Origin of the sequence: Stenotrophomonas maltophilia (assembly GCF_002799155.1) — a bacterium.
GTDB lineage: Bacteria > Pseudomonadota > Gammaproteobacteria > Xanthomonadales > Xanthomonadaceae > Stenotrophomonas > Stenotrophomonas maltophilia_R.
Genome location: NZ_NERD01000002.1, coordinates 1,241,021 through 1,467,310, shown reverse-complemented (window position 1 = coordinate 1,467,310; position 226,290 = coordinate 1,241,021). Strand labels below are relative to the sequence as shown.

Here is a 226,290-nt window from a genome sequence, read left to right as displayed (position 1 = left end):
ATGTTCCCAGACCAGGCCACCGGCCTTGGCGGCCTGGCGCCGGGTCATGTTGTCGGCCAGCTGCAGCGCGCGATCGACATAGCGTTGCTCGCCACTGGCCTCGAAGGCCGCCAGCATTGCCTCGCACATGTGCATGTTGGCGTTCTGACCACGGTAGCCGGTGAAGTTCCACTGGCCATCGGCTTCATCCTTGTACAGGCCGTGCTGCGGCTCCCAGAAGCGCGCTTCCAGCAGCTGCCAGGTCTCGTCCATCCACTCGCGGGCCTGCTCGACGCCGGCCTTCAGCGCGCAGCTGTAGGCCAGCAGCACGAAGGCCACGCCGTAGCAGTGGTTCATGTCGTCCTCGACCTTGCCGTCGCGCAGGGTCCAGGCGTAGCCACCGGTGACCGGGTTGCGGTGCACCTCGCGCAGGTAGCGCACGCCGTGCTCGACGGCCTCGCGGTATTCGGCATTGCCGAACTCGCGGTAGGCCATCGCATAGTTGAAGACGAAACGGGTGCTGCTCACCAGGTGGCGGTGGTTGGCATCGTAGATGCTGCCGTCGTCACGGAAATAATGGAAAAAGCCGCCGTTCGGATCGATGCAGCGCGGGTGGTAGAACGCCATCGTGTCGGCGATATGCGCGCGCAGGAACGCGGGCGAACGGAAATCGGGCGAGGTGCTCATGCGGTAATGTCCTGGGCGTGCAGCAGCTGCTGCACTTCATCGAGCGAGGGCATCGCGGCGAACGCGCCCTTGCGGGTAACAGCCAGCGCACCGACCGCCGCACCGAAGCGCAGCGTGGCGGTGATCGCCTCCGGGTCCTGGCAGAACGCGGCGAAACCAGCACCCGCCCCACCCCGCTCCAGCAGGCCGACCAGCACGCCACCGACGAAGGCATCACCGGCGGCCGTTGTGTCGACCGTGGCCACGCGGAAGCTGGTGACCGTGCCGTGGTTGTCGCGGGTGTACCAGTGCAGCGTCGCAGCGCCGTCGGTGACGATCACCCAGCGCGCCTGCGCAGCCAGCAGGCGCCGCAGCACCGCCGCCTCGCCATCGGCGCCCAGCGGCGCGGCCAGGTAGTCCAGTTCCTCGCGCGACAGCTTGACCAGGTCGGCGCGTTCCAGCGCCTGCCACAGGCGCGGCGTCGGATCGACGTCGGCGGGCCACAGTGCAGGGCGCAGATTCAGATCGAGGCTGACCACCGCACCGGCCGCACGGGCACGGTCCATGCCGGCGAAGGTCGCCTCGGCGATGGCCGGCTCGGTCAGGCTGTTGGAGCAGACGTGGAAGCACTGCGCGCTGTCGAGGCACTCCGCCTGGAAATCACTGTCGCGGAACAGCAGGTCAGCCGCCGGCGGGCGGTAGAAACTGAAGCTGCGCTCGCCACTGGCGTCCAGGGCAACGAACGCCAGCGCAGTCTTCGCCGCATCGGTGCGCACGATGTAATCCGTGCCGACGCCATGTTCGACCAGGCTGTCGGCCAGGAAGTCACCGAACATGTCACGGCCCAGCATGCCGACGAACTGGGTCTTCGCACCCAGCCGCGCGGCGGCGACAGCGACGTTGGCCGGCGCACCGCCGGCGTACTGCAGGAACGCGCGCGGCGTATCGGCCGAGGCCGGCGGCTGCGCTAGTAGATCGATCAAAATTTCGCCGAAGCAGACAATGGCACCCATTCCGGACTCAGCCTCCCTGCGTTGCGGAGGCCGGCGTACGCGCGCCGACCAGTCCGTAGAAAATGATGTAGCCGTAGCACAGCAACGGCAGGAGGAAGCTGGCCTGCACACCGATGTGGTCGGCCAGCACGCCCTGCAGGTACGGCACCACGGCACCGCCGACGATGGCCATGATCAGCAGGCTGGAACCCTTGTTGGTCAGCGGGCCGAGGCGCTCGATGCTCAGCGCGAAGATGGTCGGGAACATGATCGAGTTGAACAGGCCGATCGCCACCACCGAATACAGCGCGACGTTGCCGGAGCTCAGCATGGTCGTGACCAGCAGGCCCACGTTGACCAGCGCGAAGATCGCCAGCAGACGGCTGGGCGAGAAGCGCGCCAGCAGTGCCGAACCGGCGAAGCGTCCGATCATCGCCATCGTCCAGTAGGCCGACACGTAATGCGTGGCCTGCTGCTCACTGAAGCCGCCGATGTTCGGCATCGACAGGTAGTTGACCAGGAAGCTGCCGATCGACACTTCGGCGCCAACGTAGAAGAAGATGCCCAGCACGCCCAGCAGCAGGTGGCGCTTGCGCAGCGCATCCAGGTAGCTGTGGTGGTGGCCCTGGTCGGCCTGCTCGGTGGCATCACTCAGCGCCGGCAGGCGGAACAGGAACACGAACAGCGCCAGCAGCACCAGCGCCACCGCCAGGCCCACGTACGGGCCCTGCACGGCCTGCGCCTCGGCGGCACGGTAGGCCAGCTGCTCGGCGGCCGGCAGCGCCGCGATGTCATCGGCACTCTTGACCGTGTTGGACAGGATCAGCATGCCACCGAAAATCGGCGCGATGGCCGTGCCCAGCGAGTTCAGCGCCTGCGCCAGGGTCAGGCGGCTGGAGCTGGTCTGCTCCGGGCCCAGCAGTGCGACGTAGGGGTTCGCAGCGACCTGCAGCACGGTAATGCCCGTGGCCAGCACGAACAATGCGCCGAGGAAGGCGCCATACACGCGCAGCTCGGCCGCCGGCCAGAAGCCCAGCGCGCCGATGCCGGCAATCACCAGGCCGGCCACGATGCCCTTCTTGTAGCCCAGCGCCGCCACCAGGCGACCCGCCGGCAGCGACATCAGGAAATAGGTGCCGAAGAAGGTGAACTGCACCAGCATCGCCTTGGCGTAGTTCAGTTCGAACACCGCCTTCAGGTGCGGGATCAGGATGTCATTGAGGCAGGTCAGGAAGCCCCACATGAAGAAGATCGTGGTGACGACAGCCAGCGCCTTGCCATTGGTGACGGCAGGTGCGTTGCCCGAAGAACCCGATGGACGGGGCGTTGCGGAGATCGGCATGCGGTACGCGCCTCGATGCGCGGAAGGTCGTTGTTGCGTGGAAGGGGAATATGGAAGCAATCAGTTCGGTCGTGCGGCACTGCTTTCGCGGATGCGCAACTGCACCGGCGCGACCGTGCGCCGTGGCGGCGCATCCGGCTCGTCCAGTCGTTGCAGCAACAACGCGGCAGCTTGCCGGCCCCGCTCGCGCGGATCGGCAGTGAGCGTGGTCAACGGCGGCACCGCCACCGCAGCCTCGGAAATATCGTCGAAACCGGTAACCGCGAAGTCGCCGCCCGGGCGGATGCCGCGCGAGTTCAAGCCCAGCATCAGGCCCAGCGCGACGGTGTCGTTGTAGCAGACCGCCGCACTGGGGCGATGGCCGTCGGCAAACAGCTCATCGGTGCGCGCCGCGGCTTCCAGGCGGTTCGGTGCCGACTCGATCATCCAGCCCGGTGGCAGCGACAGGCCGGCCTCGGCCAGCGCCTGCTGGAAACCGGCACGGCGCTGGTGGCACGAGCTCGATGCAGCGTGGCCGCCGAAGAAGGCGATCTGGCGATGGCCGCGCTCGATCAGGTGGCGGGTGGCCAGATAGGCACCGTGCTGGTTGTCCAGGGTGAGGAAGTCCCAGTCGGCCCCTTCCAGTTCGCGGTTGAACAGCAGCACGTTGGCATTGGCGCCCAGCGCCTGCCGCAGCAGCGTGGTGTCGCTGCCCTCGGCCGGCGACAGGATCAGGCCGGCCGGCGTGTGCTCCATCAACGTGGACAGCACCGCCTGCTGACGCTCCGGCGATTCGCCGGTGCTGCCGAGCAGGGTCACGTAACCGCGTCCGCCCAGCGCCTCGTCCACGCCGGACGCGAATTCGGCGAAGAACGGGTTGGACAGATCGTTGATCACCAGCGCGATGCTCGACGAGGTCCGCCGGCGCAGGTTGGCCGCCGCGCGGTTGTAGACATAGCGCTGGCGACGCAGCTCGGCCTCGACCTTGGCACGGGTATCGACGTTGACCAGCGGGCTGCCGCGCAGCACCAGCGACACGGTGGCCCGTGACACACCGATCGCACGCGCGATGTCGGTCACCGTCACCGCCTTGCCGGCGCGCTTGCTGGGACTGCTGCCGTTGTCGTTCATCGTCTTCCCGGACTCCGCTGGAGGCTCAAGCCTAATGGATCAGGGCCGTGTCGTGCCGTGCCGTTCGCTGGGTCACCGCGAACGGCACAGTCCGGCTCAGCGCAGCTGGCTGCCCGGTGCCGCGCACCAGGACACCGGCAGGTCCTTCACCGCCGTGCCCCAGCCCTGCTCCGGCGCCTTCGCGTCGAGCGCGAACTGCAGGCGCGGACCCTGCTGCAGCTGGCTCCAGTCCAGCCACACCGGCGCATGCGCCTGGCCATCGACCTTCACGCCCTGCACGTACTGCAGGCGTCGGCCATCGGCACCCGGCGCGTCGATGCGCAGCGTGCGGCCATTGCCCAGGTCCACTTCCACCTTGCTGAAGCGCGGCGTGTGCAGCAGGAACTGGCCGCTGCCGGGCACCGCCGGGTACACGCCGATAGCGCTGAACAGGTACCAGGCCGACATTGTGCCGAGGTCGTCGTTGCCGGTCACGCCGTTGGGCGCATTGGTGAACAACTGCTGCGCGGCACGCACCACCGCTGCGGTCTTCCACGGCTGGCCGATCAGCGTGTACAGCCACGGCGAGTGCAGGTCCGGTTCGTTGTTCGGGTTGTAGCGGAACTGGTTGTAGTAGCTGTACGGCCCGACCACCCACGCCTTTCGGGCGGCATTGAGCGGGTCGGCCTGCAGCGCATCCATCGCGAAGAACGCATCCAGGCGGCGGCCGGCCTGCTCGCGGCCGTCCATCGCTTCGACCAGGCCCGGCACGTCCTGCTGCGCCAGCCACTGGTACTGCCACGCCGTGCCCTCATGGAAGCCATGGTGCGAACGTGGGCTGTAGTGGCCATCGGCCGGCGTGTACCACTGGCCATCCTCGGTACGCGGGCGCGGGAAGCCGGTGAAGCCGGTCTCGGCGTCGCGCACCTGCGGGTCCCACACCTTGCGCCAGTTGCGGCCGCGCTCACGCAGCGTCGCCGCATCCTGCGCATGGCCCAGGCCGTCGGCCATCTGCGAGAGCGCGCAGTCGGCCAGCGCGTATTCCAGCGTGGCCGAACCGCCATGATGCGGATCAACGTCCATGCCCTTGGACGGGAACGCGCGGTCGTAGACCACATAGCCCTTGTCCAGGTAGGTCGGGTTGCCGGAACGGCCCGCCATCCGCGAGTTCAGCGGCGGCGTGCCGAAGGCATTGCGGCGCAGCGCATCCCATGCCTGCGATTCACGGCCCTTGAGCGCACCGAAGCGCCACAGGTCGACCATGAACGGCGTGACCGGATCGCCGGTCATGATGTTGGTCTCGAAGTTGGCATAGCCCCAGCGCGGCAACCAGCCGCCCTGCTCGTCGATCGCCAGCAGGGTACGGCCAATATCGCGCGCCACATCCGGGCGGGTCAGTGCCAACCACTGGTTCTGCGCACGGTAGGTATCCCACAGCGAGAAGTACTCGTAATAGGTCCAGCCATCGGCGCGGTGGATGCCATCGTCATAGCCGCGATAGCGGCCGTCGGCATCGTTGCCGGTCATCGGCTGCAGCAGCGCGTGGTAGGCCGCGCTGTAGAACACGGTGCGGTCATCAGACGTACCGCCCTGCACACGCACCCGGCCCAGCTGCTCGCGCCAGGACTGCTGCGACAGCGCACGCATGCGGTCGAAACCGAGCAGCGCCCCGCCCTGCATGCCTTCCGCGCGCAGGTTGGTGCGCGCGCCTTCGGCATCCACGTGCGAGATCGCGCTGACCGCCGTCACCGACTGGCCGTTGGCCAGGTCGAAGCTGAGCCAGGCACCGTTCGGCTTCTGTTCGCCTTCCATGCTGTGGCGCGCGCCCGGCAGGCCACCGCCCTCGCCCCAGGTGCCATGCGCCTTGAACGGACGGTCGAACTCGATGCGGAACCAGGTGGTGTACTGATGGCCACCACAGAAACTCTTGGTGACCAGCTTGCCTTCGACCACCCGGTCGCCCACCACATCGACCACGCTGCCGATCACCGAATGGCGCTCGTTGGCCTGGCCGACATTGACCAGCACGTGGCCATCGCCACTGCGCTGGCTGAAGGTGTAGCGTTCAGCGGCGGCCCGGGTGCGCGCGGTGGCCTCGGCATCAATGCCGCCGTAGCTGGTCAGGCGCACTTTGTAGTAGCCGGCCTGGCCGACCTCACCGTCGTGGGTATAGGACGCCGCGTAGGCCTTGTGATCGAACTGCTTGGCGTTGCTGGTATCGAAATCGCCGCCCGGACCGATCGAGCCCGTGACCGGCAGCACCGACACCTGGCCGCCCTGCTCCCAGCAGCCGGCGCCGGAGATGAAGGAGTGGCCAAAACCGCGGATCTTCTCGTCGTCATAGCGCCAGCCCGAATAGTGGCTGCCGATCGGGCTGACCTGGATCAGGCCGAACGGTGCCGACGCGCCCGGGAACGTATTGCCGTCGTCCTTGCTGCCGATGAAGGTGTTGACCTCGCGCTCCAGCGCAGCCGGCGCGGCCTGCAGCAGCATCGGCGACGCCGACAGTGCGAGCAGGCAGGCCAGGCGCGCCAGCGGGCGCGAAGACAATGGGACGGCGGGAGCGGACGGCACTGGACGCATGTCGGGTTCCTGTAGTCGATGACACGAAGGCAGGCGGCCGGGGCCATCCGGCACCGTTCCGCTGAGCCCCGCCTCGACTGGCAGACAGCTCCCCCTGGAATGACGCCCGACCCACGAGACCGTGAATTTAGATCGATTCAAGTAGAGCATGCAGGTTCAGCCGAATGCATTCTGCGGCGCAGCATCAGAGGGGGTGTTCGGCAGGGCTGCGCCCTGCACCTGCTGCAAGCCAAGGCAACAGCCTGAGCAACAGCTGACTATCCGTGGGTAGGCGGGATGGGTCCGGTTGCGGGGGACGCCGTAAACCCGTCCCTGGGGGCTTGGCCGCGGCATCCATGCCGCGGACACCCCCGCAACCGGACCCATCCCGCCTTCGACACATTTCCGCGATCTGTAGATCCACGCCATGCGTGGATGAATCTCTGTCAGAAAACGAAATCAATCGGGGTCAGATCCGTTTTCCAACGGAAAACGGATCTGGACCCACGACCCCACGTGATTCCAGGCCCCATCCAACCGTCACCAGGAAAATGTCGGGGGTGGGGCGGTGTGGGCTGGCAGGACCGTTGGCGCCATGGATGGCGCCATCGAGCCCCCATGGACGGGTTTACGGCGTGTCCTGCCAGCCCACACCGCCCCGCCAAACCAGCAGAAAACCAGAGCCGCTTTGGCTTTGGCTCCGGCTTTGGCCGTTGCTCTGGCTCACAGCAGGTGCAGGGCGCAGCCCTGCCGGCCCACCCTCCCCTGCGCACGAAAACGATTTCACTGATTTCAGCAAACCGTCATCCCTTCGCCACGCCAGTACCATATTGCGGAGCAGCATGCGCCCACGGGCGACCCATGCTAAAAATCGCCCGCCCATCGCTTAGATCGATCCAAGACGACGCTGCGATGGCCGGGAGTTGGGGGAGCAGCAACAGGACGTACCAGGCCACGCGCGCGGTGCTACTGCCACTGCATGGCGACAGCGACAAAGTCACTTCAAATTAGATCGATTCAAGTTGTCCGTGCCACGTCACCGGATCAATCCAGGAGAGAGGGAGAGATGGGAATGAAGCATTCAACACGTACGCATGGCCAGGACGCATTGTCGCTGGCCATCGCGCTGGCATTGGCCGCCGCCGTCATACCGGCTGGCGCCGCCGCGCAGCAGGCCACGTCCACCGGCGCGCAGGATGCCACCACCCTGGACAGCGTCCAGGTCACCGGCTACCGCTACGCCATTGAAAAGAGCCTTGAGCAGAAGCGCGATGCCAACGCAGTGGTCGAAGTGATCACCGCCGAAGACGTCGGCAAGTTCCCCGACAAGAACGTCGCCGACGCGCTGCAGCGCGTGCCCGGCGTGGTCATCACCCGCAGCGGTGGTGAGGGCAAGAGTGTCAGCGTGCGCGGCCTTGCGCCGGACCTGACCCTGACCCAGTTGAACGGCAACTTCGTCGCCTCCTCGGAGACCAACAACGAAGCGACCCGTTCCTTCAACTACACCCTGCTGCCGTCGAACATGCTGTCCAGCGCCGAGCTGTTCAAGTCGCCGGAAGCGCGCATCGACGAAGGCGGCATCGGCGGCACGGTCATCCTGCATACCCGCCGCCCGCTCGACATGGAATCCAACTCCGGCTACGTGAACCTGGAGGGCACCACCTCCGACACCAGCCACGATGTCGATCCGCAGGTGTCGGCGCTGTACTCATGGCACAGCAAGGATGAGCGCTTCGGCGTGCTGGTCGGCGTGACCCAGCAGAACCGCACCACCCGCACCATGGAAGCCAGCACCGAGGACTACCAGTGGTACGGCAACGGCACCACGGCCCGTGATGCCAACGGCAATCTGCTCGAACAGGATGGCATCCACTACTGGTGGGGCCAGTCCGGCTTCAACAACCAGGCCGGCAAGAACTACAGCGAGTTCTTCATGCCGACCTCGGTGAACTTCGCAGTGAAGGAAGAGAAGCGCGAGCGCAAGGGCGGGCAGCTGACCTTCCAGTTCAAGCCAGTCGACAACGTCACGATGACGGCCAACTACTTCCGCTTCGAACTGCAGGGCGACTACACGCAGAACATGCTGAAGGTGCCGGAGTGGAACCTGGCCCGATACAACCAGGACGGCAACTGGGCCGGCGGCCGCCTGCTCAACGGCCTGGACTTCGACCCGAGTGGCAGCATCGTTACTGGCGCGCAGTACCAGAAGCTGGCCGGGAAGACCTACTACTGCAGCGAGGAAGAAGCGGCGGCCGCCGGCCTCAAGCCCGGCGGCTGGGGCCCGGACGACTGCACCATCCCCACCCCGCAGCTCACCGGCGGCTACAGCAAGGAGAAGGCGCTTTCGCAGACCGCCGACCTGACCATCGACTGGGACATCAGCCCGCTGTGGAAGGCCTCGTTCACCGGTGGCCGTACCTGGTCCGAAGGTGGCCCGTCGATGAACTTCCGCATGTCGGCCAAGCCGCGTCGCAAGGTCGGCAACCAGTGGCAGTCCGGCAACCAGTACACCGCGTGGGACCTGACCGGCACGCCGTCGGTGCAGTTCTCGCCAGACCTGCAGCAGCAGTTGATGGCTGGCGTCGCGGAAGTCGATACCGGCTCGACCGACTCGTCGTGGATGCAGACGGAGGTCAAGCAGAACTACTTCCAGGCAGACGTCACCAAGCTGTTCGAGGCCGGCTGGCTGGATTCGATCCAGTTCGGCGCCAAGTACCGCGATGGCAAGGTCCACCGCAATACCGGCAATACCTACTGGGTATGCCCGGGCCTGGACCCGTCCGACTATGACAACAATCGCTACCAGGCCGGTTGCGATCCGACTGCAGGCGATGCGCAGCCGGGCTTCTTCCTGTCCAACCCGATCAGCAACATCACCGGTGCGTTCAACGCCAACGTGTTCCCGGGCATCAACTACCCGGCCTACATCGATTACCTGAACAAGACCTACGGCGGCTCGCACAACCGTACAGAGGAAGACTTCGTCTACGACGTCAACGAAAAGATCTACTCCGGATACTTCCAGGCCAACTTCCGCACCGAGCGCGTGCGCGGCAACATCGGCGTGCGCGTGGTGCGCACCAAGCAGTTCGCCCAGTCCAGCGATTCGGTCGAGCGCTTCAACGACTACTTCGTCGACAACGCCAGCGGCGCGCCGATGAGCTGCGATGATCCGGCCGCCGATCCGAACCTGCGCTGCCAGGGTGGCTTCGTCCGCCTCCCTGACCCGCAGGTGCGCGACAAGGTGTACGCGCTGTCGTCGCTGGAAAAGACCTATACCGACGTGCTGCCCAGCTTCAACATCGCCTGGGACATCACCGACAACCTGGTGCTGCGCGGCGCGGCATCGAAGGTGGTCGCGCGCCCGAGCTACACCAGCATCGCCTACCCCGGCGGCCTGCGTTACATCAGCGAGGAGTACGCCAATGATCGCCGTGTCACCGGCGGTACCGACACGCCCGGCTGGTACGGCTCGGGCAGCAACAAGGCGCTGGAGCCGTTCAAGGCGGTCCAGTTCGACCTTGGCCTGGAGTGGTACTTCAAGCCGGGCGCGGTCGCAGGTGTTTCGCTGTTCCGCAAGAACGTGGACAACTTCACCGTGCCGGTGGTGCGCGACCAGCAGATGAATGTCGGTGGTCAGTCGGTGACCGTGCAGAAGTACGAGACCCAGGCCAACGGCCGCGATGGCGTGTCGCAGGGCGTGGAGCTGTATGGCCAGTACACGTTCGACTTCGGCCTGGGCGTGCAGGCCAACTACACCTACAACGACACCAACCTGGCCTCGATCGTGCTGGACGGCGAGGAAATCGGCTCATCGCCGCTGGTCGGCAGTGCCAAGAACCAGGCCAACGTGACCGTGTTCTACGAGAACGACAAGTTCCTGGCACGTGCTTCGTACAACCGGCGTGGCGAAGTGGTCGGCGGCCTGAACAATGGCATGACCACCTACACCAAGCCCTACAGCCAGCTAGACCTGAACGTGGCCTACAACCTCACCCCGGACTGGACGGTGACGGCTGCCGTGCTGAACGCCACCAAGTCCGAGCTGCGCAGCTACATCGGCAACGACAGCCAGGCCCGCCTGCTGTCCAACCTGTACGCCGGCCGCCAGCTGTATTTCGGCGTGAACTGGAAGTTCTGAGGCGACGCCGGGCACGACCGGCGCCAGCCACGCCCCGCCCTGGCGGGGGCGTTCCTCCACGGCAGCCACGCTGGTACAGGTGGCTGCCGTTTTCTGTTGGCGCCTTGCCTGTCGTTCAGCCCGGCGCTTGACCCTGCCATCGTTGGAAGGTGCACACTGATTCCACCCCAAGAGCACCGAAGGAGCTACAGATGGAATTCCATGTCGATGGCATGACCTGCGGCGGCTGCGCACGCAGCGTGACCCGCGCGATCCAGCAGATCGATCCGAACGCGAGCGTGGTGGCCGACCCGCCGACCGGCCTGGTCAAGGTGCAGACCACCGCGTCACAGGAACAGGTGTTCGCCGCGGTGAACGATGCCGGTTTCCCGCCGCGCACCGCCTGATCCTCCTGCCCGCGCCCACGACCAAGGCCCGCCCGATGCAATCGTATCGGGCGGGCTTTTTCATGTGCATCTCCCGCCGGTTCAATACTTGTGCGCGCGCCGCCGCACCGCACCGGACTTCGCGGCAGCGGGCGGCACCGGGGCCGCATCGTCTTCGCCCAACCGCTGCAGGATCGGGCACTCCGGGCGCTCATCGCCCGCGCAGCAGCTGATCAGCGATTTCAACGTGTCGGCCATCTGCCGCATGTGCTCGATGCGCTGTTCCAGATCGGCGATGTGCTGTTCGGCCAGGTGCTTGACGTCGGCGCTGTGCCGCGAGGTGTCGTTCCAGAGGCCCAGCAGATCGGTGATCTCGGCGACCTGGAAGCCGAGATCGCGCGCGCGGCGGATGAAGCGCAGGCGGTGGATGTCCGCCTGCGAGTAAGCCCGGTAGCCCGACTCGGTGCGATCAGCCGCAGGAATCAGGCCGATCTGTTCGTAGTAGCGGATCATTTTCGCCGACACGCTCGAGGCCTTGGCGGCATCACCGATGTTCATGCGGTTCTCCTTCAATGGGTCGCGGCGGTGGCATCCGCCATCGGCGGCTGGAAGCGGCGCAGGCGCAGCGCGTTGCCCAGTACGAACACGCTGGACAGCGCCATCGCACCGGCCGCGAACACCGGCGACAGCAGCACGCCCCAGACCGGGTACAGCACGCCGGCCGCTACCGGAATCAACGCGGTGTTGTAGGCGAACGCCCAGAACAGGTTCTGCCGGATGTTGCCCAGCGTTGCTTTCGACAGTGCAATGGCATTCGGCACACCCTGCAGGTTGCCCGACATCAGCACCACATCAGCCGACTCCACCGCGATATCGGTGCCGGTGCCGATGGCCAGGCCGACATCGGCCTCGGCCAGCGCCGGCGCATCGTTGATGCCGTCGCCAACAAAGGCAACGTGGCCATGGGTGGCCTTCAGGCGGCGCACGGCCTCGACCTTGCCCTCCGGCAGCACTTCGGCCACCACGTCATCGATACCCAGCTGGTGCGCGATCGCCCGCGCGGTACCGGCGTTGTCACCGGTGATCATCGCCACCTTCAGGCCCAGCTGATGCAGTGCGGCGATCGCCGCCGGCGTGCTCGGCTTGATCGGATCGGATACCGCGATGATGGCGGCCAGGCGTCCATCGATGGCCGCGTACATCGGCGACTTGCCCTGCGTGCCAAGTTCCGCCGCCAATGCTGCGAATGCAGTGATGTCCACGCCCAGGTCGCGCATGAAGCGATCGGCACCGACCTCCACGCGTGCACCCTCGACACTGGCGCGCACACCCATGCCGGTGACGGATTCGAAGTCGACCATGGCCGGCAATGCGATGCCATGCTCCGTCGCGGCATCAACAATCGCGCGGGCGAGGGGATGCTCCGAGCGCGATTCCGCCGCGGCAACTGCCGCCAGCACCGTGTTGCGATCGAAGCCGTCCGTGATCTCAAAGTCGGTCAGGCGCGGGCGGCCTTCGGTCAGCGTGCCGGTCTTGTCCACCGCCACCACCTGCGCGTCCTTCAGCAGCTGCAGTGCCTCGCCCTTCCGGAACAGCACGCCCATTTCGGCGCCACGACCGGTACCGACCATGATCGAGGTCGGCGTGGCCAGGCCCATCGCGCACGGGCAGGCAATGATCAGCACCGCCACCGCATTGACCAGCGCAAAGCTCAACGCCGGCGAGGGCCCGAAGATCAGCCAGACGGCGAAGGTTGCCAGCGCGGCCAGCATCACCGCCGGCACGAACCACAGCGTGACCTTGTCGACCACTGCCTGGATCGGCAGCTTCGAGCCCTGCGCCTGTTCGACCATGCGGATGATCTGCGCCAGCATGGTCTGCGCCCCCACCGCCGTCGCGCGCACTGTCAGTGCGCCCTTCTGGTTGACGGTGCCGCCGACCACGCTGCTGCCTGGCTGCTTCTCAACCGGGATCGGCTCGCCGCTGATCATCGACTCGTCGATGTAGCTGCGACCCTCGACCACCTCGCCATCGACCGGCACGCGCTCGCCCGGGCGCACTTCCACCAGGTCGCCACTCAGCACCTCGTTGACCGGGATCTCGATCGTGCGGCCGTCACGAATCACATGCGCGACCTTGGCCTGCAGGTTGACCAGGCGCTTGATCGCCTCTGAGGTACGGCCCTTGGCGCGCGCCTCAAGGAAGCGGCCGAGCAGGATCAGCGCGACGATCACCGCCGCTGCTTCGTAGTAGACGTTCACCGTGCCCGGCGGCAACAGCCGCGGTGCAAAGGTCGCTACCACCGAATAGCCGAACGCTGCGGCGGTGCCCACCGCCACCAGTGAATTCATGTCCGGCGCAAGCCGCAGCAGCGCCGGGAACCCCTTCTGGTAGAAGCGGCGGCCCGGAATGACCAGCACCAGCGCGGTCAGCACGAACTGCAGGTACCAGCTGGCCTGCATGCCGATCGTCGACATCACCCATTCGTGCATGCCGGGGATCAGGTGCGAGCCCATTTCCAGCACGAACACCGGCAGTGCCAGCGCGGTGGCCACGATCAGGTCGCGCTTCAGCCCGGCGCGCTCGGCATCCTTCTTTTCCGCGGCCTCGTCATCGGACTGTACGCCGGCTTCGATCACGCGTGCGTCATAGCCGGCCTTGTCGATGGCGGCGACCAGCGCTGCAACATCCGCCACGCCACGCACCGTGGCGCGTTCGGTGGCCAGGTTCACGCTGGCCTGGCTGACGCCCGGTACGGCCAGCAGCGCGCGTTCGACGCGGCCCACGCAGGACGCGCAGGTCATGCCCTCGACCGACAACTCGGTGGTGCCGGCGGGCACGTCGTAGCCCACCCGCTCCACCGCCTGGATCAGCGCGGCGCGATCGACCGGGCCCGACGGACGGATGTCCGCCCGCTCTGTGGCCAGGTTCACCGAAACACTGCCCACGCCTTCGACCTTGGACAGCGCCGCTTCGACCCTGCCCACACAGCTGGCGCAGGTCATGCCCTCGATGGGCAGGCTGATGGCGGAGGGGCTGGCGGGGATTGCAGTGGCGCGGGGCGTGCTCATGATCGGATTCCCGGGATTCCTTCTGGATGCGGACAGGCTAAACCTTGCCATCGTGGGAAGGTCAAATCCAGCCTGTCCGCATGCCTGAAGAGGTCACCGCCCCGGGTGTTCAGTTTCCGCATCCACGCATGGCGTGGATCTTCCGACGAAGATGGGCCCGTCAGAAGGTGAACACATACTCCAGCGCGAACTCGCGGCCGACCGCGCCCAGCAACCGGGTCGGGGCGAAATCGTAGTCCAGCTTGTACGGATCCTTGTGGTTCCAGCTGGCCGAGTTGAACGCGTTGTTGACGTAGACGTTGATCTTTGCGTGCTCGGTCACCTGGTAGCCCACGTTGAAGTTCCAGGTGATGAACGGCCCGACCCGCCCGTAGTAACGCGCCGTCTGCTGGCCGGCGTTGGGATTCGGATTCGGCGAGCCGTCCGGGCGCGTCGCCGGCTCAAGGCAGTTGAGCGACGGGCTGTCACTGGGAACGTAGCCATCGGCGAACGGCAGGCAGCCGCCGGGGTTGTCCAGGCGGTCGGTACCCCAGTGGTAGCGCACGCCCGGCACCGAACCGATGCGATCGGCATAGACGTTGGCATTCCAGTTGCCACGCTGCCAGGCCAGGCTCGCACGCAGCTTGCTGCGCAGGTCGCGATCGCGGCGTTCCGGGTTCGGATCGTTGGCGTAGCGCTGTTCCTTGGTCGAGATCTGGTTGGTGTAGTTCACCCCCAGCTGGAAGCTGCCCCACTGCGCGGTCTCCAGGCGATAGCGCGCGGTCAGGTCGATGCCGCGTACTTCGCGGCTGGCCAGGTTGAACGGGCCGCGCTCGATCGATACCAGGCGACCGTTGCTGTCACGGTTCACGCGGGCCAGGATGCCGGCACAGTACTCGCCGCCGGCCGGGTTGGCCCATGGCGTACCGTCCATGTTCCTGCCGGTCAGGCAGCCCGCTTCGCTGGCCAGCACCTCGTCGGCGCCGACGTCGACGATCATGTCTTCCAGTTTGATCGCCCAGTAGTCCGCGCTGACCGACAGGTTGGGCATCACGTCCCAGACGAAGCCGACCGTCCACGAATCGCCGGTCTCCGAGCGCAGCAGCGGCGTGCCACGCCGGTTCACGTCGAACGTGTACCAGACGTCCGTGTTGCCCACGCCACAGTTGTTGACCAGGTAGGCGCCACTCTGGATGCAGCGCAGGCGGTCATAGGTCTGCACTTCCGAACTGCTAGGCTGGCCCAGCAGGTAGTGCATGTCCGGCGCATGGAAGCTGGTGGCATAGGAGCCACGTACCAGCAGCGATTCCACCGGGCGCCACTCCAGGCCGACATTCCAGGTGGTTTCCTTCTGGCTGCCGATGTCCAGCGCTTCGCTGCTGTCGTCGGCCTTGTAGTTGCCATAGCGGTCGTAGCGCGCTGCCGCAGTGGCGGTCACGCTCTCCAGCAGCGGGATCTTGAACTCGACGCCGGCCGAATAGCGGGTGCGCTCGCCGCCACCGCGGTCGACGTTCTGCAGGTCGAAGTCGATGCCGGCACGTGGGTCGGGACTGAGGTGATAGCCCTGCTGCGCAACCTCGGCCACCGCCGCAAACGAAATCGGGCCGGCCCAGCCCTGGAACAGCTCGCCGGTGATATCCGCCGAAGCCTGGTTGACCCATGAGGACGCGCGGTTCTTCGCCACCGTGCCCATCTGCCAGTACTGGTCCGGCGTCAGCGGGTTCCACCAGCGCGATTCGTTCAGGGCGTAGATCGCCTCGCCGTCGGCGGTAGTGCCCAGACGTGGGCCGAGGAAGTAGTCATACGACTTCTGCTTGTCGACCACGTTCTGCCGTTCTTCCACGCGGTAGTAGGAACGGCCCACCGTAGCGCTCCAGTCGAAGCGGTCGGCCAGGCGGCCACGCAGGCCCGCACTCCAGTCCCAGGACAGTTCGCGGTTGGTGTTACGCAGCGTATCCAGGCCGCCCACCTCGTTTGGAGTGAACTGGCGCACGCCGAGGATCGGGCGGTCGCGGTTGGCATCCCAGTAATAGCCGTTGACATCGTCGATCAGCGACACGCTGGGCGGATTGGTGCCCCAGATGGCTTCGGAGCGGTACACCGCCAGGTTGGTCCAGGCCTGCAGGTCGTTGCTGAAATCGAAGGTGGCATACAGGTTGCCGGACACGTTCTCGGCACCACCGGTGAGCAGCCAGTTGGCGTAGTCGGCGCTCATGCCGCACAGGCGGCCAGTGTTGGTGATGGTGTTGGCGGCGTAGTTGTAGACCAGTCGATCGGCGGTGTAGTACTCGCCATCGAACTTCTCGCAGGTGCCGGTGGGCGGCGCCAGGCGCTGGCCGGTGGTCGGGTCGATCAGCGCCAGGCCGGACGTCGGGCGGAATCCGACCTTGCGCTGTTCCATGTTCCACGACGGGTACGGCGCGTCGTCGGCATCGTCCATCTGCGGGCGATCACGCCCGAACAGCGGATCGCGCTTGGTGTACTGCAGCGCATAGGTCACGCTCCAGTTGTCGCCGGTCTTGCCGCCGGCCCAGGACAGGTCCCAGGTATCACGGCCGCCTTCGGTGGACGTGCCGCCGCGCACGCGCACTTCGTCGCCGTCGTAGTTGGTCTTCAGAATGACGTTGACCACGCCGGCGATCGCATCCGAGCCATAGATGGCCGAGGCGCCACCGGTCAGTACTTCGATGCGCTCGACTGCGGCAGCGGGAATGTTGCCGTAGTTGGAGAAGTTGGTTTCGCCGCCGTAGGGCAGCGGATAGTCGGCCACACGGCGGCCGTTGACCAGCAGCAGCGAGCGGTTCGGGCCCATCCCGCGCAGGTTCAGGCCGCTGGCATTGGGCGTGTGCGAGCCCCACTGCGAGGCGGCTTCAACAGTGCCGGTGGCCTCGGTGAGGGTCTTCAGCGCGTCGTACACGCTGACAAAGCCTTCCTTCTGGATCTGCGCGGCGGTGATCACGTTGACCGGCGCCGGGCCTTCGACGCTGGCGCGCTTGATGCGCGAGCCGGTGACGGTGACCGCGTCGAGATCCTTGGTGGACGAACTGGCGGTCTCCTGCGCACTGGCGGCCAGGGGCAACAGGGCCAGGACCAGGGCCTGGGACAGCAGGTGACGACGCTTGCGGACGATCTGAGCCATGGGTGGTTGCTCTTCGAAAGTGTGGACGCACGGACGGGTGGTGGCGCGGCACTACGGCTGATCAGGGCACCTGGAGCGGTTCAAGACCGTCCCGACACCCTCCCCTGTGGATCGATCCAAACTAAAGCACAGCTGAACCACGCCCGGCATGCGGCGGCGCAGCAACACAAAGCGTAGTGCCTTTATTGGTTGCTCGCCGCCATGACAATCAAAGGCTTGCGAGACATCGCTGAGAGAACGGCGCACGAAGTGGTGACACGATTGCGACAAACGCGCGCGGAACGGTTTTGTCCGTGGCGGGCCAGCGTAGGGTCGGATCCCTTCGCAGAAGGGCTTCGACCCCGGACCTGCGATCAGGCGTCCAGCGCCTGCCGCAGCGCGGCTACGGTGGCAGTGGCGGTCTGGCTCCAGTCCGGGTCCAGTCCGCGCAGCGCCGGGTTCTGGAACTGCATCGCCGAGCGCCGCAGGCCCTTGGCGGAAGCGTGCAGTTCAGTACAGCCGCTCCGTCGTGCCACGGCCGCGATATTGGCCGGGCCCAGCCCGGCACCGGCCATCACACTGATGCGGCCCGCCGCTTGTGTGACCAGGCCCGCCAGCACATCGGCACCGGCCTCGGCGCTGGCCTGGCCGCCCGAGGTCAGCACGCGCTGGCAGCCCAGCCCGATCACCTGCTCCAGCGCCGCCGGCAGATCGCGGGCAGCGTCGAAGGCACGGTGGAAGGTCACCTGCAGTGGCCCGGCAGCCTGCACCAGTTCACGGCACAGCACCAGGTCGATGCTGCCCTGCACATCCAGTGCACCGATCACCACGCCATCGCAGCCCAGCGCGCGGCACTGCGCGATATCACGCAGCATCAGCTCGGTTTCCAGCGCGTCGTAGTGGAAGTCGCCCGGGCGTGGCCGCACCAGCACGAACAGCGGGATCGACAGGCGTTCGCGGGCCATCGCGATGCTGGCGAACGACGGCGTGGTGCCGCCCTCGGCCAGGTTGTCGAACAGCTCGATGCGGTCGGCGCCGCCAGCCTGCGCGGCCAGCGCCGAGGCCAGCGAGTTGCTGGCGATCTCCAGGGTCAGCCGCGTGCTCACGCCTGGGTGCTCGTGTAGATCGACGGCGAATCACGCAGGTCATCCTGGCGCTGCGCATCGCACACCGCGTAGACGAAGCCACGATGCAGCGCATAGGCGCCCACCTCGCCCTGCTTGTTCATGGCCAGGAAGCATACCTGCAGCGTCTTGCTCGCTTCGGGGCGCTTGCGCACCACGCGGTCGATCGCTTCGCGGCAGGCCTGCGCCGGCGAGCGCCCCTGCCGCATCAGCTCGACCACCAGGAACGAGGCGGCGTTGCGGATCATCTCCTCGCCCACGCCCGAGGCAGTGGCTGCGCCGACTTCGTTGTCGACGTACAGGCCGGCACCGATGATCGGACTGTCGCCAACGCGACCGTGCAGTTTCCACGCCATGCCGCTGGTGGTGCAGGCACCGGCCAGATGGCCCTTGGCATCCAGTGCCAGCATGCCGATGGTGTCGTGGTTGTCGCTGTTGCCGGGAATACCACGGCGCTCGGCGTTGATCTGCGGCTGGTACTTCTCGGTCTTCAGCCACTCGCGCCAGGCCGCTTCGGCCTGCGGCGTCAGCAGGTGCTTGCGCTCGAAACCCTGCTGCACCGCGAACTGCTGCGCGCCCTCGCCCACCAGCAGCACGTGCGGGCTGTTCTCCATCACTTTGCGGGCCACCGACACCGGATGCAGGATGTCGACCAGCGCGGCCACTGCACCGCAACGGCCATCGCCGTCCATGATGCTCGCGTCCAGGCTCAGCACGCCGTCGCGATCCGGGTTGCCGCAATGGCCGACGGTGGGGTTGCACAACTCGCTCTCGGCCCAGCGTGCGCCTGCTTCCACCGCATCCAGCGCGCTGCCGCCCTGCGCCAGCACCTTCCATGCAGCCTGGTTGGCCGGCACGCCGAAGTCCCAGGTCGAAACCACCTTGGCCCCGCCGTGCGTGCGCGCCTGCACGCCCGGCAACGCCGCCATGCCCGCGGCCAGTGCACCGGCCTGCAGGAACTGCCTGCGATCCACCATCTTCCCCTCCCAGTCTGCAATGCACGGCCGGCCCGATGCCGGCCCTGCCGATCAGTCGTGCGTGGGCTGCCGTGCGGCGTGCCAGACCGCTGCGCCGAGCACGCCCAGCTGGCCATGCTCCACCCGCCACACCGGTACCTGGCGCAGCACCTCGGTCAGCACGCCCTTGTTGAGGAAGCGCTCACGGAAGCGGCCATCGGCCAGGAAATCCTGCACATGCGCGGAAATGCCACCGGCCAGGTATACCGAGCGCGCACCGACGGCGATCGCTGCGTCGCCGGCCAGGCTGCCCAGCCAGGCACAGAAGACCTGCAGCGTTTCCACTGCCAGTGCATCCTCGCCGCTACGTGCGGCACCGATCAGCGCCTCGGTGCTGGTCCACACCGGGGTAACGCCGCGCAGTTCGCACAGGCACGGATAGAGATTCATCAGGCCGCTGCCGGACAGCACGCGTTCGTTGTCCACGTGCGGCCAACGCTGCAGCAGTTTGCCCAGCACCTGCAGCTCCAGCGCGTTGCCAGCGCCGAGCGCGGCATGGCCGATCTCGCTGGCCAGCACCGGGCGCTCGCCATCGGCAAAACGCAGCGCGGCGCCCAGGCCGGTACCTGCACCCAGCACCAGCGCCGGGAACGCCTGTGCCGGATCGGCGTCGCCGTTCAGCGGCACCAGGGTTTCCGGCTGCAGGTACGGGATGGCCAGCGCCACCGCTTCGAAATCATTGATCAGCTGCAGCTCGTGCAGCCCGGACTGCGCGCGGGTGGCCGACAGCGAAACCGTCCACGGCAGGTTCGAGTTGATCAGCACATCGCCATCGAGCAGGCCGGCGATGGCCACCACTGCGGTCTGCACCGGCTGGCCGAGACCAGCGGTGAAGTCGGCCAGGATCGCGGCCAGGCTGGAATGCTCGGCACAGGCATAGGTGCGATGGCTGCCCAGCAGCGGCGCCTGGCCGGGCTGGGTCTCAGCCAAGGCCAGACGGGCAAAGGTGCCGCCGACATCGGCGACAACAAGGCTGCGCGGAAGACCGCCGCGGGCGGAGTCGGTGGAAACCGGAGACGCTGCTGCGATGGTCACGCTGGCCTGCTTGGATCGATTGAATCGCCCCGATTCTCAGGCATCGGGGCGGCTTTGCCTAGCGCGCCGGTGGTTCAGGTTGGCCTACATGCCTTCCTGTTCGGCCACCTGCACCCCATCCACCAGCACGCGCAGGCGCTGCGGGCGGAAGCCGGCGAACAACAGTGGCCGCGTGCGCTCGACCAGCACCTCGTGGCCGGCGATCTGCCGCAGCCACGACTGTACCAGCGAGAACGAGAAGTGGGTGCCCGGATGCAGCGGGTGCTGCACCCAGACCTTCTCGGTGGCGCTCTGCAGCAGCATCGCGCCGGTGAACCAGTGGCGGCTGAGGGTCACCGGCGTGGTGCCGGCCATGAAGCGGATATCCATGCGGGGTCCTTTCGCTGGAGCAGTGATGCGGGTGTCAGGGCTGGGCAGTCTGCAGGCTGTAGCTGGTGGTGGCGGTGAACACGGCACCATCAGGCTGGGTGGAGCGTACCTCGACCTTGTGGCTGCCCACTGCCAGATCGGTCGGCAGCGCACCGCGCCACAGGTGCGGCGACGCAGTGGCCTCCGGGGAACGGTCGTAGCCACGCAGGCTGTTGGCCAGGTCGTCGGCCACGTTCTCCACCATCAGTCGCGGATCGGGCTGGCTGACCTGCTTCATCGGCTGCCAGGCGCCGCCATCGACGCGGTACTCGACGACGCTGGCGTCCTCACCCATGTAGACGTTGGCATAGACGCCCCACGCTGGATAGGCGCCCTGGCGCAGCACCTTCGGCGCATGCAGGCCGATCTGCTCGCTGGCCGGCTTGCCGGCCACCCGGTATTGCAGGCGATAGCTGCCGTTGCCGGCCACGTCGAGCAATGCATAGCCCTTCGGCGTGCCGTCGCTCATGGTGCTGTCCGGCACGCCAGCGGCATTCTTCACCCCCGACCAGAACGCACCGCAATTGGCACCGACGTTGTATTCGTGCAGCGGCTTGTCGCCGTTCCAACCCTCAGCCTTGCCGTGGTAGACGTGCTGCTGGGTGTGGCTGTGGCCGCTGAGCACCAGCACGTTGCGGAAGTCCTTCAGCAGGTCGAACAGGCGCTGGCGGTCGGCGTGGCGGAAGGTCTCGCGCCCCGGCGCGGCATCGAACAGCGGGATGTGCATGCCCAGCACCAGCAGGCGGTCCTTGTGCAGGCCCTTCAGGTAGCCGGCAAGGAAAGCGAACTGGTCTTCGCGCAGGCCGCCGATGTACTTCGGCTTGGCCTTGGGGTCGTACACCACATCGTCCAGGAAGACGAAACTGGCACCGCCCTCTTCCACCGCGTAGGTGTCCGGGCCGTAGATGTTGCGCCAGCTGTCCAGCGAATGCTCATCGCTGACGGCATCGAAGTCGAGGTCGTGGTTGCCCGGCACATGGAACCACGGCACGCCAAGTTCGGTGGTGACCTTGTTGATGGCCGGATACAGGGCCAGGTCGTCGTTGACGATGTCACCCAGGGTGGTGCCCATGCGCGCCCTGGTCTGGCCGACCAGCGGCGCCACGATCGACTGCTGGTAGTAGCCGATGTCCTTCAGGCTGGCGGTCTGCGAATCGGTGAACACCAGCATCTGGAAACCACGGCGGCTGTCATGGCGATCCGCCTGCAGCGCGAAATCCCAGTCGCGGGTGGCATCGCTGGTGGCGGCGATGCCGCCGTACTTCAGCGCCGGCGAGCCGTTCGGGCGGTAGTGGCGCCAGAACGAGGGCAGACCGTCGGTCGCCTTCAGGAACGAATACGCATCGGGCTTTATCACGAACACGGTCTGGCCGTCGCGCACCGGCAGGCTGTAGCTGCCGTCGGCGGCGGTCTTGACGATGGCCTCGCCGTTGGACACCTGCACCCCGGCCAGGCCCGGATCGGTCGCACCGCGCCCAGGCCTGCCGTCGCGCTCCAGATAGACCTTGCCGCTGACCACGGTGTCCGCGGCCCAGGCCGGCGAGGTCAGCAACAGGCAGCACAGCCAGGCGGCAGGCAGTTTCATGGGCGGTCCGGGAAAGAAGAAGACCCCCTATTGTAGAGCCGAGCCATGCTCGGCTGCATTGCAAAGGTGGGTGCGGGCCGTTGCTCCGCCCCACCTCCTCAACGATGGCGTTTTTCCAGCACCGCCCGCGCATCATCCAGCGACAGCCCGCGCGCGCGCAACAGCACCAGCAGGTGGTAGAGCAGGTCCGAGGCCTCGCCCAGCAGCGCCTCATCGTCCTGCGCCACCGCCGCCAATGCGGTCTCCACACCCTCCTCGCCCACCTTCTGCGCGATGCGGCGGATGCCGCCCTCGAACAGGCTGGTTGTGTAGCTGCCCGGCGGGCGCTGCGCCTCGCGCATCGCCACCAGCTGGCCCAGCCCACCGAGGAAGTCCTTCGGTGCCTGGTCGAAACAGCTCTCGGCACCAGTGTGGCAGGTTGGCCCGGCCGGGCGTGCCAGCACCAGCAGCGTATCGGCATCGCAATCGACACGGATCGACTGCACCACCAGCACGTTGCCGGACTGCTCGCCCTTGGTCCACAACCGCTGCTTGCTGCGGCTGAAGAAGGTCATATGGCCGATGGCCAGCGTGGCAGCCAGCGATTCGGCGCTGACATAGCCCAGCATCAGCACCTGCAGGGTGTCGGCATCCTGCACCACGGCCGGCAGCAGGCCGTCGCCCTTGCCCCAGTCCAGCGCCTGCAGCGCATCCAGCGATGGCCTCACGTCAATAGACATCCCGCACCTCGATCTGCTGTCCGCGCAGGTAGCGCTTCAATTCCGCAATGGCGATGGCGCCGCTGTGGAACACACTGGCCGCCAGCGCGCCGTCGACGTCGGCCTGGTCGAAGGCTTCGGCGAAGTGCTCCATAGCACCGGCACCGCCGGAAGCGATCAGCGGCACCTGGCACAGCGCGCGCGCCTGCTGCAGCTGCGCGACATCGTAGCCACGGCGCACACCGTCGCTGTCCATGCAGTTCAGCACGATCTCGCCAGCGCCACGCCGCTGCGCTTCGACGATCCAGTCCAGGGTCCGCAGCGGTACCGCCTGGGTCTTGTCCGGGTCGCCACTGAAACGGCGTACCCGCCACTGGCCGTCCGCTTCGCGTACCGAGTCCACACCCACCACCACGCACTGCACGCCGAACTCATCTGCCAGCTCGGTGATCAGCTCCGGGCGGCCCAGCGCCGGCGAGTTGATCGACACCTTGTCGGCACCGGCGAACAGCACGCGACGCGCGGTCTCCACGCTGTCGATGCCACCGGCCACGCAGAACGGAATATCGATCAGGCGCGCGATACGCTCGATCCACGCAACATCAACCGACCGCGCCTCGGGACTGGCGCCGATGTCATAGAACACCAGTTCGTCGGCGCCCTGGTCGCGGTAGCGCTGTGCCAACTCGGCGATGTCGCCCATGTCGACGTGATCGCGGAAGCGTACGCCCTTGACCACGCGGCCATCGCGCACGTCCAGGCACGGAATGATGCGGCGGCTCAACATGCCAGCGCCTCGCCCAGGTCCATGCGCTGCTCCAGCAGGGCCTTGCCGAGGATGGCACCGCCGCAGCCGGCAGCACGCGCCTCGGCCACATCGGCAACGTCACGGATGCCACCGGAGGCCTGTACCGCCACGCCCGGCAGCAGCGCCGACAGGTGCTGGTAGAGGCTGATGTTGGGCCCGGCCAGCATGCCGTCGCGGGCGATGTCGGTGCACAACAAGTGGCGCATGCCGGCACGCGCATAACGCTGGGCCAGGTCATCCAGGGTCACGCCGGCATTCTCGGTCCAGCCGTGCACAGGCAGCTGCCATTGGCCCTGGGCATCCTGGCGGGCATCCAGCGCAATGGTGATGCGCCCGGCGCCGAACTCCTCCAGCCAGCCGACCACTTCGTCGGGGCGACGGACTGCCAGCGAACCCACCACCACGCGGCCGGCGCCGGCGTCGAGGATGCGCGCCACATCGTCACGGCCACGCACCCCACCACCGGTCTGCACCTGCAGCGTGGTCTGCGCGCGGATCGACGACAGCAGCGGTGCCAGCGTGTAGCCACCGGCGCGTGCGGCGTCCAGGTCGACCAGATGCATCCATTGCGCGCCCTGTGCGGCGAAGGCGTGTGCGCGCGGCAGCGGATCGTCGCCATATGAGGTTTCCTGCGCATAGTCGCCCTGGCGCAGCCGCACCACGCGGCCATCGCGGATATCCAGCGCGGGGTAGACGATGAAACTCATGCAGCAGTGCCCTCGAGGAAGTTGCGCAGCATCAGCGAGCCGGTCTCGCCGGAGCGCTCGGGATGGAACTGCGCGCCGTAGTAACGCCCCTGCTCGACCACGGCGGTGAACAGGCCGCCGTGGTCACAGGCGGCGACGGTGTGGGTATTGAGCGGCGCCGCATAGCTGTGTACGAAGTAGGCGCTGGCGCGCTCCGGCACACCCCGCAGAAGCAGCGATTCGCGCAGCGGCAGCAGGCGGTTCCAGCCCATGTGCGGCACGCGGATGCCGCAGGCCGGCACCAGCTTGCGCACCACGCCGGGAATCAAGCCCAGTGCCTCGACGCCGGCCTCCTCGGAGCGCTCGAACAGCAGTTGCATGCCCAGGCAGATGCCCATCAGCGGCACCTCCAGTCGTTGCAACGGCTCCACCAGGCCTTGCGCGTGCAGGCGCTGCATGCCAGGACCGGCGGCGCCGACGCCAGGCAGGATCACCCGCTGCGCACCGACCAGACCGTCGGCGTCGCGCACCAGCCGCACCGTCGCGCCCAGGCGCTCCAATGCGTAGCGCACCGAGCCCAGGTTGGCACCGCCGGCGTCGATCAGCGCAACGTCGCTCACAGCGCCCCCTTGGTGCTCGGCAGTGCCGTGCCCTGGCGGGCCAATGCCGGGCGCAGCGCGCGCGCCAGTGCCTTGAAGCAGGCTTCCACCTTGTGGTGGTCGTTGTCGCCGCGCACCTGCAGGTTGAGGTTCAGGCCGCTGGCATCGCACAGTGACCGGAAGAAGTGCGGCACCAGCTCGGTCGGCATGTCGCCCACGCGCTCGCGCTTGAACTCGCCCTCGAACACGAAGTACGGGCGACCGCTGAAATCCAACGCGGCGCTGGCCAGGGTCTCGTCCATCGGCAGGGTGAAGCCGTAGCGGCCGATGCCGCGCTTGTCACCCAGCGCCTCGCGCAGCGCCTGGCCCAATGCGAGCCCGGTGTCTTCGATGGTGTGGTGCTCATCGATGTGCAGGTCGCCCTCGGCCTGGATGTCCAGCGCGAAGCCACCGTGCTTGCCGATCTGTTCCAGCATGTGGTCGAAGAACGGCAGGCCAGTGGAAATGTGCGCATCGCCGGCACGGTCCAGATCCAGTTCGACGCGGATCTTCGTTTCCTTGGTGTTGCGCTGGACCACGGCAGTACGCGGCGCATCGGCCAGCGCGTGAGCGATGCCCGGCCAGTCCCACTCGCCACCGAACTGCTCGGTGCGCAGCTGGAAACCGCGGATGTTGAGGTTGTCGGCGAACTGCAGGTCGGTGATGCGGTCGCCGATCATGCCCGAGCGCGCCCAGTCGATGCTGCGGTCCTGCAGGTAGGCAGTCATCAGGCCGATGCCCGGCTTGCGGGTCGGCGCATTGTCCTGCGGCCAGCTGCAGTCGATCAGCACGTCACGGAAGGTGATGCCCTGGCTCTCGAAGATCTGCAGCATCAGGTCGTTGGGGCCATCGAAGCTGGCGCGCGGGTAGCTGTCACTGCCGAGGCCATCCTGGTTGGTGACGATCACGAACTGGTATCCGGCATCCCGCAGCTTCAGCAGCGCCGGGATCACCTGCGGCACGAAGCGCAGCTTCTCGTAGGTGTCGATCTGGAAATCGGACGGCTCCTCGATGAGGGTGCCGTCGCGGTCGATGAACAGGATCGGGGTCATGCGGCGGCCCTCCGCGCCGACAGGGCCGCAAGCACACGGTCATTCTCTTCGGGGCTGCCGATGCTGATGCGCAGCGCATCACCCAGCTGCGGCGCGGCGCGCTGGTCACGCACGACCACGCCGGCCGCCAGCAGCGTATCGAACGCTGCCTGCGCATCGGTGAAGCGGACCAGCAGGTAGTTGCCGGACGAGCGGTACACGCGACGAACGCCGGGCAGGCCTGGCAGCGCCGCGGACAGGCGCCCGCGCTCGGCGATCACCGTGGCCACGCGCTCGGCGGTGCGTGCCAGCGCGGCCGGCTGCAACGCCTGCGCGGCCAGCTCGGCGCACGGCGTCGGTACCGGGTACGGCGCCTGGCAGCGGCGCAGCACGGCAATCAGTTCCGGGGCAGCGATCAGGCTGCCAATACGGGCGGCCGCGAGTGCGTGCGCCTTCGACAGCGTGCGCAGTACCGCCAGGTTGGCGTGCGCAGCCAGCAGCGTGGTCGCCGGCGGGCGTTGCGCGTACTCGACGTAAGCCTCGTCTACCACCACCAGAGCCTGCCCGCGCAGAGCAGTGGCCACCCGCTCGATATCGGCCAGGCCGATGTCACTGCCGGCCGGGTTGGACGGTGCGCACAGGAACACCAGCTTGGCGTTGCGCGACTTGGCCGTATCGATCACAGCATCCAGATCGGCACGCAGGCCGTCTTCGCTGTCCACCAGGGGCACTTCAATCAGTGCGGCACCCTGCAGGCGTGCGCAGACCGCGTACATGCCGAACACCGGCGGCGTGACCAGTACGCCACTGTGGCCCGGAACGCACAAGGCGCGCACCAGCAGATCGATGGCTTCGTCGCTGCCGCGGCCGATCAGCAGCTGCTGCGGCGTCACGCCGTACAGCGCGGCCAAGCCTTCGCGCAGCGCCAACGGCTGCGGTTCCGGATAGCGCCGGCTGCTGCCTGCAGCATCCGCCGGATTGGGCCAGGCCGACTCGTTTGCGTTCAACCAGACCTCCCCCTGCACCGCCGCGCTGCGCGCCGAACTGTAGCCGGCGAAGGCCTGCAGGTCCGGGCGCACCAGGGCCAGCACATCATCGATCGCCGCACTCATGCCGCCGCCTCCATGCGCACTGCGACCGCACGCTCGTGCGCATCCAGGCCTTCGGCACTGGCGATGATGCGCGCGCAGCCGCCGATCGCCGCCAGGCCGGCAGCGCTGGCGCTCTGCACGCTGATCAGGTTCTGGAAGCTGGCCACGCTGACACCGCTATAGGCACGCGCGGCACCGGCGGTGGGCAGTACGTGGTTGGTGCCGCTGCAGTAGTCGCCCAGTGCTTCGGGCGTGTAGTCGCCGAGGAACACCGAGCCGGCGGCCTGCACCTGGTCCAGCCAGTCGCGCGGCTCGCGCAATGCCAGGATCAGGTGCTCGGGCGCATAGCGGTTGCTGATCGCGAAGGCCTCGTCCAGCGAATCGACCTGGATCAGGCGCGACGCCGACAGCGCCTGGCGCGCGATCTGCTGGCGTGGCAGCAGGGCCACCTGGCGCTCCACCTCAGCCTCGACCGCCGCCAGCATCACGGCATCGTCGGTCAGCAGCAGCACCTGCGAATCGGGGCCATGCTCGGCCTGCGACAGCAGGTCGGCGGCAACGAACGCTGGATTGGCACCGGCATCGGCAACGACCAGCACTTCCGAGGGCCCGGCCGGCATGTCGATGGCCGCTGCGCCCTCCTGCGCCACCTGCTGCTTGGCTTCGGTGACGAAGCTGTTGCCGGGGCCAAACAGCTTGTCGCAGGCCGGAATGCTGGCAGTGCCATAGGCCATCGCCGCGATCGCCTGCGCACCACCCAGCTTGAACACGCGCTGCACGCCGGTCAGGCGGGCGGCTACCAGCACCGCCGGATCGGCGCTGCCGTCGGCGCGCGGCGGCGTGCACAGCACGACCTGCGGGCAACCGGCCAGCTGCGCCGGAACGCCCAGCATCAACGCGGTGGACGGCAGCGGCGCGCTGCCGGCCGGTACGTACAGGCCCACCCGGCCGATCGGGCGCAGCATGCGTTCGCAGACCACGCCCGGCGCGGTTTCCACCGCATAGCCTTTGCCCATGCCAGCGGCGTGGAAGCGCGCGATGCGTTCGGCGGCGTCCACCATCGCCTGGCGCAGTTCGGCGGGCACGGCGGCTTCGGCAGCGGCGAATTCGGCTTCGGACACTTCAAACGAGGCCAGCTCGACACCATCGAAACGCGCAGTAATCGCACGTAGCGCGTCGTCACCCCGCGTGCGCACCTGCGCGATCAGGGCGGCCACGGCATCGCGGGTCTGCTGCGCCACGGTCTGCACCGGGCGGGTCAGTGCCGCACTGCGCGCGGCCTCATCAAGTCGGGACCAGATCAGACGGTTCATGCCAGCGACCGCTCCACGCTCAGTACCATCAGGCCCTGCGCACCCGCGCGCTCGAGTTCCTCCATGCGCTGCCAGCTCAGCGGGCCGGGACACATGGTCTGCAGGCGCAGCGCACCGCCATCGGCCGGCAACCGCACCAGCGGCTCGGCATCGGCCAGCAGCTGCGCCAGTGCGTCGACGCGATCCTCGCTGGCACGGAACATCAGCAGCTTGCGGTCCTGGCGCTGCACCACGCCGTCGAGGCGGCGCAGCAGCATCGCGCGCAACGATGCACGTGCATCATCCGGCACGCGCACCGCACCGGCCAACACCGCCTCGCTGTCGAGCAGGTTGTGCACCGGGGTCAACTGGTTGGCACGCAGCGTGGCGCCGCTGGACACCAGATCGCAGATCAGGTCGGCGGTACCCAGTCGCGGGGCGATTTCCACCGAACCGGACAGCTCGACCACCTGTGCATCCACGCCCTGCTCGGCCAGCCACTGCTTGAGGATGGCCGGGTAGCTGGTGGCGATGCGGGCGCCGGCCAGCTGCGCCGGACCCTGCCACTGCCATTCCTCGGGCACCGCCAGCATCAGCCGGCACTGGCCGAAGCCCAGCCCGCGCAGCGCCTGGTAGGCATCCGGCAGGCCGATCTGGCGACGCGCTGCGGCCTGCTCATCCAGTTCGTTGCGGCCGACGATGCCGAGGTCGCAGACGCCATCGGCAATCAGGCCGGGAATGTCGTCGTCGCGCACCAGCAGCAGGTCCACCGGCAGCGATTCGCCGTAGCAGAACAGCTTGTCGCGGCTCTCGCGCCAGCTCAGGCCGCAGGCGCTGAGCAGGTTACGGGCGGGTTCGGCCAGCCGGCCACTCTTCTGGATGGCGATACGCAACCGGTCTCGTGCCGGCGCTGCCTGGGTTGCACTCATGGGGGAGGTCTCGAAGTTCGGAACGGGGCGCGGATCAGCGCAGAGCAAGGCGGTCGACGGCGGCGGCATAGCCTCGATGGCCATGCTCGAGCGTGCGTGCCACCCGTCCGGTGGTGGTCACGCTGACGCCGGTGCGCTCGTGGATCTCGCGATAGGGCACGCCCAGCTGCAACAGCGGCACCACCTTCCAGCGGTCAGCCATGGCTTCCAGCTCGGCCGGGGTGCACAGGTCACGCAGGAAAGCTTCGACTTGGTCCGGCTCGCACAGGGCGGCAAAGGCCCGGGCCAGGGCTTCCAGGTCGGCCTTCGGGTCTTTGGCGGCAATCTCGGGGCGGGCTTTCACGGAGTCGTTTCCATGCATCAATGTAATAGCGCGTTAGTACATTAGCGCATTCTTGCGCAGTGCGTCAACTCGGGGGCTCATGGGGTCAGATCCGTTTGCCTTTGGAAAACGGATCTGACCCCTGCACCGGATCGCGGAAACGCAAAACGCCCACCAAGGGTGGGCGCTCTACGTTCAAATCACCAACCTGGCCCGACTCAGGGCAGACAGCGCACCTCCGCCTGCAGCGCTCCGCGCCGCAGGCACTCCCCGAACAGGCTGCCCTGCCGGCTCGGCAGGGGCTTGATGTTCTCCAACGCCCCTGCTGCGGCCCGCATCACGCCATCGCCTTGGACTGCTCCAGCTCCACCTGCAGGGTGCTGGCCAGCTCGTCGCGGGAGACTTCAAACTGCTGCTCGCGCAACAGGTCCTTCACCGCCACCACGCCGCGCGCCAGCTCGTCCTCACCGGCCAGCACCACGAAGCGGATGCCGGCCTTGGCTGCGTACTGGAACTGCTTGCCGATTTTCTTCGGCTCCATCTGCACTTCGGTGTTGATGCCACCGGCACGCAGGCGGCGCGCGATGTCCAGCGACTGCGGCATGCCCTGCTCGTCCATCAGCGCCACCAGCGCCTGCACGCTGCTGGCCTCGATGCCGTCGATCAGACCCGCCTCGCGCAGCTGCCAGAACAGGCGCGACAGGCCGATGGAGATACCCACGCCCGGCAGCTTCGACTTGCTGTAGTGGCTGGCCAGGTCTTCGTAACGGCCGCCCGAGCAGATCGAACCGATCTGCGGGTGGTCGGTCAGCGTGGTCTCGTAGACAGTGCCGGTGTAGTAGTCCAGGCCGCGCGCAATGGAGAAGTTCAGGCAGTACGCGCTTTCCGGCACGCCCAGCGCCTGCACCAGCTGCAGCACTTCGCGCAGTTCGGCCACGCCGGTACGCAGGATCTCCGAGGAACCAGCATCGGCTTCCAGCGTGGCCAGCTGCGCCAGCGCATCGGCATGGCCCTGCGAATGCACGGCGACGAACGCCAGGATCTTCTCGACCTGTTCGGCCGGGATGTTGAAGCCCTCGCCCACCAGCGTCTCGCGCACATAGTCGGCGCCGCGCTTGTCCAGCTTGTCCACTTCGCGCAGCACCGCCAGCTGGCGCTCGCCTTCGGCCACGCCCAGGCTCTCGAAGAAGCCGCGCATCAGCTTGCGGTTGTTCAGCTGGATGCTGAAATCACCGATGCGCAGTTCCGAGAACACCGCATGGATGACCGCCAGCACTTCGGCGTCGTAGCGCACGCTCAGGCTGTCCTTGCCGATCACGTCGATGTCGCACTGGTAGAACTCGCGGAAACGGCCGCGCTGGGCACGCTCGCCACGGTAGACGCGCTGCATCTGGTAACGGCGGAACGGGAAGGTCAGCTCGTGTTCGTGCTCGGCCACGTAGCGCGCCAGCGGCACGGTCAGGTCGAAGCGCAGCGCCATTTCCGGCAGCGAACGGTCACCCGATTCGGCGGCATTGGCCAGCGCACCGGTGGACTGCACAAAGTACACCTGGCGCTCGGTCTCGCCACCGGACTTGGTCAGCAGCACGTCGGACAGCTCGAACACCGGCGTCTCCACCGGCAGGAACCCGAAGCGCTCGTAGTTGCGGCGGATGACGTCCAGCATGCGCTGGAACGCAATCTGCTCGCGCGGCAGCAGTTCAAGGGTGCCGGGCGGGGTACGGGGCTTGATCACGGGCGGAACTCCTGCTGGAACGGGACGTGGGAGGGGGCGACATTCTAGCGCCCCCGCCTCGGGCAGGGTCGAACGGCCGCTTGAAGTATCATAAGGCCCTCCCCCGCCCGCGATACGCCCACGCAACATGTCCCGGCCTTCCGGCGCTCCGCCCGCCACCAACGATCCCGCCTCGCCGTCCTGCACCACGCTCGACTGCATGCACTGCTCGGTTCGCCACCTTGCGGTGTGCTCGGCGCTGTCGCCCGATGAAGTGCAGGCACTGGAACAGGTCACCGTTTCGCAGCAGGTCGGCATGGGCAGCACGCTGGCCCGCACCGGCGAAGAGCGCGACCATGTCTATACATTGACCGCCGGCGCACTGCGCCTGGTGCGTACCCTGGCTGACGGCCGCCGCCAGATCAACGGTTTCGTGCTGCCCGGCGACTACCTGGGCTTGAGCGGCAGCGACCATCACCGCTACGACATCGAGGCCATCGCCGACAGCCGCGTGTGCCGCGTCGCGCTGCCACAGATGAAGGCACTGCGCAGCCGCTTCCCGCACCTGGAGCGCAAGCTGCTGCAGCGCGCCTGCCAGGAGCTGGATGCCGCACAGGACGCCGCACTGGCCCTGGCACGCCTGCAGCCGGCCGAGAAGCTGGCCGATTTCCTGCTGCGCCTGGCCGCGCGCGAGGCCAAGCTGGGCGGCGACGGCCTGCGCGTGTCGCTGCCGATGGGCCGGGGCGATATTGCCGACCATCTGGGCCTGACCATGGAAACGGTCAGCCGCACCTTCACCAAGCTGCGCCAGCAGGGGCTGATCGCCCTGCCCCACCTGAACGTGGTGGAGATCCTCGACGAGGATGGGCTGCGTACGCTGGCCGGCGAAGGGTTGATCTGACCGTATCGCGGTTCATGGGGGTGCCGGCCAGCGGCCGGCAATCCCAGACGCCATTGATCAGCGCAGCAACACCTCACGCAACGCCGCGTAATCAGCCGCCAACGGCTCGGCGTGCGCCGGCCGCTGCAGCAACGCATCCAGCGCAGGCGGCACCGCCACCGCTTCGCCAATCAGCGGCTCGACCACGGCCTCGAACTTCGCGGGGTGCGCCGTAGCCACCACCGCCCAGTCGCCCTTGGCACCACGCGCCCGCAGATCCTGCAGCACCTTCACCGCCGTCGCCGTGTGCGGGCAGAACAGCTCGCCGCGGCCGGCATGCGCTGCCGCAATCGTCGCGCGGATGGTCACGTCATCCACCGCGAACGCACGGAACGCAGCACGCAGTTCCGCGTCGTCGCCGTGGTAGAGCCAGCGCAGTCGCTCGAAGTTGCTTGGCGCCCCCACGTCCATTGCATTGGCCACCGTGGCCACACTGGCCTGCGGCTGGTAGTCGCCACCATTGAAGTACGCCGGCAGCACGGCATTGGCATTGGTGGCCAGCACGATCTGCCCGATCGGCACGCCCAGCGCGCGCGCCAGCACCGCCGCCATCGCATTGCCCAGGTTGCCGGTTGGCACCACCAGATTGAGCCGGCGACGATGCGTGGCGTAGTGGGTCAACGCTGCATGCGCGTAGTAGCTCATCTGCGGCAGCAGGCGGCCCAGGCTGATGCTGTTGGCCGAGCTCAACGGCACCTGCGCCTGCAGTTCGCGGTCGGCCAGCGCCTGCTTGACCATCGCCTGGCAATCGTCGAATGCACCCGCCACACGCAGGGCCTGGATGTTGTCGCCGAAACAACCGAGCTGGTGTGCCTGGCGCGGGGACACGCGGCCATCCGGGTACAGCACCACCACGCGCACGCCCGGCTGGCGATGGAAGGCCGCCGCCACTGCAGCACCGGTATCGCCGGACGTGGCGACGACGATCGTCAGGTCGCGGCCCTTGCCGGCCTGCAGCCGCGACAGCGTACCGGCCAGGAAGCGCGCGCCAATATCCTTGAACGCCGCCGTCGGCCCATGGAACAGCTCCAGCACGTGATCACCATCGCCGAGCGCACGCAGCGGCACCGGGAAGTCGAACGCCTCTCGGCAGATCGCCGGAAGCGCAGCCTCAAGTGCGTCACCAGCAAAGAACGGCGCCAGCAGATCGGCGGCGGTATCGGCCAGGGTCGCCCCGGCCTGCAGTTCGCGGGGGGCCGGCAGACGCTCGGGGACATACAGCCCGCCATCGGGCGCCAATCCGGCGGCGATCGCCGCGCTGAGACCAACGGCCGGCGACTGGCCGCGGGTGGAAACGAAATACATCGGTTCGGTATCCAGAGAAGGGGAAGTATTCAGCACAGCCGGGCTCCCGGCGCATCCAGCGGCGACACCCAGGCGTCACTGTCGAAGCCGGCCGCAGCGAACGCTGCCTGCACCGGCGCCACGGCGGCGCGGGCCTGGTCGGCATCCTCGAACCAGGCGAACACGCTGGGCCCGGCACCGGAGATGCCCGCGCCCATTGCATGGGCCGACAGCGCCGCATCACGGGCGGCCTCGAAGCCGACGATCAATCCGGCCCGCCGCGGTTCGACCAGCACATCGCGCAGGCCGGCGCGCACCAGCGCCGCGTCACTGCGATGGCAGCCACTGAGCACCAGCGCGAGGTTCGCGCTCTGTGCCACGAACTCGCCCAGCGCATAGCTGCCCTGCAGGGCCTGGCGGGCACGGCGCGTTTCCAGCACTGCATGCGGATGCACCAGCAGGCTGTGCCAGCTGGCAGGCACCGGGATCGGCAACAGGCGATCGGCCGTACACAACGCCAGGCCACCCAGCAGCAGCGGGCCGACGTTGTCACCGTGACGGCCACCACTGGCCACCGCCTCGCCGTCCAGCGCAAACGGGTACAGCGCCTCGCGCGGCAGCGGGACCTGCAGCAGCGCGTTGGCGGCGACCAGCGCCGCGACACTCGACGCCGCCGAGCCGCCCATGCCGGAACCGAACGGAATGCCCTTGTCGATCTCGACCGCGAAACCGAAATCCAGGCCCAGGCCTTCGCGCAGCGACAACAATGCAGCGCCTGCTGTGTTTCTAGCGGCATCCAGTGGCAGCGCGACGACACTGCCACGGATCGCCTCGATGCGCACCAGCGGCTCATCGATGCGGCGCACACTCACGGTATCGCCAACACCGGCGATGGCATGACCAAGAATGTCGAAGCCCACCGCCACGTTGGCCACCGAAGCGGGAGCGAACGCACGTGCGATCACAGCCGCGCTCCTTCGCCGGCAGCAACCCGCAGCAGGTCCGCGAACACACCGGCCGCGGTGACTTCCGGGCCAGCCCCCGGCCCCTGCACCACCAACGGGTTGTCGCAGTAACGGCGGGTACGGAACTGCACCACGTTGTCGGTCAGGCGCAGGTTGGCGAAGGCGTGATCGGCCGGCAGTTCCTGCAGGCCCACCGAGGCACCGTCGGCGCCCAGCTGTGCCACATAGCGCAGCACCGCCCCCCGTGCCCGCGCATCCTGCAGGCGTTGCAGCAGGCTGGCGTCGGACTCGCCCAGCCGCGCCATGAAGTCATCCACGCTGCCCTCGCGCAGCAGCGCCGGCACCAGGCTTTCCACTTCCACCTGTTCAAGACTGAGCGCGTGGCCGGCTTCGCGGGCCAGGATCACCAGCTTGCGCGCCACGTCCACGCCCGAAAGATCATCACGCGGGTCCGGCTCGGTGTAGCCCATCGAGCGCGCCTGCGCGACCAGTTGCGAGAACGGCTGGCTGCCATCGAAGCGGTTGAACAGCCACGCCAGCGTGCCGGAGAAGATGCCTTCGATGGCCAGCACCTCGTCGCCGGTATCGACCAGGTCACGCAGCGTAGTGATCACCGGGAGGCCCGCGCCCACGGTGGCCTCGTAGCGGAAACGCGCACCACTGGCCGCCGCCGCAGCGCGGATGCGCTGGTAGCGCGGCAGCGGCCCGGCACCAGCCTGCTTGTTCGGGGTCACCACGTGGATGCCGGCCGCCAGCCAGCCCTCATAGCGCTCGGCCACCTCCGCACTGCCACTGCAGTCGATCACCACCGCATGCGGCAGGTGCGCGGCCAACAGGTGTTCGGTGAAGCGATCCAGGTCACTCGATTCGCCCGCGTCCCGCAGCGCTTCGCGCCAGTCCGCATGCAGGCCGTCTGCTTCCAGCCGCATGCGCGAGCGCGAGGCCAGTGCACGCAGGCGCAGGTCGACGTTGGCCTTGGCCAGCAGCTGCGGGCGTGCCGCCAGCAGCTGGTCCAGCAGCGCGGCGCCGACGTTGCCCGGCCCGACCACCCCCACCGCAAACGTCTGCGGCGACAGCCAGAAGCCGGCATGCGCCGCGCGTAGCGCGCGAGTGGCATCGGCACTGTCCACCGCCACCGAGATGTTGCGTTCGGACGAGCCCTGCGCGATCGCCAGGATGTTCACCTGCGCACGCCCCAGTGCCTCGAACAGGCGCGCGGCCACACCCGGCTGGCCAGCCATGCCGTCACCCACCGCCGCCAGTACGCTGACGCCCTCGCTGATCTGTACGCGCTGCACCTGGCCGACCGACAGTTCATGCGCGAACGCGTGCAGCAGCGCCTCACGGCCACGTGCGGATTCGGCGGCGCGCACCACGCAGCAGATCGAATGCTCCGACGAGCCCTGCGAGATCATCACCACCGACACCTGCGCCTGGCGCAGGGCGGCGAATACGCGCTCGGCGGTACCCGGCACGCCGATCAGGCCGGTGCCTTCCAGGTTCAGCAGGGCCAGCCCGGGGCTCAGGGTCAGGCCCTTCACCGGCCCACGCGGCGAGCGCTCGGCACTGATGCGCGTACCCGGATGTGCCGGCTGGAAGGTATTGCGGATGATGATCGGCAGGCCGAGGCGGATCGCCGGCGACATCGTCTGCGGGTGCACCACCTTGGCGCCGAAGTAGGCCAGTTCGCAGGCCTCGTCGTAGCTCAGCGATTCCAGCTGCACAGCTTCGGGCACCAGCCGCGGGTCGGCTGACAGCACGCCGTCGACATCGGTCCAGATGTGCAGTTCATCGGCGTTGAACAGCGCCGCGAAGATCGCGCCGGAGTAATCGCTGCCGTTGCGACCCAGGGTGGTGATGCGGTCATCGCGATCACGTGCGACGAAACCGGTGGCGACCAGGCGCGGCTGCGGATGCTGCAGGCGCCATTGGGCGAGGCGGTCGGCACTGGCTTCCCAGTCGACATCGACGCCCAGCTCGCCATGCCCGACCACCAGCACATCGCGTGCATCAAGCACCGCGCAGTCTTCGCCCAAGGCACGCAGGTGGGTGCCGAGCAGCTGCGCGGAGAACACTTCGCCCAGGCCCTGCACGCGGTCCAGCACCTCGCGCGGCAGCTCGCCGATCACCGCCAGCGCCGCCAGCACTTCGGCCAGCTGATCGAAGCGGGCGTCGATCCATTCGACGGTCTCGCCCACCTGCTCGCCCAGCAGCGCCACGGCGGCGCCGCGATGGCGCGCGCGCAGCGCATGCCAGGCCTCGCGCCAGCCTTCATCGCCCTTGGCCGCCAACTGCGCCAGTTCGATCAGCGCGTCGGTGACCCCCTTCATCGCGGAGACAACAGTGACCTGCAGCGATTCGGGGCGGGCCAGCAGCAGGCCGGCAACATGGCGGTAGCGTTCGGCATCGGCCACCGAGGTGCCGCCGAACTTGTGCACGACAGTGGACGGCGCAGCCAGGTCGGCCGGGGCAACGGGATGGGCGGGGGCGTGGGAAGACATGCAGACCTCGGTAGGAGGCCCCGTCGCATGCAGGTGTCGAGTTTCCCCGCCACCTGGATGGTGCGGGGCCGTGGTTTTCGGGAGTTACACGAAGACGACGGGCCGCACCAGGGCAGTGGTGACGGTGGTGGTGGTAATGGTGGTGGTGGCGACCGGCGCAGTCGAACGACCCGCAGCGGCGGGGGCGATCAGGCTGGCGTGGACGGCATCAAGGACCATGACGCACAGAAAACACTGTGCGCCGGGCCGCTGTCAAGTGCTGCGATGCAAAAAACCGCTGCGGCGATCATCGGCCAACGTGCCGGCATTTGGTTGCATCTGAGACAAAGCAGCCATCAGCCCGCTTGACGGCCGCATTCAGCCGGCATGTTCGGCGATCGCCCGTGGCGTGCGATGGGCATGCGCGCACAGCATCACGCCGGCCACCAGGAACACGATCGCCAGCGCTTCCAGAAGCGAGGGCCAGCGCTGCTGCCAGGCAAAGGCATACAGGAGCGCGAACAGGGTTTCGAACACGATCATCTGCCCGGTCAGGGTCAACGGCAGCAGGCGGCTGGCGCGGTTCCAGAACGCATTGCCGAGGATCGAGGCCACCACCGCCACGCCAGCGCTGATCGCCCAGAAGCCCCCCCACTGTGCCGCCGTGTGGGTGCCGCTGTGGCCGATGAAGGCCATGGGCACCAGCAGCAGGGCCAGGCCGCCGGTGGTGACGCCGGTCAGCAACGACCAGTCGTGGCTGGACAGGTCCGGCCGGCGTGCCAGCCAACGACTGTTGCCGATCGAGTACAGCGCCCACGAGAACAGTGCACCGAATGCGCACAGCAGGCCGATCAGGCGCTGCCGCCACGGTGTTGCGAGGTGCTCGGACATCAATGCTTCCCAGCCCACCAGCGCCACGCCAAGCACGCACAGGCCCAGCGCTGGCAGCAACTGCTTCAACGGCACCGCGCCGTGCTCGCGCACGCCAACCAGTGTGACCACCACCGGAATCAGGCCGACAATCAAGGACGCCGCCGCGCCACCGGCCCACTGCACCGCCGTGGCCAGCAGCAGGAAGTACACCAGGTTGCCGGCCAGGCTCAGCCACAGCAGCCCGAACCATTCGGCACGGCCCAGCCGCGGTGCCAACCGCCTCCAGCGCGGCAGCAACAGAGCGACGGCAATCAGGCCATAGACCAGGTAGCGACCGGCGGACAGTTGCAGGGCATTGAACGATTGCAGCACGGCGGGCGCGAGAAAGACCACGCCCCACAGCGCACCGGCGGCAACGCCATTGGCGATGCCCAGGGCCATCGGGTTGTTGCGCATTCGGGTTCTTCGGGGGGAGAGAACAGGCCGCGCAGTGTAATCGCTGGCCGATGGGCGCTCTTGACCGAGGCTACTGCCCTGCCCGGCCGCGCGCCTGGAAAGCCCGGCCCTGCAGGACACCGGCTTGTGTAGAGGCGAGCATGCCCGCCTCTACCAAGAGCTGCCCCTGCGCCAGGCGGCCGGCGTCTGCCCGCACTCACGGCGCAGCGCTCGGGTCAGTGCACTCTGCTCGGAATAGCCTGCGGCCAGCGCGATATCGCTGATCGGCGCCGCGCTGGTGCGCAGCTGGTGCTTGGCCCAGCGCAACCGGCATGCACTGAGCCAGGCCTGCGGGCTGAGCCCGAACTCACGCTGGAACAGCGCGTGCAACCGGCTCTCGCTGACCCCGACCGACGCGGCCATGCGCGCCACCGGCCACGCCTGGCCGGGATCGACCTGCACCGCCGCGCACAGGCCCTGCATGCGCGCACCACTGCCGGCCGGTGCAAACACCTGAAGCAGATGCGGCAGCAGGGACGGCAACGGGTGGCCTTCACGCACCTGCGCCAGGCGCTGCCGCAGTGCCAGTGGCAGATGCAACCAGCGCTGGCGGCACAGATGTTCCTGGGTACCGTCATCGAGCACACCCGGCGGGCAGTCGACGATCACGAAACCATTCGGCCCATCGGCCATCTGGTCATGTGCTTCGCCAGCCGCGACGAAGGCCCCCTGCAGCAGGTCCAGGCGACCACCGCGGCCTTCCATCTCGAATTGCAGTTCGCCCTGCAGCGGCAGCACCCACTGCGCGTAGTCATGGCGGTCCAGGCCGGTGGCCTGGCTGTAGTGCCGCAGGTGGAAGATGGCGCCCATCCGGGCAGTGTGCGCGTGTAACAACGGCCGTGCAAACCGCTGCTATAGTCGATCCGTCATCCAACGCAGGGAGTGCAGGTCATGACCCATCAGCACGTACTGGCGGTCATCGCAGCGAGCCTGGGCCTGGCGCTGGCTGTTACGGCGCCGGCACAGGAACGTACCCCCCCCGCCCCGCACTGCATGGACGCGGTCGGCGTGCAGGAAGTGGAACAGGCCTCACCCCGCTCGATCGCGCTGCGCGCAGCCTCCGGCCAGGCCTATCGCATCGACTTCAGCGAGGACTGCCCCGGCGTCCGCACGGCCACCACGCTGAAGCTGGAAGCACCTGCCGGCTGGGCCTGCGGTCGTCCCAGCGAGCGCGTCGTGGTCGATGGCCGCAGTTGCGCCATCAGTGCCGTCACCCCGGTGCAGAACCGGGACTATGCCAGCGTCGCCCGCGGCAGTGACCGCCTGCGCGCGGCCACCCTGCCCGCGGTGACCATCCGCGAGCGCAAGGAAATCCGCCGCGGCTTCGGCGGCTCGCCTTCGCACTGCTTCGCCGCCCGCAACGTCCGCGCGTGGTCGTCCGACCCGCAGGGAATGCTGGTGGAGACCAATCCACGCCGCAATGGTGGCCACCGCTACTACCGTGTCGAGCTCGGCAGCCATTGCCGCCAGCTCGACCGTGCACCGCGGCTCAGCTTCCGCTCCGGCATGCAGAATGGCCTGATCTGCGGAAATCCCGGTGACCGCATCCTCACCGCCGATTTCGAGAATGGTGACCTGCGCAGCGATTCGCTGGCCCCGCTGCCGCAGTACACCCGCGGCGCCTGCACGATCCAGGCGGTTTACCCGGCCTCGAGCCAGGCGTCGAACTAACCGTCGATACCGAGGAAGGCGAACGGTGCGCTGGGTACGAAGTGGCCCAGTGCATCGCCGGCGAACGTGTTGCGCTGGTCCTTGCCAAGGTCGAGCCTGAGCACCTGGCCACCGAAATCGACCTTGTTCAGATCGACCCAGAAGGTGTTCGGGGTCAACGCCGACTCGAAGAAGTACAACCGCCGCTTGTGGTCGGCTACGGTGCGCCAGCGCGTGGATGAAATGTTCGGCTCGCCCGGCGTGGTGATGCCGTAGGGCACCGACGCGTTGCGGATCACGCTGAACACGCTGGCCAGCGCTTCCACCGGGTCTTCAGCCTTGGGGATGGCGTTGATGTAGAACGATGCACGCGCGAAGCGGTCGGACGAGCGGTTGGTGCCCGGCAGCATCACCGTGCCACCGATCTGCTGCCAGTAGCTGTTGAGTGCCAGCTGTTGCTCGAAGATCGGCGAGTTGGTCATCACCTGGTAGCGGCGGTCGTGATGGATCACCTGGCGGCCGCCGATGTATTCGACAATGGCACTGTCACCGGTCGCGTCGGACAGCGACAGATGCAGCGTCGCCTGGCGGTCTTCGCCCGGCACCTTGTCGGTGACGATCGAGTACGGCTCACGCTTGAGCGCCGTTACCGCCTCGTCCACGGTGGCGAAATTGTCCAGCACATACTGTGCCCACAGCGAGATCGCCAGTCCCGGCTTGTTGCCTCGCTGCTGCGGATACTCCGATTCCACCAGCCACAGAAGGTTGGCCACCAGCCCCTTCTCGTTCATGCCGTCCGTGGTCGACACGTCGTAGCCGGTGGCCACCACGCTGCCGTAGCGCGCGGTCCAGGCCAGCGATTTCGGACCGGCCAGGCCGGTGCGTGCGATGCCACGTGGCAGCACGTAGAGGTTGGTCGCCACATCGACCTTCCAGTCCATCGAACGGGCGGTGATCACGTCGCCGTTGTCACCCAGGTACACCGCGCGCGTGCAGGCCAACGCCGGCGTGATCGCCGATGCCAGCGCCATGGCCAGCATCGCCCTTCCCTGCCACTTCATCCGTGCCATACCTCTGCGCTCCTTTCCCCGTGGTCCGTGGATCTGACCCGATCCATCGTGACACAGGGGTGAAGCCTCAGCGCACGAAGCGCCCGTGAAGCCAGAAGCCCGCCACCATGGCGGGCACGAACCACAGCGCTTCACGCGATGCGACTGCCAGCCCGGCAATGGCGGGGCCCGGGCAATAACCGGCCCATCCCCAGCCGATACCGAACACGGCGGCACCCAGCAGCAGGCGAGCATCGACATCACGTGCACTGGGCAGCTCGAAGCGCAGCGCGAACCACGGCCGCGCGCGGCGCAGCACCCAACGCTGCCCGACCGCACTGACCAGCAGTGCCGAGCCGAGCACCCACATCAGGGTGGGATCGAAATCACCCGCGATGTCGAGGAAACCGAGTACACGACGCGCGTCGGTCATCCCCGAAAGCGCCAGCCCCGCGCCGAACAGCGCACCCGCCACAGCGGCGGCCAGGACCGCGCGGCTCATGCCAGGCCTCCGCCATGGCGGACAAGGAAGGTGGTCAGCATCGCGCAGGCCATGAACACCAGCACTGCCAGCAGCGAGCGCTTCGAGCCGCGGGCCATGCCACAGACGCCATGACCACTGGTACAGCCACTGCCCAAGCGCGTGCCGAAGCCCACCAGCAGGCCGGCGCCGATCAACTGCCAGGCAGGCAAGGCGTCGCGCAGCAATGCCCGGGGCGACGCCTCAGGCGGTGACTGCCACCACAGCACCAGGCCGGCTGCCGCGAGCAGTCCCAGCAGGAAGGCCCAGCGCCAGCCACGCTCGCCTTTCGCTGCGCGCAGGCTGCCTGCGGCGATTCCGCTGATGCCGGCCACGCGCCCGAGGGTGGCGAGCAACAGCACTGCGGCGGTGCCGACCAGCGCCCCGCCAGCCACTGCAGCCCATGGGAGGCTCACGCCCTGCCCTCTTTCACATCGTTCATGGGATTGCCGATTAATTTAGATTTATCTAAATTAGACATTTCCAAAGAAAGAAGGTCAACCATGACCAGCCCCCCGCTCGACAGCGCCGCGATGGCCGGACAGGCGTCGAAGGCGGCGGCCCTGCTCAAGAGCCTGGCCCATCCTGCCCGCCTGCGCGTGCTGTGCCGCCTGGTCGAAGGCGAAGCACCCGTGCCGGAACTGCAGGCGCTGACAGGCCTGAGCGCGTCAGCGCTCTCGCAGCACCTTGCCGTACTGCGTGAACTGGACATCGTGGCGACCCGGCGCGAGGCGCAGGCCATCCACTACCGCATGCTGGAAGGGCCCGCGGTGGGCGTGCTGCAGGCGCTGCATGCCGCCTATTGCGGCGGCGGCACCTCACACTGACGCTCAGCCGGCGTGCAGCGCTGGCTGCACAATGCTGTCGAGCAGATCCACCGGCGTCGGCGCGGAGCGATCACCCTCCAGGGCACGGGTAAAACCCGACCAGTCACTGGAAGACAGCTGGCGCAGCAGAGTCTCCTCCACCGGCAACGCGCGCATCGACCAATATGGGAACTGGCGCTGGCCCAGGCGACCGCGCGCCAGTTCGATGATGTCGATATGGCTGCCGGCCTGCAGGATGCGTTCGTAGACCGAATCGATGCCATCCGGCGGCCCTTCGATGTACTGCAGGAAACGCGTTCCGTCGTGCAGCAGCACGCCGGTCACGCCGGCCATCTTGTTGAAGCGGGCCGCGTCGTCGACCAGCGCCTGCATCCGCCCAGCGGAAAGATCCGGCAGCGCCCGGCTGACATAGGCGATCGCGCGCAGTGGCATGGTGCTTCCTTGGCAATGTGTACCGCCACGGTAGCAGTTGCGGACGAGCCCGTCTCAGCTCCACGGCGCGCTTGCTGAAGAGTTCAGCTTGCCGCGGTTCCCGGGCTTTCAGCGCGCCGTGGCAGCGTCGCCTCGAACACCACCTGCCCCGCTTCGTTGCGCGCGCCGATGCGGCCACCGTGGGCGCGGACGAACTGGTCAACGATGTACAGGCCCAGACCCAGGCCATTGCTGGGATGGAAGCTGGCTTTGAACGGCTCGAACAGGCGTGGCAGCAGCGCATCGTCGATCCGCCCGGGATTGCTCACCCGCAGCAGCACGCTGCGCGGATCGCGACCGTCCACCTCCACCCTCGCCTCGCTGCCATGGGTGAGCGCGTTGCCCACCAGGTTCGCGGCGACCTGGCCCAGCCGGTCCAGATCACCCTGCAGGCGGGTATCCCCCTGCATGTCGAGATGGACCCGGGCGTGACCGTGGGCGCTGCCCGCTTCGGCCACCACCGCACGTGTCACCTCCGCAAGATCGCAGGCACTGGCCTGCAGGCGCAGGCCGCCGCTGCGGATCCGTGAAAAATCCAGCAACTGCTCCACCATCCGCGCCATGCGCAGGGTGCTGGCCTCAAGGTGAGCCAGCGTCTGCTGCGCACCCGAGTTGTCCTCCGGCAACTCCAGCGCCAGCTTGTCCGCGCACAGCAGGATTGCCGACAGCGGCGTGCGCAGGTCATGGGTCAGCACCGCGGCCATCGTCTCGTTGAGCTTCAGTGCACGCTCCAGCGCCTCATTGCGCGCCTTCAGCAACTGCCGCTGCTGGTAGAGCTCGATGAAGACATTGACCTTGCTCAGGATCACCTGCGGCGCCACCGGCTTGTGCAGGAAATCGACTGCGCCGGTTTCGTAGCCCTTGAACGCCCGCACCGGGTCATCCGGCGAGGCGGTCAGGAAGATGATCGGCACCGTGCGGCTGCGGTGCGAACCGCGCATCAGCTCGGCCAGGGTGAAGCCATCGATCTCTGGCATGTGCACGTCCAGCAATGCCAGCGCCACCTCGTGCTCCAGCAGCAACTCCAGCGCCTGCGCGCCCGAGCCCGCAAGCAGCAGGTTCACGCCCTCGCGCTGCAGCAGCGCCTGCATGGCTACCAGGTTCTGCGGCACGTCATCGACGATCAGCAGGTTGACCGGGGTCTGCGGCTGCGCAGGGTCCGGTGGCAGCAGGTTCATGCAAACAACTCCTTCAGGCGACGGCACATCAGTTCAAGGGGCAGCACGGCATCGGCGCCAGCGTGCTGCAGGGCGGAAGCCGGCATCATCGATGCCTCGGCCTCCTCGGGACATTGCAGCCAGGCGCGGCCGCCAGCGGCGCGCACCGCGGCCACCCCTTCGCTGCCGTCACTGCTGGCGCCTGTCAGCAACAGGGCCAGCACCTGCGCGCCGAACACCGCCGCAGCCGATTCGAACAGCGGATCGATGGCCGGGCGCGAAAACAGCACCGGTGCGTCGACCGACAACGCCAGCGAACCGGCGTCTTCCACCAGCAGGTGATAGTCCGGTGGCGCGAAGGTCACCGTACCCTGCTGCAGCGGCTGCTTGTCCTCGGCCTCGCGCACAGGCAGTGCGCAGTATGGCGCCAGCACTTCGGCGATGCGGCTGCTGCGGTCCCGCGGCAGGTGCAGCACTGCCAGCACCGGCGCGGGCAGCGTCGCGGGCAGCGCACCAAGCACCGCCTGCAGGGCCGCGACCCCACCGGCAGAGGCGCCGATCACCAGCACGGCCGGGCGTGTCGGCAACGCCATCAGGCGACCTTCCGGTACAGGCGATGCTCGCGCGAGCAGACCTCGAACGCACCGTGGTGGCGACCGAACTGCAGCGACTCCTTGCTGCCCAGGCCCAGGAAGCCGCGATGCACCAGCGCCTCACGGAACAGGCCCACCGCGCGGTCCTGCAGGTCGCGGTTGAAATAGATCAGCACGTTGCGGCACGACACCAGGTGAACTTCGGAGAACACGGTGTCGGTGGCCAGGCTGTGGTCGGCGAACACCACGTTGCGACGCAGCTGGCGGTCGAACACCGCACCGTCGTAGGCCGTGGCGTAATAGTCGGACAGCGATGCCGTGCCACCGGCCGCCAGGTAGTTGCGGCTGAACTGGGCCATCCGGTCGATGCCATAGGCGCCGGCTTCGGCGGTGGCCAGCGCTGCCGGATTGATGTCGGTGGCATAGACAATGCTGCGCTCGAGCAGGCCCTCCTCGTGCAGCAGGATCGCCAGAGACCACACCTCCTCGCCCGTACTGCAGCCGGCAACCCACAGCTTCACCGACGGATAGGTGCGCAGCACCGGCACCACCTGCTCGCGAAGCTCACGGAAATAGGCCGGGTCCCGGAACATCTCCGACACCTGCACGGTGAAGAACTGCATCGCCTGCGCGAACAGGTCCGGCTCGTGCAGCAGGCGGTGCTGCAGGTCGGCCAGCCGCTCGCACTCATAGCGCTGCATGGCCTGGCGGATGCGCCGCCGCAGCGACGACACCGCGTAGCTGCGGAAGTCGTAGTGGTAGCGCTGGTACAACGCTTCCAGCAGCACCTTCAATTCCAGGTCGAACAGGGCCTGCTCGTTCATTGCCGGGAACACCAGACCCGGCACAGCGAAACCAGCTTGTCGACATCGATGGGCTTGGCGATGTAGTCGTTGGCGCCGGCCTGCAGGCAGCGCTCGCGGTCGTCCGGCATCGCCTTGGCGGTCAGCGCGATGATCGGCAGGTCCTGCAGGTGGCGCTGCGCGCGTATCTCGCGCATCGCGGCCAGGCCATCCTTCTCCGGCATCATGATGTCCATCAGCACCAGATCGACCTCGCGCTCGGCCAGGCGATCGACCGCTTCCTGGCCGTTGCGGGCGATCTCCAGCGTCACGCCGAGCGGTTCGAGCACGCTGGACAGCGCGAAGATGTTGCGCACATCGTCTTCGGCCAGCAGCACGGTGCGGCCGTCGAGCACCGTGTCGCGGCGGCGTGCCTCGCGCAGCAGGCGCTGCTGGTCGCTGGGCAGGCTGGCCTCGACGCTGTGCAGGAACAGGGTCACTTCGTCCAGCAGGCGTTCGGGCGAGCGTGCGCCCTTGATGATGATGCTCTTCGAGTAACGGCGCAGGCGCTGCTCTTCCTCGCGGCTGAGCGCACGCCCGGTATAGACGATCACCGGCGGGAAACCCACGTCATCGTTGCCGGCCATGTGCTCGAGCAGGTCGTAGCCACTGCCATCGGGCAGCGACAGGTCCATCACCATGCAGTCGAAGGTGACCGTACTCAGCTGTTCCAGCGCGCCGGCCAGGGTACCCACGGCGACGATCTGCAGCTGATCACGGCCCAGCAGCAGTTCCAGGTTGTGGCGCAGCTCGTTGTCATCCTCGACGATCAGCAGCCGCCGCATGTCGCGCTGGCTGGTCTGTTCCAGCTGCTCGATGGCCGTCACCAGACGCTCGCGCGTGGTCGGCTTGATCGCGAAGCCGATCGCGCCCAGCTCGCGTGCGACCTGGCCGCGTTCCATCGCCGAAACCACGTGCACCGGGATGTGGCGGGTGTCGGGATTGCGCTTCAGGCGCTCCAGCACGCTCAGGCCGGACACATCGGGCAGGCCGATATCGAGCAGGATGCCGTTCGGGCGCAGCTCGCTGGCCAGTGCCAGCGCTTCCTCCGCCGTGCTGGCCACCACGCAGTCGAAGTCCAGCTCGTGGGCCAGCACCACCAGCGCTTCGGCGAAGGTGGCGTCGTCTTCCACGGCCAGGATCAGCCGGCCTGCACGCTGGCGCCGGCCACGGTCGTCGGCCACGCTGGCCGCGGCCGCGCTCACGCCGGCCGCAATCACCGGCGCAGCGGGCGCGGGTACATGCACAGGCGCAACCGCTGGTGCCGCGACGGCGGCAGCGGGCACCGCGTCCGATTCAAGCGCAGGCGTTCCCTGCAGCGGCAGCTCCAGGATGAAGCAGCTGCCACGGCCCGGCTCACTGTCGACCTGGATGGTGCCGCCCATGCGCTCGGCCAGGTCACGCGAGATCGACAGGCCCAGGCCGGTGCCACCGTAGCGGCGGCGGGTACTGCCGTCGGCCTGGCGGAAGGCTTCGAAGATCACCTGCAGCTGCTCGCGGGCAATGCCAATGCCGCTGTCGCAGACCTCGAAGCGGATACGGCCGTTCCCCCCTGCACGGACCTGCAGGCTGACCTTGCCGTGTTCGGTGAACTTCAGTGCATTGGCCAGCAGGTTCTTCAGGATCTGCTGCAGGCGCTGGCTGTCTGCCACCAGCTGGCTTGGCGCCAGTGCATCGGCCTCGATCTGCAGGGCCAGGCCTTTCTGCCGCGCCATCGGCTCGAAGGTCTCACGCAGGCGTTGCAGCACGCTGTCCACCACCACCACTTCATCGGCCAGCTCGACATGGCCCGCCTCGATGCGCGAGAGGTCCAGGATGTCGTTGATCAGCGCCAGAAGGTCGTTGTTGGACGACAGGATCGCGCGGGCGTACTTCACCTGCTCTTCGGTCAGCGTGCCATCCTTGTTGTCAGCCAGCAGCTTGGCCAGGATCAGCGAGCTGTTCAGCGGTGTGCGCAGCTCGTGCGACATGTTGGCCAGGAATTCGGATTTGTAGCGCGAGGTCGCAGCCAGCTCGTTGCTGTTGCGCACCAGCTGGCCCTGCGCGACCAGCAGTGCCTGCTTCTGCGCCTCCAGCTCGTGGGTGCGTTCTTCCAGCTGGACGTTGCTCTGTTCCAGCTCGGCCTGCTGTTCTTCCAGGTGGGTCTGCGACTGCTGCAGGCTGCGGCTCTGCTCCTCCAGCTCCTCGTTGGCCACGCGCAGCTCTTCCTGCTGGGCCTGGAGTTCCTCGCCCTGGCGCTGCGATTCCTCCAGCAGCACCACCAGCTGTGCGCGCAGCAGCGAGGCCCGCAGGGCCATGCCGATGGTCTCGGAGCAGCGTTCCAGCAACTCACGATCCAGCTCGCGCTGCTCTCCCACCCGCGCACGACCCAGTTCAATCACGCCGACCACTGCGCCATCACTGTTGATCGGCGCAAGGATGCGTTCGCGTACCGGCAGCCGGCCAAGGCTGGTCTGCAGTTCAAGCATGACTGCGTCATCACCATGCAGGTGGCGCACGCGTTCATCACGGGCCACCTGCCCGGCCAGACCTTCCTGCAATGCCAGCGACGCCGGCATGCCGGCTGGCAATGCCAGGCCACCGGTCAGCTGCAACCGCCCGCCTTCCAGGCGATAGACGGCACCGACCTCGGCCTCCAGCTGCGCGCCCAGGCTGGTCGCTGCCGCCTCGGCGATCTGCTCCGGCCCGAGGTCGCCGCGCAGGCTCATCGCCACCGCGTTCTCGGCCTCCTGCAACCAGAGGGCGCGCATCGCCTGGCGCCGGGCCTGGATCGCGCGCGATACGATCAGCGCGATCATCAGGAACGCGACGCCACCGATGCTGCGGTTGACGAACGAGAATGCCGAATTGCTGCTGTCCGGTGCGATGTTGTAGCCGATCACCAGAAGCACGCAGGCCACCACGGCGACGATGAACGGCGCCCGCGCACTGCGCTGGAACACGCTCACACCCACGGCCAGGAAGTAAGCCAGCCACACCGCGTATCCCAGCGGCACCACCAGTTCCAGCGCGATGGTCGCCGCCAGCAGTACGGCAGAGGTCATCCAGATCCAGCGGTCGCGCGTAGTCGCACCAGGACGCATGCAGGTCGGTTCCAGAAGACAAAGGGTGGGTGATGGTACTCCCTGTCGCATTCAGCCGCACAGGACCAATGGCACGTGCCTGCCGTGCACGCATCCTTCACACTGGACTGCCTAGCTTCACGTCCCTCTCAGGGGTAACACTTATTTCAACGTGGACGCTGCCGCTTCTACGACGTCCGTGCTGACGGACCCTTCCCGGCAACTGCGACTGCTGATCGACAGCGTGCGCGACCATGCGCTGTACCTGCTTGATCCTGAAGGCATCGTCTGCAGCTGGAACCCGGGCGCCGAGCGCATCAAGGGCTATTCAGCCGGTGAAGTGGTGGGTACGCACTTCAGTCGTTTCTACCTGGCCGCCGACCGCGAGGCGGGCGAACCGCAGCGCCTGCTCCGCCTCGCGGCGCAGCAGGGCCATGTTGCCAGTGAGGGCTGGCGGGTACGCCGTGATGGCTCGTCGTTCCGCGCCAGCGTGATCATCGAGCCGGTCGTGGAGGCCGGCGAGCTGCTTGGCTTCGTCAAGATCACCCGCGACATCACCGAGCAATGGCAGGCACAGCGATTGCTGCGCGATGCCCAGCGTGCGCTGCGCAACACCCAGCAGTTCGAGACGGTCGGACGGCTCAGCCGCGGACTGTCGCACGAGTTCAACAACCTGCTGACCACCATCGGCAACGCGCTGGACCTGCTGTCGCTGCGCGTCAGCGGCGACGATGTGCGCGCTGCCGAGCTGCTGGACGCTGCGCAGGCGGCCACCGACCGTGGCGCCCTGCTGACCCGCCAGCTGCTGGCGTTCAGCACTGGCCAGACCCTGATCCGCGAACCGCTGGACATCAATGCACTGGTAAGGCGATGGCTGCCGGACCTGCAGCGCGCCTGCCCGCCCACGGTGACGCTGGACGCATGCCTCACGCCGGGCCTGCCGCAGGTGAGTACCGACGCGATGCAGCTGCAGGCTGCCCTGGCCAACCTGGTGGCCAATGCCGTGGAGGCCACCGCCGACGGCGGGCGCATCCTGGTCGGCACCGCGCTGGAACATCGGCTCGACCCGGATGCGGACACCACGCTGCAACGCGGCTATGTCACCCTCAGCGTCTGCGACGAAGGACATGGCATGGCTGCCGACATCGCCGAGCGCGCCAGCGAGCCCTTCTTCACCACCAAGGACATCGGCAAGGGCAGCGGCCTGGGCCTGAGCCAGGTGTTCGGATTCACTACCCAGAGCGGCGGCTTCGTTGATGTGTCCACCACGCCCGGTGTCGGCACCACGGTCAGCCTGCTGCTACCCGCAACGGAGGACCCAGCCCATGACCGATGAACCGATCCGCGTATTGATGGTGGAGGACCAGAACGATCTGCGCGAGATGATCGGCCTGGCCCTGCGCGATTTCGGCATCGAGGTGGCCACCACCGCCGATGGCCACGAGGCGGCGGAACTGCTCAAGGGCGAGGCGCGTTTCGATGTGGTGTTCAGCGATATCAGCATGCCCAACGGCATGTCTGGCATCGAACTGAGCGAGCACGTCGCCCGCGAACAGCCGCAGGCGCGGATGATCCTGTCCTCCGGCTATGCGCGCTCGCAGCTGCCGCCGCTGCCGGAGCAGGTCGAGTTCCTGCCCAAGCCCTATCGGCTGCGCCAGCTGGTGGAGCTGCTCAAGCAGGACTGAAGGCGTACCGGCCTGCGTGGCCATGCTCAGCGCCGGGCCTGCTGCATGAACAGCAGCGCCGGCGTGGATGCAGCGTCCACCGGCTCGAAGCCGAGGGAGCGGTACAACGCAACTGCGGCGGCATTGTCTCGATAGACCCGCAAGGTCAGCCGTTCAACGGCATCAGCCTGCAACGCCTGCACGATCAGCGCCTGTACCAACCCACGCCCGAGACCGCGGCCCCGCGCCTGCGGCGCAACCAGCAGGCGGCCCAGATGGACGGTGCCCGGCTGCGTGGACCAGGCCTGGCCGAAACCCACGCGCTGGTCGCTTGCGTCCAGCAGCAGCCACCCCGGGCGTTCGCGCAGCTGCAATACGCGCTCGAACCGATCGGGTGGCAGTGGATAGGGCACGCCTGGCCCGGCCCAGCACAGCGTGCCTGCGGCCGAATCCAGCCACGCGGCGATGAGTGCGTAGTCCTGGGGTTGCACGGGCTGCAGGCGGTGGTCCATGGCGGGCGGATCGCGTGGCGAGGCGCCAGCATATCCGAGTGACCTCGCGGGCGGCGCTCGGACGTGGCGCCGCGAACATAGTGACCCCGGCCCGATTCGAACGGGCGACCTTCCCCTTGAGGTGGGGGGCGACTCGGCTATACGTAGCAAAGGCCTTGGACCGGACTGTGCCAAAGCTGTGCCATTTTCCTCAACGACGTTGTCACGAACGTCCGCCGCTCGGCGTCTCATTCTCCAGGCGGACCGATTCCGGTCCGCCTCCACAGCAAAAGGATGATATGGATGAACCGAGCAAATTGATTTGTAGCCTCCCCGGAGGCCGCCAAAGCCTTTGGACAGCTGCATCAGTTTGTGACCACTGGCACATCGCTACCCGAAAAATTGGTACATCCAGTGTTCCTGCGCGTTTCCCAGCTAAACGGATGCGCGCACTGCATTGATATCCACACGCGCGATTTGCTCAAGGAAGGCATGCCCTTCGACACAATCGTTCTCCTGCCTGTTTGTCACGAGGCTGCCTATCTATTCTCGAAACCAGAGCGCGCCGCACTGGAATGGGCAGAGGAAATGACGCTCGTGAGCGAAACCCAATGCATCTGATGAGGCGTACGAAAAGATTGCGGCAGTATTCGGCCAGAAGGACCTGGTCGACCTCACGCTCACCATTGCGGCCATGAATGCGATCAACCGGATGGGCGTGAGCTTCGGATTGAAGCCCCGCGCCAAGCCGGCTGCGGAGAAGTAGCGTACGGAACGCTGGAAATCGTCCTGGCTTTGTTCGGGCCGAGGCGCTCGTAGGGCCCATCGGTGGCGACCTGCTCGGAACAAGGAACGGGCGGAGCAAGCCCCGCCCACATAGTACCTTAACCTTGGACTTCCGCTCGGAAGGCAATCTCAATCAGCTGCTCGGGGAAGGCCAGCGCCGAAACCCCAATGAGGTTGCTGGCCACATGCGGCACTGGCTGGCCATACACGGCCGGCCGGACCTTGCCACTTGCCGCGAAGGCCGCGGGCACGTCGATAACGAACAGCGTTTCCTCGACCACGTCCACAAGCGACCCGCCCAGTTCTGCCAGCAGCACCTGGGCGTTCTCGTAAGTGCGCCTCATCTGGGCTTCCATGGTGTCGAAGTTGGCGGGCCTGCCTTCAGCCCCCAACTCCGCCGGCGCGACCAGCTCCCCCTGCGGCGTGTGCGAGAGCTGGCCGGACACGAAGATCGTGTTGTTGACGCGGACGGCCTGTACGTACCCGTAGGCCGACTCCCACGGCACTCCGAAGCTGGCGGTCTTCCGATTGGTAGCGCTCATCATTGCTCTCTCTGGTGAAAGGGCAAGTGTGGCAAGCAGTTTGCGTCGACCGCCTCCCCTGAACGGGGGATCAGATTCGAGCGCGGGACAGCTGCTCTCTTCCTGCCTTGACCCACGCCTTCATGGGATCCCTCGCCCTGGGCTTGGTCTCCTTCGGCGGTAGGCGCGGCTTGAGCGCCTCCTTGATTCGTGCCAACCACCCGGCCTCGGCAAGGTGCCGGGCCTGTTGCTGCTGCTCACGGCTTGGCGGCAGGCCGGGCAGCGGCGGCTCCAGCTTGATCGGCGCACTGTCGGTCAGCCGGGCGACGGCCTGACGCAGCGGCAGCTCGGGATACAGCCTGGCCGCACACCAGCGCTCGGCGTAGTGCTTCGCCTGCCGGACGTTGGCGGCACCACTGCAAGACTCAACGCGCTACAACTGTCCCAGGTAGCTGCCAGTTATGGCGAGCACTTCCCTCCGTCGCGAAGCCCTTTTTCAACCGCAGCAGAAACAGCCTGCACAAGAGTTGCCCGATCCCGTTCGATATCAGCTTGCTTTTGCTGCGTGGCCACCTGATCGAGCTTACGCCGATGCTCTTTGGCACCGTCATTCCACAATACCGCGAGAACATTCAACACCAACGACAGGGCCAAAACACCCAAAATGGCCCTGAGGCGCCGCTTCGACGCCTTATCATCCGTTCTTTGCGGCCTGAACCCTGTAATGAAGCTGATGGCGGGGCACGACGGTACAGCGATAGCGGCGACTATCAGAAAGAACGATGCCCACTCCGCCGAGATTCCAGGCACGTAGGCAACAAGCGGGTCCATTGCGAGAAAGAGGATCGCTGGGCCCGTCGCGAACGCCGCGAGGGCAACAACGGCATCGGCGATCTCCTTAAATCCACGGATAGGCCCTGGTATTTCGTTGGCAGACGGGGCCGCTGCAGTACGGACGCTCATGCTGTCTTCCTTGAGTGTTTGAGCCTCGATGCTCGCATGCATCTTTGGGTTGGAACAGTCAGGTGAACCACTACAGCGCGAAACATTCGGCTCAGCTCTGACGACACGATCGCGCACTCCTTCCGACCGCTGACCCCTGTCACCGGACAAACCGATGCGCAGGACATGTGGAGAGCGCTGATGAGCTCAGCACAAAGTCTCGAGTTTTCAGCCATTGACAAGCTGGCGTACACCTCTCTGATGGTCCGAGGATTTAAGCGCCAACGTGGTCAGATTCCAGAGCTGTCCTTCACTCGGGATAGTTATGTGGCGCAAGTGGTCGGACTCACTGCCGCCTTCACCGATCTTGAGGACGGCGGCCAAGGTGAAATGCGAGCTCAATAGTCGCCGAGCATACCCACGCCGACCGTCAACGGTTTCGTTGAAATCGGGAGTCGCTTCGCTCCTGTGCCATGTGTACCAAACGGGTGCAATCTCACGCCGCAGTGTGGCGGCTCGAACTCCTCGCCATCAACCTAAGTGATTGATTTGTGGTGACCCCGGCCCGATTCGAACGGGCGACCTTCCCCTTAGGAGGGGGACGCTCTATCCAGCTGAGCTACGGGGCCATGCAGCCGGGAAGTTTACAGGCAACGTGCCCTGCCCTCCAAGCATTCATGTTCGGCCCCGCCCGGCTGGCGCGTTGCACCATGGCCGGACAGGGCGCTCTGCTACCATCGGCGATTCAGTTCATCGCGTCCCCCACCTGCCCGCGATGGCGCCAAACAACGTAACGAAACACAGGAGTCTGCATGTCTTCCGAGCTGCTCAAGTCCCTTGGCCTGGACGCGATCAACGCTGGCACGTACCTGGGCAACGGGGAGTGGTCGAGCGCGACCAGCGGTGAGCTGATCACCCCGGTCAACCCGACCACCGGCGAGCCGATCGCGCAGGTCCGCGCGACCACCGAGGCCGAGTACGAGACCGTCGTCGCCCGCGCCCAGGAAGCCTTCAAGGCCTGGCGCACCACGCCGGCTCCGCGCCGCGGTGAAGCCGTGCGCCTGTGCGGCGAAGCGCTGCGCAGGCACAAGGACGCCCTGGGCTCGCTGGTTGCCCTGGAAATGGGCAAGAGCAAGCCGGAAGGTGATGGCGAAGTGCAGGAGATGATCGACATCGCCGATTTCGCCGTGGGCCAGAGCCGCATGCTGTACGGCTACACGATGCATTCCGAGCGCCCCGGCCACCGCATGTACGAGCAGTACCACCCGCTGGGCCTGGTCGGCATCATCTCGGCCTTCAACTTCCCGGTCGCGGTGTGGAGCTGGAATTCCTTCCTGGCCGCCATCTGTGGCGACGTGTGCATCTGGAAGCCGTCCAACAAGACGCCGCTGACCGCCATCGCCTCGCTGAAGATCTGCAACGACGCCCTGCGCGAAGCCGGCTTCCCGGACATCTTCTTCCTGATCAACGATGCCGGCACCGCGCTGTCGGAAAAGATGGTCGATGACCGTCGCGTGCCGCTGATCAGCTTCACCGGGTCGACCCAGGTCGGCCGCACCGTCAACGAGAAGGTCGCACGCCGTCTCGGCCGCTGCCTGCTGGAACTCGGCGGCAACAACGCCATCATCCTGGACGAAACCGCCGACCTGAAGCTGGCCGTGCCGGGTATCGTGTTCGGCGCCGTCGGCACCGCCGGCCAGCGCTGCACCACCACCCGCCGCCTGATCGTGCACCGCTCGATCTACGCCGACGTGCTGGCCACCCTGGTCAAGGCCTACAAGCAGGTGGAAGGCAAGATCGGCGACCCGACCGACGCCGCCAACCTGATGGGCCCGCTCAACAGCGACGGCGCCGTGCAGCAGTTCCTCGATGCGATCGCCCAGGCCAAGGCCGCCGGCGGCACCATCGAAACCGGCGGCACCCGCATCGACCGCGCCGGCAACTTCGTGCTGCCGGCGATCGTCTCCGGCCTGAAGAACAGCGACGCCGTGGTCCAGCACGAAACCTTCGCGCCGATCCTGTACGTGATGCCGTACGACAGCATCGACGAAGCCATCGACATGCAGAACGGCGTGCCGCAGGGCCTGTCGTCCTCGATCTTCACCCAGAACCTGAAGACCGCCGAGAAGTTCCTGTCGGCCGCCGGCAGCGACTGCGGCATCGCCAACATCAACATCGGCACGTCCGGTGCGGAGATCGGCGGCGCCTTCGGTGGCGAGAAGGACACCGGCGGTGGCCGCGAGTCCGGTTCGGATGCATGGAAGGTCTACATGCGCCGCCAGACCAACACCATCAACTATTCGGATTCGCTGCCGCTGGCCCAGGGCATCAAGTTCGACCTGTGATGGCAAACGACGCGGACACGTCCATGGGTCAGAGCCCCTCCGGGGTTCCGACCCTCGATTTCAGCGGGCGCCGCGTGCTGATCGCCGGCGGCAGCAAGGGCATTGGCCGTGAAATGGCGCTGGCGTTTGCCTGCGCCGGCGCGCAGGTCGCGGTCTGCGCGCGCGGCCAGGCCGGTCTGGATGCCCTGCGCACCGATGCACGGGCGCAGGGCTTCGAACTGCACGCGTTTTCCGCCGATCTGGCCGACCCCGGCCAGATCCAGGCCTGGCTGCAGGCCGCTGCCGACGCGCTCGGTGGCATTGACGTGCTGGTCAACAACGCCACCGGCTACGGCATGGCCGACGACGAGGACGGCTGGGCCGCCAGCCTGCAGATCGACCTGATGGCCGCCGTGCGCGCCTCACGCCTGGCACTGCCGTGGCTGCGCGCCTCCGGCGATGCCTGCATCCTCAACCTGTCTTCGATTGCCGCGCAGCAGCCGCGTCCCGGTGGCGCACCCTATGCCGCCGCCAAGGCCGCGCTTTCGCACTACACCACCTCGCAGGCGCTGGCGCTGGCCAAGGACCGGATCCGGGTAAATGCCATCGCGCCGGGCTCGATCGAGTTCGATGACGGCCTCTGGGACCGCCGCCGCAACGAAGACCCGGCGCTGTACCACGGCACCCTGGCGAAGATTCCGTTCGGCCGCTTTGGCCACCCGCGCGAGATCGCCGACGCCGCCCTGTTCCTGTGCTCGCCGCTGGCGCGCTGGGTCACTGGCAGCGTGCTCAACGTGGATGGCGGCCAGGTGTTGATGGGCTGACACCGGCACTCCGGTAACTGCCAACCCGGGTTGGCATGCCTTTCGTCGACCAGGGTCGACGCTTGCCATCGTATCCGCCGGGCATGGGATTGCCGGGGCAGACGCACTATCATGTGCACACTGCCAAGGAGGACCCCGATGAGCGTGGCACCCCGACAGACAAGCGCCCTGGCCGTGGTCAGCCTGGTCATGGGCATCGCCAGCTGGACCGTCCTGCCCTTCGTGGCCAGCATCGTGGCCATCATCACCGGCCACATGGCCCGCGCCGAAATCCGTCGCCGCCCGCACGAACTGGAAGGCGATGGCCTGGCCGTCACCGGCCTGGTGCTGGGCTGGGTGATGGCCGGCGCCGTGATCGCCGCCATCCTGGTCTTCATCCTGTTCTTCGGCGGCCTGGCCTGGCTGGCGGCGGTGTCGAACTGACGCCATGACCACTTCCGACAGCACCGAACGCTTCAGCAGCCGTGTCGCCGACTACGTCCGCTACCGGCCCGACTACCCACCCGCGCTGCTGGAGTGGCTGCATGGCCCGATGGGTGTCAGCCAGCAGGCGCGTGTCGCCGACATCGGCGCCGGTACCGGTATTTCCAGCCGCCTGTTCCTGGCCAGCGGCCATCCCGTTGTCGCGGTAGAGCCCAATGCGGCCATGCGGGCCGCGGCCGAAGCATGGCTGGCACCGCGGTATCCGCAGTTCCGTGCGGTGGACGGCCGCGCCGAGGCCACCGCGCTGGACGATGCCAGCGTCGACCTGGTCAGCGTCGCGCAGGCCTTCCATTGGTTCGACACCGTGGCGGTACGCGCCGAGTGGCAGCGCATCCTGCGCCCCGGCGGCCAGGTATTGATCTACTGGAATTCGCGCCTGCTCGATGCCAGTCCGTTCCTGATCGGCTACGAACAGCTGCTGCTGGACTACGGCACCGACTACACCGCCGTGGCCGAGCGCTACCAGGACGACGCCACCATGCAGGCCTGGTTCGGCGCAGGCCTGCGCGGCATGGTGGAGCTGCCAAACGTACAGCACCTGGACTTCGATGCCCTGCGCGGGCGCCTGCTGTCCTCCTCCTACGCGCCCCAATCCGGTCATCCGCGCCACGCGCCGATGATCGACGCTCTGCAGGACCTGTTCGCCGCCCACGCGGTCGACGGCCAGGTCGCTTTTGAATATCGAACCCGAGCCTTCCTCGGCACGCTGGACTGAACCGACGCATGTATTCGCTTGCCCGCCCCTTCCTGTTCTCGCTCGACGCCGAGCGCGCCCACGGCCTCGGCCTGTCCGCACTGGACCTGGCCTATCGCACCGGCACCACGCCGCTGCTGGCCGCACGCATCGCGCCGATGCCCAGCACGGTGTTCGGGCTGACCTTCCCCAATCCGGTCGGCCTGGCCGCCGGCCTGGACAAGAACGGCGAGCACATCGATGCATTGTTCGCGCTGGGGTTCGGCTTCGTCGAGATCGGCACCATCACGCCGCGCCCGCAGGCCGGCAATCCGCAGCCGCGCCTGTTCCGGCTGCCGGCGCACAACGCGATCATCAACCGCATGGGCTTCAACAATGCGGGCGTGGACGCACTGGTGCGCAACGTCGAGCGCGCACGCAACCGCCGCGGCCTGCTCGGCATCAACATCGGCAAGAACAAGGACACCCCCAACGAACAGGCCGTGGACGACTACATCGCCTGCATGGACAAGGTGTACCCGCTGGCCGACTACATCACGGTCAACATCTCCTCGCCCAACACCGCCGGCCTGCGTGAACTGCAGGAAGAGACCGCACTGCGCCAGCTGGTCAGCCAGCTGCGTGACCGCCAGGAAGCCCTGGCTGCGCAGCATGGTCGCCGCGTGCCGATGCTGGTGAAGGTGGCGCCGGACCTCAGTGACCGCGACATCGATGCCGCCGCGCGCGTGCTGGGCGAACTGCAGGTGGACGGCGTGATCGCCACCAACACCACCATCGACCACGGCAAGGTGGCCGGCGACCCGCTGGCCAACGAGGCCGGTGGCCTGTCCGGTGCGCCGGTGCTGGAGCAGTCCACGCTGGTGCTGCGCCGCCTGCGCTCGCGCCTGCCCGAATCCGTGCCGCTGGTCGGCGTCGGCGGCATCCTGTCCGGCGCCGATGCCGTGGCCAAGATGGCCGCAGGCGCGGCACTGGTGCAGTGCTACAGCGGCCTGATCTTCCGTGGCCCTGCCCTCGTCTCCGAATGCGTGGAGGCGATCCGTCGCCGCCGCGAAGCGCCGAGCCGCGGCGCGGTGGCGCCGCTGTGAGCGCGCCCATGGATACCAACGATGGCGACACCCCGGTGCGCTGGACGCTCACCCGCAATGCCCCACTGCAGGCACTGAATACCTTCCATGTGCAGGCGAGCGCCGCGCAGCTGCTGGAGCTGCACGATGCCGCGCTGCTGCCGGAAGTACTGGCGCTGCCCGAGGTGGCCAACGGCCCATTGCTGGTGCTGGGTGCCGGCAGCAATGTACTGATCGCCGAGGACCTGCCGGGCACCGTGCTGGTGTTCGGCAACCGTGACATCAGCTTCCTCGAACATCGTGCCGACCATGCGGTGATCCGCGCCGGTGCGGGCGTGCCGTGGCACGGGCTGGTGATGTGGTCGCTGCAGGAGGGCCTGTCGGGTCTCGAGAACCTGGCCCTCATTCCCGGTTCGGCCGGTGCCGCACCGATCCAGAACATCGGCGCCTATGGCGCGCAGGTCGGCGAGTTCATCCAGGCGGTCGAAGCCTGGGACTGCCAGGAGCAGGCCTGGGTACGGCTGGACAACGAACAATGTGGCTTCGCCTACCGCGACAGCGTGTTCAAGCAGCAGCCTGACCGCTACCTGATCACCGCCATCGAACTGAAGCTGCCGCTACTGCATGACCTGCGCATGGACTACGCCGGCATCCGCGAGGAACTGCAGGCACAGGGCGTGGAGCTGCCGGGTGCGGTCGACGTGGCCAATGCGGTGATCGCGATCCGCCGCCGCAAGCTGCCCGATCCGGATGTGCTCGGCAACGCCGGCAGCTTCTTCAAGAACCCGGTGCTGCCGCTGGAACAGGTCGACGTGCTGCTGCAGCACTTCCCCGACCTGCCCGTGTTCCCGGCCGAGCACGACGACAAGCGCAAGGTCTCTGCGGCGTGGATGATCGAGTCCTGCGGCTGGAAGGGCTTCCGCGAAGGCGATGCCGGCGTGGCCCCCAGCCATGCACTGGTACTGGTCAACCACGGCAACGCCACGGGTGCTGAACTGCTGGCGCTGGCACGCCGCATCTCGGCCTCGGTGCTGGAGAAGTTCGGCGTGCCGATCGAACCGGAGCCCCGCCTGCTCGGCGCACAGTGGTGAACAGCCCCGTCCTTTTCCCCGGCGCCACCCCGATGCGGGCGGCGCTGCTGATGCTCGGCAGCACCATGGCATTTGGCCTGATGGCGGTGGCCATCCGCTATGCCACCCGTTACGTGCCAACCCAGGAAGTGGCCTTCTTCCGCAACGCCTTCGGCCTGCTGGCGCTGCTGCCGATGCTGTTGCGCCCGGGCCATGCACCACTGAAGACGCAGCAACTGCCGCGCTATTTCGTGCGCAGTGCGATCGGCCTGGGTTCGATGCTGTGTGCGTTCTGGGCGCTCGGCCACCTGCCGTTGGCGCAGGCGGTCTCGCTCTCCTACTCCACGCCGCTGTTCGTCACCATTGCCGCCGTGCTGTGGCTGGGCGAAACCGTGCGTGTGCGCCGCTGGGCGGCGGTCGTGGTCGGCTTCATCGGCGTGCTGGTGATCGTGCGTCCCGGCACCGCCGGTTTCACCGCTGGCAGCCTGGTCGCGGTGGCCGCCGCCGTGCTGAGTTCGCTGGTCGCGATCCAGATCAAGCAGCTCACCCGCGTCGACAGTGCTGACACCGTGGTGCTCTACACCTACGTGTTCTGGGTACCGCTGTCGCTGGTACCGGCGCTGTTCGTCTGGGTCTGGCCGACCGGCACTGCTTGGCTGTGGCTGCTCGCCACTGGCGTGCTCGGCACCGTCGGCCAGCTGCTGTGGACCCGCGCGCTACGGCTGGGCGAAGTCTCCGCCCTGACTCCGATCAGCTTCCTGCAGCTGCCGCTGGTGACGCTGTTCGGCTGGTTGCTGTTCAACGAAAGCGTGGACCGCTGGACGATCATCGGTGCCGGCATCATCCTCGCCGCCAACGCCTATATCGCCCACCGCGAAGCCGTGCTGTCGCGCCGCGCCGCAAGCGCAGCGGCGTCGGCAGCGGCCAAGCCCGCCGAGTAGATCCCCGCCACGCGTGGATGATTCCTGTGCGCCTTACAGCGCGCGATATGCCCGCTCTGCCGCGTCGAACACATTGCCCGGTGCGAACTGCTCGCCCAGGTAGTGCAGCGTCTGCCGGCGCAGCTGCGGCGAACGATCCTCTCCATCGCTGCCCAGCAGGACCTGCTGGAACTCGATCAGGTCCTGCAGGATGCGCCAGTGCCGGTACCAGGCGATCCAGCGCGGGTCGCCGTGGTCGCTGCCATAGCCTTCCTCGAATCCCCCCGGGTTCTCGCGGCCCCAGCGCCCGCCCACAGCGGCACCGATGAACATCAGGTCGCGCTCGCGCGGCGCCAGCGACAGGCCATCCCAGTCGATCAGGTGCAGGCCGCCGTCGTTGCCCATCAGCAGATTGCCGGCATGCAGGTCGGTATGGCACAGGTGCAGCGCCACCGGGACATCCTGCAACGCCGCGTGCAACTGCAGTGCCTGCGCATGCAGCGCCGCGATGCGCGCGTGCTGCTGGTCCCATACGGAAACAAAGGCACGGCCCAGCCCATCCTTGGCGGCGGCCAAGCCCTCACCAGCCAACCATTGCCCGACGGTATCAAGCGCCGCGGTCTCCATCCGCAGGCTCGGCAACGCCTCCTTCAGCTGCGGTGGCGGGCATGCCTCGTGCAGGCGCCGCAGCACCTCGCCCAACCGTTGCCACTGCGTGCGACTCAACGCCGCCTCGAACCCGGACTGGCCTTCCACATACGGGAACAGGGTGAACTGCAGGCCCCAGCGCTGCACCGACGCTCCACCGGTCAGGGCCGGCCAGGGCGCGACGATTTCCTCGATGCCCAGCGTGCCGCGCAGCCAATGCAGGGTATCCCAGACGGCAGGGGCAACCTGGTACCTGCGGCATTTCAACCACCATTGCCCGCGCCGTGCGTCGACGCGGTACACGCTGGCGTTGGCATCGGCGCCAACCGGGCGTGGCACCACGGCAGTGGGGGTGATGCCATAGGATTGTTGCAGGACTTCGCCGAGATGCTGCGCCGAAGCGAATGACATGGATGCAAGCGGAAAGTATTACCTGCCGCTACTATCGCAGATGCACGGGCCGCGACACAGACATGTCCGTCACAGCATCGTGCAAGCGCGCCCGACGTGCCAGGCGGCGACGCGCCGCATCACCGCTTCCAGCTGCCCCCGCGCGAACCGCCAGGACCACAGCCACGCTGCCCCCGTGGCCAGCACCACGCCCACCCCGCCAGCGTGACGGAGGTCGCCGATGCCTGGCCTTCCGGAAGGTGGAAGAAGCCCGCCAGCCAACCCGTGCTCTCGGCCGGCACGGCCATGGCCAGGCGGAAATTGACCAGCACGTGCTGCAATTGCCTGCGGTGGGCGGCGAAGGCCTCGGCCAAGGCAGGGTTGCGTGCACTCTCGGCCACCACTTCGGCCGCAAGCGTTGCCCATTCCGGCCGCCGGCACAGCGCATGGAAATCCTGCGGGAACACCAGGACCTGCGCGCGTGCCCCATCGGCCGCCGCCAAACGCTGCAGCATCGGGGCCAGTTCTTCGTTTTCGTCCAGCGCCACCGCGAGGATGATGCCTCCTTGCCCGGGACATGGTTGTGGAGGTTGCAGAAGCTGACGCCGGCCGCCTGCGCGATGCCTCGTATGCTGGCCTGGTGCAACCCCTGGCACGGAAGCACTGCAGCGCCGCCTGCAGGATCAGGGCCACGCGCTGCTCATTGCGGTCGATTCGGCTCACCTCGCAAATAGCGAACGTACGTTCGTGCATTTAAAGGATGGAGAGCATGCCGCCGCCGGGCTTCGTTCAGCCCGCCTTGACCTCAACTGCGGTTGAGGCCCGATGCTTCCCGCCCTGCCCAACGCTCAACCCGGAGTTCCTGCATGCCACGGATGATCACCTCCCTGCTCGACAGCCGCGTGCTGTGGGTCCTTGCCCGCCTGCTGCTGGCTGTTGTGTTCGTGTCCTCGGGTCTGGCCAAGCTGCTTGCATGGGACAGCAGCGTGGCCGAAATGCAGGCGGCCGGGCTGCAACCCGCTGCGCTGTTCAACATCGCCAGCGCCGTGGTGTTGCTGGGCGGCTCACTGTGCCTGCTGCTCGATCGCCTGCTCTGGCTGGGTAGCGGCGCGCTGGCGGTGTTCATGCTGCTGACCATCGTCATCGTGCATACCTTCTGGGCCAAGCACGGCGCGGAACAGCAGCTGGCCCTGTTCTTCGCGCTGGAGCACCTGAGCGTGGTCGGTGGCCTGATCTGCGCGGCCATCGCCAGCCATGCGCGGACTCAGAAGAACTCGTCGAGCAACCGGTAGAACGCCAGCCGGCGCTCGTCGGCCACCGCGCCGTAGCGTTGGAACAGCGGCGCGACCCAACGCGTGTCGCCGAAGTTGTGGACCAGACTGCGCGCGGCCAACGCCAGGTCCTGGTAACGGTCGGCCACACCCAGCCGGCCACAGTCGATGAAACCACTGAAGCGTCCCTCGGCCACCATCAGATTCGGCAGGCACGCATCGCCATGGCTGACCACCAGGTCTTCATGGTCGGGCCGGGTGCTGCACAGTTCGGCGAAGACCTGCTCCGGACTCTGCCCCAGGCGCTCATCATCGAAATCATCGGCATCCACCAGGTCCGCTTCAACGCGGGCCTGCGCGACCTGCACGCGCGACGCCAGTCGCTGGTCGAACGGACAGGCTGCCACCGGCAACGCATGCAGCCCGCGTAGCGCGTCGGCCAGCAGGTCCACCAACTGCTGCGGCGCGAGTTCCGGCGACGAGGCCAGATCGCGACCGGGCAGCGCGCTCATCAGCAACCAGCGCCGGCCCGTCTCTTCGGCAGTGGCAATCACCGTCGGTGCCGGTTGTCCCTGTGCCTGCAGCCAACGCAGGCGCGCGATCTCATCGCCCAGCTCACTGAAGGCGTCGATCACTTCCGACTTCAGGAAGGCATCGGCCTGGCCCGGCCGACGCACGCGGGCAACATCCGCACGCGACACACCGATCGATTGCCGCTCGATGCGCGCATCGGCCAACGCGTCCTGCCACGCCCACGGCAGCGGCATGTCATCAGTGGTGGATTTGGGTGATTCCATGCCGAGGTGTTCCTGTTGCCGGTGACCCTGCGGATTCTTGCTCATCCTGCACGGACAGCGGCCAACAGCAGCGCGGAAAGGTACATGCCTGCACCGAACACACTGTGCGCCACCAGGCTGCGCAGGCGCGCCTTGCCCGGCGCCGGGGTCTTCGAAGCGGCAATGCCCGCGCCCATGCCCGGCTGCAGGATGAGGAACGGTGCGGCGACGCTGAGGATGCCGAAGGCCAGCGCCGGCCACAGTGTCGGCGCCTGCACCCAGCCGTTCCCCACCGCGGCCAGCAGCAACGCGGCGAAGACCACACCGATCACGTAATGCGCGGTCCAACCCAGCGCGCGCTCGCCACTGACCGCTGCCGAGCGGCCGATACCGTCGTGGCGGAAGCGCCCGCGCGGCAGGTGGCCCAGCCAACGCCCGACCATCGCGAAATCCAGCGAGGGAATGCCGAGCAGCCTTCGCTGCACCAGCGCCCACAGGTCCATCACTGCGGTTGCTCCCACGCCGACTACCACCGCATCCATCACCAATGTCGCCACGCCAACCATATCACCTACCTTCAATTACTTGCTTGAATGATAGAGCGATGCTAGCGTGGCCCGCATGAACGCTGCAACAGAGCCACCACCCTCACCGCTGGAGGCCTTGGCCGAGATCGCCCGCACGCTCGGCCACGCCCATCGCCTGGCCCTGCTGGAGCACATCGCCCAGGGCGAGCGCGCCGTGGAACGCCTGGCCGAACTGACCGGGCTGTCGGTGGCCAATACCTCCCAGCATCTGCAGCAGCTGCGCCGTGCCGGCCTCGTTCAGACCCGACGCGATGGCAAGCGCATCCTCTACCGCAGTGGTGAGGGTCCGTTGGGCAACCTGCTGGCCGCGCTGCGCGACTATGCCGACCACCAACGCAGCGAAATGCATGGCGTGATCCACGACAGCCTGCAGCGCCGCGATGCTCTGGAAGGCCTGACCGTCGAGCAGTTGCTGGAACAACGCGGCAGCGTGGTGCTGCTGGATGTGCGGCCGCGCGAGGAATTCGATCTGGGTCACCTGCCCGGCGCGCTGAACATTCCCGTTACGGAACTGCGTGCACGGATGGACGAACTGCCGCGTGCCGTCCACATTGTCGCGTACTGCCGCGGTCCCTACTGCGTGCTGTCCAACGACGCGGTGACGATGCTGCGCGAGGCCGGACTGACCGCGCAGCGGCTCGCCGCCGGTTATCCCGAATGGAAGGCCGCCGGCCTGCAGGTGGACCTGCCCCGGCGCTGAGCGAGACACCGGTCATGGATGATGTGTTTGCCCCATTAATCGATGCGACCTGGCGCAGCGTGTTCTCCGGGCAGCGCATGATGCAGGATGATCCACTGCTGCAGTTGGCGTGCAGCGATGATTTCGATGAGGGCGAGGACGGCATGCTGCTGCAGCCGGTCGCGGGCCCCGCGCGCGCACTGCTGCGCCCGGCCCTGGCCGCTCGCCTGCAACTGCACGCGCAGCCGCACTGGACGCTCCCGCAGCTGCAACTGCGCCTGCAGCAGCTCGGCCAGCGCACGCATGGCGCAGATCGCGTCTTCTACTTCCCCGCCGCAGAACTTGCGGCCCTGGCCGAGTGCCCTGCACCGCCATGTATCCGGCGTCTTAGCCCGGCCGACGCAGCCGCGTTCGACGGGTTCCAGGCCAGCGCGAGCGAGGAGGATCTGGATGCCGCCTGGGTCGAGCTGGACCACTGGCAGGTGTTCGGCGCCTTCGATGGCGAGCGGCTGGTTGCCGCGGGAAGCATGTACCCGTGGAGCCTGGATCCAGCCCTGGCCGACATGGGCGTGCTGACCCTTCCCGAAGCCCGCGGTCGCGGGCACGCGCGCCAGCTGGTACGCGCCATGGCCATGTCCGCACAGACGGCCGGGCTGCAGCCGCAGTACCGTTGCCAGCTCGACAACACCGCCTCGATCATTACCGCCGAACGCAGCGGCCTGCGTGCGTTCGCCGATTGGGACACCGTTCTGGCGGCCGACTGAGGCCGCCGTAGTACAACAAGGAAGCAACATGAAATTGATGGTCATCGGCGCCAGCAGGGGCCTCGGTCGGGCGTTCGTGGAAGGCCTGTGCAGTGCAGGCGACACCGTCATCGGCGTTTCACGCAACCGACCGCGCGATATTGAATGCCCCGAGGGCGTCACCCTGCAGTGGATCAAAGCCGATCTGTCCCAGCCCACCCTGGCGGCCAATCAGATCGCAGCGCAGGCACCTGCTGATCTGGATGTGCTGATCCACAACCTGGGCATCTGGGAACAGACCGCCTTCAGCGACGAGTACGCCTTCCTCGACGAAACCGATGCCTCGCTCACCCAACTGGTCGACGTCAACATCACCGCTACCCTAGTGCTACTGCAGCGCCTGTTGCCGCGGGTGCTGGGCGCACCACGCCCGCAGCTGGTGCTGACCGGCTCGACCTCGGCACTGCCACGCAGCGGCCGCCCGGAAGTGGCGTTCGGCGCATCCAAGTTCGCGCTCAACGGCATCGCCGATGCACTGCGTGAGGGCTTCCGCGATCGCCGCCTGGCGGTGACCAGCCTGCAGCTGGGCTACCTCAACACCGACGATGCACTGTCGGTGCCGGTGGAAGAGGCCGCAGCACGCGGCGACGGCGAGCTGGTGCCGGTGCACGACGTCGTTGCGATGGTGCGCGCGTTGCTGCAGCTGTCATCGTCCGGCTTCGTGCGCGAACTGGTGCTGCCGGCCATCGCCGACCCGCGCTACTGACCGTAGAGGCCTCGGTCGGGACCCATGGTGGCCGCGTATGCGCCTGTGGTTTAACCTGCTCGTCACTGGCCGTCGGTCACAGGCGGGAACCTGCTATGGATGCGCTTTCACGGGTCTCGGCCCAGGTCCTGGACAGCGCCCTGCCCAGCCTGCCGCTGTACCTGCTGCAGGCCACGGCGGTGATCGGCATGATCGGCGTGCTGCTGATCGCCACCCGTCGCGCCGGCCATGCCATTGAAGGCCGTCGCCTGTATGTGGGCGTGGCACTGGGCCTGATCTACCTGTTCAATTCCTGGTTCGTGGCCCGCTATAGCCAGGGCGTGGTCAAGCTGCACCTCGGCTTCGACATCCTGCTGGTCAGTGGCCTGCTCGGCGGTTGGCGTGGCGGCCTGACCTGCCTGGCCGCCAGCCTGCTGGCCCGCTACCAGTTCGCCGGCGCCCAGTTCTTCCTGCCTGCCGGCCTGGAATCCCTGCTGCAGATGCTGGCTGGCATCTGGCTGCGCAGGCGCCTGCACCCGCGCATGCTCAACGAACTCTCGCTGCGCATGATCCTGCAGGCCTGGGGTGTGCGCATCGGCGTGACTGCGCTGGGCCTGGCACTGGGCGTGGCGATCATCGGCGCCGATCAGCTGCCGGTGGCTGAACTGGCGATCCAGCGCCTGCTGGCGCTGCCGGTCTCGCTGCTGATGCTGGGCGCGGTGTTCGCATTGGTCTACAACGACGCGCAGATCGACGTCCAGCGCCAGCGCGAGCAGGCCTGGCTGCGTATCGACCCGATCAGCGGCCTGCCCAACATGCGTGCGCTCGGCGAGCGCCTGCAGCACTACTGGCGCGACAACGACGGCATCGGCAAAGCCTGCCTGATCGTGGCCGAAATGGGCAACCTGCGCGATCTGCGCCTGCGCTATGGGCCGCTGCAGGACAACGGCCTGTGGCAGCGCGACAGCACCGACGAGGTGCATCGGCTGCTGCCCTCGCTGCCGGCCGGGCAACTGGAGATCTACCAGTTCGGTGATGCCGCGCTGGCAATTCTGGTACGTGACCTGTCGCTGTCCGAACTGCGCACGCAGCCGCAGATCACCGAGCTGGCCAGCAACCTGGCCGATCGGGTCGGCCGCGATTGGCCCGGCTTCCGGCCGCTGTTCCGCTGTGCCGTGGTCGAACTCAAGCCCCCCACCGATGCAGACGACGGCCATCTTCCGTTCCGTGCGATCACCCTGGCGCTGAGCGCAATCGAATCAGGCGTCGTGTTCTTCGATGACCCGATCCAGCGCGACAGTGAAATCGATGCGCTGATCGAAGTCGCCCTCGAACGCTGGCTGCAGCAGGGGGACGCGCCGCTGTGTTACCAGCCCAAGCATCGCCTGCAGGACCGCCAGCTGGTCGGCGCCGAAGCACTGCTGCGCATGCGCGACGGCGAAGGACGGCCGATTGCACCGATGCGGGTGATCTCGCTGCTGCGCCGGCAGGGCCGGCTTGCGGACCTGGAGTGGGCCACGCTGCAGTCGGCGGTGCACTTCCTGCAGCACTTCCAGCAGGACGGCGCGGCGCTGACCATTGCGGTCAATGTGTCAGCCGAATCCCTGCGCCTGCCCGACTTCGGTCTGCGCCTGCAGGAGCTGCTGCAGTTACGCGGCATCCCCGGTGCGATGCTGCGCCTGGAGATCGTCGAATGGACCGAGATCGTCGAGCGCGACGTGGTCGATGCCAACATTGCACAGCTGCTGGCGGCCGGGGTCACCCTGTCGCTGGATGATTTCGGTGCCGGCTATTCGACCCTGATCCTGCTTTCGCAGCTGGCCATCGCCGAGGTCAAGATCGAGCAGGCGTTGATCGCCACCCTGTCCGATGCCAAGTCGCAATCGATCGTGCGCTTCATCGTCGAAGTCGCGCACCGCTGCGGTGCAATCGTCGTGGCCGAAGGTACTGAAACCCTGGCGCAGGAACAGCAACTGCGCGCACTGGGGGTCGATGTCGGCCAGGGCTACCTGTACTCGGCAGCGCTTCCGGCCGACGAGTTCCGTCGCTTCGCCGCCAACTAGGCCGCGTAGAAACCCAGGAACATGGCCACCGCCGATTCGGCCACCCGCGCGCGTTCCTGCGCGTTCAACGGTGGCTGCCCCATCGTCACCTGCGGCCAGAACGCGAAGCTCTTCACCAGGCCGTGCAACTGGTGGCCGGCGAACTCCGGATCGACCTGGCGCAGTCGGCCATCGGCGATTGCCGCGCGGATCCACGCACTCTCGCCGCTTTCCTTCTCGCCCATGCGGCAGACGATGGCCTGCGCCCGTGCCGGTGAGTGGATGATCTCGGCCATCGCCACCCGCGCCAGGTCGATGAAGTTGGCATCACTGAGCAGCTCCAGCTTCTGCCCCAGCAGCTGCATCAACTGCGCCTGCAACGGCAGATCGGCGCGGTACGGCAGCGCATCACTGGCCACGCTGCGCTCCCACAGCTCCTCCAGGATCATCGAGAACAGCGCCTCCTTGCTCGGGAAGTGGTTGTAGACGGTGCGCTTGGAGACCCCGGCCACCTCGGCGATGCGGTCCATGCTGGTCGCCTCGTAGCCCGACGCGCGGAACTCCTCCACCGCCGCGCGCACGATGGCGTCGCGTTTACGGTCGGTCAGGCGTTGCGGGGCACGGGGCATGGCAGGAACCAGATAACTGAACGGATCCACACATTTTACACCTGCCAGTGTACTTTTGAAAAACACGAAACTACACTGTGCAGTGTACCCAGCGGACGTCACCCATGAAGCGCCTGCTCCTTGTCCTTTTGCTTGGAATCCTCGCCGTGACCGCCTACACCTTCTGCAAGTCCTGGTCCCTCCCCGACTTCCCCGATTCGCCGCAGTACCGCGACGGCAAGTTCCGCAATGCCCTGCCGCGGCCGGCGATGGGCCTGCGCGACGGCGCGGAGATCTGGTGGACGTTCCTGTTCAACAAGCCCAAGGGCACCGTGCCCGCTCACCCGATTCCGGTGAAGCCGCTGGACCGCGCCACCCTCGATGCTGCACCGGATCGCAGCCTGTTCCGGTTGGGGCACTCCACGATCCTGCTGAAGCTGCGTGGCCAGTACTGGCTGACCGACCCGGTGTTCTCCGAACGCGCCTCGCCGGTGCAGTGGATGGGACCGGCGCGCTTCCATGCCCCGCCGATCAGCATCGACCAACTGCCACCGATCGCCGGCGTGATCCTCTCGCACAACCACTACGACCATCTCGACCATGCCGCGGTAATGCAGTTGGCCGGCAACACCGCGCGCTTCATTGCGCCGCTCGGCGTGGGCGACCAGTTGATCGCCTGGGGTGTGGACGCCAGCAAGGTCGAACAGCTGGACTGGTGGCAGTCGACCGAAGCCAACGGCCTGCGCCTGACCGCTACCCCGGGCCAGCACTTCTCCGGTCGCGGGCTGGGCGACAGCGACCGCAGCCTGTGGGCATCATGGGTGATCCAGGAGGGCGATTTCCGCATCTTCTTCAGCGGCGACACCGGCTACTTCGACGGCTTCAAGGCCATCGGCGAGAAGTACGGCCCCTTCGACCTGACCATGATCGAAACCGGCGCCTACGACCCGCGCTGGGCGTTCGTGCACATGCAGCCCGAGCAGACCCTGCAGGCGCACCTGGACCTGCGCGGCAAGTGGCTGCTGCCGATCCACAACGGCACCTTCGATCTGGCGCTGCACGCATGGCAGCAGCCGTTCGAGCGCATCACCGCACTGGCCGCCGCAAAGAACGTGCCGGTGGCCACGCCGATGATGGGCGAAGCGCTGGACATGCAGGCGCCGCAGGCGGGCACGCGCTGGTGGGAGACGGTGGAGCTGTAACAGCGAGTGCGCGTGACCTGCGGGAAACCATGTAAAGCCGAGCCATGCTCGGCTGCGCCTACCCGAAAGGCAGCCGAGCGTAGGCTCGGCTCTACGCAGAAGCGGTCTGCGCCGCTGCAGCGCGTCATGTAACCGATTACATACCTTGCTAGCGTAGCGCTCGCCCGATTCCGGTCGAACCTGCGAGGCTGTCCGTAATGACGTTACGCGCCGAACGCTCCAAGGTCTCCCGCTCAGCTCTCCCATGGCAATCTGCCGCCCCCCTGCTGCTCGCCGCCCTGGCGTCGTCCGCGCAGGCACAGACCCTTCCGCCGCGCAGCCAATGGCAGGCCAGCGCTTCCTCGCAGCAGGTACCGGCGATGGCGATCAGCCACCTGATCGACGGCGACCCCAAGACCGTCACCGGCGGTGCCTTCAGTCCGGGCCACTGGTTCCAGATCGATCTGGGTGCACCGACGATGCTGGCGGGCGCACGGATCACCTGGGATGTCTCCAATCCAGAAGGGTATTCACTACAGACCTCGCTGGACGGCACGCAGTGGCAGACCGCGTACACCATGACCGATTCGCTGGGCGACGTGGAAACGTTGTACTTCGCGCCACGCCAGGCGCGCTTCCTGCGGTTGGCCAGCCCGCAGCGCACGTCCGACTGGGGCGTGTCGATCTTCGAGATGGAGCCGCTGGACAGCACGCTCAGCGCACGCATCAGCGGTGTCGATGCAACGCAGGCGGCGACGCTCTGGCAAGGCGGCGGCACCGTCGCGGTTCCAGCTGGAAAAGGTGGATCGCATACGCTCGAGATCATGCTGCCTCGCGCCCAGTCCACGCCCGGTCTCGCGGTCGACTGGGCCGATGGCGGGCGCGGCGTCGCCCGCTTGCAGATGCAGGACGCACAGGGCCGCTGGCAGGATCTCGCACACGATGCACAGGCGGCCAGCCATCGGCAGAGTTGGCTGGCTGCTGACACGGCACAGCCTGTACGTGCGTTCCGCCTGAGCGTGGACGGCGCTGCACCGCAGATCACGCGCCTGCGCCTGCTTGGCCCGAAAGCCGTGATGACGCCGATGAAGCGGTACCAGATCGCTGCCAGCGGCGCGCAGCGTGCGTTGTTCCCGGCATCGCTGCAGATGCAGCAGACCTATTGGACTACGGTCGGCGTGCACGCGGGCCGGCAGAAGTCGATCTTCGACGAGTACGGCAACATTGAGGTCTTCAAGGGCGCACCGCTGGTGCAGCCGATCTGGCGCAATGCCGATGGCAGCGCAGCCGGGGCCGCGGGGCAGAAGGTGCAGCACGCGCTGCGCGACGGCTGGAAGCCGATGCCGTCCGCCACCTGGGCACCGCAGGCGGGACTGGAACTACGCAGCGAGGCCTTCGCCATCGAACGCGACGGGCAGCCGGTCGCCTTGGTGCGTCATCGCCTACGCAACACCGGCGCCACCGCGGTCGACGGCACGCTGACCCTGGCGGTACGACCGATGCAGATGAACCCGCCGTGGCAAAACGGCGGGCTGTCGCCGATCCGCGAGGTCGCCGTCGAAGCCAACACGGTGCGCGTCAACGGCCGCACGCTGCTGCGCTCGCTCACGCCGGTGGATGCTGCCGGCGCCGCGCCGTTCGGCAAGGACGGTGCAACGGAAATCACCGCCGGCATCGCAGCCGGGCGTCTGCCTGCCACCCAGCAGGCACGCGATGAGCAAGGACTGGCCGCGGCCGCATTGAGCTACCGGATCCGCCTCGCGCCCGGTGCCAGCGATGCGGTGGTGGTAGCGTTCCCACTCGGCACCGCCGCTGCCGATGCCAACGGCACGCTGCCGGAGCCCCCCGCGCTCGACCTTTCCTCGCTGCCTCGCGACGGCAACGATGCCTTCGACACCTTGGCCAACCAGGCCTCCGCAGACTGGCAGGCACGTCTGGGCGGGGTCGGGCTGCGCCTGCCTGATCCATCACTGGTGGACATGCTGCGCGCGCAGGCCGCCTACATGCTGATCAACCAGACCGGCCCAGCCATGCAGCCGGGCCCGCGCAACTACAACCGCTCGTTCATCCGCGATGGCATGGCCACCTCGGCAGTGCTGCTGCGCATGGGCGAGGCCAAGGTCGCGCGCGACTACCTGGCCTGGTACAGCGAGCACGGCGTGCATGCCAACGGCCTGGTCTCGCCGATCCTCAACGACGATGGCAGCGTCAATACGGGTTTCGGTTCGGACATCGAGTACGACAGCCAGGGCCAGTACGTGGCGCTGGTGGCCGATGTCGCCCGCCTCGATGGCGGACCCGAATCGGTGCGTGACTACCTGCCGAAAGTGAGAGCGGCGCTGCGTTTCCTGCAGGAGCTACGCGAGCGCACCCTGGTGCCCGGGTACAAAGCCGATCAGCCGGCACCGGAGCGCTTCGCCGGCATCCTTGCCCCCTCGATCAGTCATGAAGGCTATCCGTCACCAACCCACAGCTACTGGGATGACTACTGGGGCCTGAAGGGGTGGCACGACGGTGCGTGGCTGGCCGAGGCGCTGGGCGACCACGAAACCGCCACTTGGGCACGCGAGCAGTACAAAGCGCTGTACGACGCCCTGCATGCCTCGATCCGCGCAACGATGGCGTGGAAGGGTATTGACTTCATTCCTTCCTCCGCGGATCTGGGCGATGGTGATCCCACCGGCGTATCCATCGCGCTGGATCCCACCGGCGCGCAGAGCGTGTTGCCTGCCGACGCACTGCGGACTACCTTCGCCCGCTACCTGGACGATGTGCGCAAGCGCAACCAGCCCGGCGCGCTGTACGCCTACACGCCCTACGAAATCCGCAATGTGCTGAGCTATGTGCACCTGGGCCAGCCACAGGTAGCCGATGAGCTGCTGCAGGGGCTGCTGCATGATCGGCGCCCGCTTGAGTGGCAGGTCCTGGCCGAGGTCGTGCACTCCCGCCTGCGCTTCCCGCGCTACCTCGGCGACATGCCGCATACCTGGATCGGCGCCGAGTACGGCCGCACGCTGTTCGGCATGCTTATGCGCGAGGACGATGATGCGTTGTCATTGCTGCCGGGCACACCGCCGTCGTGGGTTGCTGGCGAAGGGTTGGCGGTGGAGCGGCTGCCGACCGCCTATGGCACGCTGCAGATGCAGGCGCGGCAGCGCGACGGGGTGCTGACGGTGGCGCTTGGCGAGGGGCTGCGCGGCGGAACGGCGGTGAAGGTCTGGTGGCCGGCGCGCACGATGCCGAAGGCGGTGCGTGTGGATGGACGCAGCGTTTCCGACTTCGATGCCGAGGGTGTGCGCGTGGCGAAACCCTTCAAGACTTTGGAAGCCGTCTGGTAGCTCCAGGCCATGCCCGGCGGCTTCTACAAGGCCGGCAATCCCGGCGGGTTGGTCTGCGACTGTGGCACGGCTTCTTCGGCCACGTTCCAGCGTGCCAGTGCCTGCGCGTAGGTGCCGCTGCCAATCTGGGTATTCAGTGCCTGTGTCACCGCATCGGCCAGGCCACTGCCTTTGCGCGTGGTCACCGAGATCGCTGCAGCATTCGGCCAGCCACCGGGGAACAGGCCGACGCGCCGCACTTTGCCATCGCGTGCCGAGTATGCGCCGGTGGCGTTGGGCTCGAACGAGACATCGGCACGGCCGGTGATCACCGCCAGCCGCCCCACCACGGCATCATCGAAGTACTGGTACTCCACCGGCTTCAAGCCAGCGGCGATGTTCTGCTGGTCCCACTGCCGCAGGATCTGGTCCTGGTTGGTGCTGGCGCCCACCACCACCTTCAGCCCGGCGACGTCGGCGGGCTTTTCGATCTTCTGGATCGGCCCATCAGTGCGCGTATAGATGCCGAGCAGATCGTAACGGTAGCTGGAGAAATCGAATTTCTTCTTGCGCTCCTCGGTGACGGTCACGTTCGACAGCACCGCATCGTACTTGCCTGATTCCAGACCCAGCGGCCAGTCCGCCCACGCCACCGGCACGATCACCAGCTTCAGGCCCAGCCCATCGGCAATCAGCCGTGCGATGTCCGGCTCGATGCCGACCACGTCCTTGCTGTCGGCACCATAGTCGGCCAGCGGCAGCTGCCCCGGATGGGTGGCCACGGTGAACGTACCGGGCGTGACAAAGCGATAGTCAGCCGGGATCAACGCCTGCGCCTTCGGATCGAGCGTGCCCTTCAGGATGGTGGTGTTCGCACCCGCCAGGCTGGTTGCGGCCACGGTGCCGGCATCCGGTGCCTGGCGCACGCGCGAATAGACGATGCCGGCGATGCCGATGACCAGCACGCCCACGATCAACAGGGTGCTGCGTGAGGGGCGACGCGGTGCTGCAGGGCTCATGGTCTTCCTTCCGGGGTTACAGGGTCGTGGCCAGGAAATCGGCGGTGCGTTGCTGGCGCGGACGCTCGAACAGCGCCTCGGGCGTGCCCTGCTCGATCACCCGGCCCTGGTCCATCATCACCACGTGGTCAGCCACGCGGCGGGCGAAGCTCAGCTCATGGGTCACGATCACCAGCGTGGTGCCGGAACGGGCGAGTTCCTCGATCACGCTCAGCACCTCGGCCACCAGTTCCGGGTCCAGCGCCGACGTGGGTTCGTCGAACAGCAGCACCTTCGGCTGCAGCGCCAGCGCGCGGGCGATCGCGATGCGCTGCTGCTGGCCACCGGACAGCTGGCGCGGGAAGGCATCGGCCTTTTCGGCCAGGCCGACCCGTTCCAGCAGCGTGCGCGCCTGCTGTTCGGCCTGCGCGCGCGGCACGCCACGTACCGCGATGGGTGCCTCGATGATGTTCTCCAGCGCGGTCAGGTGCGGGAACAGGTTGAAGCCCTGGAACACCATGCCTACTTCCGCACGACGGCGGCGGATCTCGCGCTCCGGCAGCTCGTACAGGGTGTCGCCATCGCGGCGGTAGCCGATCAGCTGGCCGCCCACGGTCACGTAGCCGCTGTCAGCACGTTCCAGGTGGTTGATCAGGCGCAGCAGCGTGGACTTGCCGGCGCCCGAAGGGCCGATCAGCACCGTCACGCTGCCCGCGCGCAGGTCCAGGTTCACGTCTTCCAGCACCGGCTGGTCGCCGAACAGCTTGCCTACGCCATGCAGCGACACCGATGCGCCCTCGCCCGCTTCCACCTGCGCAGCGACGCGAGGGCGGTTGGCCACGCGCGATGCAGCTTCACCTGCGGCGCGCGTCGGCGACGAGACACGCGACACCGAGCGCTCACGCTGCAGCTGGCCGCGCGCAAAGCGCTGCTCCACGCGCCGCTGCAACAGCGACAGCACGGTCAGGATCACCAGGTACCAGACCGTGGCCACCATCAGCAGCGGCACCACTTCCAGGTTGCGCCGGTAGATCACCTGCACCGTGTAGAACAGCTCCGGCAGCGCCAATACGTAGACCACCGACGTGCTCTTGGCCAGGCCGATCACATCGTTGAACGCGGCCGGCAGGATCGAGCGCATCGCCTGCGGCAGGATGATGCGGCGCACCTGACGGCCACGCGGCAGGCCAAGCGCGGCCGCAGCCTCGTACTGGCCGCGATCGACCGAGAGAATGCCGCCGCGGATCACCTCGGCCGAGAACGCGGCCTGGTTCAACGTAAGGCCCAGCACTGCGGCAGTGAACACACCGATCAGCTGCGTGGTCGGGTACGAGAACAGGCGGATGCCGGTAAACGGTACGCCCAGCTCGATGGTGCTGTACAGGTAGCCCAGGTTGTTCAGCAGCAGCAACAACACCAGCAACGGAATCGAACGGAACAACCACACATAGCCCCACGACACCGCCGACAGCAGCGGCGAGCCGGACACGCGGGCCAACGCCAGCAAGGTACCCAGCGCGAAACCCAGGCCGGTACCGAGTGCGGTCAGCAACAACGTACGGCCCAGGCCTTCCAGCACCGGGCGCGCGAAGAACCACTCGGCGAACGTGCCCCAGCCCCAGCGTGGATTGCCCAGCACGGATTGCAGCCCGATCAGGATCAGCGCCAGCGCCAGCACCGTGCCGAACACCTGCAGCGGATGCCGGGCCGGCACGATCTTCAACGCTGGTGCTGGTGCCGGGCGTGCGGCAATGCCATCCAGCGCGGTCGAAGGCGTGCTCATGCGTGGGCTCCATGCAGCACGGCCTGTGATGGCACAACGACCGGCGCCGATACGCTCAAGTGCTTCTCGAACGGCAGATGCGCGATGGTTTCCGGATCGGCCTGCAGGTCGAACAGCGCGGTGTAGCCCTGGCTGAGGTACAGGCCGACCGCTTCAGGCTGACGGAAGCCGGTGGTCAGGAACACCCGCCGGTATCCTTGCCGCGCTGCCTGGTCTTCCAGTTCCTGCAGCACGCGCCGTGCGATGCCCTGGCGGCGTAGTCCCGGCAGCGTCCAGATGCGCTTGAACTCGGCGGTGTCCGGATCCCGGTGTGGCATGAAGGCGCCGCCGGAGATCGCCACACTATCGCGCAGCAGCAGCACGAACGCGCCAACCGGGGCAGCAAACGCCTGCGCCGGGTAGCGCTGCAGCTCCTCGCGGGCGCTGCCGCCGATGCGTCGGCGCACGTCGGCGTAGCGGCTGTCGTACTCCTGCTCCAGGCCATCGAACAGGGGCTGCGCCAGTGGATCGTCCACCGAGGTGTAGAGGAAGCGTTCGTTGCTGCTCATGCTGCGTCCTTCACCAGATAGTCTTCAGCCAGCCGCGCCCACAGGCTGGCGGCGGGTGCAATGGCGGCGTCGTTGAACACATAGCGCGGGCTGTGCAGCGGTGCGCTGTCGCCGTTGCCGACAAACACGAAGCTGCCCGGCCGTGCCTGCAGCAGGAACGCAAAATCCTCACTGGCGGTGCGCGGTGCGAATTCGGGCACCACCTGTTCCGCGCCAAAGCCCCGTACGGCCACCTCGCGGATATAGGCAGTCTGCTCAGGGTGGTTGATCACACTGGGGAAGCCGCGCGGGAACTCGATCTCGGCGCGCGCGCCGAACGCGGCGGCGGTCTGCTCGGCGATCTCGGTGACCCGACGCCGCAACGTGTCGCGCACTTCCGGCAGGTAGGCGCGCACGGTCAGCTTCAGCTCCACCACGTCTGGAATCACGTTGGCGGCCTGCCCGCCGTGGATCGAACCGACGGTGACCACGCCCATCTGCCGTGGATCCACATTGCGCGAGACAACGCTCTGCAGCGCGGTGACGATGTGCGCTGCCACCAGGATCGGGTCGACGCTGCCCTGCGGCTCGGCGCCGTGGCCACCCTTGCCGATCACTTTCAGACGCGCCCAGTCCACCGATGCCATCGCCGGACCGTCGACGAAGCCGAAGTGGCCCACCGGCACACCCGGCCAGTTGTGCAACCCGTAGATCGCGTCCACCGGGAAGCGTTCGAACAGGCCATCGGCAATCATCCCTGAGGCCCCCGAACCGGTTTCCTCGGCCGGCTGGAACACCAGCTGCAGGGTGCCGTCGATGCGACCGTGATGGGCGAGGTAGTGCGCCGCAGACAGCAGGATGGCGGTGTGCCCGTCGTGGCCGCAGGCGTGCATCAACCCCTCGGTCTGGCTGGCATAGGCCAGCCCGGAATCCTCGTGGATCGGCAGTGCATCGATGTCGGCGCGCAGGCCGAGGCGACGACTACCCTGCCCGCGTTGCAGCGTGCCGACCACGCCGGTGCCACCGAGGCCGGTGGTCACCTCATAGCCCCACTGCTGCAGCAGCTCGGCCACACGTGCGCTGGTGCGGTGCTCCTCGAAGGCCAGCTCCGGGTGCCGGTGCAGGTCATGGCGGATCGCGATGGCCGCCTCGGCGCGCGCCGCGATTTCGGGCACTATGCCCGTCGCTTGGGAATTCCGCCGGGCGTGGCCCGGCGCTACTGCGGATTCTCCGCTCATCGCCTTACCCCGCCTTCCGCGCCGGCTCGGCGTCGGTCGAATGACGGCTGGCCTTGTAGGGCAGGCCCAGATGCGCGCGCAGGGTCTGTCCCTCCAGCTCGCGCTGGTGGTAGCCGCGCGCCTGCAGGATCGGCAGCACCTGGGTCACGAAATCGTCCAAGCCTTCGCGCTGTGCAGCGAAACCGAGAATGAAGCCGTCGCTGGCGCCGGCGTCGAACCAGCGGATCAGCTCATCGGCCACGTGCTCCGGCGTGCCGATGAAATTCGGCCGCGGGCTCACCGCTTCCAGCGCCACCTGGCGCAGGCTCAGGCCGTTCTCACGAGCATCCTGCTTGATGCGGTCGGTAGTGGAACGGAACGCGTTGCTGCCAATGTCACCCAGCTCCGGGAACGGCGCATCCGGGTCGTACTGGCTGAAATCGTGGTGATCGAAGAAGCGGCCGAGATAGGCCAGCGCATCTTCCAGCGTGGCCAGCGCAGCAATCGCCTGGTACTTGGCCTCGGCCTCCTCGGCAGTGCGGCCGACGATGGGGCCAATGCCCGGGAAGATCTTCACGTCATTGCCGCTACGCCCGTGCGCGATCGCCGAGTTCTTGACCTTCTGGGTGAACGCGCGGGTTTCTTCCAGCGATGGCGAATGCGTAAACACCGCATCCGCATATTTGCCAGCCAGCGCGATGCCATCATCGGACGACCCGGCCTGGAAGATCACCGGCTGGCCCTGCGGCGAACGCTGGATGTTGAGCGGCCCCTCCACCTGGAAGAAGCGGCCCTTGTGGTCGAGCCGACGGAACTTATCCGGTGCGAAGAACGTGCCACTGTCGCGCTCACGCACGAAGGCATCGTCATCCCAGGAATCCCACAGCCCCTGCACCACCTCCAGATATTCGTCGGCGATCTGGTAGCGCAGCGCGTGCTCGGGGTGCGGGCGACCGTAGTTGCGCCCCGAACCCTCCAGCGGCGAAGTCACCACGTTCCACCCCGCACGCCCTCCGCTGAGCAGGTCCAGCGAGGCGAACTGGCGGGCCACGGTGAACGGGTCGCTGTACGAGGTCGACAGCGTGCCCGCCAGGCCGATCTTCTTCGTCGCGGTCGCCAGCGCCGACAGCAGCGAGATCGGCTCGAAGCGGTTGAGGAAGTGCGGGATCGACTTCTCGTTGATGTACAGGCCGTCGGCCACGAAGCCGAAGGCGATGCCGTTGTCCTCAGCGGTGCGAGCGATGTCGACGTAGAACTGCAGGTTGACGCTGGCATCGGCCGGGTTGGACGGATGCTTCCAGGCATGCATGTGGCTGCCAGGGCCCTGCAGCATGATGCCGAACGGAATGTGGCGCGGGGTGCTCATGGGAATCGCTTCTGCAGGTCAGGCCACCGCCGCGCGCGGCGCGGGCGACAGCAGTTCAAGGGATGTCAGGCGCGCGTCGAGGTCGGCCACTGGCGCGTCGAGGATGAACTCGCCCACGCCGAAGCGCCGGTGCAGCGCATCCAGTTCGTCACGGACGTGCTGCGCATCACCGGACAACACGCTCGGGCGGGTTTCCTCGATGCGGAAGTCCGCCACGCCCACCTGGCGCGCGTACTCTGCAGCCGCCTCGGGGCTGGGCAGGTTTACGGCCTGGCCGGAACCAAGGTGCAGCTTGTAGACGCGCAGCGCACCGATATGACGCGCCGCGGCTTCGGCAGTCGGCGCGGCGAAGGCCACCGTGGCCAGCAGCGGTGGCTGGGTGGAGACGCTGCGGTAGGCATTGAATGCCGCCTCGATGTGCTTCGGGTCACCATCGAAGTGCGCTGCGTAGACGAAGCGCCAGCCCAGCTCGGCCGCCTGCTGCGCGCTCTGCGGGCTGGCGCCGAGCAGGAAGCGCTCCGGCGCCTGCTGCGGAACCGGCCGGGCAAGCGCCTCGGTATCGGCACCGGAAAGATAGCCCTCCAGATCGCGCAGTTGCTGGTCGAAGTCGGCGAACGCCGGCCTCCCGGCCGCCAGCGCAGCGGTCGATGCCGGCAGGCCGCCGGGCGCCTTGCCCACACCCAGATCCACCCGTCCCGGCGCCAGCGCCGACAGCAGGTTGAAGTTCTCCGCCACTTTGTAGGGCGCATAGTGGCGCAGCATCACCCCGCCGCTGCCGATGCGGATGCGGCGGGTCTGCGCCAGCACCCAGGCTGCCAGCACTTCCGGTGCAGGGCTGGCCAGCGTCGGTGCGGCATGGTGTTCGGCAAACCAGTAGCGGTGATAGCCCAACTGCTCGGCGCGCTGCGCCAGCTGCAGGCTGTTGCGCAGCGCCTGCTCTGGCGAGGCGCCTTTGGCCACCGGGCTCTTGTCCAGCACGCTGATCTGATAACTCATGGTCGCGTCCTCGCTCAGGGGTGGGCCACGGGAATGCCGAGCAAGCCGTTCAGCGCGGCCAGGATCGGCTCGGCACCAGAGATGTACTGGCGGTCCTGATGGGCGCCACTGGCAAGTTCGCTGCGCACGCCCTTCGGCAGCACCAGCTTCGGCAGCGACTGGTCCTGCTCGCCGATCTCGGCAATCACCTCGCGGCGCGGCCGTGCGAAGCCGATGCGGCGCACGTCCAGCTGCGCGTCCAGGCCGTCAATGCTCGACAGCGCGCCCTCCAGCAACAGGCTGTGCCGGCAGAAGAAACGCTGGCCGGGAATCTGGCCGTCCTCGAACTCACGGTCGAGCAGGAACAGGATGGGTTTGCTTGCTGCGTCCAAAGCCACGGGGTCGTCCTCATCTGGGCCGGCAATGCGATGCCGCTTCAATATCGATGCTAGAGACGCCGGCAGCCGCAGCAGCGACGCCTGGCGACAATCGGCGGTCAGATCCGGCCACGCAGATGCGGCGTCGCCATAAGCAGACTGCTGCTGGTTATTCCTGCTTCCTCAGGTGCTATGCGATTCGCCGCAATGGCACCGGCACGGCCAGTGCCCGTGCCGCCAGATGCCCAGCCGCACGCTCGGTCGCCAGCGCGATCCGCGCCTGCAAGGCCACACTGCTGATGTGCTCACCCTCGAAATCGGCAGGCGTGGCATACACCCCGATCGGCAACGTGTGCGCCTGCAGGAAACTGAACAACGGCCGCAGCTGGTGGTCGATCACCAGCGCATGGCGCTCGCTGCCACCGGTTGCCGCCAGCAGCACCGGCACATCCACCAGCGCCTCCAGCCCGATGAAGTCGACCAGGTGCTTGAACAACCCGGGATACGAGCCGCGATAGACCGGCACTGCCACCACCAGCAGCTCGGCGGCCTCGATGGCCTGCAACGCCTGCTCCACTGATGGCTCAGCTTCGTCGCGCGACAGCGACTGCCCCAGCGCGCGCGCGATCGGCGCCAGCTCAACCAGCTCCACGCTGGCATGCACCCGCTGCTGCAGCGCCTCCAGCAGATGTCGCACCAGCACCAGCGTGCGCGACGTCGCCGAACTCGTCGGTGACCCGACCAATGCAACCACCTTCAATGCAGAAGACATGACCCGCTCCTCGGTAGCGCCGGGCCATGCCCGGCGGCGTTTCGCCTGAACCTCAAAACCGGTAACTGACCCGGCCAAACCAATACGCGCCTACATTGCTCAGCACATCGCCGCTGTCCCAGGTGGTCTCGATGCTCGCCACATCGGTGGCGCTGCGCGCGTACGCTGGCACCTTGCGCGTGCGCTTGTCGAATACGTTGTTGATGCCCAGCGCCGCACTCCAGCCCGCACCCAGCTCCACGCCACCGGACAGGTTGGTCACCAGCACCGGCGGCTGCTTGTACTCCACACCGTTGTTCAGGCGCTTGATGCGGCCGTAGTAGGTGAAATCCACGTTCGAGCGCCAGCGCCCGTTCTGCCAGCCAAGCCCTGCCACCTGCGTATAGCTGGGCGTGCGGAAGCGCAGCGCGTACTCGCTGGATCTGGTCAGCAGATTGATGTTCGGCAGCCCCTGCAGCGCCGCCGGAATGTCGCTGACCTTCTGGATCGTGGTACGGCCGACATTGGCCGCGTAGCTCCAGCGCAGCTTGCCCCACGCGGTCTCCTGGTTCGCTTCCAGGGTCAGCTCCACACCGCGCGTCCGGGTATTGCCCACGTTGGTGAAGTAGCTGGCGTAGAACGCATCGCCGGTCAGGATGCTTATGCCGGCCGAACCCAGCAGTGCATCGATGGTGTTCTTCTGCGCCGCGCTCAGCACCGTCCCGCTGTTGTCGGTGATGCGCGCGGAATCCTGCGCGTTGTAGCCGATCTGGCTGGACTGGCCGAGCTGGCCGCGGATGTCGATCTGGTAGGCATCCACTGCCAGATGGAATGCCGGGCTCGGGTCCCAGGTCACGCCCAGGCTGTAGTTGGTGGCCTTTTCCGGCTTCAGCGGTGCGGCCCCCAATGCGATCGCCGCCGGCGATGACACCTGCGCCACCAGCGTGGTTCCGCACGGGCAACTACCGGTGGCCTGGTAGTACTGCGCGCCCAGGCTGGGGGCATGGAAGCCGTTGCTGACCGTAGCGCGCACACCCAGCGCGTCGGTGAAGTCGAAACGCGTGGTCAGGCGGCCGGTGGAGACGCTGCCGAAGTCGGAATGGTCTTCCCAGCGCGCGGCGGCATCCAGATACCAGCGCGAGGTAATGTTGGTGGCCGCACCTGCGTACACCGCCTTGCTGTTGCGGGTGGCCTTCACCGCGTCCGCAGTGGAATAGCCAACGAACGCCGCCGCACCGAAGCCGGTATACGACTCCCACTGCCCTGCGCCGCGCTCATACTGTTCATGCTGGTATTCGGCGCCCGCGCTCACTTCCAGCGGCGAAGCAAAGGCCGCCACCTCGAAGCCACGACGCAGGTCCAGGTTGGCGATGCCCTGCTGGTAGTCCAGCTTGCCGTCATAAAAATCAGTGGGCGAACCGGGATACGGCAGCGAGTAGTTCACCGAATTGCGCGTATAGGTGCGCACCGTACTGCGGTTGCCGGTCAGGCTGGCGTCGTAGTCCCAGCCTGCGATCTGCCCTTTCACGCCCACGGTGCCGGTGTACTGCTTCTCCTTGGTTTCCAGCACCGGCAGGAAGCCATCGGGAAACACACTCAACACGCGGGGGGCCTTGTAGGTGGTGAAGATGGTCGCCGGCAGGCGGAAGTTCTGGATCGCCTGCGCGGTGCGATCACTGGCCGTAGCATTGGCGTAGAACTGCGCGCTCTCGCCCAGGCCATGGCCCAAGTTCACGGCAAACGCCTTCAACGCATACGACGGCGAGCTGAGGATGGTATTGGCCTCAGCATCGCGGCCCACCTCGGCCGGGTTCGGCGTAGCGCCTGCTGGCAGCCGGTTGTTTGGTCGCAACGCCACCAGATTGCCGCTGCCATCCACCGCCGGGTAGCTCAGGTAGCCATCGATATAGCGGCGGGTGCGGATCGCATGATGCTGGCGGGTGGTCTCGCCGGACAGGTTGACGAAACCATCATCGCCCCACGGCAGGCCCACGTTGGCACGCACGCTGGTGCGCGAGCCATCGCCATCGATGCTCTGCCCGCTTTCCACGGCAAATTCGCCACCATGCGCCTGCGATTTCAGGATCACGTTGACCACGCCGGTGATCGCGTCCGAGCCGTAAATGGCCGAAGCGCCATCACGCAGCACTTCCACATGGTCGATGGCCGAGACTGGAATCAGCGCCAGGTCCGCCCAGGCGTGCCCCGGAAAGCCGCCACCGTTGGCTCCGCTCACATAGGCGCTGGCATTACGGCGCTTTCCGTTCACCAGCACCAGCGTGTAGCCCGGCGACAGGTTGCGCAGCTGATAGCCGCGGATCAGGCTTTCCTGGTCGCTCTGGTAGCCACCGATCTGGCTCAGCGACGGCAGGCTGCGCTGCAGCGCTTCCAGCAGGTTGCCCTGCCCGGTAGCAGCGAGGTCCTCGGCGGAGATCACATCGATCGGTGTGGAACTGTTCTTCACCGTGCGCGTGCTGGTGCGTGAGCCGGTCACCACCACCGCATCCAAAGTGGATGCTGCAACGTTCGCCGTCGCCGCGGTGGTGGCAGGATCCGCATCGGCTTCCGCGGCAAGGCTGGGCGTAGCCGCGAGGGCGGCAGCGATCAGGACAGCGAGAGTACTCGGGGCTGGGGCGTAGGCGGCAGGCATGGGGGCTCGTGGGGGTGGGCCGGAAACACGCTTCCATTCAAGGGCCTGTTCACCCACCGCGACAGGCGGGATCGCGTCACCCAACCGTCATATCCGGCCACCCACATGACCGCTGGTAATGACGTTAGGCGGCCCACTCCCACGGGGTCGGATCCCTTTCCAAAGGAAAGGGCTCTGACCCCAGCCTCCATATACCGACCCGGCATCACCTCATGCCCGCGCGCCACTCTGCGGCGCGCACCACCGCCCGTAGCATCAGGCCATGCCCAGCTCACCCGCCGATCCTGCCGCGCCGCTCGTCGCCATCGTTGCCTGCCACGGCCAGGGGCTGTTCGAGTTCGGCTGTGCGGTCGGCCTGTTCGCACCGATACGGCCAGAGCTGGGGGTGGCGTGGTATCGCACACAGCTGTGCGCAGGCGAGCCCGGCGCGCTGCGCATGCTCGGCAGCACCCAGGTGCAGCTGCCCTACGATCTCAGCAGCGTCGATGATGCCGACATCATCGTCATCCCCGGCTGGCGCGAGCCCAGCGAACGTCCGCCGCAGGCGTTGCTCGATGCACTGATCCGCGCCCACGCACGTGGCGCACGCATCGCGTCGATCTGCTCCGGTGCGTTCGTTCTGGCCTGGGCCGGGCTGCTCGATGGCCGCCCGGCCACCACCCACTGGCGCCTCACCGAAGCGCTTGCGCGCGACTTCCCGCGCATCGACGTGCGCGAGGATGTGCTGTACGTAGATACCGGCAGCATCATCACCTCGGCCGGCTCGGCCACCGGCATGGACATGATGCTGCACATGGTGCGCAACGATTACGGCGCACGCGTGGCCAACCTGGTCGCCGAGCGCCTGGTGCTCGCACCCTGGCGCGATGCCGAACGCAGCCAGCGCGTCAGCCGCGCAATCCCGCTGGGCGAGCCCACGCGGCTGGCGCGACTGATGGAATGGATGCGCCGCAACCTGCGCGAAAGCCACTCGCTCGCCAGCCTGGCCGAGCAGGCCGCGCTGAGCCAGCGCACCCTGCAGCGGCAGTTCCTCGAAGCCACCGGCCTGTCACCCATCGACTGGCTGATCCGCGAACGCGTGGCCTACGCGCGCGAGCTGCTGGAGACCACCGACCGCCCGCTGCAGTGGGTGGCCGAGCAGGCCGGGTTCGGCTCGCAGGAATCCTTCCGCCGCCATTTCCGCAGCATGGTCGCGGCCAGCCCCATCGAATACCGCAACCAGCATCGCAGCGGCATCGCAGCAGAGCGGATGGTGGGCTGCTGATCGCCGCGCACGGCCGGCGCAACGCTTTACCGGCGTCCGCCGCGCGCATGGATCCGCCAGCACTGCGCCAAGAATCCGATCACGAATACCACCGCGCAGCCCAGCAGCGTGTGCAGGATCACCGGCGCCAGCGGCGCCGCGGCGATCGGATGCGACAACGGCAGGCGCGTCAGCGTTTCATTCACGCCCGGCACCAGCGACAGCAGAAAACTCAACGACAGCGCGAAAGTGGACAGGTACGGTGCGGTGCGGCCGAGGACGCGCAGCCGTGCCGCCAGCACCCCGCCGAATGCCACCAGCAGCACGATCACGCCGAATGCGTGGCCGGGATTGAGCCCGCCGGTGCTGGACACGGTGAACGAGGTCACCACCGACAGCACCAGGCCCAGCAAATAGAGCTTGCCCGCGCGGGTGGCCGGATCGATCGCGCGGTGGCGGAGGAAGCCGTACAGCCCGGCCAGGACCGGAACCAGACTGACGGCGGTGTGGATCGCGCCAAGCGCAGACAGAGGGTGTGCCATGGAAATCTCTCTTGATGAGTATAAACCTACTAGTAGGTAGGCTGATGGAGTAAAAAGAAGGCCCGCGCTGCCGCAGGCCACCACACATCCGTCAGGCCGTCGCACTCACCCGTGCAATGGCCAGTCGCGCCAGCGTCGCGAACATCGCGGCATCGCCCAACCCGCGCGCGGCCAGCATTGCGCCGTGCACTGCCGACATGAACGCCTTGGCCTCATCGGCCGCCGGCCCCTGCAGCCGCAGCTGTCCTTGGGCCACGCCCTTCTCCAAGGTCACCGCCAGCCACCCGCTCAGATCCTCGAAATGCCCACGCACCTCCTCGGCAATCTCGGGCGGAATCATCGGTGCCTCGGCCGCCAGCATCGCGCAGATGCAGAACGAGGACGTGCCGCCGGCAATGCAGGTGGACCAGTAATCCACATAGGCGTTGAGCGCCTTCAGCGGATCGTCCAGCTGCCGGTCCAGCAGCGCCAGCCCCTCGCGGGCCTCGGCGCGGTAGAGCACCACCACCGTGCGCACCAGGTCGGCCTTGCTGGGGAAATGGTGATGGATGCTGGCCTTGCTGATGTTCACCCGCGCCGACACGTCCGCATAGCTGAAACCGTTGTACCCACCGGCTTCCAGCAGCGAACGGGCGTGCGCCAGGATCTCCTGTGCCTTGGGCGAGAGTGCGTCTTTCATGCCTTCAACCTACTAGTAGGTTGACTGGCTGTCAACCACCCTTGGAGGCGCTCGCCCAGTGACAGCCCGGCCTGAACGAAGCCGCGCAGAGCGCGACCGTCGCCACGGAACGCGATGACGGCCATTGCCATGCAGGCATTTACCTGCCTATTGTCGATCCATGGACGGCCCACACCGCAGGCCGCCCTCCCACCGGAGGAACCAGACATGCTCGAGATCGCTCACAGAATCGGCATCAAGGCACCCGTCGCCCAGGTCTACCAGGCCCTGGCCACCCCCGAAGGCGTCGCCGGCTGGTGGACCGAGGAAACCGAAGGCGACCGCCACCCAGGCGGCACCCTGAAACTGCGCTTCACCGCCAACGGCGAAGACCGCGGCGCCATGCAGATGAAGCTGCGCGAACTGCAGCCCAGCAGCTTGGTGCTGTGGGAAGTGCTGGCCGGGCCGCCGGAATGGACCGGCACCCACATCCGCTTTGCCCTGCACCAGGAAGACGAATACAGCATCGTGCTGTTCACCCACCATGGCTGGGGCGAGCGCGCCGAGTTCATCCGCCACTGCAACACCAAGTGGGCCATGTTCCTGATGAGCCTGAAATCCCTGCTGGAAACCGGCCGCGGCCAACCCAGCCCGCGCGACATCAAGATCGACGAGTGGAACTGACGCACCGCATGGATCCAGACAAGGTCTTCAAAGCCCTGGCCGATCCCACCCGCAGGACCCTGCTGGATCTGCTCTGTGCCAACAACGGCCAGACCCTGGGCCAGCTGTGCGAGCACCTCCAGATGACCCGGCAGTCGGCCACCCAGCACCTGGGCCTGCTGGAAGACGCCAACCTGATCAGCACCGTGCGGCGTGGCCGCGAGAAGCTGCACTTCATCAACCCCGTGCCGTTGCACGACATCTACGAGCGCTGGGTACGCAAGTTCGAACAGCAGCGCCTGAGCCTGCTGCATGACCTGAAACGAGAACTGGAAGGAGAATGACGATGTCCGCAGAGTCCACCCGCTTCATCCACGTGATCTACATTGCCTCCACGCCACAGAAGGTGTTCGAAGCCATCACCCGCCCCGAGATTGCCCGTACCTACTGGGGCCACGAAAACGTCTCCGACTGGAAGCCAGGCTCGCGCTGGCAGCATGTGCGCGCCAACGACGAACGCAAGGTCGAGCTGGTCGGCGAGGTGGTGGAAAGCACCCCGCCCTCGCGGCTGGTGATCACCTGGGCCGGCGCCTCGCAGGCCGATGATCCGGCCGCCTACAGCCGCGTCACCTTCGAGATCGTGCCGTACCAGGACATGGTGCGGCTGACCGTCACCCATGACCAGCTGCAACCGGGCAGCGGCATGGATACCGGCATCCGCCAGGGCTGGCCGATCGTGCTGTCCAGCCTGAAGTCGTTGTTGGAGACGGGCAAGGGGCTGGATGTGTTTGCCAAGCCGCAGTAGACGGCTGCGTCGGGACGACGCCGCAGGCGCCTTGGCTGCTGCGGCGTCGGCAACGCGGCCGATGCCGGTCCGCTAGCGGGCGGTCCAGCCACCATCGACCGGCAGCGCCGTGCCGGTGATCTGCGCGGCGGCGTCCGAGGCCAGGAACACCACCATCTCGCCCAGCTGCTCGGGCGTCACGAACTGCAACGACGGCTGCTTCTCAGCCAACAACGCGCGGGCCGCAGCTTCCTGATCCGTGCCGTCCTTCTCTGCCAACGCGGTGATCTGCTGCTCGACCAGCGCCGTACGCACCCAACCCGGGCAGATGGCATTGGCGGTGATGCCCGTGCCTGCGTTCTCCAGCGCCGTCACCTTGGTGAAGCCCACCACCCCATGCTTGGCCGCCACATAGGCCGACTTGTTCACCGAGCCGACCAAGCCGTGCACCGAGGCGATGTTGATGATGCGACCGGCGCCCTGCTGCTTCATATGCGGCAACGCCGCCGCCGTTGCATGGAACACCGCCGACAGATTCAACGCCAGGATCGCATCCCACTTCTCGACCGGGAACTCCTCGATCGACGCGGTGTGCTGGATGCCGGCGTTGTTCAGCAGGATGTCGATGCGGCCCATCTTCGCGACGGCGCGGGCGATCATTTCGCGCACCGCCTCGCCACGGGACAGGTCCGCGCCATCGTGCACCACCCGTACACCGAACTCGGCTTCCAAGTTGGTACGGATGCGTTCGATCTCCACTGCATCGCCAAAGCCATTCAGCACGATGTAGGCACCCTGCCGCGCCAATGCCGTAGCAATGCCAAGACCGATACCGCTGGTGGAGCCGGTGACCACGGCGACCTTTCCACTGAACATGGGCGTGCTTCCAACAGGCATAGGCGGCCAGTGTAGCTTCACCGGCTCGTCCCTTTAAGTGCCCCCCTATTGGCCCTCAGCTAGAAGCGGATGCCTGCTCGATCAACGGTCGCCAGCGGGTTGGCCTTCTGCACCGCCTCCAGAAAGAGCAGAAAGTCGCGGTTGAACAGCGTCAGGTTGTTGGTGAACGTCACGCACTTTCTGCCCGACGCTTTGCTGAAGCACACCTGCCAGACATAGCGACCGTAGATGACATCGGACGTTCGCGTGACTGAGGTGATCTGCGAGAGCGGAACGGCCGTAGGCACCGGGCCACGCCGCAGGTAGAAGGACTCCGCATCAAAGAAGTAGTGCTCCCGATCCTCTTTTCCATCCACCATCACCAGGGTCATGGACTTACCGGAAATCCGGCGCGGGGCATGCAAACGCAGCCCCGATTTCACGGACGAGCGAGCAGATGCCGACATTCGCCGAAGTGTGAACCAGAGGATCACCAACGGAAGTGCCGCGAGGACAATGAAGCCTACGGTCTTCAAAACAGTTTCCAGCGTGCTGGACACACAGATCTCCAGGATGAACTTTCAGGCGATACCCAAGTAGATCCACGTCACGCGTGGATGGCTCTCCCTCAACGCCTTTTCACTTCCAATGATCCGGCCCCAGGAACGGCAGGCTCAGCACAAACACCGGCACCGCCACCGGCACCAACGCCGCGCCCAGCACCTTGCCCGCCGCCGAACCCACACCCGGCTTGTCCTCCCTCTCCGGCAGGATCCGCTGCGCCCGCGCATTGATGGGCTGGTCCAGCTTCCCCCTCTCTGCCAGCGCCGCAGCATCCGGCAACTTCACCCGCTCGCCGTCGCCCTCGAACAGCGCGCTGTAATAGCTGCCGCCCTTCCTTGAAAGATTGCAGGCCCGATCAAACGCCAGCGCATAACGGCTCCGGTCCTGCGGCAGGTAGTAGCGCGCACGCTCGTCCACATACTTCGCCTCGCGCGGGAGCACCTCAATCCGCTCCAGCTTGAACTGCGCGGCCTGCTCCGGCGTCACCTGCTCCGGCCGCAGCAGCAGCGCATAGCTGCCGTGCACCTTGGCCTTGTTGGCCGGGTCGCGCCAGTCCTCATGGAAGTACATCTGCGCGCAGACCACCGCCTCGCGCAGCGGGCTGTCCATCAGCGCACGGTAGTCACGGAACGGCGCGGCATTGAAGCGCATCGGCTCGTCATAGCGCGGCAGCAGGTACAGCTGGCCATCGTCGGCCACGAACGCACCGGAGATTTCGCGGCTTGAGGCGTGCTCCTCCGGGCCACTGGCGCAGCCAGACAGCAGGCCAAGGCACAGGGCGGAGAGAATGAAGAAGGACGTTCGCATGTCGTGTTCGAGGGCTTCCCTGGGAAAACGGCACCGCCCTGAAGGACGAGGCCAGCCCGTCATGGTGCCATGGCAGCCCCGCCGTGCCCAATCAATGCGACTCCACCACGCCCACGACGCGGTCAAACCTGCAGTTGCGCAGATCCTCACGACTCAACCAGAACGTGGCCTGGCCACAGTCACCAAAGACCAGATCAATCGCCGGGTCACACGCCAACTGCCGCAGGCAGACCGCGTCGCCCTCGCCTTCCACGTCGGGCACGATGCCGTGCAAGCGCGGTGCGTGCCCCAGCATCTGGTGCACGCGCGTCTCGGCGCAGCGCTTGCGGCCATCAGGCAACGTGCCCAGGCTTTCATCAAACGGCAGATGTTCGTCCTGCAAGTGGCGGTACATCAGTGCAGGAATGCGCGCGGCCGCAGCCGGCGAGCCTGCCGCGTAGGCAACTGCCGCCAGCAGTCCCTTTGTGAACGCCCGGCCCATGCTCAGATCGGTCAGCGTCATACGCTCGAAGTCGTCGCTGATCTGTCCGATAATCCACTCACGGAATGCCTCCCGCGTTGCATCATCCGGGGCTTCGTCCAGGCCAATGGCGGCGGCGCGCTTCACCCATGCGCGTACATCGGCGTAATCAATACCCCCGCGCTTGCCTGCACGCCGCTCATTGCCGATCACCCGCGAAAGGCGGTCAATGATGATGCCTACATGGGGAAAATCGGTCTGGTAACGCAGCCATTGCACCGGGAAGGTCCACGCAGGCGACTGCGGGCGCTCCCATTCCGTGGCTGCATCCGCGCGCGGAAACAGGCCCGTGGCCGCCACCACCGCACCCAGCCGCATTTCGTCCCGGCGCGAGGGGTAGATATCGTAATACGGCCGATCCTCCTCACCCGGCGGCAGCTCCAGCTCGTCCGGCCAGGTATCCATGCGCTGCGCCACCAAGGGCCATTGAACATGCACGCACGGCCCATCCTCCTCAGGTAGCAGCCATGCGGGATTGCGGTGCGCATGGTCCGAGGGGCCTTCATTCAGAATCGGACGCATACCGTCCGACAGCGCACGCACGTGCTGATCGGCCGCGACCTCAGCCGCGTACAGTACACGCACGCGTTGCTGTGGTTCGTCCGTGTCCCATATCTGCTCTTCGTCGTTCATGGCGAAAAAGAACAGCATGCCCTGCGAGGGCATATCGGGATCCACGCGTGGCAGCTCGGCGCAATCGATCTGCGCCAGGAAGTGCATCGGCGCCGCTTCGCCATAACTTTCCCCAACCGGCCAATCCATCCCATCGGGCAATTGCGGCAGACCGCCTAGACGGCTGCGAACCCTGGGGAATGCCGCCGGCGGGTAGAAACGCTGCAGCACCAGGGCCGGGGTGCGATGCTTGGCGAAGAAGGCCTCAAGCACGGCTTCGGCATGGTGGTCACGCTGGTCGGCGTGGTACATTGAATCTGCCTGAGCATCCATTTCAGTGACGTCCTTTTGAGTCTGGATCGAGCACCACAGGTATATCACCACCCGGCCTGCCTGTAGCGCCCGGCGATGATCCACTCACCGGCGCGCCAAATTGCTCCTTGATTGGCGAAATGAGCCAGCGGCTGCGGGCCGTGCGTCCTGGCCAAGGCCCAGGTCAGCCGCCCGGCAGGCCTTTGAAGAAGCGCCGCGACATAATCCGCATTTCCAGCATGCCGATTACGGCATCCGTGGCTCGCCGGCCCCTTCAGTCGTGCCGGCGCAGTCGGCATCGCGGTTGCTGCCATGTTTGTCGCAATCGCCAAGCACTTTGCCCCGCTACCGGGGAACGAATGAAGAAGAAAGCCCACTCTTGAGAGGAGAACGCTCTGATGAACGCAGATGATGTGAAGTCGATACCGATGATGGACCCGCTCGCGAATCAGCACACAGATGGATCGAAGGCATCCAGACGCACAATCTATGTAGATCTTGATGGCGTGATGGCCGATTTCGACGCGGCATTTCCCACCCTGTTTGGCTTGGACCATCGATTGCTTGCCGACGATGAGATGTGGATGCACATCGACAATCACCCGTCGTTTTTCCGCGACCTGCCGCCGATGCAGGGTGCAGTGGAGTTCTTCCACAGCATCCACCATTTGAACCCGGTGATTCTCACGGCCTGCCCGAAATCGAACTATCCACTCGCTGCCATCCAGAAGCGGCAGTGGGTCCGCGAACACCTGTCAGCAACCTGTCTGGTGTTGCCGGTCCTCGGCGGCAGGCACAAGCCTCTTTTCATGCACCAGCCAGGCGATGTTCTGATCGATGACTTCAAAGAGAACTGTGATGCCTGGACAGCGGCGGGAGGCCTGGCGATCAGGCACGCCGGCGATTGGACCGCGACGCGTCACGCGCTGTCCCAGATTGAAGATCTGTCAGGGGCAGCGCTGGCGAAGGGCTGATGCCCTCTCTGCCGACCACGTTGGCACTTCCATAGTCAGGCCGAGGCGCTGGCCCCTCGGCCCACAAGGCTGGCAGCCTGCTGTGCAGCCCCGCCCTACTTCAACCGCTCCACCAACCGCTGCCCCACCTCCAGTGCCGACGCCGGGTTCTGCCCGGTAATCAGCTCGCGGTCCATCACCACATGCCCGGTCCACGGCGCGGCATTGCTGCTGAACCGCGCACCCGCCCGCTGCAACGCGGTCTGCGGGTAGAACTTCATCTCGCCGCCACCCAGCAGCGGCTTGGCCTGTTCTTCTTCCTGATTGCTGATCACCGTCATCTGGTAGCCGCTGTAGATCCACTTCGGCGTAGCCGGCATCGCACCCGCTTCCAGCTTTGACACGAAACCCGCTGCATCCGGCAGCGTGGACAGCAGCGCGATCGGCCCGTGGCAGACCAGCGCGGTGGTCTTGTTGCGCTGGTGGAAGTCGGCCAGCAGCCGGCCCAGCGCCGGGCTCTTCAGCAGGTCCTGCATCGGCGCGTGGCCACCGGGAATGTAGACCGCATCGAAACGCGCGTAGCCCTGCTGCTCGATGCGCGCCAGGCTGACCACCGGCGCGGCCGTCGGCGAGGTCAGCGCCAGTTTCTCCAGCAGATCCTTGTGCAGCGTCAGCTGCGCGGCATCGTTGCCGAAGTACGCCGCCGTCACCGAGGACGCATCCACCGTCGGCGCCCGCCCCTGCGGCGTGGCGAAGGTCACCTCGTGGCCCGCGTCCAGCAGCAGCTTGACCGGCTGCATCAGCTCATTGAGATAGAAGCCGGTGGACAGCACCTTGCCGTCCTTCAGGTCCAGGTGGTTTTCGTCGGACAGCACCACCAGCACGTTGGCGGCATGCGCGCCGCTGGCGGCCAGGGTCAGGGCCAGCGCTGCGGCCAGCCGGGTCATCAGGTTCATGGGGGAGCTCCTATCGGGGAATGGCCGCCACTTTATTCATCGCCCCAGCGGCGATAAATTGGCCCCATCGCAAAACATCTGTTCCCCGGAGAGCTAAATGAGCCGCAAGTTCGACTACCTGGGCGATGTGGAGGTGTTCCTGGCGGTGGTCGAGCACGGCTCGTTCACCGCCGGCGCGGTGGCGCTGTCCACCACCCCCTCGGTGCTGAGCCGCGCGGTCACCCGCCTTGAAGCGCGGCTGGGCCGTCAGCTGCTGCAGCGGACCACCCGCCGCGTAGGGCTGACCGACGCCGGGCGGCTTTATCTGGAACAGGTGCGCACGGCCTTCGGCCTGCTGGACGACGCCGAGCGTGACGTACTGGCCCAGGACGGTGCGCTGGCCGGCCGCGTGCGCCTGAGCGTGCCTACCACCTATGGCCACTACCGGCTGCCGCCCGTGCTGGCGCGCTTTGCGCAGCAGTACCCGCAGGTGCAGGTGGAACTGAACATCACCAACCGCAACGTGGACCTGGTGGCCGAAGGCTTCGACCTGGCCATCCGCCTGGGCCAGCTGCCGGACAGCGGGCTGGTGGCGCGGAAGCTTGAGGACGCCCCACTGCTGCTGGTGGCTGCGCCGGACTACCTGCAGCGCCGCGGCACGCCGCAGGCGCTGGACGACCTGCAGCAGCACCTGTGCCTGCCGTTTGTGATGCCGCGTACCGGGCGGCTGGCGCCATGGATCTTCCGCGACGGTGGGCGCGACGTGGACTTGCTGCCGCGTTCGTCCATCGAGACCTCCGACGATGTGCTGGGCGTGGTGTCGCTGGCCGAACAGGGCATCGGCATCTGCCAGAGCTATCAGTTCATCGTGCGCGAGCGGCTGCAGCGTGGGCAGCTGGTGGAGGTGCTGCCGCAGCTGCGCGGGCGGTCGCGGCCGTTCTCGGTGATCTATGCGCCACATCGGCGGCAATCGGCGGCGGCGCGGGCGATGATTGAGTTGCTGGTGGGGAATGCGGCTGAGGATGGCGTTGGTTGAGGCTGCGAGGTTCGCTGGTGTTGTCGGGATTGAACCGATTTTCGGGGAGTGCGGCTGATCCGGCGCCGCTGCCTGGCGAAGCAGACTAAGAACTGTCGCAAAGAAGGGTGTCGCGCAATTCGCTTGTGGCGTGGGCGATTGCGCCAGTTTGGTTCGCCATCAGCAGAGCAGCTGCGCGAATGCGTCTGGTGGTGTCGCGTGCTGCATGAATGGTCCGTGCAACAATAGTTCTTCGCTCTCGGATTCGGCGATTCCTTCGCGAATTTCTATTGGCATTCGAAGCGGCGGCGTAAACACCATGGCGCACCACCGACAAAGGGTGGTCGGGTCTGCAAACCCGAAGAAAGCGATGTCTGTAGTTTGCGCTTGCCCGTCGGCACCGTTCTTAACCGGTGCCGGCGGGCAATCCGTCGGCCTGTATGGCGGGCGGTGCGTGGGGGCCCTCGGGCCCGCCGGTCTTATGACATCGCTTCTTCCGGTTTGCAGCCACGCATCGTCCGCCACCCTTCGCGGTGGCGCTGTTAAGCACAGCCACGGAAGCCGACGCCATGAACGAATCCCGCACCTTCTCTTCGTACACCGTTGTTGAGCCCATCAACGACGATACTCCCTTGCCCGACCTGAACTCCCTGCTCGGTATCCTCAAGCGCATGCGTGGATGCGAGGGGGCTGATGGGCATCCCTGGCCAGAAACCGATGTGTCACCCGGCCGCCGCGTAAGCCTGGCGAGGACCGAGCGCGCGATGGTGGGGTTGCTGACGGTGCTGGAGGTGCTGCACGCAGCGGACCGCTGCCGGGTGGCAGCGGAGCCGGAGCGGCATTTGGATGAGGGGGTGGTCGATGGGTTGTTTCTGGCTTGCCGGGGGTTGGTTGAGTGGGCTTGCCGGGAGGTTAGGCCGGAGTAGTTTCCCTTGGCAGCGTAGATCCCTGCTAACAAACCCAGCGCCCGCTTCCGGCCAGAAGCAGACGTAGGCACCAGGCTGCTTTTGGTTAGTCTTAGCCAAACCACGCGTCGCGTATGAGTGGCGAGCGTCTGCTGCAGTAAGATCGCGGACAGGCCCAACTCTCTTCGAACCTGCTGCCTCTTGCATAGGGTCAGGTCACGAGAGCAGCGAAGGCGCCTAAGTGCGGCTTAATAGCGGCAACGACAGCACTTCGCTCATCAGTTCTTGCAAGGCGAACCACGAGTTCGGCGAGCTCTCCCGCCTTCAGGCCCAACGCGCTTCCGATCTGGTTCGGCAGAGACTTGCGGTTGTATAGTCGCAACAACTCTTGGTAGTCCGCGGAATTGATCACTGTCTGGAACCGTCCTTCGAACTGCGCGTACAGCGCGGAAATATTGATGCCTTTGGTTAGTTCTTCCAAAGCCGATGAGATGGCTGGCGCGCCACGAGCCGACGCATCGAAGCAATTGAGCTTGAACTTCACTTCGGCGATGACCCGCAAAGAAACTTGGGTGTCGAGTTCGGCCTTCAACTGCTTAAATACGTGGCTCACAGCCAAGTTAAAATCGGAAGTTATGTCGCGGGCCAAGCGGCCGCTAACGAGTGCTAGAACCTCCTCCGTGCAAAAGAGGTTCTCGACCTCCGCAACGTCTAAAACGAAAATACTGTCGGCCTGTAGCGCAGCGATTTCTGGCGGCGTACGGCGATCTCGATCAATAAGACCATAAACCTGCAGGTGGTGGAGCTGGGTATTCGAGCGCAACGCTCGAACGGCTTGGATGACCTGATCGCAGCTGCCGCGCGGGATGACGAGAAATCCCGCAAGGATCTCGCGATAGAGTGAGACGTCGTGACTACCGTTAAGACCCTCAACAAAGACAACAGGCTTTCGACTGCCGAGCACTTCAATCAGGAGGTCGTCTGGAAGGTTGCCGTTGTCCTCGATGAGCTCCCAATCCCAAGATGTCCCGTCAAAAGACTTGAGCCAGACGCGCTGCGCGCCTTCTTGAGCCACGGCAAAGTCGACATCGTGAGTCAGATACACAAACAGGCAGTCCGGCCGCAGTCTCTCAACTTCGGCCCACAGTGGACCCTGCACCGACTTATGCAGGTGCAGCTCAGGTTCGTCGATGACGATGATGCTGTCCTTGGGCGCAGCGAGACACTGCCCGATCAGATAGAAGATGACGCGTTCACCGTCGCTCATTTCAGACGAGTTGTAGATCTTGCTTGCGTCGCCGCGAACCTGAGTCTGGATTCGTAATCCACCAATCACGAGCTCGCGATGTGGAAGGATGCGCTCCCATACCAGCTTCACCTTGTCCAGCTTGGTCAGCGGCGGTTCGACTTTGGCTGCTGATTGGCGTTGAGCGACTTTGTACTTGGCGTTCGCTTCAGTCTCGTCCGAGAATAGAAAAACCATTAGCTTTTCGTAGTCATTTAGGAACGCCGTAGCAGGCTTGTTCTGCCATCGGTAGAACTGCTTGTTCCCTGCTTCGGTTGGGTTGCCGAAGACGAGGTTCCGCTCTGCTAGTTCGATAGACATCGGCGTCGTCGTGTCAGGCATAGCCAGCGACTTTTGAGCGGAAATTCTGAATACACGGGCTTGGTCAGGCGAGTTCATCTCAAGCCAGGTTCCGAGGCGAGTCTTCCCCGAGCCATTGGCGCCAACGAAAAGCAGATTTCGATTGGTTGTGATGCTCTGATTGATTGCGCCTCGGCGCGGAAGTGTGATGGATCGCGTGCTAGGTATGTTCGACATCGAATGTGCTGCCCTATGAGTTAAGGGGAGATGCGCTGGAACAGAGATCAGACTGGATCCACATCTTGCTGCGGGACGAGGCATTGAACGCCTGAACTGAGCCGACCCTCGAAGCGACCTAGGCTTGACTGAATTCCAGCACCTAGGCGCCAACTGGCGAAGGCTTTGGATATTTCCGGGGCGGAGGCGATGCAACTCCTCTCCCAATCCTCGAAAGGTGGTAGAAGTTGTATGGCGGCTCGTGGTATTGGCGAATGTATTGAGCCGCACGATGCCGGGCGTACTTCGAGTTGATCGGGCCGCCTTGGCCAGATTCGAGAACATTGGCGAAGATCGTGCGGACGATCTCCATCGTGCTTGGTTCCTTGATCATTGTCTGGCGGTAGTCAGCTCCCTCTAAGATTGGCGAGCCAAACTATGCGCCGCCCCCCCAGGAGCCAAAATCTCTCGAGGCGCCAGGAAATTCAGAGTCCACCTCTTCAGGGAGTGGCATTGCTTGCTCCTAGGGCTAATACCTGACTAATTCTATGCTGCGAACCGGGCTGGGACTGAACGAACTCTTAGGCGTCACCTACCTTACACCACGTTGTTGCAAATCTTCCGCTGAATGAAACGTTGCACTTCGTTTTCAAGCTCAGCCTCGGACTCCTCCAGTTCCCGCTACTCAACCGCGGCTCTCGCAACTGAAACCTGATTCGGTTGAGAGAGCTCTAGTTACTTGCGTCGGAATCGCGCGTATGATCGCCTTGCGCCGAAAGGGAACTTTAGCACTGCAAGCACGCCGCGTCCGACCAAGCGTCCGCCTCCGGCCAGAAGCGGACGCCCGCCAATGCTCTGCTACACGAAGGCGAACCTCCATTCGCTGCCAGAGGTCGCCAGTCCCGACTGAACAAAGTGAAAACTCGCCCCGAAATTATCGGCATTTGCCCACACCTTTGCGGAGCCGCAAGTGGCGTGCATCCGCTCAAGAGGCGCAGCGGAGATGCGAGTACGCACGGCAGGCGCAGCTTGGTCATGCTGATCTGAACCCTGATGCGAGCGTGCATGCTCAACCATTGCTTGGCGGGCAGTGCGCTAGAATAGTGCTGCCGTCCGCGGTGATTGACCATTTCAAGCTTGCTCCTCCACCTGCGTAAACCGCGTCAACCTCCCATGCGAGGAAGCCGGAGGCTTGAAGTGCGAAACGGCGGCTTTCAGCGACATCCTCTATGCTTCCCCTCTCGGCGAGATCCCTCAAGTCGCCGAGGAATACGCTCAGCACCATGTCTGAAAGGCGATCGAAGTCTGAGGCCGGAATCTTGCGCCTTCCAACGGCGACGAACAGATCGGCCAGCATCTTTGGTTTGTGTAGTGGGTCCGCACGGTTGAGCTTGTCCAGCAGCAACTCGCCTAGCCGCCCTCGCTTTGCTTGTGTTCCAGCGAGTTCGTCGACAACACGAGCGCGTTCGCTGGCCGATAGGCTTTCAACGCCAATCAAGAACCGGGCTACTTTTGCGGCGTACAAGCGATCACTTATCGCCGCCGCTCCCTCGCGTACGGCAAGCACAGCAGAGACTACGGGCACCTTACCCAGCACGTTCTCGTCTAGCGCCGCCTCCCATACTGCCGAGGCCACATCCGTTGTAAGTCTGGTGGTGGGGCCGATGAGAGCGCCTATCAGGTCGGCAGGGATTTTCATACAGTGGTGCCTGGGAGTGAGTTCGGACAAGTTTTACCACGCCGTCTCGGTAAGTTATGCCTCTCAAATCGTACTCGGGCCAGTTCGTGCCCAGAAAACTATCGACTATCCAAGACAGGCCTTGCCCAAAGAAGATCACCCTTATCCAAAGTTCATCCTTCCGCTCAAGGCTAAGGGTGGCCCTCCGCCACACCCTCGGTAAATCGTCCTAATCCGCTAGAGCGCGCGAGGTTCCCCTCTCGGCCAAAAGCGGACAAAGGCTTGGCGCCTGAATTGAGCCGAGCCGCTAAGCGGCTTCGGCTTGAATGAATTGTTTGACCTCAAAGCCGCTCATCCAGCTTGTGAAATAGCAGACTTGCAAGGAAGAAGTGATGGATTGCCCGCTCCGGCGTAATCACGATATTTCCATGGGCCTTAGGGTTGCGCACGCCGATCATTGAGCCCGCAAACAGATCCATGTGCCCTTGCTGGATGTTACGACCCGTTTCTGTGGTTAGGTCATCCAGGGTGATCGTGGGCTTGTTAGGTGTGAATGCTCTCCGCATCAGAGGTGCGCCATCAAGTTCTTCATTGGCCACAGCTTTGTGTAGCATCTTTACAACTGAGTTGACCTCTTTAAGGACGGCCTCTACGGCATCTGCGTAGTGACCAGCCTCGAATCTGGGTTTGGCTAGGGCGACAACGCTTGGGTGGAGCAGCGACCATACGTGCCCCATTTGGCTGTCAGGCTTTGCGGGCTGCTGTGCGATTAAGTCGGGGTTGCGCTTGATGCGAGTCACTGCGGAGCGCAGGACCGAAATAATGTCCTCTACGCTTTTGAATGACGGAGAGCGTGTGAAGTTGCTAACACCTTCGTTGACAATGGCAGCAATGTTGCGGGAATAGCCGTTCTTGCCCAAGGCGTCGTCGAAAAGATCTACTAGCTCTTGGACCATCTGACGGTACCGAGGATCGTCATCGCGACTGATGTAGATGCGATCCCTGGTCTTCGTGAAACGCGCCAGTATCCCAGACAGATCCTCCTCGTACTTTTCAAGGTGCACAATGAACTCTTCTGAGGTCACGATAGTCTTTCCTTGAGCTCAAACTACGATTAGACCCCGGAGTGGGGTGTAGCGCGGATTCTGGGAGTTCCCCCGGGGGGCGTCAATCGGGCTTTTTCTACAGGCATCCGCGGCTTGGGCCGATACCTTACGGAAGGCTCGGGGGGGCATTGCATCTGGCATGACTGATTAAAGAGCAATAGCGAGCTACATCTTCGCGACAGACCCATCTTTGCCGTAGAGAGGCCGTCCATCAACAACTGATTGCCAGGCAGCTCGGAGTGGATAAGACACTTGAGGATCATCGAGTCGGCGCTTTGCATGTTTGGCAAGTTCGCTCAGGCTCACGAGGTTAGCCACTGTCGGGTCTTCAGGAACTGCATAGCTCCGGCCTCCACTGGAACTCAGACCGTGCCTAAGGAAATTCAAGGCAAACTTATCAAGAGTTGGATCATCCTTCTTGATCTCCGAGAACACACTTGCAGCAATTTTTGGCGCAACCCTCATAATGGTCCACAGAATTCTAGCTGGATCGCTAAATCCCCAGAACGTACCATTAAGAACTGCAACTCGGCTATTTTCCGCGAAAACTTCACCAGCCAATTTCCGCTTTTGCTTAACAACGATCAGAGCGTTCGGCTCCTGCTCTGTTCGCAGACCATTTGTCAAAATCTCTGCCGCAACAGTGAGTGAGTTTGGATCAGTGGCAATCTTATAGGCCATCTCACAGAGACTTCCAGGCATGCAAGTCGAAACAAGGCGTGAAATCGCTCTTACCGCGAGAGTCTCGGCGGAAAGGGAGAAGAATTTCCTCTCGGTTTTTGATGTCGAAAATACCCCCCCATCTACAAGACGCGCGATGGCCATACAGGAATCCTCCGGACTTTTCACTTCCTCAACAGACATGATCTCAGCAACACCTTCAAGCATTTCCAAGAAGCCTAGCCCATTATCTTCATTTATCTTTCCTGCAACCTCCAGCCGCCGCTCAGCACTTAAAATAAATCTCTTTGCGTCCACAATACTGACATCAGTCAATCCTATTGACATGCCAAGCGCAATGCCCAAGCGACTAGGAGCAGAAATATGGCCTTCGATGTCAACCTGCCTTCCAAATGCATACTTGTTAGCGGCCGCAGCGGTACTCGGAAACAAGAAATGCACAAGTTTACGCACCGCCTCGGGGTTTTGTGTCCTCCGATACAATTCCTCAAGCCTGCTCGCATGAGCATCCCTTTCGCCCCCACTGTAACTACCGTCGAATATTTTAGTAAACAATGACGAATCCCTACGTAACTCATCGTAGACTCTCGGGGCGCGCACAATAAGGCAAGCCAAGCCAACTATATCTGCAAAAACAACCTCTCCACGCAGCCCAGGCTCAATAACCGAAACCGTATTTATTACTCGAGTGATATCTCTCGGCTGTTCAAGAAGGTCACGCAGGCCATTAAAATAGAGCATATTCATTCGCTCTTCCTGCTTCGGGAAATGAGTCATAAGAGCATCATCCGGCAGCGAGGAAATAGCATCATTAAGAAGCCGAAGGCGCGAGCTCGGGGATATCGCGGGCAACGGAAGGCGAACCTGAACAACCTTATCTATATATGTGGAAGCTCGTGGAACAGATGCAGATCTTAATGCCCGCCGTACATATTCCGAGTCCCATGCAATAACATATCCAATATTGGGCAACTGGCCAACTGCTTTTACAATCCGAACCATTTCGAATACTTCGAGCGGAAACAGTCGATCGACGTCGTCAATAAATACAAATATCTTTCTCTTGAATTTACTTAGGGCTTTTTCGAGCCGCTCCTTCTGGCCGCTGATGTCCCGCTCTTTCTGGTCAGCGAATCCGCCAGCGGCCTTCCCTGCCGACTCCATGACCCCCTTCACGATGCTAGCCCAAGGCTCTGCCCCGGGCACCCACTTCAGCAGATCGAACACCTTTGAATAGTTCTGAATCTCTTTAGCGACCTTCTTTGCACCGCTGACGTTGTCGACCAATTCAATCGCCGAAGATATCGATCCGAGGAATTGCCGCAACAACGACTCCCTGTCCCCGATCAACCATGGATTGAAGTGCACGACAATAGGACTTGCATCGGCAGAACTTCGGATCAGATGCTCCATCATTGCAAGAGTTGACGTTTTTCCACTTCCCCAAGGCCCCTCAATAGAAATTACAAATCCCGCGGTAGATGAGACCCGATCCAGCGCCCTTGTTGCAGCCGCCGCAAAGCCAGTTCGCTGAAGCTTATCCTTTTCAATTGCAGCAGCTCCGGTAAGGGCCTCATCTGGACTGATCGCGCACATTGCTTCATTCATCGGTGAATCCGTCCTTAGCGCTTCCCTCAAGCGGACAGATACGATATCTAAAAGTATGAGGGCCTGCTGCTCGGCTGGCTTTAGAAACCTGATACAACAAGGGCGCCTCTCGGCGCCCTCGTTCTTTCAACTCACTCCCACTCAATAGTAGCCGGCGGCTTCCCCGAGATGTCATAAACAACCCGCGACACCCCCCGCAACTCATTGATGATCCGGTTGCTCACCGTACCCAGGAACTCATACGGCAGATGCGCCCAATGCGCCGTCATGAAGTCAATCGTCTCCACGGCCCGCAGCGCGATCACCCACTCATAAGCGCGCGCATCACCCACCACGCCCACCGACTTCACCGGCAGGAACACGGCAAACGCCTGGCTGGTCTTGTCGTACAGGTCCGCCTTGCGCAGCTCATCAATGAAGATGGCATCGGCCTTGGCCAGCAGTTCGGCGTATTCGCGCTTCACTTCACCCAGGATGCGCACGCCCAGGCCCGGACCCGGGAACGGGTGGCGGTAGACCATGCTGCGCGGCAGGCCCAACTCAACGCCCAGGCGGCGCACTTCGTCCTTGAACAGCTCGCGCAGCGGCTCCACCAGGCCCAGCTTCATGTGCTCCGGCAGGCCGCCCACGTTGTGGTGGCTCTTGATCACGTGCGCCTTGCCGGTCTTGCTGCCGGCCGACTCGATCACGTCCGGGTAGATGGTGCCCTGCGCCAGCCACTTGGCGTTCTTCAGCTTGTTCGACTCTTCGTCGAAGATCTCAACAAACAGGTTGCCGATGATCTTGCGCTTGGCCTCCGGGTCGCTCACGCCTTCCAGCGCGGCGAAGTAACGGTCGGCGGCATTCACGCGCACGACCTTTACGCCCATGTGCTCGGCGAACATCGCCATCACCTGGTCGCCTTCCTGCCAACGCAGCAGGCCGGTATCCACGAACACGCAGGTCAGCTTCTCGCCGATGGCCTTGTGCAGCAGCGCGGCCACCACGGACGAATCGACGCCGCCGGACAGGCCCAGGATCACTTCGTCATCGCCCACCTGTTCGCGCACGCGGGCGATCTGGTCCTCAATGATGTTGGCGGCGGTCCACAGGGTCTGGCAGCCGCACACGTCCACCACGAAGCGGCGCAGCAGCGCCTGGCCCTGCAGGGTGTGGGTCACTTCCGGGTGGAACTGCACGCCGTACCAGCGCTTTTCTTCGTTGGCCATGGCGGCCACCGGAATGCGGTCGGTGGTGGCGGTGATGGTGAAGCCCGGCGGTGCAACGGAGACGTGGTCGCCGTGGCTCATCCAGACATTCAGCTTCGGCTCGCCGCCGTGGTCACTCAGGCCCTTGAACAGCGCATCCGGGTTGATCACGTTCACCTCGGCGTGGCCGAATTCGCGCTGGTCAGCGGCTTCGGTGGCACCGCCCAGCTGCGCGGCCAGGGTCTGCATGCCGTAGCAGATGCCGAAGATCGGCAGGCCGCTGTCGAACACTTCCTGCGGCGCGGCCGGGGCGCCCGGCAGCGTGGTCGATTCCGGGCCACCGGACAGGATGATGCCCTTGGCGCCAAACGCGGCGATCTCGGCCGGGTTGTGGTCCCACGCCCAGATTTCGCAGTAGACGCCCAGCTCGCGGATGCGGCGGGCAATCAGCTGCGTGTACTGCGCGCCGAAATCGAGGATGAGGATCTTGTCGTTATGGATGTTGGTCATGGTGCCGTTCCAGTGGTGTTTTTCGCAGCGCCCGGCGCTTCAAGGCTCTGCGTCAGCGTGGCGATGAACGCCTCGCGTTGTTGAATATGTGAGGTATTTTCCGCATCCCAGCGCAGCATCAGCAGGCCATGCGATGTGTTGGGGTTGAAGCGGTCGGCGCGCGGCAGCTCGGCGATTTCCTGCACTTCGGTGCCGGGCACGATGCGCCGTTGCAGCGCCGCCATCGAGACGCCCGAATCCGCAGCGCCCCACGACGCCCAGCGCACGCTCATCCGTGCGGGCTCCAGCGCGCCCAGGACCGGCGTCAGCACCGGATCATCCGGCCCGTGCAGCAGCTCGGTAATGCATTGCAGCGTGACCTGCAGCGGGCGCTCGCCGGTGCCTTTCAGCAGCCAGCGCTGTTCGCCAGCGGCCTGCACCTGCCAGCCCTTCGGCAGCGAGAACGCGTTCTGGCACGCCTGCACGTCCTGCAATTGCGAAACCGCCGCGCCCGGAGACCCGGAGCGCGGCGGCGGTTCGGACAACGAACAGCCTGCCATCAGCAGGCTGCCCGTAATCGCAAGAGCAGTTCGCAAGCGCATCAGGCGCGGTAGTTCGGCGGCTCTTTGGTGATCGTCACGTCGTGGACGTGGCTCTCACGCTGGCCGGCGCCGCTGATCTTCACGAACTTGGGCTTGCTGCGCATGTCTTCGATGGTGGCGCAGCCCACGTAGCCCATGGTGGCGCGCAGGCCGCCCATCAGCTGGTGGATGATGCCGCCCACCGGGCCGCGGTACGGCACGCGGCCTTCGATGCCTTCCGGCACCAGCTTGTCGGCGCTGGCGGCGTCCTGGAAGTAGCGGTCCTTCGACCCCTTCTCCATGGCGGCCAGCGAACCCATGCCACGGTAGCTCTTGTACGAACGGCCCTGGTACAGCTCGGTCTCGCCCGGCGATTCCTCGGTACCGGCCAGCAGGCCGCCGACCATGATGGTCGAGGCACCGGCGGCCAGCGCCTTGCCGATGTCGCCCGAGTAGCGGATGCCACCGTCGGCGATCAGCGGGATGCGGTCCTGCAGCGCTTCGGCCACCAGATCGATCGCGGTGACCTGCGGCACGCCGACGCCAGCAACGACGCGGGTGGTGCAGATCGAGCCCGGGCCGATGCCGACCTTCACTGCGTCCGCGCCGCTGTCCAGCAGCGCCAGTGCGGCTTCGCCGGTGCAGATGTTGCCGCCGATGACCTGCACCTGCGGGAAGTTCTTCTTGACCCAGCTGACGCGGTCCAGCACGCCCTGCGAGTGGCCGTGCGCGGTATCAACCACGATCACGTCCACGCCGGCGGCGACCAGCGCTTCCACGCGGCGATCGGTATCGCCACCCACGCCGACGGCAGCGCCGACCAGCAGGCGGGTCGACAGATCCTTGGCAGCGTTCGGGAAGTCGGTGTTCTTCTGGATGTCCTTGACGGTGATCAGGCCACGCAGTTCGAACGAATCATTGACCACCAGCACCTTCTCGATGCGGTTGCGGTGCAGCAGCTGCAGCACTTCATCAGACGCGGCGCCTTCCTTGACCGTGATCAGGCGATCCTTCTTGGTCATGATGTGGCGGACCGGATCGTCCAGCTCGGTCTCGAAACGCATGTCGCGATGGGTCACGATGCCGGCCAGCAGGCCGTCGCTGCCCACCACCGGCACGCCGGAGATGTTGTGCGCCTGGGTCAGGGCCAGCACGTCGCGGATGGTGGTTTCCGGGCCGACGGTGATTGGGTCGCGGATGACACCGGCCTCGAACTTCTTGACCTTGGCCACTTCCGCGGCCTGCTGTTCCAGGCTGAGATTCTTGTGGATGATGCCCATGCCGCCGAGCTGGGCCATGGCGATGGCCAGGCGGGCTTCAGTGACGGTATCCATGGCTGCGGACAGGATCGGAAGCTTGAGCTTCAGGTCGCGAGTCAACCGCGTTTCGAGGTTGACGTCCTTGGGCAGGATGGTCGAATGGGCGGGGACGAGCGAGACGTCGTCGTAAGTGAGTGCTTCAGCCTGGATGCGCAGCATCGGCATACCCGAGATGTGGGGAAGCGCGACATTTTACCCCTTTTTCGCGCCCTGTGGCAGGGGGTAGATGCGACGCAGTGTCGCGCAGGCGGCGATTGGTTCAGGGGGAGCCTGCAACCTGCTCTCAGGGCCTGGAACCTGCCCTTGGTGGGTGCGGACCGTTGGTCCGCACTCTCCCTCAGACACCAGTGCCCCAGCAGGAGCCCCACCCCTCTGGCATTGTGCCGACCAACGGTCGGCCCACCTTAAGAGGATCACTCGGGCCAGTCCTGGAACTGCCTTTGGTAGGTGCCAACCTTGGTTGGCACGATCCGTCCGGCACCGTTGCCCCAGATGGGCCGATGGCCCCGATGGATGTGTGCCAACCAAGGTTGGCACCTACCAGGAGCGGGCCGCTGCGGTCAGCTCAGCGCTTCCGCGGCTTCCAGGGTGTTCTGCATCAACGTGGCCACGGTCATCGGGCCGACACCACCCGGCACCGGGGTGATCCAGCTCGCCCGCTGGGCAGCCGCTTCAAACCCGACATCGCCCACCAGGCGGCCGTCATCCAACCGGTTGATGCCAACGTCGATCACCACCGCGCCCGGCTTCACCCACTCGCCCGGCACGATGCCCGGGCGGCCCACCGCCACCACCAGGATGTCGGCATTGCGCACGGCCTGTTCCAGCACGTCCTTGGGGGTGAACTTGTGGCAGCTGGTCACGGTGCAGCCGGCAATCAGCAGCTCCAGGCCCATCGGGCGGCCGACGTGGTTGCTCACGCCGACGATGGTGGCGTTGCGACCACGCACCGGCTGGTCGGTGTGGCCCAGCAGCGTGGTGATGCCGCGCGGGGTGCAGGGGCGCAGGCCGAACTCGCGCAGGGCCAGGTGGCCGACGTTTTCCGGGTGGAAGCCGTCCACGTCCTTGCGCGGGTCGATGCGCTGGATCAGCCGGCGTGCGTCCGGGATGCCCGGCAGCGGCAGCTGGATCAGGATGCCGTTGATCTTCGGGTCGGCGTTGAGCTGGTCGATCAGGTCGAGCAACTCGGCTTCGGTGGTACCGGCCGGCAGGTCGTAGTCATGCGCTTCGATGCCGACCTTCTCGGCGGCACGGCGCTTGTTGCGCACGTACACGGTCGAGGCCGGGTCGCCACCGACCAGCACCACGGCCAGGCCCGGGCGGCTGCCACCGGCGGCCACGCGGGCGTCGACGCGCACCTTCAGGCTGTCGAGCAGGTCCTCGGCGATACGGCGGCCATCAAGGATGCGGGCAGGAAGCTGGGGGGCGGAATCGGTCATCGGGAGCAGGCGTGGGGCGGCGGGGACGCTATTGTCCCTGATTCAGGCCCCCTCGCCCACCGCGGAATGGGGTCGGATCCCTTTGCCGCAGGCAACGGGCTCTGACCCCAATCTGGCAAAACGGGTCAGAACCCTTTCCTTCAGAAAGGGATCGGACCCGCACACCTCAGTCTTCCTCTTCCGGCACATCCTGCGGGTTCAGCGTCTTGCTCTCGCGCTTCGGCGCAGTGAACGGCGTCGGCGTCGGCACGCCCTGCGGGCTGTTGCCGTAGATCATCCGCGCGCCGGCATTCAGACCGCCACCAGCAATCTCCAGCTCGAAACGTTCGGCGTCGCGGCGACGGATCTGCTCGGCAATCTCCACCGCATCGTCCTCATCCGCACCCAGTTCCACCAGCGCGGCCTGGCCGAACAACACCGCCGACTCAAACGTCTCGCGGATCTGGAAGTCGACACCGGCATGGATCAACCGCAGCGAATGCTCGCGGTCGAACGAGCGCACCATCAACTTGGCCTGCGGAAACTCATGCGCCACCAGTTCAACGATGCGGTCGGCTGCCTCGGCCTTGTCCACGCACACCGCAATCGCACGTGCGGTGGCCGCGCCCGAGGCATGCAGCACATCCAGGCGGGTGCCATCGCCGTAATAGATCTTGAAACCGAACCGCGCCGCGCTCTGGATCATCTCCACATCGTTGTCGATGATGGTCACGTCCACATCGCGCGCCAGCAGCGACTGGCTGGCGACCTGGCCGAAGCGGCCGAAGCCGATCAGCAGCACGCTGCCGGACAGGCCATCGGCCTCGTCCACGCCATCCATGTTCACCGTCGGCTTCGGCGCGATGCGCTTGTAGACCAGCACCACCAGCGGGGTCAACGCCATCGACAGCACCACCACGGCGGTGAAGTTGGCATTGATCTCCAGGTCGATCACGCCCGCCGAGGCGGCGGCGGAGAACAGCACGAAGGCGAACTCGCCGCCCTGCGCCATCAGCACGCCGCGGTCCAGCGCCTGCGCGTGGTCGCTGCCCATGACGCGCGCGACCACGTAGATGCACAGCGCCTTGGCCGCCATCAACGCCAGCACCAGGCCGAGGATCAGCTGCCAATTGCCAGCTACCACGCCCAGGTCCAGCGCCATGCCCACGCTGAGGAAGAACAAGCCGAGCAGGATGCCGCGGAACGGTTCGATGTCCGCTTCGATCTGGTGGCGGAAGGTCGATTCGCTCAGCAGCACGCCGGCCAGGAACGCGCCCATCGCCATCGACAGGCCGGACAGCTGCATCAGCAGTGCCGCACCCAGCACCACCAGCAACGCGGCGGCGGTCATCACCTCGCGCGCCTTCGATTCGGCCAGCACGCGGAACAACGGATTGAGCAGGAAGCGGCCGACCAGCACCAAGCCAACAATGGCGCCCACGCCGATCGCCACCGACAGCCAGCGCGAACCCTCGCCATCGGCACTGCCCGCGCCCGGCGCCATCCAGGCCACCAGCGCCAGCAACGGCACGATCAGCAGGTCTTCGAACAGCAGGATGGAGACGATCTTCTGCCCCGACGGCAACGCGATGTCGCCGCGCTCGGCCAACAGCTGCATCACCACCGCGGTGGAGGTGAGCACGAAGCCGGTGGCGCCGATGAAGGCCACCTGCCACGGCAACCCGAACAGCTTGGCGATGCTCGTCAGTACCAGCGCACAGGTGACGATCTGCAGCGTGCCCAGCCCGAAGATTTCCTTGCGCAGGCTCCATAGGTGCGAGGGCCGCATCTCCAGGCCGATCACGAACAGGAACATCACCACGCCGAGTTCGGCGGTATGCAGGATCGCCTGCGGGTCGGAGAACCAGCCCAGCCCGAACGGTCCGATCGCCAGGCCAGCGGCGAAGTAGCCCAGCACCGAGCCCAGGCCGGCCCGGCGAAACAAGGGCACCATCACCACCGCCGCGCCCAACAGGGCCACGACCTTGACCAGCTCGCTGGTCGCTGCTTCTACCGCCATGCGGTGCTTTCCCCAAGATCCAGAATCGAGCTCAACAATAGAGCAATGCCGATGACGGCAATAGCACGCATGTTGCGCCGGATTGTCTTGGAGGTGGAACGATGCCGGGGACAGACCCCAACATCATCCCGAAACCATGTACCCGCTTCGGTAGGTGCCAACCATGCACCCGCTTCGTTGGGTGCCAACCATGCACCCGCTTCGGTAGGTGCCAACCATGCACCCGCTTCGGTAGGTGCCAACCTTGGTTGGCACAAGAGCGCCCATCAAGGTCGGCATCCACCAATGCACTCCCCGGCCGGATTCACCCACCCCGGCAGAACGCGGCGTAATCGATATACCCCGGGAACGGCACGCCCGGCGCGCACACCGGGCAGTGCGGGTCCGGCCGGATGCCGGTCTCGCGGAAGCGCATGCCCAGTGCATCGAAGCGCAGCAGGCGCCCCACCAGCGGCTCACCGATGCCAAGCAGCAGCTTCAGCACCTCGGTGGCCTGCAGCACACCAGCCAGGCCGGGCAGCACGCCCAGCACGCCCGCCTCGGAACAGTTCGGCGCGAACTCCGGCGGCGGCGGCTCCGGGAACAGGCAGCGGTAGCACGGCGCCACGCCACGCTGGCGGCCGGCGTCAAACACGCTTACCTGGCCGTCAAAGCGCTCGATCGCGGCGTACACCAGCGGCTTGGCGTGCTTGATGCAGGCGTCGTTGAGCAGGTAGCGCAGCGGGAAGTTGTCCGACCCATCCAGCACCACATCCACGCCCTCCAGCAGCGCATCCACGTTCTCGGAGGTGACCCGCTCCGGCACGGCCTCGACCTCGATCGACGGATTCAACGCCAGCAGCCGCTCGCGCGCCGAATCGACCTTGAGCTGGCCGACACTGGCTTCGGTATGCACGATCTGCCGGTGGAGGTTGCTGCGCTCCACCCGGTCGTGGTCGGCGAAGCGCAGGTGCCCTACCCCGGCTGCCGCCAGATAGAAACCGGCCGGCGCGCCCAGCCCACCGGCGCCCAGCACCAGCACGCGCGACTGCTGCAGCGTGCGCTGGCCCGCCTCACCCACCTGCGGCAGCAGCAAATGCCGCGAATAGCGATCAAAGAAGTCACGGTCGGCGGCGCTGGCCAGCGGCTGCACCAGCGGCAGCGACTGCTCGCGCCAGGCCACGGTACCGCCCGTCACGGAAGCGACGTGGGTGTAGCCGGCCTCCAGCAGGAACTGCGCGGCATCGGCCGAGCGTTTGCCGCTCTGGCAGATCAGCAGAATCTCTTGGTCGAGTCGCGGCAGATGCGCAACCGGGTCGGCCTGCAGCTCGCCCTTGGCCACGCCGCGCGCGCCCTCGGCCATGCCGCCGGCCCGTTCGTGCGCCTCGCGCACATCGATCAGCACGGCGCCATGGGCCAGGCGCTCGCGTGCCTGCGCGGGGGAAATCTCTTGGATGCTCATGGCCGCATTATCGCGCAGACACCTTCGACGCGCCTTGCCCCGAACATGGCACCATGCGGGCGTTGCCCCCTGCCTCCCGGAACCGCTGCATGCGCTCTGCCACCGAATTCTGGCGTGACCCGCGCATGCCCTTCGTCGAAAGCCGACGGGCGTGCGACAGCCGCGCCTGCCATCGCCCGCACAGCCACGACACCTTCTCGATCGGCGCCGTGGACGCTGGCAACAGCGTGTTCACCGGCGCGGTAGAAGGACCGCGCCTGCTGCAACCCGGCAATCTGGTCGGCGTACCCGCAGGCCGCGTGCATGCCTGCAACCCCCTGCCCGGCCAGGTCTGGAGCTACCAGATGCTGCACCTGGATGCGCGCTGGATGGCCGAGGTCCGCGCCGAGTATGACGGCCTGCCCGGACCCGATTGGCAGCAGGAACCCATCCGGATTTCCCACCATCGCCCGCGCTACCAGCAGTACTGCCAGCTCAACGAGACGCTGTTCTCCGGCGATCCGGTCAGCGTCAAGGAAGCGGCCCTGATCGCGTTCGTCGGCGATCTGGATGAGCACGATGGTGTAGCCGTCGCCGGCCCGCCTGAAGATGCCGCACTACAGCAGCGGGTGCAGCCGGTGATGGACGTTCTGCGCCAGCGGCTCGAACACACTCCGGCCCTGCAGGAGCTCGCATCGCTGGCAGGCATGAGCCGCTACCAGCTGATCCGCGCCTTCCGACGTGCCACGGGTCTGACCCCACACGCCTGGCAGATCGACCAGCGCATCCAGGAGGCCCGCCGACGGCTGTGCGAAGGGCAGGCGCTGGCCGTGGTCGCGCATGCGCTGGGCTTTGCCGACCAGAGTCATTTCCAGCGGGTCTTCAAGGCCCACGCCGGTGCGACCCCGGGCCAGTACCGGCGCTGAGCCTGCAATAACGTTCAATACCACCGCGCGGCACATCCTCACACTGGCGCCCCAGCCAGCCTCCGCCGGACCCGATGGAACAGTTTCTGGTCATCGCCACCGTACATTTTCTCGCCCTGCTATCACCCGGCCCCGATTTCTTCCTCGTTGCACGCACCGCGATCACCTCTGGCTGGCGCACCGCCAGCGGCGCCTGCGCAGGCATCGCCGTCGGCAACGGCGTCTTCATCGTGGCGGCCTTCACTGGGATGGCCCTGCTGCGCGCGGGAAGCGCAGGGTTCATTGCGGTGCAGTTGGCGGGCTGCGGGTTCCTGTTGTACCTCGGCACGCTGTTCCTGCGCCATGCGGGTTCGACGACGCTGCAGGCATCTGAAGCTGCCGCCGGATCGCCAGCGGGCGGTGCACATGGATGGTGGAAGGCGGCAGGGCTGGGCGCCCTGTCTGCGCTGCTGAACCCGAAGAATGCGCTGTTCTACGCAACGTTGGCGGCAATGCTCAACGGCCCGCAGGCCAGCGCCGCAACGAAATTCTTCTATGGCGCGTGGATGTTCGGCATCGTCCTGCTTTGGGATCTGCTGGTAGCCGCGCTGGTCGGCCACCCGTGGGTGCTGCGTCGGTTCGCACGCGCCCTGCCCTGGCTGGAGCGGGCCGCAGGGCTTCTGATGATCGCACTGGCGCTATGGATCGTCGTGTCGCTTTGGGCCGGCTGATGCCGGCGATTCGCGCCTGTCGCAACGGCATTCAATACCGCGCGTTCACACCCGCCCACACTCTGCACTTTCTGTAGGTCAGTGGCAGGTTTACGTGCAGCAGTTCTTCATCGTCGCAGTGCTGTACGGTTTCGCCATGCTCCTGCCTGCTTCGCATCACACGAAGATCCTGCGCACCGCGATGGGCGCGGGCGGGCACGCCGCCATGGCCGCGTCGTTCGGTATCGCCATCGGTACGGGCGTCATCTGTGCCACGGCTTTCATTGCAGCGGGCATGCTGGCAAACCGCGGCCTGTGGACGCTGGCGATGCAGTGCGCGGGCTGCCTCCTGCTGCTGCGCCTGGCGGGCATGTGCCTGCGCGACGCAGGCTTGACCCCTTTCTCTCCGCTTTCCCTGCAGATGCCTTGGGGCCTGCGCGCCCGCTCCCGTTGGCCGCACGCCGAAGCAGGATGCCTGCTGGCCCTCGCCAGCAGCAACAGTTGGATGCTGCAGTTCGCGATTGCAGCCCTGGTTACCGGCCTCGTCGCCGACTCTGGCGCCAAGGTTGCTTACGTGGCCTGCCTGAGTGGCGTCGCGCTGTCGCTCGGCCTGCTGATGGCGTGGCTCGGCAGCCAACCGCGCTGGGCACAGGGGTGTTGCCGACTCCTTCCATGGCTGGAGCATGCCGCGGGCCTGCTGATCGGGGCGGTGTCGGTGGCGTACCTGGCAGGTGCACTGGGTACGACCCTGGTCTGGGCAAGCATCACGGGGCAGGTGCAGCTGCCGGAATCGATCCCTGCCACACGCCAGGCGCAACCGGCTTCAACATCGCGGCGCGGCCGAGGCATGCCATGCGCGTTGCCGCATTGCCGCGCTCGTCGCAGCAGTTCGCCATGATCGAGATCTGTAGACGTGGGGTAGTGCCGGCCGGCCGCTGGCCGGCACTATCACAAACGAAAAAGGCGGCCCTGCGGTCGCCTTTTCCTGCATCACTTGCCCTTGACGTGCTTCATCAAGCGCCGCTTGGCCTTGACCTGCCGCTCGGTGAGGACATTCTTCTTGCCCTCGTACGGGTTGGTACCCTCGCGGAAGATGAAGCTCACTGGCGTGCCGATCAGCTTGAAGCGCTTGCGGAAGAAGTTCTCCAGGTAGCGCTTGTACGATTCCTGCAGCTCCTTCAGACGCGTGCCGTGCACGATGAAGGTTGGCGGGTTGGCGCCGGCCGGGTGCACGTAGCGCAGCTTGGAGACGTGGCCGCGGATGGTCGGCGGCGGGTTGGTCTCGTAGGCCACTTCCAGCGCCTTGTTCACTTCGCTGGTGGTGAAGGTCTTGTTCGCCGATTCGTGCGCGCGATGCACCGCACGGAACAGCTCACGCAGGCCAGAGCCATGCTTGGCCGAGATGCGCACGGACTCGGCCCACGGCACGAAGCCCAGCTTCAGCGACAGCATGGTTTCAGCCTGCTCGCGCTGGTACTCGGTCAGGCCATCCCACTTGTTGATGGCGATCACCAGCGCACGGCCGGCGTCGAGCACGGCACCTAGCACGGTAGCGTCCTGGTCGGTCACGCCTTCAGTGGCGTCCAGCATCAGCACGGCCACCTGGCACTGTTCGATCGACTGCATGGTCTTGACCACCGAGAACTTCTCGACGACCTCGTCCACGCGCGAACGCCGGCGCAGGCCGGCGGTGTCGATCAGGCGGTATTCGCGGCCGTCACGCTCCAGGTCCACCGCGATCGAGTCGCGGGTGGTGCCCGGCACGTCGGAGGCGATCATGCGCTCCTCGCCGAGGATGCGGTTGACCAGGGTCGACTTGCCCACGTTCGGGCGGCCGACGAAAGCGATGCGGATGCGGCTCGGATCGTTGTCCAGCTCTTCGCCGCTGCCTTCTTCCGGCAGGCGCTGGATCACTTCGTCCAGCAGGTCGTCCAGGCCCTGGCGATGCGCAGCGGAGACGGTCAGCATCTCGCCGAAGCCATAGCGGGCGAACTCCGAACGCACGGTGTCCTCGTCGGTGCCGTCGATCTTGTTGATCAACAGCAGCGTCGGGCGCGACAGCTTGCGCAGCCAGGCCAGGATCTCGTCGTCCATCGCCGAGGTACCCTCACGGGCGTCGACCACGAACAGGATCAGGTCGGCTTCCGCCGCAGCGGCACGGGCCTGGCGGGTGGTAGCCCCTGCCAGACCCTCTTCCTCTTCCGCGATACCGCCGGTGTCGACAACCAGGAAATGATTGTCCTCGTCCAGACGGCAGACACCGTAGTTGCGGTCGCGGGTGACGCCGGGCTGGTCATGGACCAGCGCGTCACGGGTGCGCGTAAGCGCATTGAAAATAGTCGACTTGCCGACATTCGGCCGTCCAACCAGGGCGACCAAAGGCAGCATCGCGATTACTCCAATTTTTTAATTTGCCAACCGGAAGGCGGTCAGCTTGCCATCAACGTTCTGCACCAGCAGCACCCCGTCTGCGACGACCGGCTGGGCCAGCAGGGCGTCGCCGCCACTTTTTGCCCGTGCCGCCATCGCACCATCGGACGCCTGCAGCCAGTGCACGTATCCCTTGTAGTCGCCGACCACCACGTAGTCGCCGTGCAGCGCCGGGCCGGTCAGCGAACGACGGGCCAGCGCGGTCTGCGACCACATCGCCGCGCCGCTGGCCTTGTCCAGGCCGAACACGCCGCCCTTGTTGTCGGTGACGAACACATTGCCCGACGACACCGCCACGCCACCGGCACCGCCATGGTCGCGCGCCCACAGCGGGCGACCGGTCGGGCCTTCGATGGCCATGGTCTGGTTCTTGAAGCTGCTCACGTAGAGGGTGTTGCCCTCCAGCACCGGAGCACCGTCGACGTCCGCCATGCGCTCCAGCTCGGTGCGGCCTTCGCCGTTGCCGAGGGTCTGTTCCCACAGGGTGCGGCCATCCTGCTGGGCCAGGGCCGCAACCGCGCCCTCGTCCTTGCCGATGAACAGCACGCCCGGACCGGTCACCACGGGCGCGTTGCCGCGCACGGTCAGCGCCGGCAGTTCGCTCGGGTTGAACCACTTCTGGGTGCCGTTGCCGGCATCGAAGCCGGTGATGCGACCGTCGTTGCTGCGCACGTAGACCATGCCCTGGGCAACGGCCGGCGCGGCAATGACTTCACCCGGGACACGGGCACGCCACTTCTCGCTGCCATCGTTGATATCCAGGGCGATGACCTGGCCATCCAGCGTGCCGATCACGACCAGGTTCTCACCGACACCCGGGCCGCCGGACAGGCGCAGCTTGGCCTTCTTCTTTTCCTTCTTCGGCTCCCAGGTCCAGACCTTCTTGCCGGTCTGCAGGTCGATGGCGTGCACGCCACCGGTGATCGCCGCGGCGAACACGTGGCCGTTGGCCACTGCCGGACCCTGGCGCACGCCGATGCGGCGCTCGCCCTTGCCGAGGTTGACCGACCAGGCCTTGCTGACCTTCAGGGTGGGCTCGAACTTGACCAGCTCAGCCGGTTCCTGTGCTTTCTTCGCGGCCGCGTCCTTGCCGGCGAACCAGCCCTTCATGGTGCTGCAGCCGGTCAGGGCCATGCCCATCAGGAGCACGGTGGCGACGCGGGTGATCATGACCTTCTGACTCATCAAACCGACTCCGCAGGGGCGGCGACGGTGCCGCCGGCGTCCATAACCTTGGTTTCCAGCAGGCGCCGCTGCGGCGCTGCCACATCCAGCGTCTTCAGCGCCTTCTCGTACTGTGCGCGGGCGTCGTCACGCTTGCCCTGCGCCATCAGCGCATCACCATGGATTTCCAGGCTGCTGCTGTCGGTGGCGCTGCCCAGCAGCTTGATCGCCTCGTCGCTCTTGCCGGTGGCCACCAGCAGGCGGGCCACACGCTGGTCGACCACGCGCTGCAGGTCGCCTTCGACCTTCACATTGCGCAGGGTAGCCAGTGCCTCTTCGTTCTTGCCGGCGTCGACCTGGGCCTTGGCCAGCTGCAGCGCCGCGAGGTCGCCGTAGATGCTGGACGGGCCGGCTTCGAGCGCCTTGACCGCCTTGGCGGCGTCGTCAAGCTTGTTCTGCTGCAGGCCCTGCAGGGCCTTCTGGTACTCGACATTGGCCGCAGCCATCTTGCCGCCCTGATCCTTCTGGTACCACTGCCAGCCGGCAATGGCACCGATGGCGATGACTACGCCACCGAGGATGCTGGCGCCATTCTTCCGCAGCCAGCTGCGGACGCGTTCACTTTGTTCGTGCTCGTCGAGCAGATCGTCGATCGCCATGCGTACTCTCGCCCCGCCCATCGGGAGGGACCATTGGGTTTAATCGAAGGTGGTGAAACCGCGCCTCAGTGCGAAACCGGGACTACGGAGCCTTCAGAGGATACCTGAAAGCGTGCCACGTTGGCTCGCTGGTAGGGGGTCAGATCGACGATAGCGCCGTTCTGCTGAACCTGGACCGCCGAGGCGTTGCCCAAGGTCACCCGGGTCACCTGGCCCGGCGTGAAGCTGCGGGTCTCGCCGGACTTGATCAGCGCCTTCTCGACGGTGCTGCCGTCCGGGCCGCCGATGTCGACCCAGCTGTCGCCGCTGAACTGCATTTCCAGCGCATTGCCGGAAGCCGCCGGGGCCGGCGCCGGGCGCGGCACCGGGGCCAGCGAGGCCACGTACGGGGTCGCCGCCGGCTTGTTGGCCGGGGCAGTGGTCGCTTCTGCCGGCGCGACAGCCTCGGCACCGGCCGCGGACGGGGCGACCGGCACGGCGGCCGGGATCACGTCCAACGAGGCGGTGCTCGGCGACGGGGTCGCGCTGTCGTCGAAATGGCCACGGGTGGCGAACCACACCGGCACCGCCAGCACTGCAGTGATGCCGACGTACAGCGCGCGCCGGCCGAGGTTCTCGGCGATGCGGCGCGCACGCGGGGTATGGGTATGGCTGACCAGGGTGGGCGGAACCACCGGGCCGACCTGGGCCTGTTCCAGCAGCTGGCCCACGTCCACGTCCAGCAGGCGCGCGTAGCTGCGCAGCTGGCCGCGCACGAATACCGGCGCCCCCAGCTTCTGCCATTGTTCCTCTTCCAGCGACTTGACCACCTGGACCGGCATGCGCAGGCGCGAGCCGACATCTTCGAGGGTCAGTCCGGCCGCTTCACGGGCCTGGCGCAGGCGGGTGCCGCAGCCGGCCGCAGTCTCGAGAGCGCTCACAGTCTGGTCATCAATCACAATGCATCAACCCTGGAGTTAGGAGCCCGCTTCCTGCGGAAATTCCTGTCGAATCCGCTGCAGATAGCGATCAGATGCCGCCCGATCGCCCAGCCTCGCTTCGATTTGAGACGCAAGTTGTAACACGGAACGCGTTGCGGGTGCAGCCGCAATCCTACGTTCGGCGAAGGCCCGGGCCTCCATGTAGCGGCCCTGGCGGAAGCTCAGCTGGGCCATCGACTCCAGCGCGACCGGGTTGGCCGGCGCCGCGACGAGGGCCGCACGCAGGTCGCGTTCGGCACGCTCAAGCTGGCCCGCGTCCAGTGCGCAGCTGCCGGCATTTGCCTGCGCCTCGCCCGGGGTGGCATAGCCCGGCGCCTGCAGCGCCCGATCGAACCAGACCAGTGATTCGGCCGCCTGGCCCTGCTGGCACAGCCAGGCACCGTAGTTGTTGAGCACGTCTCCGCGCTGCGGCGCCAGCTCGGCGGCCTTGCGGAAGTTCTCTCCCGCCTGGCGGGTGCGGCCACGGCGGTCGTCGATGCCAGCCTGCAGCACCAGCGCATCGGGGGCCTCGGGCGCCAGCTTCAGCGCTTCGCGTACCTTGCGCTCGGCGGCGTCGAGATTGCCGACCTGCATGTCGCGGGTCGCCAGGGTCAACAGGTCGCGCCAGCGCACTTCGCGCCGCACGCTTTCCGGGTCACCCACCGAATAGACCGGCGCCTGGCTCGGGCCGAGCTTGGCCTTGGGATGGGATTTGCAGCCGCCGACCGCAACGGCCAGCACGCCTGCGAACAGAACCAGCCAGAGGCGGTCAGGCCGCGGCATCGCTCCCCTTCCCCGCCTGCAGCGTCTTGTTGAACTCCGCCTGGCGGCGGGTGCGGTCCATCACCTGGCCCTTGAGCTGGCCACAGGCGGCGTCGATGTCGTCGCCACGGGTGCGGCGGACCATCGTCAGCACGTTGCTGTCGAGCAGGATCTTCTGGAAGGCGCGGATGTGTGCTTCTTCCGAACGCTCGTAGCGTGTGCCCGGGAACGGGTTGAACGGAATCAGGTTGACCTTGCCCGAATCCTTGGCCTGCACCGCGTTGTCGAACTGGCGCATCAGGCGGGCCAATTCGCGGGCATGCTCGGGCTTGTCGTTGATGCCCTTCATCAGGGTGTATTCGAAGGTGACCGACTCGCGGCGCTTGTTGGCGCGCAGGTAGCGCGCGCACGAAGCCATCAGCTCGGCGATCGGGTACTTCTTGTTGAGAGGCACCAGGGTCTCGCGCAGCGCGTCGTTCGGCGCATGCAGCGACACTGCCAGCGACACGTCGCTTTCGGCGGACAGGCGGTCGATCTGCGGCACCAGGCCGGAGGTCGACAGGGTCACGCGCTTGTTGGCCAGGCCGTAGCCCAGGTCGTCGCGCATCACGCTCATGGCGCGCACGACGTTGTCGAAATTCATCAGCGGCTCGCCCATGCCCATCATCACCACGTTGGTGAGGCGGCGCATCTGGTGCGGCACGTTGCCCAGGTGGCGTGCGGCAACCCACACCTGGCCGATGATCTCGGCGGTGGTCAGGTTGCGGTTGAAGCCCTGGGTGGCGGTAGAGCAGAACGTGCAGTTCAGGCCGCAGCCGACCTGCGAGGACACGCACAGCGTGCCGCGGGTCTTGTCGGGGATGTACACGGTCTCGATGGCGTTCTTGCCATCCACGCCCATCGCCAGCAGCCACTTGTGGGTGCCGTCGGCGGAGGGCTTGTCGAACACGATGTTCGGAACCAGCACCTCGGCATGGGCCTGCAGCTTGGCGCGCAGGACCTTGCCGAGGTCGGTCATTTCATCGAAGTCGGTGACGTAGCGATGGTGGATCCACTTCATCACCTGGTGGGCACGGAACTTCTTCTCGCCGAGAACCTCGACGAAAAACTTCTCCAGGCCCGCGCGATCGAGGTCGAGCAGGTTCTGCTTGCCAGCCGTGGGTGCCGACTTCGGCAGCGGCTGGATGGCGGGGGACTGTACGACCTCGTTCACGGCATTACTCTCAGCGCGAAACGACTTCGGTAGCGGCGAAGAAGTAGGCGATTTCAATCGCGGCATTCTCGACCGAGTCCGAGCCGTGGGCGGCGTTGGCATCGATGGATTCGGCGAAGTCGGCGCGGATGGTGCCCGCAGCGGCTTCCTTCGGGTTGGTGGCGCCCAGCAGGTCGCGGTGGGCCAGGACGGCGTTCTCGCCTTCCAGGGCCTGGATCATCACCGGGCCGGAGATCATGAACTCGACCAGCGCGTTGAAGAACGGACGCTCGCGGTGCACGGCGTAGAAGCCTTCGGCTTCACGGCGCGACAGCTGCTTGTACTTGGCGGCCACGACCTTCAGGCCGGCCTTCTCGAAGCGGGCGTAGATTTCGCCGATGACGTTCTTGGCAACGGCGTCCGGCTTGATGATCGAAAGGGTGCGCTCCAGCGCCATGGGATGTCTCCAATGGAATCGGGCCGCGGATGGCCCGAAGGGTAACATGAAAAAAACCCGCGTCGGGACGCGGGCTTAGCCTGATAAACGTAGGCGAATTGTAAAAGATAAAGCGGCAGGGTGGTAGTGCCGGCCGCTGGCCGGCAGGCTGGCGTCCTATAGGCTGCCCGCCGTTGCCGGCCAGCGGCCGGCACTACCCTTTGCGCCCATTCACCCACCTGAGCGGATTCTGACCGCTCCGGGCATTTTTGCTGCACTGCAAAATGCCATACGCTACCGTCTGGTCCTAGTATCAAACAATCGTTTGATTAAGGTCCGCCCGCCGATGGCCAAACCCGCCCACTTCTCGACCAAGGACCGCATCCTCGGCGCGGCTGAGGAGCTGTTCGCACAGCACGGCTTCGCCGGTACTTCGCTGCGCCAGGTGACCAGCCAGGCCGACGTCAACATTGCTGCGGTCAACTACCACTTCGGCTCCAAGGAAAACCTGGTCAACGAGGTGTTCCGCCGCCGCATGGACGAGATGACCGGCGCCCGCCTGTCCCAGCTCGAACGCGCCCGCAGCGAACACCCCGGGCAGCTCCGCCCGGTGCTGGCCGCCTTCGTCGAGCCGGCGCTGGCACTGGCCCAGGACCGCCAGAACGGCGGCGCCTTCGTGCGCGTGATCGCCCGCGCCTACGCCGAGAAGAACGACAACCTGCGCAAGTTCCTGTCCGACCACTACGGCCACGTGCTGCGTGCGTTCGGCAAGGCCATCGGCGAGTGCGTGCCCGGCCTGAGCAAGGAAGAGCTGTACTGGCGCCTGGACTTCCTCGCCGGCTCGCTCACCTATGCCATGGCCGACTTCGGGCTGATCAAGCGTCCCGCCGGTGTCACCGAAGCGGCGCATCGTGCCCATGCCGCCCACGAACTGATCCATTTCGCCGAAGCCGGGTTCCGCGCCGCCGCTCGCGCCAGCGCCCTGCCCGCTTCCCTTTGATTCCACCCAGTAACTGCTGACCAACAAAGGCCCTACACCATGTCCAATTCCCTGCTAGTCCGCCGCGCCGCCGTGCTGGGTGCCGGCGTCATGGGTGCCCAGATCGCTGCCCACCTCACCAACGCTGGCGTCGACACCGTGCTGTTCGACCTGCCCGCCAAGGAAGGCGCGGCCGACGGCATCGTGCTGAAGGCGATCGCCAACCTGGGCAAGCTGAGCCCGGCACCGCTGGCCAGCAAGTCGCTGGCCGAAGCCATCACCCCGGCCAACTACGAGTCCGGCCTGGAGCAGCTGAAGGACTGCGACCTGATCATCGAGGCCATCGCCGAGCGCATGGACTGGAAGCAGGACCTGTACAAGAAGATCGCGCCGTTCGTGGCCGACCACGCGGTGCTCGCTTCCAACACCTCGGGCCTGGGCATCAACAAGCTGGCCGACGTGCTGCCCGAGCAGCTGCGCCACCGCTTCTGCGGCGTGCACTTCTTCAACCCGCCGCGCTACATGCACCTGGCCGAGCTGATCCCGGCCACCACCACCGACGCCGCCGTGCTGGAAGGCCTGGAAGCATTCCTGGTCACCACCCTGGGCAAGGGCGTGGTGTATGCCAAGGACACCCCGAACTTCATCGGCAACCGCATCGGCGTGTTCTCGATCCTGTCCACCATCCACCACACCCAGCAGTTCGGTCTGGGCTTCGATGAAGTGGACGGCCTGACCGGCCCGCTGGTCGGCCGCCCGAAGTCGGCCACCTACCGCACCTCCGACGTGGTCGGCCTGGACACCATGGCCCACGTCATCAAGACCATGGGCGACACCCTGCCGAACGACCCGTGGCATGAGTTCTTCAAGTCGCCGAAGTGGCTGGATGCGCTGATCGCCAAGGGCGCGCTGGGCCAGAAGACCGGTGCCGGCATTTTCCGCAAGGTCGGCAAGGACATCGTCGTGCTGGACCTGGAGAAGCAGGACTACCGCCCGGCTGACCGCGCCGCTGCACCGGAAGTGGTCGAGATCCTGAAGATCAAGAACCCGGCCGAGAAGTTCGCCAAGCTGCGCGAGAGCCAGCACCCGCAGGCGCAGTTCCTGTGGGCGACCTTCCGCGACCTGTTCCACTACAGCGCCTACCACCTGGCCGACATCGCCGAGACCGCGCGCGACGTCGACCTGGCCATCCGTTGGGGCTACGGCTGGTCGCTGGGCCCGTTCGAAACCTGGCAGGCCGCCGGCTGGAAGCAGGTCGCGCAGTGGATTGCCGATGACATCGTCGCCGGCAAGAGCATGAGCAACGCCCCGCTGCCGGACTGGGTGTTCGATGGCCGCGACGGCGTGCATGCGGCCGAAGGCAGCTACAGCCCGTCGCGCAACGCCAAGCTGCCGCGCTCGTCGCTGCCGGTGTACCAGCGCCAGCGTTTCCCGGATCCGCTGCTGGGCGAAAAGTTCGCGCCGGGCGAGACCGTGTTCGAGAACGACGGCCTGCGCATGTGGCACGACGGTGATGGCATCGCCGTGGTCAGCTTCAAGACCAAGATGAACACCGTGTCCGACCAGGTGCTGGACGGCCTGCAGGAATGCGTCAGCCGCGCCGAGAAGGACTTCCAGGGCCTGGTGATCTGGCAGCAGAAGGAACCCTTCTCCGCCGGTGCTGACCTGGCCGGCGCGCTCGGTCTGCTGCAGGCCGGCAAGGTCGACCAGTTCGAAGAGATGGTGGCCAACTTCCAGCGCACCAGCCAGCGCATCAAGTACTCGCTGGTCCCGGTGGTTGCGGCCGTGCGCGGCCTGGCCCTCGGTGGCGGCTGCGAGTTCCAGATGCACAGCGCCAAGACCGTGGCCTTCCTGGAAAGCTATATCGGCCTGGTCGAGGCCGGTGTCGGCCTGCTGCCGGCCGGCGGCGGCCTGAAGGAACTGGCCGTGCGCGCCTCGCAGGCCGCGGGCCCAGGCGGCGACGTGTTCGCCGAACTGAAGAAGACCTTCGAAACCGTGGCAATGGCCAAGGTCTCCAACTCCGCGGTCAACGCCAAGGAACTGGGCCTGCTGCGCAGCACCGACAAGGTGGTGTTCAACAGCTACGAGGCCCTGCACATCGCCAAGGCCGAAGCGCGTGCCCTGGCCGAGGCGGGCTATCGTCCGCCGCTGCCGGCACGCCGCATCCAGGTCGCCGGTGACGTGGGTATCGCCACCTTCAAGATGATGCTGGTCAACATGCTGGAAGGCCGTTTCATCAGCCCGTACGACTACGAGATCGCCGAGCGCATCGCCACCGTCCTGTGTGGCGGCAAGGTCGACCGCGGCACCCTGGTCGACGAAGAGTGGCTGCTGACCCTGGAGCGCAAGCACTTCGTCGAACTGGCCCAGCAGGAAAAGACCCAGGCCCGCATCGCGCACATGCTGAAGACCGGCAAGCCGCTGCGTAACTGATTGATGGCGGGTGCCGACCTCTGGCCGGCACTTCTCTGCTTCTGGTGGGTGCCGACCGTCGGTCGGCACTCCAGCTAAAAAATTCGAGAGATCACTGCAATGACCAAGCAAATCCAGGACGCCTACATCGTCGCCGCCACCCGTACCCCGGTTGGCAAGGCGCCCAAGGGCATGTTCCGCAACACCCGCCCCGACGACATGCTTGCGCACGTATTGCGCAGTGTCGTCGCCCAGGCCCCGGGCGTGGACGTCAACCGCATCGATGACGCCATCATCGGCTGCGCCATGCCGGAAGCCGAGCAAGGCATGAATGTGGCTCGCATCGGCGTGCTGCTGGCCGGCCTGCCAAACACCATCGCGGCGCAAACCGTGAACCGTTTCTGCTCCTCCGGCCTGCAGGCCGTGGCACAGGCCGCCGATGCGATCCGCCTGGGCAACGCCGACCTGATGCTGGCCGGCGGCACCGAGTCGATGTCGATGGTGCCGATGATGGGCAACAAGATCGCCATGGCGCCGAGCGTGTTCGACAACGACCACGTTGCCATCGCCTACGGCATGGGCATCACTGCCGAGAAGGTCGCCGAAGAGTGGAAGGTCTCGCGCGAAGACCAGGACGCCTTCGCCCTGGCCTCGCACCAGAAGGCGATGGCCGCGATCCAGAACGGCGAATTCAAGGACGAGATCAGCCCCTATGAGATCGTCTCGCACCTGCCGGACCTGGCCGATGGCCAGCGCATCATCACCCGCAACAAGATCGCCGACTCCGACGAAGGCCCGCGCCCGGATTCCTCGGCCGAAGGCTTGGCCAAGCTGCGCCCGGTGTTCCGCAACGGCCAGTTCGGTGGCACCGTCACCGCCGGCAACTCGTCGCAGATGAGCGACGGCGCCGGCGCGGTACTGCTGGCCTCGGAGCAGGCGATCAAGGACTACGGCCTGACCCCGCTGGCCCGCTTCGTCAGCTTCTCGGTGGCCGGCGTGCGCCCGGAAGTGATGGGCATCGGCCCGATCGCCGCGATCCCGAAGGCACTGAAGCAGGCCGGCCTGACCCAGGACCAGCTGGACTGGATCGAGCTCAACGAAGCGTTCGCCGCGCAGTCGCTGGCGGTGATCCGCGATTGCGGCCTTGACCCGGACAAGGTCAACCCGCTGGGCGGCGCGATCGCCCTGGGCCACCCGCTGGGTGCGACCGGCGCGATCCGTACCGCGACCCTGCTGCACGGCCTGCGTCGTCGCCAGCAGAAGTACGGCATGGTGACGATGTGCATCGGCACCGGCATGGGCGCGGCGGGTATTTTCGAAGCGCTGTAAGGTTCAAGGCGTGCCGGCGGACGTTTCGGTTCGCTGTGGGGCCCGGGTGGGTGAGACTGCCCGGGACACGACGTGAACCCGTCCCTGGGGGCTTGGCAGCGGCATCCATGCCGCTGACAGTCCCAGCCAGCCTCACTCACCCGCGCCATTCATCATTCCGCGCGGCGGAGGGGTGAGCAAAGGCAGGGGCAAAGGCTGGGGTCAGAGCCCTTTGCGGCGCAAAGGGATCTGACCCCAACAAGCAAAAAAGGCAGCCTATGGCTGCCTTTTTTGCTTTTGCTCTTGCCCTTGATTCCGCCCTTCCCGTCCGCGCCCACGGGAAATCTGACAGGTGGGACGGGTGGGCCTTTGCAGGACCGTTGGCGCCATGGATGGCGCCATCGAGCCCCCATGGACGGGTTTACGGCGTGTCCTGCAAAGGCCCACCCGTCCCGCCCATCACGTATCAATCAAAGCGCTGACGGAGCGCTTGATAAAACCCTTATTCCGCCAACATCGCCGCCAGCTTCTCCCGCGCCGGGCCAGCCAGCTTCGGGTTGTCCAGCGCGAAGCGGATCGTCGCCTCGACCAGCCCCAGGTGCGTGCCGCAGTCGAAACGCGTGCCCTCGAAGCGATAGGCATCGACCTCTTCGGTCTTCAGCAGCGCCGCGATCGCATCGGTCAGCTGGATCTCGCCACCGGCACCCGTGCCGGTCGCCTCCAGCAGTTCGAAGATCTTCGGGCTCAGCACATAGCGGCCGACCACGGCCAGGTCGCTCGGCGCGTCCTCCGGCTTCGGCTTCTCCACGATCTGCGAAATGCGACCCTTGCGGCCGTCGAACGCATCAGTGGCAACGATGCCGTAGCTGGCAGTCTTGTCATGCGGCACGTCTTCAACGGCGATCACGCTTGCACCACTGGCCTCATTGAGGTCGGCCATCTGCTTCAGCGCACCGGCACCCCGGTTCCAGATCAGGTCGTCGGGCAGCAGCACGGCGAAGGGTTCGTCGCCGATCACCGCCTTGGCACACAGCACGGCATGCCCCAGGCCCAGCGCCTCGGCCTGGGTCACGAAGATCGCGCGCACGCCGTTGGGCAGCACGTGGCGGATCAGCTCCAGCTGCTCCTGCTTGCCAGCGCGCTCGAGCTTCTGCTCCAGCTCGTAGGCCTTGTCGAAATAGTCAGCGACCGCGTGCTTGTAGCGGTTGGTGATGAACACCAGCGTATCGCAGCCGGCTTCAATCGCCTCATCCACGGCGTACTGGATCAGCGGCCGATCAATGATCGGGAGCATCTCCTTCGGCACAGTCTTGGTTGCTGGCAAGAAACGTGTCCCCAGCCCTGCCACCGGGAAAACTGCTTTGCGGATTCGCTTGCTCATTGGTGCCTGTTGGCCTCACGTGCCGGAAAAGGCACGACTTTAGCGGATGAAATGTAAGCATCCTGTTCGATTGGCGAGAATTCCGGCATCGTCGCAAACAGGATTTCCTGGATGCTGGCAGTGTCGTAGCTGGCAATCGCCTCACGCAGGCGCGGGACGTTGCCCAGCACCAGATCCCGCGAGAATGCACGCACGCCGGCCTCGAGAATCTTCGGGTGTGCGGTGGAGCGGTAGTCTTCGTCCGAATAGAACAACGTCTCGTGCAGCTTCTCGCCCGGACGCAAGCCGGTATAGATGATCTGGATGTCCTTGTACGGTTGCTTGCCGGTCAGGCGGATCATCTGTTCGGCCAGCACGCGGATCGGCACCGGCTCGCCCATGTCGAGGGTGTAGATCGCGCCATGCGAGGCCGAGGCGGCCGCCTGCAGGATCAGCTGGCAGGCCTCGGGGATGGTCATGAAGTAGCGGCTGACTTCCGGATCGGTGACAGTCACCGGGCCACCGCGCAGGATCTGCTCGCGGAACAGCGGCACGACGCTGCCGGCCGACGCCAGCACGTTGCCGAAGCGCACCGTGACGAAACGGGTGTGCGTGGACTTCTGGTCCAGGCTCTGGCAGATCATCTCGGCGTAGCGCTTGCTTGCACCCAGCGCATTGACCGGATCGACCGCCTTGTCGGTGGAGATGAACACGAAGTGCTCCACGCGGGCCTCCAGGCAGGCGCGGGCCACGTTCTCGGTCGCCAGGATGTTGTTGCGCACCGCCTCGCGCAGCTGGCGCTCCAGCACCGGCACATGCTTGTAGGCCGCGGCATGGAAAGCGGTATCGACCGGGTGCAGCGACAGCGCGTAGCGAATCACCGCCGGATCGCCACAATCGCCCAGCACTGCCTCGATCTCGACATCGGGGAAGCTGCGACGGAGCTCGCCTTCGATGGTCAGCAACAGCAGTTCACTGATTTCCAGCAGGATGATGCGGCCGGCACCATGGCGCGCGCACTGGCGACACAGCTCCGAGCCGATCGAACCACCGGCGCCGGTGACCATCACGGTGCGCCCGCCCAACCAGCCGCGGATCAGGTTCCAGTCCGGCATGATCGGCTTGCGGCCCAGCAGGTCCTCGATCGCCACTTCCTTCAGCTGGCCCGGCAGCGACTGGCCCTGCAGGATGTCACTGAGCTTGGGCACGGTACGGAACGGCACGCCGGTGCTTTCGCAGATCGCGACGACGCGCTGCATGCCCGCAGCATCCAGCGACGGCATGGCAATGACCAGCAGCTTGGCAGCAGTCTCGCGGACCACCGTCGGTGCGTCATCCAGGGTGCCGAGGATCGGCAGGCCCTGCAGCTTGGCACCACGCAGGTGGGGTGCATCGTCGAGCAGGCCGACCGGCTCGAAGTTGCCGGAACGGCGCAGGTCGCGGACCAGGGTTTCGGCGGCCTGGCCGGCGCCGAGGATCAGCACGCGGCGGGCGCTGGAATCGGACTGCAGTGCCTGGTAGTCCTTCCAGGCCCGGTACAGAAGGCGCGGCGCACCCAGCAGCGCCGACAGCGCGAACGGATAGATCACCAGCACCGACATCGGCACGCCGTCGAAGCGCTTCCACATCAGCACCAGGACGATGGCCACCATTCCGATGAAGCTGGCCTTGAAGATGTTCAGCAGGTCGCTGACGCTGGCGAACCGCCACAGGCCGCGGTACAGGCCCACGCGCCAGAACACCAGGCCCTGCAGCAGCAGGACCAGGGTGGTATCGACGTTCCACAGAGGTAGCGCCGGGGCGTTGGGCAGGATCGAGTAACGCCCTGCATGGAGCAACTGCCAGCATGCCCAGACCATGAAGAGGTCGTGGCAGACGATGGCCGAACGCGGCATCAGGCCGAGGATTCTGTCCCGCCAGGGTGAAGCCATAAGTCAGGTAATTCCTTGTCGGTGGCGCATTCCATTGCGCAGGAGGAGCCAGAGGACGCTCAGCGCGATGAACCACGCGATCGCCACGGCAGCCTCCCACCTCGGCTGCAAATTGGAGCAGACATTGAACACTGTAATACTGAACAGGCCCAAAGCAAAGTACATCCCTGTCACCTGGGGGTGACTGGCTCCTGCCTGCACCGCGCGCTGGTAGACATGCTGGGTATGGGGTTCCATCCAGCGTTGTCCTGAAATGATGCGCGCCAGCAGTGTGAAGCCCGCGTCCACAAGGAACGGCGAAACCGGTACCAGCAGCAGCAGCCAGTTGATATCGGTCCGCACGCTGGCGAGCGCCAGCACGGCGGCGACCGCATACCCCAGCGCGCCACTTCCGACATCGCCCATGAAGATCCGGGCCCGAGGGAAGTTGAACGGCAGAAATCCGAGGCACGCCAGCCCCAGGGCCACAGCGGCAAGTGAGTACGGCCAGGGCAGCACCGGCACCAGCCCCAGCATCGCCACGACGGCCTGGCTGGCGGCAATGCCATTGATGCCGTCCATGAAGTTCCAGATGTTGATCAGCGAGGCGGTGAACAGCAGCACCAGCGCCGCCAACAGCCAGCTGCCACCGTTCACCTTGACCAGGCCGGCCAGCAGCGCCGCAGCGATGAAATGCACCAGCAGGCGACGCATCGCCGGCAGGGGCCTGTGGTCGTCCCACCAGCCGATGCCGGCCACCAGCACCAGCCCAAGGCTGGCCACCAGCACACTGGGCGTGCTTTCGGGCCAGGCCCAGATGGCCACGCCAGCCGTCACCAGCAGGCTGATGACGATGGCGATGCCGCCACCGCGCGGGGTGGCGACGCTATGGCTGCGGCGTTCGCCGGGCTGGTCCATCAACTGCTGGCGCAGTGCATAGCCGCGTGCAGCCCAGGTCAGCAACGCACTCAGCAGGGCGAGCCCCAGCAGCGCGCCCATCACAAGCCAGGGCATGGATCAGAGCACCGCGTAGTTCAGCAGCGGCTTGACCGTTCCCCATTCCTTGCAGCTCGGGCACTGCCAGTGGTGGGTACGCGCACCGAAGCCGCAGCGCGTGCAGCGATAAGCCGGGTTGCGCACCAGCAACTGGTCGGTGATGTGCTTGAGGTCATGCAGGGTGGCGGTGGAATCGGCCCCCTCGGCGAGGGTCAGGTCGATCAGCGCGGACTCACCCCGCACCGACGGCCGATCCTTGAGCTGGCGACCGAGGTAGGCACGGGCCGGAGCCACGCCCTCCTGCTCTTCCATCAGCCGGGTCAACGCCAGCACCGGGGCAATGCCGCGGTAATGCTCGGTCATCTCCGACAGGAAGGCACGTGCGCCGGCCAGGTCGCCGACCTTGCGATAGTTCTGCATCAACGCCGGCAGCAGTTCCGGCAGGTACTCAGGATCGTTGCGCGCGGCGCGCTCAAAGGCGCGCACGGCAGCTTCCGGATTCCCCGCGTCGGTTTCCAGCCGGCCCTCGATGATACCGGCGCGCACCGACATCGCATCGGCCTGATAGGCCCGGGCGATCGCTGCCCTCGCCTCTTCCAGCTTGCCGGCACCGCGGAACCGCTCGGCCAGCTCGCACTCGAACTGCCCGATCAGCTTGCCCATCGGCTCGCCGGTGACGTCCTCGAAACGGGTGGCGTTGTCGATCGCCTTTTCCCAATCGCGTTCGGCCTGGTAGATACCGATCAGGTGCTTGAGCGCCTGCGGTGCACGTTGATCCAGCTGCGCCAACTCGGTGAACACAGTCTCGGCACGATCCAGCAGGCCGGACTTCATGTAGTCCTCGCCCAGCGCCAGCAGCGCCTGCACGCGCTGCGCGTCACTCAGGTCATGGCGGTTGACCAGACCCTGGTGGAGGCGGATGGCGCGGTCGACTTCACCGCGGCGGCGGAACAGGTGGCCCAACGCGACCTGGGTCTCGAAGGTTTCCTTGTCCAGCTCGGCGATGTGCAGGAACAGCTCGATGGCCTTGTCCGGCTGCTCGTTGAGCAGGTAGTTCAGGCCACGGAAATAGGTGCTCGACAGGCGGCTGACCTGGCTGTCACCGTGGCGTTGACCACCACGCCGCCCGATCACCCACCCGGCCAGTGCGGCCAGCGGAACGAACAGGAAGAACCAGAACCACTCGGTGACGAAATCCATCTTCGATCAACGTCCATCAAAAGATTGCGGGGAAGCAACCGGTGCCGGCGAAGCGACAGCGGACTTGTTGGCACGGCGCAGCTGGCCGTAGAGCGGAATGACCACGCTCACCAGCACCAGCCCGGCACCGACCACGACACCGACCAGCAGCGCAGCGATCAGGGCCACGCCCACCGAGGTATGCAGTTCGGTAAACAGCAGATTGATCGACATCGCGGTCATGTTGACCGCACCGATGATCAATCCAAGGATCAGCACCGCCAGCAGGACCAGCAGACGAAAAACCTTCATGCGACAGCTCCAGTGGCAGGAGTCCGTAGCTTATCCGACTCGCGGCTGGATTCGCACGCGGTGGCGCGACGGAAGGCTCAGGCCGGATCGGCGTCCAGCGGCAGCACACTGCTGACCCGCTCGCGCAGTTCCTTGCCCGGCTTGAAATGGGGGACATGCTTGCCCGGCAGGGCAACCGATTCGCCGGTCTTCGGGTTGCGACCCAGGCGCGGCGGACGATAGTGCAGCGAGAAGCTGCCAAAACCCCGGATTTCGATGCGATCCCCGGCGGACAGCGATCCGCCCATCATTTCCAGCAACGACTTCACCGCCAGATCGACATCATCGGCCTTCAGGTGCGCCTGGCGGCGCGCAAGGATTTCGATCAGTTCGGATTTGGTCATTACCGGCTCACATCAGGGGCATCTCAGCCTGAAACGGCCCGGGCAATGCCCGGGCCGTCCAGGAAACAACGAACAGCGTAAGGCCGATTACTCGGACTTGTTGCCGTTCAGCTGTGCACGCAGCAGCGCGCCCAGCTGGGTGGTGCCGCTGGAAGCCGAAGAGGACTGGTATTCCTCCAGCACTTCGCGCATTTCCGCGTCGTCCTTGGCCTTGATCGACAGCTGCAGGGTACGGCCCTTGCGGTCCATGCCCACGAACTTGGCTTCGACCTTGTCGCCGACCTTCAGGTGCTGGGTGGCGTCGTCAACCCGCTCGTTGGCGATGTCGCGGGCCGAGACGTAACCTTCGATGCCGTCAGCCAGCTCGATGATCGCGCCCTTGGCGTCGACTTCCTTCACCACGCCTTCGACCTTGGAGCCCTTCGGATTGGCAGCCATGTACTGGCCGAACGGATCCTGCTCCAGCTGCTTCACGCCCAGGGAGATGCGCTCGCGCTCCGGATCGACAGCCAGGACGACGGCGTCCAGGGTATCGCCCTTCTTGAAGTTGCGAACGACGTCTTCGCCGGTGGTGTTCCAGCTGATGTCCGACAGGTGGACCAGGCCATCGATGCCGCCGTCCAGGCCGATGAAGATGCCGAAGTCGGTGATCGACTTGATCTGGCCCGAGACCTTGTCACCCTTCTTGTGGGTGGCAGCGAAGGTTTCCCACGGATTGGCGGCAACCTGCTTCATGCCCAGCGAGATGCGGCGACGCTCTTCATCGACGTCCAGCACCATCACTTCGACTTCATCGCCAACCTGGACAACCTTGGACGGGTTGACGTTCTTGTTGGTCCAATCCATCTCGGAGACGTGCACCAGGCCTTCGACGCCCGGCTCGATCTCAACGAACGCACCGTAATCGGTGACGTTGGAGACCTTGCCGAAGACGCGGCTGTTGGCCGGGTAACGACGGCCGATGTTGTCCCACGGATCCTCGCCCAGCTGCTTCAGGCCCAGCGAAACGCGGTTGCGCTCGCGGTCGAACTTCAGCACGCGGACGTCCAGCTCGTCGCCGACGTTCACGACTTCCGACGGGTGACGCACGCGCTTCCACGCCATGTCGGTGATGTGCAGCAGGCCGTCGATACCGCCCAGGTCCACGAATGCGCCGTAGTCGGTCAGGTTCTTGACGACACCCTTCAGGATCGCGCCTTCCTGCAGCTTGTCCATCAGCTGCTCGCGCTCTTCCGAGTGCTCGCTTTCGACGACAGCGCGGCGCGAGACCACGACGTTGTTACGCTTGCGGTCCAGCTTGATGAGCTTGAACTCGAGCTCCTTGCCTTCCAGGTAGGCCGGATCGCGCACCGGGCGCACATCGACCAGGGAACCCGGCAGGAAGGCGCGGACATCCTTGATGTCCACGGTGAAACCACCCTTGACCTTGCCGCTGATGCGGCCGGTGATGGTTTCGTTCTTTTCCAACGCTTCTTCCAGCTCGTCCCACACCATCGCGCGCTTGGCCTTCTCGCGCGACAGGACGGTTTCGCCGAAGCCGTTCTCGATCGAGTCGAGGGCGACCTTGACGATGTCGCCTTCGGCGACGTCGATTTCGCCAGCGTCGTTACGGAACTGTTCGATCGGCACGATGCCTTCGGACTTCAGGCCAGCGTTGATCACCACGACGTCGCCGCGGACTTCAACAACGGTACCGCTGACGATGGCGCCCGGCTTCAGCTTGGCCAGATTGGCCTGGCTGGCTTCAAACAGTTCGGCAAATGATTCGGTCATTAGATTTACTCTGTTGGACACATGGGTCGGTGGCGTCCCCTTCAGGGGAATGGCGACCGCCCGCCTGTTGGTCGACCCCGGAAACGCAGGTCGTGTGTAGTAGGAAAACCGCCACGCATCATTGCGCGACGGAGCTGGTACAGCACTGCTATGCGCGACCACCGCCGATGCTGCTGGCAGTGCTCCCGCGCGAACGGATCAGGCAGCCGGAACCGGAAGCAGATCCATCACTCTGGCAACGACATCATCGATGCCGATGCCTGTGGTGTCGATGAGGACAGCATCGTCTGCCGGCTTCAGGGGCGCCACGGTACGCTGAGCATCACGGGCGTCGCGGGCCATGATCTCGCGCAGGAGGTCATCAAAGTTAACAGAAACCCCCTTGTCTTTCAACTGCTTATGCCGGCGCTCGGCGCGCTCCTCGGCACTGGCGGTCAGGAAGACCTTGTAGGAGGCGTCCGGGAAGATCACCGTGCCCATGTCGCGGCCGTCGGCGACCAGGCCCGGCAGCTCCCTGAATGCGCGCTGGCGCTCCTTCAGCGCAGCCCGGACCTCGGGAATGGCGGCAATGGCCGAGGCCAGCGCCCCGGTGGTCTCCAGGCGCAGCTCGTCGGTGGCATCGGTGCCGTTGACCATGACCCGCATGGCATCACCCTGCTCGACAAACTGAACGTGGGTGTCGAAGGTGCATCGAACCAGCGCCGAGGCGTCGGAGGTATCGATGTCGGCCCAGCTTGCAGCCACCCCCACCGCCCGGTACAGCGCACCCGAATCCAGGTAATGCCAGCCCATCCTGCGCGCGATGATGCGGCTGATGGTACCCTTGCCGGCCCCGGATGGGCCGTCGATGGTCAGGACGGGAGCGAGTGGATTCATGGGGGTCCCAGAGCGTGTGAAGAGGCCATTCTAGCCCCTGCCAGACGCCCCGAGCGGGATCTTTTGTGCAACCACTTGAAACCACGAGGAAAAGCCCGGTAGAATGGCGGGCTTGAACGAGCGTCAACTGCCGATTGTCTTTCGCATATCGCGGCCACGCTCCACCCGAACAACTACTGTTTACGCCGAGGTATGCCATGAAAGTCCTGTCCTCCCTGAAGTCGGCGAAGGCCCGTCACCGTGACTGCAAGGTCGTGCGTCGTCGTGGCAAGATCTTCGTTATCTGCAAGTCGAACCCGCGTTTCAAGGCGCGTCAGCGCTAAGCCTCACAGCCTTCCGGCTGCGGCTGGCCCTACGCGGGGCCGACCCGATGCAAGAAACCGCCTTCGGGCGGTTTTTTGTTTATGCGGCTTTTTCCTGCCGTTTTTGCTGTAATCGCCTTTCTTGACCACTGGGGAGTAGATCGAGATGAAGCGTTACCTGTCCGCCCTGGCCGTGATGGCCACCCTGGCCGCCGCCACACCGGCACTGGCCGATACCCTGCTTGTCGACCGTGCCCGCGAGAAGCCGGCCGGTGCCGTGCCCGTGCGTGGCCAGAGCATGCAGCAGGTGCAGGCGCAGTTCGGCGCGCCAAGCGAGCAGCTGCAGCCGCGTGGCGGGCAGAAGCGTCAGTGGCCGACCATCAACCGCTGGGTGTACCCGCAGTTCACCGTCTACTTCGAGAAGCAGAAGGTGATCAACGTGGTGGCCAACCAGGCGGACCCGAACGAAATCGGCCCGAAACCGCCGATCCGTTGATCCCATTACCCGCCGTGGGCGGGCCTGTGTAGCGAGACCATGAACCAGACCCTTCGTTTTCCTGCCGAGTGGGAAGCCCAGAGCGGCGTCCTGATTGCCTGGCCCACCGCCGACACCGACTGGGCCGACCGCCTGGGCCAGGTGGAAGAGACCTACATCGCCCTGGTCGCGGCCATCACCCGCTTCCAGCCGGTGCTGATCTGCGTGGCCGACGACGATGTGGAGACCTATGCCGAGATGCGGCTGCGCTCCAACCGCATCGACATGGACAAGGTCCACTTCACCACGGCCGCCTACGACGATACCTGGCTGCGCGACTCCGGCCCGATCACCCTGCGCCGTGCCGACGGCGGGTTCCAGCTGCTGGATTTCCGCTTCACAGGCTGGGGCGGCAAGTTCGACGCCACGCTGGATGACCAGCTGGTAGGCGTGCTCGACCAGGCCGGCGTGTTCAACGATGCACCGGTACGCAGCATTCCGTTCGCGCTGGAAGGCGGCGGCATCGAAACCGATGGCGAAGGCACCCTGCTGACCACCTGGAAGTGCCTGCACGAGCGCCATCCGGACCGCGACCGCGCCAGCCTGAGCGCCGACCTGGCCGACTGGCTGCAGCAGGACCGCGTGCTGTGGCTGGACCACGGGTACCTGGAAGGCGACGACACCGACGCGCACATCGATACCCTCGCCCGCTTCGCTTCGACCGACAGCATCGTCTACCAGGCCTGCGACGACGAGAGCGACTCGCACTACGCCGAACTGCAGGCGATGGGCAACGAACTGGCTGCGCTGCGCACAAAGGACGGCCAGCCGTATCGCCTGTTCCCGCTACCGTGGGCGCAGCCGGTGATCGACGAAGGCCGCCGCCTGGCCGCCTCGTACGCCAATTACCTGATCGTCAATGGCGCGGTGCTGATGCCGGCCTATGGCGATCCGGCCGATGATCTGGCCCGCGATGTGCTGGCGCAGGCGCACCCGGGCCGGGAGATCGTGCAGGTGCCCTGCCGCTCGCTGATCTGGCAGAACGGCAGCCTGCACTGCATCACCATGCAGCTGCCGGCGGGGTTGTTGAAGGCGTAAATCGCGCGGTAGCGCCGGGCCATACCCGGCGAGCGCAGCGGCATCTGGAAAATCCGCCGGGCAGGGCCCGGCGCTACCGGTTGCGTGCACCCATTCAGCGCGCGACACGCCGTCGCCGCCCATCCGCGCTAACATGCTGCTTTTCCCCCGCAGGAACGCCCCGCATGAACTCGCGCAGCCCCCTTACCGTCGCCCTGATCCAGGAGCGCAACCACGGTGATGCCGCCGCCAACCTGGCGGTGATCGAAGCACGCGTGGCCGAGGCGGCTGCGCAGGGTGCCAAGCTGGTGCTGCTGCAGGAACTGCACAACGGCCCGTATTTCTGCCAGCACGAATCGGTGGACGAGTTCGATCTGGCCGAGCCGATTCCGGGCCCGAGCACCGAGCGCCTGGGCGCGCTGGCGAAGAAGCATGGCGTGGTACTGGTCGGCTCGCTGTTCGAGCGCCGCGCTGCCGGCCTGTACCACAACACCGCCGTGGTGTTCGAGAAGGATGGCACCCTGCTCGGCAAGTACCGCAAGATGCACATCCCGGACGATCCGGGCTTCTACGAGAAGTTCTACTTCACCCCGGGCGACATCGGCTTCACGCCGATCGACACCTCGGTGGGCCGCCTTGGCGTGCTGGTCTGCTGGGACCAGTGGTACCCGGAAGCGGCACGCCTGATGGCGCTGGCCGGTGCTGAACTGCTGCTCTACCCGACCGCGATCGGCTGGGATCCGGACGATGTGCAGGACGAGAAGACCCGCCAGCGCGACGCCTGGGTGCTGAGCCACCGCGGCCACGCCGTGGCCAACGGCCTGCCGGTGCTGAGCTGCAACCGCGTCGGCCACGAAGCCTCGCCGCTGGGCGCGTCGGGCATCCAGTTCTGGGGCAACAGCCACGTGCTCGGCCCGCAGGGCGAGTTCCTGGCCGAAGCCGGCACCGACGCCACCGTGCTGCTGTGCGATGTCGACCTGCAGCGCAGCGAGCACGTGCGCCGCATCTGGCCGTTCCTGCGCGACCGCCGCATCGACGCGTACGGCGACCTGCTCAAGCGCTACATCGACTGAGCCGGAGCCCGCGCATGGCCGTCCTCATCCGTGATGCCGGCCCGGCCGACATCGACGCGATCACCGCGATCTATGCGGTGGAAGTGACCGACTTCGTCAACACCTACGAGTACGACATTCCGGACGCGCCCGAGATGCTGCGCCGCATGCGCGACATCATCGACCGCGGTTTCCCCTACCTGGTCGCCGAGATCGACGGCCGGGTCGCCGGCTATGCCTACGCCAACACCTACCGCACCCGCGTTGCCTACCAGTGGACCGTGGAGAACTCGGTCTACGTCGATGCCCGCTTCCAGGGCCAGGGCGTCGGCACCGGCCTGCTGCAGGCCCTGATCGATGCCTGCGTGGCGCGTGGTTACCGGCAGATGGTGGCGGTGATCGGTGAGCCGACCAACACCGCGTCGATCAAGCTGCACGAACGCTTCGGCTTCGAGCTGGTGGGCGTGTTCCGTGGCCTTGGCCGCAAGCACGGCCGCTGGCTGGATACCGTGCAGATGCAGCGCGCGCTCGGCGATGGCGCCGACACCGCACCTTCCAATGAATGAATCCATGACTGAAACCCTTCCCGAGACCGGCGACGACCTGTTCGCCGGCCAGCCGGTGCGCGTCGTCGAACGCGACGGCGTGCGCTACACCCTGCTGGGCACCGCCCACGTTTCACGCGCCAGCGTCGAGGCAGTGGAAAAGGCCATCGACAGCGGCCGCTTCGATGCGGTGGCCGTCGAACTGGACCCGCAGCGCCTGCAGGCACTGAGCGACCCGGACACGCTGGCCAAGCTCGACCTGGTCGAGGTGATCCGCAAGGGCCGCGTCGCCCTGTTCGCTGCCAACCTCGCCCTGTCCGCCTACCAGCGCCGCCTGGCCGAGCAGCTCGACATCGAGCCGGGGGCCGAACTGAAGCGTGCGGTGGAACTGGCACGCGAACGCAACCTGCCCGTGCACCTGATCGACCGCGAGGTCGGCCTGACCTTCCGCCGTGCGTCGCAGCGGCTGGGGTTCTTCGGCAAGCTGAAGCTGGTCGCCGGGCTTGGCGCCGGCCTGTTCTCGTCCGAGGAAGTGGGCGAGAACGAGATCGAAAAGCTCAAGCAGGGCGACATGCTGGAATCGAGCTTCGGCGAGTTCGCCAGCGAGAGCCCGGCGCTGTACGAGACCATCATCGGCGAGCGTGACCGTTACATGGCCACGCGCCTGCGCGAAGAACACGACCTGCAGCAGCGCGAAGTGCTGGCGGTGGTCGGCGCCGGCCACCTGGCCGGGCTGGCCCGCTACCTGGAAACCGACACCGAGGCGCCGGCACCGCTGCGTGCCGAGCTGGAGGCGGTGCCGAAGAAGCGCAACATTCCTTGGTTCACGCTCGGCATCCTGGCGATCGTGGCGACCGGCATCGGCGTGGGCTTCTACCGCGGCGGCCTGGGCGTGGGCACCGAGCTGCTGGCGACCTGGGCGATGTATACCGGCGGCCTGGCGGGCCTGGGCTGCCTGCTGGCCGGCGGCCACCCGCTGAGCATCCTCACCGCGATCGCGGTGGCACCGTTCAAACCGTTCCGCCTGAGCATCCCGACCGGCGCATTCTCGGCGCTGGTGGAAGCGCGGCTGCGCAAGCCAGCGTATGAGGACTTCCTGAAGCTTCGCGATGATGCGCAGAGCCTGAAGGGCTGGTACCGCAACCGGGTCACCCGCGTGGTGCTGACCTTCATGCTGACCAACATCGGTAGCATGCTCGGCCTGTGGCTGACCACCTTCAAGGTGTGGGGCAAGGTCGCCGGTTGATTGCAACACCCCGCCGGGCATGGCCCGGCGCTACCGCGATGCGGTGATGGGTGGTGCCGGGCGATGCCCGAAAAAAAGGGGGGAGGCCGCCCCACTACGACCGGCCTCCCCCACACCACAACACGTTGTCGTGCATCACAGCCGGGCAGCGCCCGGCTCTACCATCTCCAGGCCGCGCGCGCGGCGGATCAGCCGCGTCACGGCAGTGCGCAGGTCATCGAGCACCGCGTAGATGGTCGGCAGGAACAGCAGGCTGACCACAGTCGAGAACGCCAGGCCGCCGGCAATCGCGCGCGCCATCGGTGAATACTCCGGGCCATCGCCGAACATCTGCGTATCCGTCAGCGAGATCGGCACCATCGCCAGGATCGCCGTGCCCATGGTCATCATGATCGGGCGCAGGCGTTCGCGTGAGCCCTCCACCAGCGCCTGGGTACGGCCCATGCCGCTGCGCCGCAGGTTGTTGATGTGCTCGATCATCACGATGCCGTTGTTCACCACCACGCCCATCAGCACCAGGATGCCGATGAAGGACATGATCCCGAACGAGGTCCCGGTGATCCAGAACAGCCAGAACACGCCGAAGATCGAGAACAGCACGCCGCTCATGATCGCCGCCGGGAACAACAGCGATTCGAACACCGCCGCCATCACCACGTAGATCATCACCAGCGCGATCAGCAGGTTGAACACCATCTGCTGCATGGCTTCGTCATCGTTGCCGTAGTCACCGCCGTCGAAGGTAAAGCCATAGCCGGCCGGGAAGTTCATCGGCTTGAGCACGGCTTCAATCGCCTTGCGCCCATCCGGTGCCGTGATCTTCTCGGCCAGGTTGGCCTTGATGGTCAACGTGGTCTGGCGGTTGGTGCGGCCGATCTGGGTGGCCGACGAACCGACATCGACGGTGACCAGGCTCAGCAGCGGCACGCTGCGACCGTCGCCGGTGCGCACGCTGAAGCCGGCCAGGTCTTCCGGGCTGCTCTGCTCGGCACCGGCGAAGCGCACCCACACCGGTACTTCATTGTCGCCGCGGCGGAACTCGCGCATCGGCGCACCGCGCAGCGCCAGCCCGACGAAGCTGGCCACCTGCTCGGCGTTGAAGCCGAACGCCGCGGCACGCTCGCGGTCCACGCGCACCTTCAGTTCGCCGCCCTTCTCGCCGTTGTCGATGCGCACGTCGCGCAATTCGGCACGCTGCGCCAGCAACGGCACCACTTCCTGTCCGATCTCCTGCAGCATCGAGCTGGAATCACCCACCAGCTGCACCTGCACGCCCTGGTTGCTGCCGCCACCGCCATCGCCGCCCTGGTTGCCGACGAAGTAATCGGTGCGGGCCGACTTCGGCAGGCCCTTGCGCAGTTCCTCCTGCAGCGACTTGATGTCCTTGGCGTACTTTTCGTCCAGGGTGACGACCGTGGAGCTGCCTTCCTGCTCGCTGTACCAGGAGTACACCTGCTTCACGTGCAGGCGTTCGCGGTTCTGGTCGATCCAGTTCTCCACCCGCGCCACTTCCTCGGACATCTGCCGGTAGGTGTAGGCACCCTTCCACATGTAGCCGATGAAGATGTCCTTGCCACCCTCGCCACCGAACATGTCGACCTTGGTCAGCTTCATCGGCACCAGGCTGACCAGCACCACCAGCAGGATGCCGAGCAGGCTCCATCCGCGGTGATGCAGCGACCAGTCCAGCAGCTGCGCGTAGCGCCGCTGCAGGCGCGCGATGAGGCCGGTCTGCGAGTGCACCAGCTTGGGCGTGGCCATCCGTGCGGACAGCATCGGGATCAGGCTGACCGCGACCAGCCACGAGGCCAGCAGCGAGACCGAGATGGTGATCGCGATCTGCGCCATGAAGATGCTGATGTTGTTGGTCTCGCCGAACAGGTTCGGCACGAACACGATGCAGTGGCACAGTGTTCCGGCGCTGAGCGCGATGGCCACGTTGCGCGTGCCGATGATCGAGGCCAGCCGTGGCTGCCCCGGCATGCGCTCGCGCTCCTGGTAGATGCTCTCCACCACCACCACGGCATTGTCGACCAGCATGCCCACCGCCAGCAGCAGGCCCATCATGGTCAGGATGTTCAGTGTCACCCCGACGAAGTACATGAAGCCCAGGGTGATGGTGAAGCAGATCGGGATGGCCAGCGTCACCATCAGCGTCGACGGCCAATGGCGCAGGAAGAAGAACAGCACGGTCACCGACAGGATCAGGCCCACTGCACCGGCCTCGGCCAGCTCCAGCAGCGAGGACGTCACCGCCTTGCCCTGGTTGTCGATCACCTTGATCTGCACGTCGCGCATCGACGGCTGCGCGCGGATCGACTCGACCTCGGCCAGCGCCGCACGCGAGACGTCCACCAGGTTGGCACTGCGCTCCTTGAAGATGTCCAGGCCCACCGCCGGGTTGCCGTCCAGGCGGCGCCCGTAGTTCATCCGCGCCGGCTTCAGGCGCACGTCGGCGATATCGCCCAGGCGCAGGCCCTTGGCATTGATCACCAGGTCGCGCATTTCCTGCAGGTCGGTGATCTCACCCACCGGCTGCACGCGCACACGCTGGCCGTTGTCGTCGATCTGCCCGGCCGATATCGAGAAGTTCAGCGTGCGCAGGCGCTCGCTCAGCTCGTTGATGCTCAACCCATGCGCGTTGAGCCGGTTCGGATCGATGGCGATCTCCACCTCGTTTGGCGGCGCGCCGGTGATATCGACACGGGCCACGCCAGGGATGCGCTCGATGCGCCGCTTGAACTCGCGGTCGAGCATGTCATAGGCGGTGGTCAGATCGGTGGTGCTGGCGAGGCGCACCTTCAGCACGGGCTGGTCGCTGCTGGACCACTTGAACACGTTGTAGCGCTGCAGGTCGTCGGGCAGGTCGCTGCGGATCGCATCGATGCGCTCACGTGCATCGGACGCGGCAATCGCAATGTCGCGGTCCCAGTCGCTGAACTCGATGTAGATCAGCGCCGCCTCGGAGGTGGCCGACGAGCGCATGCGCTTGATGCCGGTCATCGTCGCCAGCGATTCCTCGACCGGCCGGATGATGGTCCGTTCCACTTCTTCCGGGGTCGAGCCGGTGTACGGAATCTGCACGAACAGGAACGGTGCGGAGATGTCCGGCAGCGCCTCCAGCGGCAATCGGAACGAAGCGATCAGTCCGATCACCACCAGCGATACGAAGCACATGATGGTGGTGACCGGGCGGCGGATGGAGAACTCGGCAACACTCATGCCGGTTCCTCCCCACCTGCCACGCCGCCTTCATCGCCGTGCAGGCCTTCACCGGCGTGCTTGCGGCCGCGCTCTCGATAATAGGCGTCGCCACGGCGATCCATCAGGTCATATACCACCGGGATCACCAGCAGGGTCAGCAGCGTCGACACCAGCAGGCCACCGATCACGGTGATCGCCATGGGTGCGCGAACCTCGGCGCCCTCGCCCATCGCCACCGCCAGCGGCAGGAAGCCGAACAGCGTGCACAGGGTGGTCATGATGATCGGGCGCAGACGCGAGCGTGCACCTTCCACCAGCGCCTCGTGCTTGGCCACGCCGGCCTCGCGCAGCTGGTTGACCTTGTCGATCAGGATGATCGCGTTCTTGGTGACCAGGCCGACCAGCAGGATCAGGCCGATGAACACCACCACCGAGATGGGCTTGCCGGTCAGCATCAGCGCCAGGATCGCGCCGACCAGCGCCAGCGGGATGGTGAACAGGATCACGAACGGGTGCAGCAGCGATTCGAACTGCGAGGCCATCACCAGGTAGACCAGGAAGATCGCCAGGCCGAAGGCGAAGATCAGCGACTTCGCCGCCTGCGCCAGCTCCTCGCCCTGGCCGCCGATGTGCAGGCCGACGCCCGCGCCCAGCGGCTGCTCGGCGACCATCTGCTGCACTTCGCGCATGGCTGCGCCAAGATCGATGTCGCGCAGGTTGGCCGACACCACTGCAACCCGGGTCTGGTCGGCGCGGTGAATCTCGCTGGGGCCAGTGGTGGCGACCACATCGGCCACCGCGTCCAGGGTGACCGGACGGGTGCTGCCGGGGTTGACGATCAGGCGGCGGATGCTCTCCACGCTGGCGCGGTCACCTTCCTGCGCACGCACCAGCACGTCGATCTTGCGGTCACGGAAGCTGTAGCGGGTGGCGACATCGCCGCGCACCTTCTTCACCACCACGTCGGCGATCTGGCGGGTGGTCAGGCCCAGCGCACCGGCGCGCTCCTGGTCGAAGCGGATCTGGATTTCCGGGAAGCCCTCTTCCACCGTCGACTTCACGTCGGCGTAGTGCGCATTGCCGCGCAGCATCGCCGCCAGGCGCTGGCCGGCCACTTCCAGGGTGGCCATGTCCTGCCCGCGCAGCTCGATTTCCAGCGGCGTGGAGAAGCTGAACAACGCCGGTCGCGCGAAGTCGACCTGGGCACCCGGGTGCTGGCTCATGGTGCCGCGCAGGCGCTCGGTGATCGCCGCTTCAGTGTGGGCATTGCCGCCGCCTTCCATCACCACGGTCAGCTTGCCGATGTTCTCGCCGCTTTCGGTCGGGCTGGCATCCAGCCGGGTGCCGCTGCCGCTTACGCCATACAGCGAGGCCACGCCTTCGCCCTTGCCGTGCGCCAGCTGCAGCTCGCGCACCAGCGCATCGGTCTGCTTGAGCGGCGTACCGGCCGGCAGCTTCACCGTCATTTCGAAACGGTCCTGTGCCAGCTGCGGGATCAGGTCCGCGCCAAGCATCGGCACCAGCGCCATGGTCGCCACGAAAATGATGGCCGCCACGCCCAGCACCTTGCCGGGATGCGCCAGTGCGCCCGGCAGCAGGCGCAGGTAGCCACGCTCGGCACCGGCATAGGGCTTCATCGCCAGGTCGCTGGCCTTGCGCATCACCGGGCCGACCACCGCGACCATGCCGCGCCACAGGCGCACCACCAGCCAGGCCAGCGCATAGAAGCTCCAGCGCACGCTGGCGACCACGCCACGGCGGCCCAGCGCAACCGGCTTCTGCCAGCGCTTCTGCGGCTGCCACGCTGCGTTCGGCGCCTCTTCCGGGAAGGCCAGCGGCGGCCGTCCCTTCAGCGAGCTCAGCATCGGGATCAGGGTCATCGACACCAGCAGCGAGATCGCGATGGCGATCGCCACGGTCAGCGCCTGGTCGCGGAACAGCTGCCCTGCGATGCCGTCGACGAACACCAGCGGCAGGAACACGGCGATGGTGGTCAGGGTCGAGGCGACCACCGCCATGCTCACTTCACGGGTGCCAGCAATCGCTGCCTGCAGGATGCCCAGGCCACGCTCACGCGCCTTGGCGATGCTCTCCAGTACCACGATCGAGTCATCCACCACCAGGCCCGTGGCCAATGCCAGGCCTCCCAGCGACATCACGTTCAAGCTCAGGCCGAGCTGGCCCATGAAGAAGAACGTGGCGATGATCGAGACCGGCAGCGACAGGCTGATCACGAACGTGCTCCAGCCATCGCGCAGGAACAGGAAGATGATCAGGATCGCCAGCAGGCCGCCGATCACGGCATCCTTCTTGACGTCGGCGATGGCGTGCTCGATGAAGCGCGACTGGTCCTCGATGGTGGTCAGCTCGACATCGGACGGGAACGTGCCCTTGATCTGCTCCAGGCGCTTGCGCAGCGCTTCGGCGGTGGACACGGTGTTGGCGTCACCTTCCTTGTAGATGGCCAGCTCGACCGATTCCTTGCCGCCCAGGCGGATGATTGCTTCACGCTCCTTGTAGCCCTGGCGCACGGTGGCCACGTCCTTCAGGCGCACCGGCACGCCGTTGGCAACCACGCTGGAGCCACCACCGGACGATGCGCTCTGTGCCGCCGACGCTGCGGCGATGGCGGCCGCCGAACCGGTCGACGCGGCGATGTTGAACATCTGCTGCAGCGCCGAGTCCGCCGCGCTGCCATTGGCGGCCTGGGTAGTGACCAGCAGGTTGCGGATTTCCTCCAGGTCGGCGAACTGGTTGACGGTACGCACCAGGAAGCGTTGCGAACCCTCCTCCAGGCGACCGCCGGAGATGTTGATGTTCTCGTCCTTCAGGCGCTTGATGACGGTGTCGATCGGCAGGTTCAGCTGGGCAAGCTTCTGCTGGTCGATGTCGACCTGGATCTCGTCCTCCAGGCCACCGCCCACCTTGACGGCCGCCACGCCGGTGACCGGCTCCAGCTTCTTCTTGAGGTCTTCATCGGCATAGCGGCGCAGGCCGGTCAGCTCGCGCACCGCATCGGCATCGCTGGTCGGCGCCGTCTTGTTCGACAGCACCAGGCGCATGATCGGCTCGGTGGATGGATTGAAGCGCAGCAGCACCGGGGCCTTGGCCTCCAGCGGCAGGTTCAGCGCCTCCATCTTGTCGCGCACCTCCAGGCTGGCCTGGTCCATGTTGGTGCCCCAGGCGAACTCCAGCACCACGTCGCTCTGGCCGGTACGCGAGACCGACTTCAGCTTGCGCAGGTTCTTGACCACGCCGACCGCCTCTTCGACCGGCTGGGTGATCAGGGTTTCGATTTCAGTCGGCGCCGCACCGGTGTATTCGGTGCGCACGGTCAGCGTCGGGTAGCTCAGGTCGGGCAGCAGGTTGACCTTGAGGTTGCCCAGCGCGATCAGGCCGAACAGCAGCAACGTGACCGTGCACATGGCGATGGTCACGCGGCGGCGGGTGGCGAATTCCACCAGGCCGCCGCGCATGCCGGCGGCGGCGCCGTCGCTCGCCGGCGAGGCACCGTGGTCGTGGCCCGGGGCGGTCATTGCTTGCTCCCGGCCTTTTCTGCCGGCTTGGCGGCCGCTGCAACCGTCTTCGCCTTCGGATCGGCAATCACCTGCACCGTGGTGCCGTCGCGCAGGGCGACCTTGCCGGCGGTGACCACCTGATCACCGGCCGCCAGGCCATCACGGATCTCCACCCACGGGCCCTCGGCGTAACCCAGCTTGACCGGAACGCGCGCGACCTTGCCTTCGCGCACCCGGAACACCGCCGGCTCACCGTCGTCGAGCAACGCCAGGCGCGGTACGACCAGCGCATCGGCACGCTGGTCGTAGTCGATGCGGATGCGACCGAACATGCCGGGCTGCAGCGCGTGTGCGGCACCGTCGAAGGCGCTGACCACGCGAAACGTGCCGCTGCCCGAATCCACCACCGGCGCGATGCGATCGACGGTGCCGGTGAAGCTCTGCCCCGGCAGCGCATCCGCCGCAAGCGTCACAGGCTGGCCGGCGCGCAGGGTGGCCAGCTCGCGCTCGGGCACGTTGAGGGTGGCTTCCAGCCGCGAGTTGTCGACGATGCGGAAGATCGGCGTGTTGATCTGCACGAAGTTGCCGGTCTTGATCGAGCGCGAGGCGATCACGCCGGAGATCGGTGCCACCACCGTGGTGTAGGACAGCTCCAGCGTCGCCAGCCGGTACTGCGCGCGGACGTTTTCCAGGTCGTAGCGCAGCTGGTCTACGTCGGCCGCGCTGACCATCTGCTGGCCAACCAGCTTCTGCGCGCGCTGGTAGTTGTTTTCCAGCTTGCGCATCTGCGCTTCGCTCTGCGCAACGGCCAGGCGTGCACGATCCGGGTCCAGCCGCACCAGCGGCTGGCCGGCGGTCACCCGCTGCCCTTCCTCGACCAGCACCGCCAGCGCTACGCCGGAGGTCTTGGCGACCACCTGCGACTCGGCGCGTGGTTCCAGCGCGGCAGTGCCGGTGTAGCTGGCGGCGACGGCACGATGGCTGGCCACCGCCACTTCGACCGGGACGGCGTCGACCTTCTTCTCCTCCTTGGTCTCGGCAGCCTTGGCTTCGGAATTGGGCCCTGCGGCGCAACCGCCCAGCAGCAGGGAGGTGGAGATCAGCAGTGCGGCAGCGCAGATTCCGCTGCGACGGCCGGACAGGAAGGTTGGGTGCGACATCGTCAGGTCCCTGGAGGATGCGTGGACAGGTGTGGTAGCAAAGTAATGCACCACTTCACGGCAACACCATATCCCAAAGGTCATGGTGTCTTCACGCCGCTGGTCGGCCCACCCCCATTTCAGCTAGATGAAACCTGGGGCTATACTCGGGTCGTTCCGTACCCCACGCCGGAACGACCAGACCCGAATCCCCGGAAACGACACCATGCGCCCGCAGCCGCTCGCCGCTTGTCTCGCTCTGGCCGTCCTCCTGCCCCTTGGGGCCGCCGCACAGCCCGCTCCTGCTCCTGCCACACCCGCCCCGGCACCGGCTCCCGCCGCTGCGCCCGCGCCCGCCGCGCCCACCGGCAATTTCGACAATGGCCGCGTGCTGGCCTACACCTGCCAGGGCTGCCACGGCATCACCGGCTACAAGAACGCCTACCCCAGTTACCGGGTGCCGAAGATCGGCGGCCAGACCCAGCAGTACCTGGCCCAGGCGCTGACCGAGTACCGCCAGGGCAAGCGCCGGCATCCGACGATGCAGGCGCAGTCGATGAGTTTCAGCGAACAGGAGATCGCCGATCTCTCTGTTTACCTGTCCACCGTCAAGTAAGGCCCGCCCATGTCGAAAGCCGCGCATCCGATGCGTCATGCCATCGCCCTGTCCGTTGCCCTGCTGCTGGCCGCCTGTTCACAGTCGCAGGTGGAAAACAGCGAGAAATCCGCCGCCGACCCGGGCCATGCCAGCGGCGAACACGGTTCTTCATCCTCCGCTGGCCTGCCGCCGGGCCGCGAGGCTGCCGGTGAAGCCCGCGCCAAGGTGAAGGGCAAGGCCACCAACCAGAGCTGCATCGATTGCCACGGGGCCGATGGCAACGCGCCGATCGATCCGACCTATCCGAAGCTGGGTGGGCAGTACGGCGATTACCTGGCGCATGCACTGCAGGCCTACCGTGCCGGTGACCGCCAGCATGCGCTGATGACGCCGCAGGCCAAGGACCTGAGTGATCAGGACATTGCCGATCTGGCGGCGTATTTCGGCAGCCGGCCGAGCCAGCTGCGGGATCTGCACGGGGTCAAATGACCGCTGGCCCCCCGGTGGGTGCGGACCTGGGTCCGCACTGATGCAGCCATCCACGCATGGCGTGGATCTACCAGGCATCGGCGTCGGTAGGTGCGGACCGTTGGTCCGCACGGATCCCTGAGTTCACCGGCAGCGCCGGCAGACGCTCAGCCTTCCAGTTCTTCCCAGCGTGCGTACGCGGCATCCAGCTCGGCCTGCACCTTGGCCAGCTGCTGGGTGTGCGCGGTCACTTCGGCACTGCTGCGGGTGTAGAACGAGGGGTCGTTCATCGCCGAGGTCAGGCCTTCGACATCGCCTTCCAGCTTCTCGATGGTCTTCGGCAGCTGCTCCAGCTCGCGTGCTTCCTTGTAGGCCAGCTTGCGCTTGGGGGCTGCGGGAGTCGCCGCCGCCGCCGGTGCAGCGGACGCCGGCTTGGCTGCCGGGGCCGCGGCAGGCGCAGCCACGCTGGCCGCATAGCGCTGCCAGTCGCTGTAACCACCGACGTACTCGCCGATCACGCCGTCGCCTTCCATCACCAGCGTGGACGTCACCACGTTGTCGATGAAGTCACGGTCGTGGCTGACCAGCAGCAGCGTGCCGGTGTACTCGCCCAGCAGCTCTTCCAGCAGCTCCAGGGTTTCCACGTCGAGGTCGTTGGTCGGTTCGTCCATCACCAGCAGGTTGGAGGGCTGCGCGAACAGCTTGGCCAGCAGCAGGCGGTTGCGCTCGCCACCGGACAGGCGGGTGATCGGCGCGCGCGCGCGCTCCGGAGTGAACATGAAGTCCTGCAGGTAGGCATGCACGTGCTTGCGCTTGCCGTTGAACTCGAGGAAATCGCGGCCTTCGGCCACGTTCTCGATCGCGCTCCAGTCTTCGCGCAGCACCGCGCGGTACTGGTCGAAATACGCGATCTGCAGGTTGGTACCGGCGTTGACCTCACCCTGGGCCGGCTGCAGTTCGCCCAGCAGCAGCTTCAGCAGCGTGGTCTTGCCGCTGCCATTGGGGCCGATCAGGCCGATGCGGTCGCCACGCAGGATGGTGGTGGTGAAATCGCGGACCATGGTGCGCTCGCCGAAGGCGAACGAAATGTCCTTGACGTCGATGACCTTCTTGCCGGAGCTGACGCCCTGCGCGGCTTCCATCTTGACGTTGCCGCTGAGGTCGCGGCGCTGCGAACGTTCGGTGCGCATCGCCTTGAGGCGGCGTACGCGGCCTTCGTCGCGGGTGCGGCGTGCCTTGATGCCCTGGCGGATCCAGACTTCTTCCTGCGCCAGCAGCTTGTCGAAGCGTGCGTTTTCCTGCGCCTGTGCGTTGAGGCGTTCCTCACGGCGACGCTCGTAGTTGGCCCAGTCACCCGGCCAGCTGGTGACCTGGCCGCGGTCGATCTCGACGATGCGGGTGGCCAGCGCACGCAGGAAGCGGCGGTCATGGGTGACGAACACCACGCTGCCGCTCCAGCCCTTCAGGAACGCTTCGAGCCAGTCGATGGCCTCGATGTCCAGGTGGTTGGTCGGTTCGTCCAGCAGCAGCACATCGGGGCTGGACACCAGCGCGCGGGCGAGCAGCACGCGGCGCTTCATGCCGCCGGACAGGCGGCCGAACTCGGCCTCGCCGTCCAGGTCGAGCTTGGTCAGGGTTTCGCTGACCCGTTGGTCCAGGCCCCAGCCGTTGGCGGCGTCGATCTTGGCCTGCACGTTGCCGAGGGCTTCGCCATCGAAGACCTCGGCATGGCTGAGGTGGTGGAACTCGGCCAGCCACTGGCCCAGTTCGCCGAGGCCATCGGCGACGACGTCGAACACCGAGCCCGCCGCGCCGTGTGGCACTTCCTGCTCCAGGCGGGTGACGCGCACGCCCTGCTGCACGCGGACTTCGCCGTCATCGGGCTTGTGGTCGCCGGACAGCAGCTTGAGCAGGGTGGATTTGCCGGCGCCGTTGCGGCCGATCAGGGCGATGCGTTCGCCCGGCTCGATCGACAGTTCGGCCTTTTCCAGCAACAACGGGCCGCCGACGCTGAAGTCGACGTTCTGCAGAGTAATCAGGGGCATCCGGATATTGTACGGGTTGGGGGCGTCGGCCGGGTTGCACCCGGCACCCGCAGAGGCAACGGCCGCAGCCAAAGCAACGTCAAAAGCTGGTTTCCTGTGGGATGGCGGGGTGGGTCCGGTTGCGGGGGCCGCTGCAAGTACGTCCATGTAAGCTCGGTCGCCGCATCCATGCGGCTCACGCCCCCGCAACCGGACCCATCCCGCCTTCGACAGATTTCTGCGATCTGTCGGAACGGCATTCTGCTCTGGTGGGTGGCGACCTTGGTCGGCACGGTAGATCCACGCCATGCGTGGATGAGCGCTGCAAGACCTGTCGATCTGTCGGGGTCGGATCCCGTTGCTGCGCAACGGGCTCTGACCCCTTCGTGAAATTCGCGCAGTGTAAGACCGATCCCTGCTACTGCACCTCCCCCAACAACGCCTGCAACCCCGGCAGCCATTGCTTGCCGGGGTGCCGTACCAGCCACAGGGTGCGCTGCAGGGGCGGCAGCGGGGTCTCCAGCACACGCAGGCGGCCGAGAGCCAGCGGCTCTTCCAGCGCATGACGCGAAAGACAGGCCAGGCCGAGGCCGGCGATGGCGGCTTGCTTGATCGCTTCGGTGTTGCCCAGCTGCAGGGTCTGGGCGAAGCCGCGCAGATGCGGCAACAGCGCCTGTTCGACCGCTTCGCGGGTGCCGGAGCCCGGTTCGCGCAGCAGCCAGCGTGCGCGGCGCAGTTCGTCCAGTGACCAGCGCGCGGCAGCGCCGGCGGCGCCGACGATCACCAGTGGATCCTGCTGCCAGGCGGTCACCTGCAGCCCGCGCTCGTGGCATGGGCCTTCGATCAGGCCGGCGTCCACATCCAGGCGCTGCACGGCGGCAACCACGCCGGCACTGTTGTCGATGCGCAGGTCGACTTCGGCCTGCGGCGCCTGTCGCAGCAGATCGGCGATGCGCGGTGGCAACAGGTAGTTGCCGATCGTGGTACTGGCCGCCAGCACCAGCCGCAGCGGTGCACCCTGCGACGGGTCGCCGCCAGCGGCCAGCTGCCGCTCCAGGTCGGCGGCGTTGACCAGCAACGTGCGCGCCGGCTCCAGCAGCGCGCGGCCGTGCCCGTTCAGGGCCAGGCGGCGGCCGATGCGGTCGAACAGCGGGGTGCCGAAGTGCGCCTCCAGCTCCTGCAGGGCGGCGCTGCTGGCCGACTGCGAGAGCGCAATGGCCTGGCCGGCGGCAGTGGTGCTGCCATGGTCGGCGATGGCGACGAAGACCTGCAGCTGGCGCAAGGTCAGGCGCATGGCATTTACCCGCTTGATAGGTAGGTTTCACCCATATTATTCGTTTTACAGGTCAGCGACAGAAGCGCACGCTTGCCTCATCACTCCAGCCCTGCCCTGCCATGAATGCCCCCGCTCTCTCCTCCTGGTCCCTGGCCGCCCTGCGCCAACGCTGGCAGCCGCGGCTGCCCGGCCTGCTGCTGGTCGGCCTGATCGCGGCGGCCTCGCTGTACCTGGCCGAGCTGCCCTGGCTTCAGGCGCACGGCCTGAGCGCGCTGACCGTGGCCATCGTCGCCGGGATCGTGGTCGGCAATACGTTCTACCCACGGCTGGCACCGGGCAGCGCGGCCGGTGTCGGCTTCTCCAAGCACTGGCTGCTGCGCGCCGGCATCGTGCTGTACGGCCTGCGCCTGACCTTCCAGGACATCGGCCATGTCGGCGTCACCGGCGTACTGATGGACGTGCTGGTGGTCGCCAGCACCTTCGGGCTGGCCTGCTGGCTGGGCATGCGCGTGTTCAAGATGGAGCGCGAAGCGGCAATGCTGATCGGCGCCGGCAGTGCGATCTGCGGCGCGGCGGCGGTGATGGCTGCCGAACCGGTGGTGCGCGGCCGTGCTGCGCAGGTCACCGTCGCGGTCTCTACTGTGGTGGTGTTCGGCACGCTGGCGATGTTCCTGTACCCCGCCTTGTACGCGCTGGTGCAATCGCATGGCTGGCTGGCAATGGACGCGCGGCAGTACGGCCTGTTCACCGGTGCGACGGTGCATGAAGTGGCACAGGTGGTGGCGGCCGGCCGTGCGGTCAACGAAGCGGCGGCTGACACGGCGGTGATCACCAAGATGGTGCGGGTGATGCTGCTGGCGCCGTTCCTGGTCGCGCTGTCGTTGTGGCTGGCGCGTGGCGGCAAGGCCAGCGCCGACGGCAGCAAGGCGCGCATCGTGGTGCCCTGGTTCGCGTTCGGTTTCGCGGCGGTGGCCGGGTTCAACTCGCTGCATCTGCTGCCGGCCGGCCTGCAGGCCGGGCTGGTGCAGCTCGATACCGTGCTGCTGGCAATGGCGATGGCCGCGCTTGGCCTGACCACCCACGTCTCGGCACTGCGCCAGGCCGGGCTGAAGCCACTGCTGCTGGCGCTGATCCTTTTTGCGTGGCTGCTGTTCGGTGGCCTGGCCATCCATCAGGGTGTGCTGGCGGTGCTGGGCTGAGCAGGAGCGTGCCGGCCAAGGTCGGCACCCACCAGCAGATCCACGCCATGCGTGGATGGCGGCTCCAATTGGGGGTCAGAGCCCTTTCCTGCGGAAAGGGATCCGACCCCACCCCATTAGACGGGGGCGGCCGCGCGGACGGGTACAATGCGCCATGACTGACTTCTCGACCCTGCCGCTGAGCCCGGCCCTGCAGCCCGGCCTGGATGCCCTCGGCTACACCACCCTCACCCCCGTGCAGGCGCAGAGCCTGCCGGCCATCCTCGATGGCCGCGACGTGATCGCACAGGCGCCGACCGGCAGCGGCAAGACCGCCGCCTTCGGCCTGGGCCTGCTGCAGGCCATCGACCCCAGCCTGATCCGCGTGCAGGCGCTGGTGCTGTGCCCGACCCGCGAACTGGCCGACCAGGTCGGCAAGCAGATCCGCAAGCTGGCCACCGGCATCCCCAACCTGAAGCTGCTGCTGCTGGTCGGCGGCGTGCCGCTGGGGCCGCAGCTGGCGTCGCTGGAAGGCCACGATCCGCATGTGGTGGTCGGCACGCCTGGCCGCGTGCAGGAGCTGGCACGCAAGCGTGCGCTGAACCTGGGCGCGGTGCGCACGCTGGTGCTGGATGAGGCCGACCGCATGCTCGACATGGGCTTCGAGGAGCCGATCCGCGAGATCGCCGGCCGCACCCACAAGGATCGCCAGAGCCTGCTGTTCTCCGCCACCTTCCCCGACAGCATCCGCGCCATGGCACGTGACCTGCTGCGCGACGCGGTGGAAGTGACGGTGGAGGGTGCCGACCAGGCCCCGGCCATCCGCCACCTGTTCTGCGAGGTGGAGCCGGCGCATCGCCAGAAGGCGCTTGCCGGCCTGCTGCTGAAGTACACGCCGGAATCGGCGGTGGTGTTCTGCAACACCCGCAAGGACGTGGACGAAGTGGCCAACTCGCTGCAGCAGTTCGGCTTCTCCGCACTGGCCCTGCACGGTGACATGGAACAGCGTGACCGCGAGGAAGTGCTGCTGTTGCTGGCCAATCGCAGCTGCAACGTGCTGGTGGCCAGCGACGTGGCCGCACGCGGCCTGGACGTGGAAGAGCTGGCCGCGGTGATCAACTACGAGCTGCCGACCGACGTGGAGAGCTACCAGCACCGCGTGGGCCGTACCGGTCGTGCCGGTGCCAGTGGCCTGGCGATCAGCCTGGTGGCCGGCCGCGAGAAGACCCGTGCCGAAGCGATCGAAGCGCAGATGGGGCAGCCGCTGGACTGGCAGAAGACGCCGCTGGCGACCGCGCGCCCGGCCGAGCTGCCGCAGGCCGCGATGCGCACCCTGCGGATCGACGGTGGCAAGACTGACAAGCTGCGCCCGGGCGACATCCTCGGTGCCCTGACCGGCGACGCCGGACTGTCGAGCAAGTTCATCGGCAAGATCGCGATCTTCCCGACCCGCTCCTATGTGGCAATCGCGCGTGAGCAGGCCAACAAAGCCGTGGCCAGGCTGGAAGCCGGCAAGATCAAGGGCCGTCGTTTCCGCGTGCGGATGATGTAATCGGGTGACCTGCAGGGTCGAGCCATGCTCGACCCTGTGCGCACAGCAAACGGCAGGCGGTGGCAACCAAGGTTGGCACCCACCCTCTGATCAGAACACCAGTTCGGTGTGTAGCGGCAGGTTCGCTTCCCAACGGGCGCGGCCACCGAGGCCATCGAGCTCGACCAGCACGCCGGCACCGACCACGTCAACGCCCAGGCGGCGCACCAGCGACAGCGCAGCGACCAGCGTGCCGCCGGTGGCCAGCACGTCATCGATGATCACTACGCGGGCACCCGCCGTCAGCGCATCGGCGTGCACTTCGATGCAGTCGCTGCGGTATTCCAGCGTGTATTCCTCGCGCAGCACCTGGCCCGGCAGCTTGCCCGGCTTGCGCACCGGCACGAAGCCCACGCCCAGCTCCAGCGCCATCGCGGCGCCGAGGATGAAGCCACGCGATTCGATGCCGACCACCGCGTCCAGCTTCTGGTCGCGCCAGCGGTCGGCCATCGCGGTGATCGCGCCGCGGAAGTCCTCGCCGTGGGCGAGCAGCGGCATGATGTCCTTGAACAGGATGCCGGGCTTGGGGAAGTCGGCGATGTCGCGCAGGCGGGACGCCCACTGCGGAGCGACGATGGCGTCGGTCATGTCACATTGGCTAACTGATGGCGGCATAGGGTACCTGTTCCGGGCGCCGCCTGCCTGATGGGGGTGTCGGCCGGGCCGCGCCCGGCACCTGCAGAGGCCAGAGCGCAATCAAAAGCGAAAGCAAAAGCCGCATTCCGAGGGATGGCGGGGTGGGTCCGGTTGCGGGAGACGCCGTAAACCCATCCATGGGGGCTTGGCCGCGGCATCCATGCCGCGGACACTCCCGCAACCGGACCCACCCCGCCTTCGACAGATCTCTGCGATCTGCAGTAGATCCACGCCATGCGTGGATGAATCTCTATCAAAATCGAATATTTCGAGAATTGAACGAAGAGCATCCACGCATGGCGTGGATCTATCGTGTCGACCAAGGTCGACACCTACCAACAGCCGCGGGAATCTGTCGGAGGTGGGGCGGTGTCGGAGTGCGGGGTGTCAGCCGCATGGATGCGGCTGCCAAGCTTACAGGGACGTACTTGCAGCGTCCCCGCACTCCGACACCGCCCCGCCAAACCACGGAATCCAGCTTTGCTCTGGCTGTTGACCTGGCCTCTGCGGGTGCAGGGTGCAGCCCTGCCGCCCCCCCCTCAGGAGCTGCAGGACAGCATCGAGCAGCCGGCACGGTTGTCGGCCCACGCCGGGCGTTTGCCGGCGAAGTGTTCATACCCCGGGCGTTCGGTGTAAGGGTCACGCAGAACGTCCTGCAGTGCATGAACACCGCCGAGGTCACCCTGCTCCGCGCGGTCGATCGCCTCCTGGGCCAGCCAGTTGCGCAGCACGTACAGCGGGTTCGCCGCCGTCATCTTCGCCATGCGTTCGCTGGCTGACAGCGGATCGCGGTGCAGGCGCGCCGCGTAGTCCTGCAGCCACTGCTGCAACGGCGCCTGCACCGCCTGCTGGCGCGCGTCGTCGTAGTACACCGCGTCCAGCAGCGCCGCATCCGGTGCCGCCGGATCGAGACGCATCAGCGCGCGCCACGCCAGGGTCATGTCCATGGCACCGTCCTGCATCAGCTGCTGCCAGCGCTGGTAGAGCTGCAGGTCATCATCATCCGCCGCAGCCAGCCCCAGCTTCGCTGCAGCATCGCGGCGCGTGCAGGCCACGAAGGTGGACTGGTAGGCCGACAGGCCCGCCTGCAGCGGTGCGACATCGCCGAACAACGGCGCCAACGCCTGTGCCAACCGGCCCAGGTTCCAGTACGCCACCTGCGGCTGGGTACCGAAGCGGTAGCGGCGACCCTGTGCGTCGGTGGTGTTCGGTGTCCAGTCCGGATCGAAGTCTTCGATCCATCCATAGGGGCCGTAGTCCAGTGTCAGGCCGAGCACGGACAGGTTGTCAGTGTTCATCACACCGTGCACGAAGCCGACGCGCATCCAGTGCGCGACCATCTCGGCCGTGCGCACCGCGATCTGCGCGAACCAGTCGCCGTACAGCGCCTCGCCCTGCCCGTCCAGCTCAGGGAAATCGCGGGCGATGCAGGTGTCCACCAACTGTTGCAGCAGTGCGGTTTCGCCACGCGAGGCCGGCAGCTCGAACGAACCGAAACGCAGGAACGACGGCGAAACCCGGCACACGATGGCACCCGGCTCGGCACGCGGGTGGCCGTCGTAGAACATGTCGCGCACCACGTCTTCACCGGTGCCAACCAGCGACAACGCGCGCGTGGTCGGCACGCCCAGGTGGTGCATCGCTTCGCTGCACAGGAATTCGCGGATGGATGAGCGCAGCACTGCGCGCCCATCGGCGCCGCGCGAATACGGCGTGGGGCCGGCCCCCTTCAGCTGCAGCTCCCAATGGCGGCCGTCCGGCGCAACTAGCTCGCCCAGCGAAATCGCACGTCCGTCGCCGAGCTGGCCGGCCCAGTGACCAAACTGGTGGCCACCGTAGTTGGCGGCCCATGGCTGCATGCCGGGGTACAGCGCATTGCCGCCGAACACCTGCGCGAAGCCCTCGCTCTCGACCTCAGCGGCATCGAAACCCAACAGCCCGGCCACTTCCGGCGACCAGGCCAGCAGCGTGGGCGCCGACACCGGGGTCGGCATCACCGGCGACCAGGCCGCGCCCCGCACTTCGCGGCGGCGCCGGCCGGATTCGGGGTCGCCTGGCAGGGTGTGCAGCAGGCGGTTATCGAAACGGGGGCTGACGGTATCCATGGTGCTGAAGATGGGGGCGACGGCCGCCCGCCTCAATTGCCGCTGAGCGCCTGCAGGTGACCACCGTGGGCCTCGGCACGCTGGTAGGCCGGGCGCTCACCGATGCGCTTGAGGAAGCCGCGCAGCGCCGGCTTGTCGTCGAGGCCACCACCACGCGCGGCAGCGGCCTGGATCGGGAAGCTCATCTGGATGTCGGCCGCACTGAAGCGTTCGCCGGCAAACCACGGGCTTTCGGACAAGCGGCGCTCCATCCAGTCCAGGTGCAAGCGCCGCTGCGGCCCAACGAAGCCGCGCTCGGCCTTGTCGGCGATGCTGCGCGCGATCGGGCGGGCAAAGAAGGGCATCGGCGCGTTGCGGATGCGTCCCATCACCAGGGTCAGCAGCAGTGGCGGCATCGCCGAGCCTTCGGCGTAGTGCAGCCAGTAGCGGTAGGCGATGCGCTCGGCTCCGTCGGCCGGCATCGGTGACGGCGACAGCTGGCGTTGCGTGTCGTAGCGGTCAGCAAGGTAGTCGAGAATCGCGCCGGACTCTGCCAGTACCAGCTCGCCATCCTGCAGCACCGGCGACTTGCCAAGCGGATGCACGTTGCGCAGTTCCGGCGGCGCCAGCAACGTCTTCGGATCACGCGGATAGCGGCGCAGTTCGTAGTCCAGCCCCAGCTCCTCCAGCATCCACAACACGCGCAGCGAACGGGAGTTTTCCAGGTGGTGGACGATGCGCATGGGGGTGATCCCTTGGGGAGACACGCATCGTACCGCGCATGGCGCATTGCTCGGCTACGAAAAAACAACGGGCAACAAAAAACGCCGGAAGCTTTCGCTTCCGGCGTTCTGGCTACCCAACGGTAGCAGACGGATTAGACCGCCTGCACCTGGTCAGCCTGCATACCCTTCTGACCCTGGACGGCGATGAAGGTAACCTTCTGGCCTTCCTGCAGGGTCTTGAAGCCGGTGCCCTGGATCGCGCGGAAGTGCACGAACAGGTCCGGGCCGCTTTCCGGGGTGATGAAGCCGAAGCCCTTGGCGTCGTTGAACCACTTGACGGTGCCGGTCTGACGTTCAGACATTTTACTAACTCCTGAAACACATGTTGAAAAAAATCGCAGCCACCGGGTATCGGGGCCGAGACTGAGTTGCAGGCGTTGGTAAAGCGGATCGATGAGTGGATCGTGAGATCAACTGCACCAGGCCACGATTCACGGTGACCCTAGCAAACACAGTGGGTCGCACGATACGCGTGTTTTCCGCAAAAAGCGATAGTCCCGACGTTCATGGGAACCCGTCACCCGCTAGGCGCGGCAAGGGTTGGCAGCCTTTCGCGGCTAACTCCGAGCCCCCATTCAGGATTTTCCTACCCTACACTGGGTAAATGACTGAAGCCGAAACCCCCGCTGAACACGCCTCCCCCCGCATCTGGGTGGATGCTGACGCCTGCCCCACCGTCATTCGCGACATCCTGTTCCGTGCAGCTGAACGGGTCGGTATCGAGCTGACCCTGGTTGCCAACCAGTGGATTCGCACCCCGCCCTCGCGCTGGCTGCGCTCGATCCAGGTGCCGCAGGGGCTGGACGTAGCCGACAGCGCCATCGTCGAGCGGGTCGCCGCAGGCGACCTGGTGGTCACCCAGGACATCCCACTGGCCGCGCTGGTGCTGGAGAAGAAGGCCGTCGCGCTGAACCCGCGCGGCCAGTTGTACACGCCGAACAACATGGCCGAACGGCTGTCGATGCGGAATTTCATGGAGGAACTGCGCGGCGCCGGGGTCCAGACCGGCGGACCGCCGCCCCTGGGGTCCCGCGACCGGCAGCTGTTCGCCGCCGAGCTGGACCGCTGGCTGGCGCGACGCCCGGCCCGCTGACGGGCTAGCCGCCCTCAGCCGGCAGGCTCAGGCTGCGGCCGCTGCTGAACATCCGTCGTTCGCCACTCAACGGGTCGTCGAAGCCCAGGCCCCGCGCCAGAAGCTGCAGCGGCGCCTCAGCGACGTTCGGCGGACGTTGCTGAAGCTGGGGGTACAGCGTGTCACCCACGATCGGCGCCCCCAGCATGGCCATGTGCACGCGCAACTGATGCTTGCGGCCGGTTTCCGGCAGCAGCCGGTACCGCCAGACCGGCCCTTCGGCCTCGATCAGCTCGATCCAGCTGCGCGCATTGGGTTCGCCGGGCACCTCGGCCATCCGGAAGAAGGGCTCGCCCGGCACCAGACGGCTGTCCCGCTGCAACGGGAACTCCCGCCCCGGCAGCGCCGGTGCCAGGGCTTCATAGGTCTTTTCGATGCACCGCTCACGGAACAGGCGCTGGTAAGCATCACGCGACGCACGCTGGGTCGAGAACAGCACCAGCCCGGCCGTCAGCCGATCCAGCCGGTGCAGCGGCACCAGATCGGCATTGCCGGTGCGGGCGACCAGCCGCGCCAGCAACGTCTCGCGCACATGCCCACCGGCCGGTGTCACCGGCAGGAAATGCGGCTTGTCGGCCACCAGCAGGTGCGCATCCAGATGAACGATGGTCTCGGCGAAGGGAACCACCGGCTCATCGGCCACTTCGCGGAAGTACTGGATGTCCAGCCCGACCTGCCAGGGCATGCCCGGCGCGAGCACCCTGCCCTGCGCATCCAGCACACGGCCACGCGCGAAGCGATCCTGCCATTGCGCGCGCGCGATGCGCGGGAAACGTGCACACAGGCCATCCAGCAGGGTGGCCCAGGGGCCGGGCGGCAGCTGCAGCCGGCTGGGCAAGCTCATGGCGTCCACTCCGGCCACGGGAAAGAGCGCAAGAGTGCCATCGTTGACGGCATGCAGACAGCCCAGCCACGGACACCCCCGGAGCAAACCTCTATCATTGTCGTCTTTAGTCCACGGATCCCCCATGGCTCTTACTGCCACCATCCGCAAGGCCGAACTGCAGATCAGCGACATGGATCGCGGTTACTACGCGACCCACAATCTGACCCTGGCCCAGCATCCGTCCGAGACCGACGAGCGCCTGATGGTGCGCCTGCTCGCCTTCGCGCTGAGCGCAGGCGATCGCCTGGAATTCGGTCGCGGCCTGAGCACCGATGACGAGCCCGATCTGTGGGAACACGACTACACCGGCGACATCCTGCAGTGGATCGACCTGGGCCATCCGGACGAGTCGCGCATCCGCAAGGCCAGCAATCGCAGCCGCCAGGTGCAGGTGGTCAACTACGGCGGCAATGCATCGGATATCTGGTGGGGCAAGCAGGGCAAGGGCCTGGCACGTTTCGACAATCTCTCGGTGGTCGATCTGGACGGCGAATTCGTTGAGCGCTGGGGCCAGCAGATCCAGCGTGCCATGCGCTGGAGCGTGCTGATCCAGGACGGCGAGGTGCAGCTGCTCAACGACCAGATCCAGCTCGACGTGATCCCGAACTGGCGCAAGCGCGCCAAGGCATGAGCACGATCCGTTGCGATGTGGTGGTCATCGGTGCCGGCGCGGCCGGGCTGATGACCGCGATCACCGCCGGCCAGCGCGGCCGCCAGGTGCAGGTGATCGACCATGCCAACAAGGTCGGCAAGAAGATCCTGATGTCCGGCGGTGGCCGCTGCAACTTCACCAACACCGGCACCACCCCGGCCAACTTCCTGTCGGCCAACCCACACTTCTGCAAGTCGGCTTTGGCCCGCTACACGCCCTGGCACTTCATCGAGCTGGTGCACAAGCACGGCATCGCCTATCACGAAAAGGAACTGGGGCAGCTGTTCTGCGACATCTCCTCCAAGCAGATCGTGAAGATGCTGGTGGACGAATGCCAGGCGGCCGGCGTACAGATCCGTACCGAATGCAGCGTGCAGCGCATCGAGCACGGCAGCGATGGTTTCCGCGTGCACACCACGCAGGGCCTGTTCCATTGCGCCTCGCTGGTGGTTGCCACCGGTGGCCTGTCGATTCCCAGCATGGGGGCCAGCGGCTTTGGCTATGAAGTGGCCCGCCATTTCGGCCACCAGGTGCTGCCGACCCGCGCCGGCCTGGTGCCGCTGACCCTCAGTGGCAAGCACCAGGAGCGGCTGGCCGACCTCAGCGGCGTCGCACTGCCGATCGAGGCGCGCTGCAACGGAAAGAGTTTCCAGAACTTCATGCTGCTGACCCACCGTGGCGTGAGCGGCCCGGCCATCCTGCAGATCTCTTCGTTCTGGCAGCCCGGCGATGCGCTGGAGCTGGACCTGCTGCCGGGCCAGGATGCCGGCGAGTGGCTGCGCCAGATGAAGCGCGACCGCCCCGCCGCCGAGCTGCGCACGGTGCTGGGCGAGGTGCTGCCGAAGCGGTTGGCGCAGCGCCTGTGCGAGCACTGGCTGCCGGACCGCCCGGTGCGCCAGCTGGACGAGCCAGTGCTGCGCCAGGCCGCGCAGCTGCTGGGCGCATTCCCGCTGGTGGCCAGCGGCACTGAAGGCTACCGCACCGCCGAGGTCACCCTGGGCGGCGTGGACACCGCCGAAGTGTCATCCTCGACGATGGAATCCAAGCGCGTACCCGGCCTGCACTTCGTTGGCGAGGTGCTGGACGTGACCGGCTGGCTGGGCGGCTACAACTTCCAATGGGCCTGGGCCAGCGGCCACGCAGCGGGCGGCGTGGTGTGAACCACTTGGCCGTTCGATGCACGCAAGGGAGGCGCGCATGGACGGTTCGCCGCGCATCGTGTATCTAGATTCGCAGATTGGGGAGCAGTGCATGCAGAACGCGAACGACATCACCATCCGCCTGCTGATCGTCGATGACAGCGGCGAGAATGCCGAAGCCATCGTCAGCACCCTGCGCAACAGCGGCATCGCGGTACGCCCGTGGCGCCCGCAGGATGCGGCCGAGCTGGCCCAGGTGCTGACCAGCCAGGCCATCGACCTGGTGCTGGCCTCGCCTTCGCAGGGCATCCCGCTGCAGCTGGCGGCCCAGCACATCGCCGCCAGCGGCAAGGACATTCCGCTGGTACTGCTGGCCGAGCGCATCGATGAGGACGAACTGGTGCAGGCCAGCAGCCATGGCATCCGTGCCGTGGCCCTGCGCCAGCGCCCCGAGCATCTGCTCGCCGTGGTCCGCGACCAGTGGGTGGACCTGCAGGCGCGTCGCGGCCTGCGCCGCATCGAGGCACAGATGCGCGAGACCGAGCGCCGCTGTGACGCGCTGATCGCCTCCTCGCGCGACCCCATCGCCTACGTGCATGAAGGCATGCACATCCGTGCCAACGACGCCTACCTGGAGATGTTCGGCTACGAGCATTTCGACGACATCGAAGGCATTTCGCTGCTGGACATGGTCGCGGCCCAGCACGTGGAGGGCTTCAAGCAACTGTTGAAGGGACTCAGTCGCGGCGAGGCGCCGCCGCCGCAATACCAGCTCGACGCGCGCCACGAGGACGGCAGTGCGTTCCCGGCGACAATGGAGTTTGCCGCTGCCACCTACGAGGGCGAGTCCTGCCTGCAGGTGGTGCTCCGCCGCCGCATGGAGTTCGATCCCGAGCTGGCGCGCGAGGTCGAGGACCTGCGCCAGCGCGACCAGGTTACCGGCCTGCTCAACCGGCCGACCTTCATGCTGCAACTGGAAAGCGCGGTGGCCCAGGCCGGGCGCAGCGAGGGCCAGTTCGGCCTGCTGCTGATCGAACCGGACCACTACGCGCGACTGCTGCCGGACATCGGCCTGGCGTCGGCCGACACCCTGATCGGCGCGCTCGCCGCGCTGCTGGCCGAGGTGGTCGGCGAGGACGCGCAGCTGGCCCGCTTCGGTGAACATAATTTCGCCGTGCTGCAGGCCGGGCCCTATGCACAGACCGTGGCGCTGGCCGAGCGCATCCGCGAGGCCTATGCCGCGCATGTCTTCAGCATCGGCGCACGCTCGGCCACGGTAACGGTCAGCATTGGCGGCGTGCAGGTGGGCGAGAAGATCGCCAGCATCGGCCAGGTGCTGGCGCGTGCAAGCGAATGCACCCATGCCGCAGCCGAACTGGGCAACACCTGCCGTATCTTCGACCCCGCCGCCGCCGACCGTGTGGAGGAAGAGCGCGTGCTGCGCTGGGTCGCGCGTATCCGCGAGGCACTGGCCGGCGATGGCTTCCAGCTGCACTACCAGCCGGTGCTGAACCTGCAGGGCGAGCCGCTGGAGCTGTACGAGGCCTACCTGCGCCTGGAGAACAATGGCGAGCTGCTGAGCCCGACCGCATTCCTGGGCATCGCCGAGGAACACGGCCTGCTGGCCGATATCAACCGCTGGGTGGTCTCGCAGGCCATCGCAGTGCTCGGCCAGCGCGCGCGCGAAGGCAACGCCACCCAGGTTCTGGTGAAAGTGACGCCGGAATCGTTCGACGACCCGCAGATGATCGCCACCCTGCGCCGCGAGCTGCAGGCACAGGGCGTGCCCGGCGAACGGCTGTGGCTGCATGCACCGGAAGCGAAGGTGTTCACCCACCTGCGCAGCGCGCAGCAGTTTCTCGCCGAAGTGGCACCGCTGGGCTGCCGCATCGGCCTGGAGCAGTTCGGCTCGGGGCTGGATTCGTTCCAGCTGCTGGCCCACTTCCAGCCGCAGTTCCTCAAGCTGGACCGCGGTTTCACCAGCGATCTGGCGGCCACGCGCGAGAACATCGACCGTATCAGCCAGATTACCGCGCGTGCGCAGGAAGCCGGCATCTGCACCATTGCCGAGTTCGTCAGCGATGCCAATTCGATGACCCTGTTGTTCAGTGCCGGCGTGGATTACGTGCAGGGTGACTTCGTCGGCCCTGCGCTGCCGGAAATGGGCTTCGAGTTCGGGTGATACCTACCTGCAGAGCCGGGCATCACTTGGCTCTACAGAACGCAGAAGGCCGGCATTCGCCGGCCTTCTGTTTGATCAGGTCATGTCGACCAGATTGTCGATTTTCACATCCGGATTGACGTCGGCCTCGTAGTCCACGCCTTCCACGCCAAAGCCGAACAAGCGCAGGAAATCGGCCTTGTAGCCGGCCAGGTCGCTGATCTCGTACAGGTTCTCGTTGGTGACCTGCGGCCACAGCGCCACCACCTTGCCCTGCACGTCCGCAGCCATTTCCTTGTAGTCGGCACGCAGTCGACCTTCCTCGTCGACCAGCGCCACGGTGTGACCGTCGCCGTCAACCAGATCGTGACGCAGGCGATCGACCGCCACGCCATCGGACTTGCCGCCGTAGAGAATGTCGTACAGCACGTCGAGCTGCTCGATGCAGCCTTCGTGGGTGCCCTTTTCCTTCATCACCTTGAACAGCAGCGACAGGTACAGCGGCATGGTCGGAATGGCCGAACTGGCCTGGGTGACCACCGCCTTCAGCACCGATACGCGTGCGTCACCACCAATCCTGGCCAGCTTCTCGCGCAGGCCCAGCACCTTGGTGTCCAGATCCTTCTTGGCGGCACCGATCGAGCCATTCCAGTAGATCGCCTGGGTGATTTCTTCGCCCACATAGGTGAAGGCGGTGGTGGTGCAGCCGTTGGCCAGCACGTCGGCATCGGCCAGTGCATCGATCCACATCTGCCAGTCCTCGCCGCCCATCACCGCGACGGTGCCGGCGATCTCTTCCGGGGTCGCCGGCTGCAGCTGGGTCTCGGTCAGCACTTCCTTGTCGGTGTCCAGGCCGCGCAGCGTGATCGGCTCGCCGATCGGCTTCAGCGTGGAACTGATGATCTCGCCGGTCTTCGGGTGCTTGCGGCGCGGCGCAGCCAGGCTGTAGACGACCTGGTCCACTTGGCCGAGATCGGCCTTGATCATTTCGATGGTCTTCGCCTTCACTTCATCGGAGAAGGCATCGCCGTTGATGCTCTTGGCGTACAGGCCGGCTTCCGCAGCGTACGTGTGGAACGCAGCCGAGTTGTACCAACCCGCGGTACCCGGCTTGGTTTCGCTGCCCGGGCGTTCGAAGAAGATGCCCAGGGTGGCGGCGCCGCTGCCGAAGGCCGCGGTGATGCGTGCAGCCAGGCCGTAGCCGGTCGAGGCGCCGATCACCAGCACGCGCTTGGGGCCGTTCTGGATCGGCGGACGCGCGCGGATGTAGTCGATCTGCTGCTTGACCGCAGCCTCGCAGCCGGTCGGATGGGTGGTGACGCAGATGAAGCCGCGGACGCGCGGTTTGATGACCATGAATACCTCGGGTTGGCAATGCGGCGCACGGGGCGCTCAGCAGGAATACGGGCGCGCGCCTGCGCGCGCGAACCGCAGGATCGTAGTGCGCGGGGGAAGATTGCACAACCGACGCTGGCGTAGGGTGGTGTTTGTTTTGCAGGGTTGCACCCTGCACCCGCAGAGGCAACGTCAACGGCAGAAGCTGGGGTCCTGTGGGTTGGCGGGGTGGGTCCGGTTGCGGGGGACGCCGTGAATACGTCCCTGTAGGCTCGGTCGCGCCATCCATGGCGCTCACGCCCCCGCAACCTGACCCACCCCGCCTTCGACAGTTTCCCGCGATCTGTCGGACATGTCGCCGCTGCTGTTGGTGGGTGCCGACCGTTGGTCGGCACGGTTGAATTCATTCGATATCTGACAGATGTGCCGACCAACGGTCGGCACCCACCATCAGCCGTGCGGAACCGGTCTGGGGCAGAGCCCCCTGAGTCAGGGGGCGGCCGCGAAGCGGCGGGGGTCTGGGAGCTGGTAAGTGGGGCCCACGGTTCGCGCAGAGAAGCGTGGGAGCGACAGCGCGCATGCGATGATGCGTACCAGCCCTGCCCACAAAAAACCCCGCTTGCGCGGGGTTCTCTGTGTGTTGCGTGCAGCGCGAACGCTTACGGGCGACGGGCCAGGGCCTCGACGTCCTTCGCCTTCGGCAGCAGGTCCTGCTTGCTGACGCGCAGGAAACCGATGGTCAGCATCGGCACCGCCACCAGGATCGAGGACAGCACCACGATCACCGCACCGATCATGTGCGTCTCGGCCAGGCCTTCCATCGAGCTGCCGCCGTACATGTACAGGGCAAGCGCGGACAGGAAGAACATCACCGCAGTAATCACCGTACGCGACAGCGTCTGGTTGATCGAACGGTTCAGCACTTCCATCGAGTCCACGCGCAGGCTGCGGAAGTTCTCGCGGACGCGGTCGAAGACCACGATCAGATCGTTGATCGCAAAGCCCATCACCGACAGCAGGCCAGCCAGCACGGTCAGGTCGAACTCACGGCCCAGCAGGGACACGTAAGCCACCGTCACGATCAGGTCGAACATCGCCACGATGCTGGCGGTAACCGCGAACTTCCATTCGAAGCGCACGGCAATGTAGATCAGGAAGCCGGCCAGCATGAAGATGGTGGCGTACAGGCCATTCATCGCCAGGTCCTTGCCGATCTGCGGGCCCACGAACTCGTTACGGAGCACGGTGGCCTGGTTGTCGGCGGTTGACAGCGCCTTCACGACGGCGGCAGCGGTAGCCTTGTCCTCGTGCGCGGCGTCGCCGGTGCCGGCAGCGTGCTCACCGTGCGGGGCCAGGCGGATCAGCAGGTCGGTGTTGCCACCGACGCTCTGCACCTGGGCGCCGTCAAAGCCGCCCTGCTCGAGCTTGGTGCGGACCTGCTCGACGTCCACCGCCTTGTCGAAGCGGGCTTCGATCAGGGTGCCACCGGTGAAGTCCAGCGCGTAATTGAAGCCCTTGACGCCGATGATGGCGACCGAGGCCAAGAACACGATGACCGTGACGACCATCGCGACATGGCGCCAGCGCATGAAGTCGATCTTGGTGTCGTTCGGGAGGATGTGCAGCGGAAACAGTTTCATGTGCGTGTCGTCCCGTCAGATGGCCACGTTCTGGAGCTTCTTGCGACGGCCGTAGATCAGCGTCGCCAGCGCACGCGACACGGTGATCGCGGTGAACATGGAGGCGAAAATACCGATGATCATGGTCAGCGCGAAGCCCTTCAGCGGACCGGTACCGAATGCGAACAGCGCCACGCCGACGATCAAGCCGGTCAGGTTGGCGTCGAGGATGGTGCCCGAGGCACGCTCGTAACCGGTCACGATCGCGGTCTTGCCCGGCACGCCGGCACGCAGTTCTTCACGGATGCGCTCGTTGATCAGCACGTTGGCGTCCACCGACAGGCCGACCGACAGCGCCAGGCCAGCGAAGCCAGGCAGGGTCATGGTCGCGCCGAACAGCGACATCACCGCCACCACGATCAGCAGGTTGAACAGCATCGCGAGCGAGGTGATCACGCCGAACATGCGGTAGTAGACGCTGAAGAACACCAGGGTGAACAGGAAGGCGAACACCACGGCGCGCATACCATTCTTGACGTTCTCCGCGCCCAGGCTCGGGCCGACCACACGCTCTTCAACGAAGTCCATCGGCGCGGCCAGCGAGCCGGACTTCAGCAGCTTGGCCAGGTCCTCGGCTTCCTTCTTCTGCAGACCGGTGGTCTGGAAGTTCTTGCCGAACACGCCGTTGATGTTGGCCACCGAGATCACTTCCTCGTTGACCTTGAAGCCACGCACTTCCTGGCCGTCGACGACGGTCACCGTCGGCACGCGCTCGGTGTAGACCACCGCCATCGGCTTGTTCACGTTGGCGCTGGTGAAGTCGAACATGCGCTGGCCACCCACGTTGTTCAGCGTCACGCTGACCGCCGGTGAGCCACTGTTCGAATCGGTCACCGCCTGCGCGCCGACCATCTGGTCGCCGGTGACGATCACGCGCTTGTTCAGCAGGATCGGGCCGCGGCCGTCACGCTGCTGGTAGACCTTCGCTTCCGGCGGGATGCGGCCGGAGTTGATGGCGTCCTGCGCATTGCCTTCAACCACCGCGCGGTATTCCAGGGTGGCAGTGGCACCGATCATGCGCTTGGCTTCGGCAGTGTCCTGCACGCCCGGCAACTGCACGACCACGCGGTCGGCGCCCTGGCGCTGGATGATCGGCTCGGCCACGCCGAGCTGGTTCACGCGGTTGCGCAGGGTGTTGATGTTCTGCTCGATGGCGCCGTTGGCGATCTGCGCGATCTCGGTTTCCGGCACGGTCACCGTGATGCGGTTGCCACTGACGTCGTAGCCGAGGGTCGGCTGAGCCTTGACCAGGGCGGTACGGGCACGCTGCGCGGCGTCGTCACCGGCGGACGGGCTCAGGTTGGCGACGATGCTGTTGTCTGCGCGGCGCTCCACCGACTGGTAGGCGATGCGCGCGTCACGCAGGGTGCTGCGCACGTCTTCGGTGTAGGCGTCCAGGCGCTTGTCCAGGGCGGCCTTCTGGTCGACCTGCAGCACGAAGTGCACGCCACCCTGCAGGTCCAGGCCCAGCACCATCGGGCGACCGCCCAGCTTGGCCAACCAGTCCGGCACAGTCGAGGCCAGGTTCAGGGCCACGGTGTACTTTTCGCCAATCGTGTCACGCAGGGCATCGCTGGCAGCGGACTGCGCCTTCAGGTCCGGCAGGCGGACGATCAGGCTTTCCCCTTCCTTCTCGACACCGATGGTGGTGACACCGGCCGTCTTCAGGTCGGCCAACACACGGTCGCGCAGCGCATCGTCGATCTGCCCGCCACGGTTGGCGGTGATCTGGAGGGCCGGGTCCTTCTGGTAGATGTTGGGCAGCGCGTACAGCGTGCTGAGCGCCAGTACGATCAGGATGACGACGTACTTCCAGCGTGGAAATTCGAGCATTGCTTGGGTCCCGCGCGGCGCCATCCCCGGCGCCGCGGTTGTGCTTCGGAAAGGGAGTGGCTTACTTGGCCGAATCCAGGGTGCCGGTCGGCAGCACGCTGCCGACAGCGCCCTTCTGCACGCGGATGCGCACGTTCTCGGCCACTTCGATGGTGATGAAGTTGTCGCCGATGTCGGTGACCTTGCCGGCGATGCCGCCGTTGGTCAGCACTTCGTCGCCACGCTTGATCTTCTCCAGCATGGCCTTGTGCTCCTTCTGCCGCTTCATCTGCGGGCGGATCATCAGGAAGTACATGATGGCGATCAGGATGATCGGGAACAGCAGCGTGGTCAGGCCCATGCCCTGCGGTTGGCCGCCGGCGGCCTGGGCGTGGGCGGCGGGAATCAGGAAGGCAAGCAGGTTCATCGTTGGTCCTTTGGTTGGGCGGCGCTTCGGCCGTTTCACGGGCACGAGGTGTCGACCGCGGATCTGGGTCAGCCTTGAAGTATGCCACGGCCCCGGGCGTTCGTCCTTGGGCCGTTTGGCAGGGGGCGTTCGGGTTACAGCGGCGGTGCTACCGCCCCGCGTGCCGCGTAGAAGGACTCACGGAAGGCCAGGAAGGTTCCCGCCTCGATCGCCGCACGGATGTCGGCCATGAGCTTTTCGTAATAGAACAGGTTGTGCAGGGTGCCCAGCATCGGCGCCAGCATCTCGTTGCAGCGGTCCAGGTGGCGCAGGTAGGAACGGGTGTAGCCACCGGTGCAGGCCACGCAGCCGCAGCCGGGCTCGATCGGGTCCATGTCGCGCGCGTACTGGGAGTTGCGGATGCGAACGGTGCCGAACGAGGTGAAATAGTGGCCGTTGCGGGCGTTGCGGGTCGGCATCACGCAGTCGAACATGTCCACGCCGCGGGCGACACCCTCGACCAGGTCCTCCGGTCGGCCCACCCCCATCAGATAGCGCGGGCGGTCACCCGGCAGCTCCGGATCCAGGTGGTCGAGCATGGCGTTGCGCTCGTGCTCCGGCTCGCCCACGGCCAGGCCGCCGATGGCATAGCCGTCGAAGCCGATCGCCTGCAGGGCTTCGGCCGAGCGGCTGCGCAGGTCGGTGTGCACGCCACCCTGGACGATGCCGAACAGGGCCGCGTCGTTGCCCAACTCGTCATGCGCGTTGCGGCTGCGCTGGGCCCAGCGCAGGCTCAGCTCCATCGAGCGGCGCGCCACATCCTCGGTGGCCGGGTACGGGGTGCACTCGTCGAAGATCATCACCACGTCCGAATCGAGCACCTTCTGGATCTTCATGCTCTCTTCCGGGCCCAGGAACACGCGGGCACCGTCGGTCGGCGAGGCGAAGGTCACGCCCTGCTCGGTGATCTTGCGGCGGTGGGCCAGCGAGAACACCTGGAAGCCGCCGGAGTCGGTCAGGATCGGGCCGTCCCAGCGGCAGAAGCCGTGCAGGCCGCCGTGGTCGGCGATGATGTCCAGGCCCGGGCGCAGGTACAGGTGGAAGGTGTTGCCGAGGATGATCTCGGCGCCCAGCGCACGCACCTGGTCCGGCAGGATGCCCTTGACCGAGCCATAGGTCCCCACCGGCATGAAGGCCGGCGTTTCCACCGTGCCGCGCGGGAAGGTCAGGCGGCCACGGCGGGCACGGCCGTCGCGGGTCTTGAGCTGGAACTGCAGTCGGGACATGGAGCGGTCATTCAGGCAAATAGTCGCCTATTGTCTCCCAAGAAAGCGTGCGCACCAAGGTGCGCACGCACAGGGGCCCCTGCCCTCCCGGGCTACCCTGCCGCCTCACCCCGCCTGCGGGAACAGCAGCATCGCGTCGCCGTAGCTGAAGAAGCGGTAGCGCTGCTCGATCGCGTGCTGGTAGGCCTCGAACACGCGCTCCTTGCCAGCGAACGCGGAAATCATCATCAGCAGCGTGCTTTCCGGCAGGTGGAAGTTGGTCACCATCGCGTCCACGCTGCGGATGCGGTAGCCCGGGGTGATGAAGATCTGGGTCTCGCCGGCGAACGGCAGCAGTTCGCCATCGCGCATCGCGCTTTCCAGCGCGCGCACCACGGTGGTGCCGACGCCGATCACGCGGCCGCCGGCGGCGCGCGTGCGCCGCACCTGCTGCACCAGCTCGGCGCCCACGTTCAGCCACTCGCGGTGCATCACGTGGTCCTTCAGGTCATCGGCGCGCACCGGCTGGAAGGTGCCCGCACCCACGTGCAAGGTGACGTGGCCGAAGTCCACGCCATTGTCCTTCAATGCGGCCAGCAGCGGCTCGTCGAAATGCAGGCCGGCAGTCGGCGCGGCCACCGCACCCACTTCGCGCGCGAACACCGTCTGGTAGCGCTCGCGGTCGTCCACGCCCGGCTCGCGCTGGATGTAGGGCGGCAGCGGCAGGCGGCCGGCATGCAGCAGCCACTGTTCCAACGATTCCGGCACACGGAACTGCAGCACGTAGAACTCGCCGTCGCGGCCCAGCACTTCGGCTTCGCCCCCGGCATCCAGCGCGATGCGGCTGCCGGCCTTCGGCGACTTGCTGGCGCCCACCTGCGCGCGGGCCTGCTGGGCGCCGAGCAGGCGCTCGATCAGGATCTCGACGCGGCCGCCGCTTGCCTTCTGCCCGAACAGGCGCGCCGGGATCACCCGGGTGTCGTTGAACACCAGCAGGTCGCCCGGCTGCAGCAGCGACGGCAGGTCACGCACCTGCAGGTCGGTGAAGGCATCGGGCGCCGGCGGTACCAGCAGCAGGCGGCTTGCGGAACGTTCGGCCAGGGGCGCCTGTGCGATCAGTTCAGCCGGCAGGTCGTAATGGAAATCGGACTTCTTCAAGGCAGTGGGCGGCAACAGGTCGACAATGGCGCGCATTGTACGGCCAGCGTCTGCGAGCCGGCGCACTTCGCGGCGAACGTCGCGCAAAATGCTGCTATGCAGCAGGTTTCTGCGGGGTTATCGCGCAAAAAAACAAGTGCTAGCATCGAGTTGGAAGTCCGCTGCACGAGCCTGCCCCAAGCGCGCGTGATGACGCGCGTTTTGCTTTTGAAGACCCGTGCGACCCATTGTTTCAGGAGATCTGCAATGAGCTTCATCGAACGCCTCGCCCCCCTGCGCAACCAGCCCGGCACCCGCCTCACCTCCGGCCTGGACGATGCCACTCTGACCGCCCTGTCCGCCAACCACCCGCAGCTGATCGCCGCGGTGGACGCCGCCGCCGAGGAATTCGCGCGCGTGCAGGCCGACCTGGGGCCGCTGCTGGCGCAGGATGAACAGGCGCAGATCGACGCGATGCAGGACGGGTTCGTCAATTTCTATGCCGATGATGCAGTGACCCCGTACGTGGCGCTGGCCGCGCGCGGGCCGTGGGTGGTCACCCTGAAGGGCGCCGTGCTGTACGACGCCGGCGGCTACGGCATGCTCGGCTTCGGGCACACCCCGGATGCCGTGCTGGAGGCAATGGCCCGCCCGCAGGTGATGGCCAACATCATGACCCCCAGCCTGTCGCAGCAGCGATTCATCACCGCCCTGCGCGCCGAGATCGGCCACCGCCGTGGCGGCTGCCCGTTTGCGCGGTTCATGTGCCTGAATTCCGGCTCCGAGGCGGTTGGCCTGGCCGCGCGCATCGCCGACGTCAACGCCAAGCTGCAGACCGACCCGGGCGCGCGCCACGCCGGTGCGGCGATCAAGCGCGTGGTGGTCAAGGGCAGCTTCCATGGCCGTACCGACCGCCCTGCCCTGTATTCCGATTCCAGCCGCAAGAGCTACATGCAGCACCTGGCCAGCTATCGCGGCGAGGACTCGGTGATCACCGTGGCGCCTTATGACGAGGCCGGCCTGCGCAAGGTGTTCGAGGATGCCGCGCGCAACCAGTGGTTCATCGAAGCGGTATTCCTGGAGCCGGTGATGGGCGAAGGCGACCCCGGCCGCTCGGTGCCGCCGGCGTTCTATGCCGTGGCCCGTGAACTGACCCGTGCGCACGGCAGCCTGCTGCTGCTGGACTCGATCCAGGCTGGCCTGCGCGCGCATGGCGTGCTGTCGGTGGTCGATTACCCGGGCTTCGAAGGCCTGGATCCGCCGGACATGGAGACCTACTCCAAGGCGCTCAACGCCGCGCAGTACCCGCTGTCGGTGCTGGCGGTGACCGAGCATGCCGCGCAGCTGTACCGCAAGGGCATCTACGGCAACACCATGACCAGCAATCCGCGTGCACTGGACGTGGCCTGCGCCACCCTGGCGCAGCTGACCCCGCAGGTGCGTGCCAACATCGCCGAACGCGGTGCCGAAGCCGTGCGCAAGCTGGAACAGCTCAAGAGCGAACTGGGCGGCCTGATCACCAAGGTGCAGGGCACCGGCCTGCTGTTCTCCTGCGAGCTGGCCCCGCAGTTCAAGTGCTACGGCGCCAATTCCACCGAGGAATGGCTGCGACAGCACGGCATCAACGTGATCCATGGCGGCGAGAACTCGCTGCGCTTCACCCCGCACTTCGGCATGGACAGCGAGGAGCTGGACCTGCTGGTGGGCATGGTCGGCCGCGCCCTGCGTGAAGGCCCGCGCCGCGAGCAGGCTGCAGCGGCGTAAGCGGCCGCTTCGCTTCGGCGCTACAGAAGGGGATAATCCACCCGCACCCCGCCCGCAACCGCTGACCCGGTTGCTGGCGGGGCGTTTTCGTTTCCGCACCAAGAGACAAGACCCCCCATGAAGTCGATCTGCGTCTACTGTGGTTCCAACGCTGGCAGCAAGCCGGCCTATACCGAACGCGCCATTGCCCTGGGTGATCGCATCGCCCGTGACGGCCTGCGCCTGGTGTACGGCGGTGGAAACGTCGGCCTGATGGGAACCGTGGCCAATGCCGCGCTCGCCGCCGGCGGCGAGGTAACCGGCGTCATTCCGCGCCAGCTGGCCGACTGGGAAGTGGCCCACCGTGGCCTGACCGAATTGGAGATCGTCGGTTCGATGCATGAGCGCAAGTCGCGCATGTTCGACCTGGCCGACGGCTTCGTCACCCTGCCCGGTGGCTTCGGCACCATGGAAGAGATCTTCGAGATGCTGACCTGGCGCCAGCTGGGCATCGGCAACAAGCCGTGCGCGTTCCTCGACGTGGAAGGTTTCTACGCGCCGCTGATCGGCATGATCGACCGCATGGTGGAAGAGCGCTTCCTGCACCCGGACCAGCGCCAGGACCTGTGGTACGGCTCGGACATCGAAGAAATGCTGGAGTGGATGAAGAACTACCAGCCGGCGCAGGCCTCGAAGTGGATTGACGAGAAGCGCCGCGCCGCCCTGCGTTGATGCAGCCGCAAGCGGTGGCTAGCCCGCCGCGTGCGACCACGGGGCGGGCCGCCCCAACAGGTAGCCCTGGCCGTAATCGCAGCCCAGTTCTCGCAGGGTCTGCCGCTGCGCCTCGGTCTCGATGCCCTCGCCGATGGTCTCGATGCCCAGCGTGCGCGCCAGCGACAGCACGCCTTCGACCAGGGCCCGCGTGCTCTGCACCTCCGGCCCATGCAGCCCTGCGATGAAGCTCTGGTCGATCTTCAGCGTGCTGATCGGGAAGCGGTGCAGGTAGGACAGCGCCGAGAAGCCGGTACCGAAATCGTCCAGCTGCACCTGGATGCCGCGCTCGCGCAGGCCCTGCAGGATGCGCAGCGTGTGCGGACTGTCGTCCAGCAGCGCCACCTCGGTAATCTCCAGGCGAAGCCGGCGCGGATCTGCGCCGCATGCATCGAGCAGACCGAACAGGCGGCCACTGAACTCGGCCGAGCGGAAATGGCGCGGCGATACGTTCACCGAAACATAGCTGTGGCCGCCTTCGGCCAGTCCCGCGATGACCTGTTCGTAGATCAGCCAGTCGACCTGTTCGATCAGGCCGCTTTCCTCGCCAAGCTCCAGGAACGCCCCGGGCAGCAGCAGGCCACGGCGCTCGTGCTGCCAGCGCAGCAATGCCTCGTGCCCCACCACCTCGCCATCGGACAGACGCACGATCGGCTGGTAGAACGGGACGAAGTCGCGGTTGTTGATCGCACGGCGCAGGTCAGCTTCCAGATCAAGGCTGCGCATGGCCTGCTCGCGCATGTCCTCATCGAAGATCGCACAGCGGTCGTGGCCCTGCGCCTTGGCCCGGTACATCGCTGCATCGGCGTCGCGCAGCAGCTCTTCACCGGTACGGTAGCGGGGGTTCCACAAGGCGATACCGAGGCTGCCGGACGGGAACAGCTCGCGCCCGGCGATCCACATCGATTCCTGCAGTGCCAGCAACAGCCGCTGGCCGAAATCCAGGGCCTGTGCCAACCCCTGCGGACATTGCAGCAGCACCGCGAATTCATCGCCCCCCAGTCGCGCCACTACATCCTCGGGGCCGGCCATCGATACGATGCGTTTGGCTACCTCCACCAGCATGCGATCGCCGGCGGCGTGGCCAATGCTGTCGTTGACCAGCTTGAAGCGGTCCAGGTCGAGGAACAGCACGGCGAACACCGGCCCACCCTCACGCCTGGCCAGCGCCAGCGCATCCTGCAGGCGATCGAGCAGGTGCAGGCGGTTGGGCAGGCCGGTCAGCGCATCGTGCATGGCCTGATGGGTCAGGCGCTGCTCGGCACGCAGACGCTCGCCAATCTGCCCGAGCAGCTTTTCGTTGACCTCGGCCAGCTCGCGGGTACGTTCCTCCACGCGCTTTTCCAGCTCGGCATGCGCCGAACGCAGCTGCTGCTGGTCGCGCTGGCGCGCCAGCCCGGTTCCGATGTTCTGTGCAACGAAGGTCAGCAGGCGCTGATCGTGCACACTGAACGTGCTGTTCGGGCTGTAGCTCTGCACCACGATCGCGCCGACCGCCTCATCATCGCGCAGCAGCGGCACGCCCAGCCAGCAATGTGAGCGCGCGCCCGATTCGCGCACCTCGCCGCTGGCCAGCAGTGCGTCGATCTGCTCCCGCGACGCCAGCAGCGGCCGCCGGTTGCGCACGACATACTCGGTCAGGCCGCGGCTGAACGGGCGTGGCGCGCGGCTGGCGTTGTGCTCGTCCACCGAATAGACGAAGTCCAGGCCGTTGCCCGTCCCGTTCACCAGCGCGATATAGAAATTGCGCGCATCAAGCAGGCGCCCGACCACGCCATGCACCTGCCCATAGAACTGGGCCAGGCTGTCGGCCGACATCGCCATTTCGGCGATGTTGTACAGCGCGGTCTGCAGCTGCTCGGCACGGCGGCGCTCGGCCACTTCATCCTGCAGGCTGCGGTTGGCGCGCTGCAGCTCCAGCGTGCGCCGCTCCACCTGTTGTTCCAGCCGCACCTGCGCCTGGCGCCGGTCCATCGCGGTCTGCACATGTTGCGCTACAAAGCCCAGCAGCGCCCGCTCGGCCTCGCCATAGCGGGCCGCCAGCTCATAGCTCTGCACCACGATGGCGCCGCAGACGCGGCCATCGCGCAGCATCGGCACGCCCAGCCAGTCCAGGCTCTCCGGGCCACGCTGCGGGTCGTGCTCCTGCTCGACCACACGCGCCAGCAGCTCGCGCGAGGGGCCGCTGAGCGGCTTGCCGTGGCGCAGCAACGCCACGGTCAGGCTGCGCGGCATCTCGCCGGCGTCATGGCTCTGGGACGGATCGGCGACGAAGTCGTCGACCTGGTCGGCGAAGTACAGGAAACGGATCTGGTCGCGGACGTCGTCGTATTCGACGATGTAACAGTTTTCCGCGTACATCAGCGTGCCAAGCACGCCGTGCACGTGGCGCAGCATCTCCGACATCTCCAGATCGGCGCCGGCCAGATCGGCGATCTGGAACAGCGCCTGCTGCAGCCGTTCAGCCTCTTCCAGCGCCTTGATCTGCCCGGCCTGGCGGCCGCGCTGCAATGCCAGTTCCATGGCCTGCCGGGCCAGCCCCCACCACGCCGCGGAAGGCACCGCACCTTCCACCGATAGCTGCAGACGGGCACCGTCATATTCCCAGCCATGGCAACCGTCGCCGACGCCCGGCGCCGTGGATGCGCCAGCCGCGACGACCGCCGGCCAGCCGCCCTGGCCGCATCCCAGCTGCGGATCGTTCCAGCCAACGCGGACCACGGCCGAATCCGGCAGCAGCGCATGCAATGCGCGCACCAGCGCCGTGCTCAGCACGGCCTCGTGTGGTGGCTCTTCTGCCGGTTCAACGTGCCTGGACAAATGACAATCTCTTGGCGCCGTCTGCGCGTCGCCTCCCCTGAGCCGCCGAGCATAGCGCGCCACCCGGGGGGCAATGGAAGCCCATCAACCCCGAATCGTGCGCCCGTACGTTTTTCCTGCTGTCCATAGCCGCTTCCACGCCATGAACCTCGCCCTGCCCGCCCCCGTCACCGGCTATGCGCCACCGCCTGCAGGCCTTACCCTGTACGCCGTGGAAGCCAGCGCACTGCCAACCGATGAAGCCTTGATGCTGGCCTGGGCCGGTGGCGACCTGCGCGCGTTCGAAAGCCTGTATGCACGCCATCGCAAGCGCCTGTTCGGTTTCCTGCTGCGGCAGGTGCGCGACAACGCGCTGGCCGAGGAGATCTTCCAGGATGTCTGGCAGCGGGTGATCAGCGCCCGCGCCGGCTGGCAGCCTGACGCTGCATTCAGCACCTGGCTGTTCCGCATCGCCCACAACCGGCTGAACGACCATTGGCGCGCCGCCCGCCATCGCCCTTCCGCACCGGCCGACGCCGATCTGCGCCTGGCCGCGATCGAGGACGGTCAGACCCCGGAAGCCGAGCTTTCCGATTTCGAACAACGTCGCCGCATCCAGCTGGCGATGGAGCAACTGCCGCCCGAGCAGCGCGAAGTGCTGCAGTTGCGGCTGGATCAGGAACTGAGCCTGGAGGAGATCGGCCAGATCACCGGCGTAGGCCGGGAAACCGTGAAATCGCGGCTGCGCTATGCGATGGACAAGCTGCGTGCGGGATTGAACGCATGAACCGAGACGATCCGCTGACGCCGGAAGAACGCGAGCTGGCGCGCCTGCTCGGCCGCCGCGTCGAACAGGCCCCACCGGCCGCGCTGGACGCCACCATCCTGGCCGCGGCGCGCGCTGCGGTGGACGCACCGGCTGCCGAGGCTGTTGCTTCGCCGGACGCGCCACGCACGCAGCGTACGCGCCCACGGTGGCCGGCGGTGTTCGGCATCGCCGCCTCGATGGTGTTCGCCATCGGCATCGCCTGGCAGCTGCGCCCGGAACCGCCGCCGGTTCCGGCGGGCAAGTCCGCTGTTGCTGCAGCGCCGGCTACGGCGGACGTCGCGGCTGCCGATCCGGCCGCTGGGAGCAGCGCAGCCGACAGTGCGGTTGCGGCTGCGGAAACGGCCGCCGCACCTGCAGCACCCGAGGCAGCCCCGGTCGCTCCCCCCCCGGCACCGTCCGTCGCGCGCACGCCCAGGCCTGCGCCGGCCGAGTCCGCTGCTGCGCCGCCACCGACGGCACCATCAGCAGCACGATCGAGGGTTGCAGAAGTGGCCGCCGACACCTCCTTTGCCGCACTGCCTCCCGCACCGGCAGCGGCACCGCCCGCACCGCCCGCACCGCCCGCACCTCCTGCACCTCCTGCACCGGCTGCCTACTCGGCACCTGCACCGGCATTGGCGCCAGCCCCGGCAGGGGCATTGAAAGCACGCACTGCCGAGCCGCCAGTGGCCAACGCTGCCGAGGCCGAACGGGCACAGGCAATGGATCGGATAGAGATCACCTCGATGAAACGCCAGGCCCCGAGCCGCTCCGCGCCCGGCGTCATGCGCCGCGGCGCCGACGCAGGGCTCAGTGCGGATACCGTGCAGGCCGAAGTGGACACCGATGCACAGCTGCCGCGGCGGCAGTGGCTGCAGAAGATCCGCACGCGCCGCGACGATGGCCAGCGCGACTTGGCCCGCGCAAGCCTGGAGCGCTATGTGCAGCAGTATCCGGAAGCGCGCCTGCCGCGCGACCTGCGCCCGCTGCTGGACGACTGAAGCGGACAGTGACCTCCGGCAACCCCGTAGAATGGCGGGAATGCCCGATACCCTCGCCCAGCCGGTCAGCCACACGCTGGAAGTCAAACACAGCCGCTTCATTGCCCATGCTGCGCCGATCGATGGTGCCACGGCGGCACTGGCGTTCCTGCAGCAGGTGGCCGTAGCCGACGCGACCCACAACTGCTGGGCCTACCGCCACGGGCAGGATTACCGTTCCAGCGACGATGGCGAGCCGGCCGGCACGGCTGGGCGTCCGATCCTGGCGGCGATCGACGGCCAGGGCTTCGACCGGGTCATGGTGGTGGTAACGCGCTGGTTCGGCGGCATCAAGCTGGGCGCCGGCGGGCTGGTGCGCGCCTACGGTGGCGCAGCCGCCGAATGCCTGCGCACTGCGCCGCGACTGCCGCTGGTGGCGATGGCCCGGCTGCAGCTGTTGGCCGGCTTCGAGGATCTGGGCACCCTGCATGCCACCCTGCCCGCCTTCGGCGCCGGGAAGCTCGATGAACGGTTCGATGCCAACGGCGTGTGCCTGCGGGTCGAATTGCCGGCCGACCAGGTCGATGCATTGAAAATCCGCCTGCGCGACGCCACCCGTGACCGTATCCGCATACAAGACGACGACCAGGATGACTGACAAGGACGACGCCCCCGCCTCGACCCCACCGCTGCGCCGCCTCGGCAGCCTGCGGACGTTGTGGCCGTTCGTGCGCCGCCATGGCGGCCTGTTCACCGCCTGGCTGCTGGCGCTGGCGGTGTCTTCGGCCGCCACGCTGAGCCTGCCACCGGCGGTGAAGCAGATGATCGATCATGGTTTCAGCAGCGGCGGCCAGATCAACCGCGCCTTCGCCCTGCTGATGCTGGTGGCGGTCGTGATGGCGTTGGGCACGGCTGCGCGCTTCTACTTCGTGTCGCTGCTCGGCGAAAAGGTCGTGGCCGACCTCCGCAGCCAGCTGTATGCCCATCTGATCCAGCTGGGCGCCGGATTCCACGACCGCAGCCGCAGCGGAGAACTGGTCTCGCGCCTGACCGCGGACACCGAACTGCTGCGCAGCGTGGTCGGCTCGACCATGTCCGTTGCGCTGCGCAGCACGGTCACCGTCATCGGCAGCCTGGCCATGCTGTTCGTCACCAGCCCGCGGCTGGCCGCGTGGTCGTTGCTCGGCATTCCGCTTGCGGTGCTGCCGATCATCATCGGCGCGCGCAAGCTGCGCACGGTTGCTCGCAGCAGCCAGGACCGCATCGCCGATGCCAACAGCCTGGCCAGCGAAACGCTGGGCGCCGTGCGCACGGTGCAGGCGCATGCACGCGAGCCCTATGAGCGCGGACGCTTCGACAAGGCGCTCGGTGATGCCATCGGTGCCGCGCGCCGCCGCATCGGTGCGCAATCGCTGGTCACTGCCAGCGCCATCCTGCTGGTGTTCGGCGCCATCGTCGGTGTGTTGTGGTTGGGCGCGCATGACGTCATCGACGGTCGACTCAGCGCCGGTACGCTGGGCCAGTTCGTGCTGTATGCACTGATCGGTGGCGGCTCGGTCGGCGCGCTGGCAGAGGTCTGGAACGAGCTGCAGCGTGCCGCCGGCGGCATGGGCCGCATCGGCGAACTGTTGCAGGAAGACATCGAGATCCGCTCGCCGGCGCAGCCGCACGCGCTGCCGCAGTCGCTGCGGGGCGAGATCCAGTTCGACGACGTGGTGTTCCACTACCCGCAGCGACCGGACCAGGCTGCGCTGGACCACTTCAACCTGCACGTCCGTCCGGGTGAGACCGTAGCGCTGGTCGGTCCGTCGGGCGCGGGCAAGAGCACGGTGCTGTCGATGCTGCTGCGCTTCCACGATCCGGCCAGCGGCCGCATCTGCGTGGATGGCATCGACGTGCGCCAGGTCGATCCGGCCGAGCTGCGCGCGCAGCTCGCGCTGGTTCCGCAGCAGCCGACGCTGTTCGCGGCCAGCGCGCGCGACAACATCCGCTATGGCCGCCTGCAGGCCAGCGACACCGAAGTCGAGGACGCCGCGCGTGCCGCGGAGGCTGACGGCTTCCTGCGCGCGTTGCCGCAGGGCTATGACAGTGAGCTGGGTGAGCGCGGTGCCCGCCTGTCCGGTGGGCAGCAGCAGCGTGTGGCGATTGCCCGTGCACTGCTGAAGGATGCGCCGATCCTGCTGCTGGACGAAGCCACCAGCGCGCTGGACGCGCAGAGCGAGTACAGCGTGCAGCAGGCGCTGGAGCGACTGATGGCCGGGCGTACCACGCTGGTCATCGCCCACCGCCTGGCCACGGTACTCAAGGCCGACCGCATCGTGGTGATGGACCAGGGCCGCATCGTCGCCGAAGGCACCCATGCGCAGCTGCTGGCCGAAGGCGGACTGTACGCTGAACTGGCACGCCTGCAGTTCATCGATTGATGACGGCCGGCTAACATCGGCCCGGCCAAGCTGGCTGGGCAACAGCAGCATCCGCTGAAGGAGGTGCACGATGTCGTTCCGTCAGTTCCCCGCCGTCGACAGCAACGGCGAAAGCCACATCATCATCGAGTTCAAGCCCGAGGCGAATGGCAGCGGGCATCACTCCGAGGCCACGCCGCGCTACGAGCTCGATGACGGGCGTCCGCTGGTGCGCGATGGCCGCGAGTTCACTACCAGTGGCGGCGAGCTGAGGCTGACGATCTAGGCCTGCTCCCACGCTTGGCAGGTGCCCACCTTGGTGGGCCCTGGCCCTGTCTGCATCTGACGGGCGTGGCTGCGAAAAGCAGTCGAGTCTGGCCCGCCTCTGCAGAAAAGCCGTGGTCAATTTTTCGCCAAGCATCTTGACAGCCTTGGTTGGCAAGGCCTGAGCGGGGTTATCCACACCTTTGCTCAGAAACCATCCACACCACCTGTGGATGAATTCAGCCCAGCACCCGCCCGATGCCACTGGCGTCCACGTCGGCTGCCGCCCGACTGATCGCTGCCGGATCGTTGCCGGCCACGAATCCGATGCGGAAATGCACTTCGCCACCGGGCGTACGCGAGGAATGGATCGAGGCCAGGCTGATGCCATGCTGCTCGAATACGTTCAGCAGCTGGCGCAGTGAGCCAGGCCGGTCTTCCGGCAGGTGCACCGACAGCGCGTTGCGCTCGGTGAGGTCGGCCAGCAGATAGCCCACGCGTTCAAACGTGTAGTTGCCGTCAGCCAGCGCCTGCTCGCCGAACGCACTGCGATTGGCTGACAGCAGCTGCTCACGGAATGCAGCCCGTGCGCGGTCGTCGCCCTGCCCGACCTGCACCTGCAAGGCCTGCAGCTGCCCCACCAGCCGCTCCAGCATCGGCGCCACGTACGGGTTGCCGAACTGGATGTCTTCGTAGATCGCCGGATTCAGCGACAGGATGCGCGAAATGATCGCCGTATCCAGCTCGAACGACGCCGAACGGTACGGCATCATCGCGGCCAGATCGCCCAGCTGCGGCTGGTACTGGCGCAGCACGCCGGCCTGCGCCAGGTGGGTGGCATGCACCATCGCCTGCACCAGCGCCATCATCTGGTCGTGGTGCTGCGGCGTGGCGCGCACGCACTCGGCCTGCAACGCCGTGCACAGCGTATCGACCCACGGCTGCCAGTGCTGCAGGCGCGCTTCGCAGACCACCATCACCCGGCCCTTCAGGGTCGGCGCCTTGGGTGGCGCGGTCATCGGGTGCAGGCCGACCACTTCGGCCTGCGAGGCCAGCATCGCCTGCACCGGTGCCTCCTTTACCGAGGTCACATCCAGCCATAGCCTGCCCTGCTCACGGCCCGCCGATTGCCGCACGTACTCTGCAATCAGAGCCGGCGTATGCCGGATCGGTGCCGAGAACACCAGTACATCGGCGTGCGCCAGCAATTGCTCCGGCGTGTGCGAGTCCGGGTCGGCCGGGTCGTGGCCCATCACCTGCAGCTGCAGGTGATGCTGGAAGAAGCGGGTCAGCCAGCGCCCATAGGCACCGGCGCTGCCGATGATGCCGACCGTGCGCGGCATGCGTGGATCCAGGCTGCTCATGCCACGCGTTCAGCGCGGAAGCGCGTTCCTTCGGCCAGCGCCGCCGGCGCGGCAGCGATCACGTCGAACTCCTCGAAGCCGTTGTCCAGGGTCGCCTCCAGCGCCGCATGGGTGCCTGCGATGGCACGCGAAATCGCCTGCTGCATCGACTCACCACGCAGCAGGAACGACACCACCAGCGACATCAGCACGTCACCTGTGCCTGCCACGTCCACCGGCAGCAGCGGTGAGGCCCAGCGCCAGGTTTCCTCGCGCCCGACCGCCAGGGTCACCAGCTCACCGGGGTTGCCGCCCACGCTGTGCGCGATCACCCAGTGCGGGCCACGGTCCAGCAGCGTGCGCGCCGCCGCGATGGCATCGGCCTCGGCCAGTGCCGGCATGCCGGTCAGGCGATTCAGTTCGAAGGCGTTCGGTGTCACCAGCCAGGCATGCGGCAGCAGGCGCTCGGCGAAGATCGCTTCCAGGCCCGGTTCCACGTAGGGGCCGGTATGGGTGTCACCGATCACCGGGTCCAGGCAGTAACGCAGCTGCGGGCAGGCCGGCAGGATCCCGTCCAGCCAGTCGGCGAAGGCGGCACCATTGGCGGTGCTGCCGAAGTAGCCGGAGACGAGCATCTTGGCCCGCTGCGGCAGGCCGCGTTCGCACGCGCCGAGCAGCAGGTCGGCGAACCAGTCGGCGGGCAGTACGCGGCCGCGCGTAGTTTCGTAGAACGGCGCATTGCTCAGCAGCACGGTCGGGATCTCCGCCACGCGCACGCCGAGCGCATGCAGCGGCGGTACGGCAGCACTGTTGCCGGCGTGGCCGTAGACAAGTTGCGACTGGACGGAGATGACATCGACCGGCGACGGGCCGTCGGGCCGCTGGCGGCGGCCATGGACCAGGTGGTTATCGAGGGATTCGCTCATGCCCGCATTCTACGCCCAAGGGGGTTTTCGGCAGGGCTGCGCCCTGCACTGCAGAGGCAACGTCAACCTCAAATGCCAGAGCGGCATTCCGTGGGATGGCGGGGCACTGTGAGTTCGCGGGGACGGCGCAAGTACGTCCATGTAGCCTTGGTCGCCGCATCCATGCGGCTCACACCCCGCAAACCCACAGTGCCCCGCCTTCGACAGTTGGCCGGCGGCCAGTAGATCCACGCCATGCGTGGATGAAATCTGTCAGGTATCGATACACAAAAATGGGGTCAGATCCGTTTTCCTTCGGAAAACGGATCTGACCCCAAGAGCATGTCCGACAGATCGCAGGACACTGTCGAAGGCGGGGTGGGTCCGGTTGCGGGGGTGTCCGCGGCATGGATGCCGCGGCCAAGCTTACATGGACGTACTTGCAGCGTCCCCCGCAACCGGACCCACCCCGCCAACCCACGGAATGCACGCATTTGACGTTGACGTTGATTCAGCAGGTGCAGGGCTGCAAGCCCTGCAAACCCACCCTCCCTCAGTGAGCAGCAGGCCGCGACGGTGGCAGCCACGCCGCGACGATCCCGAGCAGCGGCAGGAACGCGGTCAACTGGTAGACGTATTCAATGCTGGTCTTGTCCGCCAGCAGGCCCAGCACGGCCGCACCCAGTCCGCCCATGCCGAATGCAAAGCCGAAGAACAGGCCGGACACCATGCCGATGCGGTGCGGCATCATCTCCTGCGCATACACCACGATCGCCGAGAACGCCGAGGACAGTACAAAGCCGATCAGCACCGCCAGCACCGTGGTCCACAATAGATCGGCGTGCGGCAGCATCAGCGCGAACGGCGCCACGCCGAGGATCGAGGTCCAGATGATCGGCTTGCGGCCGATGCGGTCACCCAGCGGGCCGCCGAGGAAGCCACCGGCTGCGGACGCCACCAGGAACGCGAACAGATGCAGCTGGGCCTGTGCCACCGGAATGCCGAAATGGTGGATCAGGTAGAAGGTGAAGTAGCTGCCGATGCTGGCCATGTAGAAGTACTTGCTGAAGATCAGCACCAGCAGGATCGCCAGCACCTTGGCCACGGTGCGCGGCGGATGCCGCGGCGCCATCGCAGCCGTGCTGACCGGTCGTGGCGTGCCCAGATGCAACGCGTACCAGCGGCCGACATAGGTCAGCAGGCCGATGCCGATCAGCGCGGCGCCGGCAAACCACGAGGCGGCGTGCTGACCATACGGCACGATCACCGCCGCGGCGATCAGCGGGCCCAGCGCGGTACCGAAGTTGCCGCCAACCTGGAACACCGATTGCGCGAAGCCATGGCGACCGCCCGATGCCAGCCGCGCGATGCGCGAGGCTTCCGGGTGGAAGATGGCCGAACCAATGCCGACCATCGCCGCAGCCATCAGCACCACCGCGTAGTTCGGTGCGAAGCCGAGCAGCAGCATGCCGCACAGGGTCGAGGCCATGCCGATGGGCAGCGAATACGGCGCCGGGCGGCGGTCGGTGGCCATGCCGATCAACGGCTGGAAGATCGAGGCGGTGAGCTGGTAGGTCAGCGTGATCAGGCCGATCTGGGTGAAGCTGAGGTTGAAGCCGCCCTTGATCACCGGATAGATCGCCAGGATCAGCGACTGCATCATGTCGTTGACGACATGCGAGGTGGAGATGGCGGCCAGCACGCCGGGGGCTACCGGACGCGAGGCCGTTGCGGGAGAAGCCAGGGTCGACATGGACACAGTCAGGTTGGGGGCGAGCCACGCATGCTACGGTGACCTCCCCCTCCCTTCTGCCGCGTTCGGGTCATGGCCTATCGCAAAAAGGACACCCCCTGCCCGGTCCGCGAGACCGCGCCGTGGAGCGAGGTTCCGGTGCACCGCCCGGTGACCTGCCGCGCCCGGCATTACCCACCCGGCACCCACATCGCGCCCCACCGGCACCGCCGTCACCAACTGGTGTTCGCCATGTCGGGACTGATGGTGGTGCGTGCGGATGGCGGCCGTTGGGTCGTACCCTCGACCCGCGCGATCTGGGTGCCGGCCGGCATGGCGCATGCGGTGGACTGCATCGCCGAAGTGCACATGCGCAGCCTGTACGTGGAACCCGACTTCGCACCGCAACTGCCGCACGAGGCGTTCGCGGTGCAGGTGGCGCCACTGCTGCGCGAACTGCTGCTGGCTGCCAGCCTGATCGAGACCGCGCATGTGGATGACAGCCGCGATGGCCGCGTGGTACGCCTGCTGCTGGACGAGCTGCACCGCATGGACGTGCTGCCGCTGCACCTGCCCTCGCCCACCGACCCGCGCCTGCAGCGGATCTGCCAGCACATCCAGAAGCATCCCGGCGACGACGCCACGCTGCAGGACTGGGCGCAGGCGCTGCAGGTGGACGTGAAGACCATCCAGCGCCATTTCGCCAGCGAACTGGGCATGACCTTCGGGCAGTGGCGGCAGCAGGCGCGGCTGCTGGCCGCACTGGAACGCCTGGCGGTCGGCGACAAGGTCATCGATGTGGCGCTGGCGATGGGTTACGACAGCCCAAGCGCGTTCACCAGCATGTTCAAGCGGCAGCTGGGGCAGACGCCGGCGGCGTTTTTCCGATGATCCTTTGAACGGCATCCACGCATGGCGTGGAGCTACTGCACCACAAACGACAACGCCGGGCATGGCCCGGCGCTCTCGTTCACCGCTTCCGTCGAAAAACTCAGGACGTCATCCGGTCCCAGAAGCCCTTCACGCCATCCATGAAGGTGGCCGACTTCGGCGAGTGCTTGCGCGCTTCCTCACCGACGAAGGTGGCTTCGAACTGTTCCAGCAGCTTGCGCTGTTCGTTGGTGAGGTTGACCGGGGTCTCCACCACCACGCGGCAGTACAGGTCGCCCTCGCTGCGGCTGCGCACCGAACGTACGCCCTTGCCACGCAGGCGGAACAGCTTGCCGGTCTGGGTCTCGGCCGGGATGCGGATTTCCGCTTCGCCGCCGAGGGTGGCCACGCGCACGGTGTCGCCCAGTGCCGCCTGCGAGATGCGGATCGGCACTTCGCAGTGCAGGTCGTCGCCATCGCGCTGGAAGATCGCATGCTCGCGCACGCGCACTTCCACGTACAGGTCACCCGGCGGCGTACCGGCCGGACCGGCTTCGCCTTCGCCCTGCAGGCGGATGCGGTCGCCGGTATCGACGCCCGCCGGCACCTTCACCGACAGCACCTTGTCTTCCTCGACACGGCCGTTGCCGTGGCAGGTCTTGCAGGGCTTGGCGATGATCTGGCCACGGCCGCCGCAGTTGTGGCAGGCCTGCTGCATGGCGAAGATGCCGCGCTGGATGCGCACCTGGCCGCGGCCATGGCACACATTGCAGGTCTCGACCTTGCCGTCTTCCGAGCCGCTGCCATCGCAGTCGCCACATTCGGCCAGGGTCGGGATCTCGATGCGGCGTTCGACGCCGCGCACCGCTTCTTCCAGGTCCAGTTCCATCACGTAGCCGATGTCGGCGCCGCGACGGGCCTGGCGCGGACCACCGCCGCCACCGCCAAAGATGTTGCCGAAGATATCGCCGAAAATATCGTTCATGTCCGGGCCGCCCGGACCGCCGCCACCGCCCATGCCGTGCTCGAACGCAGCGTGGCCGTGGCTGTCATACATGCGGCGCTTGTTGCCGTCGGACAGCACTTCGTAGGCTTCCTTGCACTCCTTGAAGGAGGCTTCGGCCGCCGCATCACCCGGGTTGCGGTCCGGGTGGAACTTCATCGCGCAGCGACGGTAGGCCTTCTTCAGCTCGTCGTCGGTAGCGGTGCGGGCAACGCCCAGCACTTCGTAGTAATCGCGCTTGCTCATATCGTGAATCTGGTTCCGGAAAGTCGGGATTCGTCAAAGCGGAAGAGCGGAACCAGGTCCGCTCTTGCGTCGGGCGCCCCGACACGCCGGTGGGCGGTCAGGACCCTGATGCGACAACGGGACGCTGATGGCCAGCGTCCCGTGTCGGTCCGGATCAGGACTTCTTGTCGTCCTTGACTTCGGTGAACTCGGCGTCGACCACGTCATCCTGCGCCTTGCCGGCGTTGCCGGCGTCGGCACCCGGGGCACCGCCCTGGTCGGCCGAAGCAGCGGCGAACAGCGACTGGCCGGCTTCCTCCAGCACCTTCGACTTGGCTTCGATCTGCGCCTTGTCGTCACCCTTCATCGCGGTTTCCAGGTCGGCCAGAGCCGCCTCGACCTTGCCGATGACATCGCCGCCGACCTTGCTACCGTGTTCGGTAATGGCGCTGCGGGTGCCGTGGATCAGGGCGTCGGCCTGGTTGCGGGCCTGCACCAGCTCCTGGAACTTCTTGTCTTCTTCGCGGTTGGCTTCCGCGTCGGCGACCATGCGCGCGATCTCTTCCTCGGACAGGCCCGAACCGGCCTTGATCTCGACCTTCTGTTCCTTGTTGGTCTTCTTGTCCTTGGCCGACACGTGCAGGATGCCGTTGGCGTCGATGTCGAAGGACACTTCCACCTGCGGCAGGCCACGCGGGGCCGGCTCGATGCCGGACAGGTCGAACTTGGCCAGCGACTTGTTGAAGCGGGCCTGTTCGCGCTCACCCTGCAGCACGTGCACGGTCACGGCCGACTGGTTGTCCTCGGCGGTGGAGAACACCTGCGAGGCCTTGGTCGGGATGGTGGTGTTCTTCTCGATGATCTTGGTGAACACGCCGCCCATGGTCTCGATGCCCAGCGACAGCGGGGTCACGTCCAGCAGCAGCACGTCCTTGACGTCGCCGCCGAGCACGCCGCCCTGGATCGCAGCACCCAGTGCCACGGCCTCGTCCGGGTTGACGTCCTTGCGCGGTTCCTTGCCGAAGAACTCGGTCACCGCCTGCTGCACCTTCGGCATGCGGGTCTGGCCACCGACCAGGATCACTTCGCTGATGTCGCTCGAACGCAGGCCGGCATCGTTCAGGGCGACGCGGCACGGCTCGATCGACTTCTTGATCAGGTCGTCCACCAGCGCTTCCAGCTTGGCGCGGGTCAGCTTGATGTTCAGGTGCTTCGGACCCGACGCGTCAGCGGTGACGTACGGCAGGTTCACTTCGGTCTGCTGGGCGCTGGACAGCTCGATCTTGGCGCGCTCGGCGGCGTCCTTCAGGCGCTGCAGGGCCAGCGGATCCTTGCGCAGGTCGATGCCCTGGTCCTTGTTGAATTCTTCAACCAGGTACTCGATGACGCGGTTGTCGAAGTCTTCGCCGCCCAGGAAGGTGTCGCCGTTGGTGGCCAGCACTTCGAACTGCTTCTCGCCGTCGACGTTGGCGATCTCGATCACCGAGACGTCGAAGGTGCCGCCGCCCAGGTCGTACACCACGATCTTGCGATCCTTGTTGTCGCCCTTGTCCAGGCCATAGGCCAGCGCAGCCGCGGTCGGCTCGTTGATGATGCGCTTGACGTCCAGGCCGGCGATGCGGCCGGCGTCCTTGGTCGCCTGGCGCTGGCTGTCGTTGAAGTAGGCCGGCACGGTGATGACCGCTTCGGTGACCTTCTCACCGAGGAAGTCCTCGGCGGTCTTCTTCATCTTCTCCAGCACCTTGGCCGAGATTTCCTGCGGGGCCATCTTCTTGCCGTCGCTGGTGGCCACCCAGGCGTCGCCATTGTCATGGGCGAGGATGCTGTACGGGACGTGGGCGATGTCCTTCTGCACTTCGGCGTCGGTGAACTTGCGGCCGATCAGGCGCTTCACCGCGTAGAAGGTGTTCTTCGGGTTGGTGACGGCCTGGCGCTTGGCCGAGGCGCCGACCAGGACTTCGCCGTCCTTGGTGTAGGCGACGATCGACGGGGTGGTGCGATCGCCTTCCGAATTCTCGATGACGCGGGCCTTGCCGCCGTCCATGATCGCCACGCACGAGTTGGTGGTGCCGAGGTCGATACCAATGATCTTGCCCATGGGGGAGACTCCTGAGGATGCTTGTTGGGGTCAGTCCGGCCGTTCGGCCGGTGGATGAATACGATGTGGGGGAGGCTCGCGGAACATTCAAGCCATCTCCCGAACGCTGTGTTCAGCGCCTGGAAAACCTTGCCGGGCATGGCCCGGCACGGCCGATCAATCGGCGGCCACCACCACCAGCGCCGGCCGCAGCAGGCGCTCGTTGAGCAGGTAGCCCTTCTGGAACACGGTCACCACGCTGCCCGGGGCGGCGCCCGGGGTCGGCACCTGGCTGATCGCCTGGTGGTGTTCCGGGTTGAACGGCTGGCCGATCGGGTCCAGCAGGACCAGGCCGTTGTCGGCAGCGACCTTCAGCAGCTGCTTGTAGGTCAGCTCCAGGCCCTCGCGCAGCGGATGCGGGTCATCGCCAGCCGCCTTCAGGCCCGCGTCCAGGCTGTCGAATACCGGCAGCAGCTCGCCCAGCAGCTTCTCGTTGGCGAACTTGCGGGCCTGTTCGATGTCACGAGCAACGCGCTTGCGCTGGTTCTCGAGGTCGGCGCGCTCACGCAGCGCATCGGCCTTGATCTGCTCGATTTCGGCGCGCAGGCGCTCCACTTCGTCACTGACGCCGGCCGCAGCCGCTGCATCGGCCGCGCTCTGCTGGGATTCGATATCGGGGTTTTCGTGGTTCATGTCTGGGTCCCTGGCGGTCACAGCCCGCCTCCACCCACCCTAGTGTGGGCGGGATGCTGCGTTTCAAGCGTCGGATGTTCCGGGAGTGCGCCCGGCCGGCGAAAAGGCCGCGCCAAGCACATCGGCGGTGGCCTGGACCAGCGGGATCATGCGGTCGTAGGCCATCCGCTTGGGGCCGATCACGCCCAGCACGCCCAGTACCTGGCCATTGGCGGTGTACGGGGCGGTGACCAGCGAGACGCCCTGCAGCGGCATCATCCCGGTCTCTTCGCCGATGAAGATGCGCACGCCCGGCGCCTGGATGGTCCGCTCCAGCAGCTGAAGGATCTCGCGCTTGCTGGAGAACAGCTCGAACAGCTCGCGCAGGCGCTCCAGGTCGGACAGGTCCTGCACCCCCATCAGCCGGGTCTGGCCGGCCACCAGCATGTCGTCGGCGGCCGGCTGCAGGGCCTGCTCGGCCAGCTCGATGCTGTGCGCCAGCAGCTGCTCCAACTCGGAACGGGCATCGCGCAGCTCCAGCAGCAGGCGGGTGCGGATCTCGGCCATCGGCAGGCCGGCGAAATGGGCATTGAGGTAGTTGGCGACCTGTTCCAGCTGGCCCGGCGCGAATTCCTGCCGGGTCTCGATGACCCGGTTCTGCACCTCGTTGTCGGCAAACACCAGGATGGCCAGCACCCGGCGCCCGTCCAGCGCCACGAAATCGATCTGGCGGAAGGCGAACTGCTCGCGTCGCGGCGCGCTGACCACGCCGACGAAGTGGCTCATCGCCGACAGCAGCTCCGAGGCGCTGCCGAGCAGGGCCTGGGTGCTGCCGCCGCCGGCGAGTTCCTGGCGCAACCGGGCCAGCTCGCCTTCGCCCGGCGGCTGCATCTGCAGCAGGCTGTCGACGAACACCCGGTAACCATGCGCGGTCGGGATGCGCCCGGCCGAGGTATGCGGCGAGGCCAGCAGCCCCAGGTCTTCCAGGTCGCCGAGGATGTTGCGGATGGTGGCCGGGCTGACCTCCAGGCCGGCCACGCGCGCCAGCGTCTGCGAGCCGACCGGCTCACCGTCCTGGATGTAACGCGCAATCAACGTGCGCAGCAGATGGCGCGCACGCGGGGCAAGCTGGTCGGGAGAACCGTGCATGGAATCAACCTGTGAGACACGGACACTAGATAATGGCGGCGCATCACCTTGGCAAGTCATTGGACCTCCCTCGCCCGCGTGCTAGCGTTGCGCGGCTGCTGATACCCCCTTACCCATGCTCAGACATCTTTCGATCAAGGATTTTGCCGTCGTCCGCGCCACCGAACTGGAGTTCGGGCCAGGCATGACCGTGGTTTCAGGCGAGACCGGCGCCGGCAAGTCGCTGATGGTCGACGCGCTGGGCTTCCTGTCCGGCCTGCGCGCCGACAGCGGCGTGGTCCGCCACGGCGCCGCGCGCGCCGAGCTTTCGGCCGAGTTCGCGCTGGACCAGCTGCAGGCCGCGCGCCAGTGGCTGGCCGACAACGAACTGGACGACGAGGAACAATGCCAGCTGCGCCGCGTGATCCGTGCCGACGGCGGTTCACGGGCGTGGATCAATGGCCGCCCGGTGACCCTGGCCCAGCTGGGCGACCTGGCCGCGTTGCTGGTGGAGATCCACGGCCAGCACGAACAGCAGGCCCTGCTGACGCGCCCGTCGCAGCTGGCCCTGTTGGATGCCTATGCCGGCAACGAGAACGAGCGCCGCCAGGTACGCCGCGCCGCCGCGGCCTGGCAGGCGCTGGTCGATGAATCGCTGGCGCTGTCGCAGCAGGGCGACGTCAGTGACCGGATCGGCTTCCTGGAGCACCAGCTGCGCGAACTGGACCGCGAGGACCTGGAACCGGAGTCGATCGTCGCACTCGGTGCCAGCCACCGGCGCCAGGCCCACGCCAGCGCCCTGCTGAGCGCCTGCCAGGCGGCCAGCAACCAGCTCAACGGCGACGACGGCAGTTCCGCGCTGGACCTGCTGCAGCAGGTGCGCCACGAACTGTCGCGCCTGATCGAACACGACCCGCGCCTGGGCGAGGTGGATGGCCTGATCGAGAACGCCTCGATCCAGCTGCACGAAGCCCTGTCGCTGCTGGACCGCGTGCATGACGACCTCGACGCCGATCCGGAACAGTTCGAGGAGAACGAGCGTCGCCTCGGCCGCCTGCATGATCTGGCCCGCAAGCACCGCGTGCCGATGGACGAGCTGGGCGCGCAGCGCGAGCGCATGCACGCCGAGGTGGAGCAGCTGCGCGGCGCCGACGAGCGACTGCAGCGCCTGGCTGGCGAGATCGAGAAGGCCGCGGCGGCCTGGCGCCTGCAGGCCGAGGTGCTCAGTGAGAGCCGCCGCAAGGCCGCAGCCGAGCTGTCGGCCACCACCACCGGGATCATCGCCGAGCTGGGCATGGGCGGCGGCCAGTTCCTGATCGAGCTGGAGCCGCAGGACGCCGGCAAGCCCGACCCGCAGGGTGCCGAGCGCGTGGAATTCCTGGTGGCGGCCAACGCCGGACAGCCGCCGCGTGCCCTGCGCAAGGTGGCCTCGGGTGGCGAACTGTCGCGCATCTCGCTGGCCATCGAAGTAGCCGCGCTGGATCTGGATGCAGTGCCGACCATGGTGTTCGACGAAGTCGACTCCGGCATCGGTGGCGCGGTGGCGGACATCGTCGGCCAGAAGCTGCGCGCCCTTGGCGAGAAGCGCCAGGTGCTGTGCGTGACCCACCTGCCGCAGGTCGCCTCCAAGGGCCATGCCCACTACCGGGTCAGCAAGGCCCCGGTGGAAGGCATGACCCAGAGCGCAGTGGAAAAGCTGGACAGCAAGGCGCGTGAGGAAGAGCTGGCGCGCATGCTCGGCGGCGTGGAAGTGAGCAAGGAAGCGCGCGCCGCCGCCCGCAAGCTGCTGCAGGTCTGACGCCCGCACGCGTTCATCCACGCATGGCGTGGATCTACAACGCACCCGCGCGGTAGTGCCGGCCGCTGGCCGGCATTACCTGCTTTACCCCAGTGGCCGCGCCAGGTCCACCGTTTCCACCAGGAAATCAAGGAAGGCACGCACCCGCAGCGGCAGGTAGCCGCCCTGCCCCAGGAACACCGCGTGCACCTCTTCAAGGTCACCGGGGTTGGCGTCCTCCAGCACCGGCAGCAAGCGCCCGGCGGCAATATCCTGTTGCACCTGGAATGCTGCCAGCCGCGCCATGCCCAGCCCACCCAGCACCAGCTGGCGCAGCGCGTCGCCGTTGCTGGCGCGCGCATTGCCACTGGGCAGCAGCATGCGTTCGCGACCGTCCTGCAACAGCGGCCAGCCCTGCATCGCGCGCGCATGCCCGATGTCCAGCCGGTTGTGCGACTGCAGCTCCTCGGCAGTGCGTGGCAACCCGTGCCGCAGCGCGTAGGCGGGCGCAGCCACGATCATCATCCGCGTCGCACCGAGCCGCCGCGCCACCAGGCTGGAGCTCTTCAGCGGGCCGGCCCGCACCGCCACGTCGGTGCGCTGCTCAAGCAGGTCGATCACCTCGTCGTTGAGGGTCAGGTCCACGCCTACCTGCGGGTTGCGCTCCAGGAACGCCGGGAGCAGCGGCAACAGGAAATGCTGGCCGAACGGCACGTTGGAGTTGACCCGCAGCCGTCCGCGCGGCTCGGCATGGGCACTGGCACAACGCTCGGCCTCCTCCAGGTCGGCGAGAACGCGCAGGCCACGTTCGTAGAACGCGCAGCCTTCCGGGGTCAGCTGCAGCTGGCGGGTGGAGCGTTGCAGCAGGCGCGTACCCAGCCGATGCTCCAGCCGGGCCACAAGCTTGCTTACCGCCGAAGGCGTCATGTCCAGGGTGCGGGCCGCAGCGGAAAAACCACCGGTCTCGATCACCCGCACGAACACTTCCAGTTCGCCGGATCGGTTGATGTCGGGTCGCGCCATGTTGGTGAATCCAGTTCACAGGTTATTATCCATGCGCAGTCTAGTTCACAGATGGATGGGCAATCACCATGGCACTCCCTCCTCCCGGGATTGCCCGATGAACCGCTTCAGCCTGCTCACCGCGACCGCCTTGATCGCCCTGTCCAGCGCCGCCAGTGCCGCTCCGGCCCCGCACTGGGTTGCCAGCTGGCAGGCCAGCCCGCAACCGGTCTGGGGCGCCGATTTCCTGTTCCCGACCCTGGTTCCGGCCACGCTGCAGGACCAGACCTTCCGCCAGACCGCGCGCATCAGCCTGGGCGGGCCCCGGCTGCGGGTGCGGCTGAGCAATGCCTACGGCACCCAGCCGCTGCGGATCGGGGCGGCCAGCGTGGCCGCACACGCGGGCGCCTCCCCGCAGCCGCTCAGCTTCGACGGCCAGCCCGGGGTGCTGATCAGCCCCGGTCAGGAACGGTTGAGCGATCCACTGGCGGTGGCCACGGAAGACCGCCAAGCGTTGCAGGTCAATGTCTTTGTGCCGGGGCCTATGCCATTGCAGACCTTCCATTGGGAGGGGCGCCAGACCAGCTGGATCGCCAGCGGCAACCAGACCCGCGCGCGCGACCTGCAGGGTGCCAGTTCCACGACCGCACGCCTGTTCCTGACCGGGATCGAGGTCGAGGCCGCCGCCAGCGCGCGCAGTGTGGTCGTGATCGGCGATTCGATCACCGACGGCGCCACCGCCAGCCTCGACCAGGACCAGCGCTGGACCGACCACCTGGCCGCACGCCTGGCACCGCGGGGCGTCGCGGTGGTCAACGCCGGCATCTCCGGCGGCCGGCTGCTGCGCGACGGCATGGGCGAGTCGGTTCTGGCCCGCCTGCAGCGCGACGCACTGGATCAGCCCGGCGTGGCCAGTGTGATCGTGCTGATCGGCATCAACGACATCAGCTGGCCCGGCACCGCCTTTGCCCGCGCGCAGCCCCGGCCCAGCCTGGCCGAACTGCAGGCCGGCTATCGCGCCCTGGCCGAACAGGCCCATCGGCGGGGTCTACGCATCCTCGGCGCCACCCTGACGCCGTTCGCCGGCGCCCTGCCCGGCACGCCGCTGGACGACTACTACCAGCCGGACAAGGAGGCCCTGCGCCAACAGCTCAATGCCTGGCTGCGCAGCGACAGCCCGTTCGACGCGGTGATCGACCTGGATGCGGCGCTGCGCGACCCGGCCGATCCGTCACGGATGGCCGTCGCCTACGACTCCGGCGACCACCTGCATCCGGGCAATGCGGGTAACCGGGCCATGGCCGAGGCGGTGGATCTGGAGGGGGTGATGGGCGCATCCGAAACCCCTGGGGTCAGATCCCTTTCCCCTGGGAAAGGGATCTGACCCCACCCAACGAAAAACCCCGGGCAAGCCCGGGGTTTGGTCGCATCCAGCTGGCCGGAACGGCTTACTTGCGCTTCTTGCGCACGTACAGCACCAGCGAGTGCTCTTCCAGCTCGTAACCGTGGTCGGCTGCGATCTTGCGCTGCAGCTCCTCGATCTCGTGGCTTTCGAACTCGATGATCTTGCCGCTGTCGACGTCGACCATGTGATCGTGATGGCCACCACGGTCCAGCTCGTAGACGGCCTGGCCACCTTCGAAATTGTGCTTGAGCACGAGGCCGGCGGCCTCGAACTGGGTCAGCACCCGGTACACCGTGGCCAGGCCGATCTCGTCGCCATGCTCCAGCAGCTGGCGGTAGATGTCTTCGGCGGTCATGTGGTGCTGGGCATTGCGCTGCTCGAGCAGCGCCAGGATCCGCATCCGCGGATGGGTCACCTTCAGGCCGACTTTACGCAGGTCGTGGGTTTCCATAGGTCTCCGTTCATTGGCGATTTAGCGCCAGCTGCCTCGGATTGGGTCGCGGTGGCACGCCGGGAGTGTATCATCGGTTTGATTTCCCCAACCGCCAGTCCCGATGCGCAATCTCCTGTTGGTCGCCGCCGTCGCCCTGTCCACCACCGGGTGCGGCATCATCTACAAGCAACCCATCTATCAGGGCAACCTGATCCGGGAAGATGCCGTGGCCAAGCTGCAGGTCGGGCAGAGCAAGCAGCAGGTCACCGCGCTGCTGGGCACCCCGTCCATTCCCGACCCGTTCCATGCCCAACGCTGGGACTACACCTCCAGCCAGCGCGTGAACCGCCTCGGCCGTACCGAAGTGAAGAACTTCGTGGTGTTCTTCGAGAACGACACCGTGACCCGTTGGGAAGGTGACTACTTCCCGGGCAACGACAAGGCCCTGGCCCAGCAGACGGTGCGCCAGTTCGGCCGCAACCTGCCGAAGGACAAGAAGAAGAAGGGCCGCTGAACCCCTGCCCGTCCGCAAGGACGGGTTGCCGGGATCAACCGCCGAGCGCGCGGCGCCGGCGGTTGTCCTTGGGGTCGGCCAGCAACGGGCGCAGCAGCTCGATGCGGTCACCCTCCAGCAGCACCTGCTGTGGACGTGCCAGCACGCCATGCACGGCTGCAGCCGGACAGTCAGCACTGCCTTCCAATGCAGCAGCGGCGATGGCGTCGGCCACGGTCGCCCCCTCTTCCAGCTGCAAGCGGCGCGCCAACACGCGCTGCGGCCAGGCCAGCACCACCTCGACCTCGATCATCGCTCAGGCCTCGTCGGCGACGCGGACGAAATCGTTGACCATCCGATCGGCCAGTCCCTGGAAGCCGATTGCCAGGGCCGGACCGAGCAGGCGCGAGCTGGGTTCGAACTCCAGGGTGAGGGTGACCTTGCAGGCATCCTCGGCCAGTGCATGGAATTCCCAGCGGCCGTGCAACTGCTTGAACGGGCCATCGCGCAGCTGCATGTCGATGCTGTGCGGGCGCTGCAGGGTGTTCTCGGTCTGGAACCAGGTGCTGAACGAGCCCAGGCCCAGGTCCAGGCGTGCCACCAGGCGGTCCTCGCCCTGCTCCAGGATCTGGGCGGCCGAGCACCAGCGGAAGCGGCGCGGATAGGCCTGGACGTCGTTGACCAGGTCGAACATGCGTGCGGCCGAGTGTTCGACCAGGGCGCTGCGGCGGATAGTAGGCATGAATACAGGACGTTTCGGCAATCGACCGGGCGGGCCCGAATCGGAGACAATACGGAAATGAGCAAGAACAGCGGCAAGGATAAAGCAAAGAGCGCGACGGCCAACAAAACCATCGCGTTGAACAAGCGTGCCCGCCACGAGTACCACATCGAAGAGCGCTTCGAGGCCGGCCTGGCCCTGCAGGGCTGGGAGGTGAAGTCGATCCGCGCCGGCCGCGGCAACATCATCGACGCCTACGCCTATGTGAAGCACGGCGAGATCTTCCTGATCGGCGCGCAGATCACGCCGTTGATCCAGGCCTCGACCCACGTGGTGGCCAATGACCGGCGCGAGCGCAAGCTGCTGCTGCACCGGAGCGAGATCGACAAGCTGGTCGGCAAGGTCGAGCGCGATGGCTACACGATCGTGCCCACCGCGATGTACTGGAGCAAGAACAAGATCAAGCTGGAAGTGGCGCTGGCCAAGGGCAAGCAGACCCACGACAAGCGCGATGCCGCCAAGGACCGCGACTGGGCGATCGAGAAGCAGCGTGTGATGCGTCGCGGCAACCGCGACGCATGACCACCCCCATCGGCGCCATGGTGACTGCCAGCGCCGATGAAACGCGCACGTTGTGCGCGCGCCTGCTGGCCTTCAACCAGGCCCACGGCGGCGATGCGTTCGATGAGATTCCAATCCGCCTGGCCTGGCATGACCAGCACGGCGCGCTGCGCGGTGGCGTGCTGGCGGATGTCTGTGCCGGCTGGCTGCAGGTGCACGTGCTGTGGGTGGATCCGGAACTGCGCGGGCAAGGCATCGGCCAGTGGCTGCTGGCGGAGGCAGAAGCCACCGCACGCCAGCAGGGCGCCCTCAACGTGATGCTGGACACCTTCGACTGGCAGGCAGAAGCCTTCTACCTGCGGCAGGGCTACACCGTCTATGGGCGGCTGCCCGATTGCCCACCCGGGCACGAGCGCATCTACCTGCGCAAACAGCTGCCGGTCTCGTAATCGCGACGGCGCTGGAGCTGCCTGCCGGTCAGCCTGCCAGCACGCCCTGCCCGCGCATGCGTGGTGCCAGCGCCGCGTGCATCACGGCCAGGTGCATCACCACCGCCAGTTCCGGCGCATGACGGTCATCGCCGGCGCGCCACCGCTGCGCCATCCGGGCCGCGTCGGCCGGCAACAGGGCCAGCAGCTGGGCGTCATCCAGCGAATCGACCGCGCCCTGCAACTGCCGCGCCAGCTGCCGCGACTGCCAGACATGCACACCGATGCTGAGACTGGCCAGCGACATCAGGACCACGGCCAGGCCGTGTTCAAACCACTGCGACAGCACCTCTGGCCCCCACAGCAGGGCCGCCATCACTGCCAGTGCCGGTAGGCGCCAACCCAGCCAGTGGGTACGGCCGCGCTGCGGCCAATGCACCACCACCGCACTGGCCACCAGGGCCGCGGCCGCCGTGGCCGGCAGCTCGCTCAACCAGGTGGCCGCCAGCAACACGCCCAGCACGGCCCAGACCCAGCCGGGGGGTAGGGCCCGCCGCTGGTAGTCGGCCCCGACGGGTCCGACCAGCTGTCGCAGGCTGCGTTGTTGGCTTGCCTCGGTCACCCACAGTCTCCGTGTCTGTCCTGGTTCGGATGGTGGTCTTCAGTGTGTCGCAAATTCGTGCCAATGAAGTTACCAATCCGCTATGGCCAACGCACTGCAACACGTTGCAAATTGACCGCCCGCGCGGTTCACGCCCGCGTCAGATCCTTGCTGAGGAAAATCCTGCGCGTCCCCGGCGGATCGCATGGCACTTCACCGAACACGGCCCATCCCTGTTTCACATAGAAGTCCGGCGCCTGGAAACTGATGGTGTAGAGCACTCCGGAACGACAACCGCGCCGGCGCGCCTCATCTTCCGCAGCCTTCAGCACGCGCGAGCCCAGCCCGTTGCCGCGATATGCCGGTGGTAGATGAAACAGATCCACGAACCACAGGCCCAGCGAAGTCCGCCCGGTAAGGCCTCCCACCACCCTGCCACTGGCTGGATCGGTGACCAGTACCGCCAGCGTGCGTCGATCTGCATACCCGGCGGCGTCCAGATTGAACTTGTCCAGGCCACTGCCGATCAGGTCCAGCGCCTCGTCGCTGGGCTCATCCGTTACAGCGATTTCAAGCGGCATGGCTTCCTTCCATAAGGCTGCAGATCGGAAGTCGCGATGCTATCACCCGTGCTCGTGCCGGCCGCAGCACCCAACGCTGATGCACCTCCAGCGAGGGGCCGTACGCCATCACCTCCGACGCACGCGGAAATTCTGCAGCCACAGCAGCACCTGCCTGCAGTGCCAGGCCACTCACGGCCAGCAACCCTATCCATCGCAATCGCGTCCTGCCGGAACTGATGAAAACGGCCATCGGGCAATCCTGGGGAAGCCCCCCCGGATTCGAACGTGTCGACCAGGCACGGCAGGGCGCCAGGTGGCCCGCCGCGCGGCCGGGAATGTACACCTGCGCCGGCACCGCCGGGTCGCGGCCACCACCAATCAACGCGGCCACGGCGAACTTCCAGCCTCGCTCATAGGGGTCGGCCTGCTGCCTCTACGTGAAGCCCGACCGCGTGACTGTTCAGGAAGATTGCCGTACCATTCGCAGCGTTGGGCAGGCCCTGCCCGTGGCGACACGGAATCGGCCCTGTACCTTGCAGCACTGTAGAAACCGGGGGTGCATTGGTTTCGACGGGGGTTGTGAAGTCGCCTGGCGCATGCCGAGGGGGTAGCTTTCCTCGTAAATCCAGCTGCAAAACTCTAGTTGCCAACGACGACAACTACGCTCTGGCCGCTTAAGGCCTAAGCCTCGAAACCGCTTGTGTCCATGCTCGCGGTGTAGAGTCACTATCATGGAATCGCGCTGGATGGCTGCCTGTCAGTCCGGCACTAGAACACAACAGGCTGGTTCCCGGATGCGCTTTGCGCACCGTGCTGTTCGGGGACGAGATCCAACGGTGAGCTAAGCATGTAGTGCTGGGGATGGAGTGCCTTCGGACGGCGGTTCAATTCCGCCCACCTCCACCATCTGTATGGCCTGTCGAGGCCGCAAGAAGCCGGATCTCCTGTCGATGGGGTTCCGGCTTTTTTGTGCCTGCCCGCCTGAAAGGCTGTAACTCCAAACCCTTTTCATTGCATCATTCCGGCCATCGAGACCCCGATCTCCGCCAAGGAAGAACTGTGATGAAGAAGCTGCTCGTCCCTGCCCTGCTGATTGCCGCATTGTCCGGCTGCATGCCTACCAAGCAGGCATCCCCCGAGCAGATCAAGGACGCTCCGGCCGCACGCATTTTCCCGATCGACGCCCAAGGTGAACCCACGGGCACCATCACGGTCACCCGCGACGTTGGATTCGTGGGCAGCGGCTGCTACATGGGCGTCATGGTCGACGGCAAGATGGCCGCACATCTCGACCCCGCCGAGCGCCTGTCCCTTGTCCTGGCCGAGGGGCGCCACGTACTGACCGCCACGCCTGTCCAGGGGCGGGGCCTGTGCGGCGTGCTGCAGTCGGAGAAGACCAACAATTCCCGCCGGCGCTCGACCGAAATCAACGTCCGCGCCGGCGCCACACAGGCCTATCGCCTCTACTCCTCCGCTGAAGAGTTCCCGGTGATCGAACCAGCGTTCTGACTCCTGCCCCCATCAGAAGGATCTGCCATGAAAGCTGGCCTCACGATGTCCCTGCTCCTCGCCGCCCTCGCCGCAGCCCCAGTCGCGCACGCAGCGGCCCCGGCCGTCGCGCCCCCCGGCACCGCCACGCTGGAAGCGCTGCTGGCCTGCAAGGCCGGTTCGAATTTCAGTGCGGCCGAAGCCATCGACGCGCTGCAGGCAGCCGGCCTGGCCAAGAAGCCGGGCGGCACGTTCGAGCCGGAGGACAAGCCGGTCGCGCTGTTTGGCGGCACGGTCGCCAGTGCCGATGTAAACGTAGCCGAGGGCGAGAAGAGCCTCTTCGTGTACTTGAACGGTGTCGATTCCAAGCGCTTGGCCAGGGCCTGGTCGGTGACCGAGGTCAACGAGCAGGCCAATACCGAAGAACCGTCGTACGTGAAGCGCATCGACAAGCGCCACACCCTGCACGTGATCGCGGGCGACGACTACGAGGGCTATTCGGCTGCGGTGAAGTGCCAGATCAGCCGCTGATGGCGTAGCCCACGCTACAGCCAGCGCGGCACGCGATGGCGGTACTGCGCGTACGCCTCGGGAAAGCGGGCCATCAGTGCCCGCTCCTCCGGCAGGATCTGCAGACGGGTGATGCATACCAGGAACAGCGGCACCGCCAGCAGCGCGATCAGATTCTGCAGGTACACCATGGCCCCGAACAGGACCAGCGCCTGGCCCAGATACATCGGATTCCGCGTGCGGCGGTAGATTCCGCTGGTAACCAGCACGCTCGACGCCGAAGGCCGCAGAGGATTGACGGTGGTACCGGCGCGCCGGAAGGACAGCTTGGGCAGCAGGTTGAGCACCACTCCAAGGATCATCGTCACGCCTGCCAGTAGAACCGGCACCGGCACCCGAAGGTGGAATCCCGGCAGCAGCCAGCGTGCTGCAAAGCCTGCAGCGGCGCACAGCAGCATCAGCACGGGCGGGGGAATGCGGGTTTCCAGCCAGGCCATCGCGATCACCGTGTTCCTACCATTCACCGCAGTGTCACACGGGAATGCCTGAATCGCCCACGGCGGCCCGGCCCAGACCGAACGCCCGGTCTATTCCGCTTTGACAGGACGGCCGCTAGAGTGGCGCCACCGCGCAGGAGCATCGTATGGCTACCACGGGCTTGGGCTTCATCGGCCGCACGACCCTCATCATCACCGTTCTGCTCACCCTGGGCGGCTGCGCGACGCTGCGCCAGTTCGGGCCGTCGGTGCAGGTCGCCTCGGTCACGCCCGGCCAGTACATCGCGCTCAAGCGCGGTGACATCCTCACCTCCGGCAAGCTCAGCGCGGCAACCACGGAGACCCTGCGGGTGGCCGGCCTCGACGAAGGCGTCTGCGCCAAGCCGGGCCTGGCCTGCATCGAGGCGATGGAAGGCAGCATCGTGGTGCGCGAGGAAGACAAGCGCTCCAGCCTGGCCGAGCTGTGGCTGCAGTATGCGATGACCCTGCCGGCGCCGAAGCGCGAGTACTCGGCATCCGGCCGCGCCAAGACTGCGATCACCGAGCTGGATGCCGACTTCCAGCCGCGCCTGGACGCCTGGATGCAGGTCGCGCGCCAGGCCTATGCCTATCTGTTCTTCACCGAACGCACCGCCAACCAGCGCGGTTTCGAAGACCGCCAGACCCAGGTACGCGACTACTACAACCTGGCGGTACAGGAAGCCTCGGTGCAGCTGTACAACGCCTATGCCACCGGGCGCGTGCACGGCCAGGCCAGCCATTTCCAGCTGGGCCGCTGGACCTTCGTGCTGGCGCCTTCAGGCGAAGCATCGCCGCTGGACACGCGCACCCCGACCGAACTGGTGCCGGCCGCCTCGCTGTCGTTCAGCGGCACGCTGCGCAGCGTGCATCGACGCGATGGCTTCGGCGCCGAACTGGTAGCGGTGATGGATGACCCGGCCGGCAGCGTGGCCACCACGCCTTCAGCAACGACATCCACCGCGCAGGCAAGCACCTCGGCCACCCAGAGCTGGAGCGAGATGCCTTCGCCTTCGATGACGGTGCTGTTGCGCTTCTCGGGAAAGAATCTGTGGGAAGTGCTGCATGACGACGAGCCGGAACTGGAGATCCACGATCCCTACCAGATCTCGGAAGTGACCCTGCACGGCCAGCAGGTGCCACTGGCGGCCAACTTCACTGCCGGCTATGCACTGTGGCTGGCACGCTCCAACTTCAGCCACCAGTCGCTGCGCTCGTTGTTTGGTGGCAAGGGTGGCATCGACACGCCGCATCTTTACATGATGCAGCCCTACGACCCGAACCGCCGCGTGCTGCTGATGATCCATGGCCTGGCCAGCAGTCCGGAGGCCTGGGTCAACGTCGCCAACGAACTGATGCGCGACGACGAGATCCGCCAGGACTTCCAGGTCTGGCAGTTCTATTACCCGACCAACATGCCCATCGCGATGAGCCACGATGCCATGCGCCACACGCTGGCCGAGGTATTCAAGCACTTCGACCCCAGCGGCAAGGCGCAGGCCTCGCATGACATGGTGCTGGTCGGGCACAGCATGGGCGGGGTGATCGCGCGGCTGATGATCTCCTCTTCCGGCGATCATCTGGTAGAGACCCTGCTGGCGACTGCACAGATGACGCCAGCACAGCGCGAACTGCTGCGGACCAAGGGCGCACCGGTGCTGACCTTCCTGCCGGAGCCGGAAGTGTCGCGGGTGGTGTTCATCGCCACGCCGCACCGCGGTACCGACGTCGCGGGCACCCGCCTGGGCCGCTGGATCGGGCGCCTGGTACGGCTGCCACTGACCGTACTGGAGGACGTGGCCACCATCGCCAACGACGGCAAGATCGATCGCAATGACGGCAAGCACGGCTACCAGATGAACAGCATCCAGAACCTGGACAAGGACGACCCGTTCGTCCGCGCCGTGGCCGACCTGCCGATGGCTCCGAAGGTGCGCTACCACTCGATCATCGCCCGCGCCAAGGCCGATGGCCCGCTGGAAAAAACCGACGACGGGCTGGTGCCCTATTGGAGCTCCCACCTGCCGCATGCGGATTCGGAGAAAGTGATCGTGTCCGGGCACAGCGTGCAGGAGGCAACGCCCGCCATCGTCGAGCTGCGGCGGATCCTGCATGAGGACATGCAGAATCATGGGCGAATAGGAAATTAAGCCGCCAGCCCCGAAGATCAGGCAGCCGGCACGCGCCGCGAGAACGTGCCGTGCAGCGCCGCCGGGATCGCGAAGCCCTCCATGCGCACCTCGGGCCGGTAGTCGGCACTGGGGGTGAAACGGAACTCGCGCGCCAACAGCGCACACAGCAATACCAGCTGTGCATTGCCCACCGCCGATCCAACGCAGGAACGCGTGGGAAAGCCATAAGGCACATAGATGCCGGCGGTGCGCTTGCGCCGCTCGGGCAGCCAGCGATCGGGATCGAACTGCAGCGGGTCATCCCAGTACTTCGCCGAACGATGCTGGATGAACGAACTGAGCTCGAACACCGTGCCTTCGGCAATGGCCTGCCCTTCCACCTTCAGATCGCAGGCCGCCACGCGACGGTTGTTGAAGGGCGTGGAGTACAGCCGCATCACTTCCTTCAGGAAGCGCAGGGTGCAGGGAATCCTGGCCATCGGCAATGCGTGGATCTCCGCGTCCGAGAGCGGCGCGAATTCCTCCTCGATGCGCTGAAGCCAGTGCGGATGCATCTGCATCGCCAGCAGCAGGCAGGCAGCCATCATGCCGGGCACGCCGGAAATGGCGATCAGCTGCACGGTGACCAGGTAGGTGACCTTGTCCAGACCGATGCGTTCGCGCAGGGTCAGCAATGATTGTGCGTAGTCCAGCGCCGAACGCCCGCTTCGGACCCGGCGCTTGAGTTCGGCTGCGATCGCCCGTGATTCGCCACGACCGATAAGGAAATTGCGCAGCAGGTGGCGCCGATGGATGACCTGCTCGACCTGGGTCGTGTAGCGCAGGTGCAGGGCGCGCTCGATGGCCGCGGTGCCGCGCGCATCGAGGCCTTCGATCACCATCGGGATCAACGGATGGGCCATCACCTTCCACACCGCGGGCGTGGCATCCAGCGCCCGCCCGCACAGTGCGTCCAATGCCTGCCGCATGCGCGACTGCAGCGCTTCAAGATTCTGTGCGCCGGTGAGTTCGGCACTGCGCGTGGCGATCAGGCTGCGTACTTCGGTCCAGCGCACGCGTTCGTGCCGGCGGAACAGGTCCGCCAGCGATTCGACCACGTACAGGTGCTCGGAATTCTCCTTGTCGACCTTGCCGGCCAGCTCCGGGCAGAACACCCCGATACCGCCGGTTTCCAGTTTCAGCACCGGGCCTTCGCGCTCCACGCGCGCAGCCAAGCGCTCGGCAGCGATGGCGCTGCCCTCATTCGACATCCCTTGCATGCAGTGCGTCTCCGGCAGGAAGGGACTCGAAAGACGAGTCCCTTCGTCTTGCTACCGCTCAATCGCGGGGCGCCCCCGCGGGATCAGAACTCGACCCAGAGCGGCCAGGTATTCCACACACTGCTCTTCTCGTTCGGATGAATATTCAGAGTGACGCGCAATGCTCGGGCGAATCTTTTCATTTTCATTCCTTTGCTTGCTGTGTGGTTATGCCGGGATTATCCCGGCACCGGCTAGATAACACGACATAATCCTGCTGTCCAACCGGGCCGGTGCCGCGATGCAACATCGAGGTGCTGGTCCATTGAGGGGAATCCCTCATCGCGCCTGCGCACGCGGCCTCCTATGCTGGACTCACTTTCCCCCAACGGAGGTCCGCATGAACAGGCAAGAGCCCAGCCGCCAGCCCAGCCCCGATCCGGCCGAGCGCGATGCGTTCTTCCCGTCGCCGTACTCGCTGTCGCAGTTCACCTCGCCGCAGAGCAACCTGTCCGGCGCCGAGTATCCGGATGCACGCCGCGACGGCCGCTGGAAGGTGCTGATGATCGCTGCCGATGAGCGTTATCTGCCGACCGCCAATGGCCATCTGTTCTCCACCGGCAACCATCCGGTGGAAACCCTGCTGCCGATGTACCACCTGGACAAGGCCGGCTTCGATATCGACGTGGCGACGCTGTCCGGCAACGCCGTCAAGTTCGAATGGTGGGCCTTCCCGCGCGAGGACCGCGAGATCGGCGCGCTGTACGAACGCTATGAGGGGCGCTTCCGCCAGCCGTTGCAGCTGGACGAGGTGGTGGCTGGCCTGGGAGCCGACTCGGACTATGCCGCCATCTTCATTCCCGGTGGCCACGGCGCGCTGATCGGCCTGCCTGAGAGCACGGCAGTGAAATCCGCGCTGCAATGGGCCATGGCCGCGCAGCGCCACATCATCACGCTGTGCCATGGTCCGGCAGCGCTGCTGGCGGCGGGTGTCGATGAAGCCGGAGGTAGCTCACTGTTCCGCGGCTATCGCGTCTGTGCCTTCCCCGACGCGATGGACCGGCAGACACCGGAGATCGGCTATATGCCGGGGCAGCTGCGTTGGTACTTCGGTGAACGCCTGGTCCAGCAGGGCGTGCAGATCGTCAATGAGGGGATCGATGGCAGCCTGCTGCAGGATCGCCTGCTGCTGACCGGCGACAGTCCGCTGGCCGGCAATGCGCTGGGCAAGCTGGCCGCGCGCACGCTGCTCGACGCGCTGGCCGGGCGCTGAGCCAATGACTGCGCCGGTGCCCGCGCTGCTGGAACTGGAACAGGCGCGGTCACTGGCCGCGGTCGGCAGCGTGCTGCGCGACGCTGCATCGCCACTGGGCTACGACCGCCTGCTGGTGTTCGCCACCGCAATCTGGCTGGAGCGCGACGCGGCGATGGCCCGCACGGATTGAACCCTCTGCGTCGCGCACGCCAGTGTCCGGGTGTGGCGAGCAGCGCGCAGGCGATATGCGCTGCCAGCCGACGCGGCGAGATCGAAGACTGATCCGGGCGGGGCACTTCCGGCAGTCTGATTCGCGTGTTACACACGCAATGCGCATGTGCGCGATTGCAGAAAGCAAGGATGATGCTTATGAAACTGCAACTGGCAACGATGGCCGCGCTGATGTTTGCCGTGGGAGCTTTCTCCATCCCATCCCAGGCCGCCGCCAGCGGTGGTGGAGGTGGTCCGGAGAACACGAACTGCGTCCCGGTCAAGATGGGGCCCCATTACCATCAGCGTTGCGAAGTGACGTACTTCAACGAGGACGGCACTTCCTACATCCAGGTGTACTGGATTGACCAGAATGGCCAGTGGTACCTGCCTGCCGACTGAGTGGTCTCCTGATCGCCCGCGCGATCCGCCGGGCGGCGCCTTCACCGCCCGCCCGGCATCTCCCAGCCGCCCATCCCGGCATACCGCTGTCCTCGCCTTCCATGGCATGCTCCGTGAAACCGTTTTCATGGAATGGAGGGATTCCACGATGTTGTCGCGTTTCCGCCGCCCTGCGCTGTGCGCGCTGTTGGCGCTTGCTCTACCCGCCGTCGCCTGGGCCGCTACACCGGCGCCACTGAAAGTGATGTCGTTCAACGTCCGCACTCCGGCTGATACCGAACCGGGCAAGCGCTGGCCCGATCGTCGCGACGCGATGGTCAAGGTCATCCTCGATGCGCACCCGGCGGTGATCGGCACCCAGGAACTGGTGAAGGAACAGGCCGACTACCTGTCCGAACACTTGCCCGGCTATCGCTGGTTTGGCGAGGGCCGCCGCGGTGGCAGCGGCGACGAGCACATGGGCGTGTTCTACGACGCCAAGGTGCTGACGATCGAGGAGTCAGGCAACTTCTGGCTGTCCGACACACCCGATGTGCCGGGCAGCATCACCTGGGGCAACCTGTATCCACGCATGGTCACCTGGGCGCTGTTCCGCCGCATCGACGACGGCCGCCGCTTCTATTTCATGGATACCCACCTGCCCTACCGCGACGAGGACGAACCACGCCGGGTGAAGGCTGCCGAACTGATCGGCAAGCGCGTGACGCGCCTACCTGCGGATCTGCCGGTGGTGCTGACCGGTGACTTCAACAGCGAGCCCGGCGGTGACACCTACAAGGCGTTCACCCGCGTGCTGCAGGACACCCGTACCCAGGTGAAGGCCCCGCAGGGCCCGCGGCTGACCTTCCACGGTTTCACCGGCAAGGCCACCGGGCAGCTGGACTGGGTGCTGGTGCGTGGCTTCCATGCGCGCAGCTTCCTGACCGATGACCGCCGAATCGATGGCGTGCTGCCCTCGGATCATTTCCCGCTGGTGGTCGAACTGGACTGGCCCAAGCACTGAACCATCACGGCAGCCGCAGCTACAGCGGCGGCTGCCGCGACAGCAGGCGATACAGCGCCTGGTGCTGATCGCGTGCCTGGCAGATGCGGGCCCCGATCGCCAGGAACACGGCCACGCCGATCAGGCCCAGCCCCAGCATCGAATCCTGCAGCCGCAGGAAACCGACGGCGGCGGCCATCGTCGCCAGCACCAGCAGCACCACGACCGCCACCGACAGCCCCGCCCCCGGTGGGCCCGGATCGCCGAACAACATCCGTTGGGTATCCCGCCTTCCGTCCGCCATCGCCTGTTCTCCCAAGTGCCTGACCCCACTAGTTACACGGCGGGCTCCAGTTTCGGCAGAGTCAGAAACGTCACAGACGTGAAGATGTTCGCGGAACGCGCCGCGTTACCCTGCCGCATATTCCCCGCACTGTGGAGCAGGACATGGCACACCAGAGCCGGCTGGCCGGATTCATCATCGACTGCCAGGACCTTCCCGCCGACGAAGGCGCCCGCTTCTGGGCCGCCGCGCTGGGCCTGCAGGCGCAGGCGGCGCATGTCGAAGGGAGCGCCGAATATGCCGACCTGCTGGGTGCACCGGCAGGCTTGAACGTGGAAGTCCAGCGGGTCGACCACCCGTCACGGGTGCACCTGGATATCGAGAGCGACGACATCGATGCCGAGGCCGACCGCCTGGAAAAGCTCGGCGCGCGCCGGATAGGCTTCGTCAAACGCTGGTGGGTGATGGAAGCACCGACCGGCCATCGCTTCTGCATCGTGCGCATGCGCGAGCGCGAGGTGCCGGCCAATCACTGGCCCTGAATGAAAAAGGGGACGGAAGCCACTGCCTCCGCCCCCTACGGTTACTGCACCTGCGCCACGCTCGGTTGCTGCGGTGATTGCCCCCAGCCGCCCAACGCCTTGTACACACCCACCACGCTGACATTGACTTCGGACTCGGCCGCCGCCAATGCGTCATCGGCCGCCAGCTGCGTGCGCTGCGCATCCAGCAGGGTCAGGAAGTCCTCCGATCCCTCGCGATAGCGGATCTGTGCCAGCGATTCGGCACGCCGGGCCGCCTGCGCCTGCTCGACCACGATCGCCAGCCGCGCCTGCTGCTTGGAATAACGGGTCAGCGCGTTCTCGGTGTCTTCCAGGGCCAGCAGTACTGCCTGCTCGTACTGTGCCGCCACCCCTTCGGCTTCCGCCTTGCTGGCACGCAGGCGTGCACGCACCGTACCGAAGTCGAGCGCCGCCCAGCTCAATGACGGGGTCAGCGACCAGGCCTTGTTGTTGCCATTGACCAGGCCACTGGCATCGCCGCCCAGGAAACCAACGAAGCCAGACAACGACAACCGCGGGAACAGGTCCGCAGTGGCCACGCCCACGCGCGCGGTCGCGGCAGCCAGGCGACGCTCGGCCACGCGCACGTCGGCGCGCTGGCGCAGCAGTTCGCGGGTATCGCCCAGCGGCAATGCCTTGGCGAAGGCCGGTACGTCATGCGGCGCGAGCATGTCGGTCAGCACTTCCGGACGCTGGCCCAACAGTACTGCCAAGCGGTTGCGCGACTGCGTCTCGGCTACTTCCAGCAACGGGATGTCAGCCTCGATCGCCTTCAGGCGGGCACGGCTGCTCTGTACATCCAGCTCGCTGCCAGCGCCCAGTTCCCAGCGCGCCTCGGTCAGCTTCTGCGTATCACGCAGGTTCTCCAGCGTGTGCTGGGCCACCGCGATGCGCTTCTGCGTACCACGCAGCTCGAAGTAGTTGCGCGCCACTTCGGCGGCGACCAGTACCTGCGCATCGGCCAGGTTGGCCTGCTCGGCACCGAGGTCTGCCCGCGCGGCTTCGGCAGCACGGCGCTTGCGGCCGAACAGATCCAGCTCCCAGCCGGCGTCGAAGCCGAGCTGGTAGCTTTCACTGAACACCCGCTGCCCACCCAGCTGCGGATCGGGTTGCTTGCGACGATCGTAGCTGCCGCCTGCAGTGATGTGGGGCGCCTGGTCGAAGCGGCTTTCGACGAACACCGCGCGGGCCTGGCTGACGCGGGCCACGGCCACGCGCAGGTCCAGGTTGTCCGACAGTGCGCCATGCACCAGCTGTTCCAGCACCGGATCGTCGAACTGCGCCCACCAGCTGGCCACCGGCGAGGTGGTACTGAAGACCGGCTGTTGTGCGCCCTGGAGGACCACCGGCTCCTGCACCGGGGCCTTGTAGTTCGGGCCGACGCTGACACAGCCTGCCAGCACCAGGCTGGAGACGGCCATCGCCAACGTGCGGATCACCATGGCAGCACCTCGCCCAGGTAGGTGAAGCTGCCGTTCGGGCCTTCATGGCCGATCAGTGCCATCTGTACGCTGGAACGCGCGCCCTCGGCGATCTCGATTTCGCCGTGGCCGCCGTTCATGTCGGTTTTCACGTAGCCCGGATGCACGGTGTTGACCTTGATCTGCGTGCTGCGCAGTTCGTGCGCCAACGCAAGGGTCCAGCTGTTCACCGCTGCCTTGGAGGCGTTGTAGGCCGGAACCTTCATGTCGTAGATGCCGGACGCCGGATCGGCATGCAGGGTCTGCGAGCCGAGGATGCTGGAGACATTCACGATACGGCCGGCCTTGGCCTGCTGCAGCAGCGGCAGGAATGCCTGGGTCACCGCCACCAGCGCATAGACGTTGGTGTCGAAGGTGCGGCGCCAGGTGTCCAGCGACTGCTCGGACGGCCGCTGCGCCGGGTTTTCCAGCAGCACGCCGGCATTGTTGACCAGGATGTCGAGGCGGCCATGGCGCTCGCGCACCTGCTGCACGGCCTCGGCGATGCTGGCACCGTCGGTGACGTCCAGCTGCAGCGCTTCCACTGGCAGGCCCTCGGCCTGCAGCTTCAGTGCCTGCTCCACGGTGGTCTCGCGCTTGCGGCCGGCCAGCAGCGTGTGCACGCCGGCCTGTGCCAGCTGGCGCACGGTCTCGGCGCCGATACCGCGGGTGGCACCAGTGACCAGTGCGATCTTGTTCTGATGGGTGTTCATGGAGTCATGCCTTTGGAGGGGGAAATCCGACACCGGTTGGGGAACCGGTGCCGGTGGAGTTCCATGTCAGTGATGGATGGTCGGCTCGCCGTGCTGCACCAGCTGGCCACCACCGTTGCGGGTGACGAACTTGCGCAGGGCCACGTAGAACACCGGGGTGAGGAACAGGCCGAACAGGGTCACGCCCAGCATGCCAGCAAACACCGTGATACCCGTTACCGAGCGCACCTCGGCACCCGCGCCGTGCGACAGCACCAGCGGTACGGTGCCGGCGATGAACGCGATGGAGGTCATCACGATCGGGCGCAGACGCAGGCGGCAGGCTTCCAGCGCGGACTCAACGATGCCCTTGCCGCCCATCTCCAGCTCTCTGGCGAATTCGACGATCAGGATCGCGTTCTTGCACGCCAGGCCCATCAGCACCACCAGGCCGACCTGCACGAACACGTTGTTGTCGCCACCGGTCAGCCACACGCCGAACAGTGCGGACAGCAGGGTCATCGGCACGATCAGGATCACCGCCAGCGGCAGCGACCAGCTCTCGTACAGCGCGGCCAGCACCAGGAAGGCCAGCATGATCGCCACCGGGAACACGATGAAGGCGGCCTTGCCCTGGGTTGCCTGCTGGTAGCTCAGGTCGGTCCATTCGGTGGTCATGCCTACCGGCAGCACCTTGCCGGCGATCTCGGTCAGCTTGTTCATCGCCTCGGCCGAAGACAGCAGGCGCGGGTCGGCTTCACCGGCCAGGTCAGCCGCCGGATAGCCATTGAAGCGCAGCACCGGGTCCGGGCCGAAGGTCTGCTTGATGGTGACCATCGAACCGATCGGCACCATCTCGCCGCGGTCGTTGCGGGTGCGCAGCTTGCCGATATCCTCGACCGTTTCGCGGTACGGACCGTCCGCCTGCGCGATCACCTGCCAGGTACGACCGAACTGGTTGAAGTCGTTGACGTAGGCAGAGCCGAGGTAGGTCTGCAGTGTGTCGAACAGTTCGGTCAGCTGCACGCCCTGTGCCTTGGCCTTGACGCGGTCGACCTCGGCATCCAGCTGCGGCACATTGGCCTGGTAGCTGGAAATCGGGAAGGCCATGCCTGGCGTCTGCGCAACGGTGCCCTGCATCGCCTGCACGGCATTCTGCAGCGCGCCGTAACCCAGGTTGCCACGGTCCTCGATGAACATCTGGTAGCCGTTGCCGTTGCCCAGGCCGAGGATCGGCGGCGGCATCATCGCGAAGGCGAAGCCCTCCTGCAGGCCGGCGATCTTCTGGTTGATCTCGGCATTGATCTGCGCGGCGGTACGGCCATGGCGCTCGGCGAACGGCTTGAGCGGAATGAACGCCACACCGGTGTTCGGCGTATTGGTGAACTGCAGCGCGTTCAAACCCGGGAACGAGATGGTGTGGGCCACGCCGTCGGTTTCCTGGGCGATCTTGGCGACCTTGCGCAGCATTTCATCGGTACGCGCGATCGACGAACCCTCCGGAAGCTTCACACCAGCGATCAGGTACAGCTTGTCCTGGGTCGGGATGAAACCCGGCGGCACCAGCTTGAAGATCACCCCGGTACCGACCAGCAGGATCGCGTAGACCACGAACACCGCGCCGCGACGGCCGAGGATGCGGGCCACGCCACGCTCGTACTTCTCCGAGCTGGACTTGAAGAAGCGGTTGAACGGACGGAACACCCAGCCGAACAGGCGGTCGATCAGACGGCTCGGGCCGTCCTTCGGAGCGCCGTGGGCCTTCAGCAGGCGCGCGGCCAGCGCCGGCGACAGGGTCAGCGAGTTGATCGCCGAGATCACCGTGGAGATGGCGATGGTGACCGCGAACTGCTTGTAGAACTGGCCGGTGACACCGGACAGGAAGGCCATGGGTACGAACACCGCACACAGCACCAGCGCGATCGCCACGATCGGGCCAGAGACCTCGCGCATGGCCTGGTGTGCCGCCGCAGTGGGCGACAGGCCTTCCTCGATGTTGCGCTCGACGTTCTCCACCACCACGATCGCGTCGTCGACCACGATGCCGATCGCCAGCACCAGGCCGAACAGGCTCAGCGTGTTGATCGAGAAGCCCAGCAGGTACAGCGCGGCGAAAGTACCCACCACCGACACCGGCACCGCGATCAACGGAATGATCGACGCACGCCAGGTCTGCAGGAACAGGATCACCACCAGCACCACCAGCGCGATGGCTTCCAGCAGCGTGGAGACCACGGCCTTGATCGAGTCGCGCACGAAGATGGTGGTGTCATACACCGCTTCGTACTTCACGTCGGCGGGCATGGTCTTCTGCATCTCGTCCATCGTCGAGATGACCTGGTCACGGATCTCCAGTGCATTGGCACCGGGCGACTGGAAGATACCAATGCCGACCGCATTCTTGCCGTCCAGCTGCGAGCGCAGAGTGTAGTCGCCGGCCCCCAGCTCCAGGCGGGCCACGTCGGCCAGGCGCACGATCTCGCCATCGGTGCCGCTCTTGAGCACGATGTCGCCGAATTCCTTTTCGGTCTTCAGGCGGCCCTGGGCATTGATCAGGGTCAGGAACTGGCTGTTCGGCAACGGTTCGGCACCGAGCTGGCCGGCCGAAACCTGCACGTTCTGCTCACGCATCGCGCGCACCACGTCGCTGGCGGTCAGGCCGCGCGAAGCCACCTTGTCCGGGTCCAGCCAGGCGCGCATGGCGTAGTCACCGCCACCGAAGATCTGTGCATCACCCACGCCCGGGATACGGGCCAGCGCGTCCTTGACGTGCAGGCGGGCGTAGTTGCGCAGGTACAGGGTGTCGTACTTGCCCTGCGGCGAGGTCAGGTGCACCACCATCAGGAAGGTCGGCGACTGCTTCTGCGTGGTCACGCCTTGCCGGCGCACGTCTTCGGGCAGGCGCGCCTGAGCCTGCGCCACGCGGTTCTGCACCTTCACCGCCGCCGCATCCGGGTCGGTGCCCGGGCGGAAGGTGACGGTCATCTGCAGCACACCGTCCGAGCCGGCAACCGACTTCAGGTACATCATGCCTTCGACGCCGTTGATCGCCTCTTCAAGCGGGGTGGCGACGGTCTCGGCAATGACCTTGGGGTTGGCGCCCGGATACACCGTGCGCACGACCACCGACGGCGGCACCACTTCCGGGTACTCGCTGATCGGCAGGATCGGGATCGTGATCAGGCCTGCGGCGAAGATCACGATCGACAGCACCGCCGCGAAGATCGGCCTGTCGATGAAGAAACGGGAAAAGTCCATGGAGGAATTCCTGGGAAAGGCGTTCGGCGGGCAACAGCCACCCTGCCCCTCGCCGGGATGACGAAGGCAGGGAAGGCTGCCGCTGGCGCCGGCAGCTAAGCGGGGACGCGGATCAGGAGACGGCGGATCAGTGGTTCAGCGCAGCGGTGGCATCGCGGCCCGGTGCGGGCGGCGCAGCCTGTGGCTGCATCGCCACGGCCTTGGCCTGCACCGGCATGCCCGGCATGAAGACCTTCTGCACGCCGTCGATGATCACCTTGTCACCGGCGGCCAGGCCGTGCTCGACGATGCGCAGGCCTTCAGCGGTACGGCCAAGCTGGATGTCGCGGCGCTGGGCCTTGCCATCCTTGTCGACCACGTACACGTACTTGCGGTCCTGGTCGGTCAGCACGGCCTTGTCGTCGATCAGCAGGGCCTGGAACTGACCGCTGCCGAGCAGCTGCACGCGGGCGAACAGGCCCGGGGTGAACTGGCGGTCGGCGTTGTCCAGCAGCGCGCGGACGCGGATGGTGCCGGTGCTGCGCGCCACCTGGTTGTCGAGGAAGTCGACCTTGCCCGCATGCGGGTAGCCCTCTTCGCCCGACAGGCCGACCTTCACCGGCAATTCGCTGTCTCGCTCGCTCGGGCGCTCGCCCTTGCGTGCCATCTGTGCGTAGCGCAGGAATGTGCTTTCGTCGGCATCGAAGTAGACGAACACGGTATCCAGCGAGACCAGCGTCGTCAGCACGCTGGCGCTGTCGCCGGCGGTGACCAGGTTGCCGGCGGTGACCATCGCACGACCGGCGCGGCCGTCGATCGGTGCGCGCACCTTGGTGAACTCCAGGTTGAGGCGGGCCGCATCCAGTGCAGCCTGCGCCGCCTGCACGGCGGCACCGGACTGGTCGGCGGCGGCGCGACGCTGCTCGGCGGTCTCGGTGGAGATCGCCTGCTGCTCGGACAGCCGCTTGGCACGCTCGGATTCGCTACGGGCCAGCGTGGCCTGGGTGCGGGCGCGGGCCAACTCGGCGGCGGCACGATCGTATTCGGCCTGGTAGCTGCGCGCATCGATGGTGAAGAGCACTTCGCCCTTCTTCACTTCCTGGCCTTCGACGTAGTTGACCTTGTCGATGTAGCCGGACACGCGCGGGCGCAGTTCAACGCTCTGTACCGCTTCGACGCGGCCGCTGAACTCGTCCCACTGGCTGACCTGCTTGACCAGTACCGGCGCAGCGCTGACCTGCGGCGGCGGCGGAGCACCGGCTTCTTCGGCATGGCCGCCGCTGCAGGCCGCAAGCACGGCCGCGGCGAGGATCGACACACCGACCATCGCGATGCGATGGCCGAAACGATGTGGGGTGGTATTGGGGGAAGTCATGGCATGCATCCGTACGGAGGGGTGGTACAGCTATATGAGAACGTGTTGCAAAAATCGGCGGCGCATACTGCGACCTCAACCATGGTCGAGGTCAAGCGACGCCCGCGGTGCCGCGCCAAAGCGGAGGAATTTCCAGGTGCAGCAGGCCGCGTGGCAGTTCGGCATCACTGCTGTCGCAACGGACGATGGCGCGGTTGTCACGGCACCCATCGAGCAGCGAGACAACGCGACGGCCGACCAGCAGCGAGCTGGGCCACTCGATGCAGGCGTTGGCTGCGTTGGCCGGGGTGCACACTGGGCTGCAGACCTCCAGCATCTGCGCGCGCACGCCGATCGCCTGCGCTTCCTGGTGCACCACCTGCGCGTACATGCGCAGCGCGGCAGTGGTGATCGAGGTCTCGCCGTAGCCCGCCCATGGCTTGGCGTTGGCCGGGCTGCCGATCATCACGTAGCGGCGCGCATGCACGTTGTCCTGCAACAGCGGCAGCAGATGACGCACTGCGTGCACGTGCGGCATCAGATCGGCCTGCATCGCCCCCAGCAGTTCATCACCGTTGCGGTCGGTTACGCGGCCGCGGCGGTAAGGGCCGCCCATTGCCGCGATCACCGCTGCCAGCGCGCGCGGGCGATGCGCGATGCGTTCGGCCAGGGCGCGCGCCGAGCCGTCATCGCTGAGCGAACCCAGCAGCGTCTCCAGACCCGGCTCGTCGGCGAACTGCTCGTGCAGCGCCGCCAGCCGGCCCGGATCGCGGCCGACCACCAGCACCGGGCTGCCGGCTTCCAGCAATGCGCCAACCACGCCCTGGCCGACGGCACCGGTGCCGCCGAGGACCAGGACTTCGGGCGTCAGCATCCCATTCACGGGACATTTCCTCCCAAATCCGGGATAGTCCCGATTCGACGCAGCCGGTCACCCTTGTGCGGCACCAGGCGGATGGCACCGCCACGCTGCTGACGCATGGGCGCGGTAAACTCACGGAAGTCCTTGTGTACCAAGGAACTCGGGCGGACTTCAACGGTCATTGCCAGGTCCAGGGTGTTCTGGCCGGCGTTCCGGAGACGGGCAAGAATGTTGCGCAGGCTCATGGCGGACGGGCTCCAAATAACGAATGGCGCCACGATAGACCTCAAACCTTTACTTGATTAGTCCTGATTAAGGGGAATAATCATCCCGCTCCCGGTCCAATCGTTCTGTCACGATTGTCCCATCCCCGACGTCCAGGATCCCAGACCATGTCCCACGATCTCAACGAGACGCTGATCTTCGTCAAAGTGGTCGAGCAAGGCAGTTTCATTGCCGCTGCCAAATCGCTCGGCCTGCCCAAGACCACGGTCAGCCGCAAGGTGCAGGAGCTGGAAACGCGCCTGGGTGCGCGTCTGCTGCACCGGACCACCCGCCGCCTCGGCCTGACCGAAGCGGGTTCGATCTATCACGAACATTGCCAACGCATCGCACGCGAGCTTGAAGAAGCCGAGAGCGCAGTGAGCCAGTTGCAGTCCGGCCCGCGTGGCTGGCTGCGGTTCACCGTGCCTTATTCGATCGGCATCACCTGGATCGCCCCGCTGCTGGGCCAGTTCCATGCGCAGTATCCGGAGATCCGCCTGGACATGCATATGGGCAACGAGAAGCTGGACCTGATAGCCGGCGAAGCGGACCTCGCGCTGCGTGTCGGTGCCCTGCCCGATTCCAACCTGGTCGCGCGCAAGCTCGGCAGCCTGCGCACGCAGGTGTTCGCCAGCCCGGCCTACATCGAGCGCTATGGCGAGCCGCTGCATCCGGAAGAACTGCAGTTCCATCGCATCCTGGCGATGCGCAAGCCGTATCACACCGGCAATTCGCCTCGCTTCACCTGGCAGCTGGGCGAGAACGGTGGTGAGCTGCGTGACTTCCCGGTCACCCCGCTGATGACCGCCAATGACATGTCTGCCTTGAATGGTGCATTGGTGTGTGGCGAAGGCCTGCTGCTGACCGGTGACGTGATGGCCAAGCCGTTTGTCGAGTCGGGCATGGTGCGCCGCGTTCTGGCTGGCTGGACCGGGCCGGAGGTGGACTTCAATGCCGTGTTCGCCGGCGGCCGCCTGGTTTCGCCGAAGGTACGTGCGTTCGTCGATTTCCTGGTCGAGAAGCTCAACTTCGACGCCAATTACATGCTGGCACAGTGCCCGGGCGCAAAGCTGGCGCAGCAGCAGAAGGAAAAGGAAGACGCCGCGCTGGAGAGCAGCGGCAAGCGGATCCTGGAAAAGGTAGCCGCTTCGGCGGCGTAACCGGATTTTGTAGCGTCGAGCCATGCTCGACTTCGCTTTTGGGACCGCGCCGACCTTTGTCGGCACCGTTCGGAGAAGCAGCGACCGGGGAGCGCCATCGGCGTGCCGAGCAACGCTCGGCACCTACAAAAATGCCGCCTGCAAGGGCGGCATTTTCGTTCCGGCCGATGGCCGGACCGGCTCAAGCAGTAACGCCACGCGTTACTGCTTGAGCGGAATCACGCGGATCTCGACGCGGCGGTTCTTGGCACGGCCGGCATCGGTGCTGTTGTCGGCAATCGGGTAGGACTTGCCGGCGCCCAGCGTTTCGATGCGCACGCTCTGCACGCCCTGGCCGATCAGGTACTGCGCCACCGAGTCGGCGCGCTCCTTCGACAGGCGGTTGTTGACCGCGTCGCTGCCGATGCTGTCGGTGTGGCCGACCACTTCGATCATGGTCTGGTTGTAGTCACGCAGCGTGCCGGCCACGCCATTGAGCGAGCCGTAGAACTGCGGCTTCAGGGTGGACTTGCCGAAGTCGAAGGTGATGCCGTCCGGCAGGTTCAGCATGATGTTGTCGCCCTGGCGCTGCACATCGATACCCGTGTTGGCGGTGCGCTCGCGCAGTGCGCGTTCCTGGCGATCCTGGTACTGGCCAACGGCGGCGCCGCTGAGTGCGCCGATACCGGCACCGATCAGCGCGTGCTGGCGGCGCTCGGTGGCGCTGTCGCCGGTCAGCAGGCCGGCGGCCACGCCGATGGCGGTACCGATCAGCGCATTGCGGCCGGTGCGGTTCTGCTGCTCGGTCGGGTTGCCGTACTGGTCACTCTGCACGTAGGAGCCGCCAGTGGCGCAGGCCGACAGGACGGCCGCACTCATCAGGGCCAGTGCGACGTTGCGGGTGGTGTTGCGGATCATGTGGTTCTCCTTGGTTTCCGGTCGGGCCGGCGGCTTGCGGGCGCAGAGAGAATAAACAGCCCAATGCGATGTCGGGATGATGATCCTGCGCGGCGACAGGGCCTCGTTCAGCTAACTGACTGGATCGCTCAACCCCCGCTTTACCCTGCTCCGGACTGACGGTAAGCAGCCAACGCTGCATCGCGGCCGGCGGCCAGATCCACCATCGGCGTACGCGGATAGCCGGGGGCATGCGCTGCCAGCAGCAGCGGATGCTGCCACGGCGCGAAGCGTGCCTTCACCGGCAGCGCCGCCAGCTCCGGTACCCAGCGACTGATGTAGCGGGCCTGCGGGTCGAACTTCTCGGCCTGCGTGACCGGGTTGAACACGCGGAAGTACGGCGCGGCATCGGCACCGGTCCCGGCCACCCATTGCCAGCCCATCGTGTTGTTGGCCAGGTCGGCATCGACCAGTGTGTCCCAGAACCAGCGCGCGCCATGCAGCCAGTGCGCGCGCAGGTGCTTGCACAGGTAGCTGGCCACGATCATCCGCACCCGGTTGTGCATGTAGCCGGTGTGCCACAGCTCGCGCAGGCCGGCATCAACGATCGGTACGCCGGTGTTGCCGCGCTGCCAGTCCAGCAGCTGCGCGGCCCCCGGCGTGGCCCACGGGAAGCGGTCAAAGCGCGGGTTGAGGTTCTCGGTCGGCGTCTTCGGGAAGTGATGCAGCAGGTGATGGGCGAAATCACGCCAGCCGAGCTGGCGCAGATAGCCGTCGATGTCGGCGTCGGTGCCGGCGCTGCGCAGGCCTTCCAGCGCATGGGCAATGCGCCACGGCGCGATCTCGCCGAAATGCAGGTGCGGCGACATCCGCGAGGTACCGACCCGATCCGGCAGGTCGCGCTGCTCGCGGTAACCGCGCAACGCGCCGTCCTCGAATACGGACAGTGCCTCCAGCGCACCGGCCTCGCCCGGCTGCCAGTGCTCCCAGAAGCCGGTATCCCAGTCCAGCGTCGGTGCCAACTGGAGATCATCCAGTGCGAGGCCGTCGACCGCGTGCGCCACCAGTGCCTTCGGTGCGGCCTGCAATGCGGGCAGGCGCCAGTGGCTGAGCACGTTGCGCCAGTACGGCGTGAACACCTTGTACGGCTGGCCCTGCTGGGTGGCGATATCCCACGGCTCGAACAGCAGGCTGCCATTGCAGCTCTGCGCGTCGATGCCCTGATCGCGCAGCGTGCGCTTGATGGTGGCGTCGCGTGGCTGGGTGGCCGGCTCGTACTTGCGGTTCCAGTACACCGCCTCGGCGCCGGTCTGTTCGACCAGCAACTGCAGGGTCGGCAAGCTGTCACCACTGCGCAGCACCAGCGACGAACCGCGCGCGCGCAGGTCGGCGTCCAGTGCATCCAGTGAACGGTGCCGCCACGCATCGGAGGCTGCGCCAGGCACCCACTCGCCTTCCTCGTGCGGCGCATGGATGTAGACCGGCACCACATCGTGACCCGCGTCCAGCGCAGCCTGCAGGGCCGGATTGTCCTGCAGCCGCAGATCACGGCGGAACCACACCAACGCTACCGACACATGCACCGCCTTCGTTGTGGAAGGCAGACATCATAGCCAGCGGCGGTGAAGGAGATGCGCGCGCCAGGCCATCCACGCGTGGCGTGAATCTACTGTTTGAACCGCTGCATCGCTTCACTGATCAGCGCACGCGCCTCGGCGGCGTTGCCCCAACCGTTGAGCTGCACCGGATTGCGACCGGCCGGCAGGTCCTTGTAGACCCGGAAGAACGCCTCGATGCGCTGGCGCTCGACCTCCGGCAGATCCGCCAGCTCGCGGATGTTGGCGTAGGTCGGGTCCACCTTGTCGGTCGGGACGCCGATGATCTTCTCGTCGTGCTCGCCTCCATCGATCATTTTCAGGTAACCGATCGGCCGGAAGCGCACGATCACGCCTGGGTGCAGGGGTTCGCGGGTCAGCACCAACGCATCCAGCGGATCGTTGTCACCGGCCAGGGTGCGCGGCATCGAGCCGTAGTTGGCCGGATAGGCCACCGGCATCGACTGGAAGCGATCCACGTGCACCAGGCCGTCCTCCTTGATCTCGTACTTGGTGAAGCTGCCGGCCGGAATCTCCACCGCCAGATTCACCTCCTGCGGGGCCTGCTTCGGCTGGGCGACCAGGAACGGATGCAGCACGGTATCGGCGGCCGTTACCGCACTGGCCAGCAACAGCAGGGCCGCGCCGATGGCAGCGAGAGGAAGGATGCGTCGGGGCGTGGTCATTGGCATGTCGTCATTCCCAGCAGCGGTCGGCGCGACCCTTGGCGGTCTGCGCACGCGGGCAGTCGCGCGGTGCGATGCGGCCCTCGGTCAGCTCTGTGCGCTGCTTTGCGCCCTTGGCGTCACGGCGTAGTTCGAAGGCGTCGTACAGACGACCGGTCACCGTGCGTGCTTCATAGCGCAGGTGCTGCGGGTCGATGTTCAACACCTGGAACAGCTGGGTGTCCTCGGCTACCGGATCCATCGTCCTGCGCGCTTCGTCGGAAAGGCGGTACTGCTTCGGACCTGCCACGGTCACCACGTACTGCGGCGTCGCGGCCTGTCCTTCGCCACGACGGCCGTAGGTGTGATCGTGGCCCTGCAACACCAGATCGACGTTGTGGCGGCGTACCACCGGCAGCAGCACGTCACGCAGCGCAGCGTTCTCGCGGCCTTCGCGCGGCGAGTAGAACGGCTGGTGCAGCAGCACGATGGTCCACGGCTGCGGATTGCCGGTCAGTACCCTGTCCAGCCACTGTGCCTGCGCCTTGGCCGTGCCGAGGTCGAGCGCCGAGGTGCCATCGACCACGGCCACGCGCACACCCTGCGCATCGAACCAGTAGCTGGTCTGCTGCGCGGCGTTGGCGCCATTGCCAGGCAGCGCGAACGTCACCGGCCAATGCTTGCCCAGCACGCGGCGTTCCTGCGGGGTGTCCTCAAACTCCTCGAAATACTCATGGTTGCCGATGGCCGGGGCCACCAGCGTTTCCTGCGCCAGCCAGCTGGTAGCGGCAAACCACTCGCCCCATTCGCTGTCGTCCATGTTGTCGCCGCCGCTGACCAGGTCACCGGCGAACAGGCTCATGCGCGCCTGCGGCGCAGCCTTCTGCGCGGCACGCACCACGCGGCTGACATGGCTGACGTTCTTGTTCTGGGTATCGCCGAAGTACAGCAGGGTCAGCGGCTGGTCGGCGCCGGCCAGCGTGCGCAGCTGATTCCAGGCGCTCCAGCTGCCATTGCCCTGCACGCGGTAGACGTACTGGGTGTCCGGCTGCAGGCCGCCGATGTCGGCACGATGATGGTGCGACAGCCCGTTCTCGGTCTGCAGCACGCGCGTCGTCGCACGCACCTGGCGGATGCCCTCGATGGCGGGCGAATCTGCGGCCAGCGCGATCTCCAGCAGCGGCGCCTGCACGCTGCCATCGGTACGCCAGGCCACGGCGAAACCGCGGCTGGGATCGGCTGCCGGCGAGGCGACGATGCGGTCCGGCACCGTCGTCGCTGCGTAGTGGCGGCTACCCGCCGGCACCTGGGTATTCGCTTCGGCCGCCGCGAACGACAGCGACGGCAACGCCAGCAGCAGGCCCAGCGCCAGTGCGCGCATCGCGTACTGCCGGCTCATGCGCCACACTCCAGCGGCAATGCCAACTGCTTGGCGATGCTCTCCCAGTCGAACGCCACCACGCCCTGGTCGTCATGCACCGCATACAGCGCACCGTGCGGGAAGCGCGCGCTGGGCTGCTGCATCATCCAGATGCCATCGGTGTTGGCCACGGTGTTGCCCTGGAACGCGCCGACCGGCTTCAGCGTATGCCGGTCGAACAGGTGGAACACGCTGCGCTGCTTGCCCTGCTCGGTGGTGATCCACCAGCCGTCCTTGCCGCAGGTGCGCAGGGTCACGCCTTCGGCCTGTGCCTTGAACACGTCGCGGCCGAAGGTGGTGCCGGTGAAGCGTCCGGCCAGGGTGTAGACCTTGAACTCGCTGGCGTAGCTCTCGTCCTCTTCGGCGATCAGCAGCCGGTCGTTCCCGGGGTCGCCCCAGATCGACTCGACCACCCGCAGCGCACCGGCTTCGGTGGTATCGCCGATGCTGGCCACCAGCTTCGCCTCGACCTTCGCACCGTCGCGGGTCACGTGGTACTGGCGTACGCGTTTGTCCAGCTCGGCCAGCGGCGGCAGGATGTCACGCCCCTGCGCATCCTCGCCGTTGTCCCAGGAGTCGGTGACGTAGACGCTGTAGCCATCGGCACGGCGGTCGACCCACAGCCCGTACGGCTTGCGCAGTTCGTCCGCAGCGAACGTCGCCAGCGGCGTGAAGTCCGGCAGGCCCAGCACCTGCACGCGGTGATTGTCGCGCTCCACGATCCACAGCAGGTCGTCGGTCACCGCGATGCCGTTTGGGCGATCGAACTGCCCTGGCGCGGTCCCGCTGGTACCCACATCGCGCAGGTGCTGGCCGGTGCTGCCGTCGTAGACCACCAGCTTGTCGGAGGCCTTGGCGGTGGCGATCAGCCACAGCGCGCCGTCCGGCGCGCGCCAGGCTGCCGGCGAGTCGATGTTGTCGGCCGGGGTCATCGGTGACAGGAAGGCTTCGGCGATGGTGGTCACCGTGCGCTCGCCCCCGGCTTTCGCTGCCGTGGTGGCCGCGGCGGGGTCATTGCCGGTCGCCGGCGTGCAGCCGACGGCCAGGGTCGCCGCGAGCGCGACCGCCAGGACGGTGATGCCACGCCCCATCACAGTGCCACCTTCAGGCCGAGCGCGTAGGTACGACCGTATTCTTCCATCTGCAGGGTGCGCGAACGCGTGCCCTGGTACAGCTCCAACGGCTTGTCCAGCAGGTTCTGCGCTTCGAAGTACATGCTCACGCGCGGGGTGAACTTGTAGTCCAGCGAAAAATCGAGCTGAGTGTTGGGTGCCACATAGATGTCGAACGCGCGCCCCTTGCCGATGCTGTCCAGGTACTCGCTGCGATACACCGCCGCCAGGCGCGTGCTGACACCGTACTTTTCATAGCCGATGTGTGCGCTGTAGACATGCTTGGAGGCGCGCGGCAGGGTGAAGTCCTCGCCTGCACGGTCCTTGATGCCTGCATCGAATTTCGTATCCAGCCAGGTACCACTGGCACCGACCAGCAGACCATCCAGACCGTCCGGCAGGAAGGCCAGCTGCTGTTGCCAATTGAACTCCGCGCCACGCACGGTGGCCTTGCGGCCGTTGATCGGCTGGGTCACGTCGAAACCGTCGTAGGCCGGATCATTTGTACGCACGGTTTCCACGATGTAGCCATCGATCGACTTGTGGAACAGGCCCAGCGAGACGATGCCGGTGCTGCCGATGTACTTCTCCACCGACAGGTCGATGTTCTTCGACTCGTACGGGTCCAGCTCCGGATTGCCCAGGCGCACTTCCTCGTCACCCCGGCTGTAACCTACGCGCGGCGAAACGTCGCCGAACGAAGGGCGCGATACGGTCTTGTTGGCCGAGGCACGCAGCACCCAGTCATCGGCCGCGTCATAGCGCAGGTGCAGGCCCGGCAGCACGTTGGTGTAGCTGCTGTTGGCCACGCGCGGGGTGACGGTGAAACTACGGCCGTTCGCAGCCACGTCCACCTGGTTGCCGACCGCCTTGAAGCGGGTGTTCTCCACGCGCACGCCACCGATGATGCGCAGCGCGCCCACGTCCCAGGTCCCCATGGCATAGCTGGCAAAGATGTCTTCACTGGCCACGTAGTCTTCTTCCAGCGACGTCATCGCGTTTGCACCGGCGTCCTGCGGGCGGGCGCTGTACTGGCTGCCGCTGGCCGCCCAGAACGCGCGCATCGCGGCCGAGTCCATGCCATCGCCCATGTTGCCGTGGCGGTGTTCCGGCGAGGAAGTGGTCCAGCTCGACAGCGCCACCTTCGGGCCGACGCGCAGTTCGCGCTCGTCCACATTCACGTCGCGGTCGCGCCAGCGGCCCAGCAGGCCGAACTTGATGCTGCTGCTGTCACCGTCGAAGCGTACGTTGACCTGCGCGCTGTGCTCCTTGTCGTTCACCTGCTTGGGCGAGAGCACGAAGCGGTCGAATGCGTAGTTGCTGTTGTCCAGCCACTGCGGGTTGTCGAAGCTGTAGCTGGGCAGGCGGCTGCTCTGGTCCAGGGTGCCGTTGAAGGCCTTGCCGTTGAGCTTGAAGCGCGCCTCCATCTCGTCGTTCACGCGCTCTTCGGTACGGGTGTAGCCGATCCGGTAATCGACCACTGCACTGGTCAGCTTGTTCTCGCCGCCGAGGCTTGCCGCGAAGGTGTTTTCCTTCTTGGTGCGGTAGCGCATGCGTTTGTCGATGGAATCCTTCGGCATGCCGTCCAAGCGGTACTGGTCGGTGCCGGTCTTGACCATCTTCGCGTCGTCGAAGTTGAAGATCACGCGCTGGCGGGTCTCCGCATCGTCGAACTGGCTGTACAGCGCGCGCAGGTAGTATTTGCTGTCTTCGTTGGGACGCCAGTCGAGGTTGAGGTTGGCACCGATGCGCTTGCGCTCGATCTCGTACTTGCGGTGCTGCAGGTTGATCGCGGTCACGTCACCGGGGGCGGCATCGTCTTCGCCGTCGTACTCCACTTCGGTGTTGTCCGACTCGAACCTGCGCTTCTGGTAGTTCACGCCCAGCGCCATGCCGAAGGTGTCGTTGAACACCTCGCTGTAGTTGAAGGCGGCCTTGGGGCTGGTCTCGCCGGACAGCTGCTGGTGGCTGCCCTCGATCTTGCCACGCAGGCTGCGACCGTCGCGGTCGAAGGCCGACGCAGATTCCACCAGCACGGCGCCGCCAATGGCATCACCCGGCATGTCCGGGGTCGGCGACTTGACCACGCGCAGGCGCTCGGTGGAATCGGAGGGGATCACGTCCAGCGGCGCGGCACGGCTGGAATCTTCCGGCGTACCGACGGCAATTCCATCCACGCTGACACTGTTGAGATTGGCATCCAGGCCGCGGATGACCACGAATCGGCCCTCACCCTGGTCGCGGGTCACACTCACGCCCGGCAGGCGCTGCAGTGACTCGGCCACGTTCTTGTCCGGGTACTGGCCCAGGGCGTCAGAGGACACCGCGTCCTCGATGGCGTCGCTGCTGCGCTTGAGGTCGACGGCGCGGATCTGCGATTCGAGCTGGGCACGCACTTCGATGCGGTCCAGGTCGACCGCGTCGGCCGCCACGGCGCCGGTGGCGGCTACCGCCTGCTGCCCGGCGGCCCGCAGCGGTGCTGCGGCCCCCATCGCCAGGGTCAGCGTGATGGCAACGGCCAACGGAGTCTTGATATGCACTGGGAATCCCCATTCCTGTTAAGAATGGGTCTGCACGGTATGTCCGCAAGGTTGCATGGCCGTGACATGCGCCTGCACATTCCATGTACGGCGGGTCTGGGAACGGTTTGGGGTTCGGCCCGCCATTCCGGCAAAATGGCGCCCTCTCTCCTTCTCCCCTCCTTCCGACCATGAAGATCGTCGAAGTGCGCCACCCGCTGGTGCAGCACAAGATCGGCCTGATGCGCAACGCCGCGCTCAGCACCAAGGATTTCCGCGAACTGGCCAACGAGCTGGGTACGCTGCTGGCCTACGAGGCCACCGCCGACCTGGACACCGAGCCGCACACCCTGCCGGGCTGGGCCGGCCCGGTCACCGTGCAGCGCATTGCCGGCGCCAAGATCACCGTGGTGCCGATCCTGCGTGCCGGCCTGGGCATGCTCAGCGGCGTGCTGTCGCTGATCCCGGCAGCCCGCGTCAGCGTGGTCGGCCTGCAGCGCGACGAGGAAACCCTGCAGCCGGTGCCCTACTTCGAGCGCCTGACCGGCCGCCTGGAAGAGCGCGATGCGCTGATCCTGGACCCGATGCTGGCCACCGGCGGCACCCTGATCGCCACCATCGACATGCTCAAGCGCGCCGGCGCGCGCCGCATCAAGGGCATCTTCCTGGTCGCCGCGCCTGAAGGCATCGAAGCGGTCAAGGCCGTGCACCCGGACGTGGAGATCTACACTGCGGCCATCGATGCCCAGCTCAACGACAAGGGTTACATCCTGCCGGGCCTGGGTGACGCCGGTGACCGTATCTTCGGTACCCGCGTCGGTTGATCCGGGGAACCGGGGTCAGAGCCCTTTCTGCGAAAGGGATCTGGCCCCAACATCGCGGGGGGTCGGATCCCTTTCGCAGAAAGGGCTCTGACCCCATCCCGCATTCCGGCCTACAGCCCGGCCGCGAAGATTTCCAGCTGTCCGATGACGGTGTTCCAGCCATCGAAGAAGCCCAGCTGCTCATGCTGGTCGCGCTGCGCCTTGTCCGGGTGCATTACCCGCGCCGTGTAGCGGCAGCCCTGCCCCTCGTCCTCCATGGTGATGATGGCGGTGAAGCCCAGCCAGGGTGACTGCGGTCGCCAGCCTGCGCCCAGCATCGAGGTGAACACCAAACGCTGCTGCGGCACGATCTCCAGGAAGCTGCCCGGATTGTCACTGCTGCCACCATCCGGGCCCTGCATGAAGGTGTGGAAGGCCCCGCCGGGGCGCAGGTCGAATGCGCGAACCTCAGTGGCCCAG

At 66.4% G+C, this 226,290-nt stretch carries 206 protein-coding genes, 1 tRNA gene and 1 other RNA gene (2 of these 208 only partly in view); 75 read left to right on the top strand and 133 right to left on the bottom strand.

All coding sequences use genetic code 11. The annotated features are described in order from the left end of the window. The 5 genes from B9Y82_RS07440 to B9Y82_RS07420 form a co-directional block, all read right to left on the bottom strand. Positions 1 to 666 carry the 5' portion of an AGE family epimerase/isomerase gene (locus tag B9Y82_RS07440; RefSeq protein WP_100472133.1) on the bottom strand. The gene continues 561 nt to the left of window position 1, outside the view, so only the first 666 of its 1,227 coding nucleotides appear in the window; its start codon is at positions 664 to 666; its stop codon lies beyond the left edge, outside the window. Beyond that, on the bottom strand, positions 663 to 1,658 hold the full coding sequence (locus tag B9Y82_RS07435) for a carbohydrate kinase family protein (protein WP_100472132.1): 996 nt from the start codon (positions 1,656 to 1,658) through the stop codon (positions 663 to 665). The genes B9Y82_RS07440 and B9Y82_RS07435 overlap by 4 nt, the downstream gene beginning before the upstream one ends. A gap of 7 nt (positions 1,659 to 1,665) precedes the next feature. Further along, on the bottom strand, positions 1,666 to 2,979 hold the full coding sequence (gene fucP, locus B9Y82_RS07430) for an L-fucose:H+ symporter permease (protein ID WP_100472131.1): 1,314 nt from the start codon (positions 2,977 to 2,979) through the stop codon (positions 1,666 to 1,668). Positions 2,980 to 3,039: 60 nt separating this feature from the next. Beyond that, complete coding sequence (locus B9Y82_RS07425; protein ID WP_057499695.1) at positions 3,040 to 4,089, bottom strand: LacI family DNA-binding transcriptional regulator; 1,050 nt, start codon at positions 4,087 to 4,089, stop codon at positions 3,040 to 3,042. 96 nt (positions 4,090 to 4,185) lie between these two features. After that, entirely contained in the window at positions 4,186 to 6,651 is a 2,466-nt protein-coding gene (locus B9Y82_RS07420) for a GH92 family glycosyl hydrolase (protein ID WP_100472130.1), read from the bottom strand. 1,045 nt (positions 6,652 to 7,696) lie between these two features. Here B9Y82_RS07420 and B9Y82_RS07410 point away from each other — a divergent pair. Both B9Y82_RS07410 and B9Y82_RS07405 read left to right on the top strand, forming a co-directional pair. Then, complete coding sequence (locus B9Y82_RS07410) at positions 7,697 to 10,771, top strand: TonB-dependent receptor (protein WP_100472128.1); 3,075 nt, start codon at positions 7,697 to 7,699, stop codon at positions 10,769 to 10,771. 191 nt (positions 10,772 to 10,962) lie between these two features. Then, positions 10,963 to 11,157 carry a heavy-metal-associated domain-containing protein gene (locus B9Y82_RS07405; protein ID WP_008267227.1) on the top strand — a complete coding sequence of 65 codons (195 nt, stop codon included), beginning with the start codon at positions 10,963 to 10,965 and terminating at the stop codon, positions 11,155 to 11,157. Between the two features lie 81 nt (positions 11,158 to 11,238). Here the strand turns inward: B9Y82_RS07405 and cueR are convergent, their stop codons facing one another. The 18 genes from cueR to hisS all read right to left on the bottom strand — a co-directional run bounded on the left by cueR (position 11,239) and on the right by hisS (position 31,702). Continuing rightward, on the bottom strand, positions 11,239 to 11,694 hold the full coding sequence (cueR, locus tag B9Y82_RS07400; protein WP_100472127.1) for a Cu(I)-responsive transcriptional regulator: 456 nt from the start codon (positions 11,692 to 11,694) through the stop codon (positions 11,239 to 11,241). An 11-nt stretch (positions 11,695 to 11,705) separates the two neighbouring features. Continuing rightward, the gene (locus tag B9Y82_RS07395) at positions 11,706 to 14,207 is read right to left on the bottom strand and encodes a heavy metal translocating P-type ATPase (protein WP_100472126.1); all 2,502 of its coding nucleotides are present in this window, start codon (positions 14,205 to 14,207) and stop codon (positions 11,706 to 11,708) included. Between the two features lie 160 nt (positions 14,208 to 14,367). Further along, on the bottom strand, positions 14,368 to 17,325 hold the full coding sequence (locus tag B9Y82_RS07390; protein WP_100472125.1) for a TonB-dependent receptor plug domain-containing protein: 2,958 nt from the start codon (positions 17,323 to 17,325) through the stop codon (positions 14,368 to 14,370). Positions 17,326 to 17,678: 353 nt separating this feature from the next. Further along, positions 17,679 to 18,410 (bottom strand): copper homeostasis protein CutC, encoded by a 732-nt coding sequence (locus B9Y82_RS07385; protein ID WP_100472124.1) that lies wholly within the window; start codon positions 18,408 to 18,410, stop codon positions 17,679 to 17,681. Continuing rightward, positions 18,407 to 19,405, bottom strand: coding sequence for a N(4)-(beta-N-acetylglucosaminyl)-L-asparaginase (locus tag B9Y82_RS07380; protein ID WP_100472123.1), 999 nt, complete (start codon positions 19,403 to 19,405; stop codon positions 18,407 to 18,409). Before B9Y82_RS07380 ends, B9Y82_RS07385 begins: the two co-directional genes overlap by 4 nt. Positions 19,406 to 19,456: 51 nt before the next feature. Then, positions 19,457 to 20,479 (bottom strand): glucokinase, encoded by a 1,023-nt coding sequence (locus tag B9Y82_RS07375; protein WP_100472122.1) that lies wholly within the window; start codon positions 20,477 to 20,479, stop codon positions 19,457 to 19,459. An 84-nt stretch (positions 20,480 to 20,563) separates the two neighbouring features. After that, positions 20,564 to 20,848 carry a hypothetical protein gene (locus B9Y82_RS07370; RefSeq protein WP_100472121.1) on the bottom strand — a complete coding sequence of 95 codons (285 nt, stop codon included), beginning with the start codon at positions 20,846 to 20,848 and terminating at the stop codon, positions 20,564 to 20,566. 34 nt (positions 20,849 to 20,882) lie between these two features. Next, complete coding sequence (locus B9Y82_RS07365; RefSeq protein WP_100472120.1) at positions 20,883 to 22,472, bottom strand: calcineurin-like phosphoesterase C-terminal domain-containing protein; 1,590 nt, start codon at positions 22,470 to 22,472, stop codon at positions 20,883 to 20,885. A gap of 98 nt (positions 22,473 to 22,570) precedes the next feature. Further along, on the bottom strand, positions 22,571 to 23,191 hold the full coding sequence (gene hisIE / locus B9Y82_RS07360; RefSeq protein WP_100472119.1) for a bifunctional phosphoribosyl-AMP cyclohydrolase/phosphoribosyl-ATP diphosphatase HisIE: 621 nt from the start codon (positions 23,189 to 23,191) through the stop codon (positions 22,571 to 22,573). After that, on the bottom strand, positions 23,181 to 23,957 hold the full coding sequence (gene hisF / locus B9Y82_RS07355) for an imidazole glycerol phosphate synthase subunit HisF (RefSeq protein WP_100472118.1): 777 nt from the start codon (positions 23,955 to 23,957) through the stop codon (positions 23,181 to 23,183). Before hisF ends, hisIE begins: the two co-directional genes overlap by 11 nt. Next, complete coding sequence (gene hisA, locus B9Y82_RS07350) at positions 23,951 to 24,685, bottom strand: 1-(5-phosphoribosyl)-5-[(5-phosphoribosylamino)methylideneamino]imidazole-4-carboxamide isomerase (RefSeq protein WP_100472117.1); 735 nt, start codon at positions 24,683 to 24,685, stop codon at positions 23,951 to 23,953. Before hisA ends, hisF begins: the two co-directional genes overlap by 7 nt. Next, on the bottom strand, positions 24,682 to 25,284 hold the full coding sequence (hisH, locus tag B9Y82_RS07345; RefSeq protein WP_100472116.1) for an imidazole glycerol phosphate synthase subunit HisH: 603 nt from the start codon (positions 25,282 to 25,284) through the stop codon (positions 24,682 to 24,684). The genes hisA and hisH overlap by 4 nt, the downstream gene beginning before the upstream one ends. Next, complete coding sequence (gene hisB / locus B9Y82_RS07340; RefSeq protein ID WP_100472115.1) at positions 25,281 to 26,354, bottom strand: bifunctional histidinol-phosphatase/imidazoleglycerol-phosphate dehydratase HisB; 1,074 nt, start codon at positions 26,352 to 26,354, stop codon at positions 25,281 to 25,283. Before hisB ends, hisH begins: the two co-directional genes overlap by 4 nt. Further along, entirely contained in the window at positions 26,351 to 27,445 is a 1,095-nt protein-coding gene (gene hisC / locus B9Y82_RS07335) for a histidinol-phosphate transaminase (RefSeq protein ID WP_100472114.1), read from the bottom strand. The genes hisB and hisC overlap by 4 nt, the downstream gene beginning before the upstream one ends. Further along, complete coding sequence (gene hisD, locus B9Y82_RS07330; protein ID WP_100472113.1) at positions 27,442 to 28,737, bottom strand: histidinol dehydrogenase; 1,296 nt, start codon at positions 28,735 to 28,737, stop codon at positions 27,442 to 27,444. The genes hisC and hisD overlap by 4 nt, the downstream gene beginning before the upstream one ends. Continuing rightward, positions 28,734 to 29,645, bottom strand: coding sequence for an ATP phosphoribosyltransferase (gene hisG / locus B9Y82_RS07325; protein WP_012480030.1), 912 nt, complete (start codon positions 29,643 to 29,645; stop codon positions 28,734 to 28,736). The genes hisD and hisG overlap by 4 nt, the downstream gene beginning before the upstream one ends. Positions 29,646 to 29,679: 34 nt before the next feature. Continuing rightward, a complete protein-coding gene (locus B9Y82_RS07320) occupies positions 29,680 to 29,988 on the bottom strand; it encodes a YerC/YecD family TrpR-related protein (protein ID WP_100472112.1) in 309 nt (102 codons plus the stop codon). A gap of 316 nt (positions 29,989 to 30,304) precedes the next feature. After that, positions 30,305 to 31,702 carry a histidine--tRNA ligase gene (gene hisS, locus B9Y82_RS07315; RefSeq protein ID WP_100472111.1) on the bottom strand — a complete coding sequence of 466 codons (1,398 nt, stop codon included), beginning with the start codon at positions 31,700 to 31,702 and terminating at the stop codon, positions 30,305 to 30,307. 127 nt (positions 31,703 to 31,829) lie between these two features. Here hisS and B9Y82_RS07310 point away from each other — a divergent pair, with 127 nt between their 5' ends. Then, complete coding sequence (locus B9Y82_RS07310) at positions 31,830 to 32,582, top strand: Crp/Fnr family transcriptional regulator (protein WP_049424744.1); 753 nt, start codon at positions 31,830 to 31,832, stop codon at positions 32,580 to 32,582. Between the two features lie 57 nt (positions 32,583 to 32,639). Here the strand turns inward: B9Y82_RS07310 and thrC are convergent, their stop codons facing one another. From thrC to thrA, 3 genes are read right to left on the bottom strand one after another with little or no spacing between them, the layout of a single operon-like run. Continuing rightward, a complete protein-coding gene (gene thrC / locus B9Y82_RS07305; protein ID WP_100472110.1) occupies positions 32,640 to 33,926 on the bottom strand; it encodes a threonine synthase in 1,287 nt (428 codons plus the stop codon). 29 nt (positions 33,927 to 33,955) lie between these two features. Further along, positions 33,956 to 34,870, bottom strand: coding sequence for a homoserine kinase (locus B9Y82_RS07300; protein ID WP_100472109.1), 915 nt, complete (start codon positions 34,868 to 34,870; stop codon positions 33,956 to 33,958). After that, on the bottom strand, positions 34,867 to 37,371 hold the full coding sequence (thrA, locus tag B9Y82_RS07295) for a bifunctional aspartate kinase/homoserine dehydrogenase I (protein WP_100472108.1): 2,505 nt from the start codon (positions 37,369 to 37,371) through the stop codon (positions 34,867 to 34,869). The genes B9Y82_RS07300 and thrA overlap by 4 nt, the downstream gene beginning before the upstream one ends. A 27-nt stretch (positions 37,372 to 37,398) precedes the next feature. Here thrA and B9Y82_RS20720 point away from each other — a divergent pair, with 27 nt between their 5' ends. Next, entirely contained in the window at positions 37,399 to 37,719 is a 321-nt protein-coding gene (locus B9Y82_RS20720; protein WP_162292072.1) for a hypothetical protein, read from the top strand. Positions 37,720 to 37,728: 9 nt separating this feature from the next. On the opposite strand, the gene B9Y82_RS07290 is transcribed toward B9Y82_RS20720, so the two are convergent. Together B9Y82_RS07290 and B9Y82_RS07285 are read right to left on the bottom strand one after the other, a co-directional pair. Next, positions 37,729 to 38,679 carry a DMT family transporter gene (locus B9Y82_RS07290; RefSeq protein ID WP_100472107.1) on the bottom strand — a complete coding sequence of 317 codons (951 nt, stop codon included), beginning with the start codon at positions 38,677 to 38,679 and terminating at the stop codon, positions 37,729 to 37,731. Between the two features lie 150 nt (positions 38,680 to 38,829). After that, entirely contained in the window at positions 38,830 to 39,528 is a 699-nt protein-coding gene (locus B9Y82_RS07285; protein ID WP_100472106.1) for a helix-turn-helix transcriptional regulator, read from the bottom strand. An 81-nt stretch (positions 39,529 to 39,609) separates the two neighbouring features. Between B9Y82_RS07285 and B9Y82_RS07280 the strand changes: the two genes are divergently transcribed. Beyond that, entirely contained in the window at positions 39,610 to 40,389 is a 780-nt protein-coding gene (locus B9Y82_RS07280; RefSeq protein ID WP_100472105.1) for a DUF6491 family protein, read from the top strand. On the opposite strand, the gene B9Y82_RS07275 is transcribed toward B9Y82_RS07280, so the two are convergent. From B9Y82_RS07275 to B9Y82_RS07265, 3 genes are all read right to left on the bottom strand, one after another. Further along, positions 40,386 to 41,438: a linear amide C-N hydrolase gene (locus B9Y82_RS07275; RefSeq protein WP_100472104.1), complete on the bottom strand. Its 1,053-nt coding sequence runs from the start codon at positions 41,436 to 41,438 to the stop codon at positions 40,386 to 40,388. The two genes, B9Y82_RS07280 and B9Y82_RS07275, sit on opposite strands and share 4 nt — an antisense overlap. Positions 41,439 to 41,505: 67 nt before the next feature. Next, positions 41,506 to 41,919 carry a DUF6691 family protein gene (locus B9Y82_RS07270; protein WP_100472103.1) on the bottom strand — a complete coding sequence of 138 codons (414 nt, stop codon included), beginning with the start codon at positions 41,917 to 41,919 and terminating at the stop codon, positions 41,506 to 41,508. Continuing rightward, positions 41,916 to 42,353 (bottom strand): YeeE/YedE family protein, encoded by a 438-nt coding sequence (locus B9Y82_RS07265; RefSeq protein ID WP_100472102.1) that lies wholly within the window; start codon positions 42,351 to 42,353, stop codon positions 41,916 to 41,918. The genes B9Y82_RS07270 and B9Y82_RS07265 overlap by 4 nt, the downstream gene beginning before the upstream one ends. Before the next feature lie 87 nt (positions 42,354 to 42,440). Between B9Y82_RS07265 and B9Y82_RS07260 the strand changes: the two genes are divergently transcribed. After that, a complete protein-coding gene (locus B9Y82_RS07260; RefSeq protein WP_100472101.1) occupies positions 42,441 to 42,764 on the top strand; it encodes an ArsR/SmtB family transcription factor in 324 nt (107 codons plus the stop codon). Positions 42,765 to 42,767: 3 nt separating this feature from the next. Here the strand turns inward: B9Y82_RS07260 and B9Y82_RS07255 are convergent, their stop codons facing one another. The 5 genes from B9Y82_RS07255 to B9Y82_RS07235 all read right to left on the bottom strand — a co-directional run bounded on the left by B9Y82_RS07255 (position 42,768) and on the right by B9Y82_RS07235 (position 48,910). Then, the gene (locus tag B9Y82_RS07255) at positions 42,768 to 43,196 is read right to left on the bottom strand and encodes a BLUF domain-containing protein (RefSeq protein WP_100472100.1); all 429 of its coding nucleotides are present in this window, start codon (positions 43,194 to 43,196) and stop codon (positions 42,768 to 42,770) included. An 83-nt stretch (positions 43,197 to 43,279) separates the two neighbouring features. Then, positions 43,280 to 44,413 carry a hybrid sensor histidine kinase/response regulator gene (locus tag B9Y82_RS07250; RefSeq protein WP_100472099.1) on the bottom strand — a complete coding sequence of 378 codons (1,134 nt, stop codon included), beginning with the start codon at positions 44,411 to 44,413 and terminating at the stop codon, positions 43,280 to 43,282. Further along, on the bottom strand, positions 44,410 to 44,985 hold the full coding sequence (locus B9Y82_RS07245; RefSeq protein ID WP_100472098.1) for a chemotaxis protein CheB: 576 nt from the start codon (positions 44,983 to 44,985) through the stop codon (positions 44,410 to 44,412). Before B9Y82_RS07245 ends, B9Y82_RS07250 begins: the two co-directional genes overlap by 4 nt. Next, on the bottom strand, positions 44,985 to 45,809 hold the full coding sequence (locus tag B9Y82_RS07240; RefSeq protein WP_014036988.1) for a CheR family methyltransferase: 825 nt from the start codon (positions 45,807 to 45,809) through the stop codon (positions 44,985 to 44,987). Before B9Y82_RS07240 ends, B9Y82_RS07245 begins: the two co-directional genes overlap by 1 nt. Next, positions 45,806 to 48,910, bottom strand: coding sequence for a hybrid sensor histidine kinase/response regulator (locus tag B9Y82_RS07235; protein ID WP_100472097.1), 3,105 nt, complete (start codon positions 48,908 to 48,910; stop codon positions 45,806 to 45,808). The genes B9Y82_RS07240 and B9Y82_RS07235 overlap by 4 nt, the downstream gene beginning before the upstream one ends. Before the next feature lie 151 nt (positions 48,911 to 49,061). Between B9Y82_RS07235 and B9Y82_RS07230 the strand changes: the two genes are divergently transcribed. Together B9Y82_RS07230 and B9Y82_RS07225 are read left to right on the top strand one after the other, a co-directional pair. Beyond that, positions 49,062 to 50,225, top strand: coding sequence for a two-component system sensor histidine kinase NtrB (locus tag B9Y82_RS07230; RefSeq protein WP_428993170.1), 1,164 nt, complete (start codon positions 49,062 to 49,064; stop codon positions 50,223 to 50,225). Then, the gene (locus B9Y82_RS07225; RefSeq protein WP_014036985.1) at positions 50,215 to 50,574 is read left to right on the top strand and encodes a response regulator; all 360 of its coding nucleotides are present in this window, start codon (positions 50,215 to 50,217) and stop codon (positions 50,572 to 50,574) included. The genes B9Y82_RS07230 and B9Y82_RS07225 overlap by 11 nt, the downstream gene beginning before the upstream one ends. A gap of 26 nt (positions 50,575 to 50,600) precedes the next feature. Here the strand turns inward: B9Y82_RS07225 and B9Y82_RS07220 are convergent, their stop codons facing one another. Further along, positions 50,601 to 51,065: a GNAT family N-acetyltransferase gene (locus B9Y82_RS07220; protein ID WP_100472095.1), complete on the bottom strand. Its 465-nt coding sequence runs from the start codon at positions 51,063 to 51,065 to the stop codon at positions 50,601 to 50,603. A 351-nt stretch (positions 51,066 to 51,416) separates the two neighbouring features. Between B9Y82_RS07220 and B9Y82_RS20845 the strand changes: the two genes are divergently transcribed. Further along, on the top strand, positions 51,417 to 51,665 hold the full coding sequence (locus tag B9Y82_RS20845) for a carboxymuconolactone decarboxylase family protein (protein WP_238381557.1): 249 nt from the start codon (positions 51,417 to 51,419) through the stop codon (positions 51,663 to 51,665). 263 nt (positions 51,666 to 51,928) lie between these two features. Here B9Y82_RS20845 and B9Y82_RS07210 read toward each other — a convergent pair whose 3' ends face one another. Both B9Y82_RS07210 and B9Y82_RS07200 read right to left on the bottom strand, forming a co-directional pair. Then, entirely contained in the window at positions 51,929 to 52,372 is a 444-nt protein-coding gene (locus tag B9Y82_RS07210; RefSeq protein WP_238381556.1) for a RidA family protein, read from the bottom strand. 438 nt (positions 52,373 to 52,810) lie between these two features. Next, the gene (locus B9Y82_RS07200; protein WP_100472092.1) at positions 52,811 to 53,314 is read right to left on the bottom strand and encodes a hypothetical protein; all 504 of its coding nucleotides are present in this window, start codon (positions 53,312 to 53,314) and stop codon (positions 52,811 to 52,813) included. A gap of 180 nt (positions 53,315 to 53,494) precedes the next feature. Between B9Y82_RS07200 and B9Y82_RS20585 the strand changes: the two genes are divergently transcribed. Then, positions 53,495 to 53,698, top strand: coding sequence for a hypothetical protein (locus B9Y82_RS20585; protein WP_157804598.1), 204 nt, complete (start codon positions 53,495 to 53,497; stop codon positions 53,696 to 53,698). 147 nt (positions 53,699 to 53,845) lie between these two features. Here the strand turns inward: B9Y82_RS20585 and B9Y82_RS07195 are convergent. Continuing rightward, a tRNA-Arg gene (locus B9Y82_RS07195) sits at positions 53,846 to 53,922 on the bottom strand. A gap of 183 nt (positions 53,923 to 54,105) precedes the next feature. Between B9Y82_RS07195 and amaB the strand changes: the two genes are divergently transcribed. The 7 genes from amaB to B9Y82_RS07160 all read left to right on the top strand — a co-directional run bounded on the left by amaB (position 54,106) and on the right by B9Y82_RS07160 (position 60,693). Continuing rightward, a complete protein-coding gene (amaB, locus tag B9Y82_RS07190; RefSeq protein ID WP_014036960.1) occupies positions 54,106 to 55,638 on the top strand; it encodes an L-piperidine-6-carboxylate dehydrogenase in 1,533 nt (510 codons plus the stop codon). Next, positions 55,638 to 56,441 (top strand): SDR family NAD(P)-dependent oxidoreductase, encoded by an 804-nt coding sequence (locus B9Y82_RS07185; protein ID WP_238381555.1) that lies wholly within the window; start codon positions 55,638 to 55,640, stop codon positions 56,439 to 56,441. Before amaB ends, B9Y82_RS07185 begins: the two co-directional genes overlap by 1 nt. A 138-nt stretch (positions 56,442 to 56,579) precedes the next feature. After that, positions 56,580 to 56,864 carry a DUF4190 domain-containing protein gene (locus B9Y82_RS07180; RefSeq protein WP_100472091.1) on the top strand — a complete coding sequence of 95 codons (285 nt, stop codon included), beginning with the start codon at positions 56,580 to 56,582 and terminating at the stop codon, positions 56,862 to 56,864. A gap of 4 nt (positions 56,865 to 56,868) precedes the next feature. Continuing rightward, positions 56,869 to 57,639 (top strand): class I SAM-dependent methyltransferase, encoded by a 771-nt coding sequence (locus B9Y82_RS07175; RefSeq protein ID WP_100472090.1) that lies wholly within the window; start codon positions 56,869 to 56,871, stop codon positions 57,637 to 57,639. A gap of 8 nt (positions 57,640 to 57,647) precedes the next feature. Then, the gene (locus B9Y82_RS07170; protein WP_100472089.1) at positions 57,648 to 58,703 is read left to right on the top strand and encodes a quinone-dependent dihydroorotate dehydrogenase; all 1,056 of its coding nucleotides are present in this window, start codon (positions 57,648 to 57,650) and stop codon (positions 58,701 to 58,703) included. An 8-nt stretch (positions 58,704 to 58,711) separates the two neighbouring features. After that, positions 58,712 to 59,773 carry a UDP-N-acetylmuramate dehydrogenase gene (gene murB / locus B9Y82_RS07165; RefSeq protein WP_100475189.1) on the top strand — a complete coding sequence of 354 codons (1,062 nt, stop codon included), beginning with the start codon at positions 58,712 to 58,714 and terminating at the stop codon, positions 59,771 to 59,773. 32 nt (positions 59,774 to 59,805) lie between these two features. Further along, the gene (locus tag B9Y82_RS07160; RefSeq protein ID WP_100472088.1) at positions 59,806 to 60,693 is read left to right on the top strand and encodes a DMT family transporter; all 888 of its coding nucleotides are present in this window, start codon (positions 59,806 to 59,808) and stop codon (positions 60,691 to 60,693) included. A 33-nt stretch (positions 60,694 to 60,726) separates the two neighbouring features. On the opposite strand, the gene B9Y82_RS07155 is transcribed toward B9Y82_RS07160, so the two are convergent. Next, positions 60,727 to 61,731 carry an aminoglycoside phosphotransferase family protein gene (locus B9Y82_RS07155; RefSeq protein ID WP_100472087.1) on the bottom strand — a complete coding sequence of 335 codons (1,005 nt, stop codon included), beginning with the start codon at positions 61,729 to 61,731 and terminating at the stop codon, positions 60,727 to 60,729. Positions 61,732 to 61,850: 119 nt separating this feature from the next. Then, positions 61,851 to 62,258, bottom strand: a complete 408-nt coding sequence (locus B9Y82_RS20840; RefSeq protein WP_238381554.1) for a hypothetical protein — start codon at positions 62,256 to 62,258, stop codon at positions 61,851 to 61,853. A gap of 318 nt (positions 62,259 to 62,576) precedes the next feature. Here B9Y82_RS20840 and B9Y82_RS07145 point away from each other — a divergent pair, with 318 nt between their 5' ends. Further along, a complete protein-coding gene (locus B9Y82_RS07145; RefSeq protein ID WP_100472086.1) occupies positions 62,577 to 63,002 on the top strand; it encodes a DoxX family protein in 426 nt (141 codons plus the stop codon). On the opposite strand, the gene B9Y82_RS07140 is transcribed toward B9Y82_RS07145, so the two are convergent. Both B9Y82_RS07140 and B9Y82_RS07135 read right to left on the bottom strand, forming a co-directional pair. After that, positions 62,975 to 63,748: an APH(3')-II family aminoglycoside O-phosphotransferase gene (locus B9Y82_RS07140; protein WP_428993183.1), complete on the bottom strand. Its 774-nt coding sequence runs from the start codon at positions 63,746 to 63,748 to the stop codon at positions 62,975 to 62,977. The genes B9Y82_RS07145 and B9Y82_RS07140 overlap by 28 nt on opposite strands. A 71-nt stretch (positions 63,749 to 63,819) precedes the next feature. Beyond that, complete coding sequence (locus B9Y82_RS07135; RefSeq protein WP_100472084.1) at positions 63,820 to 64,323, bottom strand: DUF2938 domain-containing protein; 504 nt, start codon at positions 64,321 to 64,323, stop codon at positions 63,820 to 63,822. A gap of 55 nt (positions 64,324 to 64,378) precedes the next feature. Here B9Y82_RS07135 and B9Y82_RS07130 point away from each other — a divergent pair, with 55 nt between their 5' ends. The 4 genes from B9Y82_RS07130 (at position 64,379) to B9Y82_RS07115 (ending at position 68,574) form a co-directional block, all read left to right on the top strand. Continuing rightward, a complete protein-coding gene (locus B9Y82_RS07130) occupies positions 64,379 to 65,044 on the top strand; it encodes an ArsR/SmtB family transcription factor (RefSeq protein WP_100472083.1) in 666 nt (221 codons plus the stop codon). A gap of 14 nt (positions 65,045 to 65,058) precedes the next feature. Beyond that, complete coding sequence (locus tag B9Y82_RS07125) at positions 65,059 to 65,787, top strand: GNAT family N-acetyltransferase (protein ID WP_100472082.1); 729 nt, start codon at positions 65,059 to 65,061, stop codon at positions 65,785 to 65,787. 28 nt (positions 65,788 to 65,815) lie between these two features. Beyond that, the gene (locus tag B9Y82_RS07120) at positions 65,816 to 66,532 is read left to right on the top strand and encodes an SDR family NAD(P)-dependent oxidoreductase (RefSeq protein WP_100472081.1); all 717 of its coding nucleotides are present in this window, start codon (positions 65,816 to 65,818) and stop codon (positions 66,530 to 66,532) included. Between the two features lie 95 nt (positions 66,533 to 66,627). After that, a complete protein-coding gene (locus B9Y82_RS07115; RefSeq protein ID WP_100472080.1) occupies positions 66,628 to 68,574 on the top strand; it encodes an EAL domain-containing protein in 1,947 nt (648 codons plus the stop codon). On the opposite strand, the gene B9Y82_RS07110 is transcribed toward B9Y82_RS07115, so the two are convergent. Further along, positions 68,571 to 69,182: a TetR/AcrR family transcriptional regulator gene (locus B9Y82_RS07110; RefSeq protein WP_100475188.1), complete on the bottom strand. Its 612-nt coding sequence runs from the start codon at positions 69,180 to 69,182 to the stop codon at positions 68,571 to 68,573. The genes B9Y82_RS07115 and B9Y82_RS07110 overlap by 4 nt on opposite strands. A 104-nt stretch (positions 69,183 to 69,286) precedes the next feature. On the opposite strand from B9Y82_RS07110, the gene B9Y82_RS07105 reads away from it, so the two are divergent. Both B9Y82_RS07105 and B9Y82_RS07100 read left to right on the top strand, forming a co-directional pair. Continuing rightward, positions 69,287 to 70,363, top strand: coding sequence for an MBL fold metallo-hydrolase (locus B9Y82_RS07105; RefSeq protein WP_100472079.1), 1,077 nt, complete (start codon positions 69,287 to 69,289; stop codon positions 70,361 to 70,363). 197 nt (positions 70,364 to 70,560) lie between these two features. Beyond that, positions 70,561 to 73,680 (top strand): discoidin domain-containing protein, encoded by a 3,120-nt coding sequence (locus tag B9Y82_RS07100; protein ID WP_100472078.1) that lies wholly within the window; start codon positions 70,561 to 70,563, stop codon positions 73,678 to 73,680. A 23-nt stretch (positions 73,681 to 73,703) separates the two neighbouring features. Here the strand turns inward: B9Y82_RS07100 and B9Y82_RS07095 are convergent, their stop codons facing one another. The 9 genes from B9Y82_RS07095 to B9Y82_RS07055 all read right to left on the bottom strand — a co-directional run bounded on the left by B9Y82_RS07095 (position 73,704) and on the right by B9Y82_RS07055 (position 84,303). Beyond that, positions 73,704 to 74,678 carry an ABC transporter substrate-binding protein gene (locus tag B9Y82_RS07095; protein WP_100472077.1) on the bottom strand — a complete coding sequence of 325 codons (975 nt, stop codon included), beginning with the start codon at positions 74,676 to 74,678 and terminating at the stop codon, positions 73,704 to 73,706. Positions 74,679 to 74,694: 16 nt separating this feature from the next. Further along, on the bottom strand, positions 74,695 to 76,440 hold the full coding sequence (locus B9Y82_RS20995) for an amino acid ABC transporter permease/ATP-binding protein (RefSeq protein WP_100472076.1): 1,746 nt from the start codon (positions 76,438 to 76,440) through the stop codon (positions 74,695 to 74,697). After that, complete coding sequence (locus tag B9Y82_RS07085) at positions 76,437 to 76,988, bottom strand: GNAT family N-acetyltransferase (protein WP_100472075.1); 552 nt, start codon at positions 76,986 to 76,988, stop codon at positions 76,437 to 76,439. Before B9Y82_RS07085 ends, B9Y82_RS20995 begins: the two co-directional genes overlap by 4 nt. Continuing rightward, complete coding sequence (locus tag B9Y82_RS07080) at positions 76,985 to 78,205, bottom strand: M20 aminoacylase family protein (protein ID WP_100472074.1); 1,221 nt, start codon at positions 78,203 to 78,205, stop codon at positions 76,985 to 76,987. The genes B9Y82_RS07085 and B9Y82_RS07080 overlap by 4 nt, the downstream gene beginning before the upstream one ends. Before the next feature lie 4 nt (positions 78,206 to 78,209). Continuing rightward, entirely contained in the window at positions 78,210 to 79,550 is a 1,341-nt protein-coding gene (locus B9Y82_RS07075) for an LLM class flavin-dependent oxidoreductase (protein ID WP_100472073.1), read from the bottom strand. Between the two features lie 18 nt (positions 79,551 to 79,568). Continuing rightward, positions 79,569 to 80,546 (bottom strand): MsnO8 family LLM class oxidoreductase, encoded by a 978-nt coding sequence (locus B9Y82_RS07070; protein ID WP_100472072.1) that lies wholly within the window; start codon positions 80,544 to 80,546, stop codon positions 79,569 to 79,571. Between the two features lie 14 nt (positions 80,547 to 80,560). Beyond that, a complete protein-coding gene (locus B9Y82_RS07065) occupies positions 80,561 to 80,923 on the bottom strand; it encodes a DUF3088 family protein (RefSeq protein ID WP_100472071.1) in 363 nt (120 codons plus the stop codon). A 169-nt stretch (positions 80,924 to 81,092) separates the two neighbouring features. Then, positions 81,093 to 81,674 (bottom strand): FMN reductase, encoded by a 582-nt coding sequence (msuE, locus tag B9Y82_RS07060; protein WP_100472070.1) that lies wholly within the window; start codon positions 81,672 to 81,674, stop codon positions 81,093 to 81,095. 52 nt (positions 81,675 to 81,726) lie between these two features. Next, entirely contained in the window at positions 81,727 to 84,303 is a 2,577-nt protein-coding gene (locus B9Y82_RS07055; RefSeq protein WP_100472069.1) for a TonB-dependent receptor plug domain-containing protein, read from the bottom strand. Positions 84,304 to 84,565: 262 nt separating this feature from the next. Between B9Y82_RS07055 and B9Y82_RS07050 the strand changes: the two genes are divergently transcribed. Beyond that, positions 84,566 to 85,567, top strand: a complete 1,002-nt coding sequence (locus B9Y82_RS07050) for a helix-turn-helix domain-containing protein (protein WP_100472068.1) — start codon at positions 84,566 to 84,568, stop codon at positions 85,565 to 85,567. Positions 85,568 to 85,593: 26 nt separating this feature from the next. On the opposite strand, the gene B9Y82_RS07045 is transcribed toward B9Y82_RS07050, so the two are convergent. Together B9Y82_RS07045 and B9Y82_RS07040 are read right to left on the bottom strand one after the other, a co-directional pair. Then, positions 85,594 to 86,088 carry a hypothetical protein gene (locus B9Y82_RS07045; protein ID WP_100472067.1) on the bottom strand — a complete coding sequence of 165 codons (495 nt, stop codon included), beginning with the start codon at positions 86,086 to 86,088 and terminating at the stop codon, positions 85,594 to 85,596. 91 nt (positions 86,089 to 86,179) lie between these two features. Then, positions 86,180 to 86,767: a TetR/AcrR family transcriptional regulator gene (locus B9Y82_RS07040; protein WP_100472066.1), complete on the bottom strand. Its 588-nt coding sequence runs from the start codon at positions 86,765 to 86,767 to the stop codon at positions 86,180 to 86,182. 207 nt (positions 86,768 to 86,974) lie between these two features. Between B9Y82_RS07040 and B9Y82_RS07035 the strand changes: the two genes are divergently transcribed. From B9Y82_RS07035 to B9Y82_RS07025, 3 genes are read left to right on the top strand one after another with little or no spacing between them, the layout of a single operon-like run. Next, on the top strand, positions 86,975 to 87,430 hold the full coding sequence (locus B9Y82_RS07035; RefSeq protein ID WP_100472065.1) for an SRPBCC family protein: 456 nt from the start codon (positions 86,975 to 86,977) through the stop codon (positions 87,428 to 87,430). An 8-nt stretch (positions 87,431 to 87,438) separates the two neighbouring features. Continuing rightward, a complete protein-coding gene (locus B9Y82_RS07030) occupies positions 87,439 to 87,753 on the top strand; it encodes an ArsR/SmtB family transcription factor (RefSeq protein WP_100475187.1) in 315 nt (104 codons plus the stop codon). Between the two features lie 2 nt (positions 87,754 to 87,755). Then, on the top strand, positions 87,756 to 88,214 hold the full coding sequence (locus B9Y82_RS07025; protein ID WP_100472064.1) for an SRPBCC family protein: 459 nt from the start codon (positions 87,756 to 87,758) through the stop codon (positions 88,212 to 88,214). Between the two features lie 72 nt (positions 88,215 to 88,286). Here B9Y82_RS07025 and B9Y82_RS07020 read toward each other — a convergent pair whose 3' ends face one another. From B9Y82_RS07020 to B9Y82_RS07005, 4 genes are all read right to left on the bottom strand, one after another. Beyond that, complete coding sequence (locus B9Y82_RS07020; protein ID WP_100472063.1) at positions 88,287 to 89,069, bottom strand: 3-hydroxybutyrate dehydrogenase; 783 nt, start codon at positions 89,067 to 89,069, stop codon at positions 88,287 to 88,289. A gap of 80 nt (positions 89,070 to 89,149) precedes the next feature. Continuing rightward, on the bottom strand, positions 89,150 to 89,629 hold the full coding sequence (locus B9Y82_RS07015) for a hypothetical protein (protein WP_238381550.1): 480 nt from the start codon (positions 89,627 to 89,629) through the stop codon (positions 89,150 to 89,152). 79 nt (positions 89,630 to 89,708) lie between these two features. Next, entirely contained in the window at positions 89,709 to 90,440 is a 732-nt protein-coding gene (locus B9Y82_RS07010; RefSeq protein ID WP_100472061.1) for a hypothetical protein, read from the bottom strand. A gap of 91 nt (positions 90,441 to 90,531) precedes the next feature. Continuing rightward, a complete protein-coding gene (locus B9Y82_RS07005; protein WP_162292084.1) occupies positions 90,532 to 91,884 on the bottom strand; it encodes a DUF1963 domain-containing protein in 1,353 nt (450 codons plus the stop codon). Between the two features lie 398 nt (positions 91,885 to 92,282). Between B9Y82_RS07005 and B9Y82_RS07000 the strand changes: the two genes are divergently transcribed. Then, the gene (locus B9Y82_RS07000) at positions 92,283 to 92,858 is read left to right on the top strand and encodes a 5' nucleotidase, NT5C type (protein ID WP_100472059.1); all 576 of its coding nucleotides are present in this window, start codon (positions 92,283 to 92,285) and stop codon (positions 92,856 to 92,858) included. A 95-nt stretch (positions 92,859 to 92,953) separates the two neighbouring features. Here the strand turns inward: B9Y82_RS07000 and B9Y82_RS06995 are convergent, their stop codons facing one another. Continuing rightward, positions 92,954 to 93,793, bottom strand: a complete 840-nt coding sequence (locus B9Y82_RS06995) for a type 1 glutamine amidotransferase domain-containing protein (RefSeq protein ID WP_100472058.1) — start codon at positions 93,791 to 93,793, stop codon at positions 92,954 to 92,956. 97 nt (positions 93,794 to 93,890) lie between these two features. Here B9Y82_RS06995 and B9Y82_RS06990 point away from each other — a divergent pair, with 97 nt between their 5' ends. After that, a complete protein-coding gene (locus tag B9Y82_RS06990; protein WP_100472057.1) occupies positions 93,891 to 94,808 on the top strand; it encodes a LysR family transcriptional regulator in 918 nt (305 codons plus the stop codon). 548 nt (positions 94,809 to 95,356) lie between these two features. Further along, positions 95,357 to 95,713, top strand: a complete 357-nt coding sequence (locus tag B9Y82_RS06985; protein ID WP_100472056.1) for a hypothetical protein — start codon at positions 95,357 to 95,359, stop codon at positions 95,711 to 95,713. 190 nt (positions 95,714 to 95,903) lie between these two features. Here the strand turns inward: B9Y82_RS06985 and B9Y82_RS06980 are convergent, their stop codons facing one another. The 11 genes from B9Y82_RS06980 to moeB form a co-directional block, all read right to left on the bottom strand. Beyond that, on the bottom strand, positions 95,904 to 97,376 hold the full coding sequence (locus tag B9Y82_RS06980; protein WP_202908118.1) for a DUF4435 domain-containing protein: 1,473 nt from the start codon (positions 97,374 to 97,376) through the stop codon (positions 95,904 to 95,906). 280 nt (positions 97,377 to 97,656) lie between these two features. Next, positions 97,657 to 97,917, bottom strand: coding sequence for a DUF7677 family protein (locus B9Y82_RS21045; protein WP_428993182.1), 261 nt, complete (start codon positions 97,915 to 97,917; stop codon positions 97,657 to 97,659). 645 nt (positions 97,918 to 98,562) lie between these two features. Continuing rightward, entirely contained in the window at positions 98,563 to 99,192 is a 630-nt protein-coding gene (locus B9Y82_RS06970) for a hypothetical protein (RefSeq protein ID WP_100472054.1), read from the bottom strand. A gap of 320 nt (positions 99,193 to 99,512) precedes the next feature. Continuing rightward, positions 99,513 to 100,256 carry a TIGR02391 family protein gene (locus B9Y82_RS06965; protein WP_100472053.1) on the bottom strand — a complete coding sequence of 248 codons (744 nt, stop codon included), beginning with the start codon at positions 100,254 to 100,256 and terminating at the stop codon, positions 99,513 to 99,515. Between the two features lie 186 nt (positions 100,257 to 100,442). Then, positions 100,443 to 102,566, bottom strand: a complete 2,124-nt coding sequence (locus tag B9Y82_RS06960) for a KAP family P-loop NTPase fold protein (protein ID WP_100472052.1) — start codon at positions 102,564 to 102,566, stop codon at positions 100,443 to 100,445. 131 nt (positions 102,567 to 102,697) lie between these two features. Then, positions 102,698 to 104,263 carry a glutamine-hydrolyzing GMP synthase gene (gene guaA / locus B9Y82_RS06955; RefSeq protein WP_100472051.1) on the bottom strand — a complete coding sequence of 522 codons (1,566 nt, stop codon included), beginning with the start codon at positions 104,261 to 104,263 and terminating at the stop codon, positions 102,698 to 102,700. After that, a complete protein-coding gene (locus tag B9Y82_RS06950) occupies positions 104,260 to 104,736 on the bottom strand; it encodes a hypothetical protein (RefSeq protein ID WP_202908145.1) in 477 nt (158 codons plus the stop codon). The genes guaA and B9Y82_RS06950 overlap by 4 nt, the downstream gene beginning before the upstream one ends. A 107-nt stretch (positions 104,737 to 104,843) precedes the next feature. Further along, on the bottom strand, positions 104,844 to 106,301 hold the full coding sequence (gene guaB, locus B9Y82_RS06945; RefSeq protein WP_100475186.1) for an IMP dehydrogenase: 1,458 nt from the start codon (positions 106,299 to 106,301) through the stop codon (positions 104,844 to 104,846). A gap of 401 nt (positions 106,302 to 106,702) precedes the next feature. Continuing rightward, on the bottom strand, positions 106,703 to 107,581 hold the full coding sequence (gene folD / locus B9Y82_RS06940; RefSeq protein WP_014036908.1) for a bifunctional methylenetetrahydrofolate dehydrogenase/methenyltetrahydrofolate cyclohydrolase FolD: 879 nt from the start codon (positions 107,579 to 107,581) through the stop codon (positions 106,703 to 106,705). A 166-nt stretch (positions 107,582 to 107,747) separates the two neighbouring features. Continuing rightward, positions 107,748 to 109,580, bottom strand: coding sequence for a monovalent cation:proton antiporter-2 (CPA2) family protein (locus B9Y82_RS06935; RefSeq protein ID WP_100472049.1), 1,833 nt, complete (start codon positions 109,578 to 109,580; stop codon positions 107,748 to 107,750). A 304-nt stretch (positions 109,581 to 109,884) separates the two neighbouring features. Continuing rightward, the gene (gene moeB / locus B9Y82_RS06930; protein WP_238381548.1) at positions 109,885 to 111,021 is read right to left on the bottom strand and encodes a molybdopterin-synthase adenylyltransferase MoeB; all 1,137 of its coding nucleotides are present in this window, start codon (positions 111,019 to 111,021) and stop codon (positions 109,885 to 109,887) included. Between the two features lie 89 nt (positions 111,022 to 111,110). On the opposite strand from moeB, the gene B9Y82_RS06925 reads away from it, so the two are divergent. The 3 genes from B9Y82_RS06925 to B9Y82_RS06915 all read left to right on the top strand — a co-directional run bounded on the left by B9Y82_RS06925 (position 111,111) and on the right by B9Y82_RS06915 (position 113,513). After that, positions 111,111 to 111,926, top strand: a complete 816-nt coding sequence (locus B9Y82_RS06925; RefSeq protein ID WP_100472047.1) for a helix-turn-helix domain-containing protein — start codon at positions 111,111 to 111,113, stop codon at positions 111,924 to 111,926. Between the two features lie 74 nt (positions 111,927 to 112,000). Beyond that, a complete protein-coding gene (locus B9Y82_RS06920; RefSeq protein WP_100472046.1) occupies positions 112,001 to 112,636 on the top strand; it encodes a LysE family translocator in 636 nt (211 codons plus the stop codon). A gap of 94 nt (positions 112,637 to 112,730) precedes the next feature. Then, on the top strand, positions 112,731 to 113,513 hold the full coding sequence (locus B9Y82_RS06915; protein ID WP_100472045.1) for a lysine transporter LysE: 783 nt from the start codon (positions 112,731 to 112,733) through the stop codon (positions 113,511 to 113,513). 92 nt (positions 113,514 to 113,605) lie between these two features. On the opposite strand, the gene der is transcribed toward B9Y82_RS06915, so the two are convergent. From der to ndk, 7 genes are all read right to left on the bottom strand, one after another. Beyond that, positions 113,606 to 115,003 carry a ribosome biogenesis GTPase Der gene (gene der, locus B9Y82_RS06910; RefSeq protein ID WP_100472044.1) on the bottom strand — a complete coding sequence of 466 codons (1,398 nt, stop codon included), beginning with the start codon at positions 115,001 to 115,003 and terminating at the stop codon, positions 113,606 to 113,608. A gap of 18 nt (positions 115,004 to 115,021) precedes the next feature. Next, a complete protein-coding gene (gene bamB / locus B9Y82_RS06905; RefSeq protein WP_100472043.1) occupies positions 115,022 to 116,230 on the bottom strand; it encodes an outer membrane protein assembly factor BamB in 1,209 nt (402 codons plus the stop codon). Continuing rightward, on the bottom strand, positions 116,230 to 116,868 hold the full coding sequence (locus B9Y82_RS06900; RefSeq protein WP_100472042.1) for a YfgM family protein: 639 nt from the start codon (positions 116,866 to 116,868) through the stop codon (positions 116,230 to 116,232). The genes bamB and B9Y82_RS06900 overlap by 1 nt, the downstream gene beginning before the upstream one ends. 65 nt (positions 116,869 to 116,933) lie before the next feature. Then, a complete protein-coding gene (locus B9Y82_RS06895) occupies positions 116,934 to 117,806 on the bottom strand; it encodes a RodZ domain-containing protein (protein ID WP_100472041.1) in 873 nt (290 codons plus the stop codon). Positions 117,807 to 117,824: 18 nt separating this feature from the next. Beyond that, positions 117,825 to 118,610 (bottom strand): type IV pilus biogenesis/stability protein PilW, encoded by a 786-nt coding sequence (gene pilW, locus B9Y82_RS06890; RefSeq protein WP_100472040.1) that lies wholly within the window; start codon positions 118,608 to 118,610, stop codon positions 117,825 to 117,827. Next, a complete protein-coding gene (rlmN, locus tag B9Y82_RS06885) occupies positions 118,597 to 119,802 on the bottom strand; it encodes a 23S rRNA (adenine(2503)-C(2))-methyltransferase RlmN (RefSeq protein ID WP_005409296.1) in 1,206 nt (401 codons plus the stop codon). The genes pilW and rlmN overlap by 14 nt, the downstream gene beginning before the upstream one ends. A gap of 10 nt (positions 119,803 to 119,812) precedes the next feature. Continuing rightward, positions 119,813 to 120,238: a nucleoside-diphosphate kinase gene (gene ndk / locus B9Y82_RS06880; RefSeq protein WP_008265389.1), complete on the bottom strand. Its 426-nt coding sequence runs from the start codon at positions 120,236 to 120,238 to the stop codon at positions 119,813 to 119,815. Positions 120,239 to 120,563: 325 nt separating this feature from the next. Between ndk and B9Y82_RS06875 the strand changes: the two genes are divergently transcribed. The 3 genes from B9Y82_RS06875 (at position 120,564) to B9Y82_RS06865 (ending at position 124,937) form a co-directional block, all read left to right on the top strand. Beyond that, positions 120,564 to 121,217: a TetR/AcrR family transcriptional regulator gene (locus B9Y82_RS06875; RefSeq protein WP_043397021.1), complete on the top strand. Its 654-nt coding sequence runs from the start codon at positions 120,564 to 120,566 to the stop codon at positions 121,215 to 121,217. Positions 121,218 to 121,256: 39 nt separating this feature from the next. Next, positions 121,257 to 123,629, top strand: a complete 2,373-nt coding sequence (locus B9Y82_RS06870) for a 3-hydroxyacyl-CoA dehydrogenase/enoyl-CoA hydratase family protein (RefSeq protein WP_100472039.1) — start codon at positions 121,257 to 121,259, stop codon at positions 123,627 to 123,629. Between the two features lie 99 nt (positions 123,630 to 123,728). Further along, entirely contained in the window at positions 123,729 to 124,937 is a 1,209-nt protein-coding gene (locus tag B9Y82_RS06865) for an acetyl-CoA C-acyltransferase (protein ID WP_100472038.1), read from the top strand. A gap of 481 nt (positions 124,938 to 125,418) precedes the next feature. Here the strand turns inward: B9Y82_RS06865 and galU are convergent, their stop codons facing one another. The 8 genes from galU to cmk all read right to left on the bottom strand — a co-directional run bounded on the left by galU (position 125,419) and on the right by cmk (position 133,705). Next, positions 125,419 to 126,297, bottom strand: a complete 879-nt coding sequence (gene galU, locus B9Y82_RS06860) for a UTP--glucose-1-phosphate uridylyltransferase GalU (protein WP_100472037.1) — start codon at positions 126,295 to 126,297, stop codon at positions 125,419 to 125,421. Continuing rightward, entirely contained in the window at positions 126,294 to 128,207 is a 1,914-nt protein-coding gene (locus tag B9Y82_RS06855; RefSeq protein WP_100472036.1) for a polysaccharide biosynthesis protein, read from the bottom strand. The genes galU and B9Y82_RS06855 overlap by 4 nt, the downstream gene beginning before the upstream one ends. Positions 128,208 to 128,210: 3 nt before the next feature. Beyond that, positions 128,211 to 129,200: an MraY family glycosyltransferase gene (locus B9Y82_RS06850; protein WP_100472035.1), complete on the bottom strand. Its 990-nt coding sequence runs from the start codon at positions 129,198 to 129,200 to the stop codon at positions 128,211 to 128,213. A gap of 3 nt (positions 129,201 to 129,203) precedes the next feature. Further along, positions 129,204 to 130,382, bottom strand: a complete 1,179-nt coding sequence (gene lapB / locus B9Y82_RS06845) for a lipopolysaccharide assembly protein LapB (protein ID WP_005416232.1) — start codon at positions 130,380 to 130,382, stop codon at positions 129,204 to 129,206. 6 nt (positions 130,383 to 130,388) lie between these two features. Further along, a complete protein-coding gene (locus tag B9Y82_RS06840; RefSeq protein ID WP_100472034.1) occupies positions 130,389 to 130,673 on the bottom strand; it encodes a lipopolysaccharide assembly protein LapA domain-containing protein in 285 nt (94 codons plus the stop codon). 77 nt (positions 130,674 to 130,750) lie between these two features. Continuing rightward, on the bottom strand, positions 130,751 to 131,056 hold the full coding sequence (locus B9Y82_RS06835; RefSeq protein ID WP_005409286.1) for an integration host factor subunit beta: 306 nt from the start codon (positions 131,054 to 131,056) through the stop codon (positions 130,751 to 130,753). 87 nt (positions 131,057 to 131,143) lie between these two features. Continuing rightward, on the bottom strand, positions 131,144 to 132,829 hold the full coding sequence (rpsA, locus tag B9Y82_RS06830; RefSeq protein ID WP_005416230.1) for a 30S ribosomal protein S1: 1,686 nt from the start codon (positions 132,827 to 132,829) through the stop codon (positions 131,144 to 131,146). 198 nt (positions 132,830 to 133,027) lie between these two features. Next, positions 133,028 to 133,705, bottom strand: a complete 678-nt coding sequence (cmk, locus tag B9Y82_RS06825) for a (d)CMP kinase (protein ID WP_014036894.1) — start codon at positions 133,703 to 133,705, stop codon at positions 133,028 to 133,030. A gap of 197 nt (positions 133,706 to 133,902) precedes the next feature. Here cmk and ykgO point away from each other — a divergent pair, with 197 nt between their 5' ends. The 6 genes from ykgO (at position 133,903) to B9Y82_RS06795 (ending at position 138,402) form a co-directional block, all read left to right on the top strand. Further along, positions 133,903 to 134,028 (top strand): type B 50S ribosomal protein L36, encoded by a 126-nt coding sequence (gene ykgO / locus B9Y82_RS06820; RefSeq protein WP_005409283.1) that lies wholly within the window; start codon positions 133,903 to 133,905, stop codon positions 134,026 to 134,028. Positions 134,029 to 134,203: 175 nt separating this feature from the next. Then, a complete protein-coding gene (locus B9Y82_RS06815; protein ID WP_428993181.1) occupies positions 134,204 to 134,503 on the top strand; it encodes a hypothetical protein in 300 nt (99 codons plus the stop codon). Between the two features lie 39 nt (positions 134,504 to 134,542). Further along, the gene (locus B9Y82_RS06810) at positions 134,543 to 135,580 is read left to right on the top strand and encodes an agmatine deiminase family protein (RefSeq protein ID WP_100472032.1); all 1,038 of its coding nucleotides are present in this window, start codon (positions 134,543 to 134,545) and stop codon (positions 135,578 to 135,580) included. A 164-nt stretch (positions 135,581 to 135,744) separates the two neighbouring features. Continuing rightward, positions 135,745 to 136,632, top strand: a complete 888-nt coding sequence (locus B9Y82_RS06805) for a carbon-nitrogen hydrolase (RefSeq protein ID WP_049442792.1) — start codon at positions 135,745 to 135,747, stop codon at positions 136,630 to 136,632. 14 nt (positions 136,633 to 136,646) lie between these two features. Beyond that, positions 136,647 to 137,177 (top strand): GNAT family N-acetyltransferase, encoded by a 531-nt coding sequence (locus B9Y82_RS06800; RefSeq protein WP_100472031.1) that lies wholly within the window; start codon positions 136,647 to 136,649, stop codon positions 137,175 to 137,177. Positions 137,178 to 137,181: 4 nt separating this feature from the next. Then, positions 137,182 to 138,402 (top strand): TraB/GumN family protein, encoded by a 1,221-nt coding sequence (locus tag B9Y82_RS06795; RefSeq protein WP_087922302.1) that lies wholly within the window; start codon positions 137,182 to 137,184, stop codon positions 138,400 to 138,402. 135 nt (positions 138,403 to 138,537) lie between these two features. Here the strand turns inward: B9Y82_RS06795 and B9Y82_RS06790 are convergent, their stop codons facing one another. The 3 genes from B9Y82_RS06790 to B9Y82_RS06780 are packed head-to-tail and all read right to left on the bottom strand — an operon-like array spanning position 138,538 to position 146,284. Further along, positions 138,538 to 141,624 carry an efflux RND transporter permease subunit gene (locus tag B9Y82_RS06790; protein ID WP_100472030.1) on the bottom strand — a complete coding sequence of 1,029 codons (3,087 nt, stop codon included), beginning with the start codon at positions 141,622 to 141,624 and terminating at the stop codon, positions 138,538 to 138,540. After that, positions 141,621 to 145,142, bottom strand: a complete 3,522-nt coding sequence (locus tag B9Y82_RS06785; RefSeq protein WP_100472029.1) for an efflux RND transporter permease subunit — start codon at positions 145,140 to 145,142, stop codon at positions 141,621 to 141,623. The genes B9Y82_RS06790 and B9Y82_RS06785 overlap by 4 nt, the downstream gene beginning before the upstream one ends. Continuing rightward, a complete protein-coding gene (locus B9Y82_RS06780) occupies positions 145,139 to 146,284 on the bottom strand; it encodes an efflux RND transporter periplasmic adaptor subunit (RefSeq protein WP_100472028.1) in 1,146 nt (381 codons plus the stop codon). The genes B9Y82_RS06785 and B9Y82_RS06780 overlap by 4 nt, the downstream gene beginning before the upstream one ends. A gap of 205 nt (positions 146,285 to 146,489) precedes the next feature. Here B9Y82_RS06780 and B9Y82_RS06775 point away from each other — a divergent pair, with 205 nt between their 5' ends. Next, positions 146,490 to 146,879 carry a c-type cytochrome gene (locus B9Y82_RS06775; protein WP_005413034.1) on the top strand — a complete coding sequence of 130 codons (390 nt, stop codon included), beginning with the start codon at positions 146,490 to 146,492 and terminating at the stop codon, positions 146,877 to 146,879. 9 nt (positions 146,880 to 146,888) lie between these two features. Then, on the top strand, positions 146,889 to 147,350 hold the full coding sequence (locus tag B9Y82_RS06770) for a c-type cytochrome (RefSeq protein ID WP_100472027.1): 462 nt from the start codon (positions 146,889 to 146,891) through the stop codon (positions 147,348 to 147,350). A 146-nt stretch (positions 147,351 to 147,496) separates the two neighbouring features. On the opposite strand, the gene B9Y82_RS06765 is transcribed toward B9Y82_RS06770, so the two are convergent. Beyond that, the gene (locus B9Y82_RS06765) at positions 147,497 to 149,374 is read right to left on the bottom strand and encodes an ATP-binding cassette domain-containing protein (protein ID WP_100472026.1); all 1,878 of its coding nucleotides are present in this window, start codon (positions 149,372 to 149,374) and stop codon (positions 147,497 to 147,499) included. A gap of 397 nt (positions 149,375 to 149,771) precedes the next feature. After that, positions 149,772 to 150,647: a LysR substrate-binding domain-containing protein gene (locus B9Y82_RS06755; protein ID WP_100472025.1), complete on the bottom strand. Its 876-nt coding sequence runs from the start codon at positions 150,645 to 150,647 to the stop codon at positions 149,772 to 149,774. 101 nt (positions 150,648 to 150,748) lie between these two features. On the opposite strand from B9Y82_RS06755, the gene B9Y82_RS06750 reads away from it, so the two are divergent. Together B9Y82_RS06750 and dbpA are read left to right on the top strand one after the other, a co-directional pair. Further along, the gene (locus tag B9Y82_RS06750) at positions 150,749 to 151,828 is read left to right on the top strand and encodes a YeiH family protein (RefSeq protein ID WP_100472024.1); all 1,080 of its coding nucleotides are present in this window, start codon (positions 150,749 to 150,751) and stop codon (positions 151,826 to 151,828) included. 154 nt (positions 151,829 to 151,982) lie between these two features. Further along, positions 151,983 to 153,359: an ATP-dependent RNA helicase DbpA gene (gene dbpA / locus B9Y82_RS06745; RefSeq protein ID WP_100472023.1), complete on the top strand. Its 1,377-nt coding sequence runs from the start codon at positions 151,983 to 151,985 to the stop codon at positions 153,357 to 153,359. Positions 153,360 to 153,449: 90 nt separating this feature from the next. Here the strand turns inward: dbpA and B9Y82_RS06740 are convergent, their stop codons facing one another. The 4 genes from B9Y82_RS06740 to B9Y82_RS06720 form a co-directional block, all read right to left on the bottom strand. Then, the gene (locus B9Y82_RS06740; RefSeq protein WP_100472022.1) at positions 153,450 to 153,986 is read right to left on the bottom strand and encodes an adenine phosphoribosyltransferase; all 537 of its coding nucleotides are present in this window, start codon (positions 153,984 to 153,986) and stop codon (positions 153,450 to 153,452) included. A 587-nt stretch (positions 153,987 to 154,573) separates the two neighbouring features. Further along, positions 154,574 to 156,139, bottom strand: coding sequence for a protein adenylyltransferase SelO (locus B9Y82_RS06730; protein ID WP_100472020.1), 1,566 nt, complete (start codon positions 156,137 to 156,139; stop codon positions 154,574 to 154,576). Between the two features lie 32 nt (positions 156,140 to 156,171). Beyond that, entirely contained in the window at positions 156,172 to 156,861 is a 690-nt protein-coding gene (locus tag B9Y82_RS06725) for a glutathione S-transferase family protein (RefSeq protein ID WP_100472019.1), read from the bottom strand. Between the two features lie 134 nt (positions 156,862 to 156,995). Beyond that, positions 156,996 to 157,205, bottom strand: coding sequence for a cold-shock protein (locus B9Y82_RS06720; RefSeq protein WP_005416210.1), 210 nt, complete (start codon positions 157,203 to 157,205; stop codon positions 156,996 to 156,998). A 302-nt stretch (positions 157,206 to 157,507) separates the two neighbouring features. Between B9Y82_RS06720 and B9Y82_RS06715 the strand changes: the two genes are divergently transcribed. Next, positions 157,508 to 157,996: a YaiI/YqxD family protein gene (locus tag B9Y82_RS06715; protein ID WP_100472018.1), complete on the top strand. Its 489-nt coding sequence runs from the start codon at positions 157,508 to 157,510 to the stop codon at positions 157,994 to 157,996. A gap of 4 nt (positions 157,997 to 158,000) precedes the next feature. Here the strand turns inward: B9Y82_RS06715 and B9Y82_RS06710 are convergent, their stop codons facing one another. After that, a complete protein-coding gene (locus B9Y82_RS06710) occupies positions 158,001 to 158,879 on the bottom strand; it encodes a pseudouridine synthase (RefSeq protein WP_100472017.1) in 879 nt (292 codons plus the stop codon). Between the two features lie 124 nt (positions 158,880 to 159,003). Between B9Y82_RS06710 and B9Y82_RS06705 the strand changes: the two genes are divergently transcribed. The 3 genes from B9Y82_RS06705 (at position 159,004) to B9Y82_RS06695 (ending at position 162,894) form a co-directional block, all read left to right on the top strand. Next, positions 159,004 to 159,552, top strand: a complete 549-nt coding sequence (locus B9Y82_RS06705) for a YaeQ family protein (RefSeq protein WP_049425172.1) — start codon at positions 159,004 to 159,006, stop codon at positions 159,550 to 159,552. Then, positions 159,549 to 160,733: an NAD(P)/FAD-dependent oxidoreductase gene (locus tag B9Y82_RS06700; RefSeq protein ID WP_100472016.1), complete on the top strand. Its 1,185-nt coding sequence runs from the start codon at positions 159,549 to 159,551 to the stop codon at positions 160,731 to 160,733. The genes B9Y82_RS06705 and B9Y82_RS06700 overlap by 4 nt, the downstream gene beginning before the upstream one ends. Positions 160,734 to 160,824: 91 nt before the next feature. Further along, positions 160,825 to 162,894, top strand: coding sequence for an EAL domain-containing response regulator (locus tag B9Y82_RS06695; RefSeq protein WP_100475185.1), 2,070 nt, complete (start codon positions 160,825 to 160,827; stop codon positions 162,892 to 162,894). Positions 162,895 to 162,969: 75 nt separating this feature from the next. Here the strand turns inward: B9Y82_RS06695 and fabV are convergent, their stop codons facing one another. From fabV to queA, 6 genes are all read right to left on the bottom strand, one after another. Beyond that, complete coding sequence (gene fabV, locus B9Y82_RS06690; protein ID WP_100472015.1) at positions 162,970 to 164,229, bottom strand: enoyl-ACP reductase FabV; 1,260 nt, start codon at positions 164,227 to 164,229, stop codon at positions 162,970 to 162,972. A gap of 638 nt (positions 164,230 to 164,867) precedes the next feature. After that, positions 164,868 to 165,848 carry a protein translocase subunit SecF gene (gene secF, locus B9Y82_RS06685; protein ID WP_100472014.1) on the bottom strand — a complete coding sequence of 327 codons (981 nt, stop codon included), beginning with the start codon at positions 165,846 to 165,848 and terminating at the stop codon, positions 164,868 to 164,870. A 15-nt stretch (positions 165,849 to 165,863) separates the two neighbouring features. Continuing rightward, complete coding sequence (secD, locus tag B9Y82_RS06680; protein WP_162292082.1) at positions 165,864 to 167,720, bottom strand: protein translocase subunit SecD; 1,857 nt, start codon at positions 167,718 to 167,720, stop codon at positions 165,864 to 165,866. 61 nt (positions 167,721 to 167,781) lie between these two features. Beyond that, a complete protein-coding gene (gene yajC, locus B9Y82_RS06675) occupies positions 167,782 to 168,126 on the bottom strand; it encodes a preprotein translocase subunit YajC (RefSeq protein WP_087922285.1) in 345 nt (114 codons plus the stop codon). 134 nt (positions 168,127 to 168,260) lie between these two features. Next, on the bottom strand, positions 168,261 to 169,391 hold the full coding sequence (tgt, locus tag B9Y82_RS06670; RefSeq protein WP_006434331.1) for a tRNA guanosine(34) transglycosylase Tgt: 1,131 nt from the start codon (positions 169,389 to 169,391) through the stop codon (positions 168,261 to 168,263). A 105-nt stretch (positions 169,392 to 169,496) separates the two neighbouring features. Next, complete coding sequence (queA, locus tag B9Y82_RS06665) at positions 169,497 to 170,564, bottom strand: tRNA preQ1(34) S-adenosylmethionine ribosyltransferase-isomerase QueA (RefSeq protein WP_100472012.1); 1,068 nt, start codon at positions 170,562 to 170,564, stop codon at positions 169,497 to 169,499. A gap of 210 nt (positions 170,565 to 170,774) precedes the next feature. Between queA and B9Y82_RS06660 the strand changes: the two genes are divergently transcribed. Both B9Y82_RS06660 and B9Y82_RS06655 read left to right on the top strand, forming a co-directional pair. Further along, on the top strand, positions 170,775 to 172,271 hold the full coding sequence (locus B9Y82_RS06660; RefSeq protein ID WP_100472011.1) for an aminotransferase class III-fold pyridoxal phosphate-dependent enzyme: 1,497 nt from the start codon (positions 170,775 to 170,777) through the stop codon (positions 172,269 to 172,271). A 117-nt stretch (positions 172,272 to 172,388) separates the two neighbouring features. Continuing rightward, positions 172,389 to 172,982, top strand: a complete 594-nt coding sequence (locus tag B9Y82_RS06655; protein ID WP_100472010.1) for a TIGR00730 family Rossman fold protein — start codon at positions 172,389 to 172,391, stop codon at positions 172,980 to 172,982. Between the two features lie 18 nt (positions 172,983 to 173,000). On the opposite strand, the gene B9Y82_RS06650 is transcribed toward B9Y82_RS06655, so the two are convergent. Then, positions 173,001 to 175,841, bottom strand: coding sequence for a bifunctional diguanylate cyclase/phosphodiesterase (locus B9Y82_RS06650; protein ID WP_100472009.1), 2,841 nt, complete (start codon positions 175,839 to 175,841; stop codon positions 173,001 to 173,003). Between the two features lie 247 nt (positions 175,842 to 176,088). On the opposite strand from B9Y82_RS06650, the gene B9Y82_RS06645 reads away from it, so the two are divergent. From B9Y82_RS06645 to B9Y82_RS06625, 5 genes are all read left to right on the top strand, one after another. Further along, positions 176,089 to 176,607 (top strand): RNA polymerase sigma factor, encoded by a 519-nt coding sequence (locus tag B9Y82_RS06645; protein WP_238381653.1) that lies wholly within the window; start codon positions 176,089 to 176,091, stop codon positions 176,605 to 176,607. Continuing rightward, on the top strand, positions 176,604 to 177,629 hold the full coding sequence (locus tag B9Y82_RS20750) for a hypothetical protein (RefSeq protein ID WP_100472007.1): 1,026 nt from the start codon (positions 176,604 to 176,606) through the stop codon (positions 177,627 to 177,629). The genes B9Y82_RS06645 and B9Y82_RS20750 overlap by 4 nt, the downstream gene beginning before the upstream one ends. A 40-nt stretch (positions 177,630 to 177,669) precedes the next feature. Continuing rightward, a complete protein-coding gene (locus B9Y82_RS06635; protein ID WP_100472006.1) occupies positions 177,670 to 178,266 on the top strand; it encodes an IMPACT family protein in 597 nt (198 codons plus the stop codon). Then, positions 178,259 to 180,031, top strand: a complete 1,773-nt coding sequence (locus B9Y82_RS06630) for an ABC transporter transmembrane domain-containing protein (protein ID WP_100472005.1) — start codon at positions 178,259 to 178,261, stop codon at positions 180,029 to 180,031. The genes B9Y82_RS06635 and B9Y82_RS06630 overlap by 8 nt, the downstream gene beginning before the upstream one ends. Positions 180,032 to 180,101: 70 nt before the next feature. Continuing rightward, positions 180,102 to 180,296, top strand: coding sequence for a hypothetical protein (locus B9Y82_RS06625; protein ID WP_005409247.1), 195 nt, complete (start codon positions 180,102 to 180,104; stop codon positions 180,294 to 180,296). 217 nt (positions 180,297 to 180,513) lie between these two features. Here the strand turns inward: B9Y82_RS06625 and B9Y82_RS06620 are convergent, their stop codons facing one another. The 3 genes from B9Y82_RS06620 to B9Y82_RS06610 all read right to left on the bottom strand — a co-directional run bounded on the left by B9Y82_RS06620 (position 180,514) and on the right by B9Y82_RS06610 (position 184,275). After that, positions 180,514 to 181,638: a prephenate dehydrogenase gene (locus tag B9Y82_RS06620; RefSeq protein ID WP_100472004.1), complete on the bottom strand. Its 1,125-nt coding sequence runs from the start codon at positions 181,636 to 181,638 to the stop codon at positions 180,514 to 180,516. Next, the gene (pdxY, locus tag B9Y82_RS06615; protein ID WP_100472003.1) at positions 181,635 to 182,543 is read right to left on the bottom strand and encodes a pyridoxal kinase; all 909 of its coding nucleotides are present in this window, start codon (positions 182,541 to 182,543) and stop codon (positions 181,635 to 181,637) included. The genes B9Y82_RS06620 and pdxY overlap by 4 nt, the downstream gene beginning before the upstream one ends. Before the next feature lie 532 nt (positions 182,544 to 183,075). Beyond that, positions 183,076 to 184,275 (bottom strand): MFS transporter, encoded by a 1,200-nt coding sequence (locus tag B9Y82_RS06610; protein ID WP_100472002.1) that lies wholly within the window; start codon positions 184,273 to 184,275, stop codon positions 183,076 to 183,078. A gap of 72 nt (positions 184,276 to 184,347) precedes the next feature. Between B9Y82_RS06610 and B9Y82_RS06605 the strand changes: the two genes are divergently transcribed. Next, positions 184,348 to 185,145: an AraC family transcriptional regulator gene (locus tag B9Y82_RS06605; protein WP_100472001.1), complete on the top strand. Its 798-nt coding sequence runs from the start codon at positions 184,348 to 184,350 to the stop codon at positions 185,143 to 185,145. Between the two features lie 100 nt (positions 185,146 to 185,245). Here the strand turns inward: B9Y82_RS06605 and dnaJ are convergent, their stop codons facing one another. The 4 genes from dnaJ to hrcA all read right to left on the bottom strand — a co-directional run bounded on the left by dnaJ (position 185,246) and on the right by hrcA (position 190,250). Then, positions 185,246 to 186,373 carry a molecular chaperone DnaJ gene (dnaJ, locus tag B9Y82_RS06600; protein ID WP_049434941.1) on the bottom strand — a complete coding sequence of 376 codons (1,128 nt, stop codon included), beginning with the start codon at positions 186,371 to 186,373 and terminating at the stop codon, positions 185,246 to 185,248. A 154-nt stretch (positions 186,374 to 186,527) separates the two neighbouring features. After that, positions 186,528 to 188,450, bottom strand: a complete 1,923-nt coding sequence (gene dnaK / locus B9Y82_RS06595) for a molecular chaperone DnaK (RefSeq protein WP_059034049.1) — start codon at positions 188,448 to 188,450, stop codon at positions 186,528 to 186,530. A 156-nt stretch (positions 188,451 to 188,606) separates the two neighbouring features. Continuing rightward, positions 188,607 to 189,122 carry a nucleotide exchange factor GrpE gene (gene grpE / locus B9Y82_RS06590; protein WP_100472000.1) on the bottom strand — a complete coding sequence of 172 codons (516 nt, stop codon included), beginning with the start codon at positions 189,120 to 189,122 and terminating at the stop codon, positions 188,607 to 188,609. Between the two features lie 63 nt (positions 189,123 to 189,185). Further along, on the bottom strand, positions 189,186 to 190,250 hold the full coding sequence (gene hrcA, locus B9Y82_RS06585) for a heat-inducible transcriptional repressor HrcA (protein WP_008266321.1): 1,065 nt from the start codon (positions 190,248 to 190,250) through the stop codon (positions 189,186 to 189,188). Positions 190,251 to 190,365: 115 nt separating this feature from the next. Between hrcA and recN the strand changes: the two genes are divergently transcribed. Next, positions 190,366 to 192,027 (top strand): DNA repair protein RecN, encoded by a 1,662-nt coding sequence (recN, locus tag B9Y82_RS06580; protein WP_100471999.1) that lies wholly within the window; start codon positions 190,366 to 190,368, stop codon positions 192,025 to 192,027. A gap of 84 nt (positions 192,028 to 192,111) precedes the next feature. On the opposite strand, the gene B9Y82_RS06575 is transcribed toward recN, so the two are convergent. Beyond that, the gene (locus B9Y82_RS06575; RefSeq protein WP_100471998.1) at positions 192,112 to 193,029 is read right to left on the bottom strand and encodes a LysR family transcriptional regulator; all 918 of its coding nucleotides are present in this window, start codon (positions 193,027 to 193,029) and stop codon (positions 192,112 to 192,114) included. Between the two features lie 97 nt (positions 193,030 to 193,126). On the opposite strand from B9Y82_RS06575, the gene B9Y82_RS06570 reads away from it, so the two are divergent. After that, positions 193,127 to 194,392, top strand: a complete 1,266-nt coding sequence (locus B9Y82_RS06570; RefSeq protein WP_100471997.1) for an SGNH/GDSL hydrolase family protein — start codon at positions 193,127 to 193,129, stop codon at positions 194,390 to 194,392. 64 nt (positions 194,393 to 194,456) lie between these two features. On the opposite strand, the gene fur is transcribed toward B9Y82_RS06570, so the two are convergent. Further along, positions 194,457 to 194,864: a ferric iron uptake transcriptional regulator gene (gene fur, locus B9Y82_RS06565; RefSeq protein ID WP_005409235.1), complete on the bottom strand. Its 408-nt coding sequence runs from the start codon at positions 194,862 to 194,864 to the stop codon at positions 194,457 to 194,459. Positions 194,865 to 194,967: 103 nt separating this feature from the next. Between fur and B9Y82_RS06560 the strand changes: the two genes are divergently transcribed. Further along, positions 194,968 to 195,360: an outer membrane protein assembly factor BamE gene (locus B9Y82_RS06560; RefSeq protein ID WP_005409234.1), complete on the top strand. Its 393-nt coding sequence runs from the start codon at positions 194,968 to 194,970 to the stop codon at positions 195,358 to 195,360. Between the two features lie 34 nt (positions 195,361 to 195,394). On the opposite strand, the gene B9Y82_RS06555 is transcribed toward B9Y82_RS06560, so the two are convergent. After that, the gene (locus tag B9Y82_RS06555) at positions 195,395 to 195,652 is read right to left on the bottom strand and encodes an RnfH family protein (RefSeq protein WP_087922270.1); all 258 of its coding nucleotides are present in this window, start codon (positions 195,650 to 195,652) and stop codon (positions 195,395 to 195,397) included. A 3-nt stretch (positions 195,653 to 195,655) separates the two neighbouring features. Next, positions 195,656 to 196,081, bottom strand: a complete 426-nt coding sequence (locus tag B9Y82_RS06550) for a type II toxin-antitoxin system RatA family toxin (protein WP_087922269.1) — start codon at positions 196,079 to 196,081, stop codon at positions 195,656 to 195,658. Positions 196,082 to 196,138: 57 nt separating this feature from the next. On the opposite strand from B9Y82_RS06550, the gene smpB reads away from it, so the two are divergent. Then, a complete protein-coding gene (gene smpB, locus B9Y82_RS06545) occupies positions 196,139 to 196,642 on the top strand; it encodes an SsrA-binding protein SmpB (RefSeq protein WP_005409231.1) in 504 nt (167 codons plus the stop codon). After that, positions 196,639 to 197,070, top strand: a complete 432-nt coding sequence (locus B9Y82_RS06540) for a GNAT family N-acetyltransferase (RefSeq protein ID WP_100471996.1) — start codon at positions 196,639 to 196,641, stop codon at positions 197,068 to 197,070. The genes smpB and B9Y82_RS06540 overlap by 4 nt, the downstream gene beginning before the upstream one ends. Before the next feature lie 28 nt (positions 197,071 to 197,098). On the opposite strand, the gene B9Y82_RS06535 is transcribed toward B9Y82_RS06540, so the two are convergent. Both B9Y82_RS06535 and B9Y82_RS06530 read right to left on the bottom strand, forming a co-directional pair. After that, on the bottom strand, positions 197,099 to 197,671 hold the full coding sequence (locus B9Y82_RS06535) for a hypothetical protein (RefSeq protein ID WP_100471995.1): 573 nt from the start codon (positions 197,669 to 197,671) through the stop codon (positions 197,099 to 197,101). A gap of 128 nt (positions 197,672 to 197,799) precedes the next feature. Beyond that, positions 197,800 to 198,231, bottom strand: a complete 432-nt coding sequence (locus tag B9Y82_RS06530; RefSeq protein WP_100471994.1) for a GNAT family N-acetyltransferase — start codon at positions 198,229 to 198,231, stop codon at positions 197,800 to 197,802. Positions 198,232 to 198,765: 534 nt separating this feature from the next. On the opposite strand from B9Y82_RS06530, the gene ssrA reads away from it, so the two are divergent. The 3 genes from ssrA (at position 198,766) to B9Y82_RS06515 (ending at position 200,232) form a co-directional block, all read left to right on the top strand. After that, positions 198,766 to 199,119: a transfer-messenger RNA gene (gene ssrA / locus B9Y82_RS06525) on the top strand. Positions 199,120 to 199,275: 156 nt separating this feature from the next. Beyond that, complete coding sequence (locus B9Y82_RS06520) at positions 199,276 to 199,722, top strand: lipoprotein (RefSeq protein WP_075076051.1); 447 nt, start codon at positions 199,276 to 199,278, stop codon at positions 199,720 to 199,722. A 27-nt stretch (positions 199,723 to 199,749) separates the two neighbouring features. After that, positions 199,750 to 200,232, top strand: coding sequence for a hypothetical protein (locus B9Y82_RS06515; RefSeq protein WP_100471993.1), 483 nt, complete (start codon positions 199,750 to 199,752; stop codon positions 200,230 to 200,232). Between the two features lie 14 nt (positions 200,233 to 200,246). Here the strand turns inward: B9Y82_RS06515 and B9Y82_RS06510 are convergent, their stop codons facing one another. After that, positions 200,247 to 200,708 (bottom strand): methyltransferase family protein, encoded by a 462-nt coding sequence (locus tag B9Y82_RS06510; protein ID WP_100471992.1) that lies wholly within the window; start codon positions 200,706 to 200,708, stop codon positions 200,247 to 200,249. Positions 200,709 to 200,854: 146 nt separating this feature from the next. Here B9Y82_RS06510 and B9Y82_RS06505 point away from each other — a divergent pair, with 146 nt between their 5' ends. Then, a complete protein-coding gene (locus tag B9Y82_RS06505; protein WP_100471991.1) occupies positions 200,855 to 202,876 on the top strand; it encodes an esterase/lipase family protein in 2,022 nt (673 codons plus the stop codon). A 17-nt stretch (positions 202,877 to 202,893) separates the two neighbouring features. Here the strand turns inward: B9Y82_RS06505 and B9Y82_RS06500 are convergent, their stop codons facing one another. Beyond that, positions 202,894 to 204,117 (bottom strand): cytochrome P450, encoded by a 1,224-nt coding sequence (locus B9Y82_RS06500; protein ID WP_238381547.1) that lies wholly within the window; start codon positions 204,115 to 204,117, stop codon positions 202,894 to 202,896. Positions 204,118 to 204,496: 379 nt separating this feature from the next. On the opposite strand from B9Y82_RS06500, the gene hchA reads away from it, so the two are divergent. The 4 genes from hchA (at position 204,497) to B9Y82_RS06475 (ending at position 206,966) form a co-directional block, all read left to right on the top strand. Continuing rightward, entirely contained in the window at positions 204,497 to 205,369 is an 873-nt protein-coding gene (gene hchA, locus B9Y82_RS06495; protein ID WP_100471989.1) for a glyoxalase III HchA, read from the top strand. Between the two features lie 16 nt (positions 205,370 to 205,385). After that, a complete protein-coding gene (locus B9Y82_RS06490) occupies positions 205,386 to 205,541 on the top strand; it encodes a hypothetical protein (RefSeq protein ID WP_238381546.1) in 156 nt (51 codons plus the stop codon). Between the two features lie 179 nt (positions 205,542 to 205,720). Continuing rightward, positions 205,721 to 205,963, top strand: a complete 243-nt coding sequence (locus B9Y82_RS06480; RefSeq protein WP_100475184.1) for a hypothetical protein — start codon at positions 205,721 to 205,723, stop codon at positions 205,961 to 205,963. Between the two features lie 148 nt (positions 205,964 to 206,111). Further along, the gene (locus B9Y82_RS06475) at positions 206,112 to 206,966 is read left to right on the top strand and encodes an endonuclease/exonuclease/phosphatase family protein (protein WP_100471988.1); all 855 of its coding nucleotides are present in this window, start codon (positions 206,112 to 206,114) and stop codon (positions 206,964 to 206,966) included. 19 nt (positions 206,967 to 206,985) lie between these two features. On the opposite strand, the gene B9Y82_RS06470 is transcribed toward B9Y82_RS06475, so the two are convergent. Continuing rightward, a complete protein-coding gene (locus tag B9Y82_RS06470) occupies positions 206,986 to 207,249 on the bottom strand; it encodes a hypothetical protein (RefSeq protein WP_049414598.1) in 264 nt (87 codons plus the stop codon). A 143-nt stretch (positions 207,250 to 207,392) separates the two neighbouring features. On the opposite strand from B9Y82_RS06470, the gene B9Y82_RS06465 reads away from it, so the two are divergent. Continuing rightward, positions 207,393 to 207,770, top strand: a complete 378-nt coding sequence (locus B9Y82_RS06465) for a VOC family protein (RefSeq protein ID WP_100471987.1) — start codon at positions 207,393 to 207,395, stop codon at positions 207,768 to 207,770. A gap of 41 nt (positions 207,771 to 207,811) precedes the next feature. Here the strand turns inward: B9Y82_RS06465 and B9Y82_RS06460 are convergent, their stop codons facing one another. From B9Y82_RS06460 to B9Y82_RS06435, 6 genes are all read right to left on the bottom strand, one after another. Further along, positions 207,812 to 209,233, bottom strand: coding sequence for an efflux transporter outer membrane subunit (locus tag B9Y82_RS06460; protein WP_100471986.1), 1,422 nt, complete (start codon positions 209,231 to 209,233; stop codon positions 207,812 to 207,814). Then, on the bottom strand, positions 209,227 to 209,964 hold the full coding sequence (locus B9Y82_RS06455; protein ID WP_014036829.1) for an SDR family oxidoreductase: 738 nt from the start codon (positions 209,962 to 209,964) through the stop codon (positions 209,227 to 209,229). The genes B9Y82_RS06460 and B9Y82_RS06455 overlap by 7 nt, the downstream gene beginning before the upstream one ends. A gap of 66 nt (positions 209,965 to 210,030) precedes the next feature. Further along, the gene (locus B9Y82_RS06450; protein ID WP_100471985.1) at positions 210,031 to 213,201 is read right to left on the bottom strand and encodes an efflux RND transporter permease subunit; all 3,171 of its coding nucleotides are present in this window, start codon (positions 213,199 to 213,201) and stop codon (positions 210,031 to 210,033) included. Between the two features lie 127 nt (positions 213,202 to 213,328). Then, positions 213,329 to 214,555: an efflux RND transporter periplasmic adaptor subunit gene (locus B9Y82_RS06445; protein ID WP_071229460.1), complete on the bottom strand. Its 1,227-nt coding sequence runs from the start codon at positions 214,553 to 214,555 to the stop codon at positions 213,329 to 213,331. A 91-nt stretch (positions 214,556 to 214,646) separates the two neighbouring features. Next, entirely contained in the window at positions 214,647 to 215,417 is a 771-nt protein-coding gene (locus tag B9Y82_RS06440) for an SDR family NAD(P)-dependent oxidoreductase (RefSeq protein ID WP_100471984.1), read from the bottom strand. Beyond that, positions 215,414 to 215,641, bottom strand: coding sequence for a hypothetical protein (locus B9Y82_RS06435; protein ID WP_100471983.1), 228 nt, complete (start codon positions 215,639 to 215,641; stop codon positions 215,414 to 215,416). The genes B9Y82_RS06440 and B9Y82_RS06435 overlap by 4 nt, the downstream gene beginning before the upstream one ends. Before the next feature lie 147 nt (positions 215,642 to 215,788). Here B9Y82_RS06435 and B9Y82_RS06430 point away from each other — a divergent pair, with 147 nt between their 5' ends. Continuing rightward, positions 215,789 to 216,820, top strand: coding sequence for a LysR family transcriptional regulator (locus B9Y82_RS06430; protein ID WP_005409107.1), 1,032 nt, complete (start codon positions 215,789 to 215,791; stop codon positions 216,818 to 216,820). Positions 216,821 to 217,021: 201 nt separating this feature from the next. Here B9Y82_RS06430 and B9Y82_RS06425 read toward each other — a convergent pair whose 3' ends face one another. From B9Y82_RS06425 to B9Y82_RS06400, 6 genes are all read right to left on the bottom strand, one after another. Then, positions 217,022 to 217,717 (bottom strand): OmpA family lipoprotein, encoded by a 696-nt coding sequence (locus B9Y82_RS06425; protein ID WP_010484399.1) that lies wholly within the window; start codon positions 217,715 to 217,717, stop codon positions 217,022 to 217,024. A 140-nt stretch (positions 217,718 to 217,857) separates the two neighbouring features. Further along, positions 217,858 to 219,273, bottom strand: a complete 1,416-nt coding sequence (locus tag B9Y82_RS06420; RefSeq protein WP_100471982.1) for a cryptochrome/photolyase family protein — start codon at positions 219,271 to 219,273, stop codon at positions 217,858 to 217,860. 89 nt (positions 219,274 to 219,362) lie between these two features. Further along, positions 219,363 to 219,977, bottom strand: coding sequence for an inorganic diphosphatase (locus B9Y82_RS06415; protein WP_100471981.1), 615 nt, complete (start codon positions 219,975 to 219,977; stop codon positions 219,363 to 219,365). A 10-nt stretch (positions 219,978 to 219,987) separates the two neighbouring features. Beyond that, complete coding sequence (locus tag B9Y82_RS06410) at positions 219,988 to 221,355, bottom strand: purple acid phosphatase family protein (protein WP_100471980.1); 1,368 nt, start codon at positions 221,353 to 221,355, stop codon at positions 219,988 to 219,990. Next, positions 221,352 to 222,467, bottom strand: coding sequence for a phytase (locus tag B9Y82_RS06405; RefSeq protein ID WP_100471979.1), 1,116 nt, complete (start codon positions 222,465 to 222,467; stop codon positions 221,352 to 221,354). Before B9Y82_RS06405 ends, B9Y82_RS06410 begins: the two co-directional genes overlap by 4 nt. Next, on the bottom strand, positions 222,467 to 224,980 hold the full coding sequence (locus B9Y82_RS06400) for a TonB-dependent receptor (protein WP_428993180.1): 2,514 nt from the start codon (positions 224,978 to 224,980) through the stop codon (positions 222,467 to 222,469). Before B9Y82_RS06400 ends, B9Y82_RS06405 begins: the two co-directional genes overlap by 1 nt. 218 nt (positions 224,981 to 225,198) lie before the next feature. Here B9Y82_RS06400 and upp point away from each other — a divergent pair, with 218 nt between their 5' ends. Then, the gene (gene upp / locus B9Y82_RS06395) at positions 225,199 to 225,831 is read left to right on the top strand and encodes a uracil phosphoribosyltransferase (RefSeq protein ID WP_005409099.1); all 633 of its coding nucleotides are present in this window, start codon (positions 225,199 to 225,201) and stop codon (positions 225,829 to 225,831) included. A gap of 110 nt (positions 225,832 to 225,941) precedes the next feature. On the opposite strand, the gene B9Y82_RS06390 is transcribed toward upp, so the two are convergent. Next, positions 225,942 to 226,290, bottom strand: the 3' portion of a protein-coding gene (locus B9Y82_RS06390) for an SRPBCC family protein (protein ID WP_100471977.1). It continues 131 nt past the right edge of the window; only the last 349 of its 480 coding nucleotides appear in the window; its start codon lies beyond the right edge, outside the window; its stop codon occupies positions 225,942 to 225,944.

Coding starts and splice junctions, on each gene's coding strand:
- B9Y82_RS07380 (WP_100472123.1), bottom strand. CDS start 19,405: ATGGTGGATCGCAGGCAGTTCCTGCAGGCCGGTGCACTGGCCGCGGGC.
- B9Y82_RS06605 (WP_100472001.1), top strand. CDS start 184,348: ATGGCCTATCGCAAAAAGGACACCCCCTGCCCGGTCCGCGAGACCGCG.
- B9Y82_RS07425 (WP_057499695.1), bottom strand. CDS start 4,089: ATGAACGACAACGGCAGCAGTCCCAGCAAGCGCGCCGGCAAGGCGGTG.
- B9Y82_RS06560 (WP_005409234.1), top strand. CDS start 194,968: ATGCGCAATCTCCTGTTGGTCGCCGCCGTCGCCCTGTCCACCACCGGG.
- B9Y82_RS06990 (WP_100472057.1), top strand. CDS start 93,891: ATGAGCCGCAAGTTCGACTACCTGGGCGATGTGGAGGTGTTCCTGGCG.
- B9Y82_RS07250 (WP_100472099.1), bottom strand. CDS start 44,413: ATGAACCTGCTGCCACCGGACCCTGCGCAGCCGCAGACCCCGGTCAAC.
- B9Y82_RS07260 (WP_100472101.1), top strand. CDS start 42,441: ATGACCAGCCCCCCGCTCGACAGCGCCGCGATGGCCGGACAGGCGTCG.
- B9Y82_RS07240 (WP_014036988.1), bottom strand. CDS start 45,809: ATGAACGAGCAGGCCCTGTTCGACCTGGAATTGAAGGTGCTGCTGGAA.
- B9Y82_RS20585 (WP_157804598.1), top strand. CDS start 53,495: ATGAGCTCAGCACAAAGTCTCGAGTTTTCAGCCATTGACAAGCTGGCG.
- B9Y82_RS06500 (WP_238381547.1), bottom strand. CDS start 204,117: ATGCAAGGGATGTCGAATGAGGGCAGCGCCATCGCTGCCGAGCGCTTG.
- B9Y82_RS06970 (WP_100472054.1), bottom strand. CDS start 99,192: ATGAAAATCCCTGCCGACCTGATAGGCGCTCTCATCGGCCCCACCACC.
- B9Y82_RS06730 (WP_100472020.1), bottom strand. CDS start 156,139: ATGGATACCGTCAGCCCCCGTTTCGATAACCGCCTGCTGCACACCCTG.
- B9Y82_RS06465 (WP_100471987.1), top strand. CDS start 207,393: ATGGCACACCAGAGCCGGCTGGCCGGATTCATCATCGACTGCCAGGAC.
- dbpA (WP_100472023.1), top strand. CDS start 151,983: ATGACTGACTTCTCGACCCTGCCGCTGAGCCCGGCCCTGCAGCCCGGC.
- cmk (WP_014036894.1), bottom strand. CDS start 133,705: ATGAATCCACTCGCTCCCGTCCTGACCATCGACGGCCCATCCGGGGCC.
- ndk (WP_008265389.1), bottom strand. CDS start 120,238: ATGGCGCTGGAGCGCACCCTTTCGATCATCAAGCCGGACGCCGTTGCC.
- B9Y82_RS06415 (WP_100471981.1), bottom strand. CDS start 219,977: ATGACCACGCCCCGACGCATCCTTCCTCTCGCTGCCATCGGCGCGGCC.
- grpE (WP_100472000.1), bottom strand. CDS start 189,122: ATGAACCACGAAAACCCCGATATCGAATCCCAGCAGAGCGCGGCCGAT.
- B9Y82_RS07140 (WP_428993183.1), bottom strand. CDS start 63,748: ATGCCGCTGCCGTGGGCGTGGCAGGACGCGTTGGCCGATGCGCGCATC.
- B9Y82_RS07110 (WP_100475188.1), bottom strand. CDS start 69,182: ATGCCCCGTGCCCCGCAACGCCTGACCGACCGTAAACGCGACGCCATC.
- B9Y82_RS06410 (WP_100471980.1), bottom strand. CDS start 221,355: ATGAGCCGGCAGTACGCGATGCGCGCACTGGCGCTGGGCCTGCTGCTG.
- secD (WP_162292082.1), bottom strand. CDS start 167,720: ATGCTCGAATTTCCACGCTGGAAGTACGTCGTCATCCTGATCGTACTG.
- B9Y82_RS07170 (WP_100472089.1), top strand. CDS start 57,648: ATGTATTCGCTTGCCCGCCCCTTCCTGTTCTCGCTCGACGCCGAGCGC.
- B9Y82_RS06625 (WP_005409247.1), top strand. CDS start 180,102: ATGTCGTTCCGTCAGTTCCCCGCCGTCGACAGCAACGGCGAAAGCCAC.
- queA (WP_100472012.1), bottom strand. CDS start 170,564: ATGCGCGCCATTGTCGACCTGTTGCCGCCCACTGCCTTGAAGAAGTCC.
- B9Y82_RS07275 (WP_100472104.1), bottom strand. CDS start 41,438: ATGGCACGGATGAAGTGGCAGGGAAGGGCGATGCTGGCCATGGCGCTG.
- B9Y82_RS06695 (WP_100475185.1), top strand. CDS start 160,825: ATGCAGAACGCGAACGACATCACCATCCGCCTGCTGATCGTCGATGAC.
- B9Y82_RS07025 (WP_100472064.1), top strand. CDS start 87,756: ATGTCCGCAGAGTCCACCCGCTTCATCCACGTGATCTACATTGCCTCC.
- B9Y82_RS06805 (WP_049442792.1), top strand. CDS start 135,745: ATGAACTCGCGCAGCCCCCTTACCGTCGCCCTGATCCAGGAGCGCAAC.
- B9Y82_RS07055 (WP_100472069.1), bottom strand. CDS start 84,303: ATGCCTGCCGCCTACGCCCCAGCCCCGAGTACTCTCGCTGTCCTGATC.
- B9Y82_RS06900 (WP_100472042.1), bottom strand. CDS start 116,868: ATGGCGATCGACGATCTGCTCGACGAGCACGAACAAAGTGAACGCGTC.
- B9Y82_RS06505 (WP_100471991.1), top strand. CDS start 200,855: ATGGCTACCACGGGCTTGGGCTTCATCGGCCGCACGACCCTCATCATC.
- B9Y82_RS06705 (WP_049425172.1), top strand. CDS start 159,004: ATGGCTCTTACTGCCACCATCCGCAAGGCCGAACTGCAGATCAGCGAC.
- B9Y82_RS07030 (WP_100475187.1), top strand. CDS start 87,439: ATGGATCCAGACAAGGTCTTCAAAGCCCTGGCCGATCCCACCCGCAGG.
- B9Y82_RS20720 (WP_162292072.1), top strand. CDS start 37,399: ATGCAGGTGTCGAGTTTCCCCGCCACCTGGATGGTGCGGGGCCGTGGT.
- B9Y82_RS06850 (WP_100472035.1), bottom strand. CDS start 129,200: ATGCCCTGGCTTGTGATGGGCGCGCTGCTGGGGCTCGCCCTGCTGAGT.
- B9Y82_RS06455 (WP_014036829.1), bottom strand. CDS start 209,964: ATGAACACCCATCAGAACAAGATCGCACTGGTCACTGGTGCCACCCGC.
- fucP (WP_100472131.1), bottom strand. CDS start 2,979: ATGCCGATCTCCGCAACGCCCCGTCCATCGGGTTCTTCGGGCAACGCA.
- yajC (WP_087922285.1), bottom strand. CDS start 168,126: ATGAACCTGCTTGCCTTCCTGATTCCCGCCGCCCACGCCCAGGCCGCC.
- B9Y82_RS06445 (WP_071229460.1), bottom strand. CDS start 214,555: ATGACTTCCCCCAATACCACCCCACATCGTTTCGGCCATCGCATCGCG.
- B9Y82_RS06405 (WP_100471979.1), bottom strand. CDS start 222,467: ATGGGGCGTGGCATCACCGTCCTGGCGGTCGCGCTCGCGGCGACCCTG.
- dnaJ (WP_049434941.1), bottom strand. CDS start 186,373: ATGAGCAAGCGCGATTACTACGAAGTGCTGGGCGTTGCCCGCACCGCT.
- dnaK (WP_059034049.1), bottom strand. CDS start 188,450: ATGGGCAAGATCATTGGTATCGACCTCGGCACCACCAACTCGTGCGTG.
- B9Y82_RS06660 (WP_100472011.1), top strand. CDS start 170,775: ATGAGCTTCATCGAACGCCTCGCCCCCCTGCGCAACCAGCCCGGCACC.
- moeB (WP_238381548.1), bottom strand. CDS start 111,021: ATGAGCATCCAAGAGATTTCCCCCGCGCAGGCACGCGAGCGCCTGGCC.
- B9Y82_RS06720 (WP_005416210.1), bottom strand. CDS start 157,205: ATGTCTGAACGTCAGACCGGCACCGTCAAGTGGTTCAACGACGCCAAG.
- B9Y82_RS06630 (WP_100472005.1), top strand. CDS start 178,259: ATGACTGACAAGGACGACGCCCCCGCCTCGACCCCACCGCTGCGCCGC.
- B9Y82_RS06865 (WP_100472038.1), top strand. CDS start 123,729: ATGACCAAGCAAATCCAGGACGCCTACATCGTCGCCGCCACCCGTACC.
- B9Y82_RS07200 (WP_100472092.1), bottom strand. CDS start 53,314: ATGAGCGTCCGTACTGCAGCGGCCCCGTCTGCCAACGAAATACCAGGG.
- pilW (WP_100472040.1), bottom strand. CDS start 118,610: ATGCCGCGGCCTGACCGCCTCTGGCTGGTTCTGTTCGCAGGCGTGCTG.
- B9Y82_RS06475 (WP_100471988.1), top strand. CDS start 206,112: ATGTTGTCGCGTTTCCGCCGCCCTGCGCTGTGCGCGCTGTTGGCGCTT.
- B9Y82_RS07070 (WP_100472072.1), bottom strand. CDS start 80,546: ATGAGTTATCAGATCAGCGTGCTGGACAAGAGCCCGGTGGCCAAAGGC.
- B9Y82_RS07370 (WP_100472121.1), bottom strand. CDS start 20,848: ATGGATATCCGCTTCATGGCCGGCACCACGCCGGTGACCCTCAGCCGC.
- B9Y82_RS06635 (WP_100472006.1), top strand. CDS start 177,670: ATGCCCGATACCCTCGCCCAGCCGGTCAGCCACACGCTGGAAGTCAAA.
- B9Y82_RS07075 (WP_100472073.1), bottom strand. CDS start 79,550: ATGAGCACCCCGCGCCACATTCCGTTCGGCATCATGCTGCAGGGCCCT.
- B9Y82_RS07255 (WP_100472100.1), bottom strand. CDS start 43,196: ATGCCACTGCGCGCGATCGCCTATGTCAGCCGGGCGCTGCCGGATCTT.
- B9Y82_RS07120 (WP_100472081.1), top strand. CDS start 65,816: ATGAAATTGATGGTCATCGGCGCCAGCAGGGGCCTCGGTCGGGCGTTC.
- B9Y82_RS06750 (WP_100472024.1), top strand. CDS start 150,749: ATGAATGCCCCCGCTCTCTCCTCCTGGTCCCTGGCCGCCCTGCGCCAA.
- B9Y82_RS07270 (WP_100472103.1), bottom strand. CDS start 41,919: ATGAGCCGCGCGGTCCTGGCCGCCGCTGTGGCGGGTGCGCTGTTCGGC.
- recN (WP_100471999.1), top strand. CDS start 190,366: ATGCTCAGACATCTTTCGATCAAGGATTTTGCCGTCGTCCGCGCCACC.
- hisA (WP_100472117.1), bottom strand. CDS start 24,685: ATGAGTTTCATCGTCTACCCCGCGCTGGATATCCGCGATGGCCGCGTG.
- B9Y82_RS06925 (WP_100472047.1), top strand. CDS start 111,111: ATGCGCTCTGCCACCGAATTCTGGCGTGACCCGCGCATGCCCTTCGTC.
- B9Y82_RS06785 (WP_100472029.1), bottom strand. CDS start 145,142: ATGACCGCCCCGGGCCACGACCACGGTGCCTCGCCGGCGAGCGACGGC.
- B9Y82_RS07105 (WP_100472079.1), top strand. CDS start 69,287: ATGAAGCGCCTGCTCCTTGTCCTTTTGCTTGGAATCCTCGCCGTGACC.
- B9Y82_RS07420 (WP_100472130.1), bottom strand. CDS start 6,651: ATGCGTCCAGTGCCGTCCGCTCCCGCCGTCCCATTGTCTTCGCGCCCG.
- B9Y82_RS07035 (WP_100472065.1), top strand. CDS start 86,975: ATGCTCGAGATCGCTCACAGAATCGGCATCAAGGCACCCGTCGCCCAG.
- rpsA (WP_005416230.1), bottom strand. CDS start 132,829: ATGACCGAATCATTTGCCGAACTGTTTGAAGCCAGCCAGGCCAATCTG.
- smpB (WP_005409231.1), top strand. CDS start 196,139: ATGAGCAAGAACAGCGGCAAGGATAAAGCAAAGAGCGCGACGGCCAAC.
- B9Y82_RS07040 (WP_100472066.1), bottom strand. CDS start 86,767: ATGAAAGACGCACTCTCGCCCAAGGCACAGGAGATCCTGGCGCACGCC.
- B9Y82_RS06480 (WP_100475184.1), top strand. CDS start 205,721: ATGAAACTGCAACTGGCAACGATGGCCGCGCTGATGTTTGCCGTGGGA.
- B9Y82_RS07220 (WP_100472095.1), bottom strand. CDS start 51,065: ATGGACCACCGCCTGCAGCCCGTGCAACCCCAGGACTACGCACTCATC.
- B9Y82_RS06935 (WP_100472049.1), bottom strand. CDS start 109,580: ATGGCGGTAGAAGCAGCGACCAGCGAGCTGGTCAAGGTCGTGGCCCTG.
- B9Y82_RS06550 (WP_087922269.1), bottom strand. CDS start 196,081: ATGCCTACTATCCGCCGCAGCGCCCTGGTCGAACACTCGGCCGCACGC.
- fur (WP_005409235.1), bottom strand. CDS start 194,864: ATGGAAACCCACGACCTGCGTAAAGTCGGCCTGAAGGTGACCCATCCG.
- B9Y82_RS07395 (WP_100472126.1), bottom strand. CDS start 14,207: ATGAGCACGCCCCGCGCCACTGCAATCCCCGCCAGCCCCTCCGCCATC.
- B9Y82_RS06700 (WP_100472016.1), top strand. CDS start 159,549: ATGAGCACGATCCGTTGCGATGTGGTGGTCATCGGTGCCGGCGCGGCC.
- B9Y82_RS06770 (WP_100472027.1), top strand. CDS start 146,889: ATGTCGAAAGCCGCGCATCCGATGCGTCATGCCATCGCCCTGTCCGTT.
- B9Y82_RS07185 (WP_238381555.1), top strand. CDS start 55,638: ATGGCAAACGACGCGGACACGTCCATGGGTCAGAGCCCCTCCGGGGTT.
- B9Y82_RS07135 (WP_100472084.1), bottom strand. CDS start 64,323: ATGGTTGGCGTGGCGACATTGGTGATGGATGCGGTGGTAGTCGGCGTG.
- B9Y82_RS06920 (WP_100472046.1), top strand. CDS start 112,001: ATGGAACAGTTTCTGGTCATCGCCACCGTACATTTTCTCGCCCTGCTA.
- guaA (WP_100472051.1), bottom strand. CDS start 104,263: ATGACCAACATCCATAACGACAAGATCCTCATCCTCGATTTCGGCGCG.
- secF (WP_100472014.1), bottom strand. CDS start 165,848: ATGAAACTGTTTCCGCTGCACATCCTCCCGAACGACACCAAGATCGAC.
- cueR (WP_100472127.1), bottom strand. CDS start 11,694: ATGAACATCGGTGATGCCGCCAAGGCCTCGAGCGTGTCGGCGAAAATG.
- B9Y82_RS06755 (WP_100472025.1), bottom strand. CDS start 150,647: ATGCGCCTGACCTTGCGCCAGCTGCAGGTCTTCGTCGCCATCGCCGAC.
- B9Y82_RS06875 (WP_043397021.1), top strand. CDS start 120,564: ATGGCCAAACCCGCCCACTTCTCGACCAAGGACCGCATCCTCGGCGCG.
- thrC (WP_100472110.1), bottom strand. CDS start 33,926: ATGTATTTCGTTTCCACCCGCGGCCAGTCGCCGGCCGTTGGTCTCAGC.
- B9Y82_RS06555 (WP_087922270.1), bottom strand. CDS start 195,652: ATGATCGAGGTCGAGGTGGTGCTGGCCTGGCCGCAGCGCGTGTTGGCG.
- B9Y82_RS06985 (WP_100472056.1), top strand. CDS start 95,357: ATGAACGAATCCCGCACCTTCTCTTCGTACACCGTTGTTGAGCCCATC.
- B9Y82_RS06810 (WP_100472032.1), top strand. CDS start 134,543: ATGAACCAGACCCTTCGTTTTCCTGCCGAGTGGGAAGCCCAGAGCGGC.
- B9Y82_RS06840 (WP_100472034.1), bottom strand. CDS start 130,673: ATGAAGGTTTTTCGTCTGCTGGTCCTGCTGGCGGTGCTGATCCTTGGA.
- B9Y82_RS06815 (WP_428993181.1), top strand. CDS start 134,204: ATGGCCACCCTGGCCGCCGCCACACCGGCACTGGCCGATACCCTGCTT.
- upp (WP_005409099.1), top strand. CDS start 225,199: ATGAAGATCGTCGAAGTGCGCCACCCGCTGGTGCAGCACAAGATCGGC.
- B9Y82_RS06620 (WP_100472004.1), bottom strand. CDS start 181,638: ATGAGCAGCCTGGATCCACGCATGCCGCGCACGGTCGGCATCATCGGC.
- hchA (WP_100471989.1), top strand. CDS start 204,497: ATGAACAGGCAAGAGCCCAGCCGCCAGCCCAGCCCCGATCCGGCCGAG.
- hisC (WP_100472114.1), bottom strand. CDS start 27,445: ATGAGTGCGGCGATCGATGATGTGCTGGCCCTGGTGCGCCCGGACCTG.
- B9Y82_RS06765 (WP_100472026.1), bottom strand. CDS start 149,374: ATGCCCCTGATTACTCTGCAGAACGTCGACTTCAGCGTCGGCGGCCCG.
- lapB (WP_005416232.1), bottom strand. CDS start 130,382: ATGGATTTCGTCACCGAGTGGTTCTGGTTCTTCCTGTTCGTTCCGCTG.
- hisG (WP_012480030.1), bottom strand. CDS start 29,645: ATGAGTGCAACCCAGGCAGCGCCGGCACGAGACCGGTTGCGTATCGCC.
- thrA (WP_100472108.1), bottom strand. CDS start 37,371: ATGTCTTCCCACGCCCCCGCCCATCCCGTTGCCCCGGCCGACCTGGCT.
- B9Y82_RS06400 (WP_428993180.1), bottom strand. CDS start 224,980: ATGGGGGCCGCAGCACCGCTGCGGGCCGCCGGGCAGCAGGCGGTAGCC.
- B9Y82_RS07310 (WP_049424744.1), top strand. CDS start 31,830: ATGTCCCGGCCTTCCGGCGCTCCGCCCGCCACCAACGATCCCGCCTCG.
- B9Y82_RS07010 (WP_100472061.1), bottom strand. CDS start 90,440: ATGCGAACGTCCTTCTTCATTCTCTCCGCCCTGTGCCTTGGCCTGCTG.
- B9Y82_RS07435 (WP_100472132.1), bottom strand. CDS start 1,658: ATGGGTGCCATTGTCTGCTTCGGCGAAATTTTGATCGATCTACTAGCG.
- B9Y82_RS06740 (WP_100472022.1), bottom strand. CDS start 153,986: ATGACCGACGCCATCGTCGCTCCGCAGTGGGCGTCCCGCCTGCGCGAC.
- B9Y82_RS06540 (WP_100471996.1), top strand. CDS start 196,639: ATGACCACCCCCATCGGCGCCATGGTGACTGCCAGCGCCGATGAAACG.
- B9Y82_RS06780 (WP_100472028.1), bottom strand. CDS start 146,284: ATGTCGCACCCAACCTTCCTGTCCGGCCGTCGCAGCGGAATCTGCGCT.
- B9Y82_RS06855 (WP_100472036.1), bottom strand. CDS start 128,207: ATGGCTTCACCCTGGCGGGACAGAATCCTCGGCCTGATGCCGCGTTCG.
- B9Y82_RS06715 (WP_100472018.1), top strand. CDS start 157,508: ATGACTGAAGCCGAAACCCCCGCTGAACACGCCTCCCCCCGCATCTGG.
- fabV (WP_100472015.1), bottom strand. CDS start 164,229: ATGGTCATCAAACCGCGCGTCCGCGGCTTCATCTGCGTCACCACCCAT.
- B9Y82_RS07155 (WP_100472087.1), bottom strand. CDS start 61,731: ATGTCATTCGCTTCGGCGCAGCATCTCGGCGAAGTCCTGCAACAATCC.
- B9Y82_RS06710 (WP_100472017.1), bottom strand. CDS start 158,879: ATGAGCTTGCCCAGCCGGCTGCAGCTGCCGCCCGGCCCCTGGGCCACC.
- B9Y82_RS07210 (WP_238381556.1), bottom strand. CDS start 52,372: ATGAGCGCTACCAATCGGAAGACCGCCAGCTTCGGAGTGCCGTGGGAG.
- tgt (WP_006434331.1), bottom strand. CDS start 169,391: ATGTCCCGACTGCAGTTCCAGCTCAAGACCCGCGACGGCCGTGCCCGC.
- B9Y82_RS07290 (WP_100472107.1), bottom strand. CDS start 38,679: ATGCGCAACAACCCGATGGCCCTGGGCATCGCCAATGGCGTTGCCGCC.
- B9Y82_RS07180 (WP_100472091.1), top strand. CDS start 56,580: ATGAGCGTGGCACCCCGACAGACAAGCGCCCTGGCCGTGGTCAGCCTG.
- B9Y82_RS07225 (WP_014036985.1), top strand. CDS start 50,215: ATGACCGATGAACCGATCCGCGTATTGATGGTGGAGGACCAGAACGAT.
- hisIE (WP_100472119.1), bottom strand. CDS start 23,191: ATGTCTATTGACGTGAGGCCATCGCTGGATGCGCTGCAGGCGCTGGAC.
- B9Y82_RS20995 (WP_100472076.1), bottom strand. CDS start 76,440: ATGAGCACGCCTTCGACCGCGCTGGATGGCATTGCCGCACGCCCGGCA.
- B9Y82_RS06425 (WP_010484399.1), bottom strand. CDS start 217,717: ATGATCCGCAACACCACCCGCAACGTCGCACTGGCCCTGATGAGTGCG.
- B9Y82_RS07100 (WP_100472078.1), top strand. CDS start 70,561: ATGACGTTACGCGCCGAACGCTCCAAGGTCTCCCGCTCAGCTCTCCCA.
- der (WP_100472044.1), bottom strand. CDS start 115,003: ATGCTGCCTTTGGTCGCCCTGGTTGGACGGCCGAATGTCGGCAAGTCG.
- hisD (WP_100472113.1), bottom strand. CDS start 28,737: ATGAACCGTCTGATCTGGTCCCGACTTGATGAGGCCGCGCGCAGTGCG.
- pdxY (WP_100472003.1), bottom strand. CDS start 182,543: ATGAGCGAATCCCTCGATAACCACCTGGTCCATGGCCGCCGCCAGCGG.
- B9Y82_RS06470 (WP_049414598.1), bottom strand. CDS start 207,249: ATGGCGGACGGAAGGCGGGATACCCAACGGATGTTGTTCGGCGATCCG.
- B9Y82_RS06460 (WP_100471986.1), bottom strand. CDS start 209,233: ATGGTGATCCGCACGTTGGCGATGGCCGTCTCCAGCCTGGTGCTGGCA.
- B9Y82_RS06835 (WP_005409286.1), bottom strand. CDS start 131,056: ATGACCAAATCCGAACTGATCGAAATCCTTGCGCGCCGCCAGGCGCAC.
- B9Y82_RS07000 (WP_100472059.1), top strand. CDS start 92,283: ATGAACGCAGATGATGTGAAGTCGATACCGATGATGGACCCGCTCGCG.
- B9Y82_RS06790 (WP_100472030.1), bottom strand. CDS start 141,624: ATGAGTGTTGCCGAGTTCTCCATCCGCCGCCCGGTCACCACCATCATG.
- B9Y82_RS07115 (WP_100472080.1), top strand. CDS start 66,628: ATGGATGCGCTTTCACGGGTCTCGGCCCAGGTCCTGGACAGCGCCCTG.
- B9Y82_RS06520 (WP_075076051.1), top strand. CDS start 199,276: ATGAAGAAGCTGCTCGTCCCTGCCCTGCTGATTGCCGCATTGTCCGGC.
- hisF (WP_100472118.1), bottom strand. CDS start 23,957: ATGTTGAGCCGCCGCATCATTCCGTGCCTGGACGTGCGCGATGGCCGC.
- B9Y82_RS07085 (WP_100472075.1), bottom strand. CDS start 76,988: ATGAGCAGCAACGAACGCTTCCTCTACACCTCGGTGGACGATCCACTG.
- guaB (WP_100475186.1), bottom strand. CDS start 106,301: ATGCTGCGCATCCAGGCTGAAGCACTCACTTACGACGACGTCTCGCTC.
- B9Y82_RS07285 (WP_100472106.1), bottom strand. CDS start 39,528: ATGGGCGCCATCTTCCACCTGCGGCACTACAGCCAGGCCACCGGCCTG.
- bamB (WP_100472043.1), bottom strand. CDS start 116,230: ATGAGTCAGAAGGTCATGATCACCCGCGTCGCCACCGTGCTCCTGATG.
- B9Y82_RS07405 (WP_008267227.1), top strand. CDS start 10,963: ATGGAATTCCATGTCGATGGCATGACCTGCGGCGGCTGCGCACGCAGC.
- B9Y82_RS07175 (WP_100472090.1), top strand. CDS start 56,869: ATGACCACTTCCGACAGCACCGAACGCTTCAGCAGCCGTGTCGCCGAC.
- B9Y82_RS06570 (WP_100471997.1), top strand. CDS start 193,127: ATGAACCGCTTCAGCCTGCTCACCGCGACCGCCTTGATCGCCCTGTCC.
- B9Y82_RS06775 (WP_005413034.1), top strand. CDS start 146,490: ATGCGCCCGCAGCCGCTCGCCGCTTGTCTCGCTCTGGCCGTCCTCCTG.
- B9Y82_RS06960 (WP_100472052.1), bottom strand. CDS start 102,566: ATGAATGAAGCAATGTGCGCGATCAGTCCAGATGAGGCCCTTACCGGA.
- B9Y82_RS07390 (WP_100472125.1), bottom strand. CDS start 17,325: ATGGCTCAGATCGTCCGCAAGCGTCGTCACCTGCTGTCCCAGGCCCTG.
- B9Y82_RS06515 (WP_100471993.1), top strand. CDS start 199,750: ATGAAAGCTGGCCTCACGATGTCCCTGCTCCTCGCCGCCCTCGCCGCA.
- B9Y82_RS07020 (WP_100472063.1), bottom strand. CDS start 89,069: ATGTTCAGTGGAAAGGTCGCCGTGGTCACCGGCTCCACCAGCGGTATC.
- B9Y82_RS06435 (WP_100471983.1), bottom strand. CDS start 215,641: ATGAGCCTGCGCAACATTCTTGCCCGTCTCCGGAACGCCGGCCAGAAC.
- B9Y82_RS06870 (WP_100472039.1), top strand. CDS start 121,257: ATGTCCAATTCCCTGCTAGTCCGCCGCGCCGCCGTGCTGGGTGCCGGC.
- amaB (WP_014036960.1), top strand. CDS start 54,106: ATGTCTTCCGAGCTGCTCAAGTCCCTTGGCCTGGACGCGATCAACGCT.
- B9Y82_RS07280 (WP_100472105.1), top strand. CDS start 39,610: ATGACCCATCAGCACGTACTGGCGGTCATCGCAGCGAGCCTGGGCCTG.
- B9Y82_RS06575 (WP_100471998.1), bottom strand. CDS start 193,029: ATGGCGCGACCCGACATCAACCGATCCGGCGAACTGGAAGTGTTCGTG.
- B9Y82_RS07095 (WP_100472077.1), bottom strand. CDS start 74,678: ATGAGCCCTGCAGCACCGCGTCGCCCCTCACGCAGCACCCTGTTGATC.
- B9Y82_RS06995 (WP_100472058.1), bottom strand. CDS start 93,793: ATGAACCTGATGACCCGGCTGGCCGCAGCGCTGGCCCTGACCCTGGCC.
- B9Y82_RS06655 (WP_100472010.1), top strand. CDS start 172,389: ATGAAGTCGATCTGCGTCTACTGTGGTTCCAACGCTGGCAGCAAGCCG.
- murB (WP_100475189.1), top strand. CDS start 58,712: ATGGATACCAACGATGGCGACACCCCGGTGCGCTGGACGCTCACCCGC.
- msuE (WP_100472070.1), bottom strand. CDS start 81,674: ATGTCTTCTGCATTGAAGGTGGTTGCATTGGTCGGGTCACCGACGAGT.
- B9Y82_RS06800 (WP_100472031.1), top strand. CDS start 136,647: ATGGCCGTCCTCATCCGTGATGCCGGCCCGGCCGACATCGACGCGATC.
- B9Y82_RS07050 (WP_100472068.1), top strand. CDS start 84,566: ATGCCCAGCTCACCCGCCGATCCTGCCGCGCCGCTCGTCGCCATCGTT.
- ykgO (WP_005409283.1), top strand. CDS start 133,903: ATGAAAGTCCTGTCCTCCCTGAAGTCGGCGAAGGCCCGTCACCGTGAC.
- B9Y82_RS06610 (WP_100472002.1), bottom strand. CDS start 184,275: ATGTCGACCCTGGCTTCTCCCGCAACGGCCTCGCGTCCGGTAGCCCCC.
- B9Y82_RS06430 (WP_005409107.1), top strand. CDS start 215,789: ATGTCCCACGATCTCAACGAGACGCTGATCTTCGTCAAAGTGGTCGAG.
- B9Y82_RS07005 (WP_162292084.1), bottom strand. CDS start 91,884: ATGTACCACGCCGACCAGCGTGACCACCATGCCGAAGCCGTGCTTGAG.
- B9Y82_RS06510 (WP_100471992.1), bottom strand. CDS start 200,708: ATGGCCTGGCTGGAAACCCGCATTCCCCCGCCCGTGCTGATGCTGCTG.
- hrcA (WP_008266321.1), bottom strand. CDS start 190,250: ATGCACGGTTCTCCCGACCAGCTTGCCCCGCGTGCGCGCCATCTGCTG.
- B9Y82_RS06795 (WP_087922302.1), top strand. CDS start 137,182: ATGACTGAAACCCTTCCCGAGACCGGCGACGACCTGTTCGCCGGCCAG.
- B9Y82_RS06645 (WP_238381653.1), top strand. CDS start 176,089: ATGCTGGCCTGGGCCGGTGGCGACCTGCGCGCGTTCGAAAGCCTGTAT.
- folD (WP_014036908.1), bottom strand. CDS start 107,581: ATGACCGATTCCGCCCCCCAGCTTCCTGCCCGCATCCTTGATGGCCGC.
- B9Y82_RS07045 (WP_100472067.1), bottom strand. CDS start 86,088: ATGGCACACCCTCTGTCTGCGCTTGGCGCGATCCACACCGCCGTCAGT.
- B9Y82_RS07410 (WP_100472128.1), top strand. CDS start 7,697: ATGGGAATGAAGCATTCAACACGTACGCATGGCCAGGACGCATTGTCG.
- galU (WP_100472037.1), bottom strand. CDS start 126,297: ATGAGCAAGCGAATCCGCAAAGCAGTTTTCCCGGTGGCAGGGCTGGGG.
- B9Y82_RS07145 (WP_100472086.1), top strand. CDS start 62,577: ATGCCACGGATGATCACCTCCCTGCTCGACAGCCGCGTGCTGTGGGTC.
- hisB (WP_100472115.1), bottom strand. CDS start 26,354: ATGACCCCGATCCTGTTCATCGACCGCGACGGCACCCTCATCGAGGAG.
- B9Y82_RS06980 (WP_202908118.1), bottom strand. CDS start 97,376: ATGAACTCGCCTGACCAAGCCCGTGTATTCAGAATTTCCGCTCAAAAG.
- B9Y82_RS06530 (WP_100471994.1), bottom strand. CDS start 198,231: ATGCCGCTTGAAATCGCTGTAACGGATGAGCCCAGCGACGAGGCGCTG.
- B9Y82_RS07130 (WP_100472083.1), top strand. CDS start 64,379: ATGAACGCTGCAACAGAGCCACCACCCTCACCGCTGGAGGCCTTGGCC.
- B9Y82_RS07245 (WP_100472098.1), bottom strand. CDS start 44,985: ATGGCGTTGCCGACACGCCCGGCCGTGCTGGTGATCGGCGCCTCTGCC.
- B9Y82_RS07125 (WP_100472082.1), top strand. CDS start 65,059: ATGGATGATGTGTTTGCCCCATTAATCGATGCGACCTGGCGCAGCGTG.
- B9Y82_RS06725 (WP_100472019.1), bottom strand. CDS start 156,861: ATGCGCATCGTCCACCACCTGGAAAACTCCCGTTCGCTGCGCGTGTTG.
- B9Y82_RS06450 (WP_100471985.1), bottom strand. CDS start 213,201: ATGGACTTTTCCCGTTTCTTCATCGACAGGCCGATCTTCGCGGCGGTG.
- B9Y82_RS07235 (WP_100472097.1), bottom strand. CDS start 48,910: ATGCGTCCTGGTGCGACTACGCGCGACCGCTGGATCTGGATGACCTCT.
- B9Y82_RS20750 (WP_100472007.1), top strand. CDS start 176,604: ATGAACCGAGACGATCCGCTGACGCCGGAAGAACGCGAGCTGGCGCGC.
- B9Y82_RS07365 (WP_100472120.1), bottom strand. CDS start 22,472: ATGAAACTGCCTGCCGCCTGGCTGTGCTGCCTGTTGCTGACCTCGCCG.
- B9Y82_RS07160 (WP_100472088.1), top strand. CDS start 59,806: ATGCGGGCGGCGCTGCTGATGCTCGGCAGCACCATGGCATTTGGCCTG.
- B9Y82_RS07080 (WP_100472074.1), bottom strand. CDS start 78,205: ATGAGCGGAGAATCCGCAGTAGCGCCGGGCCACGCCCGGCGGAATTCC.